Origin of the sequence: Photorhabdus laumondii subsp. laumondii, from assembly GCF_003343245.1 — a bacterium.
In the GTDB taxonomy this organism is placed as follows: Bacteria; Pseudomonadota; Gammaproteobacteria; order Enterobacterales; family Enterobacteriaceae; genus Photorhabdus; species Photorhabdus laumondii.
In genome coordinates, this window is sequence record NZ_CP024901.1 from 2,479,874 (window position 1) to 2,710,559 (window position 230,686).

Here is a 230,686-nt window from a genome sequence, read left to right on the forward strand (position 1 = left end):
GGCTGGCGTAACGCCTAGTTTTTCATCTTTCAGTGCAGTTTCGATATTGGCTGCAATCCATGCTTTATCAAGGAAGATATTGATAAAGCCGGGACCAGCGATTTCAACTTTACTGGCGATACCTTGCAGATTTAGCAGGTTAACAACTTTTTCTGCCAGTTGTCGGGGAGGCATACCCACTTTTTTCGCGGCGGCCATAACACCATTGGCCTGATAGTCGCCAAATTGCGCTTTCGCGGATTGGCGGATGTGAGCTTCGCTGTCGGCTGGAGCACCTGCTGCAATCAGCGCTTGGCTGACTTTTTCTGAAAGAATCGCCTGAATATTCACCTGGTTACCTTAAATGACGAACAAGAAATAGGTATATTGTAGCAAACAATATCCTTTGCAAAATGGTTCATAAGAAAAAACGGCGGGTTTTATACCATATTCAACACATGACATACCACTTTACTGTTGCTTTGTGCCAAGTGGCGAAGATAAAAAACGCGTCTTCCCGCAAAATCATGATGGTAACTATACCCTATGGATTTCAAGATGGATCGCGACGGCAAGGGAGAGAATCCCCGGGAGCATAGGTAACTATGTGACCGGGGTGAGCGAGTGCGGCCAACAAAGAGGCAGCTTGAAAGATAACGGGTATATAATGCCGTAATGAATATACGGCATAAGGGAGGGGCGCAGTTATGGGAGTATGGCAAACGCACGAACAGGAAAACCAGAGGCTTTTTTAGGTTTGGCTACAATGTTGAAAATAACGGCGCCACGTACAGGTACTTGGTCCAAATTAGCTAAAAGTTCTATCTGATAAGTATCTTGCTTTAAGACATAATCTTCGCCTAACAAGGCATTATTCTTTCTAAAATCTTTAGCGGCGTCGGTATCAAATGTTTCATGCCCAATGGCTTTAATATGGCGTTCTTCAAATAAAAACTTGAGGGCATCTATCCCCCAACCGGGTGTTTGGTTATTGCCAGAATCATCTTTATTATCCATTGCTTTCTGAGATGACCAGCGTTTACTCCAATCCGTTCTGAGCGCAACGAAAGTACCTGCCTCAATAATTCCATATTCTTCTTCAAATTTAAGAATATCTTCTTTAGAAAGTGAAAAATTAGGGTCCTGTTTTGCTCTTTCTGATTGATCAAGTACGATTAGAGGTAAAACTAATTCTTTTAATTCCAATTCATCGACATAACGGGTATCAGGAACAAAGTGGCAGGGAGCATCAATGTGAGTCCCATATTGGCCGGGAAAAGAAAATTGCTGAGTAAAAAAGCCATCCTTATAATCAAACAGTGTTTTAAATTCTGCTGAATCAAGCATAAAAAAATGTGGAGAATCTTTATCGAAGCTATGCGTCAAATCGACCCATTTTTTTGACTTCAACACCGTGAGTGCTTGTAAAATGCTATTTGACATAAAAAACCTCATTTTTGATAATTTATTGATGTTATTTTTACCACTATTGTATGATTAATGCTGTAAGATTTGCTGCCGTAAACAGTGATGTTCCTCATGTTTTATACCCTATGGATTTCAAGATGGATCGCGACGGCAAGGGAGTGAATCCCCGAGAGCATAGCAAACTATGTGACCGGGGTGAGCGAGTGTAGCCAACAAAGAGGCAACTTGAAAGATGACGGGTATATACCCTTTTATTGTTCCAGGCTTGTGTTAGACTCGCCAGATACGAGTGCATCAGGTTACGATTCTTATAGGCGGAAAATTATAAAGAAATAATAGAAAATAAGATAATTGATTTTTACGGTAGTTGAAATTTAAAGTCAAATATAATAAAAAAATATATATTATATATTTTTTCGACATTATTATTAATGTGATTTATTTTTATCTTATTGTTACTTAATGTTTTTTTTACCTTAAATGAGTTTTATTGATTAAAATTGAAAATCTTTTGCAAATTATTTGTTGGGATTTTTAATAAAAAAGAGATTAATATCATTCATAATTGAATTAGTTCAAAAAATGGCTAGTCTACATTTACCTAAAAAAGGAACTGTTATGCTTTGGAAGAATACTTCCAACCAGTTTGGTCACTTATCTGTCCTTTTACATTGGCTGGTTGCATTGATCGTATATGGCATGTTTGCGCTAGGACTGTGGATGGTGACATTAGGGTATTACGATACGTGGTATCATAAAGCACCTGAAATTCATAAAAGTATCGGGATGTTGCTGTTTATCATGATGGCTGTGCGTGTTATCTGGCGTTTTGTTTCTCCACCACCCAAGCCATTAGCCAGTTATAGTCGCCTGATTAGAGTCAGCGCGGTTTTAATGCATATTTTGTTGTATATCTTACTGTTTGGCATTTTGATTAGTGGTTATTTAATTTCGACCGCTGATGGTCAGCCAATTTCTGTTTTTGACTGGTTTATTGTGCCAGCTACATTAATCGGTCAGGGTGAACAGGCGGATACTGCTGGAATGATTCATCTTTACCTTGCTTGGGCAGTGGTAATTTTATCGTTATTACATGCTGTTGCAGCATTAAAACACCATTTTATTGATCGTGATGCAACCTTAAAGCGGATACTGGGTTTCCGTCCTGAATAATATAAAAGACGATTATGGAGAAGAATATGTTGAAGAAGACGCTACTTGGCCTGACTGCGGGTGCATTGTTACTAAATGCAAGTTCTGCATTAGCTGCCAATTATAAAATTGATATACCCGGCCAGCATGCCTTTATTGGATTTCGCATTCAGCATTTGGGGTATAGCTGGCTATATGGGACATTTAAAGATTTTGATGGTTCTTTCACATTTGATGAGCAAAATCCGGCGGAAAATAAAGTTAATGTGACGATCAAAATAGCCAGTTTGGACACTAACCACGCCGAACGTGATAAACACCTGCGTAGTAAAGATTACTTTAATACAGAGAAATACCCTGAAGCAAAATTCACGTCAACTGAAGTGAAAAAAGAGGGCGAGAAATATGTTGTTACGGGTGATCTGACTTTAAACGGTGTGACAAAGCCGGTGATACTGAATGCAGAGCTGATGGGTGAAGGTAAAGACCCGTGGGGTGGTTATCGCGCAGGTTTTGAAGCTTCTGGTAAAATCAAACTGAAAGACTTTAATTTCAAAGCAGATTTGGGACCTAAATCACAGGAAGCAGATTTATTGATTTCTATCGAAGGTGTCCGGGAAAAGTAATACGCTGATGACTTAGTTCGGTAGTGTAATTTATTAAGGGCTGCGCATTGCGTGGCCTGTTTTGTTGATAGGCAAAACTTTCTTTTCAGTTGATGTCATGGATGATACTGTTTTTATATACAGCTTTAATGTAATTGATTGTATGTGGTTTTTGGGTAGATAAGATCTTATTGCAACTGCATTAACCGAATAATAAGGACAGAGAATTGTGGGATGACATCTGCCAAGTGAAATAGTGTGATTTTTCACTTGGCATTATATCAATAAAAATGTTTATTACTTTATTGGTAATATATATTCACACAGTTTTTATTTATTTTAAAGGGGAGTATCGAGACTCTATTATGACCTCGACTTGAAATTCACCTGAATTATCACCAAAAGTACCCGGTACGTCATTGAATAAAAGTATTAATTCGCCATCTACAGGAACCGTTTTATGAAGTACTCCGTTGCCAATTGCAAACTTCTTGTTGGCGATCTTAGCGACGAGAGTGGCTATTGATGACGGTTGTGGATTATTGGGTACAGGACCATCAGGTGCTGCCCATTCAACATTATCACGGCCATATTTCACCCATCCATGAGCAACAACAGAGATTGTATCTCCCTGTTTGAGAATAAGTCCTGTGGATTTACCATTTTCAGCGTTAGCTGGAACACTTCCTGACCAATCAGACATAGTATTACCTCCGAAATTACGTTTTATAGAAATAGTTTTGTCAAAGATATTTACATATTTGACTAAAATGTAATTTATTTTCTTTATGATTGGATTTCAATGAGAAAATTAGTGTTTGTGATCTGTATCAATTACAATAATCTTTATATCGATGGTTAATTTTAATATTGTAATTTTTGCTTTTTATTTTTGTTTTTTTTATAGATTCTTAATTTTATATTGAATGATAAACTTTGTGATTATTTTTTATTTTAAATAATTGTCCTGAATCGTTAGAATAAAAGAATAATATTCCTATTTTTAATTTCCTAATCTAATTATATTATAAAACCAGAATTACCCTTAATTACCCTTAATTCCCATTACGTGCGGAAATTGTGTAAAATAAAATGGTTATATACCCAATGGATTTCAAGATGGATCGCGACGGCAAGGGAGCGAATCCCCGGGAGCATAGATAACGATGTGACCGGGGTGAGAGAGTGCAGCCAACAAAGAGGCAACTTGAAAGATAACAGGTATAGTAACTTATTGATAGATAGTGTTTCTTGCAAGGTATCAAACATTGTCCCAAGCGGATTTTTTCGCTTACTGCCTATCCCAATAGAGCTATTTTATTTGCCTTTCTTTGCCATAAAGAGCGAACCTGGGCAGTGCTCAAAATCCTCACGTACTACGTGTACGCTCCGGTTTTTCCGCGCTGTCCGTGTTCACTGTTCATTGATAAGAATGGTCTGCAACAATTACGCCTATTGAGATAGGCTCTTAATTGCAGTTTTTTGTGGGTGAAATAGGGTAATGAGAATTCATGGAATTATTGAAAGAGTGATTGTGTTGGTACCATCGAATTTCAATTATTACCAATCGAGAGTATCATTTGAGGTTTGAAACGGCGGCAACCCTTTAAAATTCTTGGGCTGTTTGGGGCCAGGGAAGGGACCAATCTATTGCATCTTAACTGGGATAATATGACACATTTTTCTTCTATTGTTGAATTACAGGATTTAGTGGCTGAACTGGCAATATTTGAGCAAAAATTGGTACGGTTCAAACAACGGCTTAATTTGAATGTTGAGCAATATCAAGCCGATCATATCTCCTTACGTTGTCACGATATCTCTGTAGCGGAGCGCTGGCGTAAAGGTTTTTTGCAATGTGGCAGTTTGATGTCAGAAACTATCATTAATGGACGTCCAATCTGCTTGTTTGATTTAGAGTACCCAATTGCGGTGCTTAATTGGCAAATTGATTGTGTAGAATTGCCCTATCCTGGCAAGAAAACTTACTTGCATCAGGGATGGGAACATGTGGAGCTGGTGCTGCCGGTGGCACCTGAGATCTTATCAACAGCCGCAAAAGCATTATTACCGCAACCTTTGCCGGCAGGTTTTTCTGTTAAAGAGAGTCAACCCAAAGGGGAACAAGAGCGGTTGCCTAATCCGACCTTAGCTATCACTGATGGTGAGATCACCGTCAAGTTTCACCCATTTACATTGCGTGAAATTGTTAAAAGTGAATGCTCAGCTACATGAATTAAAGTGATATTGTTATGTGAGGCTGGCAAGAAATTCTAGTGCCTGCGGGTTGCGCTCCACCATTTTAATCAGTAACACAGCTTGTTTATTCGGTTTAGCCCGTCCCTGTTCCCAGTTTTGGTATGTCGTCTCACCGGTATGCAGGTACTGGGCAAAAACAGCCTGAGAAATATTCAGTTTACTCCGGATAGATTTCAACTCATCCGGACTGATGAAGATATCATTTTTTAACCTCCTCTTATGAGTTTTCAATGTGAGTTTGCCTTCGTTAGCCTCTTCCCAAGCTTTCATCCCTTCATTGAGTTCTGCAAATAGATCACGCTTCATTTATGCTCCTTTTTTTCTCATTTCTAACATTTTACGCAAGGATTCGCATTGCTCTTTAGTTAAGTCTGACATTTCATCTTTATCATAGATAGTGAAAAGCATGAATTGCGATTTAGATACCCACCAATAGTAAATTATCCGAATACCGCCTCGTTTTCCCTTTTTCCTTCGGGAATCAGTAAAACGTACTTTACGCAATCCGCCTGTATGTTGGATTACATCTCCTGTTGTTGGATTTTTCAGTAGCATATTTTGGAAGGTTCGAAACTCCTCATCACTCAGGTAGTTATGACGGTAACGTTCAAAAGGTGGTAGTTCAATAAAAACAGCTTCCATCATTTATCCATCTGTCCCCAACTTGAGTATAATATTACACCCAAGTTGGGGATAGTTAAAGAGAGTCAACCCAAAGGGGAACAAGAGCGGTTGCCTAATCCGACCTTAGCTATCACTGATGGTGAGATCTCCGTCAAGTTTCACCCATTTACATTGCGTGAAATTGTTAAAAGTGAGCACCAGTCAGCAAAATTAACTTTTTCATCCTTGTGATCCAGATAAAAGTTCTGACCTTGTGATTTCCTACAAATCATCGGCAATAATTAGATGTCATAGTTAGTGGGTTGAATTACTGAATCGCTTAGATTCATTAATTGCTCGTTAATAACTGGGTGTCCAAGGAACTTCTGATGACAAAGTTAGAAATTTGTTGTTTTAGCGTAGGTTGCGCATTAATCGCACAACAGGCGGGTGCTGACCGGATAGAGCTCTGCGCCAGTCCGGCGGAAGGGGGATTAACACCAAGTTTTGGTACATTGAAGCAGGCTATTGAGCAATTAACTATTCCTGTATATCCCATTGTACGTCCAAGAGGTGGTGATTTTTGCTACAGTCACTCAGATTTTGAGGTGATGAAAAATGATGTGGCTCAGATCCGTGATATGGGATTTATGGGCGTCGTTTTTGGTGTATTAGATGAAGAAGGGCATATTGATTTGCCCCGTATGCAACAATTGATGGCACTGTCTGGCGATATGGCCGTCACTTTTCACCGTGCATTTGATATGTGTTTTAATCCTTATGTGGCATTGGATCAACTCACTCAACTTGGTGTTAAACGAATATTGACTTCCGGCCAGCAACAGAATGCCGAATTAGGATTACCCTTATTGAAAGAGCTGCATCAAGCCAGTCAGGGGCCAATTATTATGGCAGGTGCTGGTGTTCGTATGAGTAATATTCATAAATTTATCGATATCGGGTTAACGGAAGTTCACAGTTCGGCAAGCCGGATTATGCTTTCTACCATGACCTATCGTAAAGCGGGAGTGACGATGAGCGCGGACAATGAGGTGGATGAGTTTTCACATTATTGTGTTGATGGTGGTGTGGTAGAGGTGATGAAAGGGATGCTGAGTTTGACTTTATTTGAATAAAATCTATTTACTCGTTTTACCCGTTATCTTTCAAGTTGCCTCTTTGTTGGCTGCACTCCTTCACCCCGGTCACATAGTTCGCTATGCTCCCGGGGATTCGTTCCCTTGCCGTCGCGATCCATCTTGAAATCCATAGGGTATATGAACTGGCCCAACGTTGGGCCAGTTCGAAAAATTAGGGCTTACGGGCGATCAGTATCGCCCGTAGAGGGGCGGGATAACCCTCAATGGTTTTATTGCTATCTGTAGGATCGAGGAAATCAGATAGTGATTCAGTTTTCATCCAATCTGTACGACGTTGTTCTTCCGTGGCTGTGACTGCCTGATCGACAATTTTCACATCGACAAAACCGCACTTCTCTAGCCAGATTTTCACCATTTTTGCCGAAGGAATGAAGTAGACGTTGCGCATTTGAGCATAACGTTCACCTGGGATTAAACAGGTATGTTCATCTCCTTCAACAACCAGACTTTCCAATATCAGTTCACCATCGGATATAAGCTGGTTTTTCAATTGCCAGAGATGGTCAAGAGGAGAGCGGCGGTGATAGAGAACTCCCATTGAAAAGACTGTATCGAAAGCGGCCAGTGCCGGTAATTGTTCAATGCCCAGAGGTAAAAGATGGGCGCGTTGATCATTGCCAAGTAACTTTCTGACAGCTTCAAATTGGCAGAGGAAGAGCTGAGTTGGATCGATACCAACGGCAAGTTCAGCCCCTTCACCGACCATCCGCCACAGGTGATAGCCACTGCCACAGCCAACATCAAGAATTGTCCGGCCGGTTAATGGAGAAATATGGGGCAGTACTCGATCCCACTTCCAATCTGAACGCCATTCAGTATCAATATTTATACCATAAAGCGAGAATGGGCCTTTGCGCCACGGCATGAATATTCGCAATATATTGGTAAGGCAAATTTTTTCACCTGCGGATAGGGGCGGATCGCGTTCTGCGATCACGCCATTTTTCAAGTCTAATTGAGTCGGTGAAATTTCGGGTAGGTTTTCCAGGGTTTTTACCCATGATTTAAAATTACCGTGCAGGGCTGCTTTTTGCCACTCTTGCAGTTGAGCAGGAAGGCAATTAAGCCAATGCTGGAGGTTATTTTTTGCAATAAGTTGATAAAAATTACCGAAATCGATCATTCATCGGCTCCTTTTATCGCCAGCAGTGAACCAAAGTTGAAACACTGAAACCAGACTTCAACATGGTTAAAACCGGATTGATGGAGACGGGATTTGTGTGTTTCTACAGAATCAGTCAACATGACATTTTCAAGCATGCTGCGTTTCTGGCTGATTTCCAGTTCGCTATATCCGTTAGCACGCTTAAAATCGTGGTGCATATTAAACAGTAACTCACCAATCTGTTGATCTTCAAAGCTGAATTTCTCTGATAAAACTAAAACACCACCGGGGCGTAATCCTTGGTAAATCCGGTTTAGTAAACCTTGTCGATCTTGCGGGTTGAGGAATTGTAAGGTGAAATTCAGTACGACCATCGAAGCATTTTGAATATCGATATTAAGAATATCGGCTTCAATGACTTCAACCGGTGTTTGCGACCGGAAAGCATCAATATGGCGACGACAGCGTTCCACCATTGCCGGGGAATTATCAACGGCAATAATTTTGCAGTTTTCAGCGACAATATTGCGGCGCATTGCCAGGGTTGATGCGCCCAGAGAACAACCCATATCATAAATTTGACTGTTTGATGTCACGAAACGGCCGGCCAGCATACCAATCATGGAAACAATATTTGAATAACCTGGCACGGAGCGTTGGATCATATCAGGGAAAACTTCGGCTACCCGTTCATCGAAACGCCAGTCTCCCAGATTGGCAATAGGCGTAGCAAACAGGCTATCCCTTTGATGGTGAGGATCTTGATTTGACATAACAGCATTAATTATTAGAAAAAATAGAAGGTGGCATTCTAACAGATGTAAAGCTTGACCTTGAACCAATTTTCTCTGTGCTTAAAAGTAGTGAATAATGGAAATATTTGAGGAGGTTAAGTGTTGCACAAAAATCATATCATGACGCGATCAATCCTTGATTTCATTAGTCAGCATTAGGGGATCTTTGGGTTTGATATAAAAGTAAAGATGCATTGTAAAGCACCTTTAAATGACCTATTGTTTGCTTACGTAAAAGAGTGAGGTGGTGTATGGCATATCAAATCTTAACAAATTTAGCGGCAAGTATTACCGATTTGAAACGTAACCCAATGGGGACATATTTGCAGGGGGAAGGTGAAGCGGTCGCAATCCTGAATCGGAATGAACCTGCATTTTATTGTGTGCCTCCTGAATTATTCGCCTACTATCAGGAGCTAGCAGAGGATGCCGCACTAAACAAAATTGCAGATGAACGTTTAGAAAATGCTGAATTTGTTAGTGTGAACCTGGATGATCTATAGTCTGCAATTTGAAAAGCGGGCCTTAAAAGAGTGGAAGAAGTTAGGTCATCCAATTAAGGAGCAGCTAAAGAGAAAATTGGCTGAACGCTTAGAAAACCCTCATGTGCCGTCAGCAAGATTAAGTGGGCGATCGAACCGATACAAAATTAAATTGCGGTCTTCTGGCAACCGCTTGGTTTATGAAGTGAATGACAATAAGATTATCTTGCTGGTAATTGCTATTGGTAAACGTGGTAAACGGGTCGGAGATGCGGTTTATACCCTCGCCAATGAGAGGTAAAAAAACCAACACTTGCTCGCTTTGCATGTCAACGTCGGAAAGTCTTCCTTACATAGTGAACAGCTAGGGTTAGAATAACAGGCAGCCGAGTTTGCTGCCTGTTATTTCAGCGCCAGTACTATTAGGTTAGTAGAGAGAAAATATCTGTTCCCAAGGCAAGTAGTAAATATTTGTTATCACCATTAATACGATTGAAAGATAGGTTGCTACCATGCCTGAACGCCGCCAGTAGAACTCACGGTGGTACAGGCCATAATAATGCAAGACTCTGCCGGTAAGCAGAATCAAACCACAGACATGTATCATCCAGACATTTGAGCCGTTCATCTCCATCATGACCAGCAATAACATAGAGATAGGGATATATTCCACAGCATTACCGTGAATGCGGATCGCTGTTTGTAATTCGTAAAAACCACCATCTCCATATGAGACACGATATTGTGTTCTTAACTTAACCACATCAAAAGACAGCTTAATCAATAATAGTGCGCCCAACACAACATAAAGCGAGCTAACCATTTTTAACTCCATTGCCTAACCGAAATTGGCCAATTAAGTTATGATAAACCCCAAAAATAAAACTGTCGCTATAAATAGATGGGAATTGAAAATAAATTGCCTGATTATCAGACATCAAGCAATGGTATCGCATCGGGATATTACCTGCCCTTATCTCTGAGCAGAATTTCCATTATAATGGCGACCTTTTTTGACACTTCATGACACTTTTCAAGTTCAAGAACGATGCCAAAATTTCCGCAGCAACAGCACAACAGCCGAGTAAAAGGATATTGTATGCGTACTGATTATTGTGGGCAGTTGAATCTGACCCATGAAGGCCAGAAGGTGACTCTTTGTGGTTGGGTAAACCGCCGCCGTGATCTGGGTGGCTTGATTTTTATTGATATGCGTGATCGTGAAGGGATCGTTCAGGTATTTTTTGACCCGGATCAGCAAGCCGCATTTTCTCAGGCTGCTGAACTGCGTAATGAATTCTGTATTCAAATCACCGGTACTGTACGCGCCCGTCCTGACAGTCAAATCAATAAAGATATGGCTACCGGTGAAATAGAGGTTTTTGCGGAAAGTTTGAATATCATCAACCGTTCCGAACCTCTGCCTTTGGATAGCAATCAGACGAACAGTGAAGAGCAACGTCTGAAATATCGCTATATTGATCTGCGTCGACCTGAAATGGCAAATCGCCTGAAAACACGGGCTAAAATCACCAGTTTTGTGCGTCGTTTCATGGATAATCAGGGTTTCCTGGATATTGAAACGCCGATGCTGACGAAAGCAACACCCGAAGGTGCCCGTGATTATTTGGTGCCAAGTCGTGTTCATAAAGGCAAATTTTATGCCTTGCCTCAATCTCCGCAGTTATTTAAGCAATTGCTGATGATGTCCGGTTTTGACCGTTATTATCAAATTGTTAAATGCTTCCGTGATGAAGACTTGCGTGCGGATCGCCAGCCAGAATTTACTCAAATCGACGTGGAAACTTCCTTTATGACTGCTGAGCAGGTAAGGGAAATGATGGAAAAAATGATCCGCGAATTGTGGTTTGAAATTGACGGTGTTGATCTGGGGCATTTCCCGGTGATGACGTTTGCTGAAGTGATGCGTCGTTTCGGTTCTGATAAACCTGATCTGCGTAACCCGTTGGAGTTGGTTGATGTTGCTGATCTGGTTAAAGATGTGGAATTTAGTGTTTTTGCTGAGCCGGCGAATGACAGTAAAGGCCGCGTAGCCGTCATTCGGGTACCCGGTGGTGCTGAATTGAGCCGTAAGCAGATTGATGAATATGGCAAATTCGTTGGGATTTATGGCGCAAAAGGGCTGGCGTGGATAAAAGTCAATGCGCGTGCTGCCGGTCTGGAAGGGGTTCAAAGTCCGATAGCCAAGTTCCTGAATGCCGAGGTGATTGAAGGTCTGCTTTCTCGTACCGATGCACAGGATGGCGATATTTTGTTCTTTGGTGCTGGCAGTGTAAAAGTGGTCACTGATGCTTTGGGAGCGTTGCGTCTGAAATTAGGGCGCGATCTGAACCTGACAAAATTGGATAGCTGGCGGCCACTGTGGGTTATCGACTTCCCCATGTTCGAAGATGATGGGGAAGGTGGCCTGACCGCTATGCACCATCCGTTTACTTCACCGTGTAATATGTCAGCGGCGGAGTTGGCGCAAGATCCGGTTTCGGCTATTGCCAATGCTTACGATATGGTGATTAACGGTTACGAAGTGGGTGGTGGTTCAGTGCGTATTCACCGTAATGAAATGCAACAGGCGGTGTTCCGTATTTTGGGCATTAATGAGCAGGAACAGCAGGAGAAATTTGGCTTCTTGCTGGATGCACTGAAATTTGGTACGCCACCCCATGCCGGTTTGGCATTTGGTCTTGATCGTTTGGTGATGCTGCTGACAGGAACGGATAACATCCGTGATGTTATCGCATTCCCTAAAACCACCGCTGCCGCTTGTTTAATGACGGAAGCGCCAAGTTATGCCAATCCGGCGTCCCTTGAAGAGTTATCAATCTCTGTTGTTGCTAAAAAAGAGAGTGAATAATGGCTTATAAGCGCCCCGAGTCTGTGCTGGTGGTTATTTATGCGATTTCCAGCCGACGGGTGCTAATGTTACAGCGGCGGGACGATCCTGATTTTTGGCAGTCTGTCACTGGCAGCCTTGATGGAGATGAAACGCCGTGGGAGACAGCATTGCGTGAAGTGCAAGAAGAAGTCGGTATTGATATTATAGGTGAAAATCTTGAATTGATAGATTGCCGGCGTTCTCTTTATTATGAGATTTTTACCCATTTGCGCCATCGCTATGCTCCAGGAGTCACCCGCAATAAAGAGTACTGGTTCTGTCTGGCATTGCCGGAAGAGCGAGAATGCCTGTTGACTGAACATCAGGCTTATCAGTGGCTGGATGCGGATAAAGCAGTAAAGCTCACTAAGTCGTGGAGCAATCGGCAGGCGATTGAAGAGTTTGTTATTGAATAAGTTTATTAGACGTTTTATCGGAGAACCTTATGGCAGGTCATAGTAAATGGGCCAACACCAAGCACCGCAAAGCTGCGCAGGATGCGAAACGCGGTAAGATTTTCACCAAAATTATCCGGGAGCTAGTAACGGCAGCCCGTCTGGGTGGTGGAGATCCGGCATCTAACCCACGTCTGCGTGCTGCAATTGATAAAGCACTGTCCAACAACATGACCCGCGACACTCTGAATCGTGCTATCGCCCGTGGTGTTGGCAGCGATGAAGCGGATAACATGGAAACCATCATTTATGAAGGTTATGGTCCGGGGGGAACGGCGGTGATGGTTGAGTGTCTGAGTGATAACCGTAACCGTACTGTTTCTGACGTTCGTCATGCTTTCACTAAAACCGGTGGTAATTTGGGTACTGATGGCTCGGTGGCTTATCTGTTCGCCAAGAAAGGAGTGATTTCTTACGCGCCAGGGCTGGATGAAGATGCGGTTATGGAAGCGGCGTTGGAAGCCGGCGCTGATGATGTAGAAACCTATGATGATGGCGCGATTGATGTTTACACCACACCAGAAACCTTTGGTGACGTGAAAGATGCGTTAGATGCAGCGGGTTTTGTGGCTGAATCAGCAGAAGTTTCAATGATCCCTTCCACTAAAGCAGAGTTGGATGCGGAAACTGCACCTAAGTTATTGCGCTTGATTGATATGTTGGAAGATTCAGACGACGTACAAGAGGTTTACCATAACGGTGAAATCTCTGATGAAATTGCGGCTTTGCTGTAATTTCAGTCGGGTTGTATACCCTATGGATTTCAAGATGGATTGCGACGGCAAGGGAGCGAATCGCCGGGAGCATAGATAATGATGTGACCGGGGTGAGAGCAGCCAACAAAGAGGCAACTTGAAGGATAACGGGTACATAGCGTAGAGAAAGTGTGCTGTGGTACAGGACACTTTCTCTAACGTTTTTATCTCCTTTATTAAAGGTGATAATCAAAGGCGAATAAACAGAATATGGCGATTATCTTAGGTATCGACCCGGGTTCCCGCGTCACTGGCTATGGTGTGATCCGTCAGCAGGGGCGTCATTTGAGCTACCTTGGCAGTGGTTGTATCCGAACAAAAGTTGATGATCTGCCTAACCGGTTACAGCGGATTTATGCGGGTATCCTTGAAATTATTACGCAATTTCAACCAGATGCTTTTGCTATCGAGCAAGTCTTTATGGCAAAAAACGCCGATTCAGCGCTGAAATTAGGGCAAGCACGGGGAGTGGCTATTCTTGCCGCTGTTAATCAATCTATACCGGTTTTTGAATATGCTGCGCGGCAGGTGAAACAAACGGTTGTTGGAACCGGGGCGGCTGAAAAAAGTCAGGTTCAGCACATGGTGCGTTCTGTGCTGAAATTGTCTGCTAACCCGCAATCCGATGCGGCAGATGCATTGGCGATTGCGATAACCCATTGTCACTTTAATCAGAATCTTTTGCGGGTTGGTGATCCCAGATTAATTTTGGCACGTGGACGTTTAAGATAACGGCTGGATATGCATCCAGCTTTTTTTATGTTATAACCATAAATAGAACAATCAGTTTTATTTTTTAGGTTTTAGGGGGTAAACGAGTGATAGGGCGTCTCAGAGGAATTGTGCTGGAAAAACAACCACCTTTGGTTTTACTGGAAACAAATGGTGTTGGTTATGAAGTCCATATGCCAATGACCTGTTTTTATGAATTGCCTGATGCCGGACAGGAAGCTGTTCTGTTTACTCACTTTGTTGTGCGTGAAGATGCGCAATTACTTTATGGTTTTAATGATAAGCAGGAGCGGGCGCTATTCCGTGAATTAATTAAAGTGAATGGTGTAGGGCCTAAATTGGCGTTGGCTATTCTTTCGGGCATGTCTGCGCAGCAATTTGTTTCTGCTATTGAACGAGAAGCGATCGTTTCTCTGGTTAAATTGCCGGGTGTAGGTAAGAAAACCGCTGAACGGTTGGTGGTTGAAATGAAAGATCGCTTTAAAGGGCTCAATGGCGATCTCTTCAATCAGAGCAGTGATATTAATTTGCCGGCAACGGCCAAACAGACAACTTCTGACGCTGATAGCGAAGCAGAAGCTGCTGCGGCATTAGTCTCTCTGGGTTACAAGCCACAAGAGGCTAGCCGCATGGTCAGTAAAATCGCTAAACCGGGTGCTGATTGTGAAACACTTATCCGCGAAGCACTTCGCGCTGTTCTCTAAGTTACAGGGGTAAGCCATGATTGAAGCTGACCGTCTGGTTTCTGCGGAAGTTTTGCAAGACGATGAAGCGATTGACCGCGCAATCAGACCTAAATTGTTGTCTGAATATGTTGGGCAACCGCAAGTCTGTGAGCAGATGGAGATTTTTATTCAGGCTGCCAGACAGCGTGGTGATGCCCTTGATCACCTGCTGATTTTTGGTCCGCCGGGATTGGGGAAAACAACGCTGGCGAATATTGTTGCCAATGAGATGGGCGTTAATCTTCGCACAACTTCTGGTCCGGTGTTGGAAAAGGCGGGCGATCTGGCGGCAATGCTGACCAATCTTGAGCCGCATGATGTGTTGTTTATCGATGAAATTCACCGTTTATCGCCGGTAGTGGAAGAAATTCTCTATCCAGCAATGGAAGATTACCAACTGGATATTATGATTGGCGAGGGGCCGGCAGCCCGTTCGATCAAAATTGATTTGCCGCCTTTTACCCTGATTGGGGCTACCACTCGCGCAGGTTCTTTGACTTCGCCACTGCGTGATCGGTTCGGTATCGTGCAGCGCCTTGAATTTTATAATGTGGACGATTTGCAAAGTATCGTTTCTCGCAGTGCCCGTTTTATGGGAGTAGAGATTACTGACGATGGTGCCCGGCAGGTTGCTATGCGTTCTCGTGGAACGCCGCGGATTACAAACCGTTTACTGCGCCGGGTACGTGATTTTGCTCAAGTAAAAGGGAATGGTGCGATTGATGGCAATATTGCCACCAGAGCGCTGGATATGTTGAGCGTAGATGCTGCCGGTTTTGATTATCTGGATCGTAAGTTACTGATTGCCATCATTGATAAATTTATGGGCGGGCCGGTTGGGGTAGATAACCTTGCCGCTGCTATTGGTGAAGAGCGGGAAACGATTGAGGATGTGCTGGAACCCTTTTTGATTCAACAGGGCTTTATTCAACGTACTTCCCGTGGACGAATTGCCACTGAACATGCTTATCGCCATTTTGGCATGGTCAGAAATCAGGAATGATCTATACCCTATGGATTTTAAGATGGATCGCGACGGCAAGGGAGCGAATCCCCGGGAGCATAGGTAATGATGTGACCGGGGTGAGTGCAGCCAACAAAGAGGCAACTTGAAAGATAACGGGTATATGTAATTGCCTGAAAAATCGGGATGGGCATTCCCGTAAGGGAAGCCTATCCCGTTCTCCTGATAACCGGGTTGTACCCACTCAGTGGATTAATTTTTTGCTTTACTGATCAGGCTGGCAATAAACATCACCGCAGCACATAGCACGACAGAGGGTCCTGCTGGTGTGTCGTAAATGGCGGAGAAAGCTAATCCACCGGTGACGGCAAGCATGCCAACCGCAATAGCAATACCGGCCATTTGCTCCGGTGTGCGGGCAAAACGGCGAGCAGTGGCGGCCGGGATAATGAGCAGGGAGGTGATAATCAGTGCACCGACAAATTTCATTGCCAAGCCGATTGTCAACGCTGTTACCAGCATTAACAGCACTCTTAACCGCTGTATTTTAATGCCATCCACAAAAGCCATTTCTTGACTGACGGTGATAGAGAGCAGGGCGTTCCATCGCCAGAACAGGAGCGTGGTGACAATGGTGACACCGATGGCAATTAACCAAATATCTTCATAGGTGACTGATAACAAATCACCAAATAGATAAGCCATCAAATCAACTCGCACATTAGACATTAAACTGACAACCACCAGCCCTAATGATAATGCGCTGTGAGCCATAATCCCCAACAAAGTATCGATTGCCAATTGAGGACGTTTCTCCAGCCAAACCAACATCATTGCCAGTATCAAAGTGACGGCGATAATTGTGTAAAAAGGGCTAATATTTAACAATAATCCGAAAGCAACGCCCAGCAATGAAGCATGAGCCAGAGTATCACCAAAATAGGACATTCTGCGCCAGACAACAAATGAACCTAATGGCCCGGCAGCAATAGCCAATAATACGCCGGCCAACCAACCGGGGAATAATAATTCGATCATGAGTGGCATTCCCTGTTATTTTCCAAGATAATTTTCCCTTTCAGATCATGATGGTGATTGTGTTGATGGTGATCGTGTTGATGGCGATATATTGCTAATTGCTCAGCACCGTGATGACCAAACATAGCGATAAATTCAGGGTGAGTTGAAACAACTTCAGGTGTGCCGGAACAGCAAATATGTTGATTAAGGCATAAAACTTCGTCTGTTTTCGCCATGACCAGATGCAAATCATGGGAAACCATCAGTACAGCACAATGCAATTCGGTCCTGATTTGATTAATTAAATCATAAAGTGCTAATTGACCATTAACATCGACCCCTTGTGTTGGTTCATCAAGGACAAGTAATTGAGGTTGATTTAATAGTGCTCTGGCTAATAAAACCCGTTGGCTTTCCCCTCCGGATAATTTTTGCATGGGCTGTTGCAATAGATGAGCAGCATTTACCCGTTCAAGTGCCGGCAATATATCGCCAGATTTGACACCGGGTTTTAGCATCATGAAGCGTTTAACTGTCAATGGCAGGGTGGGATCAAGATGCAATTTTTGCGGAACATAGCCGATTTTCAATCCATCGGTCTGTTCAATAGTGCCGGATGATGGCTCAATAAGCCCTAAAACAACGCGGACTAAAGTTGATTTACCGGCACCATTAGGACCTAGCAAAGTCAGAATATTCCCTCGTTGCAAATGAAGAGAGATATTGTTTAATACCCGACGATCGCCGAAATTAACAGCAACATTTTTTAAAGTGATGAGTGTCGACATGTTAAATATATCTTGCGTGAACATTGAGATGTTATAATATAACAATTCTGGTTTCTGTCCACGAGATATTTACATTATGTTACACAAATCATATAAACTAGCGCACAAATTTCTCTGCAAGACCGCGATTATTGCTGTTTTCATGTCGGGAACGATACAATCGGTTAATGCTGATGTTGTGACATCAATCCGTCCATTGGGTTTTATTGCCGCGGCAATAACTGAGGGTGTAACTGATACGCAGGTACTGTTACCTGATGGGGCATCACCGCATGATTATGCGTTGAGACCGTCTGATCTTAAGAAAGTTAACCGGGCAGATTTAGTTGTGTGGGTTGGACCTGAGATGGAAATCTTTTTGTCTAAACCGTTAGCCAAAGTTCCACAAAATAAACAGTTAGTTTTAGCACAATTGCCAACGATTAGGCCATTATTGCTGAAAAATAATGAAGATTTACCCGAACCGGATCAGCATAAACATGAAGATGACCATGAACATCATTCTCATGGTGAATATAATATGCACATCTGGTTATCACCAGAAATAGCAAAACAGGTGGCACAGGGGATTCATGACCAATTACAAGCGCGTTATCCGCATAAAAAAGCAGCGCTGGACGTAAACCTACGTAAATTCAATGCGCAGCTTGCGCAAACTGACAAAAATATTGCTAATATTCTTAAGCTGGTGCGTGGTAAGGGGTATTTTGTTTTTCACGATGCTTATGGCTATTTCGAGCAGCATTATGGCCTGACGCCATTAGGACATTTTACGATTAATCCTGAAATACAACCTGGCGCACAAAAATTACATCATATACGAACACAATTGGTTGAGCAGAAAGCAACCTGCATTTTTGCTGAGCCACAATTCAGGCCGACCGTTATTAATGCTGTGGCGAAGGATACGGGAGTGCGTATGGGCACTTTAGATCCGTTAGGAGGCCGCATCGTATTGGATAAGGACAGCTATATGAAATTTATAACTCAGTTGTCGGAACAGTACGCGGGTTGCCTGAATTAAAGCAATAAGGAATTCAATGAGTGCAACAGATAGTTAAAACTATCGTTCTGGTGTATAAGGAGTTACCGCGACCGCATAAAATTATGTTGGGTTCGCTGACTGTAGCAACATTGGTTGTCACTATGTGGCAACCTATTGCTTATCATCATGAACAAGAAGAAACAACAGTCGGCAGCATCGCTATCAATCTTCCGGTAGATAGTGATGAGATTATTGCAGATAGCAGTGAACAGCTACCGGATGAAGGTATTCCTGATGAAGAGACGAACTCAGAGGTTACGGCTCAAACTCCGCATGAATATATTGTCTCTGACGGTGACACCCTCAGTAATATTCTGACCCAATTTGGTATCGACTCTTCTGATGTCGCGTTACTCGCGAGTCAGCATAAAGCGTTACGGGGGCTGAATATTGGTCAGCCATTGTCATGGACAGTCAATGAAGCGGGTGACTTGCAAACGCTGACTTGGGGTGTTTCCCGCCGTGAAATGCGCATTTATACCCGTGAGGGCGATCTGTTTAAAGAAACAAAAGAGTTTCAGAAAGGGGAATGGAAAAACAGCGTCGTCGTTGGCGTTGTTGATAGTAATTTTACCAGCAGTGCTTTAAATGCCGGCTTAACCAGCAGTGAAGCACGTGAAGTTACCAAGGCACTGCAATGGCAAATTGATTTGCGTAAATTACATGAAGGTGATCGTTTCTCTGTATTGCTGTCCCGTGAAATGTTGGATGGTCACAGTGAACAGAGCCAATTACTTGGTGTTCGCCTAAATAGTGGTGGTAAAGATTATTATGCTATCCGGGCGGAAGATGGGCGTTTTTATGATCGTCAAGGTTCCGGTCTGGAGCGCGGATTTTTGCGTTTTCCAACCGCCAAGCAATTTCGGGTATCTTCCCAATTTAATCCTCGGCGTGTGAATCCAGTCACTGGTCGGGTTGCGCCACATAAAGGGGTGGATTTTGCTATGCCGGTGGGAACGCCTGTTTTGGCGGTAGGTGATGGTGAGGTGATTGTCTCCAAATATAACGGAGCAGCAGGTAACTTTATTGCCATTCGTCATGGGCGCCAATATACCACGCGTTATATGCACTTGAGAAAGCTGTTGGTGAAATCAGGGCAGAAGGTAAAACGCGGTGATCGTATCGCGTTGTCCGGTAGCACTGGTCGTTCTACCGGTCCACATTTGCATTATGAATTCTGGATCAATCAGCAGGTGGTAAACCCATTAACGGCGAAATTGCCGCGTTCTGGCGGTTTGAGTGGTAAAGAACGCACAGAATTCTTGGCAATGGTAAAAGAGGTAACGCCCCAGCTTCTGTTAGATTGAGTTTAATTGTTCATTAGTAACAGACTTTAAAGCGGATGATTGATATCATCCGCTGTCGTTTTGTATTGCAGAACAAGATATGTTGACATCTGTTGATATAGATCCCTGTATGAAAATGGCAAATTATCGTTTTGTTTTAAAGAGTTATCTCATGCATAAAGAAACAGATACAGACAGTAAAGCTGGTTATGTGCCGACATTTCATAAATCTTACCTGCATCCTCGTTACTGGGGATTATGGCTGGGCATTGGTGTGTTGGCCGGGCTGGCTTACCTACCAGTTAAAGTGCGTGATCCTCTGCTGGCTAAAATAGGCTGGTTGGCGGGTAAGTTAGCGAAAGGGGCACGTCGTAGAGCAAGAATAAATCTGTGTTACTGTATGCCGGAACTGACGGAGCAACAGCGTGAAGCATTGATTGATGAGATGTTTTCTACCGCACCTCAACCTTTTGTTATGTTGGCTGAACTGTGTTTACGTGGTACAAAATCAACGTTAAGCCGGACGCAATGGCATGGGGAAGAGATTATTCTTCAACTGAAAGCGCAGGGGAAAAACGTTATTTTCATGGTGCCTCATGGTTGGGCTGTGGATATTCCAGCGATATTACTGTCTGTGGGCGGACAGAAAATATCAGCCATGTTCCATCACCAGAAAAACCCGGTTGCAGATTATCTGTGGAATAAAGTTCGCCATCATTTTGGTGGCCGTTTACATTCTCGTGATGCTGGAATTAAACCGTTTGTTGCTGCTGTTCGCCAGGGTTTCTGGGGATATTATCTGCCTGATCAAGATCATGGTGAGGAGCACAGTGAGTTTGTTGATTTTTTCGCAACTTATAAAGCGACATTGCCGGCAATTGGGCGATTGATGAAGGTTTGTCGTGCTGCTATTGTGCCGCTGTTTCCGGTTTATAATTACCGTACTCATCAGCTTGATATTTATATTCGTCCGCCAATGGATGATATTGATGGCAAAGATGATGCTTTTATTGCCCGCCGAATGAATGAAGAGTTGGAGCAATTGGTGCGACCGAACCCTGAACAATATACCTGGATACTTAAATTACTTAAGACTCGGAAAGCGGGTGATATTGGGCCCTATGGGAGAGAAGATTTGTGATTTTAGCTACAAAGATATATACCCTATGGATTTCAAGATGCATCGCGAGTGAAGCCAACAAAGAGACAACTTGAAAGATGACGGGTATATAAGCGATCAGAGTCATAGAAAAGCAATAAGAGACGGTAAAAGCTTATTTTACCGTCGAATTGTCGTTGGATTAAGCGGGATGCGCGTTTGACGCAAAATGTTGTGGCGCTTTATTCCACTTCAAGAATACGGCAGGTGTTAGTACTGCCAATCGTCCCCATCTGATCACCCTGAGTAACCAGAACAAGATCACCGGAAACTAGATAACCTTTATCACGCAGGCGATTAACTGCTTCATTGGCCGCCGTAATGCCGTCAGTATGACTACTGCAATAAACCGGTGTAACGCCACGGTAAAGTGCCGTTTGGTTTAAGGTTTTCTCATGACGGGACATAGAGAATATCGGGAGACCAGAACTAATGCGAGACATGATGCGAGTGGTGCGGCCTGATTCGGTCATGGCAATAATGGCTTTAACTCCATTTAAGTGGTTTGCCGCGTACATGGTAGACATCGCAATGGCTTCTTCAATACTGTCAAAAATTGTGTCTAGCCGATGTTTTGATACGTTGAGGCCAGGCATTTTTTCTGCTCCGAGACAGACTCGTGCCATTGCGGCAACGGTTTCGGCAGGGTATTGGCCCGCTGCGGTTTCAGCGGAGAGCATTACGGCGTCAGTACCGTCGAGAACGGCATTTGCCACATCCATCACTTCTGCACGGGTGGGCATTGGATTGGTGATCATAGATTCCATCATCTGGGTCGCGGTAATAACTACACGATTTAGCTGGCGGGCACGGCGAATTAATTTTTTCTGAACGCCAACTAACTCTGGATCGCCGATTTCTACGCCAAGGTCACCACGGGCAACCATGACCACATCAGAAGCCAGAATGATTTCATCGATGGTTTTATCACTGCTAACGGCTTCTGCGCGTTCAACTTTTGCCACGATCTGCGTTTCACAGCCTGCGTCTCGTGCCAGACGGCGGGCATAGTTAAGATCTTCACCGGTGCGAGGGAAAGAGACGGCAAGGTAATCAACGCCGATTCTGGCCGCCGTAATAATATCTTCTTTATCTTTTTCAGTTAGGGCTTCTGCGGATAATCCACCACCCAGTTTGTTAATGCCTTTATTGTTAGATAGCGGGCCGCCTACAGTGACTTCCGTGAAGACTTTCATTCCCTGAACGTCTAATACTTTGAGTTGAACACGTCCGTCATCCAGCAACAAAATATCGCCCGGTACAACATCCGTGGGTAGTCCTTTGTAATCGATACCGACTTTCTCCTTATCGCCTTCGCCTTTACCAAGATTGGCATCAAGGAGAAATTTATCTCCGATATTCAGGAAAATTTTGCCCTCTTTAAACGTTGATACGCGGATTTTAGGTCCTTGAAGATCGCCAAGAATAGCGACATGGCACCCCAGGCGGGCTGCAATCTCGCGGACTTTGCTGGCTCGCTGGAGATGATCTTCGGCGGTACCGTGGGAAAAGTTAAGGCGGACTACGTTTGCACCCGCAGCAATAATCTTTTCAAGATTATTATCGCGGTCGGTAGCCGGACCAAGTGTAGTAACAATCTTAGTTCTTCTGAGCCGTCTGGACATGTGTTACTCCGTTGACCTGTGAGTATTGGTATTGGTTATATAAAAATAATCAATAATCTATTAATTATCCTATATACCCGTTATCCTTCAAGTTGCCTCTTTGTTGGCTGCACTCACTCACCCCGGTCACATAGTTATCTATGCTCCCGGGGATTCGCTCCCTTGCCGCCGCGGTGCATCTTGAAATCCATAGGGTATAAAACGAGTAAAAAAACTCTTCGGCAATCCAACTATCAAGCCTGTTTATAGATTACTTTTGTGACCCATATCAACTTATCATGATACTTTTCGCTGTAGTGCCTATTGACCAGTGTCAGCAACGGATATTTATTGCCGTATTTCTATCCTATCACGATTTGTTCCCGATTTATCAATAATGTGACTGCTCCCCGTCTTGCCGTGTGAGTCTGATACAAGCTTTCTGAAATTTACTGGGATTCAGCAACACTTGAGGGCTGGAAAGCACGAAACGTCCAGGGTGGGTATGCTGTAAAGTATGCAAATGATAAGTTTTCTTTGAGGAGGACGAGTTGGCACTGTCTCTTAAGTCAGACTTATGATCAAGAGACAGCTATTTGCGTGAGATTTGTTAGCGGCCCGGGGGATGTAGGGTTCTTATGCTTTTCGATACCATCCCATTAACTTAATATATGAATTGGTAATTGAAATCGCTGCATTGCCACCAGAATCTCCGGTGTTACCTGAAATTGTATGGTTATGTGCTCCTATTGATACCGTATGAGAGTGGGCACCATTAGTGCTAGTGTTAAATTTGGCATTGTTCCAATCTGTAGATTTTGATCCCTGATTGTTCTTAGAACCGTCGAAATGACCATAACGCCCACCAGTAGTTTCACCCCACCCACTATCATGATAATGCTCTCCGGCGATATTGGTGGTTTTGGTGCCATAATCAAATGTGCTCGTTGTCCCAAAAAATGTATGATTATGTGCTGGCATTTGTGCTGCTGTCAGGCTTATCAAATCATTGCCACCGGTTGATAAAATATCGGAGCCATTGGCGCTAGCTAATCGAATGGTTTTATTTTCACCAATATATTCCCATGTAGTACCCGGAAATAGCACATTGGGGTTTTTATTTTGAGCGAACCAAATCACAATTCCTACAGGATATTGGGTATTAATAATGGTTTCTATTAAGCCAAGATTCTTCAAAAACGTATTTTTATCAGGAATGTCTGCGCCGTTTTGGTTTTTTTCCAGACGGTTATTTGCATTCTGATTGACATCAGAAACAAGCTTCTGCGTTGCCGCAAGGGCATTACTTTCGCCTGTTTGGTCTGTGAGTTGAATAACACCTTGTTGTGTCAGTGAGGCGCTTGGTACTTTTGTTGTGATTTTTTGTTCTAATGCTCTATTTAATTGGGTAATGAGTTTAGCTATATCTCCATCATCTAAAACATCATTACCAGATTGGGTCGCGATAAAATCAGCGATAACAGAGGATATGGTTGATGACTGACGTAATACCTTATTTAGCAAATGAGTAGTAATATTTTTTGGTGGAAACCCAGTCATCAAACCCTGATCTTGTTCATATCTTTCTTGGCTAATTACATTAGCATTACTACTAATGGAAAAGGCTTTAAAATCATTTTTTTTACTCATGTTCTCTCCTGTAATTAAATAATTTGATTTTTTAATCAATATATTGAATTATTATAAAAGTCATTCCATACAATATATGTCAATAATAGTTTAGCTTGAAAAAAATATGATAAAATATTCTTATGACTTAGAGGGGTAACTGTTTTTGGATAATGAGAATAAATAAAATCCCGAAATTGTATGATCGGGTAAATATCTATACCCTATGGATTTCAAGATGCATCGCGATGGCAAGGGAGTGAATCCCCGGGAGCATAGGTAACTATGTGACCGGGGTGAGTGAGCGCAGCCAACAAAGAGGCAATTTGAAAGATAACGGGTATAAATCATTTATATTCAACATCTGAAAATATGCTAATAGCCATATTGTTTTTGTCCAATGCGGATTTACTCATTAGGCGGTCCTTATAATGTAATTAAATGCCACATTTCTTGGACGTGTTTCATTATCACCATTCATCCCAATGGTTTTATTTTCCCCTGAGTCACCCCGATCGCTTATACTGCCATGCAGACTACCCCGCACGGGATCTGTATTTGCACGGGTGGAGCTTGGGCTGTCAGTGGTATAAATACTATGATTATGTCTTTTGAACGCATCATATTGAAAACTCAATATATTACGGCCGTTATCAATACCACGACCATTATCTAAACCACGAATAAATTCACCACGTAAATCGGGTAATGCTCCATTAGGATAGGCTTGCGCTAATTTCGGATATTTTGTTTTATCAAAGGGAGCGCCGTTACATTGCGCCCATCCTTCTGGTGGGGTGGTAGTCGGCCAGGGAAGTGGTACCCCTACCGGGATCAATTTTTCGAACAAACTGAGATTTCTCACAAAAGCATTTTTATCAGGAATGTCTGCACCGTTTTGGTCTTTTGCTAGCCGATTATTAGCGTTATCGTTTATATCAGAAACAAGCTTCTGTGTTGCCGCAAGGGTATTACTATTGCCTGTTTTATCTGTGAGTTGAATAATGCCTTGTTGTGTTAATGAGGCGTTTGGCACAGTTGTTGTAATTTTTTGTTCTAACGCGCTATTTAATTGAGTAATAAGTTTAGCGATATCACCATCATCCAAAATATCACTACCAGATTGGGTCGTGATAAAATTAGCGATGACAGAGGAGATGGTTGATGACTGACGTAATACTTTGTTTAGCACATGAATAGTGATATCGCTTGGGGGGAACCCAGTTTTCAAACTTCGGCTTTCTTCATAGGCTTCTTGACTGACTATATTAGCATTATTACCAATAGAAAAAGCTTTAAAATCATTCTTGAGATTCATATATTTTCCTCATGTATAAATAATGTGCTTTTATAAACAACATACTGAATTATTAAAAAATTAATTTTAAGTAATATATGTCAATAATATTTTAGCTCGGAAAAAACATAATAAAGTATTCTTATAACTTAGAGGGGTAATAGTTTTTGTATAATGAGTGGAAATAATAAATGTGAAACTGTTGATCGGGTAAATGTCTAAACAGTTTATATTCAATATTTGAAAATTATTTTTATCTTCCTGCTTTCTATTTCTTTCGGTAAATTTTTTATAATAATATCCTATGTTTTAATTTTAAACGGTCATTATTTTATTGAGTTAACTAAATAATATGGGATTTTCTTGATATAATTCAATAATTCCTCGCTTATCTTGTTGGCTAGTGCAGATTATTTACCGATGCTCACTGAGTCATAAACGATCGCTGACTACGCAATGGTTGCGAGTCAGCCTAATAGTAAGGGGACTATTTTCAGGTCGGGGGAAAGTCAATTTTATCAAAGCGTGAATTTCGTAGCGCTTCTTTGACTCTTTTCAAGTTATCTCTGAATTTTGAACCACGGCGCAGGGTAAAACCCGTAGCTAAAACATCAATAACAGTTAATTGAGCGATTCTTGAGACCATTGGCATATAAATATCTGTATCTTCCGGGACGTCCAGAAGAATGGCGAGTGTTGCTTCGTGGGCGAGGGGAGAATCTTGGGAGGTAATTGCGATAACTGTCGCATCATTTTCTCGCGCAAGTTGTGCTGCTTCGACCAGGCTTTTAGTCCTGCCGGTATGGGATATGAGTACGACGACATCACCTTCGGCACTGTTAATACAGCTCATCCGTTGCATCACAATGTCATCAAAATAGATAACAGGGATGTTGAAGCGGAAAAATTTATTCATTGCGTCGTGTGCGACGGCCGCAGAAGCCCCTAAGCCGAAAAATGAGATTTTCCGGGCTTGAGTCAGTAAATCAACAGCTCGGTTAATGGCTGTAATATCCAAATTGTTTTTGACGGTATCCAGAGTTGCCATTACCGATTCAAATATCTTATTGGTGTAGGCACTCACTGTATCGCTCTCTTCAACATTGCGATTTACATAAGGCGTGCCATTGGCAAGACTTTGGGCTAGATGGAGTTTGAAATCGGGAAAACCTTTAGTATCCAGACGGCGGCAAAAACGGTTAACCGTGGGTTCACTGACTTCCGCCATTTTTGCCAGTGTTGCGATACTGGTATGAATTGCAGTTTGCGGTGAAGCCAGGATTGTCTGCGCCACTTTTTTTTCTGACTTACTCAAAAATTCGATACTGTTTTGGACCCGTTCCAGTGTATTCATAAAACGCAGTTACCTGTGGTTTTTGACGATTTCATTCAGAAGAGAAATCTATGTAAATTTTTATGAAAATATACTATTAGCAAATTGAAGCTGGCAGTAGGAAGTCACAATAATTTAATGTTTTTCATAAAAGTATGACAAGTGTCTAACTTTCATATTGGTAATTATCTTTCATAAACGTTGGAAAATTACATAAATTTATCACATTTTTCTCATATGAGAAACATATTGTTAACGCATGGTGATGGTTATTCGTTATCTCTGTTTACGCGCCATGGTCAAAAGAGTACATTATCGGTTAATGCTGTAACAAAATTACAATATCCCGCAACGAGGAGAGACATATGGCGGTTACTTCTACAGCTCAGGCTTGTGATTTAGTCATTTTTGGCGCTAAAGGGGATTTGGCACGCCGGAAATTATTGCCTTCCCTTTATCAGCTTGAGAAAGCGGGTTATATCCACCCAGAAACCCGGATTATCGGTGTTGGCCGGGCTGATTGGGATAAAAAAGCTTATACCAAGGTTGTTGAAGAAGCTTTAAATACATTCTTGCCAGAAAAATTAGATTCAGAATTATGGAAGATATTGAGTGAGCGTTTGGCGTTCTGCAATCTGGATGTTAATCAAAAAGAAGACTTTGCCAAATTGAAGGCAATTCTTAAGCAGGATAATCGGCCTGCAATCCATTATTTTGCGATGCCACCCAGTACTTTTGGTTCGGTTTGTCACGGATTGGGCCTTGCAGGGCTAAATAAAGAGCCAAATCGAGTTGTGATGGAAAAGCCTTTAGGGACCGATCTTGAATCATCCAAAGCCATCAATGATGAAGTAGCTAAATATTTCAATGAGCGTCAGGTTTATCGCATCGATCATTATCTGGGTAAAGAAACCGTATTGAATCTGTTGGCGCTGCGGTTTGCCAATTCCTTGTTTGTGAATAATTGGGATAACCGGACAATTGATCATGTACAAATTACAGTAGCTGAAGAAGTCGGTATTGAAGGCCGTTGGGGTTATTTTGACCAAGCTGGGCAGATGCGCGATATGATTCAGAATCACCTGTTGCAAATATTGACCATGATTGCTATGTCTCCTCCGGCAGATCTGACGACAGACCGTATCCGTGATGAAAAAGTAAAAGTATTGCGTTCTCTGCGCTGTATTGATCATACGAATGTGCGGGAGAAGACGGTACGAGGTCAATACACTGCTGGTTTTGTTCAGGGGCATAAGGTACCGGGGTATCTGGAAGAAGAGGGGGCAAACCAGTCCAGCCGGACGGAAACTTTTGTCTCTATCCGTGTCGATATTGATGACTGGCGTTGGGCCGGGGTTCCTTTCTACCTGAGAACCGGTAAACGTCTGCCAACGAAATGTTCCGAGGTGGTAGTTTATTTCAAAAAGCCTGCACTGAACTTGTTTTCTGAGTCTTATCAACAACTACCGCAGAATAAGCTAACGATTCGTTTGCAGCCGGATGAAGGTATTGATATTGAAGTGCTGAACAAAGCTCCGGGGCTGGAACACAAGCATCGTCTGCAAACCACTAAGCTAGATCTGAGTTTCTCTGAAACGTTTAACCATATTCCGTTGGCGGATGCTTATGAGAGGTTACTGCTGGAGGCTATGCGGGGTATTCAGGCGCTATTTGTTCGTCGTGATGAAGTGGAAGAAGCGTGGAAATGGGTTGATTCTATTATGAATGCATGGGCGGCGGATAATGATGCGCCTAAGCCTTATCAGGCGGGGACGTGGGGGCCGGTCGCTTCTGTTGCGATGATCACTCGCGATGGTCGTTCGTGGAATGAGTTTGAGTAATTGACAAACCTTTCTGTTGAAGCTCAAGCCGTACTATAAGCGGCTTGGGTTAGTATCAACAAGGTATCAGCCTATGTTGGTATCAATTCTGTTTTTCTATTCAACATTGTTTATCAGATAAAAAAATAAATGAGGGTGAGCAGTTGCTTTCTATTATCTTATATGGTAGAAGTACTATGAAAATTAACACTATTTATGAGGATTCTTAGTATATCGCGCGGAATATCGGTGCGATGAAAGAATGAGATATCATGAACAGCGCCAAAAGCGTCAAGTTTCAAAGTTCCACTCACATGCTTTTCCTTTCTGCCATTTTATCCAGTGAGCATTACTGGTGCGGTTCATTATAGCGTCTGACTCCTGTTAACCGGTTTTCAACCGGTATTTCTATTTCGTCAAAAACGTCAGGTTATTATTTCTCATCTTATATATGGGTGGGTTTAGATCATTTATAGCTTGCGTCTTGACGTGCGTATTTACGTGGTCAGGAGAAAGAAAATGATTTATTGGTTATTCCTTGCAATGGCAATTATTACCGAAGTTATCGGTACCTTATCGATGAAACATGCCAGCGTTTCCGGTGGTGTAGTTGGCATGGCCGTTATGTACATCATGATCGCCACATCCTATATCTTGCTGGCAATGGCGGTGAAAAAAGTGGCATTGGGCGTTGCGTACGCTTTATGGGAAGGGGTTGGCATTCTATTTATTACTGTTTTTAGTGTCATGTGGTTTGATGAATCATTGTCATTGATGAAAGTAGGGGGATTGGCTCTGCTGATAACAGGGATTATGTTGATTAAATCCGGTACGAGAAAAGCCGCAGTCAAAAAATCGGCAGAGGTAGTGAAGCAGATGGCAAATAAGGCTGTCAGTGTTGCAACAACCAAAAGCAGTAAAATAAAGGAGGCGTAACATGTTGCAACAATTTGAATGGTGGCATGCGGCGTTTTTATTCCTTGCTGTCGTATTGGATATTTTAGCGAATATTTTACTGAAACTTTCTAATGGTTTTAGACGTCCTTGGATGGGGATTCTCTCGCTTATTGCCGTCCTTGGGGCGTTCAGTGCGCTTGCTCAGGCAGTGAAGGGAATTGAGTTGTCCATTGCTTATGCCTTATGGGGCGCTTTCGGTATTATCGCGACGGTTGCTGCTGGCTGGATTATGTTTAATCAGCGTTTGAATTATAAAGGTTGGGGTGGAATTGCCTTGTTGCTGTTGGGCATGGTGATGATCAAGATGGCTTAAGCCATATTAATTTTTAAAATCAGGATAAAGACACATTATTAGCGTTCAGGTTTTTAAGTAACAAATTTTATTGTTTATTTCTTATATTATCTGCTGGCATGCAACTAGCAACTATTTTGCATAATAACCAGCAGATATGAATAAAGATGACTTTTAGCAGGTAAAACAGACGTCTGGTTTATGGCCATCTTTTACTCGACAACCAGGACACCAAGACTGAACAATATAGCGGCCATCACCCATATCCCTCATACCAAAGTCTTCATAGCGATAAAAAACATGTTGACCCATTGCGGCGGAACAACATGGGCAACTTTTATAGATCTTGCCTTCTACTTCCGCAACAACGGAATCATGAAGGGAATCATGACAACCTGAACAAACATCCATAGAATGCTCCATACCAAGTGATAAAAGTTATTGAAGATTAGGCCATGTTTATATTCACTAAACAGTGACCAGACACTGATGTGCTTATTAGAAAGTATGGACGACGTATAAGTATAATTCAACATTGAAAAGGTAAATAATAGAAAATCCATTTGGTAAGTTAACTCTACCAGATGAAATTAACGCTATTTGTGATAAGCAATATTGGAAACTATTTTATTTACATTGATCATCAGAATATTATCAGTGGCTCAAACATAACATATATTTCCAAAATGAATTATTAAGGGCCATTACTGAAATAGCGTAGGTGTTTTGGCCCGTAAGATGGGTTTATAATAAGTTTATGTACAGATTTTAAAGTTCTCAAAAAATTATGGAGAATGGATTTAAAAATTGTCTATGCCAGAACAATTTTTTATCTATTTCACTTAACTCAGCTTCTTCACAGATATTATTCCAATTATCTTGGATGATTAATATTTGTCTATTAAAGATTTCTTTTGCTTTTTTCTCTGAGATATTAAAGTTATGTGCAGTTTCTAAACAGGTTTGTAATTGGCTGAGGTTTTTATTTTCGACTATTAACATTGCTTGAGATGCTTCATTACCCGATCTACCTTGAGGGCATATATCATAAGCCGGAGTTAAACTTAAATTTTTTCCATCCCAAAATGCAGCATGATTTCGAGCGTGATCATCTGTATTACCGCACAGTATATTAAAAACTAATCGTGAAAATAATTCTTCTAATGTTTTCTGAGGATTAGTGAAACGATATCGTATAATCTCGGCAAATTTTTCATAACTAGCATATCTAGCCATCAAATGTTGGGACTAAACAACTTCTTTGTTATTAGAAATCATCGTATACCTCTCTCTTTTCTTCCTGAATACGCTGTGGTAATAAAGCTAATTTATCTCTTGTTTGTTCTATACGTGCTGAGATAGGAAATTTATCACTGTCAAACAAGCTGATACCTACAAGGTTGGCCAGCTCAAATGCTAATCCTATGGAACAACCCATATCCCCGTTTTCAATTTTTTGTAGTGTGGTTCTGGATATACCAGCACGTTCTGCCAAATTCTTTTCTGACCAATGGCGTTGTTTTCTACCTAACTTGATTTGTTCTCCGAGTAACATAACTGCCTCTTGAGAGAATTTTGAATAGGCTCTATGTTTTAACATTCCCCCTCCTGTTGACCATTATAGTGGTCATTGATGGCCTTAATGAACATTATAATGGTCACCGATAGTTCAAGGCATAGGAGGAAGGTTAGAATTGTTGGGTTTATAATATTCCACTTGGATCAATGAATAATATAGTTTATGAAAATATCGATTAATGTTTTATTTTAACGTGTTATTGCAACTAAATTAACAGGGGAAATCATATCTTACTTATATTAATAACACCTATTGGGATATTCTGAATAACCTCCATATAATTAAAATATAAATGTAGGCGATAGAGAATATCCCAAAATTAATATTAAATACCTGCGATAACTTTTATTTCGACTTTATATTTGGGGTTCATTAGTTTAGCTTCAACGGTGCAGCGTACTGGTGCGCTTCCTGCAATAACCCATGCATCCCAGGCGGCATTCATGCCAGCAAACTCTTTTCCATCAGCCAGGAAAAGAGTGGCGTCGATAATTTTGCTTTTATCAGAACCGAGACGCTGTAACATAATATCAATAGCGGCCAGTGTATTCGCTGTTTGCTCAGTAATATCACCATCCAGGTTTTCCGGTACGGCGGTGTAGTAAATGGTTTTATTGTAAACTACCGCTTCGGACCAGCGATCTTGAGGATCAATACGTTCAATTGTCATGGATATTCCTTCCTGTGAATGACTATCTGCCTGATTTTGGGTGGTGATCAGAACATACTATTGGCATAATCTCCATCCATTCTATTGAAAGAGACGGTTTGTGTCAGACGATTTTGCGAAAAATGGTGCCCTTGCTAAAGCAATAACCGGTTTTAAACCCCGTGATGCTCAAAGAGAAATGGCAGTGGCTATTGAGTGTGCGATTAAAAATCATCAACAATTGGTTGTAGAAGCAGGCACGGGAACAGGTAAGACATTTGCCTATTTAGCACCCGCGTTGCGTTCTGGGCAGAAAGTTATCATTTCCACAGGTTCTAAGGCATTACAGGATCAGCTCTATAATCGTGATTTACCGACAGTCGCTGAAGCGATTAATTTCACCGGCAAATTGGCGTTGTTGAAAGGCCGTGCAAATTATCTGTGCTTGGAACGGTTGGAACAGCACTCTTTTGGGGGCGGACAATTGGAAGCAGAAATTCTGTCAGATATTGTTCGGCTAAGAGGCTGGTCTTCACAAACTGAAGAGGGTGATATCAGTACTTGTCACCAAGTGGCGGAAGATAGCCAGGTTTGGCCGTTGGTAACCAGTACGAACGATAACTGTCTAGGCAGTGATTGTCCGCGTTATCAGGAATGCTTTGTTCTCAAAGCTCGCCGTCGGGCAATGGAGGCGGATGTTATTGTTGTTAACCATCATCTGTTTATGGCGGATATGGTAGTGAAAGAAACGGGATTTGGTGAGTTGATCCCGCAAGCAGAAGTCAAAATATTTGATGAGGCACATCAAATCCCTGATATTGCCAGTCAATATTTTGGTCAGCAATTAAGTAGCCGTCAACTGATGGATCTCTCCAGAGACATCACTATGGCGTATCGCACGGAAGTCCGGGATCAAGTTCAATTACAAAAGAGCGCAGATCGTCTGAGTCAGAGTACACAAGATTTCCGGCTAGCGTTGGGAGAGAACGGTTATCGGGGTAATTTGCGGGAGTTATTGCAAAATCCGCAAGTGCAGCGGGCATTGGTATTGCTTGATGATGCGCTTGAGCTTTGTTATGACGTGATGAAATTATCTTTAGGGCGTTCAGTCATGTTGGATGCGGCATTTGAAAGGGCAACAATTTATCGTAATCGTCTTAAACGCTTGAAAGAGGTGACTATCCCCGGTTATAGCTATTGGTTTGAAAGTTATGGTCGCCATTTTCTTTTAGCACTCACACCGCTGTCTGTTGCCGATAAATTTAGTGAGATAATTAATGAGCAATCCGGTTGTTGGGTGTTCACCTCAGCGACACTCTCTGTTAACGAGCAACTTTCCCATTTCACTGAACGGCTAGGTTTAAAACAGGCGAAAATGTTGCTACTACCAAGTCCATTTGATTATCAAAGTCAGACACTACTTTGCGTTCCCCGTCATCTACCATCACCAAATCAACCTGGTAGTGCAAAATGGTTGGCAGAGATGCTCAAGCCACTCATTGAAGCCAATAAAGGTCGATGTTTCTTTTTATGTACCTCACACCAGATGATGCGCAGTCTGGCTGAGGCATTCCGTGCCAACATGACATTGCCGGTTTTGGTTCAGGGGGAAACTAGCAAGGGTCAGCTACTTTCGCAATTTATTGCTGCCGGCAACGCTTTATTGGTGGCAACCAGCAGTTTTTGGGAAGGTGTTGATGTGCGCGGTGAGGCGCTTTCCTGTGTCATTATCGATAAATTGCCCTTTACGGCACCGGATGATCCGCTGTTAAAAGCCCGTATTGAAGATTGCCAACTTAGAGGTGGTGATGCATTTAATGAAGTTCAGTTACCAGATGCGGTGATTAGCCTGAAACAAGGTGTCGGGCGGCTTATTCGTGATATTGATGATTATGGCGTCGTTGTTATTTGTGATAATCGTTTAGTGATGCGTCCATATGGTGAAGTGTTTTTGAATAGTTTGCCGCCTTCACCACGAACCCGAGATTTAACGAAAGCGGTCGCTTTCCTGCAAGCCCGGCAATCTCCTAACATTAAAGATTAAGTTAAGTGTAGAAAATATTATCTGCTAATTGAGCGAACAATTATGAATCTATATAGCAACAGAAACAAATTAAACTAAAGGAGGAAGAGCTAATAGTGCAGATAAGAGTATCGACATCAGAGGTATAACTGTACGCAATACTATGTAAAGTAAATATTTTTATAGGGTATTATTGATAGTTAGATTAATCCCTGTTGTTGTTTTAATCGCCATTTTGTGTCATGCTTTGTGTTATACTTTAATTGATTTAATAGTGGAACTACTTTTTGAAAGTATTTAAAAATGCATGGTTCGAGCGTTTTGCCAGAAAACAGCGTATTCCAGATGAGGTTTTACTTGATGCTATTGAAAGAGCCAATAGAGGTCAGATTGATGCTGATTTGGGCGGTGGTGTAATTAAGCAGCGGGTGGCACGTAAAGGGCAAGGAAAGTCTGGTGGGTTTCGCACAGTGATTTTGTACCAGACCGCAGAGCATGCTTTTTTTGTTTACGGGTTTGCTAAAAGTGATAGATCTAATATTGAATATGATGAAGAGATGCAGTTTAAGAAGATGGCGTCCCACGTTTTAGGGTTATCAGATGAACAATTAGCTAGACTAATTGAAAAAGGTCATTTTTCGGAGGTGATTAAATATGGTTAAAAAGTATCGTAGTGATGCGTTTGCTGCAATTCACGAAACGATGGAGGCATTAAGCGAAATAGGGGCTGTCAGTAAGCAAACTATGCGTGAGTTTGATGCTGCCTGTTTGACTCCCATAGAATCACTATCTCCAGAGGAAATACGTTCTCTTCGTGAGCGGGAGCATTTGTCACAGCCTGTTTTTGCCCGATATTTGAATGTGAGCAAAAATCTTATATCAGACTGGGAGCGTGGAGCAAAAAAACCCGGAGGCCCAGCCTTGAGGTTGCTTACGATAGTTAAGAAGAACGGAATTCAGGCTATTGCATGACATAATTAAGGATTGCTCCATAATTATAGCAGCAGATCACGTTGAGAAGCGATGGAGCACAGGTAAACTTATCTCTTTTCTATCTGATAATTCATAAAAACACAGCTATCCCCTGTGTACATATGGCAAAGGGTAATGGCCTTCATATGGCTGCCAACTGGGTAAAATCGACTAGGCTATGATAAAATAGCACTTTATTTTGAATTATATTTCTTGCCGAGGTGCTTGAGGCATGCCTGTACGAATTCTGGCTATTGATACTGCAACGGAAGCCTGTTCTGTTGCTCTTTGGAATGATGGTGCCGTTTTGGCACAGTTTGAAATTTCTCCACGTGAACACACGCAACGCATTTTACCTATGGTTCAATCTGTTCTGGCAGAAGCCGGGATGAGTTTACAGCAGCTTGATGCTTTGGCTTTTGGCCGTGGGCCGGGTAGTTTTACCGGTGTGCGTATTGGTGTTGGTATTGCTCAGGGCTTGTCTCTGGGGGCTGAACTGCCAGTGATTGGTGTGTCAACGCTCAATGCAATGGCTCAAGGTGTTTTTCGTCTGCTAGGTGCAACTCAGGTATTAACCGCCATTGATGCCCGGATGGGAGAGGTTTACTGGGGGCAATATATCCGTAATCAGCAAGGTGAATGGCAAGGACGTGAAACAGAAGCCGTGCTGAAGCCGGAACAGGTACAGGCATTCATGGCTTCATTGAGTGGCGATTGGGTGGTTGCGGGTACTGGCTGGCAGGCTTATCCTCAGTTGATGGCAAGTCATTTAACGCTAACTGATAGTAGTATCACATTACCTCATGCTGAAGATATGTTACCTCTGGCAATACAGATGTGGCAAAACGGTGAGGTGACGGCTGTAGAACATGCTGAACCGGTATACTTGCGTAATGAAGTTACTTGGAAAAAATTACCAGGCCGTTAAGTATCTATTGATGAAACTTGTAGTAAAAGAAAGTATCAAATAGATAGAGTTATTTTAAACATCATTTTCAGGAGAAGGTGGTTATGTTAAGAGTAATAAACTACCGGACGAGTGTTAAGGCGCTAATCTTGTTAGGTGTTGTAATGCTTACAGGCTGTATCACCGTTCCTGATTCAGTAAAAGGAACGTCACCAACGCCTGTTCAAGATCTGCTTTCTGTTAAGAGTACGCCTGAGTTGTTTATCGGTCAGGAAGGGCGATTCGGCGGCAAGGTACTTGGTGTAGTGAATGAAAATCATCGTACTCGTCTGGAAATATCGTCATTGCCATTAGCATCGGATGCCAGCCCAGAATTAGATGAGCCTTCCCTTGGCCGTATCTATGTTTATGTTAATGATTTCCTTGATCCTGCCGATTTTAAAGGAAATTACGTCACTGTCGTAGGTCCGATAGTGGGATTGAAAAAGGGGAAAATTGGTTGTGCGGATTACGATTATGTTGTGATTAATGTAATGGGTTATCAACGCTGGAAAGTTGTTCAGAGAGTATTGATGCCTTATGGCCCGGGGCCTTGGAATTATTATGGCTATCCATATTATTCAGGTTGGGGATGGAATTGGTATTCCGACCCCACACCTGTTGAGACTATTTTGACCAGATAGAGTTATCTACTTTGTGACATTGTAACTTTCTTTCCAGTTTGAGCCGCCGCAATAATATGTGGCGGTAATTTATCTGTTATTTCCTCTCTATCTTTGGATTGATCGTTAATTTCATCGCAATTCTTGCACCGAAACCCGCAGTCATCACTTCTACTAGAATTTTCTGTAGTTCATTAGGAATATCATGCGATTGCAGTATGACAAAACCGAATTTGTCATATAATTTGCGACTTGGTAGAAAATGACGAAAAGTTATGAGGTAAAGTGTGGTTTCCTTGTTTTGTTCTCATTGCTCAATGATTACGCTAAGCAGGGTACTGGCAATACCTTGGCCATGATATTTCGGCAACACATCAATCTCAGCTAGCAGCATCAATTGATTTAAGCGGCGGATTAGCGCAAATCCAACCAGTTTTTGCTCACTTTCAGCGACCCAAAGTTGCTGTTTCTGAATACCTGATTCACTCCCTTGTCGTCGCGATGCATCTTGAAATCCATAAGGTATATAATCATTTTTTATTAATATTGATTTTTTAATAATGCATTGGAATAGATGAAAGCAATAAATGCTATTTCAAAAATGCTATCTTAAGCAAAAAATAAGTAGGTCAATGTATAATCAATAGCTACAAAGTTAAATATTAACTATGGCAATAATATACTGATAAATAAAAATAATTTACAGATAACACAATTCCCTTTGTTTTTATGTATCAGGATTAACGTGAAATTAGTGATGTGTATCTCAACCTGAACAATGTTTCTTTTTTAAACTGGTACGCTGAGTTAATAATTTGTTAAATCAAAGCGTGCGTTATTTATTAGGCGAGTGATAACATAGCAATTAAAATTTCAGGAGTACTACCTTGGAGAAAGTCTGGCTAAAACATTATCCGGCGGATGTTCCTGCGGAGATTGACCCGGATCGTTATGCATCATTGGTTGAGATGTTTGAAAATGCCGTAGCGCACTATGCAGATCAACCTGCATTTATCAATATGGGTGAGATTATGACCTTCCGTAAGTTGGAAGAGCGTAGTCGGGCGTTTGCAGCATATTTGCAAAATGGTTTGGGATTAAGTAAAGGAGATCGCGTTGCGCTGATGATGCCAAACCTGCTGCAATATCCCGTTGCACTGTTTGGTGTTCTACGTGCAGGTATGATTGTCGTAAATGTAAATCCGCTATATACGCCACGGGAGCTTGAACATCAGCTTAATGACAGCGGCACTTCCGCTATTGTGATCGTCTCCAATTTTGCCCATACATTGGAAAAGATCGTTTTTAATACTAAAGTTAAGCATGTTATTTTGACGCGTATGGGTGACCAACTATCTCGTCCTAAAGGTACGCTGGTTGATTTTGCGGTGAAATATATCAAACGGCTGGTACCGAAGTATAATCTGCCTGATGCTATTTCATTTCGTTGTGCGATACAGAAAGGTTATCGCATGCAATATGTAAAACCAGAGATTAACGGTAATGATTTGGCTTTTCTGCAATATACTGGTGGCACCACTGGCGTAGCTAAGGGCGCTATGCTGACTCACCGTAATATTTTGGCAAATCTTGAACAGGCAAAAGCGGTTTATTCTCCATTATTACGTGTAGGCCAAGAGCTGATTGTTACGGCGTTGCCTCTCTATCACATATTTGCGTTAATGGTGAATTGCTTGTTACTTATTTACTTGGGTGGGTGCAATCTTCTGATTACTAACCCGCGTGATATTACGGGTACAGCTAAAGAATTAGGTCGTTATCCGTTTACTTCTGTCACCGGGGTAAATACATTGTTTAACGCCTGGTTGAATAATGAAGAATTTAAGAAGCTTGATTTTTCTACGCTGCGTCTGGTTGTTGGTGGTGGTATGCCGGTACAGAAAGCGGTTGCTGAGAAATGGGCAAAAGTGACAGGCACCAATTTGCTTGAAGGTTATGGTCTGACAGAATGTTCACCTTTGGTTTCCTGTAATCCTTATAATTCGAAACATTACACTGGCAGTATTGGTTTCCCGGTCTCTTCAACAGAAATCAAACTTGTGGATGATGATGGTAATGAGGTAGAGATGGGCCAGCAGGGAGAATTGTGGATACGGGGCCCACAGGTGATGGCCGGTTATTGGAATCGTCCTGATGCAACAGAAGAAGTGTTGAAAGATGGTTGGGTAGCAACGGGTGATATTGCGAATGTTAATGAACAGGGTTCCATTCATATCGTAGATCGTAAAAAAGATATGATTTTGGTTTCTGGTTTCAATGTGTATCCTAATGAAGTTGAAGATGTTGTATCAGCTCACCCTAAAGTGCTAGAGTCAGCAGCAATAGGGGTATCAAGCGAAAGTTCCGGTGAAACTGTCAAAGTATTTGTGGTTCGGATAGATCCTGGTTTGACCGAGGATGAACTTAAAACCCATTGTCGTCGTTATCTAACAGGGTATAAAGTACCAAAGATCATTGAGTTCCGGGATGAATTACCTAAGTCTAATGTAGGTAAAATTCTTCGTAGGGAACTGCGTGATGAAGAGGAAAAGGTCAGGAATGTAGCATAGCCTGAGATCCTCTTCATAATATTGATAAGCACGACAACGCCGGTATTAGCCGGCGTTGTCGTGCTTATTCCATGAATGGCTAAGAGAACTATGTTTTGAATTATCAGTTGATCACCACAGATGCTCAGTTGCAACAAGTTTGCGAAGGGGCAAAAAAATACTCAAAAGTAGCATTGGATACTGAATTTGTACGCACACGGACGTATTACCCGCAATTAGGTTTGATACAACTGTATGATGGCGAACAACTTTCTCTGATTGATCCACTTAATATCACCAACTGGCAACCTTTCCGTGAGTTAATTACTCATCCTCAAATATTGAAGCTGTTACATGCTGGCAGTGAAGATTTGGAAGTTTTTCTGAATGCTTTTCAATGCTTGCCAGAACCGATGATTGATACTCAGGTCCTGGCGGCTTTTATTGGGCACCCGCTTTCATGTGGCTTTGCCGCGCTGGTGGCTGAATATATTCATGTCGAGCTGGATAAAAGCGAATCTCGCACTGATTGGCTTGCTCGCCCGTTAAGCGAAAAACAGTGTGAATATGCAGCCGCAGATGTTTATTATCTGTTGCCTTTGGCGGATATCTTGATGACTGCAACCGCGCAGGCCGGATATATGGAGGCTGCGACGGGTGAGTGTCGGCTTATCAGTCGACGCCGTAAAGAGATATTGGAACCGGAATCTGCTTATAAACAGATAGGCAATATTTGTCAATTACGTCCCCAACAGCTTGCGTGTTTGAAAAAACTGGCTGCATGGCGTTTGAGTCAGGCCAGAGAACGCGATTTAGCCGTAAACTTCGTCATTCGTGAAGAAAACTTGTGGCAGGTAGCGCGTTATATGCCAACTTCTCTGGCAGAGTTGGATGCGTTAGGGTTAAGCGGGCAGGAGATTCGTTGTCATGGTCGCCGTCTATTGGCAATGGTTGCTGAAAGTGGAAATATTCCAGAAAGTGAATGCCCGCCGCCAATGACGAACTTGATTGATCAACCGGGTTATCGCAAAGCATTTAAGGATATTAAGGCGCTGATCCATCAAGTCAGTGAACAGCATAGATTTAATTCTGAATTATTGGCATCTCGTCGTCAGATTAATCAATTACTTAGTGTTCACTGGAACTTGAAACAATTAAATGACAAACCTGAACTGCTTAGTGGATGGCGGGGAGAATTGCTGGCTGAGCCAGTTGCAGAGATTCTGGCGAACTATCCTGATTAATCCATATCAGGGCCTTAGCCTGATGCCAGGCTAAAGCGCGAGAAAGGGGTTCCCGTTAGGGTTACCCCATCTCAGACTGCCACATAATGAGTTTGGTTACTTTGATGGCGGTAATGATAAAACAGCCCTGTTTATCTGCGTTATTTTTGAGTTTCTTCTGCCTCAGGTAATGTTATATTGAGTTCCAGCACGGAAATATCATCACCTTTCTGTTCAAATTGTACAGAGAGCATATCAGGATCGACCTGTATATATTTACAGATTACCGCCAAGATATCCCGTTTCATATCAGGCAGATAAGCAGGTTCAGAGTCACCACGGCGACGCTCTGCCACGATGATTTGCAGCCGCTCTTTAGCGATATTTGCTGTCGTTTTTTTTCTCGACAGAAAGAAATCTAGCAAGGCCATGTTTTACCCCCCAAACAGGCGTTTTAAGAAGCCTTTTTTCTCTTCTTCAATGAAGCGGAAAGGACGTTCTTCCCCTAATAAACGTTCAACAGTATCTGTATACGCTTTTCCTGCATCGGATTCTGTATCCAGAATAACTGGTTCTCCTTGGTTAGATGAACGCAGTACAGATTGATCTTCCGGGATAACACCGATTAAAGGAATGCATAAAATTTCCAGAACGTCTTCCATACTGAGCATATCACCACGACTTACACGACCTGGGTTATAGCGGGTTAATAGCAGATGTTCTTTAATCGGATCTTCACCCCGTTCAGCTCGTCGAGATTTAGAAGCTAGAATACCCAGAATACGGTCTGAATCACGTACAGAAGAGACTTCAGGATTGGTTGTGATGATCGCTTCGTCAGCAAAATAGAGTGCTATCAACGCGCCACTTTCAATCCCAGCCGGGGAGTCGCAGATAATAAAATCGAAACCTTGTTTATCCAGATCAACTAAAACCTTCTCAACGCCTTCAGAGGTGAGAGCGTCTTTATCGCGGGTTTGTGATGCAGGCAAGATATAAAGATTCTCGGTACGTTTATCTTTAATTAATGCCTGATTAAGCGAGACGTCACCTTGGATAACGTTCACGAAGTCATAAACTACGCGGCGTTCACATCCCATAATCAGATCGAGGTTACGCAGGCCGATATCAAAATCGATAACGACGGTCTTTTTACCTCTTTGAGCAAGGCCGGTAGCAATGGCCGCGCTTGAAGTGGTTTTGCCAACGCCACCTTTACCTGATGTAACAACAATAATGCGTGCCATGAAGTGATTCCTTATTAAAAGGGCTAGATTAAAGGTTCAATAGTTAATTCATTATTTACCAGGCTAAGTTTTGCGGCTTTTCCTGCTAATTCAGTCGGGATTTTATCGCCGAGCCAATATTGCCCTGCGATAGAGATAAGTTCAGCATTTAAGTGGGTGCAAAAAACCAGACACTCCTGATCACCGGATGCACCGGCTAATGCCCGACCACGCATCATACCGTAGATGTGAATATTGCCGTCTGCAATCAATTCGGCACCGGCGCTTACATTACTGGTAACAATAAGATCACTGCCTTGGGCATAAATCCTTTGACCTGAGCGAACAGGTAAATTAATTACACGGGTTTTTTTAATCGCGGGTTCGGCCGGTTTATCTTCCTTTGCCGAGGTTTTTTGTTTTTTTCCTTCACTCAGTAGTGGTAAGGAGGCTTTTATTACCGCCCTGCGTTGTTGCTCATCACGACAACCACTCATTCCGACAATACGGAATCCTGCTGAATCAATAGCGTGATGCAGTGCTTTCAGATCAGCGTCTGCCGGCAGAGCGGAGATATTAATGACAACCGGTGCATTTTTCAGGAAATCCGGTGCTTGTTCCACTTTTTCCTGTAGGGCCTGTAGAATGATTTCTGGTTGGTCATTGTGTAAATGAACAACCGAAAGCGTAAAATTACTGCCTTTTAGCTCAATTGGCGACTGTGACATCTATCCTGCCTGACTCAGATTCAGCAAATTTGAGATCCCCCCAGAACACCCCCTGGGATACGATATTTAGAAATACAATAAACATGTTATAATTACTGAATTATTCAAGCAAGTTGTGACCTGAATTTAAAAGAGTTTATTATAATGATTTGTGCGATCTACAGCAGTCCGAAAAGGGAGCAAACATATCTTTATGTTGAAAAAAGAGATAATTTCTCTCGTGTTCCCGAAGAGTTACTGAAAAGTTTTGGACAGCCCCAATATACAATGATGATCTCTCTGGCAGACAGAAAAAAGCTAGCAGGCGCTGACATCGAAAAGGTAAAAATATCGTTAATTGAACAGGGTTTTTACCTGCAAATCCCCCCTCCGGTTGAAAACTTAATGAATGCACATCTGAGCCAGATGGAAAAATAAGAAGAATCCAGAGGTTTGATGAGCAAAATTAACCGTCGGCGCGGTTTTATTAACCACCACAATATTCACAATAAGTTGTGCTTTTAAAGGGAAACAATCTGGTTTGCTTCTCAAAGGAAAGATTTCCCTATTTTGCGATCACGCTTGGCGTGGTGGCCGATAAGATGGGGCAATAAGTGCTATAATTATGGGTATGTTGCCTAATATACCCAATGGATTTCAAGATGGATCGCGACGGCAAGGGAGCGAATCCCCGGGAGCATAGAAAACTATGTGACCGGGGTGAGAGAGTGCAGCCAACAAAGAGGCAACTTGAAAGATAACGGGTATAAACCAGAGTGAGAAACGAATATGTATCAACACAGAGACTGGCAGGGGGCATTACTGGATCTTCCTGTCAATAAAGTGGTTTGCGTTGGTAGTAATTACGCTAAACATATTAAAGAGATGGGGTCTAAGCCAGCGGAAGAGCCAGTCGTTTTTATTAAGCCGGAAACTGCACTGTGTGATATACATCAGCCAATTGCCATTCCAAAGGATTTTGGTGTTGTTCATCATGAAGTTGAACTGGCTGTACTGATTGGTACGCCGTTGAAACAAGCAAATGAAGAGCGAGTTGGTGCCGCTATCGCGGGTTTGGCTGTTGCATTGGATCTCACCTTGCGTGATTTGCAATCTAAATTCAAGCAAGCGGGTCAACCGTGGGAAAAAAGTAAGGCGTTTGATGGCTCTTGCCCGATATCTGGGTTTATTCGAATAAGCCACTTTGGTGATCCACAGAATGTCCAGTTTTCACTGACGGTCAATAATGAGCTACGGCAGAACGGTAATAGTAACGATATGTTGACACCCATCGTTCCCCTGATCAGCCATATGTCGCACTTTTTTACTTTGCGGCCGGGAGATGTGATTCTCACTGGTACACCGGAAGGTGTTGGCGCACTGAAACCTGGTGATGTGTTAAAGGTTACTCTGAATGATAATTCACTCACTACCAGAGTGATTTGAATAATATAAGGAATAGTAGAAGTTATGTCTCAGCCTTTCTGGCAGGTAAAAACCCTAGATCAGATGACGGATGAAGAATGGGAGTCATTATGTGATGGTTGTGGGCAGTGTTGTTTACATAAATTGATGGATGATGATACCGATGAAATTTATTTTACTAATGTTGCTTGCAATCAACTCAATATAAAAACGTGCCAATGTAAAAATTACGAAGATCGTTTCAGATATGAACCGGATTGTATCAAATTAACCCGTTATAATTTGCCGACTTTTGCATGGTTACCAATAACTTGTGCATATCGTTTGCTAGAAGAAGGGAAGCCATTATTACCGTGGCATCCTCTGATTAAAGGTTCTAAATCAGCAATGCATAGCGAAAGAATTTCGGTTAGGCACATCGCTGTACGGGAAATTGATGTTGTAGAATGGGAAGATCATATTATTAATAAACCTTGATAATGATTTAACTCATTATAATTTAATAAATTATTTTCTGTGTTTCCCAGGTTGGGAAGAGCGAAGTTAACCAGTGGGCATATCCCCCAAAAATGAACTAAAGGTTGATTGTATACCCAATGGATTTCAAGATGGATCGCGACGGCAAGGGAGCGAATCCCCGGGAGCATAGCAAACTATGTGACTGGGGTGAGCGAGTGCAGCCAACAAAGAGGCAACTTGAAAGATGACGGATATATATAATTGCATCTATACTATTACCATTAGGTAATTGAACCTGTGGTCTATTATAGGAAGCATAAAGTATGCCAATACATGTGGGAAACATAGAAAAGATTACCAATGATTTCATCCAATTGAGTGAGTTAGAGTTCAATCGTGTTCTGTATGATGCTCTTGATTCCTCTGGTACTAATATTGTGCATGATGTGGATGAACTCATTTTTCCACCTGGTTACCGGTTGATCAGGGTTGATAACAGGTTAGATTTGGATGATATAGATGAGCCCTACTTTGAATTAGCGCTACTTAGTGACGAAACAAAAGAAGTCGTTTATTACAACAAAGTTATTATATTAAGTGATTTGGTGCTTAACTGTCGTCTCGCTTCGCAGATACTTGTGTGGCGAACGAGGAAGCCACAACATAAAGCGGCATTAAGTGATTTGGCCGCTAAAATCTTTTTCCACTATCTGATTAAAGCCTATGATGTTGTTGCTTCAAATATGAGTCAAATAATAGAAGGCACCTCTTTTTGGCAAGCCAGAATGTATGAGGCGTTACAGTTTGGGCTTTATGTTTATGGCTATGATGTTATGACCTGTGAATTAAGAAATATTTTAGCTGAAGATGATGTTAGTAAAGAGCAGAGTTGGTTGTGGGGTCATGCGGAATATTATATGGATAGACTGGCAATTATTTCCAGGATCAAACTGCCTAATAAGTAATTAATTTACTTAGGTTATATCTGAGGTGAATATACCTTATGGATTTCAAGATGGATCGCGGCGGCAAGGGAGCGAATCCCCGGGAGCATAGAGAGCTATGTGACCGGGGTGAGTGAGTGCAGCCAACAAAGAGGCAACTTGAAAGATAACGGGTATATAATGGTTCGAACTAACTCGAACCATTATCAATTAATTACAAAGCGCCGGAAATCCAAACATTAATTTTATCATAGAACGATTTAATTGATTCCCATGCTCTGCTTATCCATTCAGAGAGTTGCCTGGCGGCATCAAGTATAAAATTTGAAAGTCTGCCAAATAAACTGGAGAAGAATGCATTAGTTTTTTCCATAAAACTTTGTATTGCTGCTCTGGCATTAGGAAATTGTAATCCGAATTGAATGGCTTTATCGTAACTTGTATCAATTTGTCTGTTGTTCTCATCTTTGGTTCTTTGACGAGATTTATTCATGTTATCGATCCAGTCTTGGTCTGCATTGTCTGGATCAGTGGCAATCGCTTCCTGATATTTCTGTGTGCTATTAGTTACACTTGTCTTAGAGACGTTTACTGTTGAATTAGCACCAGATTTCACAGAATCTTTCAATTGATTAATAATACCATCTACTTCCTTGTTTTCAGTAACATCTATACTTTCGTATTGTTCCCCAAGCATATTTGCATATGCCTGGAGTTCAGGTGTTGATGGCATAAATGGTTCAGTTTTAGAACCACTTAACATATGTCTTGCGTGTTGGCGCATTTCGTTCATGAGGTTGATAAATTGAATATCAGTCAGTGCAATATTGGACATAAATTATTTCCTTTTATTTAGTTAGTAAACTATTTATTAAATGTAAAAAGTGTATAACTCTTTATTTAAGTTAGAAGGAATAAGTTAAAAATAAGTTATATTATCTATATTTATTTATGTCGATTTTGGTTCTCCTATAATGTTTAAAAGTTTAATGCCAGTGGTAAATTTATTGTTTAGATATTATATCTGGAAGTGCCGGAGAATAATTTCCGGCACCTAACACATAAAACATTTGGATAAACAGAGTTTAATCTTGAGTCCATTCAAGGAATTTCACTCTGCTAAATGTTTAATGCTAATGTTATAAATGATTTTTTTGATTACTTAACTTTATAAACCAATGTATTGTCGGGGTGAGATAGTGTCAGTTTTTGATCTTTCAACTTCACCTTAACGCCATCGGCTAATACTTGACCAATCAGGTAATCCCATCTATTCAATTTTTCATCAGAGCAAAGCATCTGAGTGCTGGCCAGGTTTTTAACGGTCAGTACACCATTTTTCAGTTTACCTTGACCCATGAAGAGATTACACATGGAACCAGAAACATGCATTTTTTCCCCGAATTCAATGGTTGGTACGCGACCATCTTGATTTTTCACGCCTTCGCCATTAACGCTCACTAGAACAAATTTGTGACGTTGTAAATCATCAACTGACACGTTTTCTACCGCAGACGCTTGGAATGTGGCTAACAATAAAGTTGCTGTTGCCAAAGGTAGTATTTTTTTCATGTTTATCTCCTATATATTATTTTAAGGGTACTTACTAACAATATTTGGGCAATTTTTTCCGTTGATTAATTGCTGGATATTTCTCAGCGTAGTTTCACTGATACTGGTTAAGGCTTCTTCTGTCAGAAATGCCTGATGACCGGTAAACAGCACGTTATGACACGAAGACAAGCGACGAAAAATATCATCTTGAATTACGTCATTAGATTTATCTTCAAAGAAGAGATCGCGTTCATTCTCGTAAACATCCATACCCAGAGCGCCAATTTTTTGTTGTTTTAATGCGTTAATGGCTGCGACGGAATCAATTAGAGCCCCTCGGCTGGTATTGATGATCATTACGCCGTTTTTCATTTTACTGAAAGCAACTTCATTCAGCAGATGATGATTTTCTGGTGTTAACGGGCAATGAAGAGATATGACGTCGGATTGTGCATACAGCGTATCCAGATCGACATATTGAGCACCGAGATTCAAAACAGCTTGATTGGGGTAGGGATCATGAGCTAGCAGACGCATACCAAATCCGTTAAGAATACGTAGAGTTGCAATACCAATCTTGCCGGTTCCGATAATTCCCGCTGTACGGCTGTGCATATTGAAGCCAATTAAGCCTTCAAGAGAGAAATTGGCGTCACGGGTACGTTGATAAGCTCGGTGGATACGGCGGTTTAAGCACAACATTAATCCGACGGTATGTTCAGCAACAGCTTCAGGGGAATAGGCTGGAACCCGTACAACCTGAATACCCAATTCTTCAGCTGCATCTAGATCGACATTATTAAAACCTGCGCAACGTAATGCGAGGATTTTTATATTCATTTCAGCTAATTCTTCAAGCACTTTACGGTCAGCATTATCGTTGACGAAAATACAAACAGCGTCTGCACCAATAGCGTTTTTGGCCGTTTTTGAACTGAGAGGGAAATCGAAAAACTCGAAATCATAACCAAATCCGAGCTTTTTATTGACCTGCTCCAGATGTTTATGGTCATACTGTTTGGTACTGTAAACGACTAATTTCATGGAATTATCTCCGCTATAATTTAAGTAGCTAATAAATTGTTTTGGGCTTAAATTATTGCTGACGTAAAGGGTTAAATAAACCAATAAATTAATTAACTCTATAAGTGTATTGCTTGTTGTTCCCCTATATGTTCAACATAATTTTCTTAATAATCAATGTCTTAGTTTAAGACGTGTCTGCTAAATTATGGAATAACAATATACCCTATGGATTTCAAGATGGATCGCGACGGCAAGGGAGAGAATCCCCGGGAGCATAGGTAACTATGTGACCGGGGTGAGCGAGTGCAGCCAACAAAGAGGCAACTTGAAAGATAACGGGTATAGAAGTAACCGATCTAAGGCTTAATAAGGAGAGGTAAAGGTTTGATAACCAAAGGGTTAAAAATATTCATTACCATACTGATGTTATCGGTATTGCTGATAGCAGTGGGATGGTTTTCTATTCCTCATTGGTTACCTAAGGTCACTGGTCGCTGGTTACCTCCAGGTATGATGGTTTCATTGAAACAACCAAAATGGAAAAATGGGGCTTTGCAATTGGATGATATTTCATTGCAGGTGAAGGATTGCAGGCTTATTCGTGTATCGCGATTATCTGTTAGTTACCCATATTCAGAGATAGATAACAGTTATCATTGGCGATTAAATGCCGCAGATATTAGCGGGGATATCAATTGCCTAAATCAGTTACCTAAATCGACACAAAGCCATGATCCACTGTCTGTTGCTGATATTTTAGCTCTTATTCCACAGGGAAGTTTGTCCGTGGAAAATCTTTCTTTTCATCCCTGGCAAGATTTTGCTGGAAGACTAGAATTCAATTCCTCTTCTCAGGGGCAAGAACTCAGTTATCAGGGGAAGAAGGTTAAATTGTCAGCGCATATTTATGGTAAGGAATCGCTAGTTATTGACCAACTGGCAATTAAATTACCAGAACAGGAAATCAGCCTTAATGGTGAAATGACATTACCTCTTAATGTGGACAAATTACCGCCTCATGGTGATGTAAAAGGTAAAATTATTGCCAGGCAATATGCGCACCCGCTGAATATCAAGTTAGGTTGGCGAGGGACATCCGGCAAACTTATTATCGGCGAAGAGGGGACAACAGTACCTTTGGCCGAATTGCCTTGGCAGTTTAACCAAGACCAGTTTGATATTACTGATGGTAAATGGCAGTGGACGAGTGCGGAACAACCTCTTGCGGGAGGAGTGAATATTAAGATTGCTCATTGGCAACAAGGGTTGGATAACCTGCTAATGAGTGGTCGTATAAATTTGGTCACTCAGGGTAAACGTGGTAAAGCGAATATTGTGTTAACGATAAAACCGGGCCGGATAAATTCATTAAATACGCAACTTCCTTTGCAATTAACGGGTCAGATTAATGTGCAGGATATGATGATGGCTATGTCATTGCCTGCGATAATTGATGGTCCGCTGGTTAATCCGAAAATGACTTTCCAGTCAGGTTCGTTGTTTCGGGTTTGGGGGCGATTGTCTGATGAGTTTATGGTTAAAGATGCCCGATCACCGTTAGCGGGAACTTATCTGACACGTGAAGGTTTTACGGGTCGGTTACAGGCGATTGTTAATGCGCAACACCGTGACTGGGGAAAATTCCGTTTGCATCTAGATGGTCATGCCGAGGATTTTATGCCGGATAAAGGCTATTGGCGTTGGAACTATTGGGGAGATGGCTATTTGCCGCCACTACAGGCTAAATGGGATATCGTTGGAAAAGGGCGTTGGCATGACACATTGATTAACGTCAACGAAATGACTACCGGTTTTAATGTGATTAAGCACGGTATGATTCGGGTGGATACGCCGCGTCTACAATTAACAAAACCATTGGAATGGCAACGTTCAGAGAAATTGCCCGCCTTTAAGGGTGAGTTACGGCTGACAGCGAAGAAAACATCATTTCGGTCCGGTGGCTTTTTGCCCCCTGCTGAGCTGACAGCAAAATTGACAGGAGAAAGCCCGAATAACTTTATTGTTAATGGTGATCTTTCATCAAGAAATATTGGTCCGATCCCTTTTTACAGTCGTTGGGATGGAGCAAGATTGCGTGGTGAAGCGCGTTGGCCTACTCAATCCTTACTTGCATTTCAGCCGTTGGTACCTAAAGATTTAGGCATAAACTTACGATCAGGTGATCTTTATGCGCAGGCCGCTTTTTCTGCCACACGAGGGCAAGGTTTTGTTGCGGGGGGACACTGGGTAGTAAAAAATGGCAGCATGTGGCTTAAAGAGGGTGAAATCAGTGGACTTGATTTTGTCTTACCGTGGCGGCTGAAAGAGAGTATCTGGCAATTTGGTGTTAAATCGCCGGTTCAACTACGAGTGAAAACGATTAATAACCTGTTTGAAATGCGTAACTTGACGGCGGACTTACAGGGATTTTATCCACCATCGGAACAAAAACCGCTGGAATTGACTAATGTGAATGTAGGTATATTGGATGGACAGATTAACTTAGATAAATTAAGGCTTCCTCAGCATCATCCTGCTATTTTGGCGCTTGATAAATTGGAGTTAAGTCGCCTTCTTACTGTGTTGAAAGTCAAACAATTTGCGATATCCGGCAAAATCAGCGGAAAATTGCCGTTGTTTATTAATAATGAACGTTGGATAGTTCAGCAAGGTCAGATTACCAATATCGACCATATGACCTTACGTCTGGATAAAGACACGGTAGATTCCATTAACAAAGATAATATTTCCGCTGGTGCCGCTATGGATTGGTTACGCTATTTAGAAATCAGTCGTTTACGGGCGCAGCTCAGTCTTGATAATTTAGGGATTCTGGCACTTAGCGCTGAAATTCAAGGTGTTAATTCATTAAGAGATAAAAAACGGCAAGTCAAGCTGAATTACCATCATGAAGAGAATATCTTTCACTTATGGCGCAGCTTACGGTTTGGCAACAATCTTGAAGATTGGTTACAGCAAAATATCTCTGTATTAAATGGGAGTGATAAATGACAAAACAAACTGGAATGAAGCTGTTCTTACTATCAATGGGGCCTTTAATGCTGTCAGGTTGTATACGCCTTGAAGTGGCAACACCGGAGAAGCCCATTAATATTAATATGAATGTCAAAATTGAGCATGAAATTCAGATAAAAGTAGACAGGCAAGTTGAAGAGATGCTCAAGAATAACACGGGTTTATTCTAGGGGGTTGGCATGATGAAGAGAACAGGTACGGGAATATTGTTATTGGCTAGTGTATTGTTCAGCTCTTCCGTTGTAGGAATGACTCTGAATGAGGCAAAGCAGAAAGGATTGGTTGGTGAAACTTTCAGTGGTTATCTGGCTATAGTGAAAACAGATAATCAGGCACAAGCTTTGGTGGCAGAAATTAATCAAGCCCGTGAGAAAAAATACGCAGAAATTGCGGCTGGCAATAATATTTCTACAGAGCAAGTGGCTAAACTTACTGGCGAAAAATTGGTGAATAGAGCTGAACCTGGTGAGTATGTGCGTGGTATTAATGGTAAGTGGTTGAAGAAATAAAAGCGCGTCGAATGACGCGCAAAAAACAGCAATATAAATGTATGAACTATGAACAAAAAAGTGGCTATCAGGAAGCTATTGCTTGCAAAACTTCACGGGCGGTTTGTTGCGCTTGATTTGCGGCATCAGGGCCTAATGCGACACCTTCGGTAAATACAAACTCTATATCAGTGAGCCCAATGAAACTTAGGAACAGACGCAGATAAGGCACTAACAGATCACTGGGGCCATCTTTATGGATGCCGCCACGGCTGGTCAGGATGATGACTTGTTTGCCTTTTAGCAGACCTTCTGGGCCATTCTCGGTATAACGGAAAGTCACGCCAGCACGCGCTATCATATCAAAATAGCTTTTCAGTTGGGTTGGAATGTGGAAGTTGTACATAGGTGCAGTAATAACAATAACGTCATTATCCTGCAATTCCGCAATCAGTTCGTCAGATAGTGCTAACGTCTCTTTTTGGCGAGCGGTCATTTCATTGCCACTCGGACGCAATGCATGAACCAGTTCATTATCCAGAGCAGGAATGGATTGTGCAGTCAGATCGCGTACTGTAATGCTGTCATCGGCATGATTGGTTTGCCACTTTTCAATGAAGAAATCTGCCATTTGGTTAGTATGTGAATGCTGCGCCATAATGCTGGATTTAAGAACCAGAACTTTACTCATGTTTATTCCTTAAGTTAACTTTTGGTAATTCATTTGTTAATCACGATATAGTTATTTTATGAGTTATTGACTTATGGTAACAGATCAATATTTAGAGAATAGGATTCAAATTTATTGAAAGACTTTTATCCGCGTTGATATAACGTGGTGGAAATATCAGCTGAAATTATTGCCAATAAATAGGATATGCTACTATAGTCGTCAATAAGAACCATGTTATCAATAAGAACTGCGTCATCAATAAAAGCTGGCTAATCAGTAAAGTTAAGAAGTTACAAGGATCAATATAAGTGAAAGAGTCTCAGAAAATCATTAACCGTCAGGCTGCTTGTCCAACGATCAAATATCCAGAAAACTTGCCCGTCAGCCAGAAGAAAGATGATATCTACAAAGCTATTCGTGACCATCAAGTTGTCATTATTGCCGGTGAAACCGGTTCGGGTAAAACAACCCAGATCCCGAAAATTTGTCTTGAACTAGGTCGGGGAATAAAGGGCCTTATCGGTCATACTCAACCCCGCCGATTGGCTGCTCGCGCGGTTGCCAATCGTCTGGCGGAAGAATTGGAAACCTCCGTGGGTTCTGCTGTTGGTTATAAAGTCCGGTTTAGTGATCATGTGGGTGATAACACGTTGATTAAACTGATGACCGATGGTATTTTGCTGGCGGAACTGCAAAATGACAGGCTACTTAAACAGTATGACACGCTCATTATTGATGAGGCGCATGAACGCAGTCTGAATATTGATTTTATTCTGGGTTATTTGCGCCAATTACTGCCAAAACGTCCCGATCTGAAAGTGATCATTACCTCCGCGACTATCGATCCTGAGCGCTTTTCTCGCCATTTTAATCATGCGCCAATTATCGAAGTTTCTGGTCGAACCTATCCGGTAGAAGTGCGTTATCGTCCTGTCATGGGGGAAGATAATGGTGGAGAGCGGGATCAGCTTGAGGCCATTATTGATGCTGTTGATGAACTCAACCGTGAAGGGCCTGGGGATATCCTGATCTTTATGAGTGGAGAGAGGGAGATTCGTGATACAGCCGATGCGCTGAATAAACTGAATCTGCGTCATACCGAAGTACTGCCATTATTTGCGCGTCTTTCTAACAGTGATCAGAATCGGATTTTCCAGTCACATACGGGGCGGAGAATTGTGCTGGCAACTAACGTGGCAGAAACCTCGTTGACGGTACCGGGAATTAAATATGTGATTGATACCGGGTATGCACGTATTAGCCGTTACAGTTATCGCACGAAAGTACAGAGATTGCCGATTGAACCCATATCACAGGCGTCGGCTAATCAGCGAAAGGGGCGTTGCGGACGTGTATCTGACGGGATCTGTATCCGGCTGTATTCAGAAGACGATTTCCTTTCTCGGCCAGAGTTTACTGATCCAGAAATCCTGCGTACTAACCTGGCATCGGTCATTCTGCAAATGACGGCAATTGGTCTTGGGGATGTCAGTGCATTTCCATTTGTGCAACCGCCTGATAAACGTAATATTCAGGATGGTGTTCGGCTTCTGGAGGAGCTTGGGGCTATTGATCAAGGCGCAATGGCTAAGAGTCATTACCGTCTTACATCAATAGGGCGACAGCTTGCTCAGCTCCCGGTTGATCCTCGGCTGGCGCGTATGGTATTGGAAGCTCGTCAACATGGTTGTGTACGTGAAGTGATGGTTATCACTTCTGCGCTATCTATTCAGGACCCAAGAGAGAGGCCACTGGAGAAACAGCAGGCTTCTGATGAGAAACACCGTCGATTTGCTGATAAAGACTCCGATTTTATTGCATTTCTGAAATTATGGGATTTTTTGAAAGAGCAGCAAAAGGCACTCTCCTCTTCGCAATTTCGCAAGCTTTGCCGTCAAGATTATCTTAACTATCTGAGAGTCAGAGAGTGGCAGGATATATATACCCAGTTACGACAAGTTGTGAAAGAAATTGGTCTGTCGGTAAATAGTCAGGAGGCAGATTACCGAGGTATTCATACTGCGTTACTTTCTGGGCTGTTATCTCATATCGGCCAAAAAGATACCGATAAACAGGAATATACTGGTGCGCGTAATGCCCGTTTTGCTATTTTTCCTGGTTCTGGCTTATTCAAGAAACCACCTAAGTGGTCAATGGCAGCGGAATTGGTTGAAACTAGTCGCTTGTGGGGACGTATTGCTGCGCGAATAGAACCTGAATGGGTTGAACCGTTAGCCGGGCATCTGGTGAAGTATCATTATAGCGAGCCGCACTGGCAAAAATCTCAGGGTGCGATAATGGCTAGGGAAAAAGTCACTTTATATGGTTTGCCAATTGTGGCTAGTCGTCTGGTTAATTACAGCAAAATTGATCCAATGCTCTGCCGTGAGTTGTTTATCCGCCATGCGCTGGTGGAAGGCGACTGGCAAACTCGACATGCATTTTTCCGAGCGAATCTGAAATTACGTGAGGAAATTGAGGAGCTAGAACATAAATCCCGTCGTCGTGACATTTTGGTGGATGATGAAACCTTGTTTAGTTTCTATGATCAACGGCTACCTCAGGATGTGGTTTCTGCTCGCCATTTTGATCGCTGGTGGATGAAGACAGGTAAAGAGCAACCGGACTTGCTTAATTTTGAAAAAAATATGTTGATCAAAGGCGATGCCGATAAAATCAGTGCGCTGGATTACCCTAATTACTGGTATCAGGGGGCATTGAAATTACGGCTTAGTTACCAGTTTGAGCCGGGCATGCAAGCTGATGGTGTGACAGTTCATATTCCGCTGCCGGTGTTGAATCAGGTTAAGGATGAAGGGTTTGATTGGCAGATCCCCGGTATTCGTTATGATCTGGTTGTTGCGCTGATTAAATCATTGCCGAAACCGGTTCGTCGTAATTTTGTCCCTGCACCAAACTATGCTCAGGCATTTATGGAGCGGGTACCTCAACCGCAATCAACCTTGTTAGATAGCTTTGAGAAAGAGTTACGGCGAATGACGGGTGTTACGGTGTCACGTGATGATTGGCAGTTAGAGCAAGTACCAGAGCACCTCAAAATGACATTTCGAGTGGTAGGAGAGAAGAATCGGACTATCGCGGAAGGTAAAGATTTATCTGCACTGAAATTACGCTTGAAAGAGAAAGTTCAGGAGACACTTTCCGCTGTTGCTGATGATGGAATTGAACAGAGTGGGCTGCACATTTGGAGTTTTGGTGAATTACCGGGACGGTATGAGCAGAAACGTGGTGGTTACTCGGTCAAAGCATTTCCAGCGCTGGTGGATGAAAAAGAGAGTATCGGTATCAAATTGTTTGAAACCGAACCGGAGCAAAAAATTGCCATGTGGGAAGGTACCCGTCGCCTGTTGTTGCTCAATATTCCCTCACCAATTAAATACTTACATGAGAAATTGCCGAATAAATCCAAATTGGGGCTCTATTTTAATCCTTATGGCAAGGTATTGGATTTGATTGACGATTGCATCTCTTGTGGTGTGGATAAATTGATGACAGTGAATGGTGGGCCCGCTTGGAATGAGCAAGGTTTTATTCAGCTACAGGACAAAGTTCGGGCTGAGTTGAACGATACTGTCGTGGAAATAGCTAAGCAAGTGGAACAGATACTCACCACCATTTTTGCTATTAATAAACGCCTTAAGGGGAAAATTGATATTTCGCTGGCCTTGGCGTTATCGGATATCAAAGAGCAGCTTTCTGGTCTGATTTTCAAAGGGTTTGTTACCACTAATGGTTGGAAACGTTTGCCGGATGTCCTGCGTTATCTGCAAGGCATTGAGCGCCGTATTGAAAAATTGGCGATTGATCCGCACAGAGATAGAGCGCAAATGGGGCGTGTCGAAAATGTTCAGCAACAGTGGCAGCAATGGCTGGCGAAATTATCACTGCAACAGAAACAGTTACCTGAGGTGCAAGAGATTCGTTGGATGATTGAAGAACTGCGGATCAGCTTGTTTGCTCAGCAACTGGGCACGCCATATCCGGTCTCGGATAAGAGAATTTTGCAAACGATGGAGCAAATTGCTTCCTGATCAAAGAAGACTAAAGGTGGCTCAGGTTATTGACAAAGTGCTGGTTTTTTATCCAGCACTTTGTTTTAATTAAGTCCTGTCCACCAAACGGAGATTGCCGTTATGGATTTGTTCTTACAGAAGCAATAGTATCGAATGTGAAGCAGCAGTAAACATATGAGGAATATCATGACGTTAGAGAAAATATCATTTGCTTACCCGGTACATATCAGACAAGGAATGTTAATTGATGTGATGCACCCTCCTAGTATGTGGATATATGCTGATAGTTTTCCATCTGTAGAGTATCTTAATGTAGCTTTAGGCGTTTTCTTGCGTAAAGATGAGTTGTATTACACTAAAATTGACGTGTTCGTTGATGATAAATCGGTTCTTGATGATCAAGATAAGGGAAATGATACAGCATACATTCACTTGTCTGGTTTTACGTCTACAGACCAATATATTATGGTTTCATCAATGACATTAAAGAGGGTTCACTTGCCCAATGAAGGTGTTTATAAGCTTATTGGTGAGCTGTATTCGGGGGAATTAGGCAGCGCAGATAGCAAAGTTATATACCCTATGGATTTCGAGATGCATCGCGACGGCAAGGGAGCGAATCCCCGGGAGCATAGATAACTATGTGACCGGGGTGAGTGAGTGCAGCCAACAAAGAGGCAACTTGAAAGATAACGGGTATAGACGTAAATGAGAGTTATTTTGTTGTTACATCTAAAGTGGAAGGTAAGTGATGGCTAAGATTTACGAATTCTCTGCCAATGATATAGCAACTATTGAAAGTCATAAACATTTGCCCAATACTATGAAGTATGGAAACGGCAATGGTGGTGGAGGTGGTGATATGTTGGAAGCTCGTGTAGCAAAACTTGAATCAGACGTTGAGCATATCAAAGCCACAATGAGCGATGTGAAGGCTGATCTGAAATCAGTCATCAGTGATGTTGGCACAATGAAGACCGACGTTGCTGTTATCATGCAAAAATTAGATGTAATCAATAATACTTTGTCTAAGAAACCAAGTGAAGAACAGCTTAATGCCAGATTAACAAAGTCAGAGAATAGATTTGATTCCAAATTTACAGAAGTAGAGGGCAAGTTTGACGCCAGATTAACAAAGTCAGAGAATAGATTTGATTCCAAATTTACAGAAGTAGAGGGCAAGTTTGACGCCAGATTAACAAAGTCAGAGAATAGATTTGATTCCAAATTTACAGAAGTAGAGGGCAAGTTTGACGCCAGATTAACAAAGTCAGAGAATAGATTTGATTCCAAACTTACAGAAGTAGAGAGCAAACAAACAGAATCAGTGCTAATTGAAACATTGGAATCATCAAGAATAGATAATACTCCGTTTACGTTTTTAGGTAATGCAGTTGCTAATGCTGTTGATAGCGTTTCTGATGAATGGGCATCACTTCCCTTTGCAAGTAAAGGAGCCACCTTGAGCCATGTTATATCTCCACTTGCAATATGATCTGTTATATAATTCCATTCTCCGTTATCCCCTTCTGGCATATTTTTAATTACTGCTCTTGCACCTTGCTGTTTTATTTGTAGGCTCAATTGCTCTGGTGTTAAATTCGGATATGGATTTTTAGCTGTAATATGGCGATCCACGGCCAGTGAGTTAAATGAAACTAGCATTAAAAACAGGATCAGTTTTTTCATTCGACTACCAGAATTGTATCGCTAGAGTTGGCTATCTCTTTTCTGAGATTATAGCCGTTTATAATGATGCAGCCATGTGATGCCTGACGGTATGTTCCATCCCGTCTGTCACCATGTATTCTAAAAAGAGAGCGTCCAAACGTATTAGTTCCCATAATAGGATCTAATATCACGGTAACCTTGGTTATTGAGTTAGAATAACCGTTGATTCTGTAATAACCACGAGGAATTGGCCCTTCACCTTCAACCTGTTCCATAGAGGGATTATTTATTCCAGCTCCATGACCGCTATAGCCCTTTGCAATAAAAGAGCCATTATGTGTAAGTACACCAGTGCCTTGTGAATATTTCCACGTCATAACTTGTTTCCATTAGTAAATATTAAGAAATTTAACTTTAAACTTAATAAACATTTTTAAAAGCATAATTTTGTAAATAAAATAAATTTTTTGTAAATTAATAAATTAAGATTTAAATGAATGAAGGGATAGGAAAGAGCATTAAAGGTATGATGGAAGAAAAACCTTTCTAAGAAAATCCGTAATCCGTAAGATTAGCTCTTAGATTAATTCACTCAAAAATAAAACCCTACACTAAAATCCCCTTGTTTCTTTTAGGTTCATTGGATTACAATTATGCGCATAACTTTAAGCATAGGAGGTCATACTATGAGATCTACAATTGTTACGCGGCCTGGAGCCAAGAAGGGCACTAACGTATACCTCACAACAGATCTGGTAGACGCGGCCCGTAGCCTGAATATGAACTTATCGGCTACGCTGGATGAACTTTTGGCGCAGGCTGTAGAAGCTAAAAAATGTGAGCAAAAGGAAGATGCGCAGAGTATACAGGTAATTAATAAGTTCTTAGAACGTGCAGGGATAATTACTGATGATGAGTTTTTTGGGAGCCTTTGATGTCGCAATTTGATGTTTATCGTAATCCTTCAGCAAAATCTAATAAATTTTGGCCTTATTATCTGGTTATTCAGCATGATTATTTTGAAAATTTATCAACAAGATTAATTGTTCCACTGACTTCAACAGGAGAAATGGAACTAACTCGTAAACGTATTACGCCGGTAGTTGATATCAATGGTGATAAATATTATGTATTTACTCCGGCTATTACATTCCTTGACGCCAATAAAATAAAGAAAAAAGATTTTATATGTAATGTTGTCATTTCCCGAGGAGAAATTCTCTCAGCAATTGATGCTATTATCACTAATGCATAACGTGTTAATTATCGTAATCTGCTGAATTTTCTTAAAAATTTTTCAGATAAAATAATAACATAACAGCGCATCAGTCAAGAAATAACCTTTCTATAACTGATGCAGATAAATTTATTACTGATAAGTTAAAGTCATTGTTGCAGTTACATTTGCCTGCCCAGGGGTAATATTGCGATCGGTCTGAAAATAGCGGGCGTGTAAAGGGATAGATAACTTCCCACCTGAATAGCTATTACCAATATTTATTTGTGAATGGATAATGACAGGTTGGTTGTTGTAAAGAATTTGCATACCCACACCGGAAGCAGTTGTGCGATTATCATTTTGATCAAGCGCCCAGACATGATATAAGTTATTTTTTGCTTTCTTTCCGTCAAGCATTAATTGAATCTGGACATCATCATCACAATCTAAAATAACCTCAAAATCCTTCCCTCCTGCGATACTATTAATGCCAGAAAAATCGCTTTTTTTGATATCGCCCATAGGGACAGTAACGTTGTTATTTTTCAGTGAGCAGCTTTTAGTAATAATTCGGGTATTTCCCAAACGGTAAGTATGCACGATATGATTATTTACCCGTGCCTGAATTAATTGTTCGTTTCTGACAAAACCAGAACCTGTTGTTGGTGCTATTTTTATTAGCTGAATTGTCAGATAACCCCATGTTTTACCACAATACCAACGACCAGAATTGTCACAGCTTACAGGGTTATTAGCAATACGGGGTAACCAGTCGATACCATAGCCGGGGCCCCAAGTATTTATTCTGATACCAACACCGGGGACGCCGGACTCGTAAACAGCATCCTTGTTGTATTCTGCACTTTTGTAGGATGTGTATCCCCATGATGTATTAATGTTTGTATCGCAATAGAAGATATTATTTTTATTATCTAATTCATCTGCACGATATTCGTAAATGGTTGTGCCAATAGCTTGATCTCTTGGCACATATAAGGTTCCAAAGGAGAGATGAGTGATTTCTGGTTTAAATCCTTTCTCAAACTGGCAGTTAGCGGCAAAACTATAAGAACTGACTATCAAACCAATTAATAAGTTGGTGATAATGAGAAAATATTTAAATTTATTGTAAATATTAAACATAGCGTTTTCCTGTGGGTGGTTATTTACAGTGAGCTGCTATTATATAAATACCGGATAAAGGAGTTTTTTCCGGTAAGTTGTAATTAACGACACATTCCTGAATATCTTTATAGCCCCATTTAACGAATAATCGTCCACTATCGGGTAAACCAGTAAGGTAAACTTGCCCTTCATGACTGACAATAGCGCTATTTACTTCATCAATGTCATGGTGTTTTTCTAATGTGACAACTGCACCAAAAGGAATAGGATTTTCTTGATAATAGAGATTGATGAGAACTCTGTGACCTATCCGGGTTTTAAAATCGGCCAGGACTAATGCCCCACGAGTAGGAATAACGGTTTGGGCATTAACGTCAATATCGACATTATCTGCTAATGAATGCGTATCCAGTGCAATCCGATTTTTCCGGTAACTGCTGACATAAGGAATAACTGCATAACCATTCCAATCGGTAGCAATACCAACATTATTTTGGATCTTTATTCCTTGAGCGCCATCAGCCCGGACTAATGCCAATGTATCTCCCAAATGTTGTGAAAGCGTCATGCCGTATGGGTGAGCAACAATGCCTCCTTGAAGGCCATAATTCAATTGGTGAGAATGACGATCATAACTATAACCAGTACTAAGTTGACCATAAGCGCCTTTATATTCCGCATGAATATGACCGCCAGCGCCAGTACCGTGATTGGTGTAACTCTGCTGTAAACTATAAATTAAATTATTGTCTTGCAGCGCTGTGCCACTTAAACCTACTTGGTGGGAAATATCTTTGTTTTTATTGGTATTAAAATTGTAACTGGTCCAGCTATTCTTTAGCCAGCGATCTAATGGAATCTGTATGCTGAATGAAAAAAGCTGCTCATTTTTATTCGTATCTGGAAGTTGGCTATAGGTATAATTCAGGCTGTAATTAATATTATTATAATTGGTGCTATAACCTGCGTTGATATTACGTTCATAGCCAGGTTGTTGCCAATAATTTTGTTGAAAGGCGGACAGATATAAACTGCCAAAATTTCCCAGAGATTGATTAATATGCAGTTGTAATTTGCTTCTTTTATTGGTGCGGTAACGCCAGTCGCTTTTATTGGAATTCTCTATATCATTGGCTTCTTTAAAATCATAAAAACCGTGAGTCGAATAACGATAGCCTGCTAGAGTAAAATTAGTTCCTGTTAATGAGAGGTCTTTTGCATATTGAAAACGATAGGATTGCCCTTTGGTACTTATATTAGATGGTAAATCGGTGTTAGCGTGAGTGATATCAAAAGAGAGAGAACCCAATATACCAAAATTATAACCTGATCCTAAAGCAACGGATTGATAATCTTTTGAAAAAATCGTACCACCGTAGGCAGTGATATTATTAGAAAAACCATAGACTAATGCGCCTTGGGTAAAATTAGGCTCTCTCCCACGATTATTTGATGATTGATATTGGCCTAGTGTTATCGAATATTGCAAGCCTCCTTCCCGTAACATAATCGGTATAGTCGAAAAAGACTGAGTAGATCGATATTCCTGACCATCTGCTTCCTTGATAATAACGTCCAAATTTCCACTTGTTGTGGTTGGGAAAAGGTCATTAATGACAAATGGACCCGGTGAAACATAAGTTTGATAAATGATATAGCCATTTTGCTTGATTGTAACTTGAGCATTACTTTGAGCAATTCCTCGGACACTAGGGGCGAAACCTTGTAAGCTGTCTGGTAACATATTGTCATCAGAAACTAACTGTAAGCCACGGAATTGAACACCCTCAAAAATATAGGAGGGGGTAAAGCTGTCACCTAGCGTTAATTGTCCTTTTAGTGCGTGAATATCTCGTTGTAAATAGGTGTTAATACTTTTCCAACTCTTATCACGACTGGTATAGGTAGAATAATTGCGTAAGCGCCATGCTTGCCAATTAGCACCTGTTCGAAGATTCAGATAATGGGTCTGCGTAGAACCAGATGGATTATCTTGCCAGGTATTTGAACCACTATAATTATAGTTAATCAGTAATGAAGTTAATCCTTGCTGCCATAATTCAGGCGAAACATAACCTCTTGCCTGACTGTTTAATATTGCTTGTGGAATACTGATATCCAGTCTTTGCTGACTAAAATTGAAGGTGGTGCTTGCTGATGGAATATATTGACTTAGATCAGACAACTCTGTTTCTGGTGGTAAACTGATCAGCTCTGGAAAGCTATCAATTTTTACTCCCATATCTTGTAATTGCTGAATTGTCAGCTTGGGTAGCAATTTATTATTTATCGTGACAAAGGTTACGTTCCTAGTATCTATTTTATCTCTATTAAGGTAAATATCTACCCAGTAAATACCGGGCGGATAGTCATCTTGCGTGAAAATAGAGAGATCAATGTCTTCAGGTGAACCAAAATCAGTACCTATTTCCAGAGCATGAATATTGAAATAATCTTCAGAATAAGTTTTAGCCGGGTAAAAAAGTACGCCAACAGTTATAAATGGCAATAATAAGAGCCATGAATGTTCAATATTGTATGGTTGCTTATTAATCTTATGCTGTGAGCACTTTCCCATAATTAATTTTCTGGCGTAGAGTAATGTAGTGGTTTTATTAAATGGTTGTTTTTTCCTCGGCAGTAGCACCACCAAAATCATTAATTGCTTTCCAATTTACCTGTTTTATGTTCTTTGCCGGCAGAGGCCAGCTTAGTTGGCTAAAGGGTTTAATCATGCCCGCAGGTTTTATTTCATGTTGATCTACTTTAAGGTAAGAGAATGAAATGAAGTAAGGGGTGGGGTTCTCTGCGATCAATGAATTATTTTCCGTACGGAATTTGAGCTCTTTGTATGCGGTACTTGACTTTTCTGCCAAATTTGCAGGGCGGTAAAACAATTTAAACTTTGACTTAACTGTTATTTGTAATTGATTCTGATTTGATTTCACCGAGGTAGGAATAGACTTTACATTTAACCAAAAAAGTGATTCCCGATCTTGAGGTAGGTTACTTTCTGTTTTTACAATACGCAGGATATTTTCATGGTCTGCTGCGAGTTTAAAGATCGGAGGAGTAACGATAAAAGGAGTCTTCATATTATCATTTTCATCTTGGATCCAAGATTGAATTAGGTAAGGTGCATCTTTCTCCGGGTTGCTTATAGAAATAGACGCTTCTTTTTTGTCACTCATGTAAATAACACGGGTTCCACCAATGACGACACCAGCGATAGCGAAATTTATACTGATAATATATAGAAAAATTACTGTGAATAGGCGTTGATACTGCACGGTAGCATCTCCGTTTTATCGTGTTTTTATGCGTTATTTTGTGGGCATCCATGCCCTGTACTTCTCTATTAGAGACAAAACGTGAATAAAGTTCCGTTCTAAATTTAGCCTGTCTTAGTTATAAACAATCGTAAAATTGGCGACTGCATCACCTGAGCCCGGGCTAATTGCTTGAGCTGTAGCAACATATTTTGCAATGAACTTCAATTCTGCTGTTTTTTGATCAGTAAAAGCCTGGGATTTGGAAGCTTTTGCCAAAGGAATCAGCGTTGAGTTATCTTCTTCATAGATACCAATAGCAACGCCATCGGCGACTTCCTGGCCTTTATCATTGGATAAGGCCAGGAGATTGTTATTTCTATTATCTATCTGCCCATCAAATTTAACTTGTGCATGAGTATATTCTGGTGGGCAATCACTCATCTTAATGCTAAAGGGTGTTGCAGCCGCGGTACTATCTACGCCACTAAATGCATTTGAGCTAATTGTTCCCATGTTTACGTTTTGATTTGCAGAGTCGGTATCGATTTTACAGGCATTCGCGATGATATTACCTGTAAAGTTGATTTTTCCGTCTGCTGCATTTGCTACAGAAATAAATACAGAAGATGCAAGTAAGGATGAAATAATCAGTTTAGCTTTCATTTTAAATAGATCCTAACCCTGTCGAGCATGGCGTCAGGGCAATAGAAATACTGATTTAATGGGAACTGTATAAACGTCAATACAGCGTGTAAATATCTATACCCGTTATCTTTCAAGTTGCCTCTTTGTTGGCTGCACTCGCTCACCCCGGTCATATCGTTATCTATGCTCCCGGGGATTCACTCCCTTGCCGTCGCGATGCATCTTGAAATCCGTAGGGAATATAGCTTTTACCCGATAACAACAACGATAACTTAAACTGTGTCTTTTTTGGGGTAAAGCCGGGCGATCATAGCGATTAATTAGGAAAAATCCAAAGAATGACTCGATAATGTATTGCATTTAAGACTTTTATCTGTATTTATTTCTTAAACAGGATTATTTTTTAATATTAACGTGATTTATTGTATGTAATAAATCATTATGCTAATTAATGCGAATATCTTTTGATTAATAATTGGTTATAAAATTAATTGTGATATAAATCACAATTAATTTATCACTCTTAAGAATTTATTTTTTTGTTCTATTATTTTTATGTTATTACCTCTCGCTGTCATTTTCTCTTTGAGAATTTTTATTCTAATGGAGTAAGTCACCTGGATTAAATTACTCTATAGTCTTCTAATGTGATCTTTCTATATTTATTGTTTATAGCGATGCTTATCTTAGTTGACGTTATATACCCGTTATCTTTCAAGTTGCCTCTTTGTTGGCTGCACTCGTTCCCTTGCCGTCGCGATGCATCTTGAAATCCATAGGGTATAAACACTTCACACAATTAACCCTGTAAGGGAGGAAAATGAAACAGTTCGTCTTGATATTAGGCTTTTTGTCCATCGTGTTTGCCGTCGCGCATCCGGCTTCGGCCATGCAAGCAGAGCAGAAAACTGTCACCAATGGCGTGGCATCGATCGAATATTCGGTGCGAGGGAAGGGGCCACTGCTCGTGGTGATTGCTTCAACCGGGCGGGGAACCGCGGAATTCGCGCCACTCGCAGATCGACTGGCGAGGCGCGGCTATCGCGTTGCTCTGCCGGAACCACGCGGAATCTCGGGGTCGACTGGTCCGATGGAAAATGTGACTTTCCACGACTTTGCCGACGATTTTGCGGCAGTAGTTGCGGCGGAAGGAGGTAAGGCAATTGTGGTGGGGCACGCTTATGGCCATTGGATCGCCAAGACGATTGCCTCGGATTATCCCGAAATGACGCGTGGCATCGTACTTTTGGCTGGGGCGGCGAAATCTTGGCCCTCGGAGCTCTCGGATGCGATCATGGTGATAAGTGATCCGAAATCTACCCGTGAGGAGCGGCTGACGAAACTTAAGCTTGCCTTCTTCGCGGCAGGCAATGACCCGACGCCTTGGCTTGAGGGGTGGCATTCTGATGTTATAAAAAGTCAGTCCTCGGCGCGTAAGCTAACCAATCGCAAGGATTGGTGGGCTGGCGGGACGGCACCAATCCTCGATCTACAGGCGGGTTCCGATCCGTTTCGACCTGAATCGTCTCGAATGGAGGCGAAGGATGAGTTCGGCAACCGCGTTACTGTCGCAGTGATTGAAGGTGCCAGCCATGCGCTACCGGCCGAAAAGCCGATCGAGGCGGCAATGCAATTGCCGATTGGGCCGATAAACTGAAATAATTTGAGGAGAATATCTGATCTTTATCAGGGCATTCGTACTGAATTTGTTGCGGTGCGAATGCTCCAGGCAGAGACGATTCCAATAGGACAAAATAGATATCTGTTTTACATCTTTGCCGATGATGATCAGGAATACATCTATCAACATAGTCGCTTTGAAAATCATCTTGATTTGCTCCTTCAACACGGGGTGAATAATTTTAGAATTCGACAAAAATTGATTAAATAATCATACCCATCGAGTTGCATTAACAAAATTAGTTACAACATACTTTTAGAGATAACACTAACAAAAATATGATAGAACAACGAAAAACTAAACAAACTGCTATATGAAAATCCAGAAAGCCATTACAGGGGAATAATGGCTGGATCTGACGGGATTACTTGATTAGCAACCCAGTGGCAGGGATTGCTGTTATCAGCAATGCGGTAATAGTGAGCTTTTCAGCCAGATGTAAGCTATTTTTCTGCGGGTTTTGGCGGCGTGCATACAAAAAAACAATAAGACCTGGTGCATAGAGAACAACAGACAATAGCAAATTCATCAAACCGGATGCATAAAGCAGCCATATGCCATAAATGCATGCTCCAACAGCAATGAGTAATAACCCCTTATTGCTACGATCAAAAGCGACTTTTAAAAGAAATGCCCCGACAAGGAAATAGGGCACTAAAATCATTTCGGATGCAATTGTCAGCAATGAATTGTAGTTGCTTCCACTCAACCAGATCAAAACCAGAGAGAGTTGTACAGCGCCATTAGTGAACCACAATGAAGATGATGGCGCATTATTGCGGTTTTGCCGGTTAAATACTTTTGGAAAAGAGCCGTGTTGGGCAGCGATAAATGGCACTTCTGCGGCCATGATTGTCCAACTCAGATAAGCCCCACAGACGGAGACAATCAATCCGGCAGCAATAATGATTTCACCGGCGGAGCCAACAAGCCCCACCATCAGGTTGGCCATTGATGGATTGCGCATTGCTGCTAACTCAGGTCGTGGTACTAATCCAAGGGAGAGTAGGGTGACCAAGATGTATATTGTTAACGCCGCAACGACAGCCAGCATGGTTGCAATACCCACATCTGTCCGTTTTTTCGCTCTGGCTGACACCACAACAGCACCTTCAATACCAATGAAAACCCAAAGGGTAATCAACATGGTATCTTTTACTTGTTGCCAGACAGGAACCCCTAAATCGATGCCTTTAAAGTCGAAATGAAAGATGTCCATTTTGAAAGCAATGGCGGCAAGTATGATGAAAGCACCTAAAGGCAGCAATTTTGCCATTGTCGCCAATTTGTTGATTCCGGCTGCGGTTTGAACGCCGCGGAGTACTAACCAATGTACGAACCAGAGCAGAATAGATTCTCCCAATAGGGACTGCCAAGTGTTGCCGTCACCAAAGATGACAATGCCCCCTTTATCAGTAAAGAAGCTCAGGGCGGCAAAAACGATAACCAGATAAGAAACATTGGCAACGACTGCGCATAACCAATATCCCCAGGCAGAACAGAAGCCTATTAGTTCACCAAAGCCCTCTTTGGCATAAGTGAAAATCCCTCCATCAAGATCCGGACGAAGACGAGAGAGCAGTAACAGTGCGATCGCCAGGAACAGGATACCGACACTTGTTATTCCCCAGCCGATCATTAACGCTGCCGGGCTGGCGATTTCAGCCATATTCTGCGGTAAGCTGAAAACACCCGCACCGACCATAGAGCTGAGTACCAGCGCAGTAAGCGCTGTGAGACCTAGTTTCTTTTCCAAAAATATGTTCCTAATATGACATAAACTGCATTATTAACCAGTTCATTATCCTGATCATAAAGATGAACTGGGTATCGGGTTTTTATCGCTTCCAAGCTGTACAGAACGGAGAAACAGACTGATTGAACCTAGAAATAGGGGGGGATTCTACGAAGGGTATGAGCTGGATGCAATGGTTTTCTATGCAAATAACTATAAAATTTATGCATTGTTTGATGGTGAGTTTGGGTGTGGTGAGATGCAATTTATTTTTATAAGCTGATATGCGTTATTTTTATAATGCTGTTTATTGTACTAAGGTAAATAGGTAATAAGCATGAATTACTATGGTGTTATTACTAATTAAGTAATTTTTATTTTAATTTTTTCGATCGATCTCAAAATTTAATAAAATAGTTGTGAAAAATAAAGTTTTACCTCTAATTTTCATTTTTTTATGTAATATTACTGCTAAGTAATAATCATCTCTTGTTTTCATGTCAGATTATTAAATTAATCTATTGGATATGTAATTTCATAATGTTATGGATATCTTATCAAATTAAAACATATGGAATGTTTTTTTAATTTATTGATTTTATTTAAATATTTTTTTGATTTTAATTGATTTTGTGAATTTTATATTCAAGTTAATATATTTTTCATTGATTTTTCTATCAGTAACTAATTAAATTTCCACAATGTGATATAAAACTAATCTTATATAAAAATAAAAAAATCATGTTGACAACGACTGTTTTGATTTATATTGTTTGTGAAAATATTACTCTGCGATTTATTAACTTATTTTTCTTGTATACCTTATGGATTTAAAGATGCATCGCGACGGCAAGGGAGTAAATCCCCGGGAGCATAGATAACGATGTGACTGGGGTGAGCGAGTGTAGCCAACAAAGAGGCAACTTGAAAGATAACGGGTATATATGTTTTTAATTTTCAGGAATGATTATATGTACGTATACCAAAAAATATTCTCAGATGGTTAGGGGATAGCTGTCATTCAAATTTTTATCTTTTAGGTGCCGATGAATGGCTCAGTATTAAATATTCATAAAGGTTAGAACATATGAAACGTGTTCTTGTAGTGTCGTATTCCCAAAGCGGCCAATTGATCGAGGTGGTAAAAAGCTTAATTTCACCCCTGCAAGAGTCTGACGAGATATACATCCGTGAAGTTATTCTGAAACCGATTCCTGAATTTGAATTTCCCTGGAAGTTTTCTAAATTTGTTGATGTTTTCCCAGAAACAGTGCAGTTACATCCGCCTGAGCTAGCGCCTTTGAATCTGGAAGACGAAGAACCTTTTGATTTGGTCATATTAGGCTACCAAGTTTGGTATTTATCACCGGCTCCTCCGATAGTGGCATTTCTTAAGAGTGAAGAAGGAAAGCGTTTACTTAATGGTCGACCAGTGGTGACAGTTATTGCTTGCCGAAACATGTGGTTGATAGCTCAAGAAACTGTCAAAAGATTGTTGCATGAAAGTGGAGCGTATTTGCGTGATAACGTGGTCTTTGTTGATAAAGCAAACTTTTTTGCGACAGTATTCACAACCCCGATATGGCTAATGACAGGAAAAAGACAGCCATTCCCTAACTTACCCCGGGCGGGTGTATCGGAGGAAGACGTTAAAGATGCTACACGTTTTGGTGATGCATTGTTGGCAGCGCTCAAAACGGATAAAGAGAAAGTTGATGCTCCAATGTTGAAAGGTATGGGAGCGGCGGTTGTCGACCAAGCTTTTATTTTCGGTGAACGTGCGGCACATCGAGGATTTAGATTTTGGTCTGGGTTGATTTGCCGTGTGGGCAAACGAGGGATATGGGTAAGACGCTCTTTATTAGCGTTGTTTGTAACCTATTTGATATTGATGGTACTGGTTGTTTTTCCTATTTCAGTGGTTGTGCGCCGTTTGCTTTCCCCATTACTAAAAGAACGTCTTAATGAATTACAGAAATACTATGAACAACCTTCTGGTTCTGCCCGCTATGATGATAAGGAGATAAATAAGTAAATGAGTAACAACGTTTATATCACTAAAGTTTCCGCGTTTATGCCGGGAAACCCGATAGATAATAATACAATGGAATCTGTCCTTGGTTTTGTTGGTGGTCGTCCATCAAGATCTCGTCATATAGTCCTTCGCAATAATGGGATCAAATATCGCCATTATGCACTGGATCCAGAGACCGGTGAGGCAACTTATACATCTGCTCAACTAGCGGCTGAGGCAGTAAAAGGTTTGGTTGATGAACACTTCTCTTTAGACGATATGCAAAGTCTGGCAGCAAGCAGTGGTACTTCTGATCAAATTATACCGGGTCATGGTGTCATGGTTCATGGAGAGCTCAAAAATAAACCCTGTGAAGTTATCTCAACTTCCGGTGCTTGTGCTGCGGGTATGACAGCGATGAAATATGCTTATTTGTCCGTTCTTTCAGGAGCGACAAGTAATGCGGTTTCAACAACGTCGGAAGTACCTTCCACTGTATTGCATGCCCGCAATTTCCAGAGTGAAAACGAAGCTCGGGTTGCAGAACTGGAACGACGCCCTGAAATCGCTTTTGAAAAAGATTTTCTGCGTTGGATGCTTTCTGATGGTGCCGGCGCTGCTTTACTTGAAAATAAACCTCGACCTGATGGTGTTTCATTACGAATTGATTGGATAGATATTTACTCTTTTGCTAATGAGCAAGAGACATGTATGTATTCAGGTGGAGAAAAGTTAGCAGATGGCAGTTTGAAAGGTTGGGCTCAAATGAGTCAGGCTGATTGGCTTGCATATTCTGTTTTCTGCATCAAACAAGATGTCAGATATTTAAATGAGAGGGTCGTTAAATTCACACTTACCGAACCATTGAGACGGATAGTTGCTGATCGTAACTTATCTTCAGAATCTATTGATTGGTTCTTGCCTCATTACTCATCTGAATATTTCCGCATGAAATTTTCCGAGGGTCTTGACGATATTAATTTTAGTATTGAACAAGAGCGTTGGTTTACTAACTTAACAGTGAAAGGAAATACCGGATCGGCTTCTATTTATATCATGTTGGATGAGCTTATGAAGTCGGGTAAATTGAAGAAAGATCAGCGTCTGTTATGTTTTATCCCTGAAAGTGCCAGATTCACAGGAGCATTCATGCATCTGACGGTTGTGTAAATATTTAATCTTAGTGTTAATGAAGAATGGGGAAACAACCTGTTTCCCCTTGTAATTGGTACATCTAGGAAAATACAGCGTGGAAAATTTAGAGAATCGCGTCAAAAGTGTTGTTGCAGAACAACTTGGAATACCTGAAACCCAGATTCTTAATACACAAACATTCGAGGAATTAGGTGCCGACTCGTTAGATAATGTTGAACTGATTATGGCTCTAGAAGAGCATTTCGGGATAACTATTGATGATGAAGAAGCGGAAAAAATAGTGACGATACAGAACGCCATTGATTGTATCGGTTCAAAGTTGGAATCCGCTAACTAATTTGAAGAACTTTATTATCTTTACAAATAAAAAAAGCACATATGATGGTCATGTGTGCCTTTTTTTGTTTTTGATTATTTGAACAGATCTGCACTGATAGTGGAGGTTCCACCACTGGATTGCCATTCACGGGTAATATGATAGTACTTAGCACCTTTAGCCGCGGCACGTTTAGCCACTTCATAAGAAACATCAGGCATGCTGTTGTAGTAACCTGAAAAGGTGATGGAATCAAAAGGAACCATCTGAGCAGCGCTGACTTTATTTAATTCTTGGATTTTTGTGCCATCAGGAAGAGTTACAGTGTAGCGTTTGCCTTTAGAATACTGGGTTTCAAAGAAGCGGCCAACAGAATTACTGGTTGAAGTTGAAGAGGCTAAACCAGGAATTTCTACTTTCTTAGCTGATTCGCCACCAGCAGCCAATGCAATACGTCCAGAATCGGAATCTGCCGGGATAACGGCTTCATCAGCCTGAATTTGGCGTTTTGGTGCATCATCTTTATAAACATAAGCTGTCACCGTCTGATTACCGCCATCATTGATTGCAACCTGACGAACAATAAAGAAAGCCGCAGCGCCTTTTTTCTTAGCTTCTTTGGCAATGGCTTCATTCAAATCGGGTTCATTGTCGTAAAAGCCGTTAATAGTGACCGTATCGAATGGTTCCAACGTTACAGCTTCTGCTTTGGGTAATTCTTTGATGCCGCGGAACAGACGATATTTAGGTGAATTATCAATTTTCTCTGCATCTTTGTGATACAGATCAGCTGTAACGCGCAGATTGCCGCTATTATTTAGATCGTCAAGGCTTTGGATATAAAACCCATCTGCACCCATTTTGTCTGCACGACGGGAAACCGCATCGGCAGCTTCATAAATAGCATTAAAAGGGCCTGTAACTGTAATACGTTTAAATGGTTTCAGCTCTGCTGCTTTCTCCGGGGATAACTCCTGAGCTGCTTGAACAGTGGTAATACCCGTTAATGAGAGTACCGCTGCTGCAATGATCGTTGTTTTCAGCTTCATAAAAAATCCTTCCACCTTGCGCATTAAATAGTTGTAACTTGCTGAACATGGTTGTGCATCACATAGCCGATAATTATTACATGTAATAATAGCTAATGTCCCACGAATTTATGCTATCAGTATGAATGAATGCAAGTTTAAGGGTAGAGCGCCATAAGTTTTTATCAACATAGCGGGTAGTCCAGTTAAAATAGCCCTATTGAGATAGGCAGTTAGTTATTTTTTTACGCATTAGTTATCTATCATCGATAATATTTTCAATTTGTTATCAAAATATTTGTTGATAGATTTCACTGATGGCAGTAATAAAGTTAATAGTCATAAAGTTAATTTATACTCTATGGATTTCGAGGTGCATCGCGACGGCAAGGGAGCGAATCCCCGGGAGCATAGAGAACTATGTGACCGGGGTGAGTGAGTGCAGCCAACAAAGAGGCAACTTGAAAGATAACGGGTATAGTCGCTAAATTGACTGTAGCAAGCAATAATCATCATTAATCTTAGGCTTTAGGAAGGGAACATTATGCGTATTGGTGTACCGAAGGAGCGACTTGCCAATGAAGCACGTGTTGCAGCCACACCGAACACCGTGGAACACCTGCTGAAATTGGGATTTAATGTCGTTGTTGAGAGTGGAGCAGGGCATTTAGCCAGCTTTGAGGATAGTGCTTACCAACAAGTAGGTGCTGAAATTACTGATCGTCATAATATCTGGCGTTCAGATATTATTTTAAAGGTTAATGCTCCTGAGGATGATGAAATAGCATTAATGAGAGAAGGGAGTACGTTGGTTAGTTTTGTTTGGCCAGCGCAAAACCCTGAGTTATTGCAGAAGTTATCAGACCGCAAAGTCACGGTGTTGGCGATGGATTCAGTGCCGCGTATTTCCAGAGCACAGTCGCTGGATGCATTGAGTTCTATGGCAAATATTGCTGGTTATCGTGCAATAGTTGAAGCCGCTCACGAATTTGGTCGTTTCTTTACGGGTCAGATTACTGCGGCAGGAAAAGTTCCGCCAGCCAAGGTGATGATTATTGGTGCCGGTGTTGCGGGTTTAGCTGCTGTGGGTGCAGCGGGCAGCTTGGGTGCGGTTGTTCGTGCATTTGATACTCGTCCTGAAGTTAAAGAACAAGTTCAGAGCATGGGGGCGGAGTTTCTTGAGCTGAATTTTGAAGAAGAGGCCGGTAGTGGTGACGGATATGCAAAAGTCATGTCCGAAGCCTTCATTAAAGCGGAGATGGCGCTTTTTGCTGAACAGGCAAAAGAAGTTGACATCATTGTGACAACGGCACTTATTCCGGGAAAACCAGCTCCACGCCTTATCACCAAAGAGATGGTTGAATCCATGAAGCCGGGTAGCGTGATTGTTGATCTGGCCGCTCAGACCGGAGGAAACTGTGAATTAACGCAAGCAGATAAATTGGTGATTACTGCAAATGGTGTGAAAATTATTGGTTACACAGATTTGCCAAGTCGCTTGCCAACACAATCTTCACAACTCTACGGCACTAATTTGGTTAATTTGCTGAAATTACTGTGTAAAGAGAAAAATGGCGAAATCAATATTGATTTTGACGATGTTGTTATTCGTGGCGTGACAGTTGTCAAAGAGGGCGAAATGACCTGGCCGGCACCACCCATTCAAGTTTCGGCCCAGCCGCAGGCAAAACCGGCATCAATTAAAGCAGAAAAGCCAGCGGCGAAACCCGTTTCACCTTGGTTGAAATATGGTTTATTGGCATTGGCGGTTATCTTGTTCGGTTGGTTAGCCAATGTTGCGCCAAAAGAGTTCTTATCTCACTTTACTGTTTTCGCGCTGGCTTGTGTGGTGGGTTATTACGTGGTCTGGAATGTCAGCCATGCGTTGCATACACCGTTAATGTCGGTCACTAATGCCATTTCGGGGATTATTGTCGTTGGGGCGTTATTACAAATTGGTGATGGTGGATGGGTAAGTTTCTTCTCATTTATTGCTGTTCTTATTGCCAGCATTAATATCTTCGGTGGCTTCACTGTCACTCAACGTATGCTGAAAATGTTTCGTAAGGACTAAGGGGTAACTAATGTCGAGTGGAGTCGTTACAGCAGCTTATATTGTTGCCGCCATTTTATTTATTTTCAGCCTGGCAGGTTTATCTCGTCATGAAAGTTCTAAACGCGGAAATATTTTTGGTATCACCGGAATGGCAATCGCATTGATTGCAACTATTTTCGGGCCTGATACCGGAAGTGTTGTCTGGGTTATTCTGGCGATGGTGATCGGTGCGGTGATTGGTATTCGTCTGGCAAATAAAGTTGAAATGACTGAAATGCCGGAGCTGGTTGCTATTCTGCACAGTTTTGTTGGTTTAGCCGCCGTGCTGGTCGGTTTTAATAGCTTTATTGCTCACGATAGTTTTGCAGAACCTGTGATGGAAAATATCCATCTAACAGAAGTCTTCTTAGGGGTTTTCATTGGTGCGATTACCTTCACCGGTTCTGTTGTGGCATTTGGTAAATTATGTGGAAAAATTTCCTCTAAGCCGTTGATGTTGCCAAATCGTCATAAATTAAATCTTGCCGCGCTTGTGATCTCCTTTGTGCTGTTGATTACCTTTGTGAAAACGGACAGTACAGGGCTGCAAGTGTTCACGTTATTGCTTATGACAGCAATTGCATTGGTATTTGGTTGGCATTTGGTTGCTTCCATCGGTGGTGCGGATATGCCAGTGGTGGTTTCAATGCTGAACTCTTATTCGGGTTGGGCCGCAGCAGCAGCGGGTTTCATGTTGAGCAATGATTTGTTGATTGTAACGGGTGCACTGGTTGGTTCTTCGGGGGCGATTCTCTCTTACATCATGTGTAAGGCCATGAACCGCTCTTTTATCAGTGTGATTGCCGGCGGGTTTGGTACGGATGGTTCTTCAACCGGTGATGATCAGGAAATGGGTGAGTACCGTGAAACCACAGCGGAAGACGTTGCTGAACTATTGAAAAACTCAACTTCTGTTATCATCACGCCGGGATATGGTATGGCTGTTGCACAGGCGCAATATCCGGTACATGACATCACAGCCAAACTGCGGGAGAAGGGAGTCAATGTTCGCTTTGGTATTCATCCCGTTGCGGGACGTCTGCCTGGGCATATGAACGTGCTGTTGGCAGAAGCAAAAGTGCCTTACGACGTTGTTCTGGAAATGGATGAAATCAATGATGATTTCTCTGATACCGATACCGTACTGGTTATTGGTGCCAACGACACCGTTAACCCTGCGGCACAGGAAGATCCCAACAGCCCAATTGCGGGTATGCCCGTTCTGGAGGTTTGGAAAGCACAAAATGTTGTTGTGTTCAAACGCTCCATGAACACAGGTTACGCTGGTGTGCAAAATCCACTGTTCTTTAAAGACAATAGCCAAATGTTGTTCGGTGATGCGAAGGCGAGTGTAGAGGAAATCCTGCGTGCACTGTGATTTTTTATCGTTGTAATTTACAAAACTCGGGTTGGGTTTTGCTGTCTCTCAATCATATTTTGATTGAGAGACAGAGATTACATCCGTTATTTACTTAATTTTCGGTTCATTAGTTATTAATGCTTAAGTTAGTGCTTATAGTTGATTTCTCGCTGGTGACGGATAGCCAAAATGTAACGCGTATTACTTCCGGGAAGTTCTCTGTATAACAATATATAGCCTGTACCACCAAAAGGGATAATTAACTCAAAGAGTGGATAAATTTCTGTTGGCCGTCCAGATAAGACGTTAGATTCCAGTGCTTGGATGTGTTTGCTAATGATACTAAGTGCCGACTTCGCAGCAACTGTATCGCGTTGATATAAGAAATCAATAAGACGATTTATATCCCTTGTTGCTGCGGGAGTGACTATTACAGATGGCATTCAGGTGGCTCCTTATCCTCGCCACGTACAATCGCATCCAGCCAATTACAAAGTTCACTGCCAGTTAAATGTAAACCGGTGGCTTCATATTCTAACCAAGCGTTTTCGGCATCACGTAAAAATTGTTGTCTGGCCTCCAAAGTATCAATTTCACTTTCGATTGAACGTACCATAAGCGAATGGGCAGAAATGCCTTGCGTGTCAGCCAACGCTTTAATGCGTGTTTTTAACCCTTCATCTAAGCGAAGGGTTATTGTCTGTTTCGTTTGTTTATGCATAACCTTTCTCACAATGATATCACTAGTAACACAAATGCTATCATTAGATAGCGAGCATAACAACATTTCAGGATGTAATACATCGCACGGTTATGTGAAGAGTTCTGCGTTTGTTATTTAATTTCCAGCGTATCGTACCCCCGCCAGCGATAATTCATCACTGATAAGGTCCAGAACAGAATGAAAATTCCGACGACCCAAAAACCAACATTGCCCATGTTATCGTTTAATGTCCCAATGGTATCCCAGAAAACGCCGTGCAAATCCCATTGCTCAGCAATAAGTCCAAGTGCTTCCAATCCACCAATGAACAGCGCTACGGCAACGGAAGCCGCGGTAATGGTCATGTTGTAGTAGAGTTTGCGTGTCGGTTGGGAAAATGCCCAACCATAGGCTCCCACCATCACAAAATTATCCAGTGAGTCAATGAGCGCCATACCGCTGGTAAATAGCGCCGGGAATACCATCAACGACCACAGAGGAAGTCCACTGAGAGAACCGGCGGCAGATATACTTAATAGCCCAACTTCGGTAGCGGTGTCAAAACCCAAGCCAAACAGAAAACCGACCAAATACATATGCCAGCTTTTGCTTACCAGCCGGAAGACTGAGTGAAACAGGCGCGTCATGATCCCCCCCGGCGTCGTTTCTAGTGTAGTTAAATCACTTTTAGCCAGATTTCTGCCACGTTTGATCTCCTGAAACTTCTGATAGACGCTTTTTAATATCAGTAAATTAATCAGGGCTATTGCTAGCAGAAAGCAGGCAGAAACTAAGGTACCAACAATGCCGCCATAGTCATGAACCCAGCCCATTTGATCTTTAAACGCCATAGAGGTTAGAACGATGGCGAAGCAGGCCAGAATAACAATGGTAGAGTGCCCAAGAGAAAAGAAAGCGCCGACGGCAATGGGTGATTTACCCTGTTGCATCAATTTACGGGTGACGTTATCAATTGCGGCAATATGATCAGCATCAACCGCATGGCGCAGTCCATAACCGTAAGCCAACAGGGCTACTCCCATCATAACCGCATGATGACGGAAAGCGATAAATGCCCAAATCCAAGCCAATATGTTGGCGGCAATCAAAACAACCAGAAGAGATACAGCACGTTTTTTATCCGTTGAATTATTCATATATGGAATACCTGTAAATCTGTAAATGTAAAACCCGCCTTACGGGTGATTGCTAGAAGTCAAAAAAAACAGTAAGTATTTTCTGACTTCATGACCTATAATTTTTTCACTAAGTAGGGGCATACTAATCAGCTTGTAATATTACTTTGGATAAACTTAAATAAGAGGTAAGAGGACTAACCTGTATTGAGAAGAATGATCTTAATTGACATATTATGCTCTTTGTGTCAAAGATTTTTTACTAAAAGATTATCTATACCCTATTGATTTCAAGATGTATCGCGGCGGCAAGGGAGCGAATCCCCGGGAGCATAGATAACGATGTGACCGGGGTGAGTGAGTGCGGCCAACAAAGAGGCAACTTGAAAGATGACGGGTATAAATCAATATTCGGATAGGGACAGCAGCTTTTGAATAAAGTCTGTTGGAAAAATTGTATTAAGTTCTATATCCAATGGATTTCAGGATGCATCGCGACGATTAGGGGGTTTTATGCAATTAACACCAAGGGAAATCGAAAAACTCATGGTATATACACTGGCTGATGTCGCATTAAAGCGTAAGTCTCGCGGTTTAAAACTCAATTATCCTGAAGCCGTCGCAATTATTACTGCGGCTGCATTGGAAGGTGCCCGAGAGGGGAAAACATTGGAAGAAGTGATGGATGATTCCAGGCATGTTCTGACTAAAGAGGATGTGATGGATGGCGTTGCTGATCTTATTCCGCATGTACAGGTTGAAGCAATATTTACTGATGGTAGTCGTTTGGTCACGGTGCATGACCCCATTCAATAATTGTTGAAGCAAATTGTAAATAGCAGGAAAAATTATCTAGACAAAATATTAACTTATGTCTTGACTCACGTCTTAACGTGGAGATTTTCCGATGGAAAAAAATAATAAAGAAGATGTTACTCCGTTGGGGGGGTATATTCTGGCTAAAGACCCGATCTCCTTTAATGAAGATCGTCCGGTTATTCAATTAAGAGTTCGTAATTCAGGTGATCGCCCTATTCAGGTGGGATCTCATTTCCATTTTTTTGAAGTAAATAAAGCGTTGCAATTTAATCGTGCGGCTGCGTTTGGTAAACGACTTAATATCACAGCAACAACTGCTATTCGTTTTGAACCCGGTGATGAAATCGAAGTGTCATTAATCCCGATTGGTGGGAAACAAAACGTTTATGGATTTAATAATTTAGTCGATGGTTGGGCGGGTAAAAGTCCGGTTGCTATTGATGAGCCTGTGGAGACAACCTGGTTACATGCCGGGTAGTAGAATCGAATAAATTCAAGGTAGAGTTGACGAACGTCGGAAAATCTTTCGAACAAAGGAATAAACTATGCCAACCATTTCCCGGCAGGAATATGTAGGTCTTTTTGGCCCGACGACTGGCGATAAGATCCGCTTGGGTGATACCAATCTATTTATTGAAATTGAAAAAGATCTGCGCGGTTACGGTGATGAATCGGTCTATGGCGGGGGCAAATCGCTGCGTGATGGTATGGGTGCGGATAACCGAATGACCAGCGAAAACATCTTGGATTTGGTGATTACCAGCGTCACTATTTTGGATGCCCGGCAAGGTGTTATTAAAGCGGATGTCGGCATAAAAGGGGGACGCATTGTCGGGATAGGTAAAAGTGGTAATCCTAACATGATGAATGGTGTTACCCCCGGTATGGTAGTTGGTGTTAGTACTGATGCGATATCCGGTGAACATCTCATCCTCACGGCTGCTGGCATTGATACCCATATTCATTTTATTTCTCCTCAACAGGTTGAACATGCTTTATCCAATGGTGTGACGACTTTCTTTGGCGGTGGTGTTGGTCCCACTGATGGCACTAACGGCACTACTGTTACCGCTGGTCCGTGGCATATCCACCGCATGCTGCGTGCTTTTGAGAGTTTACCGGTTAACGTAGGTATTTTGGGAAAAGGCCATGCTGCGGTGGCTATGCCGCTGGTTGAGCAGATCAAAGCGGGTGTTGCCGGGTTGAAAGTGCATGAGGACTGGGGCGCAACTAACTCCGCATTGCGTAATGCCTTACGCGTAGCGGATGAAATGGATATCCAAGTCGCGGTGCACACCGATAGCTTGAATGAAGGTGGTTATGTTGAGGATACCATTGATGCTTTTGAAGGTCGCACCATTCATACTTTCCACACCGAAGGTGCCGGTGGCGGGCATGCACCGGATATCATTAAAGTTGCCAGCCAGATGAATGTGTTGCCTAGTTCGACTAATCCTACCCTGCCTTACGGTATCAATAGCCAGGCAGAATTGTTTGATATGATTATGGTTTGCCATAACCTTAATCCCAAAGTGCCGGCTGATGTTGCATTTTCGGAAAGCCGTGTACGTCCAGAGACCATTGCGGCGGAGAATGTTTTGCACGATATGGGCGTACTGTCGATGTTTTCCAGTGATTCTCAGGCTATGGGGCGGGTGGGAGAAAACTGGTTGCGTGTGATGCAAACTGCTCATGCCATGAAAGCGGCGCGTGGCAAGTTGCCGGAGGATGCAGCACATAACGATAACTTCCGTGTATTACGTTACGTCGCCAAAATTACGATTAACCCGGCTATTGCTCAGGGAATAAGCCATGTGCTCGGTTCAGTTGAAGTGGGAAAAATGGCGGATCTTGTGCTGTGGGAGCCACGTTTTTTTGGCGTAAAACCTAAGTTGGTCATCAAAGGCGGGATGATTAATTGGGCGGTGATGGGGGACCCAAATGCTTCACTGCCGACACCACAACCGACATTTTATCGTCCGATGTTTGGCGCATTGGGCAAAACTCTTCAGGAAACCTGTGTCACTTTTGTATCCCAAGCAGCAATGGAACTGGGGGTAAAAGAGAGCCTTGGTTTGGAGCGCCAAGTTATGGCAGTGCACAACTGCCGGGCTATCTCTAAGAAAGATATGGTGCGTAATGCTGAAACGCCCACGATTGAAGTGGATGCAGAAACCTTTGCCGTCAGGGTGAATGGTGAATATGCCACAGTAAAACCGGTCAGGACAGTCGCGCTCAATCAGCGCTATTTCTTTAGTTAACCTATTTTTTGCTGCCGGTCAGAGAATATTTTTCTGGCCGGATTAACCGATCCATGCGTTCAGAGGATTATCTTATGATTGTTATTGAACAGATTCTTGGTAATGCCAAAAAGGATGTTTTCTGGCGAGATCGCTTGCAAGGGATCTCGCCAGATATCTTGGTGCTTTCGCAATGGGAAGCGCAAAAAAGCCGTTGTCGTAAATCCACCCTTAACGGGTTGGATTTGGGTATTTCCCTTGACCGTCATCAGATATTGTCTGATGGCGACGTTTTATTGTGGGACGAAGCTAAAGGACTGGCAGTTATTGTTCAAATGAGCTTGCGTGATGTGATGGTTATTCACCTGAAATCATTGCTGTCATTAGATGTAGAGACGGTAATGAAAACGAGCTTTGAACTTGGTCATGCTTTAGGTAACCAGCATTGGAAATCAGTGATTAAATATAATCAGATTTATATTCCGCTGACAGTATCAACTAAGGTTATGGATTCAGTCATGAAAACCCACGGTTTTCATGCATTGCCTTACTCCTTTGTTAAAGGTGAAGAGATATTGCCTTCTCTTAACAACTCAGAGGCTCGCCTGTTATTCGGTGGTGCAGAGGATTCCGCGACACACGTTCATGTCGATAATACATTTCTGAACCAGCATGTGATCAAACTAAAATGAATGCTCTCCGCTTAATCAGAATCATGCAGTTTGCGGATTCAGTACTGCCTGTTGGCGCATTTTCTTTCTCAAACGGTTTGGAATCGGCCATTCAGAGCAAAATCGTATATGACGTGGCAACATTAAGCGACTTTACGCGTACAGCGTTGTTACAGGCGGTGAGTAGTGATGGCCGCGCGGTAATGGCTGCGTGTCAGGCGCTAAATAGTGGGCAGCATGATGCGGCTATCTCCCATGATTGGGCAATATTCAACCGCAAATTAAATGAAGAAAGTCGCACTATGGTCACGCGGATGGGGAAAAAGTTAGCGGAAATGGCGGTTGAAGTCACCGGTGAGTCATTAATTGCATGGTGGTTAGCACAAATAAAGAGCGATATTGCCGCCGGTACCTATCCGATTACTTTGGCGGTCGTCATGAGTGCATTGGGTGCGGCTCCACGTGAAGTGATCGTCATGCATCAATATGGCGTTGCAATGACGATACTCAGCGCGGCTATACGCCTGATGCGTGTTACCCATATTGACATTCAACGTATCTTGTTCTCATTGAATCAAGATATTGAACTGTTTTGTGATGAGGCGGAAAAGGGAGGGATTGAACAGATGACATCTTATGCACCGATGACCGATGTTCTGGCGGCATTGCACGTTAGCGCATTTACCCGGTTATTCAGTAATTAACTTGATTCTGATATCGCTTTTAACCCCCTCTTAATCGTATGAGGAAATCCTTGTGAAAAAAATTACCCGAATTGGTATTGGCGGTCCGGTGGGTTCAGGCAAGACTGCCGTTATTGAAGTGATCACCCCTATCTTAATTCAGCGCGGAATAAAACCTCTGATTATCACCAATGATATTGTTACCACTGAGGATGCTAAACAGGTTAAACGTACCTTGAAAGGCATTTTGGATGAAGAAAAGATACTTGGTGTGGAAACCGGTGCGTGTCCTCATACCGCGGTGCGTGAAGATCCCAGTATGAATATTGCTGCGGTAGAGGAGATGGAAGCGCGTTTTCCTGACAGCGACGTTGTGTTGATTGAAAGTGGTGGTGATAATCTGACACTCACTTTTAGTCCGGCGTTGGCAGATTTTTATATTTATGTGATTGATGTCGCTGAAGGGGAGAAAATTCCGCGTAAGAACGGTCCGGGTTTGGTACAGGCCGATATTTTGGTGATCAACAAAATTGATTTAGCGCCTTATGTTGGTGCCAGTCTGGCGGTGATGGAGCATGACACTCAAGTTGTACGTGGTCAGCGTCCTTATATCCTTACCAATTGCAAAACCGGTGAGGGTGTTGAAACGTTGGTAAATATGATCATGCGTGATTTCCTGTTTACCCATTCATTACAGGCGACACAATGACTTCCACCCGCTTGCCACAAAATATTGGAGAAGCGTGTCAACAGGCAAATAATCTTGGTGTCAACGCGCCGGAACTTGCACGATTTCAGGATGAACCGCCCCAGATGGCAAGCGGTGATGTCGGTAAAAGTGGTTATCTACGGTTGGGATTTGCCCGGCGTGGTGATCGCAGCATTTTGGCACAAATGAAACGTCGGGTTCCTTATTTGGTCCAGCGGGCATTGTATTGGGATGAGGCACTGCCGCAGATGCCGTGCGTATTTATGATCTCCACATCGGGATGTATCTTGCAAGGGGATAGATTGGCGCTGGACATTCATGTCGCTCCAGAGGCGTTTGGTCATGTCACTACCCAATCGGCGACTAAGATTCATTCGATGGAAAATAACTACGCAGCGCAAGTACAAACTATCCAGATAGAGCAGGGAGGCTATCTGGAAATGATGCCCGATCCGGTAATACCTCACAGCGGCTCTCGGTTTATTACCGATACTCAAATAACCATCCATCCGACCGCCACCCTTATTTATTCTGAAATTATTATGTCCGGTCGCAAATACCACCTTGCTGATCAGGGGTTTAAATTTGATGTTTACTCATCACGTATTACGGCAACTGATTTTGATGGCAAGATATTGTTTACAGAGCGTTATGTACTGGAGCCCAAAAAGCAGTCATTGAACAGTGTGGGGGTGATGGGGCCGTTTCATGTATTTGGCAATGTGATCTTGCTGACACCTCAGCTTCATCACGATCGTATTCTGGCGCGGATGGCTCCTCAGTACGATGCTGAAACAGGTATAGCGAGTGGTACCAGTCGTTTACCCCATCAGTGTGGTCTAATCTTTAAGGTATTGGGAAAAGAAACTTATCAAGTTAAAGCGGGTATTCGTCTTTTCTGGCGTATAGCTCGTGAGGAGATCCTCGGTGTGACACTGCCTGAACCGTTTATCTGGCGATAAAAACTGGGACGAAAATCTGTTTCGGGTTTTATCGCCAAATAGATGATTATCATCCTATTACTCTTTAGCGGCTTTAATTGGACATTCAAAACCATCAGGTTTGATTGTCAGAATGTCACATTTAAGATGGTCTATCACATGTTCTGCGGTATTTCCCAGAAAAGCAGCGGACAGCCCAGTTCTGCCGAGGATACCAAGAACAATAATGCCCGCATTCATCTCATCACACATTTGGGGAATAACACTCTCCGGTAATCCTTCATGGATATGAGTATATTTTTCATCAATGCAGAATGTTTGGCGCAATTCTTTCATGGCAATAAGATGCTGGCCACGTAGAGCATGGTTATAGACACTTGGGTTGAAATCGGGTAGCTCAATAGCGATATTCAGTGGTGCAACAGGATAAGCGCTGACCAAATGAATTTCCGGATTTTTCATGACTTGATTTGCCAGTTCCTGAGTTTCCTTAACCAATTTCAGGTTCAATTCATGGTGGTATGATTCTTCATTGGATAAATTGACCGCGACTACAACCGAGCCTTGGTCCGGCCAGATCTGATCTTTTACCATCCATACTGGACATGGACATTTACGGAGTAATTGCCAGTCAAGTGGGGTAAAAATCAAGGAGCCTAGCTTGTCATGTTTATGCGTCATTTTCAGAAGTAAATCGTGATTACCTGTAATGACCTCTTGGATAATCGCTTCATAAGGTCGATTATGCCATACCACTTTTATTTCAATATCAATACCGGCTTCCAGATAGTAATACGCTTGTTGTTTAAGCCAGGCCGTGCGTTGGCTGGTAACACCTTTACGCATAGTACTACCTTCTTCTGGGGAGAGTAAGGTGGTCATCTCATAAGAAAGATCATAAATGGGCAAGAAAGCTTTAATCCGGCCACCGTTACGTTGCACGATATAAACTGCACGCCTTAATGCCGGTTGATCGTCCTGACTTGGGTCAATTACAACTAAAAGGTTTTGATAGTTTGCCATAATGGTATCCTCACAGAGGCTAGACAAAACACGCTTCAATACTCACGCTTCAATACTAAAGATAAACCAATATAAGCAAACCGAACAGGTTAGAGGAGAACCAGATCAACAAAATAAGGTGATCTGGTTTTAAGATTAGGTAATTGAAACAGATTTTTTTCCGACTAACTCAGACAACTTATCCATGTTTTCAATCGTGATGTATTTACCTTTTACACCGAGAGTTTGGTTTTTCTGGAAACGCCCAAGCAGACGACTAATAGTTTCAACCGTTAAACCCAGATAATTACCAATATCACTGCGGGTCATGGTTAAACGGAATTCTTTCGGTGAGAAACCCCGCTGAGCGAAACGACGAGAGAGATTATAAATAAACGCGGCTAACCGTTCTTCCGCGTTTTTCTTAGATAACAGCAGTATCATTTCTTGGTCGCCTTTAATTTCTCCACTCATCAAGCGCATCATTTGCTGGCGGAGATTAGGCATTTTGCCGGACAGATCATCAAGTGTTTCAAACGGAATTTCACAGACCATTGATGTTTCCAGAGCCTGAGCAAAACTTGGATGCTGAGTATTGAGGATCGCATCAAAACCGACTAAATCCCCTGCGAGGTGGAAACCTGTAATCTGCTCATCACCTTCTTCGGTGATGGTGTAGCTTTTAATGGTGCCAGAACGGATAGCATAAAGAGATTTCAACTCATCGCCCGCTTTAAATAACGTTTGCCCTTTCTGGATAGGTTTCTTACGCTCGATGATATTATCAAGCTGGTCAAGCTCGTGTTCATTCAAGGTAAAAGGAATACACAGTTGGCTAATGCTACAATCCTGGCAGTGGATCGCACAACCACCAGACTGGATTCGACGAATAACACGTTTTTCCTGGATCATATGGCATGCTCATTTGAAATATTCATATCCTTCAACTTTAGCATTTCTTGATGATTCTGGTAAGAGCTATAATAGTTTTCTGCAATTTATTCGGCAAAATGTATTATCGTATATATTAACTATAAGAAATTGTTACATTATGTAGGTTTAATGTTCGGTCATCGCAGCCAACAAAGAGGCAACTTGAAAGATAACGGGTCTATTTTTTATTTTTCTGACAAGTCAGATTAGGGTTCCATATAAAGGTTTATAGAGAAATAAGACAAGTCTGAAAATATGGCTTGAATTTAAGAACCTATTTTTGATTTTGTTGCTAAATACAACTATTTAAACAATAAAGCAGTAGTATATAAAATATTCTGTAGCTTCGGCCTATTGCATTAAGAGAATGGATATGAGAGTTTATCTTTTAATCGATATGTGATGATCTAAATAGGCACGTTAATTATCACGGGTTTATTTGAGACCAAGTACGGCTGAATAACATTTATCTATAAATATGAGTTGGAGTTATAATGGAGAATTATAAAAACGTGCATGTTTTGCCGAAAAGTCAATATTTGACTTCTTTGCATACAAAAGCGCGTAATCGTAAAGCCGAACAATCGGAGTTTGTATTTTATTCTGATCGTATCATTCGTTTATTATTAGAGGCAGCATCTGAGTTGCTACCTTATACCTCTCATAATATTCAAACCCCAATTGGGGATATTTATAATGGAGCGATTTTAAATACTAAGCTTTGTGGTGTTTCGGTAATACGTGCGGGAGAAAGTATAGAGGGCGAGTATCGAAGAATGTATCCTGATTCCCCAATGGGAAAAATTCTTATTCAAAGGGATAAATTAACAAAACTTCCTCATTATTATTATTCGAACTTACCTGATGATATTGCGGAGAGAACTATTTTACTTTTTGAACCTATGTTGGCTACAGGAGGATCATTAGCTAAGGCTATCGATTTATTAAAAGAAAGAGAAGTACCTGAAGATAATATTATTGTTGTTAATTTTCTTTCTTCTCCTGTTGGTCTTAATAGAATCATGACATCATACCCGACAATTAAACTGATTACCTCTTCAATAGAGAATGGGCTTAATAAAGATGCTTTTATGAATCCTGGCATAGGTGATTTTGGTGATCGATATTTTGGAACGTATAAACCATCGTGAATGCGATATAATAAAAATAGATTAATTATTTTTTAGATCTATACCCTATGGCAACTTGAAAGATGACGGGTATAAAAGGATGACATATGCCACATATTAATATAAAACATTTTCCTGCTAACCTCTTACAAGAAGATAAAGATATCTTATCTTTAGAATTGACGAAGGTGGTAAAAAAAGCGTTTGGTTGTAAAGAGGATGTTATTTCCATTTCATTAGAGCCGATCGAAAAGGCTAAATGGAATGAAGAGGTTTATTTTCCTGAAATTAAATTTAAAGAAGATTTGTTGATTAAGTCTCCAGGTTATTAAATTATTTTATAATTAATGATTTTTTAAAGGTATTTTTTTAATGAATAAAATAATCATTTTCGATTTAGATGGTACATTGTTTGATACTTCTCGCGCAATAGTGGAAACATTCAATGCTGTTTTTAAGGGATTAAACATTCCATTGGTAGGAAATGAAAACATCTGTACTACAATTGGTCTGCCCTTAGAGAAAGCATTTGCAACGCTCTTGAATATATCGCCTGAAGAGGCGTTAATCGCTAAAGCTGTTGAACAATATCAATTACAGTATCGTCGATGTATTCTGCCGAAAGCAAAGGAATTATTATTTCCTGGTGTTGAAGATGGATTAATCTCTTTAAATAAAAAGGGAGTGAAATTATCTGTAGCGACCAGCAAATTTACCGCAAGTGCAACAGCATTACTTCAGGCTGCTGGTATAGACGTTGTATTTGATGAGGTAATTGGTGCTGATCACGTTTCAAAACCTAAACCTGATCCAGAATCAGGAAGGAAAATTTTGGAATATTACGGTGCTACACCAGAGATGGCAGTTATGGTAGGTGATACAACTCACGATATTCATATGGCAAATGCCGTTGGTCTGCGATCAATAGCGGTGACATATGGTATACATAATGTCGATATGTTGAAAGAAGCCAAGCCAACTTGGATAGCTAATTGTTTTGATGACGTACTTCGTATTATTGAGGAAAATATACTTAAATGATTAATACGATAAGAAATATCTTACTGGCAGTTATTGGTGGAAGTCTACTGACGTTGATGATTTACACCAATAGTATGCTGTCAGAAAGTACAACACCCTTTTTTGCATCATGGGTGGCTCATGGCATTGGCGCGATTGTTGCTTTGATATTGTTTATTATTGTATCTAAGCTCTTTTCTAGGAAAGAAATAGATGAAAGTAAACATAAGAAATCAAATATTCCTATATGGTTTTATCTTGGTGGTATTCCTGGTGCATTTACCGTTGTGCTGGCGGCTATTGCTATTAATGGTGGACTACCATTATCCAGTACAATTTCATTAGGGTTAGTTGGACAAATACTTTTTGGTTTGGTTGCTGATCGCTTTGGGTTTTTAGGAACAAGAAAAAGAAAGATAGTGATACAAGATTTTTATGTGATTTTCTTTGTTCTATTTGGCAGTATATTAATTCTATTTGGGGGAAGTAACTAATGCTGAGCTTGATTTTTATTGCCTTTTTAAATGGCATATTTATCGCGGCGACAAGGACGATTAATGGGCAGTTAAGTGTCTCGATAGGTTCTTTTGGTGCTTCGCTTTGGAATCATATAGGTGGTTTTTTTCTCTTAACAGTGATATTAACACTTTTATCGAGCTGGCAATGGAATAAATGGGATTTTAGCGTTATCCCAACCGCGGCTTATATGGGTGGGGTGTTTGGCGCTTTGTTTGTAGCAGTCAGTAGCTATATTTTTCCTAAATTAGGGGCGATGAATGCCGCTGTCCTTGTTATTGCCGGGCAAATGTTATCAGCGGTACTACTTGATTGGCTATATCAGGGGATGACGCCCGGGTTGGTAAAAATTGTTGGAGTACTGTTTGTGTTAATTGGAATTTATCTCACTAGAAAAACAACTGAGTTAAAATAAGGGTAGGGTAAAAAAATGATTAATAAACTACTTAATGATCGCTCATATCACATTGAATTTAACGGTCACCTGACGAATCACATTAAACATGCTGTTATAGCACTGCATGGTTTAGGGATCAGTGCTAGCAGAATTAAAGACTATTATGATAATTATGTTAAATTGACGCCTTATGGTATGGGGCTGGAACCCCCTAAAACATTAAAGCACGTGGTAGATAGTTCGAACTGGAAACATTTCTTGGGTAAGCGAACAAGTTATTCTTCTTACTGTGATTATTTTGAAGAAGAAATTAAACAGAAAGGGATTGAACAAGTATTACAAGAATATATGCCAACGCTTTTGTCTGGGTGGGCTGGTGCATTAACTCACGGTACCATTCATTTAGGTTGGGCATTGGATATTAATCATCCGTGGATGATTATTGAAGGACTTGCTTACATGGCATTCTCGTACGTTCCTTGCCATTCAGAACGCGCTTTTATTGATAGTTCGCTAAACGATAAGAATGCTTTTGATTCTATATTGCGAATTTCAACACTGTGGGAGCAGAGGAGAGCAGAATTGACCGATTGGGTGAATTCGTTGATTGATAATGAAGATTTGGCCGATACTGATTTAATACATCCTGAATTAAAAAGATCTGGTCTTCAATATCGTATTGCACGTATTTTAATGCAAGGTCACCCAGAAATATACCGTTTGCCGGTTTGGATTGAGACGCAAAATGTAGAAGAAAGTTGGGCGCAGTTATTTTATGTCGTGACATTAATTTATCTCGCTAAACCCGGTGATTTTTTGTTTCTTCATTTGATTACCTCGTTGTTTGCAATGAAAAATATCGCTTCACGTTTACCGGCTGAGGAAAGTAAAAATATTATTAAATGTTACTGGGTTGGCATGTTGTGCATTCTGTTTTCAACAACTGATTTATCGAAGCCTGCCAAATTTTCGGCGCTTAATCAGACTTATTCATTCAGGCAAGACGAAATGACTTATCCTGTCTGGGAACAGGAGTGGTCGCATATTATTGCCAGGGCATTAGAGGAAGAGGAAGAACATAATCCGAAACTGGTTTATGTGATGAATCAATTGTGGAAAGAACAGGGTTTAACTATTTATAGGGCAGCATCCAGTCAATTTACAAGTACTCCTTTGCTTCCTCCTTCTTTCGAAGAAGCACCAATTGAATAATATTGGAATATTTAAAGAATAATGAATTAATTGATTGATAATTCCATATCGTGATGAGATGAATTTTATCACGAAACTACAAAAAAATACTCCAGTATTACCGTGGAGAATAATAACCGTTTTATTTTCGGAGAGCATTGAATAATGTAATTGGTAAGGGTATTAATCTGCCTCGAAAGGTATGTCTTTGTTGAATTTAACTGATTGCATGATTTTAATAAAATATAAGTCATAAATCATGAGCAAAAAGGCACTTATAATTCCGTAGATAAAATGTCATTTTTAACTACGGAGATATTCATTTTATTATTATATAAAGTTATCGAAAATGTTAGAAAATAATATTACACAATGTGACTCAATCAATGATGTTTATCTTAAAGAAGAAGCAATAACATTGATGGATATGCTTGAGAGTCAACTTAAGCACCAGGCAGATGGATATGTTGTTATTGATCAAGAAGAATCTCTCAGTTACGCTGATTTCTATTTGAGGGTGAAAGAGATAGGGTATTGTCTGTCAGAAATTAGCTCAAAGAATTCGGTGGGTATTGGGCTTTTTTGTGATCCTTCTATAGATTTAATTTGTGGTGCATGGGGTATTTTGTCAGCGGATAAAGCTTATTTGCCGTTATCGCCTGACTATCCAACTGAACGCCTCAAATATATGATAGAAGATTCTGGTATTGATGTGATTTTTACGCAATCGCACTTAAAAGCACAGCTACAGGACATTGCACCAAAATCAGTATTAATTATGACACCAGAAGATGTCGCTCTGACGATAAAAACACGAACAATAGAAGATATTCTGGGCACAGTTCAAGTTCCTAAACCCACTAGTCTGGCTTATATTATTTATACCTCTGGTAGCACGGGTAAGCCAAAGGGAGTGATGATTGAACATCACAGTATTGTAAATCAAATGAGATTTCTTGCAAAAGCGTTCAAATTAGGATGTCATTCCCGGATTTTACAGAAAACACCAATGAGTTTTGATGCGGCTCAATGGGAAATTCTAGCGCCTGCAATTGGTGGTCAAGTGATTATGGGTCCTTTAGGTTGCTATCGCGATCCGGATGCAATTATTAAAACCATTCTTCAGCATCAAGTAACGACTTTGCAATGTGTTCCTACTTTGCTACAAGCGTTACTGGATAATCCTAATTTTTTGGATTGCTTATCATTGACTCAAGTATTCAGTGGGGGAGAAGCGCTGACAACCAAATTAGCCACGCAATTTTTGAATAGTTTTACTCACTGTGAATTAATCAATTTATATGGCCCGACAGAATGTACGATTAATTCATCATTTTTCCGGGTGACAAATGAGACTTTGCCGAATTATCAAACCTCTATTTCGATTGGTGCACCTGTAGATAATACCGAATACTACGTTCTTGATGATGATAGATTACCTGTGGCGGTTGGCGAAATTGGCGAGCTTTATATTTCGGGTGCTCAATTAGCACGTGGTTATTTGCATAAACCAGAAATGACAAAAGATAAATTTATTTGTAATCACCTTGTATCAGGAACTCAACATCAATGGTTATATCGAACGGGAGATCTGGTAACCAGAGGGGCTGATGGTAATACTTATTTTGTTGGTCGGGTTGATAGCCAGGTCAAATTACGAGGTTACCGTATTGAGCTTGATGAAATACGCCATGCGATTGAAGAACATAGCTGGATAAAGACGGCGGCAATGTTAATTAAGAAGGATGCCAGAACGGGTTTCCAAAATCTCATCGCGTGTGTGGAATTAGATGAGAAAGAAGCTGCATTGATGGATCAAGGTAATAGTAGCTCACATCACAAATCAAAAGCCGATAAACTACAGGTGAAAGCCCAACTTTCTAATTCTGGTTGTCGAAGTGAAGAGTTATGTGAAAATCGCCCTACATTCTTACTTCCTTATCAAGAAGGGGAGATAAAACAGAGAGAATATGCATTTGGACGCAAGACATATCGCTATTTTGAGGGAACAGAAATAACGGTAGAGAAATTAAAAAAATTGCTGACAGCCACTCAATCGAATGAAATTAGCTCTTTGCCACTGAGTCATCTAACCCTGAATGATTTCGGTTATGCATTGCGTTATTTTGGTCAGTTTACCAGCCATCAACGTTTATTGCCCAAATATGCCTATGCTTCACCGGGTGCTCTCTATGCGACACAAATGTATTTTGAATTGCATAATGTTCTCGGTTTGGATGCGGGGATTTACTATTATCATCCAGTGACACATAAGTTAATAAAAATTTCAACATTGAGTCGTCGGCAAATGCCAACGATAAAAGTGCATTTTATTGGCAAGCATGAAGCCATTGAGCCCGTTTATAAGAACAATATACAAGAAGTTCTGGAAATGGAAGCGGGCCATATGATGGGTCTTTTTGATGACGTATTACCGGAAATTGGCTTGAGTATTGGTAAAAGTGAATATCAAGATGAATGTCCAGATTGGTATGATGGTGATATTCAGGATTATTATCTTGGTGCATTTGAAATATGTAGCTATGAACATGGATTGCCGCCATTTGAGACTGATATTTATTTACAAACACATGCCCATAAAATACCTGAGATGCCGTGTGGTTTATATCACTTTTCTAACGGGGAATTTGTACGAATAAGTGATGATATTGTCCGAAAAAAGGATGTTATTGCGATTAATCAGCAAGTTTATGATCGCTCCAGTTTTGGCGTGTCAATTATTCCACGCTGTGTCCCTGAATGGCATTATTATATAACACTGGGTCGTCGGTTACATGCGTTACAAAGTAATCCATTGTATATTGGATTAATGTCATCTGGTTACAGTTCGAAGAGCAATAACGATTTACCTTCGGCGAAAAGGATGCGATCTATTCTCAATGCACTTGATAGACCTATGGCGGCATTTTATTTCTGCATAGGTGGGGGTATTAGCCAAGCGCAATATATGTGTGAAGGCATGAAAGAAGATGTTGTTCATATGAAAGGGCCAGTTGAAATCATTAAAGATGATCTTCAACAACAACTCCCTCAATATATGATTCCAAATAAGGTATTAGTTTTCGATAAATTACCTTTGACGGCCAATGGAAAAGTGGATTATCAATCTTTATCAGAATCTAAAGCCGTGGAGAATGTTTCAACACAGCGTCTATTGGTGCCATTACATACAGATACTGAAATAAGGCTTGGAAAAATTTGGATGGAAGTACTGAAATGGGATTCAGTATCTGCCCTCGATGATTTTTTCGAAAGTGGGGGTAATTCTTTGATGGCCGTTGCAATGGTTAATAAGATCAATGCGGCCTTTAATATTCGTTTTCCGTTACAGATACTTTTTCAATCTCCTAATATAGCAGAATTGGCTAAGTGGATTGAACAGACAGACTCTAAAACAATATCAAGATTAATTTTATTGAATCAGGCAAGCAAAGACCCCATTTACTGTTGGCCGGGTTTGGGCGGATATCCTATGAGTTTGAGATTGCTTGCTAATAAAGTCGTTCCTGATCGGGCATTTTATGGAATACAGGCATATGGGATAAACGAGAGTGAAATACCGTTTTCTTCTATCCAGAGAATGGCAGAAGAGGATATTAAAGAGATAAAGAAAATACAGCCAGAAGGGCCATATATATTGTGGGGATATTCATTTGGTGCCCGAGTAGCATTTGAAGTTGCATACCAGCTTGAACAAGCGGGAGAAGAAGTTAACGCATTGAATTTATTGGCTCCGGGATCTCCTCATCTTGATATGAAGCAAGCGGAATATATGGATAAAGGCGCTGAATTTACTAATCCGGCTTTTGTTAAAATACTTTTTTCTGTATTTTCTCGTTCAATCAACAGCCCAATGGTTAAAACTTGCTTAGAACAAGTAAATAGTGAAACGACATTTATTAACTTTATATGTAGTCGTTTTAAAAACTTGGAACCATCATTAGTAAAACGTATCGTTAGGATTGTGACTTTGACTTATGATTTCAAGTACAGTATTGATGAGCTTTATCACAGACACCTAAAGGCACCTATAACTATTTTCAAGGCGAATAGAGATAATGATTCATTTATCGAGGAATCGGATGTGATTTCATCAATGTCGCCTAAAATAATTGAATTAATATCGGATCACTATCAACTGTTGGAAAGTGAAGGTGTTGCTGAGATTGAGAAAATAATCTAATTTTAAAATTACCAGCGATATAGAAATATAATCTGCAAGGTTCAGTATTTAGTCGATAATATCAAAAAAATTAAAAGGTATATAGTATGAATATCAGCAATAAGGTTCCATTTAAATTCAGCCTTGAGGTAAAAGAAGCACTTGAATCAGGAAAGCCTGTTGTTGCTCTGGAATCTAATGTGATTACTCATGGTTTGGATTATCCTGATAATGTCACAACAGCTAAGAATGTTGAGCAGGCTGTTCGTGAAAGTGGGGCAATACCCGCAACGATAGGAATAGATAAGGGGGAATTTTTGATTGGAATGTCAGATGAGCAAATTGAAAAATTTGCGACAGCATCTCACGTTCCAAAGGTCACGAGTCGAGATATTCCGGTCGTGTTAGCGAGTGGCGGTATGGGGGCGACCACTGTGGCATCGTCAATACTTGCAGCAGAAATAGCGGGTATTAAATTCTTCTGTTCTGCGGGTATTGGTGGGGTACATCGAGGGGCAGAGACGAGTATGGATATATCGGCAGACTTGACTCAGTTAACGCGTTCCCGAGTTGCTGTCGTATGTGCTGGTGCAAAAAATATCCTCGATATTGGATTAACATTGGAGTTTTTGGAGACATGGAATGTGCCAGTCATCTCCTATCAGTCGGATGATTTTCCTGCATTCTATTGCCGTTCCAGCGGATTCAAAAGCCCACAGCGCCTTGATGAACTTGCCGTCATTGCCAAAGCTATTGAGATAAATTGGATGCTGCCAGGAGGAAAAGGGGTATTAATTACGACGCCAACTAAGCCTGAGGATGCTCTGGATAATCAAAAGATTGATATAATTATACAGGAAGCTGTATTAGAGGCTAAGAAGAAAAATATTGTTGGCAACTCGTTGACAAAGTATTTGATGAGAATGGTGGATCGAGAAACCGATGGAATTTCTGCGAAAGCCAATATGGCTGTATTAGTTAATACCGCAGAAGTTGCTGGAAAGTTAGCGGTAGCCGCTTGCTTGCAATCATCGACCTTTTTTGCTCGCATTAAGAGCCAATGAAAAGGGCCTCAGGCTCACTTTAAATGACAGTGAGAAGGTGCTGCGCGAGGAGGTGGTCCGCCGCAGCACTACCGGTGAGCATCTGACCGTGCAACTGGAAGAGGTTCGATCGGCGCTGAAAGATTCGCAGGAAGAAATTTGGAGCCTACAGGCCGAATTGCTGCAACTGGCCTGTCAGACAATAAAAGGGAAGAAAGGGGAAATTGCATGAATGATGATTTAAAAACCCGCAACTACACGGGTAATGCCAGCATTTTTTAATGGCCGCAGTTGTCGGTTGTGTCGTTTTGCTATCAATTAATCAATAAAAACACTAACCGGTATACCAAAACGAACTGAGAGTTTACGCATAGCTTCAAGCGTTAACGAACGTTCACCTTTCAAAATACGACTAACAAGGGAACGCTTCCCTATTTCATCCTCAAAATCAGTCTGATTCAGGCCGTACTGATCCATCAATGTACGTAGAATTGCGACACCGCTTTGTGTGCTAGCAATACGTTCATTGAACTCTGGCGCATTACTTTCGTATGTGTCAATTTTAGCTGTAAGCATATCGACCAGCGGACTATCTGGATGGTGCTCGACCAGATATTCTACCAGCTTTATAGCCTCATCATAATCTTTGCGTGAAGTGCTGCCCCCTAAGAGAGGGACAATGCTTACCAAGCCATTTGCTGCCTGAATTGCTTCGTTGATCATTATTCTTTATTCCTCCGGTAATAATCTGTCAATTTGTCATAACAGATTGTGTTTCAGGATAAAACCAATTTCACCTTCAGCTTTCGGCGCAATTAATTGTTCAATGGGTACAGTGGCATTGTTTTTGTAATGCATATCTGAGGTGAGAATGCCAAAATCGGGTTGATCGACGTCCAATATATCCATAACTGCTTGGCTAGTGATACCGATTTTTTTACCGACAATTCGCTCTCCAGTTGTTTCCAACCGGTAAGCAATAACTTTTTGCTGGATGAGATAGGCGTCGTGTAACGTTAATTCTGGATATTCATCAGAGATAGGATCGATGGCTTGATGACTCTGCCATGATTGAAACAATTTTTCACTAAGATGGGGTGAGCGAGTGCAGCCAACAAAGAGGCAGCTTGAAAGATAACGGGTATAGCATCAATTGAAATAATGAGGGCAGAGAGTACCGATTTTCATCCGGGCTCATTGAAGCCGAATATATGTTTTCGACTTCGTTGCCAGAAAATTTATTTATCTACTTGAATCGAGTCGGTGTCCATATATCTATTTAGATACATCAATTGATACCTATTGGAAATTATTTTAATTAGTAATTATTTTAATAAGAAATTAGGCGATATTGGTACTTACTCATACTCCCATAAAGATATTAATTTTATTTTTCAAATAGTTGAATATTTATTACTTTGCGTGATTAATAATTTATTGAAATGATTGTTAAGATAATTTATGGTTTCATCAATGAAATGTTTATACCCTATGGATTTCAAGATGCATCGCGACGGCAAAGGAACGAATCCCCGGGAGCATAGGTAACTATGTGACCGGGGTGAGTGAGTGCAGCCAACAAAGAGGCAACTTGAAAGATAACGGGTATATTTTCGCTGGCATTGATTGTTAAGAGGTTATAAGCACCGCAGTACTTATTCTGTTGCTACTAGTAAAGAACTGCTTGTTATAGAGATCAGAGATGCGTTTTATTTCAGAAACAGGAGAGGCAAGGTGAGTGAACAAAATCAGACTGTAACTTTACCCGATAAAAAAGATATAGGATTACTGACCGAAGAAGGACTCTGGGATAACTGGCTGGATATAGATGCGGTGAAAAAACTGGTTAACCACCCGTTACTCATCGCAATGAGTGAAGAACGAATCACTCTGTCCGGAATGCGTTATTTCTTGATTCAACATCATTATTATTCACGTAACTTTACTCGCTTTTTGTGTGCTCTGATCAGCCATATTGATAACTTCAATGATATTCATCATCTGATGGAAAATTTACGTGAAGAGATGGGGGTAAATGGAGAGGGAAAAGTCACTCACGCTGAGTTGTTTCAGCGCTCATTGATGGAAACAGGTGCACAGGTCAGTTCTATTCCTGCACTTGAAGAAACCTCTCATCTTGCTTCGTGTGTCCTGAATTATTGCCGCTCAGGAGAAATTGCTGATGGTTTAGCTGCACTTTGCTTGGGGGCCGAAGCAATTGTTCCAATGATCTACAAGCCCGTATTACATGCTCTTACGCACTTAGGTGTTGCTGAACGGGGATTAGAATTTTTCAAATTACATATTGAAGAGGACGAAGATCATGCCATTACCATGATGCATATTCTTCACAATATTATAGAAAATAACGAACAGTTATCGAAGCGAGTAAAGGCGGTTGGTAAAAATACGATATTGCTGCGCTGTAGAATGTTTGATGCTGTGTATGAAAATATAAAAAATGAGATACTTTTCACTGAAGACGCGTGCAGGACTTTTGAAAAGTACGAATCAAATGTGCGTAGCTACTGCCGTAACTATCCGGCCATATTTACTACGGCAAGCAATGCCTTAGTGACTGACAAGCAGGGTAAATCATGGATTGATTTTTTATCAGGAGCTGGATCATTAAATTACGGCCACAACAACCCTCGATTAAAATCTCATCTTATTGAATATATTGAAAAAGATGGCATAACTCATTCTCTGGATTTATATACCAATGCAAAACGGGCATTCATTGAAAGCTTTAATCAGCAGATACTGAAACCACGGGGCTTGCAGTATCGTTTTCAGTTTACCGGGCCGACAGGAACCAATGCAGTTGAAGCTGCAATGAAAATCGCACGCAAAGTTACAGGGTGCAGCGATATTGTTGCGTTTACCAATGCGTTTCACGGAATGTCTCTGGGTGCCCTTGCAGCCACAGCCAGAGAGAAAAAACGAAATGCTGCAGGTGTTTCCCTAAACAATATAGTACGCCTTCCTTTCGAAAATTTCCTTAGTCAGAATGACACGTCACTGGACGTTTTGGAGAAAATGCTAGTTTCTCCGGGCTCCGGTATTGACTTGCCTGCAGCAATTATTCTTGAAACTATTCAAGCAGAGGGGGGCGTCAATGTGGCAAGCGTAGAATGGTTACGGGGTGTAGCAGAAATCGCAGCTGCAAACAATATACTGCTTATTGTTGATGATATTCAGGCTGGTTGTGGTCGTACAGGAACTTTCTTCAGCTTCGAAGATGCTGGGATAAAACCGGATATCATCTGCCTTGCAAAGTCTATTTCAGGATATGGACTCCCTATGTCTCTTGTTCTAATGAAACCGGAACTGGATATATGGCAACCTGGAGAACATAACGGAACTTTCCGTGGTAATAACCTTGCATTTATTGGTGCCACATATGCTCTTGATTACTGGCATGATCCACATTTCTTGCGAAGTCTTAAAGACAAATCGGAAATTGTGCATAAATATCTGCTGGGTCTGCATCAACGATACCCCCAATTGATCAGAACAATCCGGGGAAAAGGAATGTTATGGGGCTTAGAACTCTTTTCTTCGCAGGCAGCAGAAAATGTCAGAAACCAAGCCACTGAGTTAGGACTCATTATAGAAACATGTGGTCCGCTGGGACAGGTCATCAAATTACTTCCCCCGTTGACTATCGAAATCAATGTCCTTGAGCATGGATTATTATTACTTGAAAAATCTCTAAAACAAGTTTCCGTTCAGTTAGGTATGGAGAATAAAATAAATACTTCATCATTAACACCTCATGACACTCTGTTTTATCAAGACGAAATCTTGATTGAAAAAAAATTACTTAGTCTTGACGAAAATGAAAAATCCTCTTTATTAGAAGCGCAGAAAAGCCTAAGCCAAAAACTCATTGATGGAGGACTAAATTTTGAGGGAAAAAACTATCCGGTTTCAATTCGTCCTCTTCTTTTGTCTGATAACCTAATTCGGCAACTCGCCAGCATCGGTGAGCGTTTTACAGAAGTATTTGAAAAATTTGCTCATGCATGGGTGGAAAATGTCTCGATACGTGAATATTTTCCGACTTATAAGAAAAGCGAACATTATTTATTTAATTTGCCAAATCATACCCCTTTGACCAGAATTTTCCGCCTGGATGGTCTTTTCAGTGAAGATGGAACTTATCAGATCTTGGAAACTAATACCGATTGCCCCGGGGGAGTGATCCAAAATGGGATTGCAGGTGCATTATGGTCAGAGGTGTCAAACCCTTTACTGAACGGTATTGAAGCCAGTGCCGATTTTCAGCCCTTTGTCCAAAATCCGGATTTATTTCTTGAGACATTACTGGAAACTCATCGCGAACGTACCGGAGAGCCAGCCAGAAGAGCAGCCATTGTCACTTATAAAGGCCGGTTCAAAAATGAGGTAACCTGGATGGTAAATGGTTTCAATCGTCTGGGGGTTCCTACCGAGGAAATTGATGCGTCTCTATTACGTCGACATAACAACAAGGTAATAGATCCGCAGGGTCGTGTTATTGATGTGGTCTATAACAAACTCGATTTGCGCGATTTGATCGATGAACCTGAAGTTGAAGAATACCTTACTGCAACATCTCATGGAGAAGTCACTTTCATCAATCCTCTCATCTGCCAATGGCCGCTCGCAGATAAAGCTATAATGGCTGTCCTAAGTGATCCGCAAATGCTCTTTTTCCTGCCTGAAGAGGAAAAGGCTTTTTGTCTTAAACATATTCCCTGGACACGCATCCTCCGCGCATGCCAAACGACATCCCCTCAGGGAAGGCAAATCGATCTAGTTGATTGGGCAATTCAAGAACGAGGGACTCTTGTGCTCAAACCTTCTAATGCAACAAGAGGAGAAGGTCTGTTGGTCGGTCCGTTTACCACCGCTCAGGAATGGGAAACGGCCTTACATCTTGCAGCGCAAAGCGACGAAACATGGGTCATTCAACGATACATTCGCGGGCGTGTGATTTCCGTAGTTCATCCTGATATTGGCGTTACAGATTCAATGTGGTCAGGTGTGGATACCTATGTATATGGTGGCCGGTTTGCAGGTTTTCAGGCACGTGCCAGTTTTGATCCGGTCATGAATGTAGGGTGCCGGGGAATTCTTTTGCCGGTAGTAAAAATTAAAGAGGCATAACTATGGCGAATTCCATTTCACTTAACAATCCACGGCTTCAGCCAACGGTTGTTGCTGTTCCGATTAGCAATAATGCCATTGCAATACATTCCGGTACCCGTCAGGGTGAAGCAAGCAAAATAATTCCAGATCCCGATGGCTGGAAAATAGTTGCGCTTAACCACATGCAAGGAAAATTGAACAGCAGTGGTCTTCTTAAAGTATTGAAGCAAAACGGTCATGACGTTGAAGAGTCGGCGTTAACACAATTGATCGAGGAACTTCAATCTCACAACCTCGTTCAGGATGAGAAATATTTCGATTATCAGGCTCTCGGTGCCGATCAAAGAGAGCGTTATTCCCGAAATCTCAATGGATTTGCTGCGTTAAGTGACAATGGCATTTCACCCGCTGAGTATCAGCAGAAACTTTTCAAAGGGCATGTGCTACTGTTAGGATGTGGTGGGCTTGGAAGCTGCACGGCAACGGCGCTGGCAATGACTGGCTGCGGTACCATCACTGTCGTTGATTTCGATGATATTGAACTTAGTAACCTCAACAGGCAGCTTTATATCGTTGATGACATAGGGATGCGGAAAGTCGAAGGGTTAAAATCTCGTCTTAATAAGATCAATCCGGACGTCACGGTAAATACAGTATTCAAGCGTATAACCGGTTCAGATGTTGTTAAGGAATTAATTTCTCAATTCAAACCCGATATCGTCGTAGCTGCAATTGACCGACCGGTTATCGCTGCTGACCGCTGGATCAGTGACGCCTGTTTTGACATGGGAATTCCGGGTGTTTTCAACAGCGTTTCTGCCGGAATGGGTATGTTCTGGACAAAATTCCCTGACCAGAGCGGTTGTTTCCGCTGCGACGAAAAGTGGTCACGGACTCAGGATCCTGACCATTACTCCATGCGCGCCTGGCGAGAAGAACATGATTTAATCCCTGCGACTTCGGCTTTCAGTTATTCGGCAATGATTGTCGGAGGGATGATGTCTGCGGATATCATCAGGAAACTTGTTGGATGGCCAATGATTTCAGCAGGGAAACTGGTAACTATCTCATTCACAACTCTACAAACGAATGTTGAGGATAAACCGCAACATCCAGATTGTGAACTTTGTGCATATTGAGGACACCAACATGAACGAATCATATCAGATTATTGATGACGATCCGGCAGTATGGTGCTCAGCGCAGTTGGAAAGCAAGAAAGACGTGCTATTGCCTGTTTCAGATGAACAAATCGAAGCATTCAGGCATCACCTATCCGCTATGGAAGATAGACCCAGTGAAGCGTTCAATGCTTCAGATTTTAGCTTTGAGGAAATAACTATCTTACAGGAGCGCATTCATCAGCGTTTGACTGAAGGACGCGGGGTTGTGGTAGTGTCAGGTATTCCGCGAGAAATGTTTACTGACTCAATCCTGAGTCATCTATTCTGGGGAATTGGAACAGGTCTTGGACGTCCAGTCGTACAAAACTCACAGGGTCACAGGATAGGTCATGTAAGGAATGAGAAAAATAATCCGAATAATCGAGGCTATATGTCTAATCGGGAGCTTGGATTTCATTCGGATGCCTTTGAAATTGTTGGGCTTATGTGTTTGAGGGAGGCTGCTTCAGGGGGATTGACTCAAATCGTAAGTGGCCTAGCTATCTACAATCAAATGTTAAGGGAAAAACCAGAACTACTTGACGCCCTTTTTGAAGGATATCATTACGCTACAGCTGAACGCTCTTCGAGTAAACTTCCCTACACGTCATACAAAATTCCGATTTTCTCAAAAATGTCAGGCAGGGTGAGCTCTATGTGTCTCGGTGCTTATATGCGAGCAGCAGCAAAACTTCAGGGACTAGCTCTCCCTGACGCACTTGATGCTGGACTCCACGCATTTTATGAAATATGTAGCCGCCCAGAGTTCAGACTCGAATTTATGCTTGAGCCTGGCGAAATCCTTTTTCTCAACAACTATACCACACTGCATTCCCGCACGGAGTTTCAGGATGATGCACTCAACCAGCGCCATTTATTAAGGCTCTGGATCGAATTATCCGATGGCAGACCTGTGGTGCCCGCACTAACAGCTCGCGGTCGTGATTATGAGCAGTTATTTCTGGAAACGCGTTTGGCGAGTACGGCAACTTAATATAACCAACCGGGACGATATATCGGCCCGGTCAATCAGGATCAATGCATGAATCGAGATATTCTGGACTCCGGGCACTCCATCAAAAGTTCCGATCAGGGTGATGTTGAAAGCCGGGGAAAAATTAGTCAGTTACTTGATATATGGAATGTGGAACAAACCAATATTTCTGACAACCAGCCGCTGGATTTCTATGTCTATGACCAGCAAGGTGAAGTCGTTGGTGGCTTGGTGGGTCGTACCTCTCTGGGTGTGCTTTTCATTAGTTATTTCTTTCTTCCGGAAGAACTGCGTCGGCAGGGACTGGGAAGTACATTGCTGAAACGGGCCGAAAAAAAAGCAACTCTACGTGGATGTCATATGGCGGTGCTGTTTACCATGGCGATTCAGGCACCTGACTTTTATCTGAAGCATGGTTACAGCATTTTTGGTGAGGTGTCCTCTTTACCGGATGGAAATGCCCGTATTTTTATGCAGAAAAGGCTTTGAGCAACGACCAGCGTTAGTCAGAAGGATAGAAATTTATGTCGAGTATTACTATTGCTTCATTTGGGGATGTGCTCATTAATCGTGAAGATCCCGCTTCTGCTTTCAGTCACATGACGTCTTTAGTTGAGAATGCCGATATCGTTATCGGTAACTATGAAGGTGTACTGACTGACAAACCTGAGCCAATTCCCGGACGGCGAGGGATGACGATATCATCAGTAAAAAACGCCAAAGGCGTGGCATTGTTCGATGTGCTTTCCCTTGCGAATAATCATGCCATGGATTCTGGATTGCAGGGTCTGACTGACACCTTGAAAGCATTACATTCTGCAGGAGTGCAAACCACCGGGGCCGGTCTGACATTTCAGCAAGCTTGGGAACCTGCTTTAATTGAATGTAGAGGGATCAGGGTTGCTGTTTTCGGCGTAACGGGCATTTATTATGTCGGAACTGAAGCCGGTAGTTTTCAGGGAGGCGTTGCAGCGTTACGTTCAAGAGATTATTACAGTCCTCCTTTTTCCGGAGCTGTGGTTCCCGGAGCGTTACCCGATATTATGACTGTCATCAATGAAGATGATTGGGCACATTTTTCATGCTTAGTTGGCAATATCCGTAGCCAAGCTGATTTTATTATTGCAGCGATGCACTGGGGCGATCATACTCGTAAAGACATTATTACAAGATACGAAAAGGAAATATCAAAACGATTATCACAATGTGGTGTGAACCTAGTGATAGGTCATCATCATCATTCCTTGCGAGGTGTTGAATGGCACAAAAACATGCTGACATGTTTTGGACTGGGAAACCTCATTTTCGATCAATCTCTCTCATGCTCAATAAATGAATGGTCGAAAACCGGTTTTCAGTTGCCTGATTATGCACGATATACCGCAGCCATTCTGACAAGATGTTCACCGAACGAAATTTTATCTGCTCATTTGCTCCCACTTTATATTGAAGCGGATACCCCTGTCCCTGTTTCCCATGGAAGCGATGAATGGCATGCTTTTTTACGCATTATGAGGCGTTGTGCTCGGCAGGACATGACGGTCAATCATCTTGTTGATAACGGTACTCGATGGGGCGATTTCACTGTATTGGATATTATCAAACCCATTTCTGACGTTATGTGAGGTAAAGCATGGCAATACTATGCCTCGGAAGAAGCATCAAGATTAACTTTGCAGAATGGTTGGAGGAATGCCGTGATGACCTGTGGCTTATCAGTTCTGCACCACAATTTCCTCTTCAGCACCGTTACCGGTACGTCCGGCAGATCGACAGCCTTGATGACGGTGAAGGTGTTTTATCTATCGCCACAGAATTAGGACGTCACACCTCATTCAGCCAGATTCTGCCTCATTCGGAATTTGACCTTATCCGAGCTGCACAACTTCGGGAATATTATGGCCTCCCAGGCCAGAACGTTGAAAGTGCCTTGGCGTATCGAGATAAGGTTTTAATGAAAGATTATCTTCAACGTGCAGGCATTGAAGTGGCTCCGTTTAGACGACTTGGCAGTTGGCTGGATGTTCTAACTTTCAGTGAAGAGCATAATTTCCCAGTTGTGATAAAACCGGTGGATGGATGCAGCTCGAAATACGTTAAGGTATGTAGGAGTCTCAGAGAAGTATCCGATTTTTTCCGCGACAGAACCGTTGATGGCTGGATGGTAGAAAAGTTTATCTCTGGAAATATGTATCATGTTAACGGTGTAATTAATGAAGCAGGAGATTCATTTTTTGCTCCCTGCGCTTATATCAATAATGCTCTTGATTACCAGCATGCAGGTATATTTGGTAGCCGTACTATTGATCCTGCTACCCCCTTGGCAGAGCGACTGAACAGTATTACCTATCGAACTATATCAGCGTTGCCTGCTGCGCCTACCCTCGGGTTTCATGCCGAAATATTCCACACCGCCGATGACCGATTAATTTTATGCGAGATTGCGGCCCGTACTGCGGGTTCACTTACGGGGGAGTTAATAGAACACACTTGGGGGATAAATATACATAAAGCTTGGATACAGAGTTGTGCAGGTATCAATGATGTACTGAAAGTCCGGACTGAACCAAGAGAATTCGCAGCATCAATTCGCGTTCCTGTTCGTCCGGCATATCTGATTTCTTTGCCAGATTCAGTTCCTTATGATTGGATATCCACACTCTGCTTATCAGGGAGAGTCGGGCAAATTTATCAACAGGCAACAACTTATACCGATGACGTTGTTAGCGCCATAATTACCGGCAATAGTGATGTACAACTTACTGAACGAATTGAACATTTTGCCGACTGGATCGATGATTTAGTCAGGTGGCAAAACTGATGAAATTCCTTTTAACCCTGTGTTTTGAGAGAAGACTATAATGAAAATCCTTATAGCAGGTTCAGGTGCCGGCGCACAGGCGCTGGCATGGAAATTATTACAGGACCCAGCAGTAGAAAAAGTATGGTTAGCCCCAGGTAATCCGGCTACGTCATGCGCACCCGGAATGGAAAATATTCCAGTGTCTTCAGGAGATGTTGAGGGGCTGGCTAGGGCTGCTCTGGAACTAAAAGCAGACTTTACGCTTATCACACCGACCCAAACTTTGGCAGCTGGGGTAGCCGACTACTTTAAATCTCGTGGGTTACCAATCATTGCCCCGACTCGTGAAGCCTCCCGACTTGAATGGTCGAAAGGCTTTTCCAAAAAATTCATGAAAAAATATCAAATACCTACACCTTACAGCGCAATTTGTGAATCACAGGAACAGGCCCAAAAATTTGCCGACACATTACCTTTACCTGTGGTTATCAAAGCAGACGGTATGGTTCATGGGGGAACGGGTGTAGTGATAGCCCAGGATCGCCAGCATGTTAAAAACACGCTGGAAGAGTTTTTCACAAGAAATGTCGGACCAATGCTGGTTGAAGAATTCATTGAAGGTGAAGAAGTCTCTTACACCATCCTCTTTGACGGAAAAAACTATCTACCACTGGCTGAAAGCCGAGATTATAAAAAGCTGCTTGATGGGGATAAAGGCCCTAACACTGGTGGTATGGGAGCTTATTCCCCAGTACTGTCCTCCGCACAGCATGAGGCTATCATTACCCAAATTGTAGAACCTTGTCTGGCAGCTCTTAATTCTGAAGGAATCGAATATATAGGATTCCTCTATTTTGGTGTCATGATTGACAAAAAAGGAATGCCGAGCCTTCTTGAAATCAACTGTCGGCTGGGTAATCCAGAGGTCTTCACGATCCTTGAACGACTTGAGAGTCCCCTTCATGAATTATTCATATTGACCCTACAAAAACAGCTGGGCAAAGCAAATGTACGCTGGAGTAAGCTTGTTTCTGTTGCCTTACAAATATCGTCTGAAGGTTATCCTTTTACCGAGCGAAAAGGTGATGAGCTCATCTTGCCGTTACCTTCAGAAGATACTCATATCTTTCATTCCTCCGTTGTATCTGATGATGGAAAACTAATAAGTCATGGAGGAAGAGTTATTGCATTAAGTTCAATAGCCCTGACGTTCAACGAGGCTAGAGAAAAGTTGTATGAAACGGTCAAGCAAGTCCATTTTGAAGGGATGCATTACCGTACCGATATTGCGCTGAATATCAATACTCCTAGTGGAATGTAATTAATCGGGGAATGCTTATGGACAACATGAAGCGTAACAAGCGTAATGTTCTGCTCGCAGCTAATATAAGTTACATACTCGTCATTCTGGATTCGTCCATAGTTAATGTAGCTTTACCGACTATTAAAGAGAGCCTTTCACTTGGTGTAACAACGTTACAATGGGTTGTAAATGCCTATCTGGTTTTATTTGCAAGTTTGTTACTATCAGGGGGAGCTCTTTGTGATCGTTTTGGTTCAAAAAGTGTTTACATTACAGGGCTTGGATTATTCACTCTCTCCTCCGCTTTGTGTGGAATTAGCAGTGAAGCCGCTATTTTATTAACCGGTCGCGTGCTTCAGGGTATTTCCGCCGCCATACTCGTACCAGGTTCACTTGCTTTGATCACTCATACCTACACAGATAAAACAGAACGAACCCGTGCCATTGCCAGCTGGGCGAGCTGGGGAGGTATCGCTCTGGTGGCGGGGCCTGTCATAGGAGGGTGGCTGACCGAATATCTGTCGTGGAGATCGATTTTCCTAGTAAATGTGCCGCTCTGCTTAGCAGGGATCTTTTTGACACTTAGGGTGCAGTCTCCAGAGCATGAACATAAAAGTTTAACTATGGATATAAAAGGCCAGCTACTTCTTTTCCTGACAATATTTCTATTTATTGCTGGTGTCATCCGGCTGAATGACTCTCCTCAAATCAATTTGAACTCAGTTATCTTGTTGTGCTTGTCTTTAATCATCATGACTGCATTCATAGTGGTAGAAAGAAGAAGTAAAGCTCCTATGCTTCCACTGGAGCTGTTCAGGCGGCCAAATTTTAGCGCTATTTCATGGATTTTCTTTTCTGGCGCTTTTTCCTTTTTTGGTGCCATGTTTATTCTGACCTTTTGGTTTCAGGATATTCAGCACCTGAGTGCAACGCAAACGGGTATGGCCCTGTTACCGCTCTCAATCAGTGTCATATTGGGAAATAAGGTCTCTGGATGGCTTGCACGCCGTTACCAGACGAGCCACATGATGATTGTTGGGGCCATGATAAGATTAGTCGGTTTCAGTGGATTACTGGTTACACAGTTCAACAATGACTATGCTTATCTTTTTGTTCCACTTGTGTTGATTGGTTTTGGTGGAGGGCTGGGATCACCAATGTCAACATCTTTATTTATGCAAAGTACTCCGAAACAGTACACTGGCGTTGCCTCAGGAGTTTCCCGTGCAACTGGTCAGATAGGTTCCGCTTTTGCCGTGGCAGTTTTTGGGCAAATGGTAAACAGTGAAAAACTCTTTGTTTTAAACATGAAGTATGCGGTTATTACTATTATCATAGCCACACTGTCCATCTTGATTATCAATTTTCTTTTTGTAAAAAATGATATTGATGAATATCACAATTCTATAACACTAAAGGCAGATAAATGATGGATGAAATTATCAGTCTTTCAATTAATGAATTAGGAGAAAGAATACGGAGCGGAGTGATATCACCTGTTGAGATTTTAGGTGAGTACATGAAGCGTATTTTATGTTACGACCATAAGCTGAACGCCTTTTCAGAGATCTATGAAGCTGATGCGCGGGCCGCAGCAAAACATGCCGAACAGGAAATACGATCAGGAAATTGGCGTGGTCCTCTCCATGGTATTCCTTTTGCTGTTAAGGATTTTTTTGATCTGAAAGGTAAGGTCACAGGAGGAGGCACGAACTGTTTTAGTCAAAAAGCATATGTTACGGCACCAGTGGTAGCCACCCTCTTGAAACAGGGAATGATTCTGACAGGAAAACACAGAGCAGTAGAGCTCGGTATGGGAGCAACGGGCATCATGGAAAATAGCCCGACGCCACTCAACCCTTGGGGACAATCACAGAGAGTTGCTCCAGGCGGCTCAAGCAATGGCTCAGCTGTAGCAGTGGCAGCCGGTTTGACACCGATTGCTCTTGTAACTGACACGGGGGGATCTGCACGTATACCTGCCGCTTGGTGTGGCGTAAGTGGGTTTCGGCCATCAATGGGCAATTTGTCATCATCAGGTATGCTTCCATTAAGCCAGACGATGGATACTGTGGGAATTATTGCCAAGCATGCATCTGATATATTCATTGTTTATAATCAGCTGAACCCAAATTTAGCGTATCATTCATGCATTAATAATCTGAATATTGGCATATTACCGTCAGAAGAATATATTTTAGATAAGGAAACAGGTTTGCATTATGTGTCATTGCTGGAAGTTTTTTCTCAAATGGGTATGGTAACTCAAAAGAAACCTTTCCCATATCCTTTATCGCAGTGCATGAAGGCTAATTCTATCATTACTGCGTTTGAGGCTTGGCAGAATTATGGATATTTGTGTAATTCACAGAACTCCCTCAGCGATACAATTAAAGTAAGATTAGAACGTGGCAAAGAGATAAAAGAGAAAGAGTATTCGGAAGCATTGATATTCTGTCGTCACGTACGGAAGATATTTTCGAATTGGTTTCAGAATGTGGATGCTTTAGTAATTCCTACAACCCCAGAACCTTCTTGGCCTATAGCTGAAAAAGATGAACATCAACCCCCAAATGACTTCACCCGTTTCGTAAACTTTGCTGACTTATGCGCGGTCTCCATCCCAACAGGATTAAACAGTCAGGGGTTACCATTTTCATTACAGATCGTATGTAACCGAAAAAAAGAAAAAAACGCCCTTGCTCTTGCGGAATTGATTGAATGCCGTATCGGTTTCAGCAATACAGAACTTAAAATACGACTCAAGACATGATGAATGTTGTCGCTGAAAACGACGAATGTGTCCGACATTCCGCACCGCATTCATAATTTGTTGTTTTAATTAAGAATTAACAAATGCATAAATTTTATACAAACGATTTTAAATCAGTATATTACAGATATAGCTGCGGAATGACAGATGTGTATTACCACGAAACTTATGAAATTATTGTTTTTAATTTGGTAAAAATAATATTAACGAAAGGAATACATTCTATTAGGCTTGAAATGATAATAAGCCATTTACGCCCCTGCTAATAACTAAGTTACTAATAACTTTATTGCCAGTAACTTTGGTGGGGGCTTTTTATGACTCCTATTAATAAACTAAGGCTAATTTTTCAAGCAAAACTGACCTTGGCAGATCCCACACCGAGTAAGTTAATTTTCAACTGATCACCCGTATTAACTGGCACCATGGTGGTGAGGGAGCCAGAGAGAATGATTTCTCCACGGAGTAACGCCATATTCAGTGTTCCTAGCATATTCGCTAGCCAGGCAACCGCGTTGGCTGGATGCCCTAGTGCAGCGGCACCAATGCCAGTGTCAACCAGTTTACCGTTTTTCTCTAGCGTTATTGTCACGGCAGCTAAATCAATTTCTGAGGGCAGACGGGTGCCATTGCCAATGACAAATAACCCTGATGAAGCATTATCAGCAACAGTATCTGTGATTTTTATTTTCCAGTCACGGATACGGGAATCGACAATTTCGATACAGGGCACGACATAATCTGTTGCTCTGAGTACATCTCCTGCTGTAATACCGGGTCCACACAGATTGTGTTTCAGGATAAAACCAATTTCACCTTCAGCTTTCGGTGCAATTAATTGCTCAATGGGTACAGTGGCATTGTTTTTGTAATGCATATCTGAGGTGAGAATGCCAAAATCGGGTTGATCGACGTCCAATATATCCATAACTGCTTGGCTAGTGATCCCGATTTTTTTACCGACAATTCGCTCTCCAGTTGTTTCCAACCGGTAAGCAATAACTTTTTGCTGGATGAGATAGGCGTCGTGTAACGTTAATTCTGGATATTCATCAGAGATAGGATCGATGGCTTGATGACTCTGCCATGATTGAAACAATTTTTTACCAAGATGGGTTATGACGTTATTCATCTGTTGTTGCTCCTGCTCAAACCATAGAAGTGACATTCCAATTGGAATATCACTCGTCTGAAAGGGACATTATTTGTTGCCGTTGAGTAAAAAATCGATATGGAGCCGGTTAAATGTGTCCGGGTCTTCATATTGAGGCCAGTGACCGCATTTTTCCATCACGACAAAACGGCTATTTTTGATAAGCCCGGCAAGACGCTGGCCTACTGAAACCGCAGCAGTCGGATCGTGTGTGGTCCATAGCACTAAGGTTTCAGCCTGGATCTTTGCCAGTTCATCTTTGGTCAAAAGGTTACGTAAACGGGTATCCATATCTTGCAGGCACATGATGTTTTCCATTGCGGACAACATACCCGGCTGACGATAAATGGCAAAACGGGTTTCAACCAAGTCTTCTGTCACCATTGCAGGATCTTCCATTAGGAATTCAAGACGTTTGCGGGTAGCTTCCCGATCGGGGTTTTTCACTGCATTTAAGCTCAGTGTGCGCAGGCGTTCCATCACATTTGGATCAGCAATCATGCCACCGGCGGTGTTCAACACCAGACGGTGAATATATTGCGGATATTTTGCCGCAAACCGGGCTGCAACCCATCCGCCTAGCGACTCGCCAGAAAGGTGAATTTTCTTCAGATTTAATGTTTCAATAAGATCCCGTAGGTGTTCCACATAATCGATAATCTCATAGGAACGGACAGGTTTATCCGTGAAGCCATGTCCCAGCATATCAATTGCCAGTACACGAAAATGGGCAGCATGGGGCAGTATGTTGCGCATATAAGCTTCTAAATGACCTGCAATACCATGCAAGAAAATCAGAGTAGGTCCGTTACCCGCTTCAAGAACACGAGTTTTTATCCCTTTTACATTGAGATGATGTAGATGGATTTCACCGCTGGCAATGGCAGACCAAAGCGAACGTAATTCGGGCTGTATAAGTTTATGTTGAAGATTCGCTGATATTGACATAATGATATCTTCCTTATTTATTTTAAATTAATACGTTATTAATATAACGACAGCGGGTAATATTCACTAATACTTAATATGTCTAGTCTGAAAGAAAAAAACGATGATGCTTATTTTTATTCTTGCAGATATTTATTTTCAACAACATCTATTAAGTGCAATAATAATTCTGATGTGTTGTCTTTTCGCCATGCCATTATTAACTCTATTGTGGGAGAATATCCTGATAATGGCCGGCAAATAACGGCATCTGTCATGATGCTGGTAATATAGAAGGGTACTATTGCACACCCTAAATTTAGACTAACCATGTTTAAAATTAATAGCATATTATTAGCAGTTTGAATAATATTAGGTACGACATTATGTTCAGTAAAATAATTTTCTATAATCTGTTGTAATACACCAGATTGTGTTGGATCAGGAGTAATAAAATTTTCTCCTTGTAGGTCGTTGACTGAAATTTTCTCACAATATCTTAGCCTGTGATTAGCAGGCATCAGAACCACCAGCGGTTCATTAAGAATGACTTTAAAATCAATAGAATCACTCTTTATTGGCGGGCGCATGAAAGCGACATCAATGTCACCTTGTAATAATTTCTCTTCTTGTCCTGGATTAAATAAACTAATAAGTTCTACTTTTGCTCCAGGATGAGCCAAGCGAAATATTGGGATGACTTCAGGTAATACTTTAACTTCTGCTGATGGGACAAATCCGATAGTTAGCACAATTTGTTCTTGTGCCGCTCTGCGGGCCATTTTTTTTGCTTTCTCTGCATTTTCAAGAATAAGCCGGGCTTGTTGTAAAAAAACTTCTCCGGCTTTGGTTAGAGAGACTCTGCGTTTATTTCTCTCTAATAGTGTAGAACCAATATAATCTTCTAAATCTTTTATTTGTTGACTTAGCGAAGGCTGTGCAGTATGCAATTTTTTTGCGGCCTTAGTAAAGTTTAATTCTTCTGCCACCGCAATAAAATAGCGTAAGTGTCTTAATTCCATTGCTGTTTCCTCACATATCGAAAAAAAGTCTTAATTTAAACAAACAATGTATTTCACAAAATATTAATCTATTAATAGCATTCATTTTGCATGTTGGCAAAAAGTCAACTTTTCTTTTACTTGAGGACTGAATAATATGACATTGAGCAAAGATTCAGATATTTACCGCCTGATTGATGCCCGAGCCGGTCGTGTAACTCCTCAGATTTATATCGATCCCGAGCTCTATCAATTAGAACTCGAAAGAATATTTGGCCGTTGTTGGCTGTTTCTAGCTCATCAGAGCCAAATTCCCAATCCGGGTGATTTTTTCAATACTTATATGGGAGAGGACAGTGTTGTTGTTGTCCGTCAGAAAAATGGTTCCGTTAAAGCTTTCCTAAATCAATGTCGCCATCGTTCCATGCGGGTTTGTTACGCAGATAGCGGTAATACCCGTGCTTTTACTTGCCCTTATCATGGTTGGTCATATGGTGTGGACGGTCGATTAATCGACGTTCCGTTGGAAGCGTGCGCTTATCCACATGGGCTTTGCAAAGAGCAATGGGGACTTCAGGAAGTGCCGTGTGTGGAAAATTATAAAGGATTGATTTTCGGTAACTGGGATACGACAGCCCCCTCCTTGATTGATTATCTCGGTGATATGGCTTGGTATCTTGATGGTGTGCTTGATCGCCGCGAAGGAGGGACCGAAGTGATTGGTGGTGTGCAAAAATGGCTCATCAATTGTAATTGGAAATTACCCGCTGAACAGTTTGCCGGTGATCAATACCATGCTTTATTCAGTCATGCCTCCGCCGTACAGGTTTTGAGCGTAAAGGATGGCGACGATAAAAAAGCATTAGGTGCTGATCAGACTTCACGACCAGTTTGGGAAACGGCAAAAGATGCCGTGCAATTTGCTCAGAATGGTCACGGTTGTGGATTTTTCTTGACCGAAAAACCCGATGCCAACGTTTGGGTTGATGGTGCCGTTGCCCGTTACTACCGTGAAACCTATGCAGAGGCAGAGCAGAGGTTGGGAAAAGTCAGGGCACTGCGTCTTGCCGGTCACAACAATATTTTCCCGACACTTTCCTGGCTTAACGGTACTGCAACCATGCGGGTGTGGCATCCACGTGGACCTGATCAGGTGGAAGTTTGGGCGTTCTGCATCGCAGATAAAGCCGCTTCTCCGGAAGTAAAAGCCGCTTTTGAAAACAGTGCTACCCGTGCATTTGGTCCGGCAGGTTTTCTCGAACAGGATGATTCAGAAAATTGGGTGGAAATTCAGAAGGTACTTAGAGGTTACAAAGCCCGTAACAGCACCTTGTGCATGGAAATGAGATTGGGACAAGAAAGAGTGCGGGATGATGGAATTCCGGGTGTGACCAATTATGTTTTTTCCGAAACCGTTGCCCGTGGTATGTATCAGCGTTGGGCTGACTTACTCACCAGTGAAACCTGGGATGAGATAGAGGAAAAAAGCCGGGTTTATCAGCAGGAGTTGGTCAAATGAAAGAGTTAATTGTTAATCAGGAAAAAAGAGTATCGCCGGAACTGCACTATGAAATAAGCCAGTTCTTGTATTACGAAATTGCATTACTGGATGAGTGGAGATTTCGCGATTGGCTTGAGTTGTTATCAGAAGATCTCAGCTATACCATGCGTACCATTGTTAATGCCCAAACCCGCGATCGCCGTAAGAGTATCCAGCCGCCAACCACTTGGTTGTTCAATGACAATAAATTTCAGCTTGAACGCCGGATAGCTCGGTTGGAGACCGGTATGGCATGGGCAGAGGAACCCCCATCCCGTACACGTCATCTACTGACAAACTTAGTGATTACTGAAACGGATTTGCCTGACCAATTTCATGTTCAGTCCAATTATTTGCTGTACCGTTCACAAAAAGAGCGAGATGAAGTTTTTTATGTTGGTAAGCGGCTAGATTGTGTTCGCCGTAATCCAAAAACGGATAGCTGGCTGATTTGCAAACGTGAAATTACCTTGGATCAGGCAGTCTTAACTTTCCATAACTTGAGTGTCTTATTCTGATGAGTCAATTATTCGTATGTACTGTTGAAGAATTGCCCGACGGAGGAGCGCGTAAGGTTGAATACACACCGGATATTGCGTTGTTTCACTATGATGGCGAATTCTTTGCTGTTGATGACCGGTGCAGTCATGGTAATGCCTCTATATCCGAAGGGTATTTGGAAGACAATGCGACAGTTGAGTGTCCACTGCATACGGCCAGTTTTTGTCTTAGAACCGGGAAGGCACTTTGCCTTCCTGCTACAGATCCATTGAAGACCTATCCTGTTGTTGTTAAAGACGGAAACATTTATATCACTGTATCGGAGGAGCAATAATGAGTTGGATCAAAGATCAAGTCATTTTATTAACAGGCGGTGGCTCCGGTTTAGGTTTGGCTTTAATAGAGCGTTTTATTGCTGAAGGCGCCAAAGTGGGCGTTTTGGAGTTATCGGCAGAAAAAGCGACAGCTTTGGCACACTGTTTTGGTAACGATATCTGTGTTATTCACGGTGATGTTGTCTCTTTTGAGGACAATGAGCGAGCAGTGGCTGAAACTGTTCGGTGTTTTGGCAAACTAGACTGCTTTGTTGGTAATGCCGGGATATGGGATCACAAAATTAGCCTGCTTGACGCCTCACCAGAGCAGATTGATAAAGGATTTGATGAGCTGATGGGGGTTAACCTGAAAGGGTATATTCTAGGGGCTAAAGCCGCGTTACCGGCGCTAACCGCATCAGAAGGCAGCATGATTTTTACGTTGTCAAACTCGTCATGGTTTTCTGGTGGTGGAGGGGTGTTGTATACCGCCAGCAAGCACGGTGCGGTCGGCATGATCCGCCAGTTAGCTTATGAATTAGCGCCAGTTATCAGGGTTAATGGTGTTGCGCCTTGTGGGATGCCAAGTGATCTTCGTGGGGCGGCTTCACTATCTCAGCAAGATAGATGCATTACAGATAACCTGTCATTAGAAAGTCTCAGTGCAATTTTACCTTTGCAATTCATACCTCAGCCAAAAGATTTCACCGGTCCGTATGTCATGTTGGCTTCCCGTGCCAATAACCGCACTTTAACGGGGGTGATGATAACGGCTGATGCCGGATTAAGTATCCGTGGCATTCGCCAAACGACAGCGGGAGTGATGTCTCCGACCAAGAAGGAGAGTTCAGATGACCGTTAAATTGATTTGTACTTCACACACACCTTTGATGGGTTTTGGTTCTCCGCCTGAAGCGACGGAAAAGCATGTTCGGCAGGTTTTTCAGCAATTGGCTGAACAGATAAAGGACTACGATCCACAATTGATAGTGATTTTCGCTCCCGACCATTTTAATGGTTTTTTTTATGATCTCATGCCGGCATTTTGCGTTGGAGTAAGAGCGAATGCAGTGGGGGATTGGGATATTGGTAAAGGCCCACTCAATGTTCCTGAAAACACCGCGAAGGATTTAATTTCTGCCTTATATGATTCAGGGATTGATGTGGCTCACTCCTGGCGTATGCAGGTCGATCATGGCTTTACTCAGCCATTGATGCTGCTTTGCCAGAATTTACAGCGTTATCCAACTATCCCAATATTTATTAACTGTGCAGCTAAACCATTGCCGACCTGCCGTCGTGCTGTTGAGTTAGGTCGTGCAGTGGGTCAATTCCTATTCACAACAGATCAGCGGGTATTGCTGTTAGGCTCTGGTGGCTTATCACATGATCCCCCGATACCACAAATGGGACAGGTTCCGCCGGAAGTTGAAGAAGGGTTGATTGCCGGGAGAAATCCGACAAAAGAAGCGCGTCAAAAACGGCAAATCCGGGTAATTGAGGTTGGAAAATCGTTGGCTCGTGGCGAGAATATCGTTGCTCCGTTGAATCCACAGTGGGATGACGAGTTATTGCGTATTTTTTGTAGTGGCGATATTCGGCGTCTTGCTTCGTTAACCGAGGGTGGAATCGCCATTCAGGGCGGGAAAGGTGGACAGGAAATTCGCTGTTGGATCGCGGCTTTTGCGGCGCTTTCTGTTTATGGCGAATATAAAGCGCAACGGCATTATTACCAACCTATTAAGGAGTGGCTGGCAGGGATGGCAATGGTCAGTGCTCAACCTGTCACTCAGATAGGAGCATAATATGCGGAATCAGACTTTTATTATCGTTGGAGCAGGGCAAGCGGGAGCTATGGCTGCCGCAACCTTAAGGCAGCAGCAGTTTGATGGCGATATTATTTTAATTGGTAAGGAATATCATGCGCCTTACGAGCGGCCAATTTTATCAAAAGACTATTTAATCAACCCAGAGGAAGCGCCTAAATACCTGTTCTCCGAAGATTTTTATCTGGAAAAGCAGATAGATCTGCGCATAGGCCAGTTGGTTAGCCAGATTATGCCATCGAAACATTGTGTTGTTTTAGAAAATGGCGGCAAGCTCAGGTATGACAAACTCCTGCTCACTATGGGGGCAAGAGCCAGACGATTTCCGCTGCTCGATCAGCTGGGTGAAAATATTTATACCTTGAGGACGCTGGATGATGCGCAACGTTTACGCCAGGCGGTGAAAAAAGACAAACGGATTTTGATTGTTGGTGGTGGTGTGATTGGCCTGGAACTGGCGGCAACCTCTTGTGAATTGGGGGCAAACGTGACGGTTATCGAACAGGCAGATAACATCATGGGGCGTTGTGCTCCTCCATTATTGCAGGATTATCTTTTGAATCGTCATCAGGAAAAAGGGGTACAATTCTTCCTTGATACCAACATTGTTTCCGCACAAAAACAAGGGAGTGAATTAGTGCTTATATTGAACACCGGTGAAAAGGTGATCGGAGATATTATTATTTATGGTATCGGCGCTGAATTCAGGGATCAGCTTGCCGCTGATGCTGGTTTGGTGACTGATGGCGGTATCGTCATTGACAGCCGTTGCCAGACTTCTGAACCGGATATTTTTGCTGCCGGGGATGTTTGCCTTCAGAGAGAACCGCTGACAGGTGATCTACAGCGCCGTGAAACTTGGGAAAATGCTAACCGTCAGGCGACCATCGCCGCGCATGCCATGATGGGGTTGGCCCCCCCGCAGCCAGGCGCGCCGTGGTTCTGGACTGATCAATGGGGCATTAACATCCAAATGGTTGGTAACATGCAGGCTGAAGAGTGGCATATTCAGGGTGATTTGCAATCAGATAAGGCCATTTTATTTGGTACAGAAAATGAAGTTTTAGTCGGTGCTGTCGCGATTAATCAGGGAAGAGAAATGCGTAATTTACGGAAATTACTTGCTAATCCTGCGCAGGTGGTGTCCGGCGTAGAGTGGGCGTGACTTTGATAGCCTCTGAGAAAGATTACGGTTAAAAACCGTAATCTCAGATTGCTGACGAACCCCATTTAAAAAGTGGGGTTCTGTTGATGTCAATCATATTGTTGTCGTGTGGGGGCTTTTAGTATATCGAGGTATCGATTTTCCAGTACCTCTATTAGATCAAAGACCGGCCCCCGATGGTTAGCACTTTTGTCATTAATCCGATGGGGCTATTAAGGCCCTACATGATGTTTACTGACTTCATTTTCTAGCGCTTGATTCACGAAAGCATTAATCGTCACATCTTCTTCAAATGCTACTCTTCCTCAGACTTTCCCACCAGAAACGCTCTCGCTTGACTTGGCCGGGGGCCATTGCTGGGCCGCATGGAGCACGCGCAGCACAACTACCGTACCGCTTTCATCCTTGATGCGATAGACAATCACATAATTAGGCCGCACGACGATTTCACGGGTACCGTGCACACGGCCGGGGCGGTACAGTTTAGGCCGCTGCGCAGCGAGTTCGATTTTAGCATCAAAGTCTGCGTCAAGCTCAAGCGCGGCGCTGGGGTTGTTTTGTGCGATGTAATCAAAGATACGTTCTCGATCTGCTTCCGCGATCTTTCGCCAAATGATTTTCATGCGCGACCCTGTACAATGCGTTTACGCAAGGCTTCACGTTTGGCGGCAAATTTGGCCTTGACATCAGTGTGAGGGATACCCGGTCCGGGTTCATCTATGGCTTGCTGCACCTGCTCACGAAACCACGCATCATATGCAGCAGCCTCGTGGGTACGCTTGAGCGCTTCGGCACGATCTGGCCTGCGCGTTGAGGTATTGGGGGGAGCGGGGGCGTAGTTTGATGAATCCACGTCGAAGCGGGCAATGCCAATTTTTTTAAGGTAGGAAACCAGCGTTTCGAACTTGCGGAACAGCCGCACATTGCGGCTGCGCTGTGCGGCCAGTGGTCGCTCGTGCATTCCATAGCGCACCATCACGGCCCAGCCGCCTGGCTGGCCTACGATGTGCGCTCCTTTAACGGCTCCGGCCTCCACTAGATGTGAGAGGGTGCCGTGGTCAATAGTTTCAGCCATGTTGTCACCTCGCAATTTCTGAATATTTCACAATGTAGACTACTGTAATTTATAGAGCAAATTATAGTAAATTGCAAAGCGATTTATTATTTATCACCCAATAACTGAACGGAAAACAGGCAGTTTTCCTTGCCACATAAATGCCCCACAGTTTTTTATGCTCTCGCCCATTTTCGCGGGTTGCAGAAAATGCAAATACAGTATCTAACCCCCTGACGGGCGATTGAATCGGGTCAATGAGGAAAATGGGTTGTATTAGGATTCATTATGAAAAGAACAGACCCCATTATTTTCAATGAGGTTTGTCAGCGGTCTGAGATTACGGTTAAAAACCGTAATCTTTATTTTAATCTTACAAACATCTCTTATTAATGCTTAATAACATAGAGATCTTTCGATGACATAAGACCAAGTGGACTGATATAATATCCGCCAATATAAGGTTTTATTAATTTGGCACTAACATAGTAATAAATAGGAATTGACGGGACATCTTTTGTAAGAATATCTTGTGCTTGCTGGAAATATTCTATGTTGTTTGTTGCTTTGGCTTTACTGATCAGATCATCATAAATATCATTATGATATAATGATGTATTATTAGAACTATTGGTGACAAAATTATTTAAAAACGAAGCAGGATTATCGTAATCAGCTATCCATGCGTATCTTACCAAATCAAAATTACCTTGATGCATGGTGTCTAACATTGTTTTCCATTCTTGATTCTGTAAAACAGCATCCACACCTAGATTTTTCTTCCACATTGAGGTGACTGCAATAGCAATCCTTTTATGATCCTCTGATGTATTGTAAAGAAGATTAAATTTCAATGGATTATTTCTGTTATAACCCGCTTCATTCAATAACTGCCGGGCTTTTTCAATTCTTTTTGCCAACGTCCATGATGCATAATCAGGCTGTTTTAAGTTCATTCCGCCTATATTTGGTGGAGTATTATTATAGGCTGGCTTTTGGCCTTGCCCTAAGACTTTATTTGTTATGATATCTTTGTCTAAAGCCAGATTTAATGCCTGTCTGACTCTAATATCGTTAAAAGGGGCTTTTTGGGTATTAAATTCGTAATAATAAACACCTAATTTAGGTGAAATATGAACTTGATTACCTAACTTGGTTTTTAATGATTTAAATAAAACCGATGGAATACCCTTTGTAATATCTATTTCTCCTGCTAAATAACGGTTTACCACCGCTGTTTCTGATGTGACGTTAAGATAGGTGACTTTATTAATTACGGTGTGTTTATTATCCCAATATTGTGGATTCCTGATGCCAATCACCTTCTCATTGACGATCCATTCAGAGAGTTTGAATGGGCCACTACTGACAAACACATTTGGTTGAGTCCATTTTTCACCATACTTCTCAACCGCTTTTTGGCTGATAGGAACCATAACTGGGTGTGCCAGCATATTTAAAAAATAGGATAGCGGTTGCTCTAATGTTACTTCTACCGTTAAATTATCCAATGCTTTTACACCTAATTCATTGGCTTTTTTCTTACCAGCAAGAATATCTTTGGCATTTACTATATACATGTTTTCAATATAACTGCCATACGGGGATGCCATTTGGGGATCAATTAAACGTCTCCAACTAAAAACCACATCATGAGCGGTAATAGGTGAACCGTCAGACCATTTTATTCCTTCTCTTAGATGAAATACCCAGGTTTTATTATCGTTGGTTTCCCAACGGATCGCTAAATTAGGATTAAACTTACCATCATTTCCTATACTAATTAATCCACTAAAAAAGTCGTTTATAATATCAAACTCAACATCACTTTCAACTTTATGCACGTCAAGAGAAGCAGGTTCTGAGCCATTATGACGAACAATATTCTGGTTGGTTGCCAGTTGTGTACCGGGTGGAATAATTGCTGCATGAGCTAATGTCAAGCTTCCAAGCACAATTCCTGTGAATAAGGATATGTTTTTTATTGTTTTTTTCATCATGATTTCTCCAGTAATAACGCGTTTTTTCAGATTGATACTACAAATTGGGCAATACCCGATATTATTTCTTCTGTAAATGGGATTTTAGTTTTAAATTTAATGGAACAAAGACGTACGCGAATGGTATTCGGCCAGATCCTATGGTTGTATTCAATAGTCAGAGCTTCCTGTTTATGACTTGTTCTACCAAGAGGAATGAGTAGTGGTCAAGCATATTCACATGTTTATAACTGTAACTAAACGGCTATAACTTGGCTTCGTCCCATGAATTTTTTGTAAATACTCAATTGACAGAACTCTGATCAACTTCTACCTTTATTTTTAACTACGGTTAAAAAGGGGGAAAGAATATGGCTACTCTTGAACAGATTTTAGAAGATCTAAACGAACTTGATTTCATACAAGCACAAGACAATGTTGAAGTTATGAGGAATGAGGAAGGCTGTTTCGTTCATGTTCGAATGATCGCTTATGATGATTTGGTCTAATTATAAATAGGGGGGATTTGATTCGACAGTATCCCCTCTTTTTTTCAAAGGGGGTATAGTGTGATACACCTCATTGGTATTAACGAGGTTTACAGAAATCTAGCTGTTCTTAGTGCATTAAAATCAAAAACGGCTCCCAAAACGTCTGAAGAATTGGAGCTTGGATTTCATAATTTTTTAAAGGGCTATCAACCCAACGTTCCGCGGTTAGAGAGTGTAGGAACTCAGATAGTCGAGGATCCTGAAATGGAAGACAAGCTGGTAGAGCTTTATCGAACAGACGCTTTGTTAAATGATAGAGATCAATCGTCTCTGATTGGCGATAGTCTAAAAGACGATGTTCGTAAGCAACGACTGGAGTTTTTGTTAGCTGCATTAGAAGAATTGAAGCTAAGGATGCCACAGATATACGCTGTATTTCAGATGGCGATAGATAGTTTATTTCTGAGAGACTCAAAGAATTCAGGGGGCGGTTCCACCTCGAATGCTGTGGGTGTGATTTGGATCAACAGCCGTAAACACTGGCACGTACAAGATCTCACGGAATTATTGGTCCATGAACTTACTCATAATTTAGTTTTTATAGACGAACTCCGATATTTGCACTTCCATGACTACAAGCTTCTCCAGAATGAAGCCAATTTTGCAAAATCAGCAATACTCAACATTAAGCGCCCTATCGATAAAGTCTTTCATAGTATCGTCGTAGCTGTAGAAGTTCTTTTGGTGAGACGAAACTATCTCGGAGAACCAGAAAAATGCCACGTTCATCCGCCATCGGATAAGATGCTTATACAGGCGCTGGAAGCATTAAATTCTTTGGCCGATCTTCCTAATTATAAGGATTTAATCACGGAAAGAGGCCAGTCAATTATGCAGAAGTGTCAGGGGTATCTTGATCTGATGGTAGGACGAGAGAAGAAGCTTGCATAATGGTTGAAATAAAAGGCTCTATGGAAGCATTTCCGCTTTTGTACCATTCGAGAATGCTTGCTGATGAACATCGTTTGAACTGCTTCAAAACTGCAATCGATAGGATTGTTCAAGAGGATTCTCATGTAGTTGATTTGGGGGGAGGAACTGGAGTTCTAACTCAGATGTTAGCTCAGAAAACTAATGGATTAGTTACTTATATAGACATGTTGGAAGCTAGTAGTATTGTTGCTCAAATACTCAATAGGGGCTTAAGAAAAAATATCCAGTACATTAGCAAAAAATCTTTTGATGTCCAGTTGAAGAATCCGCCGGATGTTCTTGTGACAGAAACCTTGGGTTATTTTGGAATCGACGAGGGTATTGTTGAGATCTGCCACGATTTTTGTACTAGACACTCAAGTATCAAAGTGCTGATTCCTTCTAAAGTGAGTCTTAAATATCAATTTATACACTTGCCTGAACTGAACGCTGATTTTGATCTTTTATTGAGTAGTTACGCCTCTCGATTTGGTCCTGTCCCGGCAGAACTAGTGTCCGGGTTTGAATGTTTATTCTGCAATTTAATTAGAAAAAAAATTATCAAATCAGATGGAGTGGAAGTCTGCTCTGAACCAAAACTTATTCGCCGATTTAATCTTGGACTGGATAAGAGCTCAGATATAGAGTATTCCGTCGAATGCAAGGCGTCTCAACGTGCAAATGCTATCCATTTTTATTTTGAGGCTGAGCTTGCAGACGGAGTTAAGTTAAGTAATTACGTATTCGAACCTAAGACGCATTGGCTTCACAGTTATGCAGGAATTCCCAGAGGAATTTCCAGTGGACAATTGAAGTTTGTATCTACTGAAAGAAAAATAAGATTAAGATGGAAGTAAAAAAGTCGGCTATTGAATTTTTAATTAATAAAGCATTTGCTTTTGCTTTGCTTTTTCTTATTGTCCAACAGTTGATTGTGGCTTCCTCTACTTATTGGATAGCGGGGCTGGCAAAACAGGTAAGTGCTAATGAGAATTTTACTCTGTATCTTGTCCTTTTTATACTTTCTCTTACACTCGTCTATATTCCTTCTAGCTTAGCTGCGGTTTTTCTTGAGAAGTCTAAGTTTCTTGCACTTGAAAAATATGTAGAAAGGTTTCGTCTTAATTTCTGGAATCGGGCTTCTATTCGAACGAGTAAAGAGTTTAAAGACTATCATTTGCCCTATGTGTCCTCAGAAGGGTTTCTGGTTTTTAATGAAAGTTCCAAATTTATCTTTGATTGGGCCTCTGTTGTTCTAAATGTTTCATTGAATGTACTTGCTCTTTCTCTTGTCCTTGATACGTCGATTGCATGGTCCTACCTTGTTGGTCTTGCCTTTGTTTCGAGCGTCATTTTTTTCTTTAGAAAAAGAATTCATGTAAAGGGCGCAGAAGCACAATCTGCCAGAACAGCCCTTCAACGTGTTTTATCTTTGGCGTGGGACAATTTCCTATTGGGCAATAAATACAACCAGTCTCTTTATCAAAGTGAACTGAAAGTCCGACAGAGTTTGGCTTTAGGAACAGCCGTCCGTAGCCAATACTGGAATAATCTTGCTTCAGCGTTGGGAATGCTACTAATGATGGCACCGGTACTTGTCTGGACAAGTGTTCTCTTCTTGGAGAATATGGACAATCCTTCTGTTCTCACGGTTCTAGTTGCAACCTTACCTCGCCAGGTTCTTATTCTTCAGCACGCGTATGTCGTGATTTTCTATTCTACGAGTTGGTCGGCATTGAGTGCGAGGCTCAAGGGGCTAGGACAGGCTGCAGAAACTCCAAAGACATCGCAGAATTTGGAGGAACGAATCCAATGGAATCGTTTGAAATACGAAACTCATGGCACTTTGCCAGACTTGGCAAGTTTAAAAGAACTTATTATTAAGCCAGTCCCGTCGTCTGGCCGAATCACAATTAGGGGGCCGAATGGAGTGGGTAAGTCTACTTTTCTTTGCTGGCTCAAGGAGCAATTGGGTGAATCGGCTTATTACCTTCCGGCACATCATGAACTTGTTTTTGAAAAAACTAATGAAAGGAATCTGTCGACTGGGCAGGAACTGCGGGAATTTCTTAAGGAAATCTCTGTTAAAGCAGTGGATAAGATAGAGATCCTGATGTTAGATGAGTGGGATGCTAATTTAGATCTTCAATCTCGTCAGGTATTCAGCAAGCTTATCGATAAGCTAAGTGAGTCTTTGCTGATTGTGGAGGTTCGCCACAACGTGTAAGCGACTCTTTGGGAGTACCCTTTTTATCGACGGTGAGGGTATCGAACTGCTGCTTTATCACTGAGTCAGGGCTTGCCTCAGATTTTGTTACCACTGAACACTCCTGTATCCTTGCCTGTTTCAGCCATATACCCGTTATCTTTCAAGTTGCCTCTTTGTTGGCTGCACTCGCTCACCCCGGTCACATAGTTACCTATGCTCCCGGGGATTCACTCCCTTGCCGTCGCGATGCATCTTGAAATCCATTGGGTATATATCCGTTATCTTTCAAGTTGCCTCTTTGTTGGCTGCACTCGCTCACCCCAGTCACATAGTTATCTATGCTCCCGGGGATTCTCTCCCTTGCCGTCGCGATCCATCTTGAAATCTATAGGGTATATGTTGTCTCCGGTGTTATTACATTAACTGGACAATGAAGATGCACAGTGCTGTGTATTTATCCAGTTATGGGCAGTATATTACAAACAAGGGGACAGGGTATATGTTTTGATGCAGATTTGATGTAGAGAAAGATTGGGCAATGTACCTCAGTACTTATTCACAGGAATGATGTGAAATATTTACTATTTCTCTTTTCTTTAATTACATTGTTAGATTATTAATATAATCATTGAATTCATATGTTATGAAATAAACAACTGCGCAATAATTAAAGTCATTATTTATATTTTGTTTTTATATCCGTCATCTTTCAAGTTGCCTCTTTGTTGGCTGCACTCACTCACCCCCGTCACATAGTTTGCTATGCTCCCGGGGATTCGCTCCCTTGCCGCCGCGATGCATCTTGAAATCCATAGGGTATATACAATGATGTGCTTTATTAAACAGAATAATGAGTTAATGGTAAATAAATTTTTAGGATTTACCATGATAATACAGTCTAATATGGTGTAATCAATTATTTTGTAGGCTGAATATAATGATATTAAAATAATAATATATTTGTTTATGGATATTTATCATCGGTTTTATTACATGGGTAAAATAATCTATCAGTTAGTTTTACGTAATTCACAAATAACGATTATATTAGCCAGGAGTATTGAAAATACTTATTTATGATTATGGTGATATGTCTTCATTAGCCTATTTTATAGCTAGAAAAATTGACATTATCAATCTATGTATAAATGGTAACCAATATGCAGAGAACTCAAAGAGTTGTTATTACAGGTATGGGCACCGTAACACCAATTGGTGAAGATATTGAATCATGTTGGCAAAGTATTATCGAGAAACAACATCAATTTCGCAGAATTGAATTTCCTAACTCATTCATTAATTCACGTTTCTTTTCTTTCCTTGCACCCAATCCATCACGTTATCAGTTATTACCAAAAAAGTTGACTCATATGCTTTCTGACTGCGGAAAAATGGCGTTGAAAGCGACTTATCAAGCTTTTACCCAAGCATTTGGCGTGAACGTATCACCTGTTGAATATTACGATAAATACGAATGTGGGATCATACTTGGTAGTGGCTGGGGAGCTGTCGATAATGCCGGAGATCATGCCTGCCAGTATAAGGAAGTTAAATTAGCTCATCCCATGAGTAATCTTATCACCATGCCAAGTTCCATGACGGCGGCGTGTTCGATCATGTATGGACTACGTGGTTATCAGAATACCATTATGGCTGCTTGCGCAACGGGTACAATGGCGATAGGTGATGCCTTTGAAATTATTCGCTCAGGGCGGGCAAAATGTATGATTGCCGGGGCTGCTGAATCACTTATTCGAGAATGTAATATTTGGAGTATTGATGTACTGAATGCATTGTCGAAAGAGCAAACGGACCCCAATCTCGCATGCTGCCCATTTAGTCTTGATCGCTCTGGATTTGTATTGGCCGAAGGAGCGGCGGTGGTTTGTCTGGAAGATTATGATTCAGCCGTCGCGCGTGGGGCAACGATTCTGGCCGAAATCAAAGGTTACGCTCAATATTCAGACGCCGCTAATTTAACCCGGCCGACAGAAGATATTGAACCTAAAATATTATCGATAACCAAAGCCATCGAGCAGGCGCAGATTTCGCTGGAAGATATTGACTATATTAATGCTCATGGTACTTCGACACCGTTAAATGATCTTTATGAAACTCAGGCAATTAAAGCAGCACTAGGCCAATATGCTTATCAGGTACCTATATCAAGCACAAAATCTTATACCGGTCATCTGATTGCTGCCGCCGGTAGTTTCGAAACTATTGTCTGTGTAAAGGCATTAACTGAAAATTGCTTGCCAGCAACATTGAATTTACATCGGGCTGATCCAGATTGCGACCTTAATTATTTACCTAATCAACATTGCTACACCGTTCAACCAGAAGTGGTGCTTAATATCAGTGCAGGTTTTGGGGGACATAATGCTGCGTTGGTTATCTCTAAGGTAAGGTAACTGATATGTTGATTTTTGAAATGGAAGATATTGAACATTGGTCGAATTTCTCTGGGGATTTTAATCCTATCCATTATTCGGAGAAAAGTGAATTTTTGCACAATATGCAGCAGTACCCCGTGCAGGGAATGTTGAGTCTGCTTTATGTCAGGCAACAGTTATCTCAATTAACTTCCGCTTTTACATCTGGAATACTGAATATTGATACGTCATTCCGTCAATATGTTTATACTGCATTACCACATCAGTTGAGAATTGATACTAAAAGCAAAACGTTTAAATTGGAAAATCCGTGCGGAAAAAGTGTGTTATCCGGCAATACCAGTGTAGAAAATACAATGGAGTCAATTGAACATTGGATTGTTCAAGATAACTGCCAAAAATTGACGATAACAAGGGAAGGCGTTTGTGAAAAATATGCTGTCTTTAGACATTATTTCCCCAGTGTCACATCTATTGGATGGTTTCTGGATGCGCTTGTTTTTCATCTTGTCATTAATTCGACAAGTTTTCTTAATTTTGAACACTACTATTTTAACCAGTTACAGGATTATCTGAATCAATCTTTTACTTTGCATACCGGACAAGCGATTAAGATCAAGGAGGACATTGTTAATAGTACAATATTACGATCTTCTCCAAATATTTGTGTTGAATTAAATCCACCTTTACTGATTAAGAATGGCCCTAAAGATTATATCCGTATTTTTTATTACCGATGTTTATATGATAAAAACCCTATTTTTGTATCAAAGATTTCAATTATCTCTAAGATGAAATAAAAGGAAAGCGAAATGCCAACACAAAGTGATATTTTTACTGCAATAAAAAATAGAATATTAATGATGAAGGATATCGAAGAGGAAGAGATAACACCAGAATCTTATTTTATTTCACTTAAATTTGACAGCCTTGACTATGTGGAAATTCAAGTATTTGTATTGGAAACGTATGGCATTATGCTTAAAGCTGAGCTTTTTTCAGATCATTCTATTTCAACATTAGATGAGCTCACTAATTATGTAAAATCAAAACTGTAAGTTGACTTTTGATTTAATGCTGTTTTTTCACCATTAATATTAAGAGGTTATAATGAACATTCTAGAACAAGGTAAGGTTGCTGCTTTATATTCAGCATATTCGGAAACAGAAGGCTCTTCATGGGTTGGAAATTTGTGCTGTTTCTCAATTGATCGAGAACATTTGCCTATTATCGTGAATGGGCGTCGTTTCTTGATTGAATTTGTTATTCCAGATCATTTACTTGATAAAACTATTAAGCCAAGAATATTCGAATTGGATATCAACAAACAGTTTTTACTGCGTCGAGACCATCGTGAGATAAATATTTATCTTTTAGGTGAAGGCAATTTTATGGATAGGACGACGACAGATAGAAAATTATTCGAATTAAATGAAGATGGTTCACTATTTATTAAGACGCTACGCCATGCGTTGGGTAAATATGTTTCTATTAATCCTTCAACCACGCAATTTATCTTTTTTGCACAAGGAAAATACAGCGAATTTATCATGAACGCCTTGAAGGAATTTGAAGACGATTTATCAAAACGTTATCGAGTCAGAATTATTACCGAATTGCAAGGGCCATATTATGGCTTTGAACTTGATATTCTTTCTATTATAGCTTAATTCACAATATTATGGAGAGTGTGATGGAAAAGAAAATAACAACATTTACCATCGAAAAAACTGATGACAATTTTTATGCTAATGGGCGTCATCAATGTATGGTAAAAATCTCTGTACTTAAACAAGAATATAAGAATGGTGATTGGGTAAAATTAGCACTTAGTGATGCTGAAAAAAGATCGATTCAGGTGGCTGCATTGAGTGATAGCCTCATATATGACCAATTAAAAATGCCTTCAGGATGGACAACGACAGATGCGAGAAATAAATATGATCTTGGGTTATTAAATGGTGTTTATAGTGCTGATATTTTTACTGAGGAGCCGGTAATAAATCGTGCGGGAGATTGTTGTACAAATGAAAACTATCAGAACAGTGTGAAGAGTGTTCCTGAAATTATCTATTGTTATGTTAGTAGTAATAGGACAAGTACAGAATACCTAATGGCAAAAATGACATTCGAAGATACGAATGGGAAGCGCACACTAACAACGAATATGTCGGTTGGTGATGAAGTTTTTGACAGCAAAATTTTATTAAAAGCCATTGCTCCTTATGCAATTAATGCAAATCAATTGCATGAAAGTACCAATATATTGTTTGATAAAACAGAAGAACCAACGAAATCGGATACCCATCATCAAACAATTAACCTTTATCGCTGGACATTGCCATATCATTTGAGGATTCTTGAAGGGAATGACAGGACTGTTAATAATATATATGTCCTTGGTAAAAGTTCATCAGATGATAGATTCTTGACAAGAGCAAGAGTATTTAAACGAGGAACTTCATATGTAAATGCTAGAAATGATATGAGTGGAGGATGTGTTATGGACTACTCTTATGATGTAACTGTTCCTGACACACAGCTTGCTGCTGAGGTACTCCATGTAACAGGATGTTCATGGACCACCGGTTATGTCGATGGATATCATGATGTCACAATCATTGATAACTACGGTTGCCAGCATAAATTTAGAATATCCTCGGTTAATATTGGGCGTGCGCTAAGCATAGCGAGAATAAGTTGATTTTCCTTAGTAAAAAATCTTTATCTATGCTGGTAATCGCATGTGCGTTTACCAGCAATTAAGATGTTCTATTATTGTATATAAAAGAATGGCTAAATAGATATTTAATTTGGCTGTGATATTAATCAAACGGGAACTTTAAAATGAAAGTTAACGATATATATTCCAATGCATTTAATTTTGGATCTTATATTAATACTGGTGTCGATCCCAGAACAGGTCAATATAGCGCAAATATCAATATTATCACGTTGAGACCAAATAATGTCGGCAATATTGAACAGGTACTTAATTTATCATTCTCGCCATTAACAACATTAAATAATGGATTTGGTATTGGCTGGCGATTTTCATTAACAATGTTAGATGTAAAAACACTTACATTTAGCCGCTCAAATGGAGAGCAATTTAAATGTAAGCCATTGCCACCTAATAATAATGATATTAGCTTTAAAGATAAAAAATTAAAAGATTTGCGTGTATATAAACTCGATAGTAATACCTTTTATGTTTATAACAAAAATGGCATTATAGAGACACTTAAACGAATTGGATCAAGTGATATTGCGAAAACGGTTGCACTTGAATTTCCTGATGGTGAAGTATTTGATTTAATTTATAATTCAAGATTTGCATTATCCGAAATAAAATACCGTATGACGGGTAAAACTTATCTTAAACTCAATTACTCTGGAAATAATTGCACATCAGTTGAATACCCAGATGATAATAATATCTCTGCGAAAATCGCATTCGATTATCGCAATGATTACCTCATTACTGTGACTGTACCTTATGATGCTTCTGGTCCTATTGATTCTGCCAGATTTAAGATGACTTATCAGACATTAAAAGGAATATTTCCGGTTATTAGCGCTTTTCGTACACCAACAGGTTATGTTGAGCTGGTAAGTTATAAAGAGAATGGGCATAAAGTTACAGACACGGAATCTATTCCTTATGCTGCTGCATTGACTATTCAACCTGGTAATGGGCAGCCTGCGATCAGCAAATCCTATGAATATAGTTCAGTACATAATTTCTTGGGCTATTCTTCTGGTCGGACAAGCTTTGATTCCAGTCAAGATAATTTATATCTGGTTACAGGGAAATATACCTATTCATCCATTGAACGTGTTTTAAACGGTCAAAATGTTATTTCAGTAACAGAAAGAGTGTTTGATAAATTTCATTTAATGACCAAAGAAGCAAAAACACAAGATAATAAGAGGATCATAACAGAAATTACTTATAATGAAGATCCGTCAAAAAGCTTTTCCGAACAACCAGAAAATTTACAACAACCCTCTCATGTGTTAACACGTTACACAGACTTACAGACCAATACTTCACGAGAAGAGAGTGTTAATATTAAAAGCGATGATTGGGGAAATACTCTACTTATTACTGAGACCAGTGGGATACAGAAAGAATACGTTTATTATCCGGTGAATGGTGAAGGTAATAATTGCCCTGCCGATCCATTGGGTTTTTCCCGATTTTTAAAGTCAGTTACGCAAAAAGGATCACCTGATGCTGCTCAAAGTGTCGCAAATAGAGTGACTTCCTACACGTATCAAAAACTGCCCACTTTTACCGGCGCTTATGTTAAGGAATATGTCAGTAAAGCCTCAGAGACGATAGACAGTAAAATAGTGAGGACCTTTAACTATGTTAATTCACCGACAAACAAATCTCATGGTTCATTAGCAAAAATAACGTCGGTGATGAATAACCAACAAACGGTTACCACATTTAAATATGAATATTCAGATAGTGAGATGACTACAAACTCTACGGTGACGGGTTTTGATGGTACACATATGGAATCGAAAAATGTGACCTCCATTTATACACATCGGCAACTCCGTAAAGTTGATGTAAACCATGTCATTACGGACCAGTCTTATGATCTTTCTGGCCGAATTATAGGACAAATTATTGACCCCGGCACGACAAAAGAAATTAAACGTAGCTATATATATCAATATCCTGGTGGTGACGAAAATGATTTTTGGCCGGTGATGATAGAAATTGATTCTCAAGGCATCAGACGTAAAACCCATTACGATGGAATGGGGCGTATTTGCTCGATTGAAGAACAAGATGATGATGGTGTTTGGGGAACATCGGGGATTTATCAAGGCACATATCGAAAAGTTCTTGCCAGACAATATGATGTTTTGGGGCAATTGGTCAAAGAGATTTCAAATGATTGGTTATGGGATTTATCTGCTAATCCTTTGACTCGCTTGACGACGCCTTTGGTGACAACGAAAACCTATCAATATGATGGTTGGGGAAATCGTTACAGTACTGAGTACAGTGATGGTCGGATAGAGCTGGAAATCCATGATCCTATTACGAGGACAATTACTCAAGGGGTCAAAGGGTTGGGGATGTTAAATATTCAGCAAAATAACTTTGAACAGCCTGCTTCAATTAAAGTTGTGTATCCTGATGGTGCGATATATAGCACTCGTACCTATCGTTATGATGGATTTGGTCGTACGGTGACTGAAACAGATGCAGAGGGTTACGCTACCCAAATTGAGTACGATCTATTTGATCGTATAGTGAAAAAAACGTTGCCAGACAGAACAATATTAGAATCCGCTTATGCAAGCTTTAGCCATGAAGAATTAATTTCTGCACTGAATGTGAATGGAACACAATTGGGTTCATTAGTTTATGATGGTCTTGGGCGGGTAACCCGCGATACGGTGGGTGGCCGCAAAACGGAATATTTATATGGATCTCAAGGTGATAAACCTATTCAGTCTGTCACGCCTGCGCATAATAAACAAAACATCGATTATCTTTACGCTCTCGGTAGTGTGATGTCCAAATTTACCACAGAGACAAGCCAACAAAACTTTAGTTACTATCAGAAAACGGGGGCATTATTATCTGCGACAGAAGGTGTATCCCAGAGCAATTACAGTTATTTTCCATCGGGTGTATTACAGCACGAATCATTTTCGCGGGATAATAAACCGATTTCATCGGGCGATTACCGTTATACGATGTCTGGTTTGATTCAACGTCATAAAGATAGTTTTGCTCATGATCATGTTTATAGCTACGATGCCGAAGGAAGATTAGTTAAAACAGAACAGAGTTCGCAATACGCTACATTTGAATATGACAATGTTGGACGGTTAATAACAACGACGACAAAAGACACAACGTCATTATCCCAATTAGCCACAAAAATTGAATACGATGTTTTTGATCGAGAGATAAAACGCTCGCTAATTAGTGACTTCTCAATACAAGTCATTACCTTAAGCTATACAAAGAATAATCAAATCAGTCAACGCATCACCTCCATTGATGGGGTGGTTATGAAAAATGAACGTTATCAATATGATAGTAATCAGCGCTTAAGCCAGTACCAATGCGAGGGAGAACAATCTCCGGTTGATCATACTGGTCGTGTGTTAAGTCAGCAAATTTACCATTATGACCAATGGGGTAATATCAAACGGCTTGATAATACATATCGAGATGGTAAAGAAACAGTGGATTATCATTTCAGTCAAGCCGATCCAACCCAACTTATTCGTATTACCAGTGATAAACAGCAAATAGAGTTAAGTTATGATGCTAACGGTAATCTAACACGCGACGAAAAAGGGCAAACGCTTATTTACGATCAGAATAATCGCTTGGTACAGGTCAAAGACAGTAAGGGTAATTTGGTATGCCAATATCAGTATGATGCATTGAACAAATTAACCGCACAAGTTTTAGCGAATGGTACGGTTAATCGTCAATATTATGCTTCAGGCAATGTGGCGAATGTTCAATTGGGTGATGAAACCATTACCTGGCTGAGCAGTGATAAACAACGGCTTGGTCATCAGAGCACCAAGAATGGCGAGTCAGTCTACTATCAATACGGTACTGACCATAATAGTACGGTTATAGCCAGTCAGAACGAAAACGAGTTGATGGCTTTATCCTACACACCTTATGGCTTTAGGAGTTTAATTTCTTCATTACCGGGTTTGAATGGAGCGCAGGTCGATCCAGTCACAGGTTGGTACTTCTTAGGTAACGGATATCGTGTTTTCAATCCGGTTCTCATGAGATTTCATAGTCCCGACAGTTGGAGCCCCTTTGGCCGGGGAGGGGTTAATCCCTACACTTATTGCCAAGGCGATCCTATCAACCGGATTGATCTGAACGGTCATCTTAGTGCTGGCGGGATATTAGGTATTGTGCTGGGGGCAATTGGTATCATTGTTGGGGTTGTGTCACTGGGGGCAGGAGCGGCAATTAGTGCGGGTCTCATTGCTGCGGGCGGAGCTTTGGGGGCGATTGCTTCTACCAGTGCGTTTGCAGTTACTGCGACCGTCATTGGATTAGCTGCTGATTCAATAGGGATTGCGTCAGCAGCATTATCAGAAAAAGATCCGAAAACAGCCGGGATATTAAATTGGATTAGTACCGGGTTGGGGGTTTTAAGCTTTGGTATCAGCGCAATAACCTTTACCTCTTCGCTGATAAAATCGGCACGGAGTGGTTCTCAGGTAGCCAGCACGAGTGTTATCGGGTCAGTACCTATTGAATTTGGTGAAATTGCCAGCCGTTCTAGCAGACGCTGGGATATCGCTTTATCCACGATATCATTGAGTGCGAATGCTGTGGCGCTCTCTACGGGGATAGCGGCTTCTGCTGTTGCAGATAACAATGCTAATGCGGCTAATATCTTGGGATGGGTCTCTTTAGGTTTTGGGGCTGTATCAACAACGGCGGGGCTAATTAATCTTGCACGTACAGCTTATGCAGTGAATCATCATACTTGGGAACTCAGCTCATCAGCAGGTACTTCTGAGGGAAGTGAAGCCTATACTTTATCTCGTTTTACCCAATCGGAGCCAGAAGCGATAAATGTTCATCCTTCTATTCGAGCCGTTGAAGTGAACCAAGCATTTCGAAATAGTACCGGAAATCTATTTAGTCAATCGTCCATTAACACCCGTAATGTGTTACGAGGCCGTTTGACAATATAAAGATTCTGCGGGCTGAACGAAATAATAACTAGGGGGCGACGTCTGTGTCGCCTTTTATGAGAAGTCGAAAATTGAATTTAAAACTATTTTGCAAGAAGTTATGTGATGATGATTTTTTTCTCCCATTTCACTCCCAGTCTGCTGAATCAGCTAGTTCATTTATCGCATTTTCTAATAGTGTATCGGTTTCCTTATCCTGTGTTGCCATAGCCAGATGGCTTTGACGCCGACACTCCTCTTTAAACATACTTCACCCTCGTGACATGTAACGATGTCTATAATATAACCAAAAAAAAACGTTACATGCAACAGGTGAGTAAAAGTTGTTGGAAATTTTTTTTCAATGTAGGCAGAAATATCGAGCTAAAATCCCAAAAGGTTTTTAAGGTATTAATCTAGCGTATTCTTGTTGTCCGAGTTCCTGTTTATTTTCATATGAGAATAATCTTGCTGTATATTATTTTAATATTGATATCAGTGCTGATAATAATTTTTCAGTAGGTGAATATTTTGCATTTACCTGAATAAATCTCGGGATTTTATTATTTTTTCTAACAGTGTGATGAATGTGAAGTAATTTTGATCGTGGAGTATTAGCGGTAATCCGATTATGGCATTATACTGTGAAAAAGAGATAATAAACAAGGTTGGGGCTATTGAGCCAAGTAAATATACCCAATGGATTTCAAGATGCATCGCGGCGGCAAGGGAGCGAATCCCCGGGAGCATAGAGAACTATGTGACCGGGGTGAGTGAGTGCAGCCAACAAAGAGGCAACTTGAAAGATGACGGGTATATACCAAGAGGGTTGGTAATTGCTTTAGATACCGTCAAGTACACCACCTTGATTAAAACCCTCTCTTAGGTCACTTGGTTTGCGTTAACGTACCTAAAAGAGGATTAATTTTATAAACAGGTTTCCCTAACTACCTGATTTTCTCTTTCTTTTTCCAGCATAATCAATAACTCAAGCATATTGATAATTTCTTGAGATGCCATGTGAGCGTTCTTATATGATAAGACAAGATTAGGGGATTTTTTCATGAATGCTTCAACATTTAATTTTCTATCCAGATTGCTGTTCAGCAATTTAATCAATTTCGTTAAGCAATCTCGTGCACGAAATAAATTTTGCTCCAGATAGGGTAAATATTCTTGATAAGTACATAGTAATTTTTCCAGTTTTTTCGCTTTCAGATTACCCCCTGCGTGTGGGCCAGGTTTTATGCTAGCCATAGCATGAAATGTATCTTTGCCTTTATTATAAATACCACGAGGATCTAATCCCGCCGCCGCAGTTAAAGCCACAATAGGTATTGGGCCATATTTCAGCATGGAACTGAAAGTACCCGCCGTCCAGTTATTGACACCTTCTGTTATAACACTGGTAACCACATCAGGTGTATTTGCCAGTGCGGTATCAAGCACAAAATCCCGCGCATATTCTTTGTTGATATAGGTACGGTATAGTTCATGTAGCTTGGGGTAACCACTCAATTTTCCCTGTAATTTTCCCTGTACCTCTTGCTCAATGTCTTTAATCGTATTACCGGTACAGGTCGGATACAACTGAGTATGAACACCGGTTCTTGACGTAATAGGTTTTGCCAATTCTCCACCAATACTTCCCGCTGCCGCACTGGCGAGAAAAGAGATCGCGGGGCCACCTGATGCTGTAGCAGTACCTGCCAACCCTGCACATATTGAAGCAGGCACTGAACGTATCATCGTATCTTTAATCTCTACCAGTGCATTCCGACCTATTTTATTTAGCAGTTTTTGTGGTTGGCTAAGGCGATATAACTGCTTTTGCAACGCATAGGCATTCGCTTCTGCCATCACCATAGATTGATTTAGCATATCAAATTCATATGCCAATTTTATTTCCTCTTTAGTGAAACCTTCAAATCTGGAATTTCCCATAATTAACTCTTCCTTATATATGAGTATTAATGTTTGTTTTTTTGTTGAACAATGTTGTCACGATTTTTAATATCGCGGCAAAAAAACACATTAATTTTTGACAAATCAGAAAGTGAAGGACATTACCTGGCGGATAAAATAATGCTTGTCTTCTATTATCTTGCCTCTGGAAGTTTGGCGAGTTTAAACCCTAAGAGTAGAGCCAAAAGGATAAGAATGGTAATAAATAAAACAACACCATTCCAACCTAATTGGAGCCAAAATATACCGCCAAAAGTGCCTGCTACACTTGAACCCAAGTAATAACAAAACAGATAAAGGGAAGACGCTTGTGCTTTGGCCCGGCGAGCACGACGTCCGACCCAACCGCTGGCAACTGCATGTGCGGCAAAGAAACCGAAAGTGAGGACTATCATCCCAATGATAATCATCACCGCAGATGAGAATAAGGTAATAAGCGTACCGATTAGCATCATACTTATCGTCGCGATCAGCACTTTTCCGAGTCCATATTGATGGGTTAATGGACCTACTTTGGATGCGCCGTATGTTCCTGCCAAATAAACAATAGACAACATACCGACAATTGACTGATTAAAGTGATAGGGTGAATCTAATAAACGATAACTTATGTAATTAAATAGGGTAACAAAGCCGCCCATAAGTAAAAAGGCTTCACAAAACAGTAATGGCAATCCTTTATCACGAAAATGTAATTTCAGATTGATTAATAAAGAGTGAGGTTTGAGAGAACTTGGCCGAAAATGGCGCGATTCAGGTAACATACGCCAAAACATCATTGCCGCAATTAATGCCAATAAACCTAATACGATGACAGAAACCCGCCATGAGAAATAATCAGTGATAATGCCTGATATTAATCGCCCACTCATGCCACCAATAGAATTACCACTCACATAAAGTCCCATTGATAAAGCAACAAAGTTAGGATGGATTTCCTCACTAAGGTAAGTCATTGCAACGGCGGCTACGCCACTGAGAGACAAGCCAACCAGAGCGCGTACAATCAGAATTCCATGCCAACTGGTGATAAATGCACTGAGTAAAGTGAAAAGTGCAGCGGCGAATAGCGCTGTTACCATCACATTTTTACGGCCGATAGCATCAGACAGAGGACCGGTGATTAATAAGCCCAATGCCAGCATTCCGGTTGAAAGGGATAAAGATAAGCTACTGGTAGCAGGAGAAACACCAAAATCATCCGACAGCATGGGTAAGATGGGTTGAACGAAATAGAGTAGGGCAAATGCAGCTAACCCTACGGTAAAGAGTGACAATGTCACTTTAACATACAGAGGATCGTCCTTCTGAATATGATTTTTCTTATTTTGAGCATTTTGGACAAGATGATTACCAAGAGTCAGATTTTCATTGATACTGCGATTATTACTACCAGGGCTGGCGCTCACATAATTTCCTTACTTAACACATTAGCTAGTTTGTATTTTTATGAAGATCAAGCATATGAATTGCAAAATATTTTGTCTAATATATTAATCATTAATAATAATATGTATTAGATCTCAAAGGTGATTATGGCTATCGAATTACGGCATTTACGCTACTTTATTGCAGTGGCAGAGGAATTACATTTTGGTCGTGCGGCAGAACGGCTTAATATTTCACAGCCGCCATTAAGCCAACAGATTCAATCACTTGAAAATAGTATAAATGCGCGGTTGTTAGAGCGTAATAACCGGAATGTGAGCTTGACGCCGGCAGGTAACATGTTTCTGAAAGAAGCTTATCAGATCCTGGCCCAAGTTGATGCTGCTGCAGCAAAAGCAGCAAGAATGCAAAAAGGGGAATTAGGCGAAATATCTATCGGTTTCACCTCTACGATACCGTTTATGAATAAGGTCACTCTGAGTTTACGGCAATTTCGGGAACGTTACCCGGAAGTCGCTATTCATATGCATCAGATGAATACTAAACAGCAGATTGCGCCATTGCTGACTGGACGGATTGACGTTGGCATCATGCGCAATACTCAATTACCCGATAACCTTGAGTATCGGCTATTATTTCGGGAACCTTTTATGCTTGCTGTTTATGATGGACATCCTTTGTTGGAATATGCTCCACAGGGAATAAAGCTCGAAATGTTATCGGGCTATCCGATGGTGTTTTTTGAGCGCGAAGTAGGGACAGCTTTATATGATGAAATCATCACATTACTTGCTCAAGCAGGTATAACACCGATGATTTCACAGGAAGCCGGCGAAGCGATGACTATTCTTGGGCTAGTTTCTGCTGGATTAGGCGTCAGTGTTGTGACTGAATCTTTTACCCGAATGAAAGTGGATGGTGTCCAGTATATTTCATTAGTTGATAACCACTCTTGTTCTGAGGTCTGGTTGGTAAATCACAAAAACCGGCCAATATCGGCCGCCGCAGACAGGCTGATAAACCTACTCATATCTAATATTTTGCATGGAAAAAATAAGTAGAATTAAGTTAAATTTCGTGCTGAATATCACATATTTATTGCAAGAATCATACTTTTTACCTAAAACCTCGACATAATCAGCTAACAATTATTTTGAAACGTGAATTAATTAGAGTATAACGAAGGTAAATAATGGATGGACAACCAGGGCATATTGATCAGATTAAACAGATTAATATTGGTACTGTTTATCGGTTAATTGATCAATATGGTCCAATTTCCCGTATTGAGCTGTCCAAAAAAGCGCAACTTGCTCCAGCCAGTATTACTAAGATTGTCCGTGAATTGGTTGATGCACACTTAGTCATGGAAACGGAATTTTTGGATTTAGGATTTAGAGGGCGCCCGGCGACCGGACTAAAGCTTGATTCTGAAAGTTGGCATTTCCTGTGTGTCAGTATTAACTTGGGAAGTTTAATATTGGGACTGCGTGATTTAAGTAGCACGTTAATTGTTGAAGATGTTTTACCATTACCGGCCAACAAGGAAAAATCCTTTTTAGATAGCATTATTGATGAGATTGATGCATTTTTTGGTCGCTATCAATCTCGTCTTGAGCGTCTGACGGCAATTAGCATGACGGTAAATGCGATTGTTGATCCGACTCAAGGTTTAATTCACAGTTTCCCTTATTACCAGGTTCAGGAATTGCCAATAGGAGAATATCTGCATCGTCGCACCGGATTACCGGTATTTCTTCAACATGAAATAACCGCCTGGACGATAGCTGAATCATTATATGGCACAGCAAAAAATTGTCAGAATGTTATCCAAATGGTCATTGATGAACATGTTGGTGTTGGCGTGATTATTGCGGGGCAAACATTGCATGCTGGCAACCGTGGTGTCATGGAGGTAGGGCATATTCAGGCTGAACCTAATGGTGAACGCTGTTATTGTGGGAATTTTGGGTGTCTGGAAACGGTTGTAGGTATCAGCCATATTTTATCCAGAGCCAAACGGCAGTTGGCAATGGTACCCGATTCTTTACTAAACGGTGAACCACTGACCGTTGAGTCATTCTGTCAGGCGGTTAATAACGGTGATACTCTGGCAGTCGATATTATTCGTGATATTGGAGTAAAAATTGGGCATATTATTGCAATTATGGTCAATTTATTTAACCCAGAAAAAATTTTGATGGGTTCTCCTCTTAATGCTTCACAACAAGTTTTGTATCCGGTGATCAGTGAATGTATTCAACAACACGCTTTGCCTGCCTATAGCAAACAGATTGAATTAGTTCCAACAAAATTCAATAATTCAGGTACATTATCCACGGTAGCATCAGTTAAAAAAGCTTTATATGATGGTTCATTGTTGATCAGTTTAATGAAAGGATAAGAGGTTTTCTGGTTGTAATATTAACTTTATATAAATTTTTTTTACGAAATTGGTGTAGCAATTAAACAAAACATTGAGCTAACGCAATCTCCCTTATCGTTGCATCCTCTAGACTTAAGCGCTCATTAACCGGGTTTTATCTGTCATTATGGAAAACAGAATTTATGTTAACGCGCCTATTTGTTACGGGGACAGATACCAACATAGGTAAAACAATTGTTACCCGTGCATTATTACAAGCTTTTAATCGTGATGGAGCAACGGCAGTAGGGTATAAACCTATAGCCACAGAAGGGTATGAAACAGAAGAAGGTATGCGTAATCGAGATGGTGTGATTCTACAAAAATCTTCTCCTGTTCCGCTTAAATATGAAGAAATTAACCCTGTTATCTGGAAAAACAGCTATTGTGAAGGCAATCAGGTTGATTTCGAACAGATGAAAAAAGGATTAAATAATCTTAGTAATAAAGCAGATCGCGTTATTATTGAAGGTAACGGTGGTTGGCGCGTATTATTGGATGATGAAACTTTTTATTTTGATTGGGTGATTCAGGAAAAAATCCCTGTCATTTTAGTTGTTGGTATTCAGCCTGGCTGTGTAAATCACTCAATTTTAACCGCACAGGCAATAATAAATGATGGATTGCAATTAGTAGGATGGGTAGCTAACAGAATTAATCCTGGTTTATCACACTATACGAAAGTGATGGATAGGTTACGCCGTCACATTAATGCACCACAGTTAGGTGAAATTCCTTATATTTTACGTCCAGAAGAAAAAGATTTATCCTGCTACCTGGATGTCGCCACTATATTTAAACAAGTTGGGGGAAGTGAGAGTGAAGTTGGTATAGAGAGCCAATATACATAAATATACCCGTAATCATTGAAGATGCTTGATTTTATCCGAAATGGAGATCATTACCTTCCTCCATTTTGGATATATATCATTTAATAACTCATTAATCTACATAAAATATTACTATAATGAGTTATAATTTTATATTAATTAGAATTTAGTTAATTTTCTGTCTAATTATTTTGTGTTTTTTATAAACCGTGAGATACCGACTCATCGGCCCCATCAGCTTTTGGTGTTGAAATTGAATATCCCGTATCGACTGGAGTGAAACGAATAAGTACAACGGGACCTGGATCACATCAAATTACGGATAATAATGGTGCTGGTACGGATCGTATTAGGTTTAAAAGTTACTCTATAGGTCAAGTCATTAGGATCATTTACAACGCTTAAAGTTGAGCCTATGGTTTGCTTTTTTTGATGGATAAATGAAACACAAGAGTAGCAACCATAGGCTTTTCATTAATTCAAGGATCTAAGAATTCCATCTGACAATGATTTCGATTCTACTGCTTGATGGAAGCCTTCTTCTGGATGAATCATAGAAACAAGTCTGGTTTTTATGACTGGCTTACCGTCAAAGTAAATAAACAACTCTTTCCCTAAGTTTCTTGCTAAAAAAAGTTTGAACCGGTCACTACAATTCAGTCCTTTTTTAACCTTAATAAAAATGTTATTGGCATTCACAGCTAAATCATCACCGACTTCTCCTACAGGAAGAGCTTGTTCTATACAAGGTTTGGATAAATGAAATGTTTCATTACCTGCGATGTAATCAAGAGAAAGTGGTTGTTTCTGCGAAACACACCCTGTAAGACCAAGGATAATAGACAGCGTAAGGATGAATTTAGTCATTCAGTTTGCCCTCATTGTTGACATTAGTATTCTCAATTATAGCTACCAAAATAAGTTATTTTATGCAAGTTATTTTTTTCTTTGTCGGTTTTATTAATTAAGAGCGGGTAAATTTATTAAAGAGTTCGGTTTTCTAATCAAGTACATTGTTTCCTGTGATCTTTTATCAGCAATGTTATCAGGGGAGCATCCTATGCTACTCCCTAATAATAAGATTATTTGCTTTTTTTATTTCTTCTTTTATTGCCGGCAGCAATATGAGCTTGTATCTCCTCTTGAGATAATGGTGTTTTAGCGGGTGATATTTGTGACGTAATATCAAAAATATTCCTATCATCGAATTCAGGATGGTTAATAAATGGAAAATATTAAAAAATTCATCTTATTGTGGATGGTGCGGGTGACAACAAAGCTCATCTTGTGGAGGAGTAGGCTTATGTTAGCAACATTGAGTGACATTACCTTCCTTCATATAGCCAAAATTTAAACCCGATAGAACGATTATGGAAGGTTATGAATGAACCTGTTCGAAATAACCGTTATTTCGCTGATAAACATGAATTTCGAGACAAAGTCTTCAAATTTTTCACCACAACGCTACCTGATATAGCGGACTCGCTGATGTCTGGAATTAACGACCATTTTCAGGTGCTAAAAACGGCATCTTGAAAGATGACGGGTATATACATAAATATCGTGATTGTGATCTATAAGCAATCAATAAGAAAACCTCACTTGTAGAAAGTGAGGTTTTTTATCAATCTAAAATATCAGTACGATGTATCTCTATTTACCACAAACAGTGGTCATTTTTTTAACAAACTTTGGAGTACCGTCTATTCCATTATATGCAGATATTTGCATGCATTTTTTGTTAACATCAATGATAAAGAAATCACCTTTAAATAGTGCTCCACTGTCATAGACTCTTGCATTTCCAAATATCGAGGCGGTGTATTCTTTAAGGAAATGTGAATGCCCAACGAAAACAGCCATAACGTTGTATTTTTTAATCAGCGACTTAAATTTTTCTTTTTCAGCATAACTGCTGTTATTAATAAAATGGTCATACCCATCGTGAAAATTTAAAACTACAGCTTTTCCTCTTGTCTGAGCAGATTCAAGATCGCTTTCCAACCAATCAAGGGATTTTGTAATATAAACGGTTGGGCTGACATAGTGGTCCAAATTGACATTATAGGTAGGATAGTTTTGCAATTGAACATAATGAATATCCCCGAAATCCCAGGAATAAGATAAACTGCCTTTCCATGCTTCATTATCATAGTCATAGGAGAAATTATTCAATTCTTTACTATAATCACTTATTCTCTCTGCCATATCAAAGACAGCAGATCTGGCGCAGGCATTACGACTGAAATCAAAACCTTCTGGATAAGTACAATCATTAACATTATTTGCATAATCATGATTTCCTAATCCCATAAATAGCGGGAATTTGATTTTTGATGTATATATCTCCTCAAGGCTTTTTCTGGTACTAGCGCGTCCAAACTCGGTAAGATCACCATTAACAATGCCAAAAGCAAGATGATTGCGGTCATAAATATTATTGATACTATTTGCTACCTTTTTATTTAATTCTTCCCACGGTTTTTTGTCGGCATTAGGATCGCCCTGTTCAGGATCTAAACGCCACGGCTGAGGATCTGACATCACGGCAATTTTATAATTGCTGCCTATATTTTTTTCAGTGAGATAAATATCAATCTGTATGCCTAAAGAAGATGAGCTTTTAACTGTTTTCTCAAGTTTATAATGAGTTGATGCCTCGGAGAGATGGATATTGTGGTTCTGTACACCCCAATATGAAAGGTTCCAGTGAACATTTAACTTATCTTCACCATTGGGTAAACGATAAATAATTTTGCCCTCGGTGCCACTAAAAATCTTACCTTTTGAGGCAAATGAATCGTGACTATATGCGGATATTGATGACGATGGTTTTTCAATCCAACTTCCCCAAAGTAAGTCTGTTTTTTCAGCCACTAATGAATGTGATGTATTATTATGCAAATAAATTTTTACATATTGCGCATTGTTGTTGCCATTAAAATTCTGGTCTTCTGTTTGATTTTCTGCGAAAGCGCTACATCCTGATACAACTAATGCTATAAAAAATACCACGGCAAAGCGAATTTTCTTAGTGATAAGATCACCCATAACGTTTCCTATTTTAAATTTTCAATATGATGATATTCAGAAAATATTTATATTCCAAAACGTTATAATGTTAAATTTAATTATTTAAATTGTCAGTTTTAAAAAAGCTAATGGTTTACATAGGAAGCGATATTAAGGCTAGCATTCAGGTCAGCTTGTCAAGGATGGCCGCTGTTCACATAGAGATAATGTGAAAAGGGGCCGAAGGCGTATAGCCTCGACCTCTATTCATCCCATCATTCATCAACGGTAAAATATTGGCGTAATATTTTCTCTGAATTTTGTGTATTTTCCTTCAGAAAGAGAATGTGGGTTTACTTGGAAGATTGGCTTCCTTGCCGGATATACATAATCTTTTTGGTATTATTTTCACAATACCCAACGATTTTACCACCGGCTTGTTCAATGTGGTCATTAGCAACAATTTCCAATGTAAAGCCAGATTCCGGCACACCATTATTGATAATTTTCTGCGCAATTTGTTCTTTCACGCTTTCGCATGAAGCTTGTGCAGCAAGTGCAAATGGAGGTAGGGTAAAGAGCAGTGCGCTAAATAAAAGCGCTTTCTTCATCTTCATTATCATCACCTTATATTACGGTCTGATGGGCATACCTGTATTGCTGTCTAAACAACGTTCGGTATTGGGTTCCCAATAAGCATTGATATTGGTACTTTTCATACATGTATCACGAGCATCAATGGCTTTATCGAACTTGTCGAACTCTTTCTCGGCACGTTTATTAACTTTAGTGCGAAGATTCTTTGTTTCATTCCATTGTTCTTTGCTTTGACGAGCGGCTTCTTTATCGAGCACAGAATCTCCGTTGCCATTCACTGTGACGCAGGTACTTCCAGAAGTACAAGTTGCCGCCAATGCTGGCGTTTGCCATAACAATGGTATTGCCAGAGCGATAGCTGGCATGGCTTTTAATATCAAAGAATTACAAATATTCATCTTTTATCCTCTTGAATTCTCTTGAGAGTAGCGTGAGTGGAGCCAATTTAGATGGCACAATAAGAAACTATCAGATAGATAAATTATAAGATAGCATTAAGATGTTCAACAAATTATCAAGAAGAGTGTAATTATTCATTTCTGTGCACATTAAGCCCGGCAAATGACTGGCAAACTGGCATCATTTCTAATGTATTAATGTTGACATGAGCAGGTAAATTAGCGACCCAAAAAACAGCTTCAGTGACATCTTCGGCGGTTAATGCTTGCGTGCCATCGTAGGTTTTATTCACTTTATCATTGTCGCCTTTAAAACGTACTAAAGAAAACTCAGTGCCACTCACTAAGCCGGGTTCTATATCAGTGACTCGGATATTTTTTCCCTGCAAATCGGCTCGTAAGCCCAAACTAAACTGTTTGACGAAGGCTTTAGTTGCGCCATAAACATTCCCACCGGAATATGGCCAGCTTGCAGCGGTAGAACCGATATTAATAATATGCCCATGATTTCTTTTTACCATTTCAGGCAGTAGAGCACGGGTCATATTGACGAGCCCTTTGACATTGGTATCAATCATTATTTCCCAGTCATCCAAATTAGCCAGATGAGCGGGTTCTAATCCAAGCGCTAAACCGGCATTATTGACTAAAATATCGATATGGCGGAGTGATTCGGGTAATTGCTCTACAACCTGGTTGATAGCGGCCCGATCAGTGACATCAAGTTGAACAAAGTAAAAGTTATCACCCAGCTCAGCTTTTAATTTTTCTAACCGTTCTTTACGGCGTCCAGTCGCAATAACTTTAGCTCCGTTTTGAATGAATTTTCTGGCAATTGATTCACCAAAACCTGAAGTTGCTCCTGTCACAAAAATGATCATACAAAACCTCTTGTGTACTCGTACTGTTTCTACCATCAGTATACCCGTTATCTTTCAAGTTGCCTCTTTGTTGGCTGCACTCACTCACCCCGGTCACATAGTTTGCTATGCTCCCGGGGATTCGCTCCTTTGCCGCCGCGATCTATCTTGAAATCTATTGGGTATAAATGGGATTCTGTATTTTTAGTCAAGAGATGATTGAAAAACTTTCAGTGATTTTCTTTTTATTCTTCCAGCATGATTTCTGGCAGAGGAAGTTGATCATTAATAATTGCATCCGCAATGCGGATTATATCTTCATCCAACGCACGATCAGTGATCAAAGGAGAACTGATTTCGCGTACTGCATGGTAAAATTTAGCAGTTTCAGGCGCAATTTCACTAATATTGCCGCGAAGATGAATGGCCTGACAAACTACCAGAATTGTCATTGAAACAATATTGCGTAATTTCTGCTCCATCTCTAAAACATCTTGAGCGGCATGCAGACCTAAACTGACAATATCTTGATTGTATTGTTCTGTGGCGAGGGTATGAATACCTGATGCAGCACAATCATGGCGAATTGCAGCAACTAAAGCGGTTTGAGAAAGTTGGACGCCTTTAAAACCTTGATACATGCCGGGTGTCGGACTCAGTGAATTAGGTAATCCACGAGAGAAACGGTTATCCATCATAAGAGCCACAATGGCGTGAAGATGATTGGCAATTAAAGCAATATCCAGTTTTAATGCATCCATTGTTCGGGCGACATATTGCCCCATAAAATTTCCACCGTGTAGAACATCGCCATTTTCTGGATCTATCAATGGATTATCATTAGCTGAGATAACTTCCCGTTCCAATATTTTCCGAGCGGTAGCTAAAGATTCTGGCACTATACCTAATACTTGTGGTGCACAGCGAATTGAATAAACTTCCTGTAAGGTATCATTTAGTTGGGTAATTTCTTGATGACGACAAGCTTTATTGGCTTGTTCTTTAACCCCAGATAATAGATTAACCTGCGTTGAACCTGCCAATAAATTACGCAATGCACTTGCCACCGCGTTTTGACCAGGATGATTTTTTACTTGTTGAATCCGGGCATCATAATGTTCATGAGATGCAAGTAATGCTTCAACAGCAAGGGCAATCGCAGAAATTGAGGCTTTAAATAGTTTTTCCAGTTTAATGACGGTGATTGCACTGATTCCTGACATTACCCGGGTGCCGTTAATCAGAGCAAGACCTTCTTTGGCTTTTAACGATAATGGTGTCAACCCTGCACGTTTAATTGCTTCAGCAGCGTCAATTTCTGCGCCCATATAATAAACTTTGCCGATACCACATAATGCTCGTGCAATATAAGATAAAGGAATTAAATCACCGCTTGCACCCACTGAGCCATAGCGAGGAACCAGAGGAACAATGTCATGATTAATATGATCAACAATTGCTTGAGCGACAATTGGTCTGGTTGCAGACCAACCTTTGCAAACAGAAAGTAACATAGTAAATTGTGACGCTTTAATACAAGGTTTGGACATATAGTCCCCAGTACCAGCAGAAAGAAAAGTTAACAGATTTTGCTGATGCTCTGCGATTTTCTCAAATGGCACAACTAAATTGGCATTCCCTCCAAATCCTGTATTGATTCCATATATAACCTCTCCTGAATTTAATTTTTCCTCTAATTTTTCACGACCATGCGTCAAAAGTTCAGTGATCTCCGTTGATATTTCTACTTTTTTTTGTTTTATCGCAATGTCATAGATATCTTCCAAAGAGATAAGGCCATTTTTATTAATAATAATGGTTGGCTGAACATCTTTAGCTTTCATTTTAATCTCCATATATAAGAATGGTAATAATATTTTGAAGAAACGAACTCCCTAAGGATACAAATTAGTATAGATATAAAATATAAAAAGCAGTCAATTTTAAATAAAATTAAAATAAATGGTTCGTAAAAATTAATTTACAAATTTAATTGAGGAGGTAATTGTAACAATGACAATTAATATATTTACAATTTGCAATTATTTGTTTTTGAAATCTGATAGTAAATGGTCGGTAATATAAATCCCGTTGACATAAATTTTAGTTGATCATTAACAATCAAACAAATAACAATTATTTGTTTTCCTAAGAATACAAACTAGAATGTAATTATGTTACCACGTAAATAAAGCAATTGGAGTGTTCATCGAAAAATAAACTGATATCTAGTCGAGGTGATTTATGTCAAAAATAATCCAGACAGATTCTTTTAGTGAACAGTCTTATCAGATAGATAATTTCAATCCATCAACTGAAACAATAAATTTCAGTTACACATCGGGAAGAATCGCATTACCAGTCTATAATAAATATGACACACGAAATAAACCTAAAGTTTTTGGTTATTATACAGATTGGTCGCAATATGACGGTCGATTACAAGGAAATCAAGATCCCATTCGTCGAGGTAGAGGAATAGATTTACAGCACCTTTTAGATAATCCTTTTGCTTATGATAAATTAGTTATTGGTTTCTGTGGAATATTAGGTGATGAGGGCGAAAAGAAGCAGCAAATTAAAGAGCAAGCGCCATTATTTGCCCGCACCAATAATGGAGAAGTGACATTCACAGATGCTTGGGGAGATTGCCAATCTTATCAGAATTGTACTTATTCTGGTTGGCAAGATATCCAAATGCCAAGGGATTTCGATCAATCTAAAAGTATGGGCGTATTAGGTGGATTGGCTAAAGTTCAACAAGCTGCAAAAGCTCAAGGCCATGATCTTATTATGTCATTTAGTGTCGGTGGTTGGACCATGAGTAATGGCTTTTATGCTATGGTCAGAGACGAAACACTAAAATCCTATTTCTGTTCGAGTCTAGTGGATATATTCCAACGTTTCCCTATGTTTACCGAAATTGATATTGATTGGGAATATCCGGGCGTTGCTGGAAATGAAGGTAACATGTATGCGTCAGACGATGGCGATTATTATGTTAGTTTAATTAAAGATTTAACTGCTGCTTTTAAAGAAGCAGGGCGTTCAGATATAAAAATAAGTATCGCTTGTTCGGCGGTACCAGAGAAAATGGAAAAATCAAAAATACCTGAATTACTGCAAGTTGGGCTATATGGTGTTAACGTTATGACCTATGATTTCTTTGGTACGCCGTGGGCTGAAAGGTTGTTACATCACACCAATCTCCGCAATTATCCTAGTGGTGAGAATAGTGTAGAAAAGGCGGTTGAATATTTATTGAGTCTTGGTGTGCCTGCATCTGCCATTAATATTGGTTACACCGGCTATTCACGCAATGGCAGAAATACGGTTATTGATAGTTATTCTCCATTATCCGGCAGTTATGATCCTGGTTATGTCCCGAAAAAAGAACCGAAGATTACCACAACCGGCTCGTTTGAATCAGGGACCACAGAATGGTACGACACGATATATAATTATCTGGATTTGGAAGAAAAGAGGGGAAGAAATAATTTTGACTTATATACCGATGAAATAGCAGACGCTGATTATCTCTATAATAAGGATAGTCAGTTGTTTATTTCTCTTGATACCCCTCGTTCCGTTAAATCTAAAGCACAATATGCACTAGAAAAGAATCTGGGAGGAATATTTACATGGACCGCCGATCAAGATCGTGGTTTATTGGTCAATGCGGCGAGGGAAGGGCTTGGTTGTGAGTTAATCACGGAAAAAATAGATATGACACCATTCTACTTCAAGGGTGTTAATGTTGAACCGGTTGATCCCATTCATCCCGATACAGGGAGTGATTACCCTGTCTGGGATGCAAATAGGGCATATAAGGCCGGCGATAGAGTGAGTTGGAACAATCAAAATTGGGAAGCTAAATGGTGGAATAGAGGCACCGAGCCAGATGGTGCAGGAACATCTGATGCTTATCCTTGGGTAAAAATTGCATAATTAATTAAGCCAAGCCACCAGTATGATATATCTACTGGTGGCGTTTATAATATATCCGTCATCTTTCAAGTTGCCTCTTTGTTGGCTGCACTCCCTCACCCCGGTCACATCGTTATCTATGCTCCCGGGGATTCGCTCCCTTGCCGTCGCGATCCATCTTGAAATCTATTGGGTATAAGTGTATCTAGAGTAATGATATGGAATTCGTTCCGGTATGACAATTTACTCGGAATATTAACGTCGGTGTTGATGACTTTGAGATTTATTTCTTCTTATGCTCAAATGCCGTTGTTTCAATGGTGGTATTGAAAAATGTATTACAGCGTTCTGAGCGCTGCGCAGTGAAATTCCAACGATCTCATTAGCATATGCGCGCATTTGTTGTTCATAATCTGAAATTGCCTTGACTAACTCTTCGTGGCCGGACGCTACACTGGCAAGCTTCTGCGTGAGTAAAAGTGCGTCTCGCAGCGCTGTGTTCGCTCCTGAGCCTGTCATTGGCGTCATGTTGTGAATAGCATCCCCAAGTAATGTGACGGTGCTGGATTTCCAGGGTAGAAGATGGGGCATACTGCGTAAATGTAGCGGAGAGATGTTTTCCATATCACTTTGTTGAACCAGAGTATGTAGGCTTGGGTCCCACGAAATCATACGCGATTGAACCAGATCGCAGAGGGCTTCAGCGGAAAAATCGGTGATATTGTCAGGAAGACTATCTGTTGCTGCTACGTAAACCCATACGATAAAATTATCGATTTCCGCTAAGGATGCCTCTACATGAATATTCACTGGGGCACGCCACATAGAGATGAACAACCAGTCGGGGCTTTTAGGGACGATACTATTGGGTGTACCATCGCGGAAATTTTGGGGTAGCAACGCGGTGAGAGCCGGGGTAAGACGTGCACGACCAATGATCATACTAACACCAACATCGAATCTTTCGATAAAAGGAAGGTACTGCTTACGTACTTTTGAATTGCTACCGTCTGCACCGACAAGGACATCGACATTTTCGTGACTGCCATCGGCAAAGAAAATTTTAATACCACCGTTTTCAATATGTTCATAACGGACGAATGTTTTGTTCCATTGAATGGTATTTGCAAGCCCCTTGTTGAGTATTTCTTTCAGTTCAGTTCTGCTAATTGACAAACGTTGTTCGGAAATAATTTTCCCTGCCATTGGAGAAATACCGCCATGAACGGCGAGAAGACGCATACGTTCATTATAAAACCGGGATTGTCCGCCAATATATCTTGATGCCTCCTCAAAGGCTAGCCAGTTTTCAGCCGGGAGGCATTCTTGCAGTGCTTGCTTACCGAATGAATTTATATGAATTCCATAACCCGGAAGTATGGATGATGCGGCAGAGTTTCGTTCATATATCGTCACTTTTATTCCATGTTTACGTAATCCATGGGCTAAACATGTACCACCAATCCCCGCCCCAATAATGCCGACATGCATAGTATTTCTCCTGTTGTAGATACGAGCGATTCTGGCTAAATCGTGGTGATTATATCTATTTGATATTATCTAATTACAGCCATGACTTTTTTGTAGTATTTAAAATAAAAATATACTGTACATAGAAATAGAGCAAGAAAGCTTGGAGTTTTATCGCTAAAAATAGTTGGCAAAAAAATTATGTCTCTGTTTATTAAGCAATATTTAATTAAAAAATTGATCGCTTAAATTGTCAAAGTGAATTTTTAATGTTTAAGTTTTATAATTTTCCATAAAATTAACACTTTATAGTGATATGAGTGTTAATATAGCTTTATGTCTATTTTACGTATTCAAGACCACATGACAGTAAATGATGTTTGTGTGAATAAATTAATATTCATCTTGTTTCGATCTTCAACTATTTAAGATGTTTATTAATGTGATTATTAATAACTCCACTGCTCTCTAATTTCTATTCCAATTGAATTTAAGATATTTTTCTCCCAATTATGAAATATTTTATTACTCGTTGTCATGAAATTTATGCGGGTGATATCTATACTATCATTTGTAATCTATTATTCGTGATCATAGGCTAGTACTACTGATTTGTCATTTTGTTCGGAGAAATAAATATGAGTAATCAGGACGTCAAAGCGATGTATAACCGATATCCATATCCTAGTTCTGCTATTGGAGACAATCTTATTTATGATATGGCTACGGTGATAAGGCTTATATTTAAGCCGGATTATTTAACGGGAAAATATGTGCTTGATTTAGGCTGTGGAACGGGGCATCGTTTGTTAGGGCTGGCAAGTATGTATCCCGATACCCAATTTGTGGGTATTGATATGACGGATAAAGCGTTAGAGGTGGCAGATAAGTTGATATCTTATCATCAGTTGGATAACGTCACGCTAGAAAATAATACGATTGAGAAGCTAACACGAGATAATCAATTTGATGTTGTTGTTTCTACCGGTGTTATCCATCATATGGAATTTCCACAAGAGGGTTTTTTAGCCGCTTCACGTTCATTAAATGAAGAGGGGATAGCGCTTATTTGGCTATACAACGCGATAGGAGAATATGAACGATTGAGGCAGCGAGAACTTTTGCAGATTTTTGTAAAACAAAATCATGCAGAAGAGTATTTTTTAAATACTGATTTAATGAATAAGCTATGCGATAACTTAAGTCGAAATCAATATGGCGATAGTACAGCTAATCATTTAGATGATAGTGTTGATCAGGTTGCTGTTAATGTAGATGCATTTTTGAATCCTATCGTCAACGCATACAGATATGATGAAATATGCGATTTTTATTATCAAGCTGGCTTTAAACGTGTGAGATGTTGTGGGTTCAATCGTGAAAACGGCAATAAGCTTTTTGCTGGATGTTGCGATCAATTCAATGATGAATATTTTCTTCAATATCGAGATTTGCTTTTAGATGAACAATTAAATGAAATCTTTAATGCTCTTGATTATAACCAAAAGATTCGTGCTATCGAGCTCTTATGGAAGCCAACCGGCATATCTTCGATAGGATTTAAATCTGAAAATGCCCAGTCTTTTGTCAATGATTGGCTAAGAGGATAAGACGAGGAATAACGGTTATTCTCGGATAGTTGGTTAAACTTTCGTAAAATGAGTGCCAAGCCAGAAACATCCACTTTCTAGTTTCTGGCTATTTTGGATTGACAAATTCGAGTTAATCGTAATATTCCGGTGCCTGACGGAATGTTGGCCAGGCATCTGGATCGTGTCCCGTTACCACGATTGCATTCGTGCGTTTGGCTAGATGCCGTAGTTTTTGCACCGAACGTACGGTTTCAATGGTAGAGGTGAGAAACCCCGGCAGCGCCCGTTCTTCCCAGTGGTCGAGGGTATAAGCGGCATCAATCGTTAACAGCAGGCTACCACTGTTCGGCAGGGTGACCAGTAGTGATTGGTGTCCTGGCGAATGCCCCGGAGTAAATACCGTTTTTAACGTGCCATCGCCGTAAACATCAAACATGTCATTGCGTTCCCCATCGAGAAACTCCCATTTCAGACCTGACCGGTCAAAGTCCTTGCGGATATAGCCACCAGCAGCAAACCAGTCAGGTGTGTAGGCGTATTCATATTCACGTCGCTGTACGATATGTGTCGCGTTAGGGAAGCGTCCTATTGCACCAGTGTGATCGAGATGAAGATGGGATTGCACCACATAGCGGATATCTGCGGGATCGATATCCAACTTTTTAACTTGAGCGATACAACCTTCATCTTCACGCATCACCGGCCAGTAGGTTTTGGTGATAGTTCCCCAGTAGCCTTCGGGGTCAGTTGCAGTTTCAACTGCATTGCCACCGTCAATTAGCGTATGGCCGTTAGGATGAGTGAGTAAAAAAAAGGGAATCGGAATTTCATAATCGGCACCATTACCCTGATTCATCTTAATGTTGTGAACCTTACATTTGATGGTTCCGGTTTGCAGCATATACAGGCGAATGTCTGACATAATGTTAACCTTTTTATCGAGTTTGTTAGGGTAGTTCAAGTTTGGAAGGCTACTGGTGCATGGCGGCTACCAGCATTACCTTACCTCAAAAGTGTTAAATCGAAAGTGTGCTAAATTGAAAGTACTAAATCGAAAGTGCTAAATCGAAAGTGCTAAATCGGCATAACCTCTAACACCAAATTTTGATTTAGCTGATTTCACCGCATCTAAAACCGCAGCAGCCATGACTTCAGCCGCGAGAATACCAACAATATTCACCGATGAGTCCACACCACCTGTTGCCGCTGCAAAAATAGTATCCCCGTCACTCATGGTATGAACGGGGTATATTGTCCTCGCCAGACCATCATGAGCCATCTGGGCAACTTTTTTCATCTGGCTTTTATTCATATTGGCGTTACAACAAATTATGCCAATGGTCGTATTTGTTCCCTGAGTGAAATTATTATCTTTATTATTTTTTATAATGTAGGGAATGAGATCGATAAGATGACCGTTTTCATCACATGCGCCCGCAATAGTTTTACCATTTTTAGGGTCTCTGATTTCACCAACAGCATTTACAACAACCATTGCGCCAATTGTTAGCCCATCAGGTAATTTAACCGATGCGGTCCCAAGCCCACCTTTCATGGCTTTGTCAAAACCAGCTATCTTACCAATAGTGGCCCCGGTGCCAGCGCCAATATTTCCCGATGGAAAAGGGGTTACAGAAGCGTTTTGTGCGGCAAGGTAGCCCATTTTAGCGTCAGGACGCACCGCAGGATCGCCAAAATTTAGATCAAAAATTATTGCGGCAGGAACGATAGGTACGACAGTAACACCGACATCAAAACCTTTTTTTCTTTCTTCAAGATAGCGCATTACGCCAGAGGCGGAATCTAATCCAAAAGCACTCCCTCCACTTAGCACCACGGCATTAACTTTCTGGACAGTGTTAATGGGATCTAAAAGCTCGGTTTCCCTTGTCCCCGGTGCGGAGCCTCTGACATCAACGCCACAAACAGCGCCGTCGTCGAAAATAATGATGCTACAACCGGTTTGTTGCAACTCATCTTCAGCATGTCCAACCTTAACACCCGGTACATCTAAAATGGTTCCATTTGTCTTATGCATAAATGTTCACACCTCAATCTCTAAAGTAACTCATTACAGGTTTTAATGATTTTTGAGGTGAATCATAGCAAAGGTGACCAAACAAACTGTGATTTTTAGTGGGAATTCGGTTTGATAAACGAAGGGGGATATTTATCTATCAATCAGAAAAGTTAATTTTTTCCGTGTCTCCTGCTGCCAGCGTTTCAAGACTGGTAGGGGATAGTGGAATGCGAGGGGAGGGTATTGCCCAATGTTTGATATCGTGGAGAATGGCAGAACAGATTTTTCCCTGACAAGCCCCCATACCGCACCGCGTCGCCATTTTTGCACTATTCCAATCCTGAAAGGGTTCAAGCTCGTTTAAATGTACGTCTTCACAACGACAGATCAAGGTATCGGGTGGAAGCGCCCGTGCGATCTCTTCATTCAATTTAAACGTCTGTGCCACCGCGGTTGCAAAATGTTGCCATTTTACTCGTTTTTGCCGCCATTTTTCAGCCAGAGCGCATTGACCACTTGCTGCAAACCCGGCAATAAATCCTTCACAAAGTACAAGCTCACTGCCACCAATACCTGTGCATTCTCCTGCGGCATATACACCAGATAGGGTCGTCTGTTGCCACGCATCTACCTGAATATTTCCTTGTTCATCCAGCAAGCAACCAAGCAATTGTGCCAATTCCGTATTGGGTCTTAAACCAAAACCACAAGCTAAACGCGTACAGGATAGTTTCTGCTTCTGCCCTTTATTGCTGATATACACGCCAGTCAACCTGCCTTCTACCGAGGTTTCCACTCCCAACACCATACTGTTTTTGTAATAATTTTTAAGCGGTATGAGCGTGATGGCTTGATGCAACTTGTTAGGCCAGCGGAACAACTGCAAGCCAAACGAAAATAAGCGGTACAAAGGCGCTTGTTCAACGATACCAGCTACGTTTCCTCCCGCTTTTTTTACCGTCTGCGCAACCGCGAGCAAAAGGGGACCGCTACCGGCAATAACAACACGCTCACCCGTCATAGGGAGACCACTTTTTATCAACGCCTGTAATCCGCCTGCACCTGTGACACCCGGTAATGTCCATCCGGGAAAGGGAAGTAATTTTTCTTTGGCTCCAGTACAAAGAATGATGCGTTGGTAGTGAACTATTCGGTGCCGGCTTGCCGTTTCAACAATCACACATTGGTTGTCTACTGCAATCACTTTACAACCGGGTAAATAGATCAGGGCATCTTCTGATGTTACTGATAAATAACGTTTCGCCATCGGTGGCAATGTATGAAATGGCCCTTGACGCCAAATTTGTCCGCCTGCTCTGGGATTGTCATCAATCAGGATAACGGATTGTTGCCCTTGTATGGCCGCCTGTGCAGTAGCTAATCCCGCGGGTCCTGCACCAATAACCAGCACATCACAACGCAATACTGTAGAAGAAGATGATGTTGCCATGTTCAGATCCTCTCGACTTTCATACCCATTTCACAAACTGTCTGGCACGCGACACAGTGGTGACCATTGATCATCAAACGGCACTCCTGACAGATCCCCATACCACAAAAAGGTACTCTTAATTGATGTGATACAGATATACGGCAATGTTCATCACCGGTATAAGCTAGCGCCGCCGCAACAGTAATCCCCGTAGGCACGGTGATCAATTCGCCATCGATAAACAGAGCAATAAATGGGGGTTTGTTGAGTGTCATAGCAACCTCTGATGGGCCATAGCAGTAAAACGTGCAGGCTGGTAAGGCAAGGGATCAATCTCCGTTTTGCTATTCAGCATCAATGCGGAGATGATTTTGGCACTGCCCGGTGCGGTCGTCACACCTAATCCTTCATGGCCTACGGCCAGCCATAGCCATTCATAAGCAGGATGCTGTCCCAATAGAGGCAAGCCATCTGGAGTTGCAGCACGAAAGCCGGACCAGCAACGTAGAATATTCATCTGACCAAGCTGAGGTAAAAAATGAAGTGCTCGCTGGAGCATAGAACGGAGTAGTCCGAGATCAATAGTGTGTTTTTCGTTATGGAACTGGCGTGAAGATCCAATTAAAAGCTGACCAGTAGGGCGAGCCTGAACGTTGAAAGCGATTGACGTGCCATTCGATGCATGTGTACTGGCGCTGTACCCTAATTCCACCAGTTGATGTGTGATGCAGGTAGGGTAACGATCGGTAATCGCCAATTGCCCTTTTTTAGGAACAAGCGGTAATTCAGGTAACAGATGTGTGCTCCACAGCCCATTTGCTAACAATATTCTCGGCGCGCAATATTTCTTTCCATCACGTAGCACAACGGTCTGAGGCTTTAAGGCATGCACTTGGCCTTTAATAAACTGAATTTTTTCATTACCGCTAGCAAGAAACCAGTGTACGACATTCGGCGCATAGACCATCCCATCCCCAGGAACAGACAAACCACCAGCAATCCCACGCCTCACCATCGGTTCCATCTGGTGAATCTGTGTTGCTGTCATCGGCATATTCTCAATGCCATAGGCGGCGAGACGTGCGCTCTTTTCCTCAGCAAGTGCCATTTCATCCTCAGCATCCGCCAGCCAAAGTGTGCCACATCCACGCCATGCACAATTTTCTGGCATATGTGGGGTGAATGTTCGCCATATATCTAATGAGTAACTGCTCAGTGCCAATTCAGCAGGATTATCGTCCATACACACGAGATGCCCCATTCCTGCCTGTGTCGCCCCTTTACCACCATTATCAATCACAACAACTCTCAAACCATCCTGTACTAACTGATAAGCACATGCGGCTCCAACGATGCCAGCACCAACGATAATGACATCCGATATTTGGCAGGGCGTCATACATTGATTCCCCAGACAAAAGGATCGCTCTTGGCAATGATTAATTTGTTATCACCGTAAACATGCGCTGTTCCCCGGATCACTGGGGCAATTTTCTGACCAATCCACTGATATTGGGCTTCAAAAACGCTACCAATAATGCTGGACTGGCACCAAATCTCACCCGGCTGCAATTTTCCATCCGCCGCTAAGCAGGCTAACTTAGCACTTGTTCCAGTGCCACACGGTGAACGGTCATAGGCTTTTCCCGGACATAACACAAAATTGCGACTATCCGCATGGTTATCAGGAGCAAACAATTCAATATGGTCGATACACTCACCCTTTTCACCGGTGATCCCCGCTTGGGCCAGTGCTTGCCTAACGGCCCAACTGTATTGCGTAAGTTCATCGATATGGTTGGGGGTTAGAAACAGGTTATGCTGACCGATCAGAAAAAACCAATTTCCGCCCCAGGCAATATCTCCATTAACATCACCCACACCGGGCACGTTGACAGTGACATTTTGCTGATAACGATAAGAGGGGACATTATAAACAGACACTGCGCCATCCTGATGGAGTACCGCCTCTACCATCCCAACCGGCGTCTCAATTTTATATTTGCTGGGGGTCAACCAGCCCAGATGATGGAGCGAAGCAATAAGGCCCATAGTGCCGTGGCCGCACATGCCTAAATACCCCGCGTTATTAAAGAAAATCACTCCCATATCGGCGTCAGGTACAGCAGGCGGACATAAAAGTGCACCGACCAACACATCATTCCCTTTGGGTTCAAGAATGAGAGCCTTGCGCCAGTGATCAAATTCGGTTTCAAAGCGTTGACACTGTTTGGCAACGGTTCCTTTGCCAAGAGACGGAAATCCCTCGATTACTGTCCGGGTGGGTTCTCCACCGGTGTGTGAATCAATGACGCGAACAATCTGATAATCATGTTTATCTGCCATAAAGCCACCCAATTAACGTATTTTTAATGCCGTCGCGATCCATCTTGAAATCCATAGGGTATAAATAGTGGCGTAGTATTTCGTTTGCCGCTTGATGAATTTCATACTGCAATATGCTGAAATCAGCACAATGAAAAATTATAAATAAAACTGATGATGATTTCTGTTTTTACCAGAAGAACAATGTATAAATTAATCTATAAAATCAAATTAACCAGACACGAGTCAAAAATCCTATTTTACGGGTAATAGACTGGAGATATCGATGATGAATATATACCGAAACGGCATTGGCACAAATGGTCATGATGCTTGTAATGTTGAGTTTTTAGCGGCGCTTTGTAGTGGATTAGTTAATCACAAACCCAGTAACCTGCAAGATATTCTCAATGCGGTTGCCTTAATTACACCATTGCTAAATGCGATTCCCAGCGTGGTTTTCTTTATCAAAGATATTAAAGCACGTTATCTAATTGCGAACCTTACGCTAGCCACACGCTGCGGGTTTAAGTCGATCTCTTCGCTACTCGGTAAAACCTCTTCCGAAATCTTTCCTGCTCAGATGGGCAGTTGTTACACGGAACAGGATTTACGTGTGTTGCATCAAGGGGTAATTATCCAAAACCAACTGGAACTCCACTTTTATCATGGACGCAAAGCAGGTTGGTGCATGACATATAAATTGCCATTGTATAACCAACATAATCACATTATTGGTATGGCAGGAATTTCTCATGATTTGATGGAAGTTAAGGAAAATCACCCTGTGTACCAAAAGTTGGCTATCGTCGATGATTATATTCGTGAACATTTTGATCGAACAATTCGCCTCGACGAGCTAACTCATTTAACATGCCTCTCGGTTGCTCAATTGGAACGTTACTGTAAACGTATCTTTCACCTGACACCTCGGCAGATGATCCACAAAATTAGAATTGAAAAAGCGTCTGAATTGCTGGCGACGGAATTACCTATCACAGATGTCGCTTTGCGATGTGGTTATACCGATCACAGCGCATTTACTCGGCAATTTAAGACCTCAACTGGACTCACGCCCAGTGATTTTCGTCAGTCAATAGGGGTGGAGTAATTTACCGTTTTACTCATGCTTCCAGTCTTTCCGTTCTTTTGTGATCCAATAAGTTTGCCATTCCTATTATGCTAATTTCGTCATTGTTTACTGTGAAAAGTGACAAGCTTCTCTGTAGTGAAATAGCCATTATTCCATTAAAACCAATGAATCACATTTTTTTAACAAGATAAAAACAATTCGTATTCTAAATATCAAGTAAATCAATGGCGATCAAAGGATAGAGCGATGAACAAGAGAAAAGTTAATTGGCATGGTGTTTTTCCAGCAGTGACAACACAATTTAACTCCGATTTTTCCATTAATTTGGATGCCACACAGAAGGTAATGACCAACCTGATTAAAGATGGGGTTTCCGGTTTAGTCGTCAATGGTTCTGTGGGGGAAAATACATCTCTGTCTATGAAAGAGAAGCGTACTATCGTTGAACTCGCATTAGATGTTGCTGGTGGAAAAGTTCCCGTTCTTTCGGGTATCGCAGAATTGACAACCGATAATGCGTGCAAAATGGTCTCTGAATGCCGTCAGGCAGGGGCTAATGGAGTGATGATCATGCCGCCACTGGTTTATACGCCAACACCGAAAGAAAACCGAGCGTATTTCCGTACAATAGCGGCCTCTACCGATTTACCCGTCATGCTATATAACAACCCTCTGCTGTATAAAAATGATATTACGCCGAAAATTCTGACCTCTCTGGCCGATTGCGAAAATATCGTGGCATTTAAAGATTCATCAGGCAATACCCGTCCTTTTAGTGATATTCCCAATGAAGCGGGTGATCGCTTCATTCTTTTTGCTGGTTTGGATGACGTCGTTTTAGAGTCAGTCGCAGTGGGCGCGGAAGGTTGGATTTCAGGTATGTCGAATGCTTTTCCACGGGAAGGGGAGACTTTATTCCGTCTGGCTAAACAGAAACGTTATGAAGAAGCTCGGGAATTATATCGCTGGTTTATGCCTCTGTTGCATTTGGATTTCCGTCCTGATTTGGTGCAATGCATCAAGTTGTGTGAAGAGATGGTTGGCCGTGGGAGTGCCATTACCCGTCCACCGCGTCTACCTCTCGAAAGGGAAACATTGGCTGAAGTTCGCGCCATTGTAGAACAAGCCCTTGCTAATCGTCCTTCACTGCCTGATGTCGGTCTCTGAATGGAGCGGTAACTGTTTTTGATATCCTTGGAGGAAGCGCTATGTTGGTAACACATTCAGGTAGGCAGTTTATTGGTGGTCGCAGGCAAGCAGAGGGGGAACGCTGTTTGCACAGTCGGCGGGCGGTGGATAACGCACCAACGGGTTATGCGTTTTATCAAGCTACACGACATGAGGTCGATCTCGCCGCCCAAGCCGCCGCCGATGCATTTACCCGTTATAGCCAGACATCGTTAGAAGAACGTGCCGTTTTTTTAGATAAAATTGCCGATGAAATTGATGCTCTTGGTGATGACTTCATTGCCCTTGTATCAGAAGAAACGGCGCTACCACCAGCCAGAATTCAAGGTGAACGGTCGAGAACCAGCGGGCAAATGAGGCTGTTTGCCACGCTGTTACGCCGTGGTGATATGCATGCTGCCCGCATTGATACTGCGCAACCTGCAAGAAAACCCCTCCCTAGAGTTGATATTCGCCAATGCCATATTCCTCTAGGCCCTATTGCGGTTTTCGGTGCCAGTAATTTCCCGTTGGCTTTTTCTACTGCTGGTGGTGACACGGCGTCAGCGTTAGCGGCGGGCTGCTCTGTTGTTTTCAAAGCACATAGTGGCCATATGGCTACTGCCGAAATCATCGCAGAAGCCATTGGACGCGCTATTATCGCCGCACAAATGCCCGCGGGTGTATTCAATATGATTTATGGCAATAGCGTGGGGGCCGATCTAGTCAAACACCCCATTATTCAGGCCGTTGGTTTTACCGGTTCACTTGCTGGTGGACGTGCACTGTTCGATATGGCGATGCAGCGACCACAACCTATTCCGGTTTTTGCTGAAATGTCGAGTATCAACCCGGTCATTGTGCTGCCAAACGCCTTAGCACAGCGGGGGAAACCGATCGCCCAAGAACTGGCAAATTCATTCACATTAGGTAGCGGTCAGTTTTGTACCAAGCCAGGAATAATCTTGGGTATTCGTTCACCAGAGTTTGATCAATTTATTACTCAATTAACGCGGGAAATCACGCTTCGCCCGGCGCAGTCAATGCTGAACCAAGGCACATTACTTAACTACCAAAAAGGTATTCATCAACTGGATGATGAACCCTTAATGACACGGTTAGCCATTGGCGAACATCATGAAAATCAGGCAAGTGCAATGTTGTATCGTGCAGATATTGCTTTATTGTTGAATAAAAATGCTCTGTTACAAGAGGAGGTTTTTGGCCCTGTTGCTATTGTGGTTGAAGCCGAAAGCCAATATCAGCTTTTACGCGCAATTGACTGTTTGCAGGGGCAGCTTACCGCTACCTTAATTGGTGAGCACGATGAATTAGCGAATGCACATGAGCTCAGTCGACGATTACAAAACATTGCGGGCAGGGTGGTTGTTAATGGCTACCCGACAGGCGTTGAAGTCTGTGATGCCGTGGTTCATGGCGGGCCTTACCCGGCAACTTCCGATGTGAGAGGGACTTCAGTTGGTACACTGGCCATCTGGCGTTTTCTGCGCCCAGTCTGCTTCCAAAACTATCCTAAATCCTTACTTCCACTCGCACTGCAAGACCATAATCCGTTAAATATTTCTCGATTAATCAATGGGGTGATGAGCCGGGAAGTGTTGTAAAACGCGCAGTTACCCGACTTTGACGTATATCAAATAAGAAACAGAAAAGGGCGAATAATTATGGCGCTATACAAAGCCTCTTCACGGCCAAAATCCGATTCAGGGCAGGGTAAATTTAAGAAACAGTTAACACTCACGGATTTAACCTTCATCGGATTAGGGGCTATTTTTGGTTCTGGCTGGTTATTTGCAGCCAGTCATGTGTCTGTTATTGCAGGGCCTGCCGGGATTTTTTCCTGGCTGATTGGTGGTATCGCCGTGCTGTTACTCGGCATTGTTTATTGCGAACTGGGTGCGGCACTGCCGAAATCAGGTGGCATTATCCGTTATCCGGTGTTTTCTCATGGCGAACTCATGGGATATTTAATGGGTTCCATCACCTTAATCGCATTTTCCAGCCTAATAGCCATCGAAGTCGTCGCTGCTCGACAATATGCGGCGGCGTGGTTCCCCTTTCTCAGTCAGCCGGGTTCGGGTGATCCGACTCTGACAGGCTGGCTGGTTCAATTTATCTTATTAGCATTTTTCTTTTACCTTAATTACAACAGCGTGAAAACCTTTGCAAAATCCAACAATATTATTAGTATTTTCAAGTTTATCGTTCCGCTGCTCGTCATTATTATCCTATTTAATTATTTCAATCCGAGTAATCTGCAAGTTCACGGATTTTCTCCTTTTGGGATATCGGGTATTGAAGCTGCGGTTTCAACCGGAGGCATTATTTTTGCCTATCTTGGCCTAACGCCCATTATTTCCGTCGCTGGTGAAGTGGAAAAACCCCAAAAAACAATTCCTATTGCCCTCATTCTCTCTATTTCACTGTCTACGGTTATTTATGTTTTATTACAGTTAGCGTTCCTTGGTGGGATACCCTCTGATCTACTTTTTAGTGGCTGGAATAACATTGGGCAATATTTTTCATTGCCGTTTCGTGATATAGCCTTAATCCTCGGTGTGGGGTGGCTCGCTTTTTTGGTGGTATGTGATGCGGTGATCTCTCCAAGTGGTACCGGGAATATTTATATGAATGCCACTCCCCGTGTAGTTTATGGTTGGGCAAAAAGTGGGACGTTATTTAATGTGTTTACCCATGTTGATGAAAAATCGGGGATACCACGTCCTGCACTTTGGTTGACATTTATTCTTTCTGTTTTTTGGACATTACCTTTTCCTTCATGGGAAAAACTCATCAGTGTTGTTTCTGCGGCGTTAATTCTGAGCTACGCATTAGCGCCAGTAACTGCTTCTGCCTTACGTCGTAATGCCAAGGAGATAAAACGTCCTTTTTATGTTAAATGGTTTGCGATCATTGGTCCGCTTTCCTTTATTATTTCCGCCTTCATTGTTTACTGGTCTGGTTGGAAAACCGTTTCTTGGCTACTTGGATTACAGATTATCTTGTTTTTTATCTACTTGTTATTTAAAAATAAAGTTCCGATAGGCAAAGTGAGTTTGCGTCAACAGATAACCTCTGCTTTATGGTTGATTAGTTTTTACAGTGCCATGATCATTTTGTCCTATTTAGGCACATTTGGCGGTAAGGGAATTATTCCCGCGCCTTGGGATATTGTGGCAGTGGCAGTGATCTCTTTAATTGCCTTCTATTGGGGAACTTTTAGCGCTTTACCCAATGCTATTTTACCAACGGAGGATGAGGATTAGTCGTGTTGTCTGATTAACTATACAGGGCGGGAGATTAACTGAACATCCTTGTCCACATTGACGCCGGATAAATTTAAATAAAGCCCATCATAAATCAAGCATCTTCTGCAATGCTTGCTGCTTCGGGAACTTCAATTAATTTTCCTGACTTCACATCAAATATGTACCCATATATGGAGATATTTGCGGGGACAAGAGGGTGGGTACGAATACGATGAATATCTTCAACTACGCTATCAACTTGATTGTTAATAGTAAGCCATTTGATATATTTTCCTTCAGATGATCCTGTACCGTTGCCGACATCTTTAAATCCTTCATCCGTCATTATCGCGCTTTCCAGGCTGCTTTCCAGTAGATCGCCCATGATATTGTCTGTAAAAAGTTCCATCCCACAATTAGTATGGTGAATGACAAACCACTCTTTTGTGCCAAAAAGTTTATAGGAAATAATAAGTGAGCGAATGGCATCATCACTGGCTCTTCCGCCTGCATTCCGAATAATATGAGCGTCACCTTCAGATAAACCTGCAAATTTTGCTGGATCTAACCTAGCATCCATACAAGTCAATATGGCAAATCGCCTGACAGCAGGTAAACCAAGGTTTTTTTTATCACCAAAAGTTGCTGCATATGCAATATTAGCGTCACTTATTTCTCTGATAACATTGCTCATCCTTCCTCCCTTCATATTTTCTGGTTTAATAAATTGTTATATAAAATAAAAGCATGGAACAAGAAGCTAACTTTTTAATAAAGCTAGGATATCCATCTAGATAAATGAATATACCCGTTATCTTTCAAGTTGCTTCTTTGTTGGCTGCACTCTCTCACCCCGGTCACATCGTTATCTATGCTCCCGGGGATTCGCTCACTTGCCGCCGCGATGCATCTTGAAATCCATTGGGTATATGAGGCTGAAAATACAGATATATAAAAAAAATTTATGAAAAATATATACTCGTATCCTTTGTGCCGGTCAAGTAAATCCTAAGTATTTCAACAGACATTGTGATGTAATGATGTTTTCGGAGTTTTCAGGGGAGAAAGTTGTATCTTAAAAAGTTCTAAAGTAATCATGGTGCGCATGGTATGGTTCTCCACAGGGCATCTACCCAATTTATGCACTATGCACAAGGATTCCATATGCGGCTATCTATTCGAACTTTATCAGCCTTTACATCTTTTGCTTTCCTCATTGCGCCGTTTTTCACTCAAGCCCATAGCGGCAATACTGCTGGTATTAACGTTGAAAAATTGCTTGAGACTGAAAAGTCTTGGGATGGCGTGTCTTATCAGGAATACCCTAAAGGCACTCCTCAGCTTTCAGTTCTCAAAATTACTATTGCTCCAAATACCAGTCTTGCCTGGCATGAGCACCCGATACCTAATGCAGCTTACGTGTTGAGCGGGGTGTTAACGGCAGAGAAAAAATCCAGTGGTGAAAAACGTCTTATGAAGGCGGGAGAGGTGTTATCCGAGATGGTTGACAGCACTCATCGCGGTTACACAGGCAAAGAGGGCGCTACTCTCGTGGTCTTCTACGCGGGGCAAAAAGATATCCCTCTTTCTAAACCCGTTGAGTAAAAATCATTCAAGTACGAAGACGAAAAAACGTGTCAGCGTTGGGATTAACATAGTCCGCTGGCGATCATTATTATGCCTTGTTATAATTGTATTACTCAGTAATACATGAAGAGACGAATTTATGGCACGAGTAACTAGTGTAACCCTTGGTGAGCACTTCAACGGATTCGTTGGTGATATGATCCAATCTGGTCGTTATGGCAACACATCCGAAGTTGTCCGCGATGCTTTGCGCCTGATGGAGGCTCGCGAGCAGCGTATTCAGAATGTTCGTGAAATGGTGCTAGCTGGCCTGAATTCTCCTGTCAGCAAAAACAGCATGGATGATATTTTTGTAATGGCAGCGAAGGATTTAAATGTATAAGTTTTCCGAATTGGCTGATGACGACATATTTCATATTGCCCGTTATACGATACAGCAATTTGGTCAAAACCAGGCGAAGCGTTATCACGATGAACTGAAAAGAACTTTCGAGTTACTAGCCATATCTCCCTGGATTGGTAGGGAATGTGATTGGATATGCGCAGGAATGCGCCGCTTCGAGTTCAAGAAGCATTCCATCTATTACATGTTGCAGGATGACGACATCTTCATTTCACGCGTCATTCACCAGTCGATGGACGTTGATATACTCGACTTTCCAGAATAAGTTACGGTGATTGTTATTAAAATACTTAAACAAGCAGGACTGAAATAACTTAATTAAGCGGTCGAAAGGCCGCTCTTTAATCAAAGAGAAGGTGTAAGCATGAGATATCCTATTTATTTACATCAGGCTGACGACGGATCGTTTTCCGGTTTTGTGCCAGACGTGATCGGATGTTACTTTGCTGGCGATACTATTGACGACGCTATTAGCGGTGCTCAAAACGCATTGGATACTTATTTTGAATACATGAGCGAAAAGGGTGAGGCTCCAGCGCAAGCGGGAACTGTTGCTGACCATCTAAGCAATGAAGATTGTACCGGCGGCAGTTGGGCTTATGTTGATATGGATTTAACTAAAAGCGGGTTTTTTCTTTTAAGTATACCAAAGTGACATGACTATATTGGTGCTACAATCATAGTACGCATAATGTATATTATGTTAAATAACCTTAGACGATGAACAACTTCGCATAGAACTAGGTGATTTTTGATACCCCTCTCTTTCTAAGGAGATAACTAACCCGAATTCTGCTTAAGCCGTCATTAAAATATCTTTCTCTGAGTAGAAAATTTTCAGTGATGGCTTTTTCAATTTAAGGCTGTAAGCAATCAATCCACCTAAAACACACAACAGAAAGCCTTTTATACTTCGGTGGCGCGAGTGCTCAATTTGAGAAATGGTCTTTAATTGCCCGTTAATCGTTTCGATGATAAATCTCTTTTTTAACATTAAGTTATTCCACTCAGACAGCGCTTGTGCTTTCATATTACGGCGTTTCTTCGTGATGAAAGTCACACCGATTTTGGCTAAATCATCGGCCAGTTCCTGACTGAGATAACCTTTATCACCGTAAAGATAACCCGTTAACGATTTTGATAATTCGCGTACAGGCTCTCGATCATTCACATTACCGGGAGTCACTTTTAGCGCGAGAATTTCGCCCTGATGGTTAACAACCAAGTGTAATTTGAAGCCGTAAAACCAGCCCATTGATGTTTTTCCGCGCTGGGCTATTCCCTTAAAAACCTTATGACGCGGGATACGGATGTTATGACAGACGCACAAACTCGTGGAATCAATAAAAGCAATCTTGGTCGGTTTTCCTTTTAATTGAGTCAGATAACTACATAGTGGGACCAAAACGGAAGGGGCAACACTGACAAAACGGGTATAACTGAGCAGGGTGGGGAAATCTTTGTGGTGATATTTCCAAATATGTTCCAGATAAAAATGTTTAAAATCACGGTAATGCGCCATATGAAAAAGGATCAAAATAGTCATGATTTCACTGGGGTGCATATGGCCTTGCCGATGACGCTGGCGGTACCCTTTTTCGAAACAAAATAATTCCCATTGAGGAATGAAGAAGCGGCAAAAATCATCGACATCGCAGAAAATTTCAACTAACTTGTTCATAGCCTGTTCCTCCCCGGAGCTGTTTCGGCGTGCACCAAAACATTGCTCCTGGAACAGGCTTCATGTCAATTTCTTATCCAGAATTCGGGTTAACTATGCAAACCTATACCTCAATCAGGCCAGAGCCAATATTTCTGTGGTGCTGGATATTGCAGTCAATGGTGAGCCCGTTGAAATCACCCGTCGGGACGGCAGCGTTGCCGTAGTGATCAGTAAAGCGGAATTCGAGGTGTATCAGAATGCAAAACTGGATGCCGAATTTGATGCTATGATGCAACGTCATGGCCACACAGTAGCAGCGTTGACTGACCGATGATTTGGGTGAGTGCTCAAGAAGTTATTGCTTTCCACGATCGCATACTGCGACGTTTTCCCGGCGTTGCCGGGATAGCCTTCCTCCTACCTAATATGTTGTTACCCTCCTCTCCTACTTTTCTGGATGAACACACTGGTATTTTTTTGAGGCTCATGTTTGGTTATGTTTGACGATTAACCTTTAAATTAAATTCACTTTTTACATGAAAATATAAAAAATGAATTTATTATGAAAAATAAAAATGATATTTTTGGAGAATCATGAATGTTTTTATTTGGTAGTCATATAATTACGATAAAAGTACTTATTCAGGAATATTATAATTAATAGATATAGCATTTGAAGGCAATAATTATAAAAAGAATTTTTTACCATGATTATTCTGAAAAAATAATGAGTAAAAATGTTTGATGTTAATCACATTAATATCATCCAGAGTCAGGGTGGTTGACATTATTACTAGAAAATTCATTCTGCGTGAGTGAGTGAAATATAAACGATCTCAATTATCAGCGCCGACTTGCCCTTATTTAAAACACCACCAGATTGTTACCTTTCTAGATTAAATATGTGAGATAAATCATAAATTCCAGAGAGGTTTAAATATACTGACATTAAAGATAGTTTCATGAAAAACTATAGGAAAATAAATTGTCATTATATATTAGATTTGCCATTTTTGATTTCTGCTACTATTATGGTAAATGGAATTTAGGTTTCCAACCTAATCCCACCTAGGATGCAAAATATAAGCAGTTTTTGAATTTTAAAATTGTAACATCATCAATGTGGTGATTTAGATTTTGTATGCATTGTCACATATGATTTTGGTAAATAATACGTTTAAATATGTAAATTCTGAAACTATTTAAGGAGAGTTTTATGTTCAAGAAATTATTAACAGTTGGGGCATTAGCAACAGTATTAATTGGAGGGATTGGGACTGCATCGGCAGCGAGTTGTCCGGGACAGGACGTAAGCGTAGCAGGCGCAGATAGCTCGGGCTTGAAGTATTCTAGAATTGTTGTTAATCCTTATGACAATTTTGCTAATGTATTTACTCGGTATGAGTCTGATGTTGGTAAAACGATTAAATGGTATTTTAAAGGGCGTTATGGAGCTTGTGATTATAACGGAAGTACTGCTTACGCCGCTTACTATGAAGGTAGAGAAGTTTAAAATTATACCGAAAAGCCTCTTATTAGAGGCTTTTTAAGACACTGAGAAGATAATGGAAGTTATATTTCCAACCTAGGATGAAAAATATAAGCAGTTTTTGAATTTTAAAATTGTAACATCATCGATGTGATGATTTATATTTTGCATACATTATCACATATGATTTTATAATTAATATGTTTAAATATATAAATTCTGAAACTATTTAAGGAGAGTTTTATGTTCAAGAAATTATTAACAGTTGGGGCATTAGCCGTGGGTATTACATTAACTGGAGGAGTTGGGAGTGCATTGGCACTTGAAAAATGTCCGAGTCAGAATATAAACAAAAAGGGCTCGATGTATACTAGGCATGTTGTTAATACTCAAAAAAAATTTGCTAATGCATTTGAACAGAAATATAGTGGTAAAACGATTAAGTGGTATTTAAAAGGAGTTGTTAAATCTTGTAATTATAACGGACGTACCGCTTATGCTGCTTACTATGAAGGTAGGGCAAAATAAAATTCTATCGAAAGTCTCTTATTTGTATTAACTAAGAACACTGACAAACCCTGTTTAAAATAATGGGGTTTTTGCTTTTGTTATGAATGATCATATTTCCTATTTTTCTTTTGGTTACCATATATTCAAAGTGTTGATTGACCTTAAACATAATATTTCTCTTTCGATCAAGATTAAACAGGTAGAGGAATTATCTCGACAAAAAAAACCGTTATCGTGTGTGAATGCATCACAGACAATATGGGTTACAGCTCCTAAAAATAACGACAACACAAAAATAATTCTGTCTTTATAACCCTGTTTTTCATAACGAACAAAGGATACTGCATACATCGTATTGTTGGAACATGAAAGCTACCGACTTCAACTTAAGATTTACAACCTTTAATCACAGTCGGTAACTTGTTTGTTTTAAATTGAAGTGTCAGATTGAGTCTGAGCTAAGACATGATGTTTTTTTAATATCTCTTGAACTCTATCTTTAGGAATAGAAAACGAAGTATTGCCATTTCTCCCAACCATTTTTTTGGCGGCGATCATAGCATTAATTATTGCTTCTTCTGTTGCACTTATTGTGGCCTCATACAAGGGATCTAGTTTGTCATTTGACAGTATTTTTATTGTTCTTACATCTTTTCTGGAGAAAGCATCATTATTTGCGGTCGAAAATGCAATAAATATCTCACCGCTCGTATTCCTGGCTACCCCACCGACCTTTGCTAGTCCAAGAGAGACTCGTTTAGCTATTTTTTCTAATTGGTGAGGCGCTAATGGTGCGTCTGTAGCCACCACGGCGATTATAGAACCGGCATCCTTTATTTTTTTCTTGCCGCCATGATATATCGGCTTGAGATCCTGTATTTCTTTACCAACTGGAATCCCAGCAATAATCAAATCGTCCCTATCACCAAAGTTGCCTTGAACAAGAACGCCAACAGTATATCCGCCATCTTTTTTATCTAGAATTCTTGATGAAGTACCTGTGCCCCCTTTAAACTTAAAAAGGTTCATTCCTGTTCCACCGCCGACATTACCCTCCTCTATCGCTCCTGATTTAGCACTATTCAACGCATGATATACATGTTCTTTCTTTACATGCATACCGTTTATATCATTTAATATTCCATCCCACGTTTCTGCAACCACAGGTAATAACCAAAATAAATCATCTTTCAGTGGTGATGTTAGGTTGTTATCAATCATCCAGCTAATTGTTGAGTCTCTAACAATACCAACACTATGAGTGTTGGTGATTAATATTGGCGTTTCCAGGAAACCACTCTCTTTGACCCATTGATTGCCTGTCATATCTCCATTTCCATTTAAAGAGAATGTACTAGAAAATACCGGGCTAAATTTCTTGCCTTTTGGCAATATAGCTGTTACGCCTGTCCTTATTGGGCCTTTTCCAACCTCTAGCTTTCCATCGCCTTCTATTATGGTTGAATAGCCAACTTCTACACCACTAACATCGGTAATCGCATTATATTTCCCGGTTACTCCAGAGAAAGGAATGCCTAAATCCCTTGCTCTAATCTCATCGGCTAAAGAATTAGAAGCTATCACTGTCGATAGCGATAAAATTATAATATTTAATATTTTCATAACTACTCCTTGTTATACCAAATTAACTCTAAGGTTTAATGTTTAGAATATGAAGATCCAATACGAAGAGGATTCACTTTCGACCAGTCGGTATCCCCCTTTGTACTATTACGTAATTATATTATTCAGGTTTACAACTGAGTTCTAGATAAAAGATAGAATTAAGTGCTTGTTCCAAGATTAGAACTTTCGACCAAGAAAAAACTGATCTTTAATAGGGCTATTATTGCGCCCACTTGTCTCCGTGTTTGCGATACACCTACAAAGATCACATAAAACTTAAAAAAGAATAGAAATTTGTATACTCAATATTGAATAAGAATCAAGATGAATATTTTGATAATTAATTGTAGAGAAGCGAGTAAATGCATCATTACATCGGAATTTGTGTGGTTGCTCAGTCCCAAATCGTGAGCCAAGGAGTGAAAGAAGCGATTAACAAGTTGGAATTGTCAATTGCGGCCGAATCTGATCCTTGTGAGGTTTGGAAACTTAATTCAACAGTTTCAGTTGATTCTATTATGACGTACTTGCTTCAGCAAGCTAGAGGATATTTACTTGTCTATCAGAAAAAGCATCAATTTTCTTTTCATGTCATGACCTATGAAACGCTGGATGAAGCTCTGGCCGATATCGCACGGCATCCGGACAGAACACTCGATCTGGTAATTGCTGATGATCTGTTTTTACAACATGGACATTATGAGCAGGTCAGTCATCAGTTTTTCCGATTGTTTGAGTCGAATCCTGGGAAATTGTCACCCTATTCTTTCCTGCTCTCTTTATCAGAGATGATTCCTGGTAGTGCACGAATACAAGAGATGGATTCAGTGACACTCAATATTTGGCAGCCAGATCCGCTTGTTTGGGAGATACAGGTGCTAAAAAACCTAATGGATCATTTGGATAGCACTTATATTAATCCATTACTTGTTAGAGCGACGACGTCTAAAGTAACAATATCATCAATGGCACAGTTTATTCATGATTATATGGAGTGCCACTTCAAGGAGCGTTGGGACTTCCACTACTATACTGGGTCGATGATCTCCGGATTTATCGATTCCATGCTTCGTTTGTGTGATGGTACATCTACCCTGTGTGAAAGTGGGCCGAATGAGCACAGTCTGGCAGTTTCTGCACTTTGTGGCTGGCAGTTCTATCAACGTGGTTATGTAATTGCGGTAACTTCCGGCATGATCGATGAGTTTCGTGGCACATTATGCAACCTGAAACGTGCTCATGCGCCAGGTATCATCATTTGTGCAGATAGTCCTGGAAATAGCTGGTTCCCATTTCAAGGTACGATGCATAGAGATTATGATGGTAAGAAGTCGATTGAAGCAAAAGGAATTCCGTGCGTTTATATCAATGATCAATTGAACTTGCCTGAGCGGTTAAATGAGGCAATAGATCTATTGCAGTCTCAACCCGGCCCAGTGTTTATTCTTGCGACACAATCAGTTTTGGAATGTACACTGAAACCTGAGCAGCTACCTCATCCGAGTCAGTGGAGCCTTTTGGTTCCACAGATTGGGGATAATGAAGCGTCCGTCATGGATGCAGTAATGTCTCTGATCAACCATGATAAGCGTCGTATACTGTGGCAATGTTGTCATTTAACGGATCATGAACGTGAACTGATTTATCAGATTGCTGAAAAAGCAGGGATAGCGTTAGTAGATACGCTAGTATCTCCGGGGGCGGTCAGTGATTACCATCAGCAAAAGCCTGTTAGTAACTATATTGGAATTCTGTCGGTTTACGGCTTTAGCAGCAAAGTATTTCATTACCTACATGAGGGGCAGCAGCTTGCTGATCCTGAAAGCCAGAGTATTTTTTTCCTTAAAAGTAAAGTCGATGAAGCATCCTCGCCATTTTCCGCCAGTAAACTTAAAAATAAATGTCATATTATTCAGGTGAATTGCCGTTTAGAGCACATGTCACCTTACACTGATCTAGCTGTACATAGCTATTTACGCTCATTCTTAAAAACCGTTCTCACTCGACTTAATGTGGATGAAAAGGTACTTGCTTATCGTCGTCGCGAACTGGAACGAGTTCAGAATTATCCTAACATCACCCCGATAGATTGGTTGCCACAGGTGCCGATGTCCCCCAATTACTTTTATGCCCATTTAGGGAAGCAGTTGCATCATCTGATTAGTGAGCAGGGATTTGTCTATACCGGTGTTTATGATGTAGGGAGGTGCGGAATCGGGGCGATGCGGAATTTACCGAAAACAGGGAAAGGATTTTCCGGTTGGTATGGCCGGGCACTGATGGGCGATGCGTTGATGTCACTGCCTTATTTGGCTCGTACATCATCCCAGAATATTCTGGCATTTATTGGTGATGGTGCCAGAGATTTAATCCCAAACATTGAGTCCCATATTGAACGAGCATTGATGCAAAATCCTCATCGGCAGAAGATCAATATTTCTGTGTTTTATCTTTGTAATGGTATGTTGTCGATGATTCGATCATATATCGATATGAGAAGTGCGACGAATAATACAAAACAGACCTTGCTTGCTGCATCGTCGCGTAATTTGTCTTTGTTTACTGCTGCTAATGTCCAGGTTGTCCCTGACGCATATGCGACAACACAGGTAATTCGTGAGCGTTGGACAACATTTGACGCAACCTATTGTGAAACCATGTTAACCACTCCTCAAACCATTTATTTTATCGATGTCATGCTCTCACATAACTCCGATGGGGACGGGATGGTCCTGTTCTCTGAAGCGACATGGCAGCGTGCCAATATAATATAAGGAAGGATTGAAACTTAAAAAGCCCAAGAGTAGCTGTGCTCTTGGGCTTTATTCTAAGCTTTTGAGTTTAACAATATTGAAGACCTTATGGGTACATCACGATTCATATACATCCTTCCCTCAGTCAATGTGATGCAATACTTCCCCAACGGCGTCAAAAAGCCGATCCAAATCGGCTCGTTCAGCGTTGAACATAGGCCCGAATTGCAGCGTATCACCGCCAAAGCGTACGTAAAAACCGGCTTTCCAAAGCGCCATGCTGGCGTCAAAAGGACGTACAGCGGTATCACCGTCACGGGCAGCCAACTCAATTGCTCCCACCAAGCCACAATTACGGATGTCAGTCACATTTGGACAGTTTCTGAGAGCATGAAGGGCCGTTTCGAAATGAGGGGCAAGTTCAGCAGAGCGTTGGATAAGATGGTTTTTATCCAACAGATCTAAAGTTGCTAACCCGGCAGCACAGGCTACGGGATGCGCCGAATAGGTATAACCGTGACTAAACTCCACGGAGTGTTCCGGTAAAGACTGGGACATAAAGGCTTCATAAATTTCACTGCTTGCCACTACGCCTCCCAAAGGAATGGCACCATTGGTAATTTGTTTGGCAAAGTTAAGAAGATCGGGTGTCACACCAAAATATTCAGCGCCAGTCCAGCGCCCCATGCGACCAAAGCCAGTAATAACCTCATCAAAAATCAACAAAATATTATGTTGATCACAAATTTCACGCAGACGCTGTAGATACCCTTTGGGCGGAATAATCGCACCGGCGGAACCGGACACAGGCTCGACAATAACTGCCGCAATATTGGAGGCATCATGCAGTTCGATCAATTTGAGCATCTCGTTGGCTAATTCTGCGCCGCCGGTTTCCGCCATACCTGGCGTAAACGCCATATCGGTCTGTAATGTATGGGGTAAGTGATCTACATCCATTAACTGTCCGAACATTTTGCGGTTGCCACCAATACCTCCCAAACTGGTACCAGCAATATTGACACCATGATAACCAAGTGCACGGCCAATCAGTTTAGTTTTCTCGGGTTGGCCTTTCACTCGCCAGTAAGCTCGTACCATTTTGACCGCGGTATCTACAGATTCAGAACCTGAACTGGTGAAAAAGACGTGATTGAGATCACCTGGCGTTAAATTGGCAATTTTTTCTGCCAGTTGAAACGACAAGGGATGACCGAACTGAAAGCCTGGTGAATAATCGAGGGTGCTCAATTGAGCAGCGACAGCTTGTTGAATTTCTGTCCGGGTATGGCCTGCCCCACAGGTCCAAAGACCGGACAGACTGTCATAAATCTGGCGTCCTTTATCGTCTTTTAGCCATTGCCCCTCGGCAGCAACGATAAGGCGTGGATCGCGTTGGAAACTTCGGTTGGCACTAAATGGCATCCAGTGAGATTTTAGGTTTAATGATTCAGAATAATGGGTTTTAGACATCGATAACTCCTTCCAAAAGAATGAAATTTGAGTTTAGTTCAACCTCCTATTATTTTCCAACAATGACGAGTATTATTAGATAACAAATAATGTTGGACGTAATTAAATATTTAAATACTTTATCTTTAATCTATTTTACAGTTGTAAATCAGAATAGAGAAAAATATAGGGCGGAGATACCGCCCTATAAGAAGTTATAATAAGGTGAACAAATTTATTGCATGATGTTGAAGTTGTAATCTTATAGCTATAAATGTTAATTTGTAATCTTATAACTCTGAATGTGATGTTCTTGCTTCTCAAATTCCAAGGCTTCCTTGGTTATATCCAACAGATATTTATTGTTTTTACTATCTCTTAAAATTCCCCCTCTTTTTAAGGAATATATGAATTCAATACCAGATTTAACAATCCTTATCTCTTTCAATTCAAAATTATTTCCATACAAATAACTCACTATTTTTTCCTTTAAGATTGGTATTAATATCTCGTTAGTAAATCCAGCAGCAAGGGTAATCACCGCACTTATATACCAAAGGGTAGGCTCTTCAATATCGGATACTCTTTTTTCCTGCCTGGAGTTATACTCACTATAGTTTTTTTCGATCAATTCAACTAAAGCAGAATGAGATGCAGTTAAATTAATATGGGCAGAAACCAAATTTTTCACTAATGAATTATCATAGAGTAACTGTGAAGGCTTACCAGGTTTAATTTTCCACTTTCCTGTAGTCGTATAAATAACTGTACACTCCTTTCTTTTGTCAAAATTTTCTTCTGTAATCAATGCAGAATCGCTAGACACGTCACTCATTTTGATGAGCTGATTCTCAATATACTCTCCGGTTTTAACATAAAACTCTATCTTAGGCTGAATGTGATATGTGTCGCTGGGTGATGGGAGCCAGGAGTAGCCAATAAAACCCGCTCCTGATTTAATACCAAATGTAAGACAGCTATACCACTGATTGATTTCTTGTTCTGTCAAATCGAAACCATTGATTTTAATTCCGACTTGGTTAGGTTCAGTTTCCTCACTCAACTTACTTAAGGATGGGTTTATATGTTCTTCGCTAGAGTCAAATTCTACCTTCCATACGCTCCCTAATTCTATATTTCTAAGGGAATGAGTAGATATTTGTGAACTAATACCTACCACCTTATTGTGTGAACTAGCCTTCAATTTAAATTCAAGAGGAATAATAAAAGCGTTTTCATCTCCTCTTTCATACTTAGATAATGTCATATAAGTTGATGAGTTAGCAAACACTTTATCACTTACTTCTGATTGTGGTTCACTGAGAAAACACCAAAACTTTTTCTTTTTATCTTGCTGGTTGACAATATAAATCTTGTATTCTGTTGACATAATTTCACCTATAAATCCTATGAATAAAATATTAAAATTATGTGATTAGCTCATTGGCTTACATAATAGGTATAGTAATCATATAAATAACATAATCAGGTTATTTATGTTTGCCGTGATAATAATATAGATCTGTAGCAGCAATTAATTATATTGCAAAGACAGAGACGGTTTATATAAATCAAAAGCTGCTATAGAAAAGAGTAGTACAGGGAATTTAAAAATCCAATTTAACTTAATTAATATAAATTAATCATGTCATTATTTATTTTATTACAAACTGACATATTTTGTTATTAAAAGATATGAGATTGGTGTTTATATGGGAGATTGGGTTATCAACTATATGATTACGTTTAAGATTATGCCTGATACTTGAGCCTGTGATTTAAATAGTGCTGAATGCTGAATTTACTATCTTAGATATGATAAAAACTCACTAAAACCAAGCTTAAATTTATTTTCAATAAATTCAATTAAATATATACAAGTTATTTTATGGACTTAATTTTCGCTAAACATAAATTAAATTTATTGGCTGCTGATTTTGCCATTCAGTCCCCTATCCTTTTGACGGCATCAGTGACCTCGACAATGAGCGAGGGAGAAATGTCGTCATCGTACATTTCTCCCTGAACGCCGCTGTAAGTTACCTTAGTATTTTTTTAGGCATCAATGGAAATATCTGAGATAGGTATACATTGACAAGTAAGGCACATTCCTTGCTCTGAAGGTTCTACGCCATTTAAGTGTTGTACTTCGCCACTTTTTAATTTCACAGCACAACTTTCACACTGTCCAACCCGGCATCCACTTGCCATCTTAATACCACTTTTTTCGCCAAAATTAAGGAGTGTTCCTTTGTCAGGGGACCATTCAAGAGGAACGCCAGATTTTTCAAATTTAACAGCAAAACTCTTCCCATCTTTAATTTTTACCGGCGTTAGCGATCGGAACATTTCTTTATAGATATCAAAAGGCGGAACGCCTAGAGTGAGTAAACCTTCTTCAAAAGTTTTCATCATAGGAGCCGGACCACACATATAAAAACGAGCTTGCTGTTTAATCAGTGTTTCAGGAACGGCATCCGCAGTAATATATCCATGATACTGGTAATTAATACCCTCAATATCCACTGGCAACGGATTGCTGTAATAGTTGATTACCTTCAATTGCTTAATTTTTGACTCAATCTCTTTTAGTCTTTTGGAAAAAGTATGTGTATTGCTGTTTTGATTAGCGTACAACAATAAGAGTTCAGGCTTTTCACCGTTAGCGGGAAGAGATTCAAGATAACTTATGAATGGCGTAATACCAATTCCTCCTGCCAACATAACAACAGGTTGCTTAGCATTAAGCGGAATAATAAAGTTTCCTCCCGGAGGCGTCAGATTCACTTCGGCTCCGGCTACCAGTGTCTTGTTAATATATGAAGACATGACACCTTCAAAAGTTTCTCCGTCAGAAGTTATGCTTTTCTGATGTCGTACGGAAATACTGTAACTCTTTCTACCTTCCAGTGTTGCCGTTCCTGTCAAAGAATAGGCCCTGATGACAGGGGCATCCTGTCCAGGTATGGAAACTTGTACTGTGATATGTTGGCCAGGTTCATAATCAGGCAGCATTGTTCCATCTTGTGACTCAAAAATAACGGTTTTGACACCCTTAGCCTCGGGTTTTGTATCTACAACCCGAAATGCTTTACGGCCCTGCCACGGCCTTCTCTCCGGGTTGATATCTTCTGCGAGTTTAATATCACAACGGAATGAACGGAGCGGAGAAGCGCCGCTGATAGGATCACAAGAGTCGTCAGAAATAAGCGCATTATAGTTACTGCTGTTTTTTCCTATGGCGGGAAAACCTTCCTTCCCATAGTCGGGACACGCTTGCCACCAACCAAACTCAGCAATTATCGTGTCGTAAGCAATATTATCATCTAACGATGCTTTAAAACGTGCCTCGCCGTTGCGGGTGATGACCTCTACCCAATCTCCATTGTTAATACCTTTCTTTTCAGCCAATCTGCTGTTTATCTCAAGCTTCGGATAAGGTGATTTTTTGCGCAGACGGGTTAAACTTCTCTGTTGGCTATGACAATAGAAACCATTTTTTACCGAGGTTAGTCGATAAGGGAAATGTGACTCAGAGTTTAAATTCTCTTTTGGTTCATCATATATTGGTAGTGGCGGATAACCATGCCGCCACAATTTTTCAGAATAGATTTCAACCACTCCTGTTTCGGTATCAAAACCTTTAACTGTGTTCTTAACAGGATCGATTCCTGCGTATTTCCTATCATGCTGAATTAATGGCATTGAAATCCCTGCTGGCTTTTCTCTTAACGCCTCTACGGTTAAGCCAATAGGCTCAAGAATATAATTCCATCCCGCTTCAACGCTTCCATTAAAAAATAGATCATTCATGCCTAAGCGACAGGCCAAGTCGAAGACAATTTCGTTATCTGACCGGCTTTCTCCCCGAGGCGAAATCATTTTTTGCCTTAACTGAACGAGTTCTTCTGCCTTAGCTGAAATCTCAAATCCTACACGTAGCCCTTCTCTCTCCCAAGGCGTATTCACGGGTAGTAAGATGTCAGCATAATGTGCAGTAGGCGTTTCAAAGAGATCACAATGAACATGAAATTCAAGCTGTTTTAGCGCATCTATCCCAATTTTGGTGTCAGCATGAGATGACAACATATTCGTACCAAATGCCATCATAGCTCTAATCGGGTAAGGCCGTTTGTGCAAGATTGCTTGATACAGATCATGTGATGTTATCCAACCATCTAGAGGTGGCCCCAACGGTCTTTCCTTAAAGCCAAGTGCTTTTTCTTGCTGCTCCTTTGGCATAAGTCTGCGAGCATTTACAGGATTAACGGGATGCTTATTGTACACCCTGTTACTTCCCTGAGTGTCAAAACACCCGGTTAGTGCGTACAGCACGGCAATTGCTCGTTCAGACTGGGTTGCATTGGTATGTTGAGCTACACCTGTCCAAGAATGATAAGCAATTCGTTTGGAAGAGATGATTAAATCTGCGGCATATAGGAGTTTTTCTTTGGTTATGCCGGTGATTTTTTCTACATATTCAGGTGTGTATGGTTGACACTCATTTAGAAGTCGCTGGAATGCAGATTTGCATGGTATTTTTTTATTTACATCTTCCGCAGAGTTAATCGAAAATTCGCCCAATAAAGCATAATGATCATTTTCATCACATGGCACATTTTCGTGAATATCATAGGGTAGCGGAGACTGAGTTATGTTATTCCAGACAACATATCTGTTTTTCTTAGCTGAAATGTTTATATCTTTTTCTCTCAAGAAAAGACCATTATCATTTCGTACTAACAATGAGGCGTTCGTCCAGCGTGCTACAAACGCCTGATCATATCCTCTTCGGTTTATGATGATATTTATTAGCCCGAGGGCTAACGCGGCATCCGTCCCAGGATTGATGTTGAGCCAATTATCAGATTCTTTAGCAAGAGCCGTATGTCTAGGATCGACAACGATAAGTTTGGCACCTGCATTTCTTCCCGCGCCAAGAGCTTCCGCTTGCGCAAGCCATGTATTTGTTGGATTGTGCCCCCATAAAATGATCAGCTCGGCATTTCTGTAATCAGCTACAGGAATACTGCATCCAAAGGTAAACTTATGTGCCTCGTCTTTATGCCAGTTACACACTTCTGTACTATAGCAGACGTTAGGGCTGCCGAAATTTCGAATGAAGCGCTCTATCCATTCAAGGCTGTCACTAAGAGGTGTGCCACTTGGTGAGGTGACTGAGAAAGCAACCGATTCTGCACCAGACTCAGCCTTATAGAAAGCCAGTTTCTCAGCAACATACGTCAACGCTTCATCCCAGGTGATTTTTTCCCAGCCTGGATCGGCATCACCTTTGGGATTTGTCCTACGGAGAGGATGAAGAATCCGGTTAGGACTATGAGCCAGTTCTGGTGCAGCTTTACCCTTCATGCACATGGCGTTGCCGGTCGGGTGTTTTGGGTTCTGTTGGATTTTTATCAGTGTATCGTTACGAACTTCGTTGACAGTGCCACATCTTGATCTACAGAGAGTACAATATCCCTCTTTAAACTCGCTCTTCATAAGATAACCTCATACGGCTTCACAAAATATTTACTTCACGATTCTTGCGGATGGTTAATACCAGTACGTATTACTGGTTCTCTTCCCTTTTATTATTTTTCATCAAACTGGGTAATGTGTAACTGTTTTTCAAGCTACACAAAATAAAATCAAAAATTCAACGGTATTTATTTTTATAACCAACTAAAGTATTAACAATGTAATTATTCATAATTACTTGCATTGTCTTTGCTGGTATCCGGGACATAGATAACTTCTTTATTTATCCCCTCTTCTGCTTTGATGATTTTGGTGTAATATTGAGATGCTTGGTCAATTGTAAATATTGTATTAGGTGACCATACCATCATCCCACTATATCCGTTATTAATGACTGAGCGGGTAATATTCTGCACTGAGGATATCGAATTTTTTTCGGGGGAGATACCCAACAACAAATTTTCTTTCTTCATCCCGAAGTTAACGTATGGAACCAGCTTACTGGCACTGGTGTTGATGTAAGTCATCTCGTAACCTGCATCCAGTAAATTTGCTATATTTGTCGGTTCCTTGAAGTAGAGATAATCTGACCACAGGGCTTTTGTGAGTATTTTGTTGGCAAATTTTGGATGGCTTTTAATCGCATCCGCTACCCAATAGAAGGATTGACGATTACCATAGCATGTTGAATATTCATCATCGATATTGATTCCATCCAATCCGTATTTAACGACATCATTTACCATTTCATTGGCAAGTTTCGTTGCCGTTGCTTGACTCATATTACATGACCAACCTGCATTTTGATGATTGCCCAGATAGGATAGTTGAACTCTGATGCCCTTTTTTTGCAAATTCCGCACTAGGGAAATATTTTCTTTGAGTATCGAGCTTATTTTATCGTTGTAAAACAGTACAGGGCTATTAGATATACTATTGTTAATATTTGCTGCGAATAATATAACATCGGAAAAAAATGGTTTTTCAGTTTGTTTCACAACAAAATTACCGATATCCTTGACATGTTGCGGTGAAGGATTACTCAGAAATGTAATATTATTTGCTGCAAGAGATTGATTTGTTGCAAAGGTAATAATAAGTACAACTTTCAACAAATTGATATTTTTTAAGATCATAAATAAACCTCTTATCTTGGTTTTAATTATGTCATTTCTATATTGTTGTATGGATTTATTCTATGCATTGTTTTGAATTCAAATTCAGTTTCATTGAAAATCCAGATTTGAATTTTGCATCATCACTAACGACAGAGCATCTGACATTCCCTTATCTATCTTAGTCTCTTACTTGCTAGCTCATACGCTTCACTCCGTTCGCGCTTACCAACTGCTACTACGACGATAATCAACACATTATCTATGACCTCATAAACTAAGCGAAAACCAGAAGCGCGTAATTTTATTTTGTAACAATTCGGCATGCCTCGAAGTTTAACTGATGGAATATGAGGTTCAACACAGCACTTTTTCAGCTTCTTAGCAAATTGTTGTTGGACTGATTTATCAAGTCTCTTCCACTCCTTGAGTGCATCTTCCGTGAATTTCACTCTATAGATCATAGATAATTATCCAAATCTACATCAACCAATGCCTGCCCTCTACGCTCATTTACCAGTCGAATAAGCTCTTGATCGTCCAAAGCATCAAGTATCTGTTCATAGAGCTCCGCAGGAATACAATAAAACACGGGTTGGTTACGATTTAGGATTGCAATAGGGTATCCAGCCCCGGCACTAAGGGTCGCCATAGGGTTCTTTTTAAGTTCACTAATGCTTGCGCTAATATCTGACAGAATTATGTTGGCCATAAAAACACTCCAAAAGACTTGTTAATGAGTCTTATAGTAGCTTTCTTTGTTGAGAAAAGAAACAAAAAAGACCGTTTAAAAGGTCTTTTTCTCCGATGGTCTTTTTTTATTCTCATTACTATCAGCGTCTTGCTCGTATACAATTATCTATGCTGGTTTTAACTATTGGAGCTGAGTACGCGACACGAGATGCACCTTATCTCACAATGAAAAAAGTGTCATCGAATCTAGACAGCGCAATTATCACTAACTGTGGACATTTTGTTACTGAATAATGCCCCGAACAATTTTGCTATCTGGCAATCACTTTTTACAGAGGAGTTATTATTATGCCACTTGATAAAAATGTTGAAAAATGGCTTGCTTCTACGCCTGAAATTGCAATAGGAGAAGATTCCCCCCTGGAACAACTTCGAATCGTTCTTGAGCATGCTCTTATCCAGCAACAGGGCGAATGGAACGATGCGACATATAATAGCAGCTTTACTGTCCTCGCAGAGGATGGTTTCCCTATTCCGGTTCGCATGTATGTACCCTATGGAAAAGAAAAGATGAGTGATAAACCCGCGCTGGTTTATGCTCATGGCGGCGGGTGGTGTTTAGGAAGTCTTGATGCTTGGGATCGCCCTTGCCGTAAGCTGGCGGAATCAATGGGTTGCGTTATTTTCTCGGTAGACTATCGGCTTGCCCCAGAAAACCCTTTTCCGGTACCACTAACGGATTTCTATGCGGCTCTATGCTATGTCACTGATAATGCGGAAAAGTTTGGTATCAATAGGCAACAAATTGCGGTCGGTGGTGATAGCGCAGGTGGTAATCTTGCCGTTGCCGCTTGTTTGATGTCGCGAAACCAAGAAGGGCCTGCTATTTGCTATCAATTGCTATTCTATCCAGCTTTAGATGCATCAATGGAAACGGATTCATACGATAAATATGGTGAAGGTTATGTATTGACAAAACAGATGATGGCATTCTTTTGGCAGGCATACATTAATGAGCACAACAGTAGAACAAATCCACTTATCTCGCCTTCTCATTTAACGCATTTTGAAGGACTGCCAGATGCAACTATTTTGCTTTGCGAATACGATCCGCTAAGAAGTGAAGGCGAAGCTTATGCTCAGCAGTTAAGAGATGCCGGTGTGTCCGTGCAGATTGAAACTATTGAGGGAATGATACATGGTGCGATGCATATGACTGCGGTGACACCATCCGTTGAAGCATTTTACAAAAAATTCTGTTTTTGTTGAAAAGCATCATCTCTGTTTCAGGCCAATTTGATAAGAATTGGCCCGATAACACTCTGGAATCATCAGGATACGGGCATGGGTAGTCGTCCCGACAAAATATATATACCCGTCATCTTTCAAGTTGCCTCTTTGTTGGCTGCACTCACTCACCCCGGTCACATAGTTTGCTATGCTCCCGGGGATTCGCTCCTTTGCCGTCGCGATGCATCTTGAAATCTATAAGGTATAGTCCAGGAAGAATTGTTTTCCTGGACTGATTTATTCAACAAAGCCGGAGATGAGGTTTTATTTGCCATACTGATCTCATACCTGCATAACTATTTTTGGGCACCTTATTTAAAACTGACCAATAAAAGGCTCAAGAATTTTAACCGAATCAGCTTCGCTTACATGAGCCGATGTTGCCTTTATAAGTGCTTTATTAAATTCAACTAATTTCAGACAGGTATTCATACGTTGTGATGAATTTAATCTACTTAAGAGGTTTCTATCTTGCTGATATACAGGCAAGTCAATCTTTGCATTTGGAGCACCTTCACATTTATCATTCTTAAAATACTTAGTAATACCATAGCTGGTTACATCACGAAGAGTATCTGTGGATTTATTGTAATTATATGTAGTGCCCTTGTCCTTACTGAAATCGTAAATCATGGTCACTAAGGCAATCGAGGGTATTTTCACATCTTGATCGGAAAAAATTTTCTCCCGCCATACTTTTAATATTTTTCCTGATCGATTAATTATCTCTCTTTTAGGTGTTTTTTTACTGAAAACATTATCAAGTTCGGAGTATAGGCTAAGACGTTCTGAACGATACCATTCTGATGTGGCAGGATCTTTTCCATAGTTCAATTCAGAACACCTTTTATCGATAGAGCATAAAGGTGTTGAGTTGTTCAGAACGTTGAAAAATGCAATATCGACATCTTCTGTACTGTTACTTAAATTTATTACGGGAGCTTTAATAGTATAATTATACCTACTACCAAAAACTTCCTTGAATACATTGACAGCATTAACCTTTAGTTCTATCGGGCTGAGTCTGTTCATCGATTCGCCATTGTTGTATTTATAAACAAATGCAATGTCAAGATCCGATGAACTAGCCAGAGCCATTCCATAAGCTAGACTTCCTTGAACCTCCATACCAACCTTTGAAAAAGTACCATATTTGCCCCAATATCTTGCAGAGTACAACTTGTCAACAGATGCGCTATGCAGCTCGTTCCCAAGTTTATATAGTTGTTCTTCTGTACTTCTTGGTAATGAAATTTTATTTTCAAAGTTAATCATTCTCGTTTCCTGAATTGCACCTATGGAAAACGAGGAGAAGAAAAATAATGTGGCTGGCAATAAAGAAAAAAATTTATTATGCATATATATTCCCTTAAGTTTAGTTAATAACTAGATATACCCGTTATCTTTCAAGTTGCCTCTTTGTTGGCTGTACTCAATCACATTTAAATATTTCAATGGAAATTAATTCAATAGTGATTAATTCAATCCGTTACTTATAATTTTTAATCTTCCATAACATATAAGTAGAGTTTTCATAGTCTTGCTGCATCGATATATTTATAGAGTGTTGGTTTCGATATCACCATTAATTCAAAAATATGTTTTACGGTATTCAGTATATCCGTCAAAAAAGGGCATTTTCATTATCAAATAACGTGGATTCATTATCATTTAATCTTGGCTTGAAGTCAGGATGGAATTATTTAATGTGGGTTTAAAATCATTATTGATTGCAGGTTTGGTGTTTTTCGAACGATATGCTAAATCTGGTTCTTTCTTCGAGAAGAGTTGCCTTGGAAATGGTTATTGCGAAAAACGTATCAGATTCTGCTTAAAACAATTGTGTTACGTTTATTGCGATTTTCGTTTATTTCGTTTAATGTGCTAAGTCAAAATGAATGACTAACAGGTGCAACATGATTACTTCCACTTTCTCTGATATAAATCTTCCGGCTAAACGCGAAAGTGAAATAGCTGGAAAGGGGCTGCGTGAACTTTCAGCGTTCCTTTCAACAAAACTTGAAACTCAGCAGATTTCAATTATTAGTGATGATCATAAATCTCATCAAATTGAAGTGCCTACATCTGCGCTTACTATGCTAGTGCAAATCTTGAGTGAACTCGCTTCAGGTAATGCAGTGCAAATTGTTCCTGTTCATGCCGAGCTAACCACTCAAGAAGCCGCAAACATATTGAATGTATCGCGGCCTCATATGGTTAAACTTCTGGAAGATGGTTGTCTTCCTTTCCATAAAACAGGCCGACATCGGCGTATTCGTTTTGCTGATCTGATGGAATATAAAAAGCAGCGTAATACTGAGAGTATGGAGGCTATGAAGGCATTAGCTAATCAGGCTCAGGAATTAGGGATCTACTAATGACCCATTCCCCGTACCATTCAATTACTATCGGAAAACATCTGTTTTCCGACAAAATAAGCGGCCTTTCTGAATTATCTAATAATCCATAGGGTGTATTAGTAGGTGGTTGTTTAGTTTTTTAATATTCGCTACGGTCTAGCTCTTTTACTCTACCTTTTATCAGTGACAGGCATTGATAAGTAAAGTTTCGCGTTTATCGTCAATGGTTTTCGCTACTACTTCATTTTGTGCATAGGTGGCCACTGTCTGGCTGTATGGATAAGCGTCAATATCCATACTATTTCTCCGTTGATCTCATATACCAGGCGATAACTCTCGTTTGGAAACAGCTCACGAGTGCCTGGCATTTTCCCCGGCCGGCCAAGCATGGGATGTCGTGCAAGATTGGATGCTGCATCACTAAACTGTTCATCCATTCTGGCTGCCGCGTATGGATTATCGGCTGCGATGTAGTCCCACACGTCAGCGCGGTCTTGCTTCGCTTCTGGTGTCCAGATAACTTTCACGCTTGGTTCACCACATTGGCACGCCGTGCGGCAAACTCGGCTTCGACCTCATCATTAGATTGGCCCAAACCAGCACGCATTGAGGCTCGCCCTGCTTCTACCTTGTGACATAGGAATTTATCGTATTCTCGTTCCTCACGTTGGCGTTGAATAAACTCGCGCATGAGTTCGCGTAGCACCTGTGAGGCTGGGCGGTGAGCAGCTTCGGCTTCAGCCATAAATTCGGCACGTAGTTCAGGTTCTAATTTCATCGTAAAAACAGCTTGTTTCGTCATGGTCTGACTTCCTAACATTATTATTCTGTACTAATAAAGTATATATATACCCGTCGTCTTTCAAGTTGCTTCTTTGTTGGCTGCACTCTCTCACCCCGGTCACATAGTTATCTATGCTCCCGGGGATTCGCTCCCTTGCCGCCGCGATGCATCTTGAAATCCATAGGGTATAATCTTATTACTCTATGCGATTTTCTAGCATATTTAGAGAGAATTGAAATCAATATCGCTTGTCGGAAAACATCTGTTTTCCGACAAAACAAGCGCCCTTTCTGAACTACATATTAGGGCTGATAACTTTTTTCAGATTGTGATGGTGCCATTGATACAAGTCACAGCACTACCGCCGACAAAAATCTTACCATCAGAATGGCTAAGCCATACACTTCCCTGACGGCCAAGTTTTTTGCCTTGTGATGAATGAACGATTTTATCGTCAATCATTGCTACTTTGTGGTGGCGCATAAATGCAGCAACACTGCCGTTGCCACTACCGCAAACTGGGTCTTCGTTGACACCGCATGATGGGGCGAAAGAGCGTACTTCAATATCAGCCTCTGCTCCTTCATGATAGGCACCGTACAGACAAACTCCGGTTATGTTCATTTGCGTGTCGTGTTCAAGTAATCTGGCATAGTCGGGTTTTGTTGCCAGCACAGCTTCTGCTCCAGTGGTATGAGCGACAATCCAACGAGCTCCCACATCGATAAGTGCCGGTGTTAGCGCGCGATCTAACGGGCAATCTAGAATGCTTTCGAGGCGATCTATCTGCTCGGAACTAAGCGGTGTGATGGTTGGTTCTGGTAGTTCGAAAGTGATTAATTTCTGACCTTCATCCCTTTCGGTAACGTTTAATGTAATCAGTCCCGCCCCACATTCCTGCACAATACGCCCTTCTCTTGCCTGAATTAAGCCGGCTTCAAGAAGAGCATGTGCGGTACCGATCGTAGGATGACCGGCAAAAGGAAGTTCGCTACCGGGTGTGAAAATTCGGACACGATAATCTGCTAATGGATTTTCTGCCGGAAGGATAAAAGTGGTTTCAGAAAGGTTGGTCCAGTTGGCAATGCCCTGCATCTGTATTGATGAAAGTTCTTGAGCATCCATAACAACGGCAACGGGATTTCCCTTAAAGGGTCGGTGAGTGAATACATCAACCTGTTTAAATGGTACGAGAGACATAAAATTTCCTTTTTATGGTGGCAAAAGTGGTTAGTATATAATAAAAGAATAACTTAGAAAAAAGATATGTGATGAAACTCAAAAAAAAAATTAAGTTAAACCATTTGTGAAATAACATAATACTAATATTAAGATAATTATGTTTAATTAATTTCAATAAATTAATACTTTTATGGGAAATAATAAATCATGATTAAAGTTATCTATACAAATAATAAAGAACAATGGAAAGAAGGATTGTCGATCATAAAAACAGATGAGAAAGCCAATTTAATTGTCACTAATAATCGAGGTCGAAAATTAGATGGCTTTGGCGGTTGTTTTAATGAACTTGGGATGAAAGCTTTATTAGATCTGGATAAAGAAAATAAAAAAACTGTGTTAGATAAGTTATTTTCGCCAGATGGTGAATGCAAATTAACATTAGCCAGAATACCTATTGGTGCCAGCGATTATGCCATTTCTTGGTATAGTTTAAATGATATTGAAGATGATTATAATATGGCACACTTTTCGATTCAAAGAGATAGAAATTTACTGATTCCCTATATAAAGGAAGCGTTAAAAAGACAACCAAATTTAAAAATATCTGCTTCACCGTGGAGTCCGCCGGTATGGCTTAAGACTCACCAAGTCTATAATTTTGGCAGATTAAAAAGCGATGTTCAAAGCCAGAATGCATATGCTTTATATTTTGCAAAATTTATCGAAGAGTATCAGAAAGAAGGTATTTCAATTGATCAAATTCATATCCAGAATGAAGTTGCTGCGGATCAAAAATTTCCTTCTTGTGTGTGGAGCGGTGAACAGTTAAGAGAGTTTATAAAAAAATATCTCGGTCCGAAATTTGAACAAAATAATGTAAAAACTGAGATTTGGCTAGGTACTATTAATGCCCCTGAGTTCTCTAAAGAAATTGGACAGGATTATGATGATTATGCAAATTGTGTATTGCGTGACATAGACGCCTATAAATATATAAAAGGCGTTGGTTATCAATGGCAAGGAAAAAATGCTATTCAAAGAACGGTACAAAGCTATCCAGAATTAAGATATTATCAAACTGAAAATGAGTGTGGTGATGGTCATAATAGTTGGGAATATGCTCATTATGTCTTTACCCTTTTCAGGCATTATTTAACCAATGGTGCTAATGGTTATTTGTACTGGAATATGGTGCTGCATTCAGGTGGAGAAAGTAGTTGGGGCTGGAAACAGAATAGCATGATAAGTATTCCAAAAGGAATAAATGAAGTGATATATAATCCAGAGTATTATGTCATGCGTCATTTTTCTGGTTTAATTTTGCCTGATGCACAACATATTGAATTAGAAGGTAGTATGTCAGGAAATGCCGTTGCTTTCGAGAATAAAACAGGTTCCCTTGTGGTGAATATAAATAACTCTTATAAAGAAAAGCAAAAAATAAATATTAGTTATAATAATGATATTTGGTCTATTTATTTGGAACCTAACTCGATTAATTCTATTATCTTTAACTAAGAAAGATTTTTGATGAAGATAATAATCAGGAGTTACTTATGAAGAATAAATTCCCCACCGGTTTCTTATGGGGCGGCGCGGTTGCCGCTAATCAAGTTGAAGGTTATTGGAATCAAGATGGTAAAGGAATGAGCATTGCTGATGTTATGACAAAAGGAGAGCACGGCGTTAATCGTGTCATAACTCATGGTATTGAGGAAAATAAAATCTATCCTAATCATCAAGGTGTGAAATTTTATTCCCATTATAAAGATGACATTGCACTATTTGCAGAAATGGGATTCAAATGTTTTAGGACATCAATTGCTTGGTCAAGAATTTTTCCTCATGGTGATGAATTACAACCTAACGAAGCTGGCTTAAAATTTTACGATGATCTTATTGATGAATTATTGAAATATAATATTGAACCCATTATTACCTTATCTCACTTTGAAATGCCTTATCATTTGGTTAAGGAATATGGCGGTTGGCATAACCGAAAATTAATAAATTTTTTCATGAATTTTAGTTTGACGGTTATGGAAAGATATAAAAATAAAGTCAAATACTGGATTACATTTAATGAAATTAATAACCAAATAAATTGGCAATATCCACTATTTGGTTATTGTAATTCAGGTGTGATTTATCAGGATTATGACAATCCAGAACAGGTTATGTATCAGACTATTCATCATCAATTTGTTGCTAGCGCAAAGGTTGTCAAATTAGGCCATGAAATAAATCCTAATTTTAAAATTGGCGGCATGATCCATATGTCGCCATTATATCCAGCGAGCTGTAAGCCGGAAGATGTTTTATATGCACAACAAGCCATGCGTCAGAAATATCTTTTTAGCGATGTTCAACTTCGTGGATATTATCCATCTTATCTTATTAAAGAATGGGAAAGAAAAAAGATAGAACTTCATATTGAAGATGATGATTTAAATTGGTTAAAGGAAGGTTGCGCTGATTATTTAGCGATAAGCTATTATATGAGTAATATCGTCTCTTCATCCACAGAAATGTTAGAAAAAAATAGCCAATCCCTCTCCTTCTTCGAAAAAGGAAGAGACAATCCTTATTTAAAATCCTCTGAATGGGAATGGCAAATTGATCCTATAGGTATTCGATACAGTTTATCTGAGTTATATGAACGTTATCAAAAACCCATTTTTATCGTTGAAAATGGGCTAGGTTCCGTTGATAAATTACCTCAAAATGGTGTTATCAATGATGATTATCGTATTGAATATTTAGCATCACACTTATCTGAAATTAAAAAATCTATTTTATTCGATGGTGTTGATATCCTCGGTTATACTTCATGGGGATGTATCGATTGTGTCTCTTTTTCGACCGGTGAATATCGTAAACGATACGGGTTTATTTATGTCAATGTTGATGATAATGGAAATGGGGATTTTGTACGTTATAAGAAAAAGAGTTTTTCTTGGTATAAGAAAGTTATAGCAACGAACGGCGAAGATATTTAATTAAATTAAAAGCTACCCTATTTGTTTGAGGGTGGCTTATTTAACTCTTTTTGGTAATTTTATATTTATCTCGATACTCTTTAGGGGTCATATTATAATTTCGTTTGAACATGGAGTAAAAATAATGTAAAGAAGAATAGCCGCAAACGGTAACAATTTCACTGATTGAAATAGAGGTATGGATTAAAAGATTTTTTACCTTATCTAATTTCTCATTATGAATAATAGTATGAATTGTTTGTCCAAATTCACTTTTAAAACGGTTTTCAAGATTAGAACGTGACATACCAATAGCATCAATAACTTGTTCAACTCTTATCCCTTTACACGCGTGATGACGAATATAATGCATTGCTTGAATAACCGCGGGATCATTTAATGCCCGAAAATCTGTCGATTGTCTTGCTATAACCTTTAACGGGGGAATTAATTGGCGGTGGTATTTTTTAGGAACGTAGCCTTTAAGAAGTTTATGAAGCAATTTTGCTGCCTGGTAGCCCATTTTCTGTGTCCCCTGCACAACGGAAGAGAGTGCCGTACGTGAAAGAAAACGGGCTATTTCTTCATTATCTATACCTATAACACAGATTTTTTCAGGAATAGGAATATTTAGATATTCACATGCGGCTAAAATATGTCGAGCTCGGGCGTCTGTTACCGCGATAATGCCGGTATTTGGGGGTAAAGTTTGGAGCCAATCTTTTAATCTATTTTGCGCATAAAACCAATCTTCCGGTGTCGTCTCCATTCCTTGATATATCACACCTTGATATTTTTCTTTTTCGACTAATTGTCGGAAAGCGTATTCACGTTCTATTGCCCATCGTTTACCACTTGTCTGAGGTAAACCATAAAATGCAAAGCGTTTAATACCTTTATCTTTTAAGTGATTAAACGCACTTTCTATTAAAGCAAAGTTATTTGTTGCAATATAATGCGCGGCGGGATAATGACTTTCTTGGTGATAAGAGCCACCGACACCGATAACAGGAATCTCTAACGGGCTGAAAAAACGTTGAATTTCTATATCATCAAAATCAGCAATAATTCCATCACTCTGTAAGGTTTTCAGGCTATTTAATTTAGTAGTGAAATCTTCTTCAATGAAGATATCCCAATTACATTGAAATTCCTGTAAATATTCACCTATTCCTTCTATCACCTGACGATCATAAGCTTTATTAGCGTTAAGTAATAGTGTTATATGGTATCGTCTGTTCATTATTGATGCCCTTATTTAATCATAATTATTTTTCTATTTTCAGGGTTAAATTAATGCCAATTTATGAGATAAATCACACAATTAACAAGAATCTTAATGAAGAAATAAAATAACGCAATTGAAAATAGCGACATTGATGAACAAAATTTTATATACACATATGTCTATACCCTATGGATTTCAAGATGGATCGCGGCGGCAAGGGAGCGAATCCCCGGGAGCATAGCAAACTATGTGACCAGGGTGAGAGAGTGCAGCCAACAAAGAAGCAACTTGAAAGATGACGGGTATATATTAGAGAGAGGCTGATATGCACCGGTATTTTGAGAGAGTAAATAGAATTAGTTACGAAGGTAGGCAAAGTAATAATCCATTAGCTTTCCGTCACTACAACCCCGAAGAGATTATTCTAGGCAAAAAGATGAAAGATCATCTGCGTTTTGCCGTCTGCTATTGGCACAATTTTTGTTGGGATGGTACTGATATGTTTGGTTCTGGGGCATTTGAGCGTTTTTGGCAAAAAGGGGGTGATGCTTTAGAACTGGCGAAGCTTAAAGCTGATGTTGCTTTTGAATTTTTCTACAAACTCAATATTCCTTTTTATTGTTTCCACGATATTGATGTTGCCCCCGAAGGTTGTTCCTTAAAAGAATATATTTATAATTTGGGTGTCATGTCCGATATTCTTGCAGATAAACAAGCAGAAACTGGCGTTAAATTATTATGGGGAACGGCAAACTGTTTTACACATCCTCGTTATGCTGCCGGTGCGTCAACGAATCCAGATCTCAATATTTTCGCTTATGCATCAGCACAAGTATGTCAAGTTATGCAAATGACTAAAAAGCTAGGTGGTGAAAATTATGTACTGTGGGGCGGACGTGAAGGCTATGAAAGTTTGCTCAATACAGATTTACGTCAAGAAAGAGAACAAATCGGCCGTTTTATGCAAATGGTTGTGGATTATAAATACAAAATTGGTTTTCAGGGAACATTGCTAATTGAACCTAAACCTCAGGAACCGACTAAACACCAATATGATTATGATGTAGCGACTGTTTATGGTTTCCTAAAGCAGTTTGGTTTAGAAAATGAAATTAAGGTGAATATTGAAGCTAACCATGCCACATTAGCTGGACACTCATTTCAACATGAAGTTGCCACCGCGATTGCATTGGGAATATTGGGCTCTATTGATGCGAATCGCGGGGATGCTCAATTGGGTTGGGATACCGATCAATTTCCAAATAGTGTCGAAGAGAATTCTCTTGTAATGTATGAAATCTTAAAAGCTGGTGGCTTTACCACGGGTGGTTTAAATTTCGATGCAAAAGTTCGCCGTCAAAGTATTGATATTGATGATCTGTTTTATGGGCATATCGGTGCCATCGATACTATGGCTTTATCATTAAAGAGCGCGGTGAAAATATTAGTAGACGGTAAATTAGATGAATATGTCGCTCAGCGTTATTCTGGTTGGAATAGTGAATTAGGTAGAGATATTCTTGAAGGAAAAATGACACTTGATGAAGTGGCTCACTATGCAGAAACATTAGTTCAGGAACCTAAACATCGAAGTGGGCAACAGGAATTACTCGAAAATCTTATTAATCGCTATATTTATGATTAAGAGCCTATCTCAATAGGCGTAATTGTTGCAGGCAGTTTGAACACGGACAGCGCGGAAAAACCGGAGCGTACACGTAGTACGTGAGGATTTTGAGCACTGCCCAGGTTCGCTCTTTATGGCAAAGAAGGGCAAATAAAATAGCCCTATTGAGATAGGCAGTAAATTAGTTATTGGCTAACAGGTCCTACGTTGGGAACAGTCAAATTAGCACAACACAACATCAAGGGGTTAGTATTCTCGAAAGTCGTTCTTGAAACAATATTCTCAAAATACTACACTATCAGTGAATAAAATCCTGTAAGTCAGTATATTTTCTGATTTGTCATAAAATGAATATTTAATCGTGATATGAATACGAATTTTTCTTATCTTTTATGTGAAAATACACATTTTTTTGACAAGTAAAAGGGGATTATGAGATGGCTCACATACAATTAGGAAATGGTGAAATTATTAATCTTACCGAAGCAGAAACAAGAAATTCTCGCGAAGCGAAAGGCGGATATGTATATATGCTTGATAATATAGCGTATAAGCCAATGAATCTAAACAATTCTATTAAAAGTGTTTTTAAAAACTGTGATCGTAGTTATGGCTTGCCAAGCGTATACTTAGACGTTTTTAATGCTAAATTTTCATTTCAAGGTAGCAATGGTATAGATCGTAATGATGACGCTACTATTATTAAGATGAAACGCATTGATACCAGTAATAATAGTGGTAATCATTTCTTTCAGATTTCCCACGGTGGTAGAGCGAATCTTGAAAACTTTATTAATAACGAAAGTGATAAAGAAAGGTTAAAAAGAATTTTACGAGCTTTATGTGCAGCTAGGGAATCAAATTTAAAAGATATCCAAGGTTTTTATTCGTCGAAAGGATCTAACCCGATATTGTTCTGTGATATTCATTGTGGTACAACCCCTAGCTTAGAAATTGAAGAATTGATTGAATATACTCAAAATAGGATGAAAAATTCCCTTGACGATTAACTGTCGCTAGTCTTATCAGATCTGACAAAGCACTTTGGAAGGTTGAGAGTTACCGGTTTGGATATGGATGTTGAATCCTTATACAAAGCGCAAGAGGTAACTCTCATGTTTTCCCCACAAGATTCGATCTTAGACATCTCCATATCCCAGAATTCCCACATCAATTTACATATGTATGTATATACAGCCTGCTAACATTATATTACTATGATACAAGCGCAATCCGGTAACAAATGTTACATATTGATTTGCTTTTACTCTCTTATTGAATCTAACTTAGATGAGAATTACATGATGACAGTATCCCCCAAGCCTAACCTTCAACTTGTTTACGTATCTGATATTGAATGTTCGACGGTCTTCTACGAGACGATTTTCAATGCTAAGCCGGTATTTTCGAGCCCTCGTTATGTGGCATTTGCCGCTGGCGGTGAAGCACTATTCGCTATTTGGTCAGGCGGAACAACGCCAGATGCCTCTACTCCTCGGTTCTCTGAGATCGGTATTATGTTGCCATCTGGAGAAGATGTAGATCGCTTATTTGAAGAATGGCAGAAGAAACCCGATATCAAGATTGTGAAGGAACCCCACACTGAAATTTTTGGTCGTACTTTCCTCGTTGAAGATCCCGATGGTCATATTATTCGGGTATGTCCTTTGGATTAGATGTATTGACTCTTTTCTGCCGTCCTTATATAAAAAAGCTTGCTATAATTACAAGTGTAAAATAACGTGTTTCATACAGGGGTTAACATGCCAGCAACACAAATCAGATTAAAGAAAACAGTGAGCGTGACCGTTGCACCTGAACTGTATCAACAAGCGAGACAGGTAGGGCTTAACTTATCAGCAGTGCTGACTAAAGCACTAATTTCGGAACTGAAAGCCGTTGAGTCTGAACGCTGGAAACGTGAGAATAAGGCAGGAATGGAAGAACTTAATCGTATCACTAACGAACACGGTTTACTGTCTGACAAGTACAGGGTGTTCTGAGATGCAGTATGTTGTTTATCGCAATATTGGCAATTCTGCTTACCCATATCTTCTTGACGTACAGAGTGACATTATTGATATGTTGAATACAAGATTAATGATACCCCTGTTTCTGAAAGAAAATTTTAAAGGCAAAGTTCCTATAAGATTATGTCCAATATTGACAATTGAGGAGAGTGACTACATCGTCATGACTCATGAAATGGCAAGTATCAGAGTATCTATGATCGGTAATGAAGTTATTGATGTCACATCCCACCGGAAACAAATTAAAGATGCTTTGGATTTTCTCATTGATGGATTTTGACTAGTCGAAAAAGTAACGCAACAATGGATGGTATTTGGCTTGTTGCATAGTCGCCATCACGATTTCTTAAAATAACGACTAGGGGACTTCGTTTATGAAGTCCTCTGATAGGTAGTCCTTAATAGTGCTGCACGATAATGATTGCATCATCTGTTACCTTGTAAACCAGACGATGCTCTCGATTAATACGTCTAGACCAATAACCCGACAATTATGTTTTAAAGGTTCTCCATCAAAGGGTTGCCTTTACCATTTCAGTCCAAGATAAAATCATTCTTTCAATAGCCCTTTTTCAATCATTCTCCCTGCTTCCACTTCAGCAATTGCCTGATTTAAATGTGCCGCGTTTTTCGGGCTAGCCATTAAATAGGCTGTTTCTTCGTAGGCTTGAAAATCTTCCAAACGTAGGGCGATCGCTGGCTTGCCATTCTGATGAGTAATCAGAATTGGCTTGTGATTGTCGTTCACTTTATCTAAGGGGCTGGCGAAGTGAGTTCTAAATGCTGAATAGTTTATTGTGTCCATCGTTAATTCCCTCTCCCCCGCTTCCATTATGCTTATAAGTTCATAGTTAATTTTCTTACTTGCCATAGTAACCGGCCTCGTAAGAATTGATGATTCCGTTAATTAATGCTTTTTTCTTCTTATTTGAAATCTGACTATTGTTGATTTCTTTTGTGTGTATTTTGGGTGAAATGAATATTTCGGACATGCCGATTTCTTGAATTAAATTATCACTCTTAAAATAATTAATTTTTTTCTCAAATTCATGTGAACTGATGTTATTCATTCTATCCTTAACTCCTTCTCGATAAAATTGTTCAAAGAATGGCGTCATAAGCTTAATAGAATTATTTACATGTGTTTCAAAATTAGGGTCAAAATCATCATTAGAGCGATAAACATAATGTCGGGCTTCCCGTTCATAAGGTGGGAGATTTATTGAACAAGAAGATAAAAATAAGAAAATAGGGAAAAAATATAAAGCACGCTTGGATTCACATAATAAGTGCAACATCGTTAATCTGGAAGTAAACATGTTCGTATTCCTTTAAATAATTCATTCGGTGTTTTCCCACCCCGTGTTTTTCGAGGACGATTATTTAATCGGTTTACCACAAAATTTATTTCCTGATCAGAGATTTCATTAAAATTGGTTCCCTTTGGAAAGTATTGTCTGATTAACCCATTGATATTCTCATTGATCCCTCTTTCCCAAGGCGAATAAGGGTGAGCAAAGTAAATTTGGGTTTCTAATTCTTCACCGATGATTTCATGATCTGCGAACTCCAAACCGTTATCGAACGTGATGGTCTTAACCTTTTGTTTTAACGGGTATAATACTTTCACTGCTGCTTTCGCGACTTCTGATGCCTGCTTGCTATCAAGTTTAACGATAATTGTATACAGCGTCTTGCGGTCAACCAATGTTAATAAGACACTTTTTTTATCTTTCCCTATTATCGTATCTCCTTCCCAGTCCCCAATACGTTCTTTTTTATCAACAATTTCCGGGCGTTCATCAATACTGACCCGATTTTTAATTTTACCTCTTCTTTCATAGCGACCATAGCGTTTGCGATAGGGTTTTCTGGCTATTCGCAGATGTTGCCATAAATCACCCCCCTCTCTTTTATCTTGATAAATCAGTCTATAAATCGTCTCATGATGCAAAGATATCCCTTTATGTTGCTTCAAATAATCAGCCACCTGTTCAGGGCTTAAATCTTTCCAAATTAACCGTTTTATCCATCTTTTTACTTCCGGCGTTATTTTCACGGCCTTTTTAGCAAAATGACGACGCGCCAATACCTTCAAATGAGCCTGTTCAGGGCAGTATGTCTGGACTTCTTGATTTCTCTTCAATTCTCTGCTGATGGTCGATGGGCTTCGCTTAAGTGACTTCGCAATAAAAAGCTGTGAAAAACCCGCTTCTCTTAAACTGGAAATCTGGTATCTTTCTGTTTCGGTCAGTTGTGTATAGGCCATAGTGCATTTTCCTTTGGCGAGAAAGATGCCTACTATAGCAACTGACCGCCCTTCTGAAAAATTGCACTTATTAGTCGAATCCGCCACGCATAAAAAATCCTCAATGATTATTGTCCTAATAATAGATTTAAATAATTATCGGTTATTTATTGATCACACGTTGATTATGTTCTTCGAAGGCATCTGCCAGCTTTTTATTGAAGCGAACCGATTTAACCAATGCATTGAAGAAAACTTCTGAGTCTCGGTTATTCAAACTCATAACTTCGTATTCATGAATGGTTTTTTCAGCATGTGTTAATGCACTAGTCAGGATAAAGTTGCTAACTGTGGCTGTATTCATAGAGAATACCTTCCTTAGATGTATACCCGTTAGATAATGTGAGAGCAATGTACGTCAAAATGGTGTTTTTTCCAATTTTTACGATGACAAAAATTGCATTTATATTTTCAAGCTAAGGTTTTTCTGTGTCGTTTCATTTGATTTCTAACTATGCAATTCCCCCAATTTCTGCTTAATTTGCTGTTGGAAATATTCCGCACGAGTTAATAAAACGGCTATTATTTTCACATCACACTGCTCACTTTTTTCAATCCGCAAGCAGACACGTATTCCTTGCTGATATTGCATCAGCGCAAAAGCGCCTTTCATACGATGGGCGTGATGCACGACTTTTTCATGGCATTGTTGATTTTCTTGTTGTTGTAATTCGGCAATATCTTCCGACATCCCTTGCTGTATTGCGCTAAGTAACTGGCACTCTACAGCCACATTTTGCTGAGCCAATGCTTGAATCTCATCGAATGTTAATGTTGCTTCCTCATTGATTTGTCGGTAATAACGGGTAATTTCTGCCAGCAATTTGCTTTGCACCAGTGGTTTGATTAATACACCATTCATTCCCGCTTCCAAACAACGAGCCTGTTCGGTAGAGAACGCGTTCGCGGTACAGCCCAGGATAATAAATGGCGGTAATTGCCGTAATCGTTCATGTGTTCTCAGTAACTGAGCCAGTTGGTAACCATTCATCATCGGCATCTGGCAATCTGTCAGCACGATATCGAAATAGCCCTCCTCCACCAGCTTCATGGCTTGTTCACCGCTTTCAGTTAGCGCGATACGATGGCCCGATGGGGCTAACTGTAATGACAACACCTGTAAATTGGCAGGTAAATCATCAACCACTAAGATATTCAAAGATTCATGAAGCTCCGTCTCAATGTTTTCGGTTTTTTCGCTTATCGCCTCTTTTTCAATAATCGTGCGCGTCAGCGGTAACATCACGGTAACCTGCGCACCACCACTGGGCGCACCCGTGATTTTCAGATTGCCGCCCATTAATTCAACTAGCTGTACAGAAATAGGTAATCCCAACCCCGTACCGGTTTTACCGCCATTATGTTGTGTCACCTGTACATAGGGCAGTAAAACCGCTTCATACATGGTTTCTGGAATGCCGCAACCAGTATCAGCAACCACCAGCGTGATTTCATCTTGCTGACTCTCTGGAATAAGCTGATAGCTGGCGCTGATCTGTACACCACCCTGTTCGGTAAATTTAATCGCATTGCCCAACAGGTTATTGATGATCTGGGTTACGCGTGTTGCGTCCAGTAGATGATAATATTCAGACGGCAAATCAAACTGATAGGTGAAAAATAACTCTTTTTCCTTTGCCCGATGGCTAAAAGTTGCCACGCAATTTTCCAGAATCACCTGCAATGATTCCGGCTTGAGATTTAGCACCATTCGCCCTGATTCTATCTTGGAGAAATCCAGTACATCACCGATGATTCCTTGCAAGGATATGGCAGCCTGCCAGGCGATATGTAATGGCGTGGATGGCTGAGTTTGCTTTTTTACCTCCAGATCAAGAATACCGATAATGGCTTGGAGCGGTGTACGGATCTCATGGCTCATGTGGGCCAGAAAATCTGATTTCTCCAGGCTGGCGAGTTCCGCCTTATCACGTTCCTGGCGTAGTTCCTGAGCCAACAATTTACGTTCGGTCACATCAAACCAGCCGCCAATGATCCCCTGAACAACGCCTTCGGTATTGCTATAACTTTCGAGCCACAAATAGACATCTTTATCCTGTCCTTGAATAACAATGTTGCGATCAGAAAAATGTACAGGAGCACCTTCCAAACAGCGTAGAAAAATTAGACTGATCTCTTGCTCATCGACCGGTTTTAAAAAGCATAGGGAAAAAAGACTGCGGCCAATCACCTCAGATCCAACAGAGCCCATTTCATGCCGGAAATAGAGGTTAGCCGCCGTGATGCACATGGTGGGATCGCAGACAAACATTGGCGTAGGCATGTTATTAAAGAGTGTTTCCCAGTACGCCAGTAAATTCTGTAAGTTGCTTTCCGCGATTTTACGTCGTTTGATCTGGTGTGCAAGATAACTGCCCCAAAAAGCCGAGCTTAATGCAATTACAAATAATGCCCCTCCCCACAGCTTCACCCAAGGAGAGATTTTATTGTCATCATAAGGCGTGACATTCGCCATGGATAACCACTTCAACCGTAATACCCGCAGTTCATTTGGTGGCAGTGCATCAATGCTTTTATTTAATATGTCTACCAGTTGAGGATAGGCCGGTATGACGGCGTATTGTTCCGGTTGCAATGAGCCTTTAAAGAATTGAATAGAAATATTGGCACCGTAGCGGCTTGCTTGTAGGTAATCAGCACTGATCAGGCTGTCAAAAGTGGCATCTGCCGCTCCGGCCAGTACCATATCAATACCTTGTGTCACGCTGTCAACTTCGATGATAAAAATCTCTGGATACTGTTTTAAGAGTGATAAAAGTGCGTTGCCGCGCTGAATTGCCACCCGATGGTGTTTAAGTTGTTCAAACTCATAAGGCGCATTACGCTCATTGCGCGTGATCATCACCCATTCCACGGTACCGTAGGGATGACTGAAAGAGAGCCAACGGTTACGTTCGGGCGTGTTGAGCATCGAGGTCATTTGCGCTTCGCCATCTTCTAACCGCTTTTTAATGCCTACTGCACCATCTGTTGGGATAAAATTAAAGATGATGCCACTTTTTTCTCCCAGCAAGCGTAAAATGTCCACATCCAGCCCGGTGATTTGACCGTTTTTATCCAGAAAGGAATAAGGCGGTGTATTGCGATTCAGTGCCACATTGATGACAGGATTTTTTTTAATCCAAGCTTTTTCCTGAGCTGAAAAAATAGCGGCGTCGTTGTTGTTACCCAACGCCAGTCCAGAAATCCAACGTTCATAAACTTTATTTCTAATGGCATGAGGAATGGATGTCAGGATCAGATTTACCGCTTCAACTATGCCATCACCGCTGTGACCAAGAAAATCATATCGTTCCCCGAATGAAATATCCCGGCGGTAAGTCAATCCGGTAAACGGACGAAAAGCCAGTAAATAGGCAATCTGGCTTTGTCCGTCCAGATAGGCATCCATTTCGCCATCCACGACGGCCTGTATCCCCTCTTGCTGATTTTTGGCTATTAAAATAGTGCGGTAATGTTTACGTAATTGCTTAATGACATTCGGATCACTGCTGGGTGCCGCCATAATATTCATGTTGGCAAATGGCATATTGACTTGTTCTTTGCGCATCATCAGGGCAAGTGGTTGTACCAGAATCGGGTAAGTGTCATTGGCTTCATTTCCTGATTGTGAGGAGGCGGAATTCGATAACAACTGGATATCGCCACGTTGCAACGCTTTATAAGCTGATTCCCAGTTGCCAAATAGCCGTACTTCCACCGGCCTTTTCAGCACAGTTTCAATCAAGCGCAGATAATCAGCATAAATTCCTTCCAACTTGCCGTCCCAACGATGGATCACCAGTGGCGCACCGATACAGCAGAGAATGCCGACTTTTAATGTCGGGAAGCGTGAGGGAAGAACCGCTTGCTCTTTAATGGGCAACGGCAAAAATTCCTGCGATTCTTGCGTGATATTTGAATAAAACTCCACCGGTAATCCATTTGCCGGCAATTCTTGCGCATTGCGGTATTCGAAGAGGTTGAGACTCCAGCCAGATAGCGGTAACAGTAATACCAACGGGGTAAACCATCGCCATGCTTTGCACCGGCACTTCATGGCTTACAGCCCCAGCCCAATCTGATGCAAATAATTATAAAGCGCGGCTTCGCTATCTAACCCGAGTTTTTTCATTGCGCTGATTTTTTGGGCGCTGATCGTCTGCTTAGTCCGGTATAAACGCGCAGCAATATCATTCACACTCAACCCTTGTCCCAACAGTTTAATCACTTCCAACTCTTTACTGGTTAGCGTTTTTACAACTTCTTCGTCCGGTGATTCGAGAAATTGTTCACTTAAATAGGGTTCATAACGTCCGGTTGTACTGTACAACCCTTTTACCAGCTCATGGGATAAGCTGTTTTTGTTCAAAATCGCTTTTACTTTGTAGTCAATCAATGAAGCTATTATTTTTCGGTCGTTAATCATCGTAATCACCACAATCGGCAAATTCGGATACTGTTCCCGTATTCGGCTAATCATCCTCAGACCGTCGATCTGGTTATTACCCGGCATAATGAAATCCGTAATCAGCATATCCGCTTCTTTTTCCTCCAGCAGAGAGAAAAGTGAAGTGACATCATGGGCTTCCCCCACAATCTGGTAATTCTCCGGCAATGTTGCCAGTATCGTACGTAGTCCTAATAAAAATACCGGATGATCGTCGGCAATAATGACTTGTCTGGGCATGGGTTATTTCTCCAGATTATTGACTATTTTTTATTTACTCTTTATTTCACGTATCGTTCCTTCAATAAAACCGGCATTTTCTCCCACATGGACAATTAAAGCGATAATGATCAGGTTAAATTCGCCTTTGCCATCGGCAATCCGAACTTTTAGTGTCTGCGGGATTTGCGAGACAGAATTTTTAAGCTGTTCGATTTTGTGCCGATCTTCCTGATGTACCCAAGCCATCAATTGCGACCAGGAGGCAGGTGCTTTCCCGAACCGCATCCAGGCAGCACTATTATGATGCCAGTACAAATGTCCTTTGGCGCTTAACCGAAAGCAATTAACCTGTTCTTGATCCAGCATCGCTCTCATTAACAGAAAACGCGCTTTACGCCGATGTAATGCATTGATTATGTTGGATAAACAGCTACAGCATAACAACGCAGGTAACGTTAACGCTGTACTGTACCAAGCCGCTATCTGCACATTTTGTTGGAGATGGGTTAACGGCGATGAGAATGGGCCAAGACCAAAAATGGTGGCACTGACGATCCCCACCGTACACAGGGATAAAAAGCTGCTTAATGCCAGCAGATTACCGCTGAATGCTAGCAGCATCGGCAAACTGAAAGAAAACAGCAGTGCGATACCTTGCCAGTGTATTTTCCCGGCTTCCGGTGGTGGACTGATGAACAATGCTGTCATGGCAAATAGGGCCACCAGACATAAACCGTAGGTTTTCCAGTTCCCAACCTCATTTTTCTCGTGGGTGATGTAGTAGATAACAAACAACGTAAGTGGTAGATAACTCAACACTGAGCCTACAACAATCGGCAATGAAACCGATATGTCGGTAGGATAACCAAATAGATAAAGTATCCATTTTGCGATAAATCGCTCAATGATGCCACTTAACGAACAGAGTACGGTCAGGTTAATGATGTCCCTCGTCCGCTTCGGTGCCCACATGACACCGTAAAAAAACTGCCAGATCAGCGCTGTTGCTACCAGCATCATCATATTGATGCTGGAAAAGGTCAGCGATACGTTGACTGGCCTTCCATACCACTGACTGGCAGTCAGCGAAATCAAGGCACCTGTGATTAACCAGACAGGCCAGTACCGCGGTGCTCTGGCGCAAAAAATGCCTTGTAACAAGCCTGCCGGAAACCACACTAGTGATGACAGACTCCACACATCCCGTACCTGTAGGTTTAACAGTGCCAGCGCGAAATTGACCAATGTAAAGATAAACCAGAAGATCACTATCTTTTTCATTTTCATCGGGATCTCATTTCGTAACACTGATGTTACATTGTAAGATAATAATAGCAGAGATAAGTGTTTGCTACCCTTAGTTGATAATATTAGATAGTGATAGTTTCTTTTGGTCTGATCGTAGCTGTATTTGACCGTCTATAACATCCATCCAGACATCCTGATTGACTGGCACGCCACCTAATAGCAATTGATCTGATAACAACGGCAGGACAAACTGGGTTAACAGATTATCAATTTCACGAGCACCGCTTTCCGCGATCTGGCATCCTTTAGCGATAAAATCCACCAGCGTGTCGCTATAGTGCAATTCACATTGGGTTGATTGACGATAACGTGTGACAATTTTATTCAGTTTATGGTGCACAATGGCATGCAGAACTTCGCCCTGTACCGGAAGATAAGGAATAACCTGCAAACGACCTAAAAATGCGGGCGTAAAAATACGTTGTAGCTCTGGTCGGATAATCTCCTGAATATCTTCCAGGGTGGCCGGGCGATTTTCCCCCTGCTCTTTTACGCCGTGCATGGCGGCCCGCATTACCAAATCTGATGCCGCATTTGTGGTCAGGATAATTAGCGTATTGCGAAAGTTAATCTGTTGCCCTTCGGCATCTTCCATCATGCCTTTATCGAACACCTGAAAGAACAGTTCCAGCACATCGGGGTGAGCTTTCTCCACTTCATCAAGTAGCACGACGCTGTAAGGTTGACGTCGAACTGCTTCGGTCAATACACCACCTTGTCCATAACCGACGTAGCCTGGAGGAGAACCTTTCAGGCCGGAAACCGAATGAGCTTCCTGATATTCCGACATGTTAATTGTGATCAGATGATGTTCACCACCATACAACTCATGAGCCAGCGCTAAGGCGGTCTCGGTTTTTCCTACACCGGAAGGCCCTGCGAGCATAAATACTCCGGTAGGTTTGATTGGATCGGCAAGTTGTACTTTAGCAATCCGAATTTGACGTGCTATCTGGCTGAGCGCATGATCTTGCCCCATAACCCGTTGGCCGAGACGGGTTTCCAACTGACGCAACACATCACGCTCATTTTCGACCATTCGACCAAGGGGTATCCCTGTCCAACCAGCAACAATGTCTGCTACACAGGCGGCATCAACACAGTCAAAGACATAAGCGTGCTGATGGTGGCGCTGATGCAGTTCTGCACGTAACACTGGTAGCCGTTCGTCGTGTTCGTCACAGGCGAGGATGTCATTGACCAACTGACGTTGAGCGTGATATTCCGGCAAAATTTCTGCCAGTGATGCCTGCAATTTAGCCTGACGCTGCGCCAATTTCTGTAACTGAGTTTCATGGCCGCCTTCACGTAACAGGGCTTCCTGTTCGGCAGCAATGTTTGCCAACATGGCTCGCAGATCTTCAATCGGTGCCGGTTCATCGGTCTGTGAAACGGCAACGCGGGCACAGGCGCTATCTAACAGGCTAACTGATTTATCCGGTAACTGACGTCCAGTGATATAACGGTTGGCTAACGTAACCGCTTCCGTGACTGCCTCTGCAAGTACTTTGACGTTATGATGCTTTTCCATTGCGGGTGTTATGGCCCGCAACATGGCGATTGCCAGTTCTAGCGAAGGTTCTTCGACTTTGATCAACTGGAAACGACGTGCTAACGCGGCGTCTTTTTCAAAATACTTCTTATATTCAGACCAGGTGGTTGCCGCAATTGCCCGTAATTCGCCACGTGCCAGCGCGGGTTTCAACAGATTAGCCGCATCATTTTGTCCGGCTTGACCACCTGCGCCAATCAGCGTATGCGCTTCATCGATAAACAGAATCACCGGGGTGGGATACTTCTTCACCTCATCCAATAATTTTTGCAAGCGGCTTTCAAACTCACCTTTTACGCTGGCACCCGCTTGTAACAGCCCCATATCCAGCGTAAATAGTTCGGCTTGTGCCAAAACTTTCGGTACACGGCCATCCACGATCCGCTGAGCAAGCCCTTCAATCAGCGCGGTTTTGCCGACACCGGCTTCACCGGTTAACAGCGGGTTGTTTTGGCGACGACGTAATAGCACGTCAATCAACTGACGAATCTCTCGTTCACGTCCTAAAACCGGATCGAGTTTGTTATCACGCGCTGCTTGTGTCAGGTGATGCGTGTATTGTGCCAGTGCGGATTGGGTATTATCCCCAACAGGTGCTGTAATGTGTTGTGGTGTCGTATTTGTCTGTGTACGCAACCACGGTTCTATCCCATCGGTGTTACCCTGTAACGCTTGTTGTAGCTCTGAGGTAAGAGAATGGTGCAGTGACGGATTCATGATCAGGGCCACAATCAGTACTTGAGCGGTAATCTGTGATGCTCCCCAGTGAGTACTGGCGTACATCCAGGTCTGTTCCATCCATTCAGTTAAGTTGGTAGCCAGCACCGGCGGACGATGATTACCGCTGCGTAATAATGCCAGTGACCGTTGGCAAGCATTCAACAATGTCATGCTATCAATACCGCCGTGGTGACACACTTGCTCCATCGTCGGAAGCTGTTTTTCAAACAAAGCCAACAGCAAATGTTCAATTTCCACTTCATGATGGGTGCGCCGTACTGCCAGATTAACCGCCTCGTCAAGGCACTGACGCGCTTCTACCGTTAATTTACTGACGATCTGTTTAAGATAATTACTCACTTTTAGGTTTCCTTAATTCGTTCCAATGGGTGGTGATCTGTGATGGCAAAGTAGAGAGAGTTCCCTTTGCCACTGTAGGTTCACTTAAATTTAACAACTGGCTATCCAGTCGGTTGCGTTGTTCCAATAACGCCGTTTGTTGTTGCTGATGTTGCTGCCATTGTTGGTAGAGTGTTGAAACCGCTGTGCTTTCGCTGACTTGATAGCGCACAGTGATGTTATTGATACCCAGCGCACTTAATTCATCCCGCCGTTGCGGGAACGCTTGAGCTGCTAATGTCAGTTCACCGCGGGAGAAAGCGTGCATAAATTGCAGCAAACCATCGGAGCCAATGTAACTTTTGCTTAGGGTAAAGCGAGGAAAATAGATATCAATTTGTACTTTACCGCATGTTCCTGGGCTCCAGTGCAGCGTCATGCTGTCATTGAAATTCATACTCTTAAGCTGCTGTACGCCATCATCACAACTCAACGTCACTGAACTGCCTACTGGCAATACTTTTGCCCCCCGGTTAGCGGTCGCCGGCTGACTGACAATGGTTACTTCCGCCGATGGCTTCTGTTCTTGCTCCGGTTCCTGCTGTGCTGTCGTCAGTTGCTGTTCGCTTTCCAATAAGGCGAGTTTCTCTTGCAGACGACGGCGAATATCCGATGTCGCTGAAAGTAGGTCATTCGGTTGAATGAGGTTATTGATATAGAAAATGAAATCGTCGCTAAACGGAAAGACTACATCCTCTATTTCCTGACGTTTAATCCCTTCAGGACGGATATCCAGCGCATACCCTGCGGTATCCCGTACAAATGCATTGCTGTATTCATACAAACGCGCGTTCAATTCCCGGCCATCAAACAGTTCCTGTCTGCTCAATTTTTCCATCGGCCAAATCACTTTGCTTTCCCACTGAGTTTGCAAGCGGCTGGCAGCACTTAAGAAGGCGTAACGCAGTACCAGATGCGCATCACCCTGATAGAGCCGCCATAAGGTTTCATTTACTCCTGCACTCTGTTTGCTTTCAGTCTCATGGTGCCACAGGGTGAAACGGTTAAACAATGCGCGTAAACCGCTATCATCCAACTCTCCTTTCTCGTTATTTAGCGCATTTTTAACCAACACCTCGGTTTCCATATCACTGAGCAACTCGCGTTGGCTATTTAACTGCACCGCCTGTCGGTAGGCGCGATAGCGTGTCAGCGCGGTATCATCCAGCCGTACCGAGATCTGCGGTGAAATTCCAAGCCATGACATGATGCGCTGGCGCACAGAGAAATTCCCTAGCGAGACTCGTTGCATCATGCCACTTTTTTGCACATAACCATGCAGTTGCCATAAACGCTGCTGTGTCTGTAACCAAGGCTGCCGATCCGCCTGCTCTATCGAGGATAAATCACGTTCTAGCTGGGTCAGAAAGGTGATATAGGGGCTGTCATATTGGCCCGCTGCTAATATCAGCGCTTGCCAGTTTTTCTTGCCTCGAACTAACATCTCTCCTTGAGGCATAGCCTGAGCGAATGCTAACCACTCTGATTGGCGCTGATTTTGATACTGTTGATAAAACGAGCGCTGTAAAGGAGTAAAGAATGCCGGTCTGTTAAGGGCTTGTGCCAGTTCTCCTAAGGTTGCCTGAATATCTTGCTCACCTGCTTGGGTATAGATACCACGAATACGTGTGTTAATTGTGGCAACATCATCGCTGGCGAGCGGCCAGAAATCAGCCAGTGTCAGCGAATGCGTGCCAGTCGGTTGTTCGTCGGCTAATAGCCACTGCCAGTTATTGCTATCTTCTAGTAGTGTTTGCAATACATTTCGCCACTGATCAAATGCTTGCTGTGCATTGCCTTGGCGATATTGCGCCAGACGAAGTGCGACGCGTTGTTCCGCGGATAAAGGATCGTTTTCACCACTTAATAGTGAAGCTGAATAAGCAGGCATACGCTGTAAAGTTTCTAGCGTAGCGCCATGTGTCATTGCCTGTTCTATGTTAATAAAGCGTGCCCAATGTAAAACCAACAGTCGTTTTTGCGGTGTTTCCGCGTTATGGAAACGTGCTAGTAAGTGTGCCGCTACCGACTCCGGGTTGAATGCACCAACAGGTGCTTGTTGCTGGTATTGCTGTGCCATCCGTTGTTCCATCGTATGGGTGACCGGATAGAAAAACAGAGATGGCAAGGTTTCCTGCAACCAGTATTCAACTTTTTGGTAGCGCAAGTAACTCCGCTCAAGCGGGTCTGCCTCATGGATATTTTCAAGTTGCGTAACGCCACGCCAGGTCGTCATCAATGCATTGCCGACACCGTACACCAGCATCAAACTGAGTAGGCTAACGCATACGCGTTTGGTCAATGTCCGCCAGCCAGTCAGCAATACGTTATGGCTACGTTGATCTTGGCTATGTTGAACTTGATCTGGCAGGTATTCTCCCAACAAACGTTGGCTGAAAACGCCAGCAGTTTGATGCTCGGCGGTAAAAAACAGGCCACGCAACAGACCATGCTCCAGATAATGGTCTTGGTCGAACAGTGCATTCAAGTAACAACCCAGTGCAGGTTGCAGTTGAGCTACCGTTTCTGGTAACGCTAAGATTTCTGCATTGGGTTGCTGCCGTTGCTGATTGAGCAACTTAAGGCGCATCATTTTCAACGTGTTAACAATGGTGTTCATGCTCTTATCCAGCACGTCGGTGACATTACCCACCGTATGATGCTCGATAAAATCGCCTAGCAATTCAGCATGTTGTTCTACTGACAGTTGGGTGCACCAATGGTCAAACCCCGGCAATGTTTCGCTGTGGGTAAGGATCAGCCAGATGGGTAAGCGGCGTTCCAGACGTATCTGTAATGGTTCCAACTGAGCACGTACCTGACGTGCGGCGATATAGAGCGCTCTATTGTCGCTGTTTAGCAACTGTTCCACCGATAAGCAAACGAGTACGCCAGCGGGTTTACGTACTTGTGCGATCCAACTGATTAGACGCAACCAGGCTTGCCGGTACAGGGATTGACCTTCGGTATAACGGCCGGAAACAACCATGTACATTGCCCGGCGGAAGAACCACCAGCGACAGGTAAAGGTGTTTTCTGTCAGCGCTGGCAGATTTTTCCCCGTCATGGGCACCACATTGCAGCGTGTTAACAACTTCTGTTTACCATTGCCCCGTTCCCCTACCACCAGAAACCACGGTGGAACGGGTTCGTTACGGTGTAACAGTGAACGGAATCGACGCCAACTTTGTAAATATCCTCCTTGTCTCCAGTGCTGATAGAGTAAATATTCCAGACGGTTATTTCCTTTCCGCCAGAATTTATTTAACCAGCGCAGTTTATTCATTATTTCTGGCATGAATGCCATTGCCACACGCAGCAATAATAACAACAGTAATAGGCAAATAAATAGTAATAAACCACCTATTGTCGGCCATGAAAATGCCACCGCAATAGTTAAACTGAGTAATAAAAGGATAACCATCACGCTAAGCCAGCCAATGGCATAAAATAATTTTTTCATGTTTGATTTCCGAGTTTACCGACCAATACTTAATAAATAGACGGTAATAAAAATATAAATTAATGTAATAGATGACATGAATAATATTAATTTTCTACGCCATTTATGATTGGGGTATTTATTTTTCGGCTTATTATCGTAGCTGTTCATTAATCGGTGATTTTCTAAAGAGAGATAACCACGCAAAGTATCAGGAAGATTATTTAACTCTTGCTGGATAATATTGTGTAATTCCAAATTATCATGTTTGCCATAACGGCCATAAAATCCAGCAAGCAGACAGAAAACATAGACCAATCGAACCGGATAATTATCCGGTACTAATGCCGCAAGGCGATCAAAAAACGTATTTCCGCCCAGTTCGGCATCATAAAGCTCAGCCTGCAATGATGATTGGCGCCAAATACTCAACGCTTTCTGACCTGCACACAAAATGGCTTCGTCTGCCCAAACTACTACGGCGAAATTTGCCTCTTCGATATCTTGTGCCCCATAACCCTGCAAACGCGCCCTATTCTGCGCTTGTGTCAACTCAGCTAATACGGTTTGCCGCAGTGTTTCCGCTTGATTCACCTGCTGCTGGATCATGCGCAATACGCAAGTGAATACGGGAATATAACAATCCAACAACTGCATCATGACGCTCTCACTATAACGATTTCTGTTTGTAAATCGTCTGGCGCATCTGCCCAGTGCACTGCCACACGTTTGCTCTCTTCTACCTGCTGCCATAATGCACCGCGATTTTCTAGCCGGAAATAGCAGGTGTTTGCTCGGTTAGGTAAACCATGTGGCGCAATTTCCTGGTAGTACAGACGTACACCGGGCAAAGCACGGTTAATAATGTTGTCGATCTGTTCTGCCGCCGCCAGTTTAATCAAGCGATCATCAGGAATTTCACGCTCGCGATGAGTAAAGCTGTCAGAACGCAGCACCAAATAGAGCCGTTGCTGTTCATTGCTCCCCGTTGTATTGAAGGTTGCATGATAATAACCACGGCTTTCCTGTTGCAGAGAGATCACGGTATTGGGTTCCAGCACCAGCGCATTAAGCAAATCGGCAATTGTCCGTTCACAACTATCAAGAGTTAGCGCCAGATCCAGATGCTGATATTTCTCCAGTACCTCTTCCTGCCCGTTCCACTGGCCTAAAAAGGAGCAACGGTCGGTAAAACAGGAAAGCTCGCTGATCAGTTGGCGCAATAATCCAAAAATCTGTAAGGGGTGAACATCTCTCGCTTCCTGAAAATGGTGCAACTGTACGACATAACGCGCCAGAGTCCGTAGTGTCAGCAATAATGTGCTTTTTTCCTGAGTATAAATTTCCCCTTCCAGTGTTTGCGGGCGTTTCAACTCTTCCAATTGATGGATACGCCCGGTTAACTCCTGACACAGTTGATCAATGCGCTGGCCCAGTTGTGGCACAGCATAGAGCGTCAAACATGGCGGTAGATAGCGGTTATCCAGCGCAATACCGTCACTGGTGCAGTGCAGTTGGCCAACCGGTAATAGTGTATAACCCGTTGCCTGAGCAATCTCATCGTGCAAGAAAAAACGTAAGTTATAGGTCAATTGTTGCACTTCCGCTTCCGGCCCCTCGCCAAAAGCATCCCGCATACGCTGTTCTTGCGGCCATGTTACCCACCGGCTGGTGATATTACCGACACCATTGGCATCCGTGATACCGGTGACGTTATTCTGATTGTGGCTGAACATGCGCAGGCCAACATAGATGCGCTGCGGTTTGTCACGTACCGGCCAGCAATCCCGCAATGATCGGGCACTGAGTACGCCGTTGACATCACAATCCACGTAACCACCATCGGGAAAAATAAACGCGGCGTGATGGACACTCAGTACTTCATCACTTAGCGCGGCCAGATTGAATGCGAGTTTCACCACACCAAAAGCATAAGGTTGTGTCAGTAACTGATAACGTCCTTGCCAGTATTCATGTTGCAATTCATGGGCCTGAAAGTGTTGCGGCTGTAAATATAATCCTGAATACCAATACATCGGTTTATGTTCAAACATGGGTTACTTCCTCAACACACTTTCGTCACTGCCGGATTCCGCCGTTTGTCCGGGGAAAACGATTTGTTCGGGGAAAACTACCTCATCGCCAGTGTTACCTGCTGAGAAATCACTGCGGGTAATGGCGTAACGTCCTAGCGTCAGATTAATACGCATGGGAACAAATTCAGCACTCCAGGCGCTATTCCACCAACCGTGTTGCTCAAGGCGCAGCGGCAGTGATAATACTCGCGTATGAGTACTCTCTGGTGCCGGGTAGTAACCGGCAATTAATGCGATATAACGCGCCTGTTCCGCTCTATCGATGTGTAAAGATACTGATTGCCCCGGCATCATCACGTAATTATCCAACTGTAATATGTGTTCTGTTGCACCGGTGCCGGAAAATAAATTGCGTAATAACGCCGGATTAGCCAGTAATTTATCTAATTGTTCACGTTTCTCCGCTTGAACAATTAATATTGTGCAACTGTTTGGTATATTATTAAAAACATTCAGTTGCGGAACCGCGGTTATTTTTAAACGAATGGCATTGCTGGCATAAACCGGTTTGGCTTGTTCGATTGCCTGCAAACGTTTTTCATCGTTGGAGATAGAATGACTGCAACCACTTATTAAAAGAATTACTGTCAATATTAAAAAACGGCGTTTAATGATGCTATAAAAATTTATGTTATTCATTTTGCTCTCTATTTATTTCTGGTCCTTTCATCACGCGCATAATTTCTTGTAGCGCGGAGGTATTTTCTGACATCATTTCTTCCAGCCATTCGGCCATGCCCATATTTGCCCAACGTGCTGCACGTTCAATTAAATAGGGCACCGGACTGGTAGGTTCATTTTGACGAAAGTAATTGGCGATATTGATCATTTGTCCTATGGCGATAGCGCGCATTTCATGGTGCGCCCGATCTTCTGTTAAAAAAGTCGTATTCATGCCGTTTGGCGCATCTCCCCCTGCCGCTATTGCTTCATTGCTATTGCCGTATTCCTGGCTTGATCCCGGTGCCACCATGTCACGAAATCGTTCGATTAAGGCCACCAGCTCTTGCAATCGCTGCGTACTGGCACTCATGCTGTTACCGGCATCAGGCAATAGTTCCACCATGATTTTTTGCAGTTCTGCTAATGCCTTATTAACTTGTTCAGCCCGCGTCAGTAATTGGTTAAATTGTTCGGCGGGTGTAGTGCGAATACTGCCGTCGCACTCAGCCATACCGAAATAACCATCACTGATCAAGGCACTGCGTAATTCGCTATTAACGGCAGCGCGTTGTTCAAAATATTGCACGCGTTGCCAGACGCTTAAGCTCAATTTGCCATCATCGGTCAGTGTCAGATTGTCCAATTGTTTCACCAATTGATTATCCAACCAGCTTAACCGACCAAGACGGGCATCCGCACTGTTTGCCTCTGTATCATCCAGCGGCGGGTAGAGCACCGGCCAAAAAGTTTCCAGTAGATGGGCAAGTAATGTGATACCGCCACTAATCCCTGCCAGACCATACAGTTCCCCTTGCGCTTGGGTTAACCAGCAGGCTATCTGCAAATCTTTACTCTGTTTTTCCAGTACTTCCTGACACAACGCTGAAACCTTCATCCAATCAGCCTGACGGGTTTCATAACCCCATGTGTCGTCTTGGAGAAAATCGTCGTCGGTTTCACGCGCGGCGTTTATCTGTTCAAAAATAGGTTCGTATTCGATATCGCACCCTGCTGGTTTGTCAGCAGCAATCGGTTGTAAAAAACGCGCGATATCTGTTTGGGCTAAGTTCACAGTAACTTCCATTTCAAGCAATAATCACCAATGGATAGCCTGTGGTAATTGTGCCGCCATGTGCGCACAGATCGCCGAGTCTGGCCGCTGGCCGTCCACCGATCAATACTGTTGGGCTACCCATGACTACGGTATCCGGCGGCCCGACGCACACTAGCATTGAGCCCATTGTTGCCGCGGGCAATCCACCAATCAGCACCGTTGGTACACCTGGTGGCATAATCGGTCCACCTACATGTGGCACCGGAGGTACCGCAGGCGAGACCATTGGACAAATATGCATATCACCCACACGGGCGGCTGGCATTGGCATCATTGTTCTCCTGATAATGTGGCTTCATGGTGTAGATAGTTTTTGCGTCCCTGATCCTGCGATGGCGGCAATTGCCTTAGTTGACCATGTGCCAGTTGAAAAAATTGCTCAACGTACTGCATTTGTCGTTCTGGTTGTTCGCCATAAAGGTGAAATATCAGGCACAACGTATCGGCTAATGCCGCCAGTGACTGCCACGGTTGTGGATAGACCGCTTCCAAATCCGGGGAGGTCATGCTGCCTTCACTCCAAAAAACGGAAAGCGCCAGACATGAGATCGGGTTATCAAACCCGACTGTTTGCGCCTGTTCGAACAGTTCATGACGCAACGGATCACCGCCATCAACCCGCCAGTGCCGCACTTGTTGCAATAACGACCGTTGTCCTTGCATCAGATCGCGTTCGTAAACACAGGAGATAAATGTCAGTGCCAGTTCCAGAGCCTGAGTGTAAGGCAACATAAAAATGGTGTAGTACACTGCGTCTTGCCACAATATTTCTTTATTGAGCGCCGATAGATTCTGTTCATGTGCCGCGTGTTGTTGTAGTACCAATTCCGCCTGTGGCGAAAGCTGGCAGTGTCGTAATTTAACCATGATGGCAAACTCTTATTATTCGTTGATCCTGCTATTAACCAATCTTGGTCAAAGTGCCTTTCACCATAGCAATGCCGGTCGCATCCACCTGAACAATGCCGCCTTTTAGCTGTGCCATTGCACTGCCTTCTACTTTTACCGTGGTGCCAGTTAGCTCCGCCATGCCACTGCTCTTCAACGCCAGTTTTCCTGATCCTTCTACGGTAACCGATGGCGCTTTGATGGTGATCCCGGCCGGGGTAATCGATAATGTGCTGGCACCGACTTTCAGTTCAATGCCCTGATTTGCCGTCATTGTGCATTGTTGACCGACATTGATTTTGGCGTTACCGCTGGATACTTCCAGCTCATAACTGCCTGCACTGACGGTGGTGGTAAAATTGCCACGATCCAGCGTTTGTTTTTTGTCACCTTTTTTCACCTCAGTTAAGGCGTTGCCCTCGCTCAAAATTAATGTGTCATTGCCCTTTTTAATTTGGGTATCGCGCTTTTCTTGGATTTCCCATAACACGTTGCGATCGATCTGCGCCGAAAAATCATTTTTCACTTTCAGGCGCATATCTTTTTGTGAGTGAAGCAAAATAAACTCTTCACCTTTTTTATCTTCGAAACAGAACTGATGTCCTTGCTCCACCGTGCCTTTTGCACTACTGCGTGTCGTAATCCCGCTTTGGGTCTTCTGCCCCGGTAGCGCGAATGGTGGCATCTTCACCCCGTTATAAACCGTTCCGGTCACCAGCGGGCTATCCGGGTCGCCATCAATAAAACTCACCAAGACTTCATTGCCCACACGTGGCACAAATTGTGCACCAAACTTTGCGCCATTCCAGAACTGACTGACCCGTATCCAGCAGGAGCTGTCATCATCTTTTTTATGCTCTTTATCCCAGTGAAACTGGATTTTGATGCGACCCTGTTCATCCGTATGGATCTCTTCTGACGTCGGCCCTACCACCAACGCGGACAATACGCCGGAAATGTAGGGCCGCGTAACCGAAGGACGCGGACGGAATACGTTATTCGCCGGGAATAAGGTCACCTGAGACGAAAACAGTAATTCACCTTCCTCCAGGTTGTTCTCCGCTTTTAATCGCTGGTGGCCGACGGCATAACGGCCATCGGCGCTGGTGTGCCCTTTCAGGGTAAACTGATGCCCCACTTGTAAACTGGGATAACTGTTAACGGCGCGTGCGTAATAGGACTGTGATTCCCATTGTTCCATGCACAGCGTTGCCTGTGTTTCCAGTTGGTTACGTTCCTCCTGACGTCGGTCGTCATAGATAGAAAGCTTGGGATTGGTAGAATAGCCGCTGTTCGCTTTGGCGCTGGCACTGATTGCCGCAGCACTTTTAACGTTATAACCATTCATTTCCGCCGTACCTGGAATCATTGTGCGATGAATATGCCAGGCGCGTAGCCCATAGCCTTGCTGATCACCCATCTTCGATTGATATGGCAATACCGCTAACGGTGCGTTAATAAACGCCGAAGGGTGATCTGCCAATACCAGTACATGACGCCTTTCTTCATGGCGAAAGAAATAGAAAATCCCCGCGTGTTCCAGTTGACGTGTCACAAAGTCAAAATCTGATTCTTTGTATTGCATACAATATTCAAGCTTCGGATAACGGCTTTTTAGCGCCAGTTCAACGTCGTTAAACCCACGTTTACGGAAGATATCACATACCATATCCGGCACGCTGATGCGCTGATAGACGCGCAAATTATGGGTTAATGTCAGCATTTTCAGCCAGGGTTCAATACGTGCTTGATAACAAAACTGGCCGTCGCTAAAACCTTGTTGCTGCAATTCAGTCAATATGCCATGCACAATGCGATGATTCGGCGCTTCGCCAAGACGAAATGCCAAAGGTTTACCGATATGAGACTCCAGCTTATCCCAGTCTGCGTTGGAATAGAGCTGAGCAGAAAATGAATAAGGTCGTGACAGGTGCTCTTCACCTTCTATTTTGTTCAGTGCCACAATATCTGACAGGTTACCGATAACCTGTAAAAAACGATTCTTTTGCCCTAATAGCATCTTTTTATTACCTGCGTTTTTGGTTTAATTTGCGTAGGGACCTGTACATTCAGCCAAATAGAGACGCTGAATATTGCTTTCGCCGGTATCGCCCAAACAACCATCCCACCCCAATTGGCGGCTGCCATTTAATATATTGCCTTGCCCGCTATGCTGTACCAACAATTCCAGTGAAAAGGAGAGCAGCGGTCCGGCAAATTGCCACACCCATTGTGTCAGTTTGCGATATTGTTCATTTCCCGGCATAAAGGCGGCTCGTTGCCGAGCGGCAAACGGCCCCAACTGAATATGAAATCCTGATTGAATATCCCAATAAGCGCGACCCAACATCGGGTTATCGCCTAACAAACTGCGACCTAAACAGCAACAGTGTGCCTGTTCAGCATATTGCCAGCGCCCTTTAAAGGGCTGGATGCTGACTGCCATACCCAATTCCCGCTGCAATAGCTGCTGCAAATTCACCATTGAGCGGACCGGTGTTGCCAGCAACCCGACACAGGCGGGATGAGAACGCTGTGTGGTGTCCGCCATCAATTGGCCGGCAACTGCTGGAATGACTGCCGGTAAAGCCCGATAATTTTGCCATTCCGCATGGTTTTGTAGCTCGGCATGGTTTTGTAACTCGGCATGGTTTTGTAACTCGGTATTAATATATAACCGGTATTTCTGCCATGCCTGAAAACGCAGGCTAAGCAGACGATGAGTAAAAATATCAATAAACGCCTGAGCTGATTCGTCACCATAGCGGTAACGCCTGTCAATCAACCATTCGGTATAACGCAATGGTAATGCGCCAAGGGTGCCTAATAGACCAAAGTGATGTACCGCCATGCGATACTGTTCATCCCCCTCTTGCGGTGGTAATAGCGACTCGACTTCCCTTTCCGGCGCATCTAATGTCAGTACCGAACTGAATTGCACCACATCATCAGGGATGATTGCCGTTTCTTCACGCTGGCGACAACGTTTAAGCAGACGACGTACATTTTGATAAAAACGGCCGCCAACTAAACGCATTTTATTTTCTATAGCCATGTCAGCCTCCCACTGCGACGTGGCCAACGGCGGGTACTATTATTAATCGTCTCTAACTGTGTTACGGTCTGCGTGAAGCTGTTAATCGGTGTATACATTGCGATAAAACGTTCTAACAAGCTGCAAAACAGGTAAAAATCAACAAATTCCCCGGCTTGTGCCTGAAATGTTAATGTCACCTCCAGCCCACGCGCCAGAGAATAGGGATCGGCGGGATTCAAGCGTGCACTTACTGGCGCAATCGCAATCTGCTGTAATTGTGCAATCAACCGCGATATGGCTGGATCGCCAAGCAGGTTGTAGAGTTCTAGCGTCTCTTTTAAACATTGAACTCCTTGCGGACCACTCAGTAGCATTTGGTTCAAATTGAGTTGCGATACCAACCGCCAGTTCAATGCACTATTGGGTTGTGGACGTACCGGCAATCGGGGACGGATCAATCCCAGAATTTTTACCCCTGGCAACGCGCTTTCTGATTCGAAATCCCCATCAGGATGACCGTTGCTTAATTGCCGCGGTATATCGCGATTAGTACAGGTCAGACTCAAGATCACCACATCGGTTTCGGGTTTCAGATGTTCGCCACTGCTATCAGAAAAACCGATGAACATATTCATCCCAAGATCGTTATGTCTGAGTGAGGGACGTGGCGTTGCCTGCCAAAACAATGAGAACTGTTCGTCAGATTGCGTATGCCCAATACCAAATAATGACGGCACCGGTTTGGAACTTAATTGTTCCTGCTGACGGCTGACAATTTCGACCTGATCAATGGTATAGACTTCCATACTTTGTGGGCGACGCGCATCCGGTTGAACCAGATATTCATGCTCTGTTTCCAGTGGAATAATGGGTTCCGCATGATGAGGAAACAGATTAATTATCGGCACGCAATTTAGCCGGAAGGTTTCGTTGCTGACTTTATCACTCATACGTTCAATGCGGCGCAATGCGACACAATCCTTAAGCCGAAAACGGTATTGCAGCTCACCTAATGAACGGGTAATCAAACCAGCATCCGGTAGTGGAATATCCAAGAATAAGAATTTTTCTGGGAAACTGAAATAATCACGAAACAAGTGGTGAACCGGATTTATCAATGGATCATCGGCACATAAGTTATCTTGCGGATCAAAGCCCACCACCTGAACACCTCGGCGATTCAGGTTGAATGTACGCTCGCCTAACCGACATTCCAGTTGCTTAACTTGGGCCGACAACAATTCATACAAGCTATGGGTCAGCATTGGCGCGCCATGTAAGTACAACCGGATATGTTGTGCCTGAAAGCTGGCACCCGGCCACAAGGTAAAATTCAGCGTTAAGATGAAATCCCGATCGTAAGGGTCTGGTATTAGTTCTGCATGCGTTAAATCCAATGGCAACATCTCCAGCGGATATACCGTGCGGAAACGACATGTCACATCACCTACCGGTTGAGAAATCAACGGAGTATGCCGCGCTACCGTCATCATTCCGGTCACACCGGATGTTAACAGGTCCTGTTGAAACTGCACCAACGATACCGACGGTACCTGACGTAGAAACTGTGGCGCTAATACCTCTAACATGGCGTTGCTCAGTTCCGGCATATCTTCATCAATCCGCTGGTGGATTTTTGCTGTCAGAAATGCAAAAGATTCCACCAGACGTTCTACATGCGGATCTTCTGAAACACCTTCTGCGAACCCAAGACGTTTAGCAATTTTAGGAAAACGCTGCGAGAAAGCAGCGCCATATTGTCTTAAATAACTCAATTCCCGGTTGTAATAAGTCAGTATTTTTTGTGGTAATAACATCATTTTGTTATTTATCCCATGAAATTGAATAGGTATATGCGGTACTGTTCCATGAGATAGAAAACACCACTTGTTCGTCGAGGAAAATTCCACTCACCCAGAAAATGATATTTTCTGGCGTATTTTTTTGTAATGTAATAACGACATTTTTCAAACGGGGTTCGAACCAGGAAATAGCTTGGTAAATATTATTGCTAAGTGCATCAATACGTTCATCATCGGAAATATCCACATTAATGACATCGGGAACGCCATAATTTAAAACTGATTTCGGCAACTCACCAAATAAAGGGGAAATTTCAGAAATCGGTCTTGATGAAAATAACATACTTAAATCAGAAATCAGGCTTTGGACAACTTCCTGACGTGACCAGATAAGTGCGACACCCTGTTTTTCATCTTGTGGATAATCATCTTTCAGGCGATGAAGAAATGAAGGCTGAGTCATCATATTTTTCCGGCTAGAAACTGTCGGCCAAAGGCCGACAGTAAACGGTAATTGTTATTGTTTTTTGTTCTCGATAAGATCCCAACCTTCCGGTCCCACCTTAGTTCCTTTAGTTCCGTCTTCTTTGAGTGGTGTAAATGTCCATTTAATTTTGGAATAGGCGATAGAAATCTGTTCTTGTGGGAATTCACCGCCACGTGAACAGGTTTCATGAACGTCAGAGATAATACATTCGTCCATTTCCACTTCCGCATAAGGATGCATTTCGCCTTTGAAAATCGTGCAGATTTCCAGTTTCACTTTCTTAATCGCGGTACCTTGCGCCACAGCAGACAGTAAGCCAATAGAACTGGAATCCATCACCTTCACACAGTCAATGGTACGGAAATCTGCTGCACCAACGGTAATTTTACGTTTACCGCTGTCTGCAATACGTGCATGGTTAAATAGACCAAAATTGACATGTTCCAGCTCAATCCACTCTTTATGTTTGCTGTCGGTACTTTCACCTTTAATACCATCAATTTGTAAAAAGATTGAAGAACTCATAATTAACTACTCCAGTTAGTTGTAATAAATAGGATAAATATTAATAAATAGAAAAATCAGGCAGCCGATGATGGCGGTAAATCAGCAACCAACCGTAAAGACATACTTAATCCTTCTAATTGGAAATGCGGCCTTAAATAGGCTACAGCCCGATATGTTCCCGGTGATCCAGGAACTTCAACAACATCAACTCTTGCCTCCCGTAATGGGTGACTCGCTTTTATTTCCGCACCAACGGTATCAGAGCCAACAATATATTGGTTGATCCAGTTTTGCAGATAAGATTGACATTCTCCGCGGGACATAAAACTGCCCACTTTGTCACGCACAATCATTTTCAAATAATGGGCGAAACGAGATGTTGTCATAATATATTGCAATTGGGTTGATAATTTTGCGTTGGCATTTGCCAGGTCAGAATTATATTTTCTCGGCTTATTTGGTGACTGTACCGAAAAAAATGCGGCATAGTCAGTTCCTTTATAATAAACCAGAGGAATGAACCCTAATTCTGCTAACTCTTTTTCGCGGCGATCAGAGATAGCCACCTCAGTCGGGCATTGCAGCACATTTTCACCGGACACAGAGGTATAGTGATACGCTGGCAATGCTTCGACCAATCCTCCGCCTTCTACACCACGGATCGCAGCACACCAACCATACTGTTCAAATGCAGCCACCATACGGCCTGCCAGTGCATAGGCGGCGTTAATCCACAGATAACTACCGCTATCCCCTTCTTTTACCTGCTCTTCGAAGCAGAATTGTTCAACCGGGATGGTTTTTGCCCCATAAGGCAAACGGCCAATTACTCGTGGTAACGTCAAGCCGACATAACGAGAGTCATCAGATTCCCGGAAGCGTTTCCAACGCAGATAATCGGATGTTGCAAGCAGTTTGGATAAATCACGTGGACGTGGTAGTTCACCAAAATCATTCAGCCCCAACATGCCCGCGTTGACTGAACTGATAAACGGCGCATGGGCGGCTGCGGCCACATGAGAAATCTGCTCCAGTAAGTAGAGATCTTCCGGGCTGTTATCAAAGTCAAAATCACCGACAAATGCGGAATAAGGTTCACCACCAAAGGTACCGTATTCATATTCATACACATTTTTAAACAGCATTGACTGATCGAAATCCGATGCCGATTTAAAATCTTTAATCAAATCGGTTTTCGTCGCGTTCAACATGCGGATTTGGGTATTATCCGTTTCGCTTTGGTCAAGTAATCCTTTAAGCCCTACCCAAGAAGATTCCAGACGCTGAAATTCCGGGTGATGTAATACCAGACTCAGTTGAGCGGACATCAGCGCATCAATCGCGGCGATACGTTCGTCAATGCTGTTTACCAAATCGCCGGAAACCACCAGTGAACCGGAGGTGACTTCGGCCAGAAACTGGTCGAGCTGGCTTTTTACCCGATCACGATCGGCTTCTCGACGAATGGCTTGGGTGTTATCAATAATTTGATCAAGAAAATCACCACTTGTTTCCGTCGTTTTCAATTCTTGTTGTTCAACAACGCTCTGTTCCATACTGCCCTCACTGTGCATTGTTATTTTCCGGGATATTGCTATTTTCCGGGGTGACGTCATCTGCTCTATTTTCTATGGCAGCGGTTTCTGCTTCTTCATTTGCTTGCGGTAATTTATCCGCATGTTCAGCTAGAATTTCCGCCAGACGGTCACGCAATTTTTCATTGCTCAATGCACGGCCTTTCAAATCACTGAGTTTGCCGCGTACCTCTAATAAATGACGAAGCGGTTCTATCTGTTTCGCCAAATTCTCTGGGGTAAAGTCAGCCATTGATTTAAATTGCAAATCGACATTCATAAATCCGCTCTGACCCGGCAGCGCACTTTCAACCTGTAATTCCAATGAAGGTGATAAACCTTCCATCACTGCATTAAAATTATCTTTATCAACCTGCATAAAACGACGTTCACGCATGGGAATAGATTGCTCAGCAAATTGCCCAATAACGCCAATAACCAAAGGCAATTCTTTTTTCTCGACCGCGCCACCTAATTCAACATCATAAGTAATCTGAACTCGGGGCGGTCTGACTTTATCAAGCTTACGTTGAGTATTCATGGCACCTTTTACCTTTATATATGACAGGAAGTGCAAACTTACGTTAAACCGCACCAAACCTGATTAATGGTCTATTTCAGTAAGTATTATGAGATAGACAGTAAGTAGCCGAATTAAGATGAGAAATAGATGAAGAGATCAATTAACGTTATTGATAGTAAGTTAATATGCTGTGACACATTTAATGATATTCAAAACCCACCGTATTTCGGCGGGGAATAAATTCTCACGGATATTGACTTAATGCAATAGCCGTAGAGTGAAACATAATGTTTTGGATTTTATATTATTCTGTAACTAATTGTATTTATGGTAAAAAATCGATAAGGTACATTGTGGTAAAAATGCATTTTCATACTTGTCTTATTTTTTATATCGCCGTTTTTAATAGTCAGAATCTGACGAGTCAGAAAAGTAGAAATATAGATGGAATTAGAGTTTGATTTAATCTTGGATGAGTCGTAGAAAGAAAATAAAATACTTTGCAAGTTTTTATTAGATAAAAGCGCTGATTAAAAACAGCGCTTTATTGATATTTGATTTTGTTTTTTTAAGCTAATTAAGTTTGTCGCTAATGAAATATCAACCTGATTTATATTAACCATTAACTTTAAGCGAACTCTTTGATTTTCAGGGATTGCATGAGGTGGTTATTATGGTACTGTGTTTGGAACGTTTAATATTGAGGTTATGACACCGGCCATTGCCATTAGGAGAGTGAGAAATGAGTGAAACATCAACCTATCCATTGCGATTACCGAAATCTCTAAGAGAGGAAGTCACCAGAGTGGCAAAGCGTGATCGTACCAGCGTTAACCAGTTTATTGCTATCGCAGTTGCGGAAAAAATTTCTGCTCTGGAAACTGAGCAATTTTTTTCAGACCGTGCCAAAGCTGCTGATATAAAAGCATTCCGGGATACCCTATTCCGGATAGGTGGAGAAGCGCCTCGTTCTGATGATGAATTTGTTCATCGATAACATACTGAAACTTTTTCAGAGCATAGGAACTGTATTCTTGTCATCTGGTTTTCCAAATATGATGACGATGCTCAATCCAAACTTCGAGCGTGTCTAGAAAGCAATAAAAGCTCATCTTACCTGATGAGCTTTTATTATCCGTGAAAATGATTTTGCTAGCGCCAGGTGTCATGATAAACGATGATATTATTCATAACTAATATGGCTATGGCGATTCCAGTATCTAAGATATATTCTTGTGTTATTATTCCGCTTTTACGATGTAATTAAAGGCGATATTTCGAGGGCGGGTTTCTGTGGCTGCGCGTGCGACAAGTGATGAATCGAAATTGACCACTCTTCCGTAGTCTCCCCCATCAAGTGTATTGCCTCTATGTGTACTATCCCCAAGTGAAAATGCTCCAGCGGCGTTAATAACAACAGCTCTGATAGTTGTAAATGTTCCCGTAATTTTTTGAATGGCATCCTCTTGAGATGTTAAAATTACACGCTTAGCATCCACACCGCGCCCATCATCCCAACCACGAATAAATTCGCCTCTTAAATCGGGTAATCTGCCATCAGGATAAGCTTCTGCTAACTTTGGGTACTGTAATTTATTAAAAGCGGAACCATTACAAGTGAAATAGCCGATAGGTGGATGGGGCAATGGCCAAGGAATAGGAGCACCAACAGGAATCTCACTGGTTGTCTTAATCAATCTATCCACCTCTGCTCGGGTGTATACTTCTGACCGAGTGTATACCTCTGTTCTAGTATATGCTCCCACATCACTCGCATTCAGATTAATATCCTCAGTCAACGCCTTACCATTTATTTTCCGGCTATTAGGCACTTTGCCATCAGTGGCTATTTGTTTTAATGCTCGATTTAGTTGGGTGGTGAGTTTATCTATATCACCATCATCCAGAACATCATCGCCAGATTGTGTCGCAATAAAATTAGCTACCACAGAGGCTATTGTTGATGATTGGCGTAATGTCTTATTTAATACATGCGTAGAGATATTGTCTGGTGGAAACCCTTCCTGCAAACTCTTATCTGCTTCATATCTTTCTTGACTCACTATATTAGAATCATTTCTAATGGAAAAAGGTTTAAAATCATTTTTTGGGCTCATACATCCCTCTTAAATTAAATTATTTTCTTATGTAATTAATACATTGAATTATTGTATAGATAACTCTATCCATTGGAGATAATCATAGTTTAGTTCAAAAAAATAATAATGGATTATTTTTATAACTTACAGGATTGATTATTTTTGTATAAGAATGAAATAAAAAATAATGCATGTGAATTATTATTTCACTGAAAAATAAACCTATATGACAATAAAGTTAAAATATGAAAATGATTTTATTTGAATAATAACGGAAATAAAAAATAGATGGCAATGATTTGGTAAATGTTTTTTCAAATTTGTAAAATAATATTTCAATGTTCTGCTTTGATTTTATTTTCAATAAATATCTCAATATGCATGTTTATTTCTTATTTAATATAAGCATGCATATTTAAATATTTCATCATCCTTAAACCCAAGGATTTAGTATTGGCACGCCGGTCAATTCAAAATCAATCACATTTCGTGTGACGACAGTCATACCATGAACCAACGCGGTGGCGGCGTAGATTACGTTCAAATTCAGCCAACGTGCCAAGCGCAAGTGAAAAACGGAGGTTTTTTTACCTAGTAGTAAAGCGGAGATTTCATGATATAGTATTAAAAGGTATTACCTTCTAATATTTAGGTGGAAGAAAATGGCAACCTCAGTAAAACTTGACGATAACTTGAAAAGCCGGATCCAGTATTTGGCAGAAGTGCGACATCGTTCAGCTCATTGGATAATGCGTGAAGCTATACGTGACTATGTAGAGCGCGAGGAAAAGCGTGAATCTTTCAAACAGGATGCATTGCGTGCTTGGGAAGCGTATCAAGAGAATGGACTACACCTGACGCTTGAAGAAGCGGACGACTGGTTAGCTAAGCTCGAAGCAGGAGAAGATGCGGAGTTACCTGAATGCCACGTTTGATTTGGTCTCCGCCTGCTCTCGCTGATATACAGCGGCTCTATGGTTTTCTTGCTAAAAAAGACAAAGACACTGCTCGTCGAGCTATTAAAACAATACGTGCTGGCGTGAAAATGCTGGCACGTCAGCCTGAAGCAGGACGCCCTGCTGACGATATGGATCCGGCATTCCGAGAATGGCTTATTGATTTTGGAAGTAGTGGCTATATCGCCTTGTATCGGATTGAGGGTGAAACAGCAACAATTTTTGCTGTACGGCATCAAAAAGAGGCCGGATATTAAAATCAGACAGATGACGGCTAATGAGAAATAATCACCACTACCGGTTTTATACCTACTACCCAACATGCATATTTAAATATTTCATCATCCTTAAACCCAAGGATTTAGTATTTTTCGTGTGACGACAGTCATACCATGAACCAACGCGGTGGAGACGATAAGTGCATCACGCTCTGAGCATGGATTTGGAATATGCAACCGGGCACACCGCTGAGCCACAGCCATACTGGGGCGGGGCTCAGCACGGTCCCCGAGGGCGAGGGGCAAAAGGGAAATGCCCTTTCGTTGCGGCAGTTTCAATGAATGAAAAGGGCCACCCTATGTTCATGCGTTTCAGCGTTGTGAAAGGGTTTAGGTTTAAGACCGGGGAACTTACCCGTTGGCTAAAGAGCCCCAAAAGTTGAAGTATAGCGTCCAACTTTTGGGGTGCAGATCAATTAAGCCCCTGTGAAATGAAGTTTCAGCCCTAACGCTTTTGTTATTTTCATCATAGCGCTGAATGTTGGATTACCTTTTCCTGAAAGAGCATGATATAGCCCTTCTCTGGACATACCGACCTCTCTTGAAAGCTGGCTCATGTTTCTGGCTCTGGCAATATCACCCAGCGCAGACAGTACCAATGCCGGATCACCATCTTCCATAATTTCATTAAGATACATTTGCATTTCTTCTTCACTGTTTAAGTGTTCTGCAATATCATATTCTTTCAGTTTCATAGCTCCCCCTCAATCTCTTTGTAAATGGCTTTTGCTCTGGCTATATCTTTTTGCTGTGTACTTTTATCTCCCCCACACAACAAAACAACGATTACTTTTCCGTGATTTTTTAGATAAACCCTGTAGCCTTTACCTTCATGAATCCGCATTTCTGAAAACCCTTCCCCTACTGGCTCTATATCGCCAGAATTACCGTTTTTCAGTCTGCGAATTCGTGCCTGAATCTTTGTTTTTACCCTGATGTCTTTCAGGGCATCAATCCAGTTATCAAATGTTTCTGTACTTAATACAGTTATCATTCCTTTGCCCCTTATACTTCGATAATTAAAGTATACGCCATATTTCCTTATCGTCAAATATATCTGACACAATAAAGGGGCAGAAAATGCCCCTTTATTGTGTGCCACATCAGATACGTTAATCGTGACAAAGTTAGACAGACTCGCGCGTTCAGTGGATTACTTATCGCAAATCGCCAGTCGCTTTCAGAGTGAGAATATCGATTTGGTCGTCCTAGATCAAAATATTGTTCCCTGAGTTCCCCATCTGGCCCTACATACTTATAAAGAGTCTGTCTGCTAATCCCAAGCTCTTCACATAATTCAGATACGCTACAATCTCTACTCTTCATGGAAGCTTGTGGCAAGCGAACCTGAGATTTTGTGAGTTTAAAAGAACGTCCGCCTTCACGTCCTCTTGCTCTGGCCGCTGCCAGCCCATGCCGGAAAAGCAAAGTTGACCAATGGAATGGTGATACCGGCTAATAACAACGAACGCCGCAACGGGGAATGTTTCATATTTGGTTCTCGTAACTCGTAATATAGATAATAAAAAAACGCATTATAGAGAGAAAAAATTAATGTCGCACTATTTTTAATAAAATTTTATTATGGCGATTTTTATCATTATAAGTATTGTGTTTAATCTGCGATATAATGTTAAATAATCTTTAATTTAATGCGATGGTAATTATAAAGTTCGTTGTTAAATAGAAAGTCAATATATTGTATTTGTGAATTTCTTATTAAAGAAATTATATTAAACATCTATTCTAATCAATAAGGTATTTATAGAGAATAACGGGTTTTAATTTTCTTTTTCTAACCAATTAAGTGAATCAGCGATAAGAGTTTTTTCTCTTAATTTACATGTTTATATTTATTTTATGTGCACTAAATGGAATTAACCAATCTCTCTTTATAATGTTATGGACTATAGCTCTTCATTAATTTAGTCACTTTAGAAAACTATCAACGATGATAATAGATATGTCAGCGTGTTTATTCTCACTCGCGAGACCGCTTAGCATATAAACTTGATTTATTCAATTAAAGTTTTGTAAAAATATTAAATTTTCATTATGGCTCACTAATTTATAAATTTTTAGATAATTACTCTTTAAATGATCTCCGTCAATCTATACTTACCTAGTCAGTTAATACTTTTAGAACACTTTTTTAACTTTATTTTAACTTAATAAGGATATGCATCATGGGTGTTTTTCAGTACAAAGACTTTGATGACACTACTTCCAAAGAGTTATTTTCCGACGCAAAAACTATCTCCGGGTATGCTTACCATAATCTGGGTAGCGGATTTGCCGAGGGGTATTACAATTATGGTTTTGGTTTGGGGATGCCATTAACGTTGTTGACCGCAATTCTCGGCAGCACGACATCGCAGGGCATCACACCTAAATTGCCTTGGAATCCGGACGCAGAAAAGCAAGCACAAGATAAACTCAATGACGCAGGATGGTTTACTATCAGTGCTGATGAGTTAGGTTATCAGGGCAAAACGGATGCCCGCGGTACTTTTTTCGGCGAAAAATCAAGTCATTCCACTGCTCAGGCAGAGGTAATGGGAAAATATGATGCTGATGGTAATTTGATTTCTATTGGCATTGCGTTTCGCGGTACGAGTGGTCCCCGAGAGTCAATTATTACCGATACATTCGGCGACATTATGAATAATGTGTTGGTCGCTTTAGGTAAGAAAGACTATTCGAATGACTACGCGCCAAACGCTTTCGGTCGGCTGCTGGACCATGTCGCTAATTATGCCAAAGCTCATGGTTTGACGGGCAGTGACGTTTTGGTCAGCGGCCATAGTTTGGGTGGGTTAGCTGTGAATAGTATGGCGGAGTCTAGCGATACAAAATGGGGGGGATTCTACTCCCAGTCGAATTATATCTCTTTCGCTTCGCCATCACAGTATGAGAAAGGTAACAAAGTGCTGAACGTGGGATACGAGAATGATCCCGTATTCCGCGTATTAAACGGCACTAGCGTTGATTCATTCTCTCCGGGTGTTCACGATGTACCAAGGGATTCGGCGACAAATAATATTGTTAATTTTAACGATCATTATGCGTCAGATTGGTGGAATGTCTTGCCCTTCTCTATTGCTAATCCGTCAACTTGGGTTTCGCATGTGACGCCATTTTATCAGAGCGGCATGCAACGTATTATGGATTCAACGTTCTACGATCTGACTCATAAAGACTCTACTATTGTTGTCAGTAATCTTTCCAACGTCACCCGTGAAAATACCTGGGTGCAGGATTTGAACCGGAATGCTGAGAAACACACGGGGAGTACTTTTATTATCGGTACCGACGGCAACGACCTAATTAAAGGTGGTAAAGGAAATGATTATCTGGAAGGGCGCGACGGCAATGATATCTTCCGTGATGATGGCGGATTTAACATTGTTGCCGGCGGGAAAGGCCATAATACCTTTGACTTACAGAAGTCACTAAAAAATGCAGAAATAGCCTATGACCAGGCAGGTACATTGTATATGCGTGATGCACAAGGCGGTATCACCATTGCTACGGATATTTCCACTATAAGAAGTAAAGAAAGTACCTGGCTGTTTTTGACTAAACAGGTGGATTCTCAAGTCAGGGCCGATGGTTTGTATTCCAACAGCGGATTGAAGACGAAATATGCCAATTCAGTCACAGGCAACGATGGGAATGATACTCTGACTTCTAAAACCTCCGGTAGCTGGCTGTTCGGTCTGGATGGCGATGATACGTTGA

At 41.4% G+C, this 230,686-nt stretch carries 215 protein-coding genes and 12 pseudogenes (2 of these 227 cut by a window edge); 122 read left to right on the forward strand and 105 right to left on the reverse strand.

Going from position 1 to position 230,686, the window contains the following annotated elements:
* On the reverse strand, nucleotides 1-330 hold the 5' portion of the coding sequence (gene argS, locus PluTT01m_RS10855; RefSeq protein WP_011146347.1) for an arginine--tRNA ligase. Its footprint begins 1,401 nt before the window's first position; only the first 330 of its 1,731 coding nucleotides appear in the window; its start codon is at nucleotides 328-330; the stop codon falls past the left edge of the window.
* Between the two features lie 354 nt (nucleotides 331-684).
* Nucleotides 685-1,422: a cyclase family protein gene (locus PluTT01m_RS10860; protein WP_011146348.1), complete on the reverse strand. Its 738-nt coding sequence runs from the start codon at nucleotides 1,420-1,422 to the stop codon at nucleotides 685-687.
* A 603-nt stretch (nucleotides 1,423-2,025) separates the two neighbouring features.
* Here PluTT01m_RS10860 and PluTT01m_RS10865 point away from each other — a divergent pair.
* Entirely contained in the window at nucleotides 2,026-2,580 is a 555-nt protein-coding gene (locus PluTT01m_RS10865) for a cytochrome b (RefSeq protein WP_011146349.1), read from the forward strand.
* A gap of 26 nt (nucleotides 2,581-2,606) precedes the next feature.
* Nucleotides 2,607-3,185 carry a YceI family protein gene (locus tag PluTT01m_RS10870; RefSeq protein WP_011146350.1) on the forward strand — a complete coding sequence of 193 codons (579 nt, stop codon included), beginning with the start codon at nucleotides 2,607-2,609 and terminating at the stop codon, nucleotides 3,183-3,185.
* A gap of 313 nt (nucleotides 3,186-3,498) precedes the next feature.
* On the opposite strand, the gene PluTT01m_RS10875 is transcribed toward PluTT01m_RS10870, so the two are convergent.
* Nucleotides 3,499-3,867, reverse strand: coding sequence for a LecA/PA-IL family lectin (locus PluTT01m_RS10875; protein ID WP_011146351.1), 369 nt, complete (start codon nucleotides 3,865-3,867; stop codon nucleotides 3,499-3,501).
* A 968-nt stretch (nucleotides 3,868-4,835) separates the two neighbouring features.
* Between PluTT01m_RS10875 and PluTT01m_RS10880 the strand changes: the two genes are divergently transcribed.
* Nucleotides 4,836-5,399, forward strand: a complete 564-nt coding sequence (locus tag PluTT01m_RS10880; RefSeq protein ID WP_011146352.1) for a VOC family protein — start codon at nucleotides 4,836-4,838, stop codon at nucleotides 5,397-5,399.
* Between the two features lie 15 nt (nucleotides 5,400-5,414).
* On the opposite strand, the gene PluTT01m_RS10885 is transcribed toward PluTT01m_RS10880, so the two are convergent.
* Together PluTT01m_RS10885 and PluTT01m_RS10890 are read right to left on the reverse strand one after the other, a co-directional pair.
* The gene (locus PluTT01m_RS10885) at nucleotides 5,415-5,729 is read right to left on the reverse strand and encodes a helix-turn-helix domain-containing protein (protein ID WP_011146353.1); all 315 of its coding nucleotides are present in this window, start codon (nucleotides 5,727-5,729) and stop codon (nucleotides 5,415-5,417) included.
* Nucleotides 5,730-6,065 carry a hypothetical protein gene (locus tag PluTT01m_RS10890; protein ID WP_011146354.1) on the reverse strand — a complete coding sequence of 112 codons (336 nt, stop codon included), beginning with the start codon at nucleotides 6,063-6,065 and terminating at the stop codon, nucleotides 5,730-5,732. It lies immediately after the preceding gene.
* Between the two features lie 54 nt (nucleotides 6,066-6,119).
* Between PluTT01m_RS10890 and PluTT01m_RS10895 the strand changes: the two are divergent.
* Together PluTT01m_RS10895 and cutC are read left to right on the forward strand one after the other, a co-directional pair.
* Nucleotides 6,120-6,278 (forward strand): annotated as a pseudogene (locus tag PluTT01m_RS10895) (VOC family protein); the annotation flags it as partial.
* Nucleotides 6,279-6,415: 137 nt separating this feature from the next.
* Nucleotides 6,416-7,162, forward strand: a complete 747-nt coding sequence (gene cutC / locus PluTT01m_RS10900; protein ID WP_011146355.1) for a copper homeostasis protein CutC — start codon at nucleotides 6,416-6,418, stop codon at nucleotides 7,160-7,162.
* Between the two features lie 175 nt (nucleotides 7,163-7,337).
* Here the strand turns inward: cutC and cmoB are convergent, their stop codons facing one another.
* Nucleotides 7,338-8,309, reverse strand: a complete 972-nt coding sequence (cmoB, locus tag PluTT01m_RS10905) for a tRNA 5-methoxyuridine(34)/uridine 5-oxyacetic acid(34) synthase CmoB (RefSeq protein WP_011146356.1) — start codon at nucleotides 8,307-8,309, stop codon at nucleotides 7,338-7,340.
* On the reverse strand, nucleotides 8,306-9,064 hold the full coding sequence (gene cmoA / locus PluTT01m_RS10910) for a carboxy-S-adenosyl-L-methionine synthase CmoA (protein ID WP_011146357.1): 759 nt from the start codon (nucleotides 9,062-9,064) through the stop codon (nucleotides 8,306-8,308). The genes cmoB and cmoA overlap by 4 nt, the downstream gene beginning before the upstream one ends.
* A 272-nt stretch (nucleotides 9,065-9,336) precedes the next feature.
* Here cmoA and PluTT01m_RS10915 point away from each other — a divergent pair, with 272 nt between their 5' ends.
* Nucleotides 9,337-9,588 (forward strand): type II toxin-antitoxin system Phd/YefM family antitoxin, encoded by a 252-nt coding sequence (locus PluTT01m_RS10915; RefSeq protein ID WP_011146358.1) that lies wholly within the window; start codon nucleotides 9,337-9,339, stop codon nucleotides 9,586-9,588.
* Nucleotides 9,578-9,868 (forward strand): type II toxin-antitoxin system RelE family toxin, encoded by a 291-nt coding sequence (locus PluTT01m_RS10920; RefSeq protein ID WP_011146359.1) that lies wholly within the window; start codon nucleotides 9,578-9,580, stop codon nucleotides 9,866-9,868. The genes PluTT01m_RS10915 and PluTT01m_RS10920 overlap by 11 nt, the downstream gene beginning before the upstream one ends.
* A 126-nt stretch (nucleotides 9,869-9,994) precedes the next feature.
* On the opposite strand, the gene PluTT01m_RS10925 is transcribed toward PluTT01m_RS10920, so the two are convergent.
* Nucleotides 9,995-10,390, reverse strand: a complete 396-nt coding sequence (locus PluTT01m_RS10925) for an MAPEG family protein (protein ID WP_011146360.1) — start codon at nucleotides 10,388-10,390, stop codon at nucleotides 9,995-9,997.
* 276 nt (nucleotides 10,391-10,666) lie between these two features.
* On the opposite strand from PluTT01m_RS10925, the gene aspS reads away from it, so the two are divergent.
* The 6 genes from aspS (at nucleotide 10,667) to ruvB (ending at nucleotide 16,130) form a co-directional block, all read left to right on the forward strand.
* Nucleotides 10,667-12,439 carry an aspartate--tRNA ligase gene (gene aspS / locus PluTT01m_RS10930; protein ID WP_011146361.1) on the forward strand — a complete coding sequence of 591 codons (1,773 nt, stop codon included), beginning with the start codon at nucleotides 10,667-10,669 and terminating at the stop codon, nucleotides 12,437-12,439.
* Complete coding sequence (gene nudB, locus PluTT01m_RS10935; protein WP_011146362.1) at nucleotides 12,439-12,876, forward strand: dihydroneopterin triphosphate diphosphatase; 438 nt, start codon at nucleotides 12,439-12,441, stop codon at nucleotides 12,874-12,876. The genes aspS and nudB overlap by 1 nt, the downstream gene beginning before the upstream one ends.
* Before the next feature lie 29 nt (nucleotides 12,877-12,905).
* On the forward strand, nucleotides 12,906-13,649 hold the full coding sequence (locus PluTT01m_RS10940) for a YebC/PmpR family DNA-binding transcriptional regulator (RefSeq protein ID WP_011146363.1): 744 nt from the start codon (nucleotides 12,906-12,908) through the stop codon (nucleotides 13,647-13,649).
* A 231-nt stretch (nucleotides 13,650-13,880) separates the two neighbouring features.
* Entirely contained in the window at nucleotides 13,881-14,402 is a 522-nt protein-coding gene (ruvC, locus tag PluTT01m_RS10945; RefSeq protein ID WP_011146364.1) for a crossover junction endodeoxyribonuclease RuvC, read from the forward strand.
* Between the two features lie 86 nt (nucleotides 14,403-14,488).
* Complete coding sequence (gene ruvA, locus PluTT01m_RS10950) at nucleotides 14,489-15,106, forward strand: Holliday junction branch migration protein RuvA (protein WP_011146365.1); 618 nt, start codon at nucleotides 14,489-14,491, stop codon at nucleotides 15,104-15,106.
* A gap of 16 nt (nucleotides 15,107-15,122) precedes the next feature.
* Nucleotides 15,123-16,130, forward strand: a complete 1,008-nt coding sequence (ruvB, locus tag PluTT01m_RS10955; RefSeq protein WP_011146366.1) for a Holliday junction branch migration DNA helicase RuvB — start codon at nucleotides 15,123-15,125, stop codon at nucleotides 16,128-16,130.
* 213 nt (nucleotides 16,131-16,343) lie between these two features.
* Here the strand turns inward: ruvB and znuB are convergent, their stop codons facing one another.
* Nucleotides 16,344-17,129 carry a zinc ABC transporter permease subunit ZnuB gene (znuB, locus tag PluTT01m_RS10960; protein ID WP_011146367.1) on the reverse strand — a complete coding sequence of 262 codons (786 nt, stop codon included), beginning with the start codon at nucleotides 17,127-17,129 and terminating at the stop codon, nucleotides 16,344-16,346.
* A complete protein-coding gene (gene znuC, locus PluTT01m_RS10965; protein ID WP_011146368.1) occupies nucleotides 17,126-17,899 on the reverse strand; it encodes a zinc ABC transporter ATP-binding protein ZnuC in 774 nt (257 codons plus the stop codon). The genes znuB and znuC overlap by 4 nt, the downstream gene beginning before the upstream one ends.
* A gap of 76 nt (nucleotides 17,900-17,975) precedes the next feature.
* On the opposite strand from znuC, the gene znuA reads away from it, so the two are divergent.
* The 3 genes from znuA to lpxM all read left to right on the forward strand — a co-directional run bounded on the left by znuA (nucleotide 17,976) and on the right by lpxM (nucleotide 21,371).
* On the forward strand, nucleotides 17,976-18,923 hold the full coding sequence (gene znuA, locus PluTT01m_RS10970) for a zinc ABC transporter substrate-binding protein ZnuA (RefSeq protein WP_011146369.1): 948 nt from the start codon (nucleotides 17,976-17,978) through the stop codon (nucleotides 18,921-18,923).
* A gap of 20 nt (nucleotides 18,924-18,943) precedes the next feature.
* On the forward strand, nucleotides 18,944-20,251 hold the full coding sequence (mepM, locus tag PluTT01m_RS10975) for a murein DD-endopeptidase MepM (RefSeq protein WP_011146370.1): 1,308 nt from the start codon (nucleotides 18,944-18,946) through the stop codon (nucleotides 20,249-20,251).
* A gap of 151 nt (nucleotides 20,252-20,402) precedes the next feature.
* Nucleotides 20,403-21,371, forward strand: coding sequence for a lauroyl-Kdo(2)-lipid IV(A) myristoyltransferase (gene lpxM, locus PluTT01m_RS10980; protein WP_011146371.1), 969 nt, complete (start codon nucleotides 20,403-20,405; stop codon nucleotides 21,369-21,371).
* 200 nt (nucleotides 21,372-21,571) lie between these two features.
* On the opposite strand, the gene pyk is transcribed toward lpxM, so the two are convergent.
* The 4 genes from pyk to PluTT01m_RS11000 all read right to left on the reverse strand — a co-directional run bounded on the left by pyk (nucleotide 21,572) and on the right by PluTT01m_RS11000 (nucleotide 27,273).
* Nucleotides 21,572-23,014 carry a pyruvate kinase gene (gene pyk / locus PluTT01m_RS10985; protein WP_011146372.1) on the reverse strand — a complete coding sequence of 481 codons (1,443 nt, stop codon included), beginning with the start codon at nucleotides 23,012-23,014 and terminating at the stop codon, nucleotides 21,572-21,574.
* 615 nt (nucleotides 23,015-23,629) lie between these two features.
* Nucleotides 23,630-24,643, reverse strand: a complete 1,014-nt coding sequence (locus PluTT01m_RS10990; protein ID WP_011146373.1) for a phage tail protein — start codon at nucleotides 24,641-24,643, stop codon at nucleotides 23,630-23,632.
* A gap of 394 nt (nucleotides 24,644-25,037) precedes the next feature.
* Complete coding sequence (locus tag PluTT01m_RS10995) at nucleotides 25,038-25,940, reverse strand: phage tail protein (RefSeq protein ID WP_011146374.1); 903 nt, start codon at nucleotides 25,938-25,940, stop codon at nucleotides 25,038-25,040.
* A gap of 472 nt (nucleotides 25,941-26,412) precedes the next feature.
* Nucleotides 26,413-27,273 carry a MurR/RpiR family transcriptional regulator gene (locus tag PluTT01m_RS11000; RefSeq protein WP_011146375.1) on the reverse strand — a complete coding sequence of 287 codons (861 nt, stop codon included), beginning with the start codon at nucleotides 27,271-27,273 and terminating at the stop codon, nucleotides 26,413-26,415.
* 344 nt (nucleotides 27,274-27,617) lie between these two features.
* On the opposite strand from PluTT01m_RS11000, the gene zwf reads away from it, so the two are divergent.
* The 3 genes from zwf to mdtI all read left to right on the forward strand — a co-directional run bounded on the left by zwf (nucleotide 27,618) and on the right by mdtI (nucleotide 30,342).
* A complete protein-coding gene (zwf, locus tag PluTT01m_RS11005; RefSeq protein ID WP_011146376.1) occupies nucleotides 27,618-29,093 on the forward strand; it encodes a glucose-6-phosphate dehydrogenase in 1,476 nt (491 codons plus the stop codon).
* A 498-nt stretch (nucleotides 29,094-29,591) separates the two neighbouring features.
* Nucleotides 29,592-30,008 (forward strand): multidrug/spermidine efflux SMR transporter subunit MdtJ, encoded by a 417-nt coding sequence (gene mdtJ, locus PluTT01m_RS11010; RefSeq protein WP_011146377.1) that lies wholly within the window; start codon nucleotides 29,592-29,594, stop codon nucleotides 30,006-30,008.
* 1 nt (nucleotide 30,009) lies between these two features.
* Entirely contained in the window at nucleotides 30,010-30,342 is a 333-nt protein-coding gene (gene mdtI / locus PluTT01m_RS11015; protein ID WP_041380068.1) for a multidrug/spermidine efflux SMR transporter subunit MdtI, read from the forward strand.
* 153 nt (nucleotides 30,343-30,495) lie between these two features.
* Here mdtI and PluTT01m_RS11020 read toward each other — a convergent pair whose 3' ends face one another.
* The 4 genes from PluTT01m_RS11020 to PluTT01m_RS11035 all read right to left on the reverse strand — a co-directional run bounded on the left by PluTT01m_RS11020 (nucleotide 30,496) and on the right by PluTT01m_RS11035 (nucleotide 32,570).
* Nucleotides 30,496-30,732 (reverse strand): hypothetical protein, encoded by a 237-nt coding sequence (locus PluTT01m_RS11020; protein ID WP_011146379.1) that lies wholly within the window; start codon nucleotides 30,730-30,732, stop codon nucleotides 30,496-30,498.
* Between the two features lie 366 nt (nucleotides 30,733-31,098).
* Nucleotides 31,099-31,557 carry a HipA domain-containing protein gene (locus PluTT01m_RS11025; protein WP_082302907.1) on the reverse strand — a complete coding sequence of 153 codons (459 nt, stop codon included), beginning with the start codon at nucleotides 31,555-31,557 and terminating at the stop codon, nucleotides 31,099-31,101.
* Between the two features lie 31 nt (nucleotides 31,558-31,588).
* Nucleotides 31,589-31,921 carry a helix-turn-helix transcriptional regulator gene (locus PluTT01m_RS11030; RefSeq protein WP_011146381.1) on the reverse strand — a complete coding sequence of 111 codons (333 nt, stop codon included), beginning with the start codon at nucleotides 31,919-31,921 and terminating at the stop codon, nucleotides 31,589-31,591.
* Nucleotides 31,922-32,225: 304 nt separating this feature from the next.
* Complete coding sequence (locus tag PluTT01m_RS11035; RefSeq protein ID WP_011146382.1) at nucleotides 32,226-32,570, reverse strand: RidA family protein; 345 nt, start codon at nucleotides 32,568-32,570, stop codon at nucleotides 32,226-32,228.
* A gap of 100 nt (nucleotides 32,571-32,670) precedes the next feature.
* Here PluTT01m_RS11035 and PluTT01m_RS11040 point away from each other — a divergent pair, with 100 nt between their 5' ends.
* The 5 genes from PluTT01m_RS11040 to PluTT01m_RS11060 all read left to right on the forward strand — a co-directional run bounded on the left by PluTT01m_RS11040 (nucleotide 32,671) and on the right by PluTT01m_RS11060 (nucleotide 37,134).
* The gene (locus PluTT01m_RS11040) at nucleotides 32,671-34,593 is read left to right on the forward strand and encodes a DNA repair helicase YoaA (RefSeq protein ID WP_011146383.1); all 1,923 of its coding nucleotides are present in this window, start codon (nucleotides 32,671-32,673) and stop codon (nucleotides 34,591-34,593) included.
* A 266-nt stretch (nucleotides 34,594-34,859) separates the two neighbouring features.
* Nucleotides 34,860-35,234, forward strand: coding sequence for a type II toxin-antitoxin system RelE/ParE family toxin (locus tag PluTT01m_RS11045; protein ID WP_011146384.1), 375 nt, complete (start codon nucleotides 34,860-34,862; stop codon nucleotides 35,232-35,234).
* Nucleotides 35,227-35,544 carry a helix-turn-helix domain-containing protein gene (locus PluTT01m_RS11050; RefSeq protein ID WP_011146385.1) on the forward strand — a complete coding sequence of 106 codons (318 nt, stop codon included), beginning with the start codon at nucleotides 35,227-35,229 and terminating at the stop codon, nucleotides 35,542-35,544. The genes PluTT01m_RS11045 and PluTT01m_RS11050 overlap by 8 nt, the downstream gene beginning before the upstream one ends.
* A 232-nt stretch (nucleotides 35,545-35,776) precedes the next feature.
* A complete protein-coding gene (tsaB, locus tag PluTT01m_RS11055) occupies nucleotides 35,777-36,472 on the forward strand; it encodes a tRNA (adenosine(37)-N6)-threonylcarbamoyltransferase complex dimerization subunit type 1 TsaB (RefSeq protein WP_011146386.1) in 696 nt (231 codons plus the stop codon).
* An 83-nt stretch (nucleotides 36,473-36,555) separates the two neighbouring features.
* Nucleotides 36,556-37,134 carry a Slp family lipoprotein gene (locus PluTT01m_RS11060; RefSeq protein WP_011146387.1) on the forward strand — a complete coding sequence of 193 codons (579 nt, stop codon included), beginning with the start codon at nucleotides 36,556-36,558 and terminating at the stop codon, nucleotides 37,132-37,134.
* A 286-nt stretch (nucleotides 37,135-37,420) separates the two neighbouring features.
* Here the strand turns inward: PluTT01m_RS11060 and PluTT01m_RS28245 are convergent, their stop codons facing one another.
* Nucleotides 37,421-37,702 carry a GNAT family N-acetyltransferase gene (locus PluTT01m_RS28245; RefSeq protein ID WP_082302906.1) on the reverse strand — a complete coding sequence of 94 codons (282 nt, stop codon included), beginning with the start codon at nucleotides 37,700-37,702 and terminating at the stop codon, nucleotides 37,421-37,423.
* Nucleotides 37,703-38,000: 298 nt separating this feature from the next.
* Between PluTT01m_RS28245 and fadD the strand changes: the two genes are divergently transcribed.
* Nucleotides 38,001-39,683 (forward strand): long-chain-fatty-acid--CoA ligase FadD, encoded by a 1,683-nt coding sequence (gene fadD / locus PluTT01m_RS11070; protein ID WP_011146388.1) that lies wholly within the window; start codon nucleotides 38,001-38,003, stop codon nucleotides 39,681-39,683.
* Nucleotides 39,684-39,778: 95 nt separating this feature from the next.
* Nucleotides 39,779-40,906 (forward strand): ribonuclease D, encoded by a 1,128-nt coding sequence (gene rnd, locus PluTT01m_RS11075; protein ID WP_011146389.1) that lies wholly within the window; start codon nucleotides 39,779-39,781, stop codon nucleotides 40,904-40,906.
* Between the two features lie 140 nt (nucleotides 40,907-41,046).
* Here the strand turns inward: rnd and minE are convergent, their stop codons facing one another.
* The 3 genes from minE to minC are packed head-to-tail and all read right to left on the reverse strand — an operon-like array spanning nucleotide 41,047 to nucleotide 42,839.
* Complete coding sequence (gene minE, locus PluTT01m_RS11080; protein WP_011146390.1) at nucleotides 41,047-41,316, reverse strand: cell division topological specificity factor MinE; 270 nt, start codon at nucleotides 41,314-41,316, stop codon at nucleotides 41,047-41,049.
* 3 nt (nucleotides 41,317-41,319) lie between these two features.
* Nucleotides 41,320-42,132, reverse strand: a complete 813-nt coding sequence (gene minD / locus PluTT01m_RS11085) for a septum site-determining protein MinD (protein WP_011146391.1) — start codon at nucleotides 42,130-42,132, stop codon at nucleotides 41,320-41,322.
* Nucleotides 42,133-42,155: 23 nt separating this feature from the next.
* Nucleotides 42,156-42,839, reverse strand: a complete 684-nt coding sequence (gene minC / locus PluTT01m_RS11090; protein ID WP_011146392.1) for a septum site-determining protein MinC — start codon at nucleotides 42,837-42,839, stop codon at nucleotides 42,156-42,158.
* A 144-nt stretch (nucleotides 42,840-42,983) separates the two neighbouring features.
* Between minC and PluTT01m_RS11095 the strand changes: the two genes are divergently transcribed.
* From PluTT01m_RS11095 to PluTT01m_RS11110, 4 genes are all read left to right on the forward strand, one after another.
* Nucleotides 42,984-43,256, forward strand: coding sequence for a YcgL domain-containing protein (locus PluTT01m_RS11095; protein WP_041380069.1), 273 nt, complete (start codon nucleotides 42,984-42,986; stop codon nucleotides 43,254-43,256).
* Nucleotides 43,257-43,607: 351 nt separating this feature from the next.
* Complete coding sequence (locus tag PluTT01m_RS11100; protein ID WP_011146394.1) at nucleotides 43,608-44,264, forward strand: fumarylacetoacetate hydrolase family protein; 657 nt, start codon at nucleotides 43,608-43,610, stop codon at nucleotides 44,262-44,264.
* A gap of 24 nt (nucleotides 44,265-44,288) precedes the next feature.
* On the forward strand, nucleotides 44,289-44,720 hold the full coding sequence (locus PluTT01m_RS11105) for a cysteine cluster protein YcgN (protein WP_011146395.1): 432 nt from the start codon (nucleotides 44,289-44,291) through the stop codon (nucleotides 44,718-44,720).
* Between the two features lie 305 nt (nucleotides 44,721-45,025).
* Entirely contained in the window at nucleotides 45,026-45,667 is a 642-nt protein-coding gene (locus PluTT01m_RS11110; protein ID WP_011146396.1) for a hypothetical protein, read from the forward strand.
* 193 nt (nucleotides 45,668-45,860) lie between these two features.
* On the opposite strand, the gene PluTT01m_RS11115 is transcribed toward PluTT01m_RS11110, so the two are convergent.
* The 3 genes from PluTT01m_RS11115 to PluTT01m_RS11125 all read right to left on the reverse strand — a co-directional run bounded on the left by PluTT01m_RS11115 (nucleotide 45,861) and on the right by PluTT01m_RS11125 (nucleotide 48,244).
* Entirely contained in the window at nucleotides 45,861-46,481 is a 621-nt protein-coding gene (locus tag PluTT01m_RS11115) for a hypothetical protein (protein ID WP_011146397.1), read from the reverse strand.
* A gap of 323 nt (nucleotides 46,482-46,804) precedes the next feature.
* Nucleotides 46,805-47,218, reverse strand: coding sequence for a heat shock protein HslJ (gene hslJ / locus PluTT01m_RS11120; protein WP_011146398.1), 414 nt, complete (start codon nucleotides 47,216-47,218; stop codon nucleotides 46,805-46,807).
* A gap of 21 nt (nucleotides 47,219-47,239) precedes the next feature.
* On the reverse strand, nucleotides 47,240-48,244 hold the full coding sequence (locus tag PluTT01m_RS11125) for a 2-hydroxyacid dehydrogenase (protein WP_011146399.1): 1,005 nt from the start codon (nucleotides 48,242-48,244) through the stop codon (nucleotides 47,240-47,242).
* Nucleotides 48,245-48,610: 366 nt separating this feature from the next.
* Between PluTT01m_RS11125 and PluTT01m_RS11130 the strand changes: the two genes are divergently transcribed.
* The 3 genes from PluTT01m_RS11130 to PluTT01m_RS11140 are packed head-to-tail and all read left to right on the forward strand — an operon-like array spanning nucleotide 48,611 to nucleotide 51,771.
* The gene (locus PluTT01m_RS11130) at nucleotides 48,611-51,238 is read left to right on the forward strand and encodes a YdbH family protein (protein ID WP_011146400.1); all 2,628 of its coding nucleotides are present in this window, start codon (nucleotides 48,611-48,613) and stop codon (nucleotides 51,236-51,238) included.
* Entirely contained in the window at nucleotides 51,235-51,432 is a 198-nt protein-coding gene (locus PluTT01m_RS11135; RefSeq protein WP_011146401.1) for a YnbE family lipoprotein, read from the forward strand. The genes PluTT01m_RS11130 and PluTT01m_RS11135 overlap by 4 nt, the downstream gene beginning before the upstream one ends.
* 12 nt (nucleotides 51,433-51,444) lie before the next feature.
* Nucleotides 51,445-51,771 carry a YdbL family probable chaperone protein gene (locus tag PluTT01m_RS11140; protein WP_011146402.1) on the forward strand — a complete coding sequence of 109 codons (327 nt, stop codon included), beginning with the start codon at nucleotides 51,445-51,447 and terminating at the stop codon, nucleotides 51,769-51,771.
* 67 nt (nucleotides 51,772-51,838) lie between these two features.
* Here PluTT01m_RS11140 and PluTT01m_RS11145 read toward each other — a convergent pair whose 3' ends face one another.
* Nucleotides 51,839-52,441 (reverse strand): FMN-dependent NADH-azoreductase, encoded by a 603-nt coding sequence (locus PluTT01m_RS11145; RefSeq protein WP_011146403.1) that lies wholly within the window; start codon nucleotides 52,439-52,441, stop codon nucleotides 51,839-51,841.
* 302 nt (nucleotides 52,442-52,743) lie between these two features.
* Here PluTT01m_RS11145 and hrpA point away from each other — a divergent pair.
* From hrpA to PluTT01m_RS26885, 3 genes and pseudogenes are all read left to right on the forward strand, one after another.
* Nucleotides 52,744-56,475 (forward strand): annotated as a pseudogene (gene hrpA / locus PluTT01m_RS11150) (ATP-dependent RNA helicase HrpA); the annotation flags it as partial.
* A gap of 168 nt (nucleotides 56,476-56,643) precedes the next feature.
* Entirely contained in the window at nucleotides 56,644-57,096 is a 453-nt protein-coding gene (locus PluTT01m_RS25875) for a hypothetical protein (RefSeq protein ID WP_011146405.1), read from the forward strand.
* A gap of 112 nt (nucleotides 57,097-57,208) precedes the next feature.
* Nucleotides 57,209-57,952 carry a hypothetical protein gene (locus PluTT01m_RS26885; protein ID WP_011146406.1) on the forward strand — a complete coding sequence of 248 codons (744 nt, stop codon included), beginning with the start codon at nucleotides 57,209-57,211 and terminating at the stop codon, nucleotides 57,950-57,952.
* A gap of 190 nt (nucleotides 57,953-58,142) precedes the next feature.
* Here PluTT01m_RS26885 and PluTT01m_RS11160 read toward each other — a convergent pair whose 3' ends face one another.
* Nucleotides 58,143-58,505 (reverse strand): tlde1 domain-containing protein, encoded by a 363-nt coding sequence (locus PluTT01m_RS11160; RefSeq protein WP_011146407.1) that lies wholly within the window; start codon nucleotides 58,503-58,505, stop codon nucleotides 58,143-58,145.
* Nucleotides 58,506-58,814: 309 nt separating this feature from the next.
* Between PluTT01m_RS11160 and PluTT01m_RS11165 the strand changes: the two genes are divergently transcribed.
* Both PluTT01m_RS11165 and PluTT01m_RS11170 read left to right on the forward strand, forming a co-directional pair.
* Nucleotides 58,815-59,063: a type II toxin-antitoxin system CcdA family antitoxin gene (locus PluTT01m_RS11165; protein WP_011146408.1), complete on the forward strand. Its 249-nt coding sequence runs from the start codon at nucleotides 58,815-58,817 to the stop codon at nucleotides 59,061-59,063.
* A complete protein-coding gene (locus PluTT01m_RS11170; protein WP_173362508.1) occupies nucleotides 59,060-59,383 on the forward strand; it encodes a CcdB family protein in 324 nt (107 codons plus the stop codon). Before PluTT01m_RS11165 ends, PluTT01m_RS11170 begins: the two co-directional genes overlap by 4 nt.
* A 114-nt stretch (nucleotides 59,384-59,497) precedes the next feature.
* Here PluTT01m_RS11170 and PluTT01m_RS11175 read toward each other — a convergent pair whose 3' ends face one another.
* The 4 genes from PluTT01m_RS11175 to PluTT01m_RS11190 form a co-directional block, all read right to left on the reverse strand.
* Nucleotides 59,498-60,490, reverse strand: a complete 993-nt coding sequence (locus tag PluTT01m_RS11175) for a fimbrial protein (protein ID WP_011146410.1) — start codon at nucleotides 60,488-60,490, stop codon at nucleotides 59,498-59,500.
* Between the two features lie 19 nt (nucleotides 60,491-60,509).
* The gene (locus PluTT01m_RS11180; RefSeq protein ID WP_228957237.1) at nucleotides 60,510-63,131 is read right to left on the reverse strand and encodes a fimbria/pilus outer membrane usher protein; all 2,622 of its coding nucleotides are present in this window, start codon (nucleotides 63,129-63,131) and stop codon (nucleotides 60,510-60,512) included.
* Nucleotides 63,088-63,762, reverse strand: coding sequence for a fimbrial biogenesis chaperone (locus PluTT01m_RS11185; RefSeq protein WP_011146412.1), 675 nt, complete (start codon nucleotides 63,760-63,762; stop codon nucleotides 63,088-63,090). Before PluTT01m_RS11185 ends, PluTT01m_RS11180 begins: the two co-directional genes overlap by 44 nt.
* A gap of 114 nt (nucleotides 63,763-63,876) precedes the next feature.
* Nucleotides 63,877-64,407, reverse strand: a complete 531-nt coding sequence (locus PluTT01m_RS11190) for a fimbrial protein (protein WP_011146413.1) — start codon at nucleotides 64,405-64,407, stop codon at nucleotides 63,877-63,879.
* 802 nt (nucleotides 64,408-65,209) lie between these two features.
* On the opposite strand from PluTT01m_RS11190, the gene PluTT01m_RS11195 reads away from it, so the two are divergent.
* Nucleotides 65,210-66,046: an alpha/beta fold hydrolase gene (locus PluTT01m_RS11195; RefSeq protein WP_011146414.1), complete on the forward strand. Its 837-nt coding sequence runs from the start codon at nucleotides 65,210-65,212 to the stop codon at nucleotides 66,044-66,046.
* Nucleotides 66,047-66,434: 388 nt separating this feature from the next.
* Here the strand turns inward: PluTT01m_RS11195 and PluTT01m_RS11205 are convergent, their stop codons facing one another.
* A complete protein-coding gene (locus PluTT01m_RS11205) occupies nucleotides 66,435-67,826 on the reverse strand; it encodes an amino acid permease (protein WP_011146416.1) in 1,392 nt (463 codons plus the stop codon).
* Between the two features lie 1,066 nt (nucleotides 67,827-68,892).
* Between PluTT01m_RS11205 and stlC the strand changes: the two genes are divergently transcribed.
* The 3 genes from stlC to stlE all read left to right on the forward strand — a co-directional run bounded on the left by stlC (nucleotide 68,893) and on the right by stlE (nucleotide 71,311).
* Nucleotides 68,893-69,840 (forward strand): stilbene biosynthesis aromatase StlC, encoded by a 948-nt coding sequence (gene stlC / locus PluTT01m_RS11210; RefSeq protein ID WP_011146417.1) that lies wholly within the window; start codon nucleotides 68,893-68,895, stop codon nucleotides 69,838-69,840.
* Nucleotides 69,841-70,989, forward strand: coding sequence for a beta-ketosynthase StlD (gene stlD / locus PluTT01m_RS11215; protein ID WP_011146418.1), 1,149 nt, complete (start codon nucleotides 69,841-69,843; stop codon nucleotides 70,987-70,989).
* A 79-nt stretch (nucleotides 70,990-71,068) separates the two neighbouring features.
* A complete protein-coding gene (gene stlE, locus PluTT01m_RS11220; protein WP_011146419.1) occupies nucleotides 71,069-71,311 on the forward strand; it encodes a stilbene biosynthesis acyl carrier protein StlE in 243 nt (80 codons plus the stop codon).
* Between the two features lie 74 nt (nucleotides 71,312-71,385).
* Here the strand turns inward: stlE and ydgH are convergent, their stop codons facing one another.
* Complete coding sequence (gene ydgH / locus PluTT01m_RS11225) at nucleotides 71,386-72,339, reverse strand: DUF1471 family protein YdgH (protein ID WP_011146420.1); 954 nt, start codon at nucleotides 72,337-72,339, stop codon at nucleotides 71,386-71,388.
* Between the two features lie 523 nt (nucleotides 72,340-72,862).
* Here ydgH and pntA point away from each other — a divergent pair.
* Both pntA and pntB read left to right on the forward strand, forming a co-directional pair.
* Nucleotides 72,863-74,392 (forward strand): Re/Si-specific NAD(P)(+) transhydrogenase subunit alpha, encoded by a 1,530-nt coding sequence (gene pntA / locus PluTT01m_RS11230; protein WP_011146421.1) that lies wholly within the window; start codon nucleotides 72,863-72,865, stop codon nucleotides 74,390-74,392.
* Between the two features lie 10 nt (nucleotides 74,393-74,402).
* Complete coding sequence (pntB, locus tag PluTT01m_RS11235; RefSeq protein WP_011146422.1) at nucleotides 74,403-75,791, forward strand: Re/Si-specific NAD(P)(+) transhydrogenase subunit beta; 1,389 nt, start codon at nucleotides 74,403-74,405, stop codon at nucleotides 75,789-75,791.
* Nucleotides 75,792-75,919: 128 nt separating this feature from the next.
* Here pntB and PluTT01m_RS11240 read toward each other — a convergent pair whose 3' ends face one another.
* The 3 genes from PluTT01m_RS11240 to PluTT01m_RS11250 form a co-directional block, all read right to left on the reverse strand.
* Entirely contained in the window at nucleotides 75,920-76,216 is a 297-nt protein-coding gene (locus PluTT01m_RS11240; RefSeq protein ID WP_011146423.1) for a type II toxin-antitoxin system RelE/ParE family toxin, read from the reverse strand.
* Nucleotides 76,204-76,494, reverse strand: coding sequence for a CopG family ribbon-helix-helix protein (locus tag PluTT01m_RS11245; RefSeq protein ID WP_036806311.1), 291 nt, complete (start codon nucleotides 76,492-76,494; stop codon nucleotides 76,204-76,206). The genes PluTT01m_RS11240 and PluTT01m_RS11245 overlap by 13 nt, the downstream gene beginning before the upstream one ends.
* A 113-nt stretch (nucleotides 76,495-76,607) precedes the next feature.
* Nucleotides 76,608-77,633, reverse strand: a complete 1,026-nt coding sequence (locus PluTT01m_RS11250; protein ID WP_011146424.1) for a HoxN/HupN/NixA family nickel/cobalt transporter — start codon at nucleotides 77,631-77,633, stop codon at nucleotides 76,608-76,610.
* Nucleotides 77,634-78,125: 492 nt separating this feature from the next.
* Here PluTT01m_RS11250 and PluTT01m_RS11255 point away from each other — a divergent pair, with 492 nt between their 5' ends.
* The 7 genes from PluTT01m_RS11255 (at nucleotide 78,126) to PluTT01m_RS11285 (ending at nucleotide 83,696) form a co-directional block, all read left to right on the forward strand.
* Nucleotides 78,126-78,428 carry an urease subunit gamma gene (locus PluTT01m_RS11255; RefSeq protein WP_011146425.1) on the forward strand — a complete coding sequence of 101 codons (303 nt, stop codon included), beginning with the start codon at nucleotides 78,126-78,128 and terminating at the stop codon, nucleotides 78,426-78,428.
* Nucleotides 78,429-78,519: 91 nt separating this feature from the next.
* Nucleotides 78,520-78,909 (forward strand): urease subunit beta, encoded by a 390-nt coding sequence (locus PluTT01m_RS11260; protein WP_011146426.1) that lies wholly within the window; start codon nucleotides 78,520-78,522, stop codon nucleotides 78,907-78,909.
* A 67-nt stretch (nucleotides 78,910-78,976) separates the two neighbouring features.
* Nucleotides 78,977-80,692 carry an urease subunit alpha gene (locus tag PluTT01m_RS11265; protein ID WP_011146427.1) on the forward strand — a complete coding sequence of 572 codons (1,716 nt, stop codon included), beginning with the start codon at nucleotides 78,977-78,979 and terminating at the stop codon, nucleotides 80,690-80,692.
* A 74-nt stretch (nucleotides 80,693-80,766) separates the two neighbouring features.
* Nucleotides 80,767-81,363, forward strand: coding sequence for an urease accessory protein UreE (locus PluTT01m_RS11270; RefSeq protein ID WP_011146428.1), 597 nt, complete (start codon nucleotides 80,767-80,769; stop codon nucleotides 81,361-81,363).
* On the forward strand, nucleotides 81,360-82,046 hold the full coding sequence (locus PluTT01m_RS11275; protein ID WP_011146429.1) for an urease accessory protein UreF: 687 nt from the start codon (nucleotides 81,360-81,362) through the stop codon (nucleotides 82,044-82,046). The genes PluTT01m_RS11270 and PluTT01m_RS11275 overlap by 4 nt, the downstream gene beginning before the upstream one ends.
* Nucleotides 82,047-82,098: 52 nt before the next feature.
* Complete coding sequence (ureG, locus tag PluTT01m_RS11280) at nucleotides 82,099-82,734, forward strand: urease accessory protein UreG (protein WP_011146430.1); 636 nt, start codon at nucleotides 82,099-82,101, stop codon at nucleotides 82,732-82,734.
* On the forward strand, nucleotides 82,731-83,696 hold the full coding sequence (locus PluTT01m_RS11285; RefSeq protein WP_011146431.1) for an urease accessory protein UreD: 966 nt from the start codon (nucleotides 82,731-82,733) through the stop codon (nucleotides 83,694-83,696). The genes ureG and PluTT01m_RS11285 overlap by 4 nt, the downstream gene beginning before the upstream one ends.
* A 57-nt stretch (nucleotides 83,697-83,753) precedes the next feature.
* Here PluTT01m_RS11285 and uspE read toward each other — a convergent pair whose 3' ends face one another.
* Nucleotides 83,754-84,698: a universal stress protein UspE gene (gene uspE, locus PluTT01m_RS11290; protein WP_011146432.1), complete on the reverse strand. Its 945-nt coding sequence runs from the start codon at nucleotides 84,696-84,698 to the stop codon at nucleotides 83,754-83,756.
* A gap of 135 nt (nucleotides 84,699-84,833) precedes the next feature.
* Entirely contained in the window at nucleotides 84,834-85,589 is a 756-nt protein-coding gene (locus PluTT01m_RS11295) for a fumarate/nitrate reduction transcriptional regulator Fnr (protein WP_011146433.1), read from the reverse strand.
* 515 nt (nucleotides 85,590-86,104) lie between these two features.
* On the opposite strand from PluTT01m_RS11295, the gene upp reads away from it, so the two are divergent.
* From upp to PluTT01m_RS26890, 10 genes and pseudogenes are all read left to right on the forward strand, one after another.
* Complete coding sequence (gene upp, locus PluTT01m_RS11300) at nucleotides 86,105-86,761, forward strand: uracil phosphoribosyltransferase (protein ID WP_011146434.1); 657 nt, start codon at nucleotides 86,105-86,107, stop codon at nucleotides 86,759-86,761.
* Between the two features lie 86 nt (nucleotides 86,762-86,847).
* Entirely contained in the window at nucleotides 86,848-87,072 is a 225-nt protein-coding gene (gene pptA, locus PluTT01m_RS11305) for a tautomerase PptA (protein WP_011146435.1), read from the forward strand.
* Between the two features lie 40 nt (nucleotides 87,073-87,112).
* On the forward strand, nucleotides 87,113-87,781 hold the full coding sequence (locus PluTT01m_RS11310) for an HAD family hydrolase (RefSeq protein WP_011146436.1): 669 nt from the start codon (nucleotides 87,113-87,115) through the stop codon (nucleotides 87,779-87,781).
* Nucleotides 87,778-88,254, forward strand: coding sequence for a DMT family transporter (locus PluTT01m_RS11315; RefSeq protein WP_011146437.1), 477 nt, complete (start codon nucleotides 87,778-87,780; stop codon nucleotides 88,252-88,254). The genes PluTT01m_RS11310 and PluTT01m_RS11315 overlap by 4 nt, the downstream gene beginning before the upstream one ends.
* Entirely contained in the window at nucleotides 88,254-88,691 is a 438-nt protein-coding gene (locus PluTT01m_RS11320; RefSeq protein ID WP_011146438.1) for a DMT family transporter, read from the forward strand. Before PluTT01m_RS11315 ends, PluTT01m_RS11320 begins: the two co-directional genes overlap by 1 nt.
* A 15-nt stretch (nucleotides 88,692-88,706) precedes the next feature.
* The gene (locus PluTT01m_RS11325; protein WP_011146439.1) at nucleotides 88,707-89,885 is read left to right on the forward strand and encodes a questin oxidase family protein; all 1,179 of its coding nucleotides are present in this window, start codon (nucleotides 88,707-88,709) and stop codon (nucleotides 89,883-89,885) included.
* A gap of 406 nt (nucleotides 89,886-90,291) precedes the next feature.
* Nucleotides 90,292-91,533, forward strand: a pseudogene (locus PluTT01m_RS28385) (amino acid adenylation domain-containing protein); the annotation flags it as partial.
* Between the two features lie 1,389 nt (nucleotides 91,534-92,922).
* A complete protein-coding gene (locus PluTT01m_RS28390; protein ID WP_434086430.1) occupies nucleotides 92,923-94,068 on the forward strand; it encodes a thioesterase domain-containing protein in 1,146 nt (381 codons plus the stop codon).
* Nucleotides 94,069-94,154: 86 nt separating this feature from the next.
* On the forward strand, nucleotides 94,155-95,111 hold the full coding sequence (locus PluTT01m_RS11335; protein ID WP_011146441.1) for a pseudouridine-5'-phosphate glycosidase: 957 nt from the start codon (nucleotides 94,155-94,157) through the stop codon (nucleotides 95,109-95,111).
* A gap of 37 nt (nucleotides 95,112-95,148) precedes the next feature.
* Entirely contained in the window at nucleotides 95,149-95,322 is a 174-nt protein-coding gene (locus PluTT01m_RS26890; RefSeq protein WP_157866900.1) for a hypothetical protein, read from the forward strand.
* Between the two features lie 86 nt (nucleotides 95,323-95,408).
* Here the strand turns inward: PluTT01m_RS26890 and PluTT01m_RS11340 are convergent, their stop codons facing one another.
* Both PluTT01m_RS11340 and PluTT01m_RS11345 read right to left on the reverse strand, forming a co-directional pair.
* Nucleotides 95,409-95,813 (reverse strand): helix-turn-helix domain-containing protein, encoded by a 405-nt coding sequence (locus PluTT01m_RS11340; protein ID WP_011146442.1) that lies wholly within the window; start codon nucleotides 95,811-95,813, stop codon nucleotides 95,409-95,411.
* A 36-nt stretch (nucleotides 95,814-95,849) separates the two neighbouring features.
* Nucleotides 95,850-96,170 (reverse strand): 2-keto-4-pentenoate hydratase, encoded by a 321-nt coding sequence (locus PluTT01m_RS11345; RefSeq protein ID WP_229008934.1) that lies wholly within the window; start codon nucleotides 96,168-96,170, stop codon nucleotides 95,850-95,852.
* A gap of 546 nt (nucleotides 96,171-96,716) precedes the next feature.
* Here PluTT01m_RS11345 and ectB point away from each other — a divergent pair.
* Genes ectB through PluTT01m_RS11390 form a run of 9 tightly spaced genes read left to right on the forward strand, consistent with a single transcriptional unit; the run spans nucleotide 96,717 to nucleotide 109,262 of the window.
* Nucleotides 96,717-100,244 (forward strand): diaminobutyrate--2-oxoglutarate transaminase, encoded by a 3,528-nt coding sequence (gene ectB / locus PluTT01m_RS11350; RefSeq protein WP_125043764.1) that lies wholly within the window; start codon nucleotides 96,717-96,719, stop codon nucleotides 100,242-100,244.
* 2 nt (nucleotides 100,245-100,246) lie between these two features.
* The gene (locus tag PluTT01m_RS11355) at nucleotides 100,247-101,365 is read left to right on the forward strand and encodes a ThiF family adenylyltransferase (RefSeq protein ID WP_011146444.1); all 1,119 of its coding nucleotides are present in this window, start codon (nucleotides 100,247-100,249) and stop codon (nucleotides 101,363-101,365) included.
* Nucleotides 101,366-101,375: 10 nt separating this feature from the next.
* The gene (locus PluTT01m_RS11360; RefSeq protein WP_011146445.1) at nucleotides 101,376-102,383 is read left to right on the forward strand and encodes a TauD/TfdA family dioxygenase; all 1,008 of its coding nucleotides are present in this window, start codon (nucleotides 101,376-101,378) and stop codon (nucleotides 102,381-102,383) included.
* A gap of 48 nt (nucleotides 102,384-102,431) precedes the next feature.
* Complete coding sequence (locus PluTT01m_RS11365) at nucleotides 102,432-102,872, forward strand: GNAT family N-acetyltransferase (RefSeq protein ID WP_011146446.1); 441 nt, start codon at nucleotides 102,432-102,434, stop codon at nucleotides 102,870-102,872.
* A gap of 35 nt (nucleotides 102,873-102,907) precedes the next feature.
* On the forward strand, nucleotides 102,908-104,008 hold the full coding sequence (locus PluTT01m_RS11370; protein ID WP_114538525.1) for a CapA family protein: 1,101 nt from the start codon (nucleotides 102,908-102,910) through the stop codon (nucleotides 104,006-104,008).
* A gap of 8 nt (nucleotides 104,009-104,016) precedes the next feature.
* Nucleotides 104,017-105,204, forward strand: a complete 1,188-nt coding sequence (locus PluTT01m_RS11375; RefSeq protein ID WP_011146449.1) for an ATP-grasp domain-containing protein — start codon at nucleotides 104,017-104,019, stop codon at nucleotides 105,202-105,204.
* Between the two features lie 40 nt (nucleotides 105,205-105,244).
* Entirely contained in the window at nucleotides 105,245-106,507 is a 1,263-nt protein-coding gene (purD, locus tag PluTT01m_RS11380; protein WP_011146450.1) for a phosphoribosylamine--glycine ligase, read from the forward strand.
* A gap of 17 nt (nucleotides 106,508-106,524) precedes the next feature.
* A complete protein-coding gene (locus tag PluTT01m_RS11385; RefSeq protein WP_049789772.1) occupies nucleotides 106,525-107,919 on the forward strand; it encodes an MFS transporter in 1,395 nt (464 codons plus the stop codon).
* The gene (locus PluTT01m_RS11390; RefSeq protein ID WP_041380073.1) at nucleotides 107,916-109,262 is read left to right on the forward strand and encodes an amidase; all 1,347 of its coding nucleotides are present in this window, start codon (nucleotides 107,916-107,918) and stop codon (nucleotides 109,260-109,262) included. The genes PluTT01m_RS11385 and PluTT01m_RS11390 overlap by 4 nt, the downstream gene beginning before the upstream one ends.
* A 349-nt stretch (nucleotides 109,263-109,611) precedes the next feature.
* On the opposite strand, the gene PluTT01m_RS11395 is transcribed toward PluTT01m_RS11390, so the two are convergent.
* The 3 genes from PluTT01m_RS11395 to hcaR all read right to left on the reverse strand — a co-directional run bounded on the left by PluTT01m_RS11395 (nucleotide 109,612) and on the right by hcaR (nucleotide 112,364).
* Nucleotides 109,612-110,394: a fumarylacetoacetate hydrolase family protein gene (locus PluTT01m_RS11395; protein WP_011146453.1), complete on the reverse strand. Its 783-nt coding sequence runs from the start codon at nucleotides 110,392-110,394 to the stop codon at nucleotides 109,612-109,614.
* A 69-nt stretch (nucleotides 110,395-110,463) separates the two neighbouring features.
* Complete coding sequence (locus tag PluTT01m_RS11400) at nucleotides 110,464-111,363, reverse strand: alpha/beta fold hydrolase (protein ID WP_011146454.1); 900 nt, start codon at nucleotides 111,361-111,363, stop codon at nucleotides 110,464-110,466.
* A gap of 116 nt (nucleotides 111,364-111,479) precedes the next feature.
* On the reverse strand, nucleotides 111,480-112,364 hold the full coding sequence (gene hcaR, locus PluTT01m_RS11405; RefSeq protein WP_011146455.1) for a DNA-binding transcriptional regulator HcaR: 885 nt from the start codon (nucleotides 112,362-112,364) through the stop codon (nucleotides 111,480-111,482).
* Between the two features lie 136 nt (nucleotides 112,365-112,500).
* Between hcaR and hcaE the strand changes: the two genes are divergently transcribed.
* The 6 genes from hcaE to hcaD are packed head-to-tail and all read left to right on the forward strand — an operon-like array spanning nucleotide 112,501 to nucleotide 117,689.
* On the forward strand, nucleotides 112,501-113,862 hold the full coding sequence (hcaE, locus tag PluTT01m_RS11410; protein WP_011146456.1) for a 3-phenylpropionate/cinnamic acid dioxygenase subunit alpha: 1,362 nt from the start codon (nucleotides 112,501-112,503) through the stop codon (nucleotides 113,860-113,862).
* The gene (hcaF, locus tag PluTT01m_RS11415; RefSeq protein ID WP_011146457.1) at nucleotides 113,859-114,401 is read left to right on the forward strand and encodes a 3-phenylpropionate/cinnamic acid dioxygenase subunit beta; all 543 of its coding nucleotides are present in this window, start codon (nucleotides 113,859-113,861) and stop codon (nucleotides 114,399-114,401) included. Before hcaE ends, hcaF begins: the two co-directional genes overlap by 4 nt.
* A complete protein-coding gene (gene hcaC / locus PluTT01m_RS11420) occupies nucleotides 114,401-114,718 on the forward strand; it encodes a 3-phenylpropionate/cinnamic acid dioxygenase ferredoxin subunit (protein WP_011146458.1) in 318 nt (105 codons plus the stop codon). The genes hcaF and hcaC overlap by 1 nt, the downstream gene beginning before the upstream one ends.
* Nucleotides 114,718-115,560 (forward strand): 3-phenylpropionate-dihydrodiol/cinnamic acid-dihydrodiol dehydrogenase, encoded by an 843-nt coding sequence (gene hcaB, locus PluTT01m_RS11425; RefSeq protein ID WP_011146459.1) that lies wholly within the window; start codon nucleotides 114,718-114,720, stop codon nucleotides 115,558-115,560. The genes hcaC and hcaB overlap by 1 nt, the downstream gene beginning before the upstream one ends.
* Complete coding sequence (locus PluTT01m_RS11430) at nucleotides 115,550-116,503, forward strand: 3-carboxyethylcatechol 2,3-dioxygenase (RefSeq protein WP_011146460.1); 954 nt, start codon at nucleotides 115,550-115,552, stop codon at nucleotides 116,501-116,503. Before hcaB ends, PluTT01m_RS11430 begins: the two co-directional genes overlap by 11 nt.
* 1 nt (nucleotide 116,504) lies before the next feature.
* Nucleotides 116,505-117,689, forward strand: coding sequence for a phenylpropionate dioxygenase ferredoxin reductase subunit (hcaD, locus tag PluTT01m_RS11435; RefSeq protein WP_011146461.1), 1,185 nt, complete (start codon nucleotides 116,505-116,507; stop codon nucleotides 117,687-117,689).
* Between the two features lie 305 nt (nucleotides 117,690-117,994).
* Here the strand turns inward: hcaD and PluTT01m_RS11445 are convergent, their stop codons facing one another.
* The 3 genes from PluTT01m_RS11445 to PluTT01m_RS11455 all read right to left on the reverse strand — a co-directional run bounded on the left by PluTT01m_RS11445 (nucleotide 117,995) and on the right by PluTT01m_RS11455 (nucleotide 120,743).
* Complete coding sequence (locus PluTT01m_RS11445) at nucleotides 117,995-118,312, reverse strand: type II toxin-antitoxin system RelE/ParE family toxin (RefSeq protein ID WP_011146462.1); 318 nt, start codon at nucleotides 118,310-118,312, stop codon at nucleotides 117,995-117,997.
* Entirely contained in the window at nucleotides 118,309-118,764 is a 456-nt protein-coding gene (locus PluTT01m_RS11450) for a ParC-related protein (RefSeq protein ID WP_011144683.1), read from the reverse strand. Before PluTT01m_RS11450 ends, PluTT01m_RS11445 begins: the two co-directional genes overlap by 4 nt.
* A gap of 368 nt (nucleotides 118,765-119,132) precedes the next feature.
* Entirely contained in the window at nucleotides 119,133-120,743 is a 1,611-nt protein-coding gene (locus PluTT01m_RS11455; RefSeq protein ID WP_011146463.1) for an ABC transporter substrate-binding protein, read from the reverse strand.
* 350 nt (nucleotides 120,744-121,093) lie between these two features.
* Between PluTT01m_RS11455 and PluTT01m_RS26895 the strand changes: the two genes are divergently transcribed.
* From PluTT01m_RS26895 to PluTT01m_RS11505, 10 genes are all read left to right on the forward strand, one after another.
* On the forward strand, nucleotides 121,094-121,231 hold the full coding sequence (locus PluTT01m_RS26895; RefSeq protein WP_011146464.1) for a hypothetical protein: 138 nt from the start codon (nucleotides 121,094-121,096) through the stop codon (nucleotides 121,229-121,231).
* 60 nt (nucleotides 121,232-121,291) lie between these two features.
* Nucleotides 121,292-122,164, forward strand: a complete 873-nt coding sequence (locus PluTT01m_RS11460) for an aKG-HExxH-type peptide beta-hydroxylase (RefSeq protein WP_011146465.1) — start codon at nucleotides 121,292-121,294, stop codon at nucleotides 122,162-122,164.
* Complete coding sequence (locus PluTT01m_RS11465; RefSeq protein ID WP_011146466.1) at nucleotides 122,164-123,042, forward strand: SAM-dependent methyltransferase; 879 nt, start codon at nucleotides 122,164-122,166, stop codon at nucleotides 123,040-123,042. The genes PluTT01m_RS11460 and PluTT01m_RS11465 overlap by 1 nt, the downstream gene beginning before the upstream one ends.
* On the forward strand, nucleotides 123,033-124,412 hold the full coding sequence (locus PluTT01m_RS11470; RefSeq protein WP_011146467.1) for an ATP-binding cassette domain-containing protein: 1,380 nt from the start codon (nucleotides 123,033-123,035) through the stop codon (nucleotides 124,410-124,412). Before PluTT01m_RS11465 ends, PluTT01m_RS11470 begins: the two co-directional genes overlap by 10 nt.
* A gap of 1,142 nt (nucleotides 124,413-125,554) precedes the next feature.
* On the forward strand, nucleotides 125,555-126,808 hold the full coding sequence (locus PluTT01m_RS11480; protein WP_041380074.1) for a beta-ketoacyl-[acyl-carrier-protein] synthase family protein: 1,254 nt from the start codon (nucleotides 125,555-125,557) through the stop codon (nucleotides 126,806-126,808).
* A 5-nt stretch (nucleotides 126,809-126,813) separates the two neighbouring features.
* Nucleotides 126,814-127,590 carry a hotdog family protein gene (locus PluTT01m_RS11485; protein WP_011146469.1) on the forward strand — a complete coding sequence of 259 codons (777 nt, stop codon included), beginning with the start codon at nucleotides 126,814-126,816 and terminating at the stop codon, nucleotides 127,588-127,590.
* 12 nt (nucleotides 127,591-127,602) lie between these two features.
* Nucleotides 127,603-127,848 carry an acyl carrier protein gene (locus tag PluTT01m_RS11490; protein WP_011146470.1) on the forward strand — a complete coding sequence of 82 codons (246 nt, stop codon included), beginning with the start codon at nucleotides 127,603-127,605 and terminating at the stop codon, nucleotides 127,846-127,848.
* 52 nt (nucleotides 127,849-127,900) lie between these two features.
* Nucleotides 127,901-128,461, forward strand: a complete 561-nt coding sequence (locus PluTT01m_RS11495) for a hypothetical protein (protein ID WP_011146471.1) — start codon at nucleotides 127,901-127,903, stop codon at nucleotides 128,459-128,461.
* 23 nt (nucleotides 128,462-128,484) lie between these two features.
* Nucleotides 128,485-129,495, forward strand: coding sequence for a hypothetical protein (locus PluTT01m_RS11500; protein WP_041380075.1), 1,011 nt, complete (start codon nucleotides 128,485-128,487; stop codon nucleotides 129,493-129,495).
* Between the two features lie 143 nt (nucleotides 129,496-129,638).
* On the forward strand, nucleotides 129,639-134,516 hold the full coding sequence (locus PluTT01m_RS11505; protein WP_011146473.1) for an RHS repeat domain-containing protein: 4,878 nt from the start codon (nucleotides 129,639-129,641) through the stop codon (nucleotides 134,514-134,516).
* A 127-nt stretch (nucleotides 134,517-134,643) separates the two neighbouring features.
* Here the strand turns inward: PluTT01m_RS11505 and PluTT01m_RS27880 are convergent, their stop codons facing one another.
* Nucleotides 134,644-134,763 carry an antitoxin MazE family protein gene (locus PluTT01m_RS27880; RefSeq protein WP_161556188.1) on the reverse strand — a complete coding sequence of 40 codons (120 nt, stop codon included), beginning with the start codon at nucleotides 134,761-134,763 and terminating at the stop codon, nucleotides 134,644-134,646.
* 363 nt (nucleotides 134,764-135,126) lie between these two features.
* Here PluTT01m_RS27880 and PluTT01m_RS25895 point away from each other — a divergent pair, with 363 nt between their 5' ends.
* The gene (locus tag PluTT01m_RS25895) at nucleotides 135,127-135,381 is read left to right on the forward strand and encodes a hypothetical protein (protein ID WP_041380076.1); all 255 of its coding nucleotides are present in this window, start codon (nucleotides 135,127-135,129) and stop codon (nucleotides 135,379-135,381) included.
* Nucleotides 135,382-135,422: 41 nt separating this feature from the next.
* Here PluTT01m_RS25895 and PluTT01m_RS11510 read toward each other — a convergent pair whose 3' ends face one another.
* Together PluTT01m_RS11510 and PluTT01m_RS11515 are read right to left on the reverse strand one after the other, a co-directional pair.
* Nucleotides 135,423-136,439 carry a hypothetical protein gene (locus tag PluTT01m_RS11510; protein ID WP_011146474.1) on the reverse strand — a complete coding sequence of 339 codons (1,017 nt, stop codon included), beginning with the start codon at nucleotides 136,437-136,439 and terminating at the stop codon, nucleotides 135,423-135,425.
* Nucleotides 136,440-136,594: 155 nt separating this feature from the next.
* A complete protein-coding gene (locus PluTT01m_RS11515) occupies nucleotides 136,595-137,824 on the reverse strand; it encodes an MFS transporter (protein ID WP_202926162.1) in 1,230 nt (409 codons plus the stop codon).
* Nucleotides 137,825-137,995: 171 nt separating this feature from the next.
* Here PluTT01m_RS11515 and PluTT01m_RS11520 point away from each other — a divergent pair, with 171 nt between their 5' ends.
* From PluTT01m_RS11520 to PluTT01m_RS27885, 4 genes and pseudogenes are all read left to right on the forward strand, one after another.
* Entirely contained in the window at nucleotides 137,996-138,910 is a 915-nt protein-coding gene (locus PluTT01m_RS11520) for a LysR family transcriptional regulator (protein ID WP_011146476.1), read from the forward strand.
* Between the two features lie 131 nt (nucleotides 138,911-139,041).
* Nucleotides 139,042-140,253, forward strand: coding sequence for a sugar metabolism global transcriptional regulator Mlc (mlc, locus tag PluTT01m_RS11525; protein ID WP_011146477.1), 1,212 nt, complete (start codon nucleotides 139,042-139,044; stop codon nucleotides 140,251-140,253).
* A gap of 164 nt (nucleotides 140,254-140,417) precedes the next feature.
* Complete coding sequence (gene bioD / locus PluTT01m_RS11530; RefSeq protein WP_011146478.1) at nucleotides 140,418-141,125, forward strand: dethiobiotin synthase; 708 nt, start codon at nucleotides 140,418-140,420, stop codon at nucleotides 141,123-141,125.
* 204 nt (nucleotides 141,126-141,329) lie between these two features.
* Nucleotides 141,330-141,509: pseudogene (locus PluTT01m_RS27885) on the forward strand (colicin Z C-terminal domain-related protein); the annotation flags it as partial.
* 69 nt (nucleotides 141,510-141,578) lie between these two features.
* Here PluTT01m_RS27885 and PluTT01m_RS11535 read toward each other — a convergent pair.
* A complete protein-coding gene (locus tag PluTT01m_RS11535) occupies nucleotides 141,579-141,971 on the reverse strand; it encodes a hypothetical protein (RefSeq protein WP_011146479.1) in 393 nt (130 codons plus the stop codon).
* 372 nt (nucleotides 141,972-142,343) lie between these two features.
* On the opposite strand from PluTT01m_RS11535, the pseudogene PluTT01m_RS11540 reads away from it, so the two are divergent.
* Nucleotides 142,344-142,640 (forward strand): annotated as a pseudogene (locus PluTT01m_RS11540) (transposase); the annotation flags it as partial.
* 117 nt (nucleotides 142,641-142,757) lie between these two features.
* Here the strand turns inward: PluTT01m_RS11540 and PluTT01m_RS11545 are convergent.
* From PluTT01m_RS11545 to stlA, 5 genes are all read right to left on the reverse strand, one after another.
* A complete protein-coding gene (locus PluTT01m_RS11545) occupies nucleotides 142,758-144,155 on the reverse strand; it encodes a metallophosphoesterase (RefSeq protein WP_011146480.1) in 1,398 nt (465 codons plus the stop codon).
* A gap of 314 nt (nucleotides 144,156-144,469) precedes the next feature.
* Nucleotides 144,470-144,727 (reverse strand): DUF1161 domain-containing protein, encoded by a 258-nt coding sequence (locus tag PluTT01m_RS11550; protein WP_041380837.1) that lies wholly within the window; start codon nucleotides 144,725-144,727, stop codon nucleotides 144,470-144,472.
* Nucleotides 144,728-144,748: 21 nt separating this feature from the next.
* Entirely contained in the window at nucleotides 144,749-145,111 is a 363-nt protein-coding gene (locus tag PluTT01m_RS11555; RefSeq protein WP_011146482.1) for a DUF1283 family protein, read from the reverse strand.
* Between the two features lie 131 nt (nucleotides 145,112-145,242).
* Nucleotides 145,243-145,992, reverse strand: coding sequence for a bifunctional NADP-dependent 3-hydroxy acid dehydrogenase/3-hydroxypropionate dehydrogenase YdfG (ydfG, locus tag PluTT01m_RS11560; protein WP_011146483.1), 750 nt, complete (start codon nucleotides 145,990-145,992; stop codon nucleotides 145,243-145,245).
* A 224-nt stretch (nucleotides 145,993-146,216) separates the two neighbouring features.
* Nucleotides 146,217-147,815 (reverse strand): phenylalanine ammonia-lyase StlA, encoded by a 1,599-nt coding sequence (stlA, locus tag PluTT01m_RS11565; protein ID WP_011146484.1) that lies wholly within the window; start codon nucleotides 147,813-147,815, stop codon nucleotides 146,217-146,219.
* A gap of 400 nt (nucleotides 147,816-148,215) precedes the next feature.
* On the opposite strand from stlA, the gene PluTT01m_RS11570 reads away from it, so the two are divergent.
* Nucleotides 148,216-149,919, forward strand: coding sequence for a glycoside hydrolase family 18 protein (locus PluTT01m_RS11570; RefSeq protein ID WP_011146485.1), 1,704 nt, complete (start codon nucleotides 148,216-148,218; stop codon nucleotides 149,917-149,919).
* A gap of 234 nt (nucleotides 149,920-150,153) precedes the next feature.
* Here the strand turns inward: PluTT01m_RS11570 and PluTT01m_RS11575 are convergent, their stop codons facing one another.
* Nucleotides 150,154-151,389: a stiblene epoxidase gene (locus PluTT01m_RS11575; protein ID WP_011146486.1), complete on the reverse strand. Its 1,236-nt coding sequence runs from the start codon at nucleotides 151,387-151,389 to the stop codon at nucleotides 150,154-150,156.
* A gap of 617 nt (nucleotides 151,390-152,006) precedes the next feature.
* On the opposite strand from PluTT01m_RS11575, the gene PluTT01m_RS11580 reads away from it, so the two are divergent.
* Nucleotides 152,007-152,978: a class I SAM-dependent methyltransferase gene (locus PluTT01m_RS11580; protein ID WP_228957078.1), complete on the forward strand. Its 972-nt coding sequence runs from the start codon at nucleotides 152,007-152,009 to the stop codon at nucleotides 152,976-152,978.
* Nucleotides 152,979-153,090: 112 nt separating this feature from the next.
* Here PluTT01m_RS11580 and attM read toward each other — a convergent pair whose 3' ends face one another.
* From attM to PluTT01m_RS11610, 6 genes are all read right to left on the reverse strand, one after another.
* Complete coding sequence (attM, locus tag PluTT01m_RS11585; RefSeq protein ID WP_173362509.1) at nucleotides 153,091-153,882, reverse strand: AttM family quorum-quenching N-acyl homoserine lactonase; 792 nt, start codon at nucleotides 153,880-153,882, stop codon at nucleotides 153,091-153,093.
* Between the two features lie 138 nt (nucleotides 153,883-154,020).
* A complete protein-coding gene (locus PluTT01m_RS11590; protein WP_011146489.1) occupies nucleotides 154,021-154,998 on the reverse strand; it encodes a P1 family peptidase in 978 nt (325 codons plus the stop codon).
* Between the two features lie 139 nt (nucleotides 154,999-155,137).
* On the reverse strand, nucleotides 155,138-156,430 hold the full coding sequence (locus PluTT01m_RS11595; RefSeq protein WP_011146490.1) for an FAD-dependent oxidoreductase: 1,293 nt from the start codon (nucleotides 156,428-156,430) through the stop codon (nucleotides 155,138-155,140).
* 2 nt (nucleotides 156,431-156,432) lie between these two features.
* Nucleotides 156,433-156,687, reverse strand: coding sequence for a 2Fe-2S iron-sulfur cluster-binding protein (locus PluTT01m_RS11600; RefSeq protein ID WP_011146491.1), 255 nt, complete (start codon nucleotides 156,685-156,687; stop codon nucleotides 156,433-156,435).
* Entirely contained in the window at nucleotides 156,684-157,811 is a 1,128-nt protein-coding gene (locus tag PluTT01m_RS11605) for an NAD(P)/FAD-dependent oxidoreductase (protein WP_011146492.1), read from the reverse strand. Before PluTT01m_RS11605 ends, PluTT01m_RS11600 begins: the two co-directional genes overlap by 4 nt.
* On the reverse strand, nucleotides 157,808-158,758 hold the full coding sequence (locus PluTT01m_RS11610) for a 4-hydroxyproline epimerase (RefSeq protein WP_041380077.1): 951 nt from the start codon (nucleotides 158,756-158,758) through the stop codon (nucleotides 157,808-157,810). Before PluTT01m_RS11610 ends, PluTT01m_RS11605 begins: the two co-directional genes overlap by 4 nt.
* 265 nt (nucleotides 158,759-159,023) lie before the next feature.
* Between PluTT01m_RS11610 and PluTT01m_RS11615 the strand changes: the two genes are divergently transcribed.
* From PluTT01m_RS11615 to PluTT01m_RS11630, 4 genes are all read left to right on the forward strand, one after another.
* On the forward strand, nucleotides 159,024-159,848 hold the full coding sequence (locus PluTT01m_RS11615) for a helix-turn-helix domain-containing protein (protein WP_011146494.1): 825 nt from the start codon (nucleotides 159,024-159,026) through the stop codon (nucleotides 159,846-159,848).
* 228 nt (nucleotides 159,849-160,076) lie between these two features.
* Nucleotides 160,077-160,997 carry a dihydrodipicolinate synthase family protein gene (locus PluTT01m_RS11620; protein WP_011146495.1) on the forward strand — a complete coding sequence of 307 codons (921 nt, stop codon included), beginning with the start codon at nucleotides 160,077-160,079 and terminating at the stop codon, nucleotides 160,995-160,997.
* A 41-nt stretch (nucleotides 160,998-161,038) separates the two neighbouring features.
* A complete protein-coding gene (locus tag PluTT01m_RS11625; RefSeq protein ID WP_011146496.1) occupies nucleotides 161,039-162,622 on the forward strand; it encodes an aldehyde dehydrogenase (NADP(+)) in 1,584 nt (527 codons plus the stop codon).
* 60 nt (nucleotides 162,623-162,682) lie between these two features.
* Nucleotides 162,683-164,284 carry an APC family permease gene (locus PluTT01m_RS11630; protein WP_011146497.1) on the forward strand — a complete coding sequence of 534 codons (1,602 nt, stop codon included), beginning with the start codon at nucleotides 162,683-162,685 and terminating at the stop codon, nucleotides 164,282-164,284.
* A 94-nt stretch (nucleotides 164,285-164,378) separates the two neighbouring features.
* Here the strand turns inward: PluTT01m_RS11630 and PluTT01m_RS11635 are convergent, their stop codons facing one another.
* Nucleotides 164,379-164,960 (reverse strand): beta-class carbonic anhydrase, encoded by a 582-nt coding sequence (locus PluTT01m_RS11635; protein ID WP_011146498.1) that lies wholly within the window; start codon nucleotides 164,958-164,960, stop codon nucleotides 164,379-164,381.
* A gap of 470 nt (nucleotides 164,961-165,430) precedes the next feature.
* Between PluTT01m_RS11635 and PluTT01m_RS11640 the strand changes: the two genes are divergently transcribed.
* The 4 genes from PluTT01m_RS11640 (at nucleotide 165,431) to PluTT01m_RS11655 (ending at nucleotide 166,911) form a co-directional block, all read left to right on the forward strand.
* On the forward strand, nucleotides 165,431-165,871 hold the full coding sequence (locus PluTT01m_RS11640; protein WP_011146499.1) for a cupin domain-containing protein: 441 nt from the start codon (nucleotides 165,431-165,433) through the stop codon (nucleotides 165,869-165,871).
* A gap of 121 nt (nucleotides 165,872-165,992) precedes the next feature.
* Entirely contained in the window at nucleotides 165,993-166,235 is a 243-nt protein-coding gene (locus tag PluTT01m_RS11645; RefSeq protein WP_011146500.1) for a type II toxin-antitoxin system ParD family antitoxin, read from the forward strand.
* On the forward strand, nucleotides 166,228-166,521 hold the full coding sequence (locus PluTT01m_RS11650; RefSeq protein WP_041380078.1) for a type II toxin-antitoxin system RelE/ParE family toxin: 294 nt from the start codon (nucleotides 166,228-166,230) through the stop codon (nucleotides 166,519-166,521). Before PluTT01m_RS11645 ends, PluTT01m_RS11650 begins: the two co-directional genes overlap by 8 nt.
* 99 nt (nucleotides 166,522-166,620) lie before the next feature.
* Entirely contained in the window at nucleotides 166,621-166,911 is a 291-nt protein-coding gene (locus PluTT01m_RS11655; RefSeq protein WP_011146502.1) for a type II toxin-antitoxin system HicB family antitoxin, read from the forward strand.
* A gap of 141 nt (nucleotides 166,912-167,052) precedes the next feature.
* Here PluTT01m_RS11655 and PluTT01m_RS11660 read toward each other — a convergent pair whose 3' ends face one another.
* Nucleotides 167,053-167,937 carry an IS982-like element ISPlu11 family transposase gene (locus PluTT01m_RS11660; RefSeq protein ID WP_011144722.1) on the reverse strand — a complete coding sequence of 295 codons (885 nt, stop codon included), beginning with the start codon at nucleotides 167,935-167,937 and terminating at the stop codon, nucleotides 167,053-167,055.
* Between the two features lie 95 nt (nucleotides 167,938-168,032).
* On the opposite strand from PluTT01m_RS11660, the pseudogene PluTT01m_RS27500 reads away from it, so the two are divergent.
* The 4 genes and pseudogenes from PluTT01m_RS27500 (at nucleotide 168,033) to PluTT01m_RS11680 (ending at nucleotide 169,936) form a co-directional block, all read left to right on the forward strand.
* Nucleotides 168,033-168,253 (forward strand): annotated as a pseudogene (locus PluTT01m_RS27500) (type II toxin-antitoxin system Phd/YefM family antitoxin).
* Nucleotides 168,250-168,327, forward strand: a pseudogene (locus PluTT01m_RS27505) (type II toxin-antitoxin system death-on-curing family toxin); the annotation flags it as partial. The pseudogenes PluTT01m_RS27500 and PluTT01m_RS27505, both read left to right, overlap by 4 nt.
* A gap of 808 nt (nucleotides 168,328-169,135) precedes the next feature.
* Complete coding sequence (locus PluTT01m_RS11675) at nucleotides 169,136-169,432, forward strand: hypothetical protein (RefSeq protein WP_011146505.1); 297 nt, start codon at nucleotides 169,136-169,138, stop codon at nucleotides 169,430-169,432.
* A 219-nt stretch (nucleotides 169,433-169,651) separates the two neighbouring features.
* On the forward strand, nucleotides 169,652-169,936 hold the full coding sequence (locus PluTT01m_RS11680) for a hypothetical protein (protein ID WP_011146506.1): 285 nt from the start codon (nucleotides 169,652-169,654) through the stop codon (nucleotides 169,934-169,936).
* A gap of 114 nt (nucleotides 169,937-170,050) precedes the next feature.
* Here PluTT01m_RS11680 and PluTT01m_RS11685 read toward each other — a convergent pair whose 3' ends face one another.
* Complete coding sequence (locus tag PluTT01m_RS11685; RefSeq protein ID WP_071824108.1) at nucleotides 170,051-170,269, reverse strand: DUF4184 family protein; 219 nt, start codon at nucleotides 170,267-170,269, stop codon at nucleotides 170,051-170,053.
* A gap of 78 nt (nucleotides 170,270-170,347) precedes the next feature.
* Nucleotides 170,348-171,541, reverse strand: coding sequence for a DmpA family aminopeptidase (locus PluTT01m_RS11690; RefSeq protein WP_011146507.1), 1,194 nt, complete (start codon nucleotides 171,539-171,541; stop codon nucleotides 170,348-170,350).
* Between the two features lie 365 nt (nucleotides 171,542-171,906).
* On the opposite strand from PluTT01m_RS11690, the gene PluTT01m_RS11695 reads away from it, so the two are divergent.
* A complete protein-coding gene (locus PluTT01m_RS11695; protein WP_011146508.1) occupies nucleotides 171,907-174,318 on the forward strand; it encodes a hypothetical protein in 2,412 nt (803 codons plus the stop codon).
* Between the two features lie 120 nt (nucleotides 174,319-174,438).
* Here PluTT01m_RS11695 and aptA read toward each other — a convergent pair whose 3' ends face one another.
* The 6 genes from aptA to PluTT01m_RS11725 form a co-directional block, all read right to left on the reverse strand.
* Nucleotides 174,439-175,770: an omega-aminotransferase AptA gene (gene aptA / locus PluTT01m_RS11700; protein ID WP_011146509.1), complete on the reverse strand. Its 1,332-nt coding sequence runs from the start codon at nucleotides 175,768-175,770 to the stop codon at nucleotides 174,439-174,441.
* A gap of 256 nt (nucleotides 175,771-176,026) precedes the next feature.
* Nucleotides 176,027-177,139 carry a hypothetical protein gene (locus PluTT01m_RS11705; protein ID WP_011146510.1) on the reverse strand — a complete coding sequence of 371 codons (1,113 nt, stop codon included), beginning with the start codon at nucleotides 177,137-177,139 and terminating at the stop codon, nucleotides 176,027-176,029.
* A gap of 665 nt (nucleotides 177,140-177,804) precedes the next feature.
* Complete coding sequence (locus PluTT01m_RS11710) at nucleotides 177,805-181,251, reverse strand: molybdopterin-dependent oxidoreductase (RefSeq protein WP_011146511.1); 3,447 nt, start codon at nucleotides 181,249-181,251, stop codon at nucleotides 177,805-177,807.
* A 203-nt stretch (nucleotides 181,252-181,454) separates the two neighbouring features.
* The gene (locus PluTT01m_RS11715) at nucleotides 181,455-182,366 is read right to left on the reverse strand and encodes a glycoside hydrolase family 18 protein (protein WP_011146512.1); all 912 of its coding nucleotides are present in this window, start codon (nucleotides 182,364-182,366) and stop codon (nucleotides 181,455-181,457) included.
* Nucleotides 182,367-182,521: 155 nt separating this feature from the next.
* Nucleotides 182,522-182,809: a type II toxin-antitoxin system RelE family toxin gene (locus PluTT01m_RS11720; RefSeq protein ID WP_011146513.1), complete on the reverse strand. Its 288-nt coding sequence runs from the start codon at nucleotides 182,807-182,809 to the stop codon at nucleotides 182,522-182,524.
* Complete coding sequence (locus PluTT01m_RS11725; protein ID WP_011146514.1) at nucleotides 182,806-183,057, reverse strand: type II toxin-antitoxin system Phd/YefM family antitoxin; 252 nt, start codon at nucleotides 183,055-183,057, stop codon at nucleotides 182,806-182,808. The genes PluTT01m_RS11720 and PluTT01m_RS11725 overlap by 4 nt, the downstream gene beginning before the upstream one ends.
* A gap of 329 nt (nucleotides 183,058-183,386) precedes the next feature.
* On the opposite strand from PluTT01m_RS11725, the gene PluTT01m_RS11730 reads away from it, so the two are divergent.
* Nucleotides 183,387-184,307: an alpha/beta hydrolase gene (locus tag PluTT01m_RS11730; RefSeq protein WP_011146515.1), complete on the forward strand. Its 921-nt coding sequence runs from the start codon at nucleotides 183,387-183,389 to the stop codon at nucleotides 184,305-184,307.
* A 336-nt stretch (nucleotides 184,308-184,643) separates the two neighbouring features.
* Here PluTT01m_RS11730 and PluTT01m_RS11735 read toward each other — a convergent pair whose 3' ends face one another.
* Nucleotides 184,644-185,687 (reverse strand): hypothetical protein, encoded by a 1,044-nt coding sequence (locus PluTT01m_RS11735; RefSeq protein ID WP_125043766.1) that lies wholly within the window; start codon nucleotides 185,685-185,687, stop codon nucleotides 184,644-184,646.
* Nucleotides 185,688-186,244: 557 nt separating this feature from the next.
* Here PluTT01m_RS11735 and PluTT01m_RS11740 point away from each other — a divergent pair.
* Complete coding sequence (locus PluTT01m_RS11740) at nucleotides 186,245-186,706, forward strand: helix-turn-helix domain-containing protein (protein ID WP_011146517.1); 462 nt, start codon at nucleotides 186,245-186,247, stop codon at nucleotides 186,704-186,706.
* Nucleotides 186,707-187,008: 302 nt separating this feature from the next.
* On the opposite strand, the pseudogene PluTT01m_RS27510 reads toward PluTT01m_RS11740, so the two are convergent.
* The 3 genes and pseudogenes from PluTT01m_RS27510 to PluTT01m_RS11755 all read right to left on the reverse strand — a co-directional run.
* A pseudogene (locus PluTT01m_RS27510) lies at nucleotides 187,009-187,215 on the reverse strand (type II toxin-antitoxin system RelE/ParE family toxin); the annotation flags it as partial.
* Entirely contained in the window at nucleotides 187,212-187,490 is a 279-nt protein-coding gene (locus PluTT01m_RS11750; protein ID WP_011146519.1) for a hypothetical protein, read from the reverse strand. The gene PluTT01m_RS11750 and the pseudogene PluTT01m_RS27510, both read right to left, overlap by 4 nt.
* A gap of 303 nt (nucleotides 187,491-187,793) precedes the next feature.
* Nucleotides 187,794-188,672: a PhzF family phenazine biosynthesis protein gene (locus PluTT01m_RS11755; RefSeq protein WP_011146520.1), complete on the reverse strand. Its 879-nt coding sequence runs from the start codon at nucleotides 188,670-188,672 to the stop codon at nucleotides 187,794-187,796.
* A 189-nt stretch (nucleotides 188,673-188,861) separates the two neighbouring features.
* On the opposite strand from PluTT01m_RS11755, the gene PluTT01m_RS11760 reads away from it, so the two are divergent.
* Nucleotides 188,862-190,175: a glycoside hydrolase family 30 protein gene (locus PluTT01m_RS11760; protein WP_011146521.1), complete on the forward strand. Its 1,314-nt coding sequence runs from the start codon at nucleotides 188,862-188,864 to the stop codon at nucleotides 190,173-190,175.
* Between the two features lie 38 nt (nucleotides 190,176-190,213).
* Nucleotides 190,214-191,656 (forward strand): 6-phospho-beta-glucosidase, encoded by a 1,443-nt coding sequence (locus tag PluTT01m_RS11765; protein ID WP_011146522.1) that lies wholly within the window; start codon nucleotides 190,214-190,216, stop codon nucleotides 191,654-191,656.
* 40 nt (nucleotides 191,657-191,696) lie between these two features.
* On the opposite strand, the gene PluTT01m_RS11770 is transcribed toward PluTT01m_RS11765, so the two are convergent.
* Nucleotides 191,697-192,878: a XylR family transcriptional regulator gene (locus PluTT01m_RS11770; protein ID WP_011146523.1), complete on the reverse strand. Its 1,182-nt coding sequence runs from the start codon at nucleotides 192,876-192,878 to the stop codon at nucleotides 191,697-191,699.
* Nucleotides 192,879-193,188: 310 nt separating this feature from the next.
* On the opposite strand from PluTT01m_RS11770, the gene xylA reads away from it, so the two are divergent.
* From xylA to PluTT01m_RS11795, 5 genes are all read left to right on the forward strand, one after another.
* The gene (gene xylA, locus PluTT01m_RS11775; RefSeq protein ID WP_011146524.1) at nucleotides 193,189-194,508 is read left to right on the forward strand and encodes a xylose isomerase; all 1,320 of its coding nucleotides are present in this window, start codon (nucleotides 193,189-193,191) and stop codon (nucleotides 194,506-194,508) included.
* Nucleotides 194,509-194,927: 419 nt separating this feature from the next.
* Nucleotides 194,928-195,500 (forward strand): hypothetical protein, encoded by a 573-nt coding sequence (locus tag PluTT01m_RS11780; protein WP_011146525.1) that lies wholly within the window; start codon nucleotides 194,928-194,930, stop codon nucleotides 195,498-195,500.
* A 294-nt stretch (nucleotides 195,501-195,794) separates the two neighbouring features.
* Nucleotides 195,795-196,166 carry a VOC family protein gene (locus tag PluTT01m_RS11785; protein WP_011146526.1) on the forward strand — a complete coding sequence of 124 codons (372 nt, stop codon included), beginning with the start codon at nucleotides 195,795-195,797 and terminating at the stop codon, nucleotides 196,164-196,166.
* 87 nt (nucleotides 196,167-196,253) lie between these two features.
* Complete coding sequence (locus PluTT01m_RS11790; RefSeq protein ID WP_011146527.1) at nucleotides 196,254-196,493, forward strand: type II toxin-antitoxin system CcdA family antitoxin; 240 nt, start codon at nucleotides 196,254-196,256, stop codon at nucleotides 196,491-196,493.
* Between the two features lies 1 nt (nucleotide 196,494).
* Nucleotides 196,495-196,800 (forward strand): CcdB family protein, encoded by a 306-nt coding sequence (locus PluTT01m_RS11795; RefSeq protein ID WP_011146528.1) that lies wholly within the window; start codon nucleotides 196,495-196,497, stop codon nucleotides 196,798-196,800.
* Between the two features lie 118 nt (nucleotides 196,801-196,918).
* Here the strand turns inward: PluTT01m_RS11795 and PluTT01m_RS11800 are convergent.
* From PluTT01m_RS11800 to tssB, 23 genes and pseudogenes are all read right to left on the reverse strand, one after another.
* Nucleotides 196,919-197,046, reverse strand: a pseudogene (locus tag PluTT01m_RS11800) (Txe/YoeB family addiction module toxin); the annotation flags it as partial.
* Nucleotides 197,047-197,070: 24 nt separating this feature from the next.
* The gene (locus PluTT01m_RS11805; protein WP_228957312.1) at nucleotides 197,071-197,391 is read right to left on the reverse strand and encodes a type II toxin-antitoxin system Phd/YefM family antitoxin; all 321 of its coding nucleotides are present in this window, start codon (nucleotides 197,389-197,391) and stop codon (nucleotides 197,071-197,073) included.
* Complete coding sequence (locus PluTT01m_RS11810; protein WP_011146530.1) at nucleotides 197,381-197,839, reverse strand: Exc2 family lipoprotein; 459 nt, start codon at nucleotides 197,837-197,839, stop codon at nucleotides 197,381-197,383. Before PluTT01m_RS11810 ends, PluTT01m_RS11805 begins: the two co-directional genes overlap by 11 nt.
* Entirely contained in the window at nucleotides 197,821-198,789 is a 969-nt protein-coding gene (locus tag PluTT01m_RS11815; RefSeq protein ID WP_011145223.1) for an IS30-like element ISPlu1 family transposase, read from the reverse strand. Before PluTT01m_RS11815 ends, PluTT01m_RS11810 begins: the two co-directional genes overlap by 19 nt.
* A 142-nt stretch (nucleotides 198,790-198,931) precedes the next feature.
* Nucleotides 198,932-199,132, reverse strand: a complete 201-nt coding sequence (locus PluTT01m_RS11820; protein ID WP_011146531.1) for a type II toxin-antitoxin system TacA family antitoxin — start codon at nucleotides 199,130-199,132, stop codon at nucleotides 198,932-198,934.
* 144 nt (nucleotides 199,133-199,276) lie between these two features.
* Nucleotides 199,277-202,888: a transporter substrate-binding domain-containing protein gene (locus tag PluTT01m_RS11825; protein WP_011146532.1), complete on the reverse strand. Its 3,612-nt coding sequence runs from the start codon at nucleotides 202,886-202,888 to the stop codon at nucleotides 199,277-199,279.
* Between the two features lie 3 nt (nucleotides 202,889-202,891).
* Nucleotides 202,892-203,518, reverse strand: a complete 627-nt coding sequence (locus PluTT01m_RS11830) for a response regulator (protein WP_011146533.1) — start codon at nucleotides 203,516-203,518, stop codon at nucleotides 202,892-202,894.
* A 30-nt stretch (nucleotides 203,519-203,548) separates the two neighbouring features.
* Nucleotides 203,549-204,787 (reverse strand): hypothetical protein, encoded by a 1,239-nt coding sequence (locus PluTT01m_RS11835; RefSeq protein ID WP_202927401.1) that lies wholly within the window; start codon nucleotides 204,785-204,787, stop codon nucleotides 203,549-203,551.
* A 70-nt stretch (nucleotides 204,788-204,857) separates the two neighbouring features.
* On the reverse strand, nucleotides 204,858-207,440 hold the full coding sequence (tssH, locus tag PluTT01m_RS11840; protein ID WP_011146535.1) for a type VI secretion system ATPase TssH: 2,583 nt from the start codon (nucleotides 207,438-207,440) through the stop codon (nucleotides 204,858-204,860).
* Nucleotides 207,433-210,942 carry a type VI secretion protein IcmF/TssM N-terminal domain-containing protein gene (locus tag PluTT01m_RS11845; RefSeq protein ID WP_011146536.1) on the reverse strand — a complete coding sequence of 1,170 codons (3,510 nt, stop codon included), beginning with the start codon at nucleotides 210,940-210,942 and terminating at the stop codon, nucleotides 207,433-207,435. The genes tssH and PluTT01m_RS11845 overlap by 8 nt, the downstream gene beginning before the upstream one ends.
* A gap of 15 nt (nucleotides 210,943-210,957) precedes the next feature.
* Nucleotides 210,958-211,581: a DotU family type IV/VI secretion system protein gene (locus tag PluTT01m_RS11850; protein WP_109791564.1), complete on the reverse strand. Its 624-nt coding sequence runs from the start codon at nucleotides 211,579-211,581 to the stop codon at nucleotides 210,958-210,960.
* Nucleotides 211,578-212,975: a type VI secretion system baseplate subunit TssK gene (gene tssK, locus PluTT01m_RS11855; RefSeq protein WP_011146538.1), complete on the reverse strand. Its 1,398-nt coding sequence runs from the start codon at nucleotides 212,973-212,975 to the stop codon at nucleotides 211,578-211,580. Before tssK ends, PluTT01m_RS11850 begins: the two co-directional genes overlap by 4 nt.
* Before the next feature lie 3 nt (nucleotides 212,976-212,978).
* Entirely contained in the window at nucleotides 212,979-213,656 is a 678-nt protein-coding gene (locus PluTT01m_RS11860; RefSeq protein WP_011146539.1) for a type VI secretion lipoprotein TssJ, read from the reverse strand.
* Complete coding sequence (tssA, locus tag PluTT01m_RS11865) at nucleotides 213,649-214,752, reverse strand: type VI secretion system protein TssA (protein ID WP_011146540.1); 1,104 nt, start codon at nucleotides 214,750-214,752, stop codon at nucleotides 213,649-213,651. The genes PluTT01m_RS11860 and tssA overlap by 8 nt, the downstream gene beginning before the upstream one ends.
* Before the next feature lie 13 nt (nucleotides 214,753-214,765).
* Nucleotides 214,766-215,065, reverse strand: coding sequence for a PAAR domain-containing protein (locus tag PluTT01m_RS11870; protein ID WP_173362525.1), 300 nt, complete (start codon nucleotides 215,063-215,065; stop codon nucleotides 214,766-214,768).
* On the reverse strand, nucleotides 215,065-215,661 hold the full coding sequence (locus tag PluTT01m_RS11875; RefSeq protein ID WP_011146542.1) for a DUF6931 family protein: 597 nt from the start codon (nucleotides 215,659-215,661) through the stop codon (nucleotides 215,065-215,067). The genes PluTT01m_RS11870 and PluTT01m_RS11875 overlap by 1 nt, the downstream gene beginning before the upstream one ends.
* Nucleotides 215,662-215,695: 34 nt before the next feature.
* Nucleotides 215,696-217,702: a type VI secretion system Vgr family protein gene (locus tag PluTT01m_RS11880; protein ID WP_011146543.1), complete on the reverse strand. Its 2,007-nt coding sequence runs from the start codon at nucleotides 217,700-217,702 to the stop codon at nucleotides 215,696-215,698.
* 24 nt (nucleotides 217,703-217,726) lie between these two features.
* Complete coding sequence (tssG, locus tag PluTT01m_RS11885) at nucleotides 217,727-218,737, reverse strand: type VI secretion system baseplate subunit TssG (protein ID WP_011146544.1); 1,011 nt, start codon at nucleotides 218,735-218,737, stop codon at nucleotides 217,727-217,729.
* The gene (gene tssF, locus PluTT01m_RS11890; RefSeq protein WP_011146545.1) at nucleotides 218,728-220,539 is read right to left on the reverse strand and encodes a type VI secretion system baseplate subunit TssF; all 1,812 of its coding nucleotides are present in this window, start codon (nucleotides 220,537-220,539) and stop codon (nucleotides 218,728-218,730) included. The genes tssG and tssF overlap by 10 nt, the downstream gene beginning before the upstream one ends.
* A 4-nt stretch (nucleotides 220,540-220,543) precedes the next feature.
* The gene (gene tssE / locus PluTT01m_RS11895) at nucleotides 220,544-220,987 is read right to left on the reverse strand and encodes a type VI secretion system baseplate subunit TssE (RefSeq protein WP_011146546.1); all 444 of its coding nucleotides are present in this window, start codon (nucleotides 220,985-220,987) and stop codon (nucleotides 220,544-220,546) included.
* 51 nt (nucleotides 220,988-221,038) lie between these two features.
* Nucleotides 221,039-221,533 (reverse strand): Hcp family type VI secretion system effector, encoded by a 495-nt coding sequence (locus PluTT01m_RS11900; RefSeq protein ID WP_011146547.1) that lies wholly within the window; start codon nucleotides 221,531-221,533, stop codon nucleotides 221,039-221,041.
* 56 nt (nucleotides 221,534-221,589) lie between these two features.
* Complete coding sequence (gene tssC, locus PluTT01m_RS11905; protein WP_011146548.1) at nucleotides 221,590-223,071, reverse strand: type VI secretion system contractile sheath large subunit; 1,482 nt, start codon at nucleotides 223,069-223,071, stop codon at nucleotides 221,590-221,592.
* Between the two features lie 7 nt (nucleotides 223,072-223,078).
* On the reverse strand, nucleotides 223,079-223,630 hold the full coding sequence (gene tssB, locus PluTT01m_RS11910; protein ID WP_011146549.1) for a type VI secretion system contractile sheath small subunit: 552 nt from the start codon (nucleotides 223,628-223,630) through the stop codon (nucleotides 223,079-223,081).
* Between the two features lie 724 nt (nucleotides 223,631-224,354).
* Here tssB and PluTT01m_RS11915 point away from each other — a divergent pair.
* Complete coding sequence (locus PluTT01m_RS11915; RefSeq protein WP_011146550.1) at nucleotides 224,355-224,609, forward strand: hypothetical protein; 255 nt, start codon at nucleotides 224,355-224,357, stop codon at nucleotides 224,607-224,609.
* 244 nt (nucleotides 224,610-224,853) lie between these two features.
* Here PluTT01m_RS11915 and PluTT01m_RS11920 read toward each other — a convergent pair whose 3' ends face one another.
* Entirely contained in the window at nucleotides 224,854-225,729 is an 876-nt protein-coding gene (locus PluTT01m_RS11920) for a phage tail protein (RefSeq protein WP_011146551.1), read from the reverse strand.
* 415 nt (nucleotides 225,730-226,144) lie between these two features.
* Nucleotides 226,145-226,252 (reverse strand): annotated as a pseudogene (locus PluTT01m_RS27515) (VapC toxin family PIN domain ribonuclease); the annotation flags it as partial.
* Nucleotides 226,253-226,373: 121 nt separating this feature from the next.
* Here PluTT01m_RS27515 and PluTT01m_RS11930 point away from each other — a divergent pair.
* The 3 genes and pseudogenes from PluTT01m_RS11930 to PluTT01m_RS11945 form a co-directional block, all read left to right on the forward strand.
* A complete protein-coding gene (locus tag PluTT01m_RS11930; RefSeq protein ID WP_011146552.1) occupies nucleotides 226,374-226,646 on the forward strand; it encodes a CopG family ribbon-helix-helix protein in 273 nt (90 codons plus the stop codon).
* Nucleotides 226,634-226,924: a type II toxin-antitoxin system RelE/ParE family toxin gene (locus PluTT01m_RS11935; RefSeq protein ID WP_011146553.1), complete on the forward strand. Its 291-nt coding sequence runs from the start codon at nucleotides 226,634-226,636 to the stop codon at nucleotides 226,922-226,924. The genes PluTT01m_RS11930 and PluTT01m_RS11935 overlap by 13 nt, the downstream gene beginning before the upstream one ends.
* Before the next feature lie 224 nt (nucleotides 226,925-227,148).
* Nucleotides 227,149-227,325, forward strand: a pseudogene (locus PluTT01m_RS11945) (IS1595 family transposase); the annotation flags it as partial.
* 36 nt (nucleotides 227,326-227,361) lie between these two features.
* Here PluTT01m_RS11945 and PluTT01m_RS11950 read toward each other — a convergent pair.
* On the reverse strand, nucleotides 227,362-227,640 hold the full coding sequence (locus PluTT01m_RS11950; RefSeq protein WP_011146554.1) for an addiction module antidote protein: 279 nt from the start codon (nucleotides 227,638-227,640) through the stop codon (nucleotides 227,362-227,364).
* Complete coding sequence (locus PluTT01m_RS11955; RefSeq protein ID WP_011146555.1) at nucleotides 227,637-227,939, reverse strand: type II toxin-antitoxin system RelE/ParE family toxin; 303 nt, start codon at nucleotides 227,937-227,939, stop codon at nucleotides 227,637-227,639. The genes PluTT01m_RS11950 and PluTT01m_RS11955 overlap by 4 nt, the downstream gene beginning before the upstream one ends.
* Before the next feature lie 97 nt (nucleotides 227,940-228,036).
* Here PluTT01m_RS11955 and PluTT01m_RS27890 point away from each other — a divergent pair, with 97 nt between their 5' ends.
* The gene (locus PluTT01m_RS27890; RefSeq protein WP_082302859.1) at nucleotides 228,037-228,177 is read left to right on the forward strand and encodes a recombinase family protein; all 141 of its coding nucleotides are present in this window, start codon (nucleotides 228,037-228,039) and stop codon (nucleotides 228,175-228,177) included.
* 170 nt (nucleotides 228,178-228,347) lie between these two features.
* On the opposite strand, the pseudogene PluTT01m_RS11970 reads toward PluTT01m_RS27890, so the two are convergent.
* Nucleotides 228,348-228,437, reverse strand: a pseudogene (locus tag PluTT01m_RS11970) (class A beta-lactamase); the annotation flags it as partial.
* A 694-nt stretch (nucleotides 228,438-229,131) separates the two neighbouring features.
* Here PluTT01m_RS11970 and PluTT01m_RS11975 point away from each other — a divergent pair.
* Nucleotides 229,132-230,686, forward strand: partial view of a polyurethane esterase gene (locus PluTT01m_RS11975; RefSeq protein ID WP_011146556.1) — the 5' portion only. Its footprint extends 299 nt past the window's final position; the window shows 1,555 of its 1,854 coding nt (coding positions 1-1,555); its start codon is at nucleotides 229,132-229,134; the stop codon falls past the right edge of the window.

Excerpts from the sequence above, each read along its gene's own strand:
- PluTT01m_RS10860 (WP_011146348.1), bottom strand. The coding sequence starts at position 1,422 with ATGTCAAATAGCATTTTACAAGCACTCACGGTGTTGAAGTCAAAAAAA.
- PluTT01m_RS10865 (WP_011146349.1), top strand. The coding sequence starts at position 2,026 with ATGCTTTGGAAGAATACTTCCAACCAGTTTGGTCACTTATCTGTCCTT.
- PluTT01m_RS10870 (WP_011146350.1), top strand. The coding sequence starts at position 2,607 with ATGTTGAAGAAGACGCTACTTGGCCTGACTGCGGGTGCATTGTTACTA.
- PluTT01m_RS10875 (WP_011146351.1), bottom strand. The coding sequence starts at position 3,867 with ATGTCTGATTGGTCAGGAAGTGTTCCAGCTAACGCTGAAAATGGTAAA.
- PluTT01m_RS10880 (WP_011146352.1), top strand. The coding sequence starts at position 4,836 with ATGACACATTTTTCTTCTATTGTTGAATTACAGGATTTAGTGGCTGAA.
- PluTT01m_RS10885 (WP_011146353.1), bottom strand. The coding sequence starts at position 5,729 with ATGAAGCGTGATCTATTTGCAGAACTCAATGAAGGGATGAAAGCTTGG.
- PluTT01m_RS10890 (WP_011146354.1), bottom strand. The coding sequence starts at position 6,065 with ATGGAAGCTGTTTTTATTGAACTACCACCTTTTGAACGTTACCGTCAT.
- cutC (WP_011146355.1), top strand. The coding sequence starts at position 6,416 with ATGACAAAGTTAGAAATTTGTTGTTTTAGCGTAGGTTGCGCATTAATC.
- cmoB (WP_011146356.1), bottom strand. The coding sequence starts at position 8,309 with ATGATCGATTTCGGTAATTTTTATCAACTTATTGCAAAAAATAACCTC.
- cmoA (WP_011146357.1), bottom strand. The coding sequence starts at position 9,064 with ATGTCAAATCAAGATCCTCACCATCAAAGGGATAGCCTGTTTGCTACG.
- PluTT01m_RS10915 (WP_011146358.1), top strand. The coding sequence starts at position 9,337 with ATGGCATATCAAATCTTAACAAATTTAGCGGCAAGTATTACCGATTTG.
- PluTT01m_RS10920 (WP_011146359.1), top strand. The coding sequence starts at position 9,578 with ATGATCTATAGTCTGCAATTTGAAAAGCGGGCCTTAAAAGAGTGGAAG.
- PluTT01m_RS10925 (WP_011146360.1), bottom strand. The coding sequence starts at position 10,390 with ATGGTTAGCTCGCTTTATGTTGTGTTGGGCGCACTATTATTGATTAAG.
- aspS (WP_011146361.1), top strand. The coding sequence starts at position 10,667 with ATGCGTACTGATTATTGTGGGCAGTTGAATCTGACCCATGAAGGCCAG.
- nudB (WP_011146362.1), top strand. The coding sequence starts at position 12,439 with ATGGCTTATAAGCGCCCCGAGTCTGTGCTGGTGGTTATTTATGCGATT.
- PluTT01m_RS10940 (WP_011146363.1), top strand. The coding sequence starts at position 12,906 with ATGGCAGGTCATAGTAAATGGGCCAACACCAAGCACCGCAAAGCTGCG.
- ruvC (WP_011146364.1), top strand. The coding sequence starts at position 13,881 with ATGGCGATTATCTTAGGTATCGACCCGGGTTCCCGCGTCACTGGCTAT.
- ruvB (WP_011146366.1), top strand. The coding sequence starts at position 15,123 with ATGATTGAAGCTGACCGTCTGGTTTCTGCGGAAGTTTTGCAAGACGAT.
- znuB (WP_011146367.1), bottom strand. The coding sequence starts at position 17,129 with ATGATCGAATTATTATTCCCCGGTTGGTTGGCCGGCGTATTATTGGCT.
- znuC (WP_011146368.1), bottom strand. The coding sequence starts at position 17,899 with ATGTCGACACTCATCACTTTAAAAAATGTTGCTGTTAATTTCGGCGAT.
- znuA (WP_011146369.1), top strand. The coding sequence starts at position 17,976 with ATGTTACACAAATCATATAAACTAGCGCACAAATTTCTCTGCAAGACC.
- lpxM (WP_011146371.1), top strand. The coding sequence starts at position 20,403 with ATGCATAAAGAAACAGATACAGACAGTAAAGCTGGTTATGTGCCGACA.
- pyk (WP_011146372.1), bottom strand. The coding sequence starts at position 23,014 with ATGTCCAGACGGCTCAGAAGAACTAAGATTGTTACTACACTTGGTCCG.
- PluTT01m_RS10990 (WP_011146373.1), bottom strand. The coding sequence starts at position 24,643 with ATGAGTAAAAAAAATGATTTTAAAGCCTTTTCCATTAGTAGTAATGCT.
- PluTT01m_RS10995 (WP_011146374.1), bottom strand. The coding sequence starts at position 25,940 with ATGAATCTCAAGAATGATTTTAAAGCTTTTTCTATTGGTAATAATGCT.
- PluTT01m_RS11000 (WP_011146375.1), bottom strand. The coding sequence starts at position 27,273 with ATGAATACACTGGAACGGGTCCAAAACAGTATCGAATTTTTGAGTAAG.
- zwf (WP_011146376.1), top strand. The coding sequence starts at position 27,618 with ATGGCGGTTACTTCTACAGCTCAGGCTTGTGATTTAGTCATTTTTGGC.
- mdtJ (WP_011146377.1), top strand. The coding sequence starts at position 29,592 with ATGATTTATTGGTTATTCCTTGCAATGGCAATTATTACCGAAGTTATC.
- mdtI (WP_041380068.1), top strand. The coding sequence starts at position 30,010 with ATGTTGCAACAATTTGAATGGTGGCATGCGGCGTTTTTATTCCTTGCT.
- PluTT01m_RS11020 (WP_011146379.1), bottom strand. The coding sequence starts at position 30,732 with ATGGATGTTTGTTCAGGTTGTCATGATTCCCTTCATGATTCCGTTGTT.
- PluTT01m_RS11025 (WP_082302907.1), bottom strand. The coding sequence starts at position 31,557 with ATGGCTAGATATGCTAGTTATGAAAAATTTGCCGAGATTATACGATAT.
- PluTT01m_RS11030 (WP_011146381.1), bottom strand. The coding sequence starts at position 31,921 with ATGTTAAAACATAGAGCCTATTCAAAATTCTCTCAAGAGGCAGTTATG.
- PluTT01m_RS11035 (WP_011146382.1), bottom strand. The coding sequence starts at position 32,570 with ATGACAATTGAACGTATTGATCCTCAAGATCGCTGGTCCGAAGCGGTA.
- PluTT01m_RS11050 (WP_011146385.1), top strand. The coding sequence starts at position 35,227 with ATGGTTAAAAAGTATCGTAGTGATGCGTTTGCTGCAATTCACGAAACG.
- tsaB (WP_011146386.1), top strand. The coding sequence starts at position 35,777 with ATGCCTGTACGAATTCTGGCTATTGATACTGCAACGGAAGCCTGTTCT.
- PluTT01m_RS11060 (WP_011146387.1), top strand. The coding sequence starts at position 36,556 with ATGTTAAGAGTAATAAACTACCGGACGAGTGTTAAGGCGCTAATCTTG.
- minE (WP_011146390.1), bottom strand. The coding sequence starts at position 41,316 with ATGGCCTTGCTAGATTTCTTTCTGTCGAGAAAAAAAACGACAGCAAAT.
- minD (WP_011146391.1), bottom strand. The coding sequence starts at position 42,132 with ATGGCACGCATTATTGTTGTTACATCAGGTAAAGGTGGCGTTGGCAAA.
- minC (WP_011146392.1), bottom strand. The coding sequence starts at position 42,839 with ATGTCACAGTCGCCAATTGAGCTAAAAGGCAGTAATTTTACGCTTTCG.
- PluTT01m_RS11095 (WP_041380069.1), top strand. The coding sequence starts at position 42,984 with ATGATTTGTGCGATCTACAGCAGTCCGAAAAGGGAGCAAACATATCTT.
- PluTT01m_RS11100 (WP_011146394.1), top strand. The coding sequence starts at position 43,608 with ATGTATCAACACAGAGACTGGCAGGGGGCATTACTGGATCTTCCTGTC.
- PluTT01m_RS11105 (WP_011146395.1), top strand. The coding sequence starts at position 44,289 with ATGTCTCAGCCTTTCTGGCAGGTAAAAACCCTAGATCAGATGACGGAT.
- PluTT01m_RS11110 (WP_011146396.1), top strand. The coding sequence starts at position 45,026 with ATGCCAATACATGTGGGAAACATAGAAAAGATTACCAATGATTTCATC.
- PluTT01m_RS11115 (WP_011146397.1), bottom strand. The coding sequence starts at position 46,481 with ATGTCCAATATTGCACTGACTGATATTCAATTTATCAACCTCATGAAC.
- hslJ (WP_011146398.1), bottom strand. The coding sequence starts at position 47,218 with ATGAAAAAAATACTACCTTTGGCAACAGCAACTTTATTGTTAGCCACA.
- PluTT01m_RS11125 (WP_011146399.1), bottom strand. The coding sequence starts at position 48,244 with ATGAAATTAGTCGTTTACAGTACCAAACAGTATGACCATAAACATCTG.
- PluTT01m_RS11135 (WP_011146401.1), top strand. The coding sequence starts at position 51,235 with ATGACAAAACAAACTGGAATGAAGCTGTTCTTACTATCAATGGGGCCT.
- PluTT01m_RS11140 (WP_011146402.1), top strand. The coding sequence starts at position 51,445 with ATGAAGAGAACAGGTACGGGAATATTGTTATTGGCTAGTGTATTGTTC.
- PluTT01m_RS11145 (WP_011146403.1), bottom strand. The coding sequence starts at position 52,441 with ATGAGTAAAGTTCTGGTTCTTAAATCCAGCATTATGGCGCAGCATTCA.
- PluTT01m_RS25875 (WP_011146405.1), top strand. The coding sequence starts at position 56,644 with ATGACGTTAGAGAAAATATCATTTGCTTACCCGGTACATATCAGACAA.
- PluTT01m_RS26885 (WP_011146406.1), top strand. The coding sequence starts at position 57,209 with ATGGCTAAGATTTACGAATTCTCTGCCAATGATATAGCAACTATTGAA.
- PluTT01m_RS11160 (WP_011146407.1), bottom strand. The coding sequence starts at position 58,505 with ATGACGTGGAAATATTCACAAGGCACTGGTGTACTTACACATAATGGC.
- PluTT01m_RS11165 (WP_011146408.1), top strand. The coding sequence starts at position 58,815 with ATGAGATCTACAATTGTTACGCGGCCTGGAGCCAAGAAGGGCACTAAC.
- PluTT01m_RS11175 (WP_011146410.1), bottom strand. The coding sequence starts at position 60,490 with ATGTTTAATATTTACAATAAATTTAAATATTTTCTCATTATCACCAAC.
- PluTT01m_RS11180 (WP_228957237.1), bottom strand. The coding sequence starts at position 63,131 with ATGATTTTGGTGGTGCTACTGCCGAGGAAAAAACAACCATTTAATAAA.
- PluTT01m_RS11190 (WP_011146413.1), bottom strand. The coding sequence starts at position 64,407 with ATGAAAGCTAAACTGATTATTTCATCCTTACTTGCATCTTCTGTATTT.
- PluTT01m_RS11195 (WP_011146414.1), top strand. The coding sequence starts at position 65,210 with ATGAAACAGTTCGTCTTGATATTAGGCTTTTTGTCCATCGTGTTTGCC.
- stlC (WP_011146417.1), top strand. The coding sequence starts at position 68,893 with ATGAAACGTGTTCTTGTAGTGTCGTATTCCCAAAGCGGCCAATTGATC.
- stlD (WP_011146418.1), top strand. The coding sequence starts at position 69,841 with ATGAGTAACAACGTTTATATCACTAAAGTTTCCGCGTTTATGCCGGGA.
- ydgH (WP_011146420.1), bottom strand. The coding sequence starts at position 72,339 with ATGAAGCTGAAAACAACGATCATTGCAGCAGCGGTACTCTCATTAACG.
- pntA (WP_011146421.1), top strand. The coding sequence starts at position 72,863 with ATGCGTATTGGTGTACCGAAGGAGCGACTTGCCAATGAAGCACGTGTT.
- pntB (WP_011146422.1), top strand. The coding sequence starts at position 74,403 with ATGTCGAGTGGAGTCGTTACAGCAGCTTATATTGTTGCCGCCATTTTA.
- PluTT01m_RS11240 (WP_011146423.1), bottom strand. The coding sequence starts at position 76,216 with ATGCCATCTGTAATAGTCACTCCCGCAGCAACAAGGGATATAAATCGT.
- PluTT01m_RS11245 (WP_036806311.1), bottom strand. The coding sequence starts at position 76,494 with ATGCATAAACAAACGAAACAGACAATAACCCTTCGCTTAGATGAAGGG.
- PluTT01m_RS11250 (WP_011146424.1), bottom strand. The coding sequence starts at position 77,633 with ATGAATAATTCAACGGATAAAAAACGTGCTGTATCTCTTCTGGTTGTT.
- PluTT01m_RS11255 (WP_011146425.1), top strand. The coding sequence starts at position 78,126 with ATGCAATTAACACCAAGGGAAATCGAAAAACTCATGGTATATACACTG.
- PluTT01m_RS11260 (WP_011146426.1), top strand. The coding sequence starts at position 78,520 with ATGGAAAAAAATAATAAAGAAGATGTTACTCCGTTGGGGGGGTATATT.
- PluTT01m_RS11265 (WP_011146427.1), top strand. The coding sequence starts at position 78,977 with ATGCCAACCATTTCCCGGCAGGAATATGTAGGTCTTTTTGGCCCGACG.
- PluTT01m_RS11270 (WP_011146428.1), top strand. The coding sequence starts at position 80,767 with ATGATTGTTATTGAACAGATTCTTGGTAATGCCAAAAAGGATGTTTTC.
- PluTT01m_RS11275 (WP_011146429.1), top strand. The coding sequence starts at position 81,360 with ATGAATGCTCTCCGCTTAATCAGAATCATGCAGTTTGCGGATTCAGTA.
- PluTT01m_RS11285 (WP_011146431.1), top strand. The coding sequence starts at position 82,731 with ATGACTTCCACCCGCTTGCCACAAAATATTGGAGAAGCGTGTCAACAG.
- uspE (WP_011146432.1), bottom strand. The coding sequence starts at position 84,698 with ATGGCAAACTATCAAAACCTTTTAGTTGTAATTGACCCAAGTCAGGAC.
- PluTT01m_RS11295 (WP_011146433.1), bottom strand. The coding sequence starts at position 85,589 with ATGATCCAGGAAAAACGTGTTATTCGTCGAATCCAGTCTGGTGGTTGT.
- upp (WP_011146434.1), top strand. The coding sequence starts at position 86,105 with ATGGAGAATTATAAAAACGTGCATGTTTTGCCGAAAAGTCAATATTTG.
- pptA (WP_011146435.1), top strand. The coding sequence starts at position 86,848 with ATGCCACATATTAATATAAAACATTTTCCTGCTAACCTCTTACAAGAA.
- PluTT01m_RS11310 (WP_011146436.1), top strand. The coding sequence starts at position 87,113 with ATGAATAAAATAATCATTTTCGATTTAGATGGTACATTGTTTGATACT.
- PluTT01m_RS11315 (WP_011146437.1), top strand. The coding sequence starts at position 87,778 with ATGATTAATACGATAAGAAATATCTTACTGGCAGTTATTGGTGGAAGT.
- PluTT01m_RS11320 (WP_011146438.1), top strand. The coding sequence starts at position 88,254 with ATGCTGAGCTTGATTTTTATTGCCTTTTTAAATGGCATATTTATCGCG.
- PluTT01m_RS11325 (WP_011146439.1), top strand. The coding sequence starts at position 88,707 with ATGATTAATAAACTACTTAATGATCGCTCATATCACATTGAATTTAAC.
- PluTT01m_RS28390 (WP_434086430.1), top strand. The coding sequence starts at position 92,923 with ATGATTCCAAATAAGGTATTAGTTTTCGATAAATTACCTTTGACGGCC.
- PluTT01m_RS11335 (WP_011146441.1), top strand. The coding sequence starts at position 94,155 with ATGAATATCAGCAATAAGGTTCCATTTAAATTCAGCCTTGAGGTAAAA.
- PluTT01m_RS11340 (WP_011146442.1), bottom strand. The coding sequence starts at position 95,813 with ATGATCAACGAAGCAATTCAGGCAGCAAATGGCTTGGTAAGCATTGTC.
- PluTT01m_RS11355 (WP_011146444.1), top strand. The coding sequence starts at position 100,247 with ATGGCGAATTCCATTTCACTTAACAATCCACGGCTTCAGCCAACGGTT.
- PluTT01m_RS11360 (WP_011146445.1), top strand. The coding sequence starts at position 101,376 with ATGAACGAATCATATCAGATTATTGATGACGATCCGGCAGTATGGTGC.
- PluTT01m_RS11365 (WP_011146446.1), top strand. The coding sequence starts at position 102,432 with ATGAATCGAGATATTCTGGACTCCGGGCACTCCATCAAAAGTTCCGAT.
- PluTT01m_RS11370 (WP_114538525.1), top strand. The coding sequence starts at position 102,908 with ATGTCGAGTATTACTATTGCTTCATTTGGGGATGTGCTCATTAATCGT.
- PluTT01m_RS11375 (WP_011146449.1), top strand. The coding sequence starts at position 104,017 with ATGGCAATACTATGCCTCGGAAGAAGCATCAAGATTAACTTTGCAGAA.
- purD (WP_011146450.1), top strand. The coding sequence starts at position 105,245 with ATGAAAATCCTTATAGCAGGTTCAGGTGCCGGCGCACAGGCGCTGGCA.
- PluTT01m_RS11385 (WP_049789772.1), top strand. The coding sequence starts at position 106,525 with ATGGACAACATGAAGCGTAACAAGCGTAATGTTCTGCTCGCAGCTAAT.
- PluTT01m_RS11390 (WP_041380073.1), top strand. The coding sequence starts at position 107,916 with ATGATGGATGAAATTATCAGTCTTTCAATTAATGAATTAGGAGAAAGA.
- PluTT01m_RS11395 (WP_011146453.1), bottom strand. The coding sequence starts at position 110,394 with ATGAATAACGTCATAACCCATCTTGGTAAAAAATTGTTTCAATCATGG.
- PluTT01m_RS11400 (WP_011146454.1), bottom strand. The coding sequence starts at position 111,363 with ATGTCAATATCAGCGAATCTTCAACATAAACTTATACAGCCCGAATTA.
- hcaR (WP_011146455.1), bottom strand. The coding sequence starts at position 112,364 with ATGGAATTAAGACACTTACGCTATTTTATTGCGGTGGCAGAAGAATTA.
- hcaE (WP_011146456.1), top strand. The coding sequence starts at position 112,501 with ATGACATTGAGCAAAGATTCAGATATTTACCGCCTGATTGATGCCCGA.
- hcaF (WP_011146457.1), top strand. The coding sequence starts at position 113,859 with ATGAAAGAGTTAATTGTTAATCAGGAAAAAAGAGTATCGCCGGAACTG.
- hcaC (WP_011146458.1), top strand. The coding sequence starts at position 114,401 with ATGAGTCAATTATTCGTATGTACTGTTGAAGAATTGCCCGACGGAGGA.
- hcaB (WP_011146459.1), top strand. The coding sequence starts at position 114,718 with ATGAGTTGGATCAAAGATCAAGTCATTTTATTAACAGGCGGTGGCTCC.
- PluTT01m_RS11430 (WP_011146460.1), top strand. The coding sequence starts at position 115,550 with ATGACCGTTAAATTGATTTGTACTTCACACACACCTTTGATGGGTTTT.
- hcaD (WP_011146461.1), top strand. The coding sequence starts at position 116,505 with ATGCGGAATCAGACTTTTATTATCGTTGGAGCAGGGCAAGCGGGAGCT.
- PluTT01m_RS11445 (WP_011146462.1), bottom strand. The coding sequence starts at position 118,312 with ATGAAAATCATTTGGCGAAAGATCGCGGAAGCAGATCGAGAACGTATC.
- PluTT01m_RS11450 (WP_011144683.1), bottom strand. The coding sequence starts at position 118,764 with ATGGCTGAAACTATTGACCACGGCACCCTCTCACATCTAGTGGAGGCC.
- PluTT01m_RS11455 (WP_011146463.1), bottom strand. The coding sequence starts at position 120,743 with ATGATGAAAAAAACAATAAAAAACATATCCTTATTCACAGGAATTGTG.
- PluTT01m_RS26895 (WP_011146464.1), top strand. The coding sequence starts at position 121,094 with ATGGCTACTCTTGAACAGATTTTAGAAGATCTAAACGAACTTGATTTC.
- PluTT01m_RS11465 (WP_011146466.1), top strand. The coding sequence starts at position 122,164 with ATGGTTGAAATAAAAGGCTCTATGGAAGCATTTCCGCTTTTGTACCAT.
- PluTT01m_RS11470 (WP_011146467.1), top strand. The coding sequence starts at position 123,033 with ATGGAAGTAAAAAAGTCGGCTATTGAATTTTTAATTAATAAAGCATTT.
- PluTT01m_RS11480 (WP_041380074.1), top strand. The coding sequence starts at position 125,555 with ATGCAGAGAACTCAAAGAGTTGTTATTACAGGTATGGGCACCGTAACA.
- PluTT01m_RS11485 (WP_011146469.1), top strand. The coding sequence starts at position 126,814 with ATGTTGATTTTTGAAATGGAAGATATTGAACATTGGTCGAATTTCTCT.
- PluTT01m_RS11490 (WP_011146470.1), top strand. The coding sequence starts at position 127,603 with ATGCCAACACAAAGTGATATTTTTACTGCAATAAAAAATAGAATATTA.
- PluTT01m_RS11495 (WP_011146471.1), top strand. The coding sequence starts at position 127,901 with ATGAACATTCTAGAACAAGGTAAGGTTGCTGCTTTATATTCAGCATAT.
- PluTT01m_RS11500 (WP_041380075.1), top strand. The coding sequence starts at position 128,485 with ATGGAAAAGAAAATAACAACATTTACCATCGAAAAAACTGATGACAAT.
- PluTT01m_RS11505 (WP_011146473.1), top strand. The coding sequence starts at position 129,639 with ATGAAAGTTAACGATATATATTCCAATGCATTTAATTTTGGATCTTAT.
- PluTT01m_RS27880 (WP_161556188.1), bottom strand. The coding sequence starts at position 134,763 with ATGTTTAAAGAGGAGTGTCGGCGTCAAAGCCATCTGGCTATGGCAACA.
- PluTT01m_RS25895 (WP_041380076.1), top strand. The coding sequence starts at position 135,127 with ATGGCATTATACTGTGAAAAAGAGATAATAAACAAGGTTGGGGCTATT.
- PluTT01m_RS11510 (WP_011146474.1), bottom strand. The coding sequence starts at position 136,439 with ATGGGAAATTCCAGATTTGAAGGTTTCACTAAAGAGGAAATAAAATTG.
- PluTT01m_RS11520 (WP_011146476.1), top strand. The coding sequence starts at position 137,996 with ATGGCTATCGAATTACGGCATTTACGCTACTTTATTGCAGTGGCAGAG.
- mlc (WP_011146477.1), top strand. The coding sequence starts at position 139,042 with ATGGATGGACAACCAGGGCATATTGATCAGATTAAACAGATTAATATT.
- bioD (WP_011146478.1), top strand. The coding sequence starts at position 140,418 with ATGTTAACGCGCCTATTTGTTACGGGGACAGATACCAACATAGGTAAA.
- PluTT01m_RS11535 (WP_011146479.1), bottom strand. The coding sequence starts at position 141,971 with ATGACTAAATTCATCCTTACGCTGTCTATTATCCTTGGTCTTACAGGG.
- PluTT01m_RS11545 (WP_011146480.1), bottom strand. The coding sequence starts at position 144,155 with ATGGGTGATCTTATCACTAAGAAAATTCGCTTTGCCGTGGTATTTTTT.
- PluTT01m_RS11550 (WP_041380837.1), bottom strand. The coding sequence starts at position 144,727 with ATGAAGAAAGCGCTTTTATTTAGCGCACTGCTCTTTACCCTACCTCCA.
- PluTT01m_RS11555 (WP_011146482.1), bottom strand. The coding sequence starts at position 145,111 with ATGAATATTTGTAATTCTTTGATATTAAAAGCCATGCCAGCTATCGCT.
- ydfG (WP_011146483.1), bottom strand. The coding sequence starts at position 145,992 with ATGATCATTTTTGTGACAGGAGCAACTTCAGGTTTTGGTGAATCAATT.
- stlA (WP_011146484.1), bottom strand. The coding sequence starts at position 147,815 with ATGAAAGCTAAAGATGTTCAGCCAACCATTATTATTAATAAAAATGGC.
- PluTT01m_RS11570 (WP_011146485.1), top strand. The coding sequence starts at position 148,216 with ATGTCAAAAATAATCCAGACAGATTCTTTTAGTGAACAGTCTTATCAG.
- PluTT01m_RS11575 (WP_011146486.1), bottom strand. The coding sequence starts at position 151,389 with ATGCATGTCGGCATTATTGGGGCGGGGATTGGTGGTACATGTTTAGCC.
- PluTT01m_RS11580 (WP_228957078.1), top strand. The coding sequence starts at position 152,007 with ATGAGTAATCAGGACGTCAAAGCGATGTATAACCGATATCCATATCCT.
- attM (WP_173362509.1), bottom strand. The coding sequence starts at position 153,882 with ATGTCAGACATTCGCCTGTATATGCTGCAAACCGGAACCATCAAATGT.
- PluTT01m_RS11590 (WP_011146489.1), bottom strand. The coding sequence starts at position 154,998 with ATGCATAAGACAAATGGAACCATTTTAGATGTACCGGGTGTTAAGGTT.
- PluTT01m_RS11595 (WP_011146490.1), bottom strand. The coding sequence starts at position 156,430 with ATGGCAACATCATCTTCTTCTACAGTATTGCGTTGTGATGTGCTGGTT.
- PluTT01m_RS11600 (WP_011146491.1), bottom strand. The coding sequence starts at position 156,687 with ATGACACTCAACAAACCCCCATTTATTGCTCTGTTTATCGATGGCGAA.
- PluTT01m_RS11605 (WP_011146492.1), bottom strand. The coding sequence starts at position 157,811 with ATGACGCCCTGCCAAATATCGGATGTCATTATCGTTGGTGCTGGCATC.
- PluTT01m_RS11610 (WP_041380077.1), bottom strand. The coding sequence starts at position 158,758 with ATGGCAGATAAACATGATTATCAGATTGTTCGCGTCATTGATTCACAC.
- PluTT01m_RS11615 (WP_011146494.1), top strand. The coding sequence starts at position 159,024 with ATGATGAATATATACCGAAACGGCATTGGCACAAATGGTCATGATGCT.
- PluTT01m_RS11620 (WP_011146495.1), top strand. The coding sequence starts at position 160,077 with ATGAACAAGAGAAAAGTTAATTGGCATGGTGTTTTTCCAGCAGTGACA.
- PluTT01m_RS11625 (WP_011146496.1), top strand. The coding sequence starts at position 161,039 with ATGTTGGTAACACATTCAGGTAGGCAGTTTATTGGTGGTCGCAGGCAA.
- PluTT01m_RS11630 (WP_011146497.1), top strand. The coding sequence starts at position 162,683 with ATGGCGCTATACAAAGCCTCTTCACGGCCAAAATCCGATTCAGGGCAG.
- PluTT01m_RS11635 (WP_011146498.1), bottom strand. The coding sequence starts at position 164,960 with ATGAGCAATGTTATCAGAGAAATAAGTGACGCTAATATTGCATATGCA.
- PluTT01m_RS11640 (WP_011146499.1), top strand. The coding sequence starts at position 165,431 with ATGCGGCTATCTATTCGAACTTTATCAGCCTTTACATCTTTTGCTTTC.
- PluTT01m_RS11645 (WP_011146500.1), top strand. The coding sequence starts at position 165,993 with ATGGCACGAGTAACTAGTGTAACCCTTGGTGAGCACTTCAACGGATTC.
- PluTT01m_RS11650 (WP_041380078.1), top strand. The coding sequence starts at position 166,228 with ATGTATAAGTTTTCCGAATTGGCTGATGACGACATATTTCATATTGCC.
- PluTT01m_RS11655 (WP_011146502.1), top strand. The coding sequence starts at position 166,621 with ATGAGATATCCTATTTATTTACATCAGGCTGACGACGGATCGTTTTCC.
- PluTT01m_RS11660 (WP_011144722.1), bottom strand. The coding sequence starts at position 167,937 with ATGAACAAGTTAGTTGAAATTTTCTGCGATGTCGATGATTTTTGCCGC.
- PluTT01m_RS11675 (WP_011146505.1), top strand. The coding sequence starts at position 169,136 with ATGTTCAAGAAATTATTAACAGTTGGGGCATTAGCAACAGTATTAATT.
- PluTT01m_RS11680 (WP_011146506.1), top strand. The coding sequence starts at position 169,652 with ATGTTCAAGAAATTATTAACAGTTGGGGCATTAGCCGTGGGTATTACA.
- PluTT01m_RS11685 (WP_071824108.1), bottom strand. The coding sequence starts at position 170,269 with ATGTATGCAGTATCCTTTGTTCGTTATGAAAAACAGGGTTATAAAGAC.
- PluTT01m_RS11690 (WP_011146507.1), bottom strand. The coding sequence starts at position 171,541 with ATGAAAATATTAAATATTATAATTTTATCGCTATCGACAGTGATAGCT.
- PluTT01m_RS11695 (WP_011146508.1), top strand. The coding sequence starts at position 171,907 with ATGCATCATTACATCGGAATTTGTGTGGTTGCTCAGTCCCAAATCGTG.
- aptA (WP_011146509.1), bottom strand. The coding sequence starts at position 175,770 with ATGTCTAAAACCCATTATTCTGAATCATTAAACCTAAAATCTCACTGG.
- PluTT01m_RS11705 (WP_011146510.1), bottom strand. The coding sequence starts at position 177,139 with ATGTCAACAGAATACAAGATTTATATTGTCAACCAGCAAGATAAAAAG.
- PluTT01m_RS11710 (WP_011146511.1), bottom strand. The coding sequence starts at position 181,251 with ATGAAGAGCGAGTTTAAAGAGGGATATTGTACTCTCTGTAGATCAAGA.
- PluTT01m_RS11715 (WP_011146512.1), bottom strand. The coding sequence starts at position 182,366 with ATGATCTTAAAAAATATCAATTTGTTGAAAGTTGTACTTATTATTACC.
- PluTT01m_RS11720 (WP_011146513.1), bottom strand. The coding sequence starts at position 182,809 with ATGATCTATAGAGTGAAATTCACGGAAGATGCACTCAAGGAGTGGAAG.
- PluTT01m_RS11725 (WP_011146514.1), bottom strand. The coding sequence starts at position 183,057 with ATGGCCAACATAATTCTGTCAGATATTAGCGCAAGCATTAGTGAACTT.
- PluTT01m_RS11730 (WP_011146515.1), top strand. The coding sequence starts at position 183,387 with ATGCCACTTGATAAAAATGTTGAAAAATGGCTTGCTTCTACGCCTGAA.
- PluTT01m_RS11735 (WP_125043766.1), bottom strand. The coding sequence starts at position 185,687 with ATGCATAATAAATTTTTTTCTTTATTGCCAGCCACATTATTTTTCTTC.
- PluTT01m_RS11740 (WP_011146517.1), top strand. The coding sequence starts at position 186,245 with ATGATTACTTCCACTTTCTCTGATATAAATCTTCCGGCTAAACGCGAA.
- PluTT01m_RS11750 (WP_011146519.1), bottom strand. The coding sequence starts at position 187,490 with ATGACGAAACAAGCTGTTTTTACGATGAAATTAGAACCTGAACTACGT.
- PluTT01m_RS11755 (WP_011146520.1), bottom strand. The coding sequence starts at position 188,672 with ATGTCTCTCGTACCATTTAAACAGGTTGATGTATTCACTCACCGACCC.
- PluTT01m_RS11760 (WP_011146521.1), top strand. The coding sequence starts at position 188,862 with ATGATTAAAGTTATCTATACAAATAATAAAGAACAATGGAAAGAAGGA.
- PluTT01m_RS11765 (WP_011146522.1), top strand. The coding sequence starts at position 190,214 with ATGAAGAATAAATTCCCCACCGGTTTCTTATGGGGCGGCGCGGTTGCC.
- PluTT01m_RS11770 (WP_011146523.1), bottom strand. The coding sequence starts at position 192,878 with ATGAACAGACGATACCATATAACACTATTACTTAACGCTAATAAAGCT.
- xylA (WP_011146524.1), top strand. The coding sequence starts at position 193,189 with ATGCACCGGTATTTTGAGAGAGTAAATAGAATTAGTTACGAAGGTAGG.
- PluTT01m_RS11780 (WP_011146525.1), top strand. The coding sequence starts at position 194,928 with ATGGCTCACATACAATTAGGAAATGGTGAAATTATTAATCTTACCGAA.
- PluTT01m_RS11785 (WP_011146526.1), top strand. The coding sequence starts at position 195,795 with ATGACAGTATCCCCCAAGCCTAACCTTCAACTTGTTTACGTATCTGAT.
- PluTT01m_RS11790 (WP_011146527.1), top strand. The coding sequence starts at position 196,254 with ATGCCAGCAACACAAATCAGATTAAAGAAAACAGTGAGCGTGACCGTT.
- PluTT01m_RS11795 (WP_011146528.1), top strand. The coding sequence starts at position 196,495 with ATGCAGTATGTTGTTTATCGCAATATTGGCAATTCTGCTTACCCATAT.
- PluTT01m_RS11805 (WP_228957312.1), bottom strand. The coding sequence starts at position 197,391 with ATGGCAAGTAAGAAAATTAACTATGAACTTATAAGCATAATGGAAGCG.
- PluTT01m_RS11810 (WP_011146530.1), bottom strand. The coding sequence starts at position 197,839 with ATGTTTACTTCCAGATTAACGATGTTGCACTTATTATGTGAATCCAAG.
- PluTT01m_RS11815 (WP_011145223.1), bottom strand. The coding sequence starts at position 198,789 with ATGGCCTATACACAACTGACCGAAACAGAAAGATACCAGATTTCCAGT.
- PluTT01m_RS11820 (WP_011146531.1), bottom strand. The coding sequence starts at position 199,132 with ATGAATACAGCCACAGTTAGCAACTTTATCCTGACTAGTGCATTAACA.
- PluTT01m_RS11825 (WP_011146532.1), bottom strand. The coding sequence starts at position 202,888 with ATGAAGTGCCGGTGCAAAGCATGGCGATGGTTTACCCCGTTGGTATTA.
- PluTT01m_RS11830 (WP_011146533.1), bottom strand. The coding sequence starts at position 203,518 with ATGCCCAGACAAGTCATTATTGCCGACGATCATCCGGTATTTTTATTA.
- PluTT01m_RS11835 (WP_202927401.1), bottom strand. The coding sequence starts at position 204,787 with ATGAAAATGAAAAAGATAGTGATCTTCTGGTTTATCTTTACATTGGTC.
- PluTT01m_RS11845 (WP_011146536.1), bottom strand. The coding sequence starts at position 210,942 with ATGAAAAAATTATTTTATGCCATTGGCTGGCTTAGCGTGATGGTTATC.
- PluTT01m_RS11850 (WP_109791564.1), bottom strand. The coding sequence starts at position 211,581 with ATGATGCAGTTGTTGGATTGTTATATTCCCGTATTCACTTGCGTATTG.
- tssK (WP_011146538.1), bottom strand. The coding sequence starts at position 212,975 with ATGTTTGAACATAAACCGATGTATTGGTATTCAGGATTATATTTACAG.
- PluTT01m_RS11860 (WP_011146539.1), bottom strand. The coding sequence starts at position 213,656 with ATGAATAACATAAATTTTTATAGCATCATTAAACGCCGTTTTTTAATA.
- PluTT01m_RS11870 (WP_173362525.1), bottom strand. The coding sequence starts at position 215,065 with ATGCCAATGCCAGCCGCCCGTGTGGGTGATATGCATATTTGTCCAATG.
- PluTT01m_RS11875 (WP_011146542.1), bottom strand. The coding sequence starts at position 215,661 with ATGGTTAAATTACGACACTGCCAGCTTTCGCCACAGGCGGAATTGGTA.
- PluTT01m_RS11880 (WP_011146543.1), bottom strand. The coding sequence starts at position 217,702 with ATGCTATTAGGGCAAAAGAATCGTTTTTTACAGGTTATCGGTAACCTG.
- tssG (WP_011146544.1), bottom strand. The coding sequence starts at position 218,737 with ATGGCTATAGAAAATAAAATGCGTTTAGTTGGCGGCCGTTTTTATCAA.
- tssF (WP_011146545.1), bottom strand. The coding sequence starts at position 220,539 with ATGATGTTATTACCACAAAAAATACTGACTTATTACAACCGGGAATTG.
- tssE (WP_011146546.1), bottom strand. The coding sequence starts at position 220,987 with ATGATGACTCAGCCTTCATTTCTTCATCGCCTGAAAGATGATTATCCA.
- PluTT01m_RS11900 (WP_011146547.1), bottom strand. The coding sequence starts at position 221,533 with ATGAGTTCTTCAATCTTTTTACAAATTGATGGTATTAAAGGTGAAAGT.
- tssC (WP_011146548.1), bottom strand. The coding sequence starts at position 223,071 with ATGGAACAGAGCGTTGTTGAACAACAAGAATTGAAAACGACGGAAACA.
- tssB (WP_011146549.1), bottom strand. The coding sequence starts at position 223,630 with ATGAATACTCAACGTAAGCTTGATAAAGTCAGACCGCCCCGAGTTCAG.
- PluTT01m_RS11915 (WP_011146550.1), top strand. The coding sequence starts at position 224,355 with ATGAGTGAAACATCAACCTATCCATTGCGATTACCGAAATCTCTAAGA.
- PluTT01m_RS11920 (WP_011146551.1), bottom strand. The coding sequence starts at position 225,729 with ATGAGCCCAAAAAATGATTTTAAACCTTTTTCCATTAGAAATGATTCT.
- PluTT01m_RS11930 (WP_011146552.1), top strand. The coding sequence starts at position 226,374 with ATGGCAACCTCAGTAAAACTTGACGATAACTTGAAAAGCCGGATCCAG.
- PluTT01m_RS11935 (WP_011146553.1), top strand. The coding sequence starts at position 226,634 with ATGCCACGTTTGATTTGGTCTCCGCCTGCTCTCGCTGATATACAGCGG.
- PluTT01m_RS11950 (WP_011146554.1), bottom strand. The coding sequence starts at position 227,640 with ATGAAACTGAAAGAATATGATATTGCAGAACACTTAAACAGTGAAGAA.
- PluTT01m_RS11955 (WP_011146555.1), bottom strand. The coding sequence starts at position 227,939 with ATGATAACTGTATTAAGTACAGAAACATTTGATAACTGGATTGATGCC.